We start from the raw sequence: 230686 nt of genomic DNA, 5'->3' as shown, positions 1-230686 counted from the left end.
ACATCACCACCATGCTCACCGCGTACGGGGTCAAACCGATGATGTTCAGGTTGCCCGCAGTGGCCACCACACCCTGGGCGGCGAACAGTTCGATACCGATGATCACCAGCGACAGCAGCATCGCCACGATCGAGCGATAGATGATGAGCAACATCACGATGATCACCACGATCGAGAGCAGCGCCATCACCGCCATACTCTTATGCCCGGCAACCGAAGTGTCGGTGACCAGGACGGTGTTGCCTGTCACGTAGGCCTTCACCCCTGGCGGGGCGGCAACCGAGTTGACGATGTCGCGCACCGCGGCCACCGACTCGTGACTCGGGGTGGTGCCCTGCGCACCGCTGAGGAAGATCTGAACATAGGCAGCTTTACCGTCCACACTCTGCGAACCCGCCGCGGTCAGCGGGTCACTCCAGTAATCCTGCACGTTCTGCACGTGCTGGTGATCGGCGTTGAGTTTCTTGACGATCTCGTTGTAATAGTCATGGGCGCTGGCCCCCAGCTTGTCCTGGCCTTCGAGCACGACCATCGCCGTCGAGTCGGAGTCGAATTGCTGAAACTTCTTGCCGATATTCAGCATCGACTGAAACGCCGCCGAACCCTTGGGGCTCAACGACACCGCATGCTGATCGGCGATCGTGTCCAGCGGCGGTGTTACGACAGCCAAGATGACCGCGAGGGCGATCCAAAACAGGATGACCGGAATGGCCAGCACTCGGATCAGGTGTGCGATAAGCGGGCGGTGCGGTGCTGAATGTGCTGTGCTCATACGGATTTCACCAAGCAGTAGATGAACGGTTTAACGGTGTCGGTGCTCGTCCGGTCGTCCCGTACGTCTCCGTCCACGGTGACACGACACTTGAGGTCGCTGACGTCACGATCACCCTGGGCCATGATGTTCGCCGACATCGACGGCAGCGTCGTGACGATGGTGAAAGACCATGGCAGGGGCGCATTCTCGATGAGATGCGGTTGCCCGTTCTCATCGAGATAGTTGACCGTCACCGTTCCCCCCGAACCGGTGACGTCGTAGGTGATGTGTTTCGGGTTGAAGTTGGCGGTGATCCCCGATTGCTCAGCGACGGCAGGCGTGTGGTGGCCCGAATCCCGGATCCGCACTATCGCGTAGGCGCCGATGGCAACAACCACCGTCAAAAGCAGCGGCACCCAGAACCGCTTCAGTACTGCGTACACCATGCACCTCTGCATTCGGGCCTTCACGACGACCGCGCACGCCGATGCACACGGGGCCGAACATTCGGTTATCATTCCCTAGACGGAACCGCAGTTCCGCCTAGGCACGGGCAGGACTCTACACCACCGTTTCGCCACCACGGAGTACGGCGGGAGACTTGTGTAACACAACTAACAATGACGGTAGTGATCGCGAATCTGCAGTGGCAGCGCGGAATTCGTGATCACGGCGGTGTCAACACCGCACTTTTGGCGGGCTGGTTGCAAGAAGAGAGCAGGTCAGAATGAATCTCGCCATCACCACCACCGGGTTGGTTGCGGCGGCACTTGTTGTCGGTACCGCGGGCACGGCCCCGGCGGCCGCGGACCCGTCGTTCGACCGGGATCCCGACACCAACTTCGCCCATCAGCTGCACACCGTGGGGATCTACGGGCAGAAGGACTACAACGCCTGGATCGGCAAGATCATGTGCAAGCGGATGTACAACAACGTCGACACCGATGCGGCGCAGACGGCGACGTTCGTACGGAATCAGCTGGACCGCGACAGCAGCACCGAGCAGGTGTGGCAGTTCGTGGGGCTGGCCGTCGACTACTACTGCCCCGAAAAACGCGGCGTCATCGACCACGCTGCCTAGGAGGGAAATCACCATGATGCGCACCAACTTTCGGAACGCCGCCCGGGTAGGCCTGGCCGCCGCCGCCTTGGCCGGCGCCTTCACCACAGGCATCGCCACCTCCGCAGTCTCTTCAGCAGATGCCACCGACGACTACCCCATCCCCAACCGCATCCTGCGCACCCCCTGCACCGCCGAACAGATCATGGCCGCCGCCCGCGACGTCGAACCCGTCTACTACGAGCGCTACATGATCGACTACAACAACAAACCCGCCGCCGACCAACAAGGCACCCAAGACCGCATCCACTGGTTCTTCTCCATGGACTACGCAGGACGGCGCCAATACTCCGAAGACACCGCCACCAACGCCTTCTACGAACAAATGTCCTGGCGCTGGCCCAACTGGGCAAAACTATTCTTCAACAACAAAGGCGTCGCCGCCCACACCACCGACATCTGCCAGAACTACCCGGCCAACGACATGTCCGTCTGGGACTGGCACTAACGCCTCAGCCGGCCAATCGCGGTTGGTCCAACGGCGATTCCGTCGAGCATTGTCGCGGCACATCGCCTCGAGGATCCCGAATTCGCCATCGTCCCAAACCTCAGGTATCCGGTACCAGGGGTATTGACTACCTGCGGGGGCGGACGTAGCTTCGAAGTCACCGACCGAAGGGTGCGCCACGATGACGGCTTCGCTGAAATCCCAGACCACACGTGCGGAATTCGCCGAGCGGCTGCTGAAGGGCTCGGTACGCAAGTCCTACGCCCCGATTGTCGATATCGACTGGGACGCCCCGCTGGAGGCGGACAAGTTCTTCTTGCCCCCCAAGGTGGTCTCGCTCTACGGCACCCCGTTGTGGGAGGCGATGAGCCGGGCCGAGCAGATCGAGCTGTCCCGTCAGGAGCTGGTGAACACGCTGTCCGCCGGCATCTGGTTCGAGAACATCCTGAATCAGTCGCTGCTGCGCAAGATGATGCATCAAGACCCGACCGCGGCCACCACGCACTATGAGCTGACCGAACTGGGCGACGAGACCCGGCACATGGTGATGTTCGGCAAGGCCATCGCGAAGGTCGGCGCGGACCCGATCCGGCCCCGGCTGTACCAGCGCGTCATCATCAACGGGCTGCCGTTCATCTTCCGCGGAGCGGTGCTGTGGGTGGCGGCCCTGATCGGCGAGGAGATCTTCGACTCGCTGCAACGGCAGATGATGGACGATCCCGAGCTGCAGCCAATGGTCCAGCGGCTGATGCGGATTCACGTCACCGAGGAGGCCCGCCACATCCAGTTCGCGCGCGACGGCCTGCGCAAGCGCACCCCGTCCATGTCGCACTGGAAGCGCTTCTGGATCGGCAATCTCAACGGCGCGGGCGGCCTGTTCTTCCGATTCCTGTTCACCAACAAGGTGCAGTACAGCCGGGTCGGCCTGGATGCGCGGGCGGCGCGCAGGATGGCTCGCGCGTCCGCGCACCGGCGCGAGGTGCAGATCGCCGGGTTCGCCCCATTGGCCGCATTCCTCGAGGAGGTCGGCCTGATGGGCCCGATCGCGAGGCGGGTCTGGCGGCGCACCGGGTTTCTGCCCGCGAAGGGTCCCGCCGCCGCGCAAGCCGAGGATGACGACTGCGGAACCTTCGTAGAGGACGTCTACGACGGACCCGCCACCGTGGACGGCCACGCGGTACGGGTGCGGCTCACGGGGCATCTCGATCCGATCGACGGTAAGTATCACTGGCAGGGCACCGTGTTCGACGCGCCGGCCGAGACCCCGCGCGGCGCGGTGCCGGTCGTCATCGACGGCAATACCGTGACGGGCCGGTGCACCGAACGCACCCAGCAGGGCGGTTATCAGATCGCCGGTGCGGGAGCTCCGCCGTTCCGCCTGGTGTAGCCGACTGTCAGCATCGCCATCGCGAACACCGCGCCGACACTGCCGGAGATCAACAGCGGCACAGTGCCGTCCTGCCCCCAGGCCAGCCCGGCCCATACGCCGGCGATCAGGATCGCGAACCCGCTCGCACCCTGGAAGACACCCTGCGCGCTGGCCTGAAGATCGGCGCCGACCAGGGTGGAGATCCACGCCTTGCCGACGCCATCGGTGCAGCCGGTGAACAGTCCGTACGCACCGATCAGCAGCCAGGCGGCCAGCGGATCGGTGGTCAGCCCCAGCCCGGTGTACCCGATGGCAAAGAACACCAGCCCGATACCGAACACCTGCACCCGGCCGATCCGGTCGGCCAGCAGCCCGGCCGGATAGCTGCTCAGCGCGTAGACCGCGTTGTAACCGACATAGGCCAGGATCACTTCGACGACCGAGAAGCCGATCTCGTTGAGCCGCAACAGCAGCAAGGCGTCGGGGAAATTGATGATTCCGAACGCAACGAGGATGCCCGTGGTGCGCCAGTACCGGCGCGGAAGGTCCTTGACGCGCGCGAAGAGCGGTGGCCGCGTCGTGGGTGCGGGACGTTTGCGTTCCTTGGACAGGAACACCAGCGCGACACTGAGCACGGCGGGTACGACGGCCACCCACAGCAGCGGTGCGATCTGATGGTCCAGCAGCTCGTAGCCGGCCAGCCCGATCAGCGGCCCGACGACCGCACCGAAGGTGTCCATGGCGCGATGAAAGCCGAACACCCGGCCGCGGTAGCCCTCGTCGATATCGGCGACCAGTAGGGCGTCACGCGGGGCGCCGCGCAAGCCCTTTCCCAGTCGGTCGACCACCCGACCTGCGAGAACTCCCTGCCAGGCGCCCGCGGCGGCGACGATCACCTTGCCGAGGGCAGCCATCCCGTACCCGGTCGCGATGAGCGGGCGTCGCGCGAACCGGTCGCCCAGCGGCCCCGAGGCGAGTTTGGTCAGCGACGCCGCCCCCTCGGCGGCACCTTCGATCGCGCCGACGACAGCGGGTGGGGCGCCCAGGACAGCAGTCAGGTAGATGGGCAACAGCGGGTAGAGCAGCTCGCTGGCGGTGTCCTGAAGGAACGACACCGCGGAGAGCACCCGGACATTGCGCGTCAGCCAGGTGCCCATCCGGACATCATCCTCCGACCCATTCCGGCACACAGAACTAGAACACGTTCTAGTATCGGTGTATGCGGTTCACCTATGCGGAAGCGATGACAGACCCGAGCTACTACATCCCGCTCGCCAAAGCGGCCGACGAAGCCGGCTACCACGCCATGACCATTCCCGACAGCATCGCGTACCCGGAGGTGTCGGACTCCAAATATCTGTACACCGCGGACGGCAACCGCGAATTCCTCGACGGCAAATCCTTCATCGAGTCCTTCTCGCTCATCGGCGCACTATCGGCCGTCACCACCAAGCTGCACTTCAACATCTTCGTGCTGAAGCTGCCCATCCGGCCGCCGGCACTGGTCGCCAAACAGGCCGGGTCGCTGGCCGCACTGTTCGGCAACCGGCTCGGCCTCGGCGTCGGCACCAGCCCGTGGCCCGAGGACTACGAGATCATGGGCGTGCCGTTCGCCCGGCGCGGCAAGCGGATCGACGAGTGCATCGACGTCATTCGCGGTCTCACCTCGGGCGACTACTTCGAGTATCACGGCGAGTTCTACGACATCCCCAGCATCAAGATGACACCCGCGCCGACCAAGCCGGTGCCCATCCTGGTCGGCGGGCACGCCGACGCCGCGCTCAAACGCGCCGCGCGCAATGACGGCTGGATGCATGGCGGCGGAGATCCCGACGAACTCGACCCGCTGCTGAAGAAGCTCCAGCAGTACCGCGAGACCGAGGAGCGGATCGGACTGGCCGACGAATTCCAGGTCCACGTCATCTCGATCGACGGGTTCTCGCTGGACGGGGTGAAACGCCTGGAGGACAAGGGGGTTACCGATGTGATCGTCGGCTTCCGGGTCCCCTACATCATGGGCGACGATACCGAGCCGCTGGACGCCAAGATCCGCAACCTCGAGTGGTTCGCCGAGAACGTCATCGCCAAGGCTACCTAGCCAGTAGCGCGTCGACGGCGCGGGCGCTGAGCACCTCGTCCAGCGCCATGACGGCACCGCCCACCGGCGCCGCCGCGCCGCCGTGCACCGAGGCCACCACCTCCAGCTCGCGAGTCGCCATCGCAGTCGCATTGCCGTACAACGCTTCTCGCAGCCCCGCGACGAAGATGTCATAGGCGCCGGCCATATCGCCGGTGATGACGAGCACCTTCGGGTTGAGCAGGTTCACCGCGGGCGAGATGCCCTCACCGACGTAGCGCCCGCTGTCGCGGATCATCCGGCGGGTCTCGGGGTCGCCACCGTTGGCCAACTCGACGACATCGCGCAGATGCCGCACGGCGTAGCCCTGCTGCTGCAATTCGTGCACGATCGCCCAGCCGCCGGCGACGGTCTCCAGGCATCCGGTGTCCCCGCACCGGCAAGCGCGACCCGCCGCGACGGCGATCTTGTTGTGGCCGAATTCGCCCGCGGCCCCGGAGACCCCCCGCTGCAGCGCACCACCGGCGATGATGCCCGCGCCCAGACCGGTCGAGGCCTTGAGCACCAACAGGTCGCTGTGCCCCTCGAGCTCTCCGCCGCGCTCGGCGAGTGCGATCGCGTTGGCGTCGTTGTCCAGGATCACCGGGACGTTGCCCAGTCGGATCACGTCGTCGAAATACGGGCGCAGCGCCACCCCGTCCCAGCCGCGCAGGATCGGCGAATCCCGGCTGCAACCCCGTTCTCGATCCACCGGACCGGGCAGGCTCAGTCCGATACCGAAAACCTCGACATCGGGGTACTCCTCGAGCAGAACATCGAGACGCTTGGCGACATCGGGCATCAGGTCGTCGGGCCCCAGGGCCACCTCTTGGTCGATATCCGACAGCCGCAGGACGGTGCCCGCCAGGTCGCAGACCGCCAGCCGGGTCCGGCTGATACCGACGGAGACCGACAGCACGACGCCCGCGTCGGCATTGAAGCTCACCGGGGTCGCCGGCCGCCCACCGGTCGAGGGCACCTGCTCACCTTCGAGTACCAGGCCGGCCGCCGCGAGGGCCGCGATGCGCGCTGCCACGGCGGTCCGGGACAGCCCCGTCGCGGCGGCGATGTCGGCGCGCGTGGTTTCCCCACGCTCCCTGATCAGGGTGAACACATCGCCGGCGGTGGACATGCCCCGATTGAACACCGAAAACGTAAGTTCCGCCACTTTTGCCCGATCTAGACAAAAGTCAAGTGGCTGGGAGGCGTAAGTGGTTCTAGGCTGATCAGGTGACTCCCACCCTCGCCCGGCCGCACCGGCCCCACTCCGTCGTCTCGCCCGACCCGACCGTGCGCTGGCTGGCGGTGTTCGCGCTGGCCCTGGGTGGTTTCGCGATCGGTACCACCGAGTTCGTGGCGATGGGGCTGCTGCCCGATATCGCCGCGAGCCTGCACATCTCCGAGCCGACCGCGGGACATGTCATCTCCGCCTACGCCCTCGGTGTGGTGATCGGCGCCCCGCTGATTGCGGCGCTGACGGCGCGGATGAACCGCAAGACCCTGGTGCTCGCCCTCATGGTGCTGTTCACGCTGGGCAATCTGGCCAGCGTGTTCGCCCCGACCTACGGCACCCTGATGGCCGCCCGGTTCGTCGCGGGTATCCCACACGGCGCCTTCTTCGGAATCGCCGCGTTGATCGCCGCGCACCTGATGGGCCCGCAGAACCGCGCGAAGGCCGTCGCACACGTGCTCACCGGTCTCACCGTGGCCACCGTCGTGGGCGTCCCGGCCGCGTCGGCACTGGGCCAGCATTTCGGCTGGCGCAGCGCCTTCGGCCTCGTGGTGGGCATCGGGCTGGTCACCCTGACCGCCATCTGGTTCTGGGTGCCGACCCTGCGCAGCATGCACATCACCAGTCCGCTCACCGAACTCGGTGCGCTGCGCCGGGTGCAGGTGTGGCTTGCCCTACTGGTCGGAATGGTCGGCTTCGGCGGCATGTTCGCCGTCTACACCTACGTGGCCACCACGATGACCGACGTCGCCGGCTTGCCGCGCGCCCTCATCCCGCTGGCGCTGATGGCCTTCGGCCTCGGCATGGTGATCGGCAATCTGGCCGGGGGCCGGATGGCCGACATCTCGGTGATCCGTGGGCTGTACCTGTCGATCAGCACGCTCGGTGTGGTGCTCGCCCTGTTCGTACTGGCCGCCCACAATCCGTGGACCGCGCTGCCGGGGCTGTTCCTCATCGGGGCCGCGGGAGCGGCCATCGGTCCGGCACTGCAGACCCGGCTGATGGACGTCGCGCACGATGCCCAGACGCTGGCCGCGGCGCTGAACCACTCCGCGCTGAACATCGCCAACGCCGCCGGAGCCTGGATCGGCGGGGTGGTGATCGCCGCAGGGTACGGCTACACCGCCCCGGCGGCGGCCGGTGCACTGCTGGCGGTGGCAGGTCTGGTGGTGCTGACGCTGTCGGTTCTGCTGCAGCGCCGCCGCTGACCCCCGGTCGCTTCCGCTCCTGCCCGCCGGATCACTCGTCGATGACGTGCACGGCGGCTTCTTCCGCGGAGGCCGCCCCGCCGTCGATGCCGACGTCGGTACCGATCAGATCCGATTCGTCATCCTCGCCGGAGCCCCCGTTGGGTGCGACCAGCCGGCCCGACCGGACACCGCCCACCTCGTCGTCTCCGGCCTGTTCGTCCGGGACGTAGGCCTCATCCAGTTGCATCGCCGGGTCCGGGACCTCCGCGGCCAGGAACTCGTCGAGTGTGTCGTGATCGCGCGGTTCCTGCCACTTCTCCGGCGGCGAGTAGCCCTCGTCCAGGAGATCGTTGACACCGCGGTCGAGCAGGGTGTCCTCCTGCGTCAGCTGATCGTCGTCGTCGACGCTGTACAGGCCTGCGGTCTCTTCGGGACTATCTGGACTACTCATGGACACCACGATGGCACTGACCGCGCCCGACTGCCACCCTTCACCCGCAGATCGGCGACAACCCGGAGAAGTGCACGGCGGGCAGGCCGTCGATGGTGACGAAATCGGTGCCGGGCGACCACTGGGCACCCGGGGTGATCCACGGCGGCACAGCCTGCGGATACGCGATCGTGAGATCGCTGAAGTACCGGACATCGGCCGGGCAGGCGGCGTCCTTGGCGGGCTGGGGATTCCAGGCGTGCACGACAACGGGGTTCACCAGTCGGGTGCCCTGCGCGCAATTGGGCTGGCACTCCACCGAACTGTCGGTGCCCGTCCCGCGAGCGCTGTCGGGACCCCACGTCGCCCACACCATGTCCTGCAGCACGCCAGTGCCGTCGCAGTTGTAGTCGAAGGTGGCAGGGCGCGTCAGCACGGTCTTGTCCGGGTCGTAGCACTTCCCGATCGCGAACACGGGGCTGCCGGCCTGCGGTTCGGCGGTGGCGAGCGCACTCGCCCCGAATACAGCCAGCGCGGCGGCGGGCATTGCCAGCAGGCGAATCACGTGCGGAGATTAGCAATCGGCCGGCGGGCCCGCGCGGTATCACCGGCCAGCGCGATGACCAGTTGTTCGACGACGTCGGGGTCGGTGAGCGTCTCGCCGTACAGCTCGCGCAGTTGCCCGAGGCGATAACGGACCGTCTGCGGGTGCACGAACAGCGCGGCGGCGACGTCGTCGCGGCGGCCCTGATGGAGCAACCACGCCCGCAAGGTTTCGACGAGTTTGTCCCGCACCGCAGGGCGTTGCGAGTCCAGCGGTGCGAGCACCGCAGCCCGCAGATCGGCGAGTGCATCCGGATCGGCCTGCAAGACCAGGACTTTGAGGTTCTTCTCGGTGTCGAACGGATCCGCGTCCTCAGCGCAGAGATCGACCGCGCGCAGTACGCGGGCCACGGATTGGGCCACCCGCGCCCACGGCCGGTCCGGCCCGATGACCACACCGGGGATGTCCAGCTGCCGTCGCAGCGCGGAGCCGTCGGTGCACAACAGCACCGTCACCGGCCGGGTGAGCGGGGGCAGCGCATCCTCGGGCACTTCCAGGCTGGCGGCGGCGAGCACACCGGCCACCCGGCGTTCCGACCCGCGCGGTACGGCGACGGCCGTCAAGGTGGCGGGCGCACGCCACTCGGCGCGTTCGGCGCAGGCCAGCAGATCTTCCAGGGGTGCGCCTCGGAGTAGTTGGCGGGCAAGGGTTTCCCGGTGGCGCTGCCTGGCCAGTCCGGACTTGGCGAGTTCGTGGGCGTGGCCGGCGACGCTGGCGGCCGAGAGGCGATCGATATACGCGAACACCTTCTCGGCGAACACCGCCAGCTGGTCCCCCGGTACCTCGTGTGCGACGGCGACGGCGCTCCATTCGCGCCACGCGGTCCGAGCTCCGCTACGGAACGCGGCGAGCAGCACATCGGTGGACCGGTTCTGGCGAGCTTCGCCCTGGCCCAGGGCGAAGGCACCGTCGAGCGCCGGCTGGATCGACGGCGAGGTGTCCGGGTCGTCTCCCTTGGACACCAGCTGCAAGAAGGCAGCCAGGGATTGCTGGACGGCGCGCTCGATGTTCTGCCCGGTCCGTCCGCTGAAGGCGTCGGCATAGCTCGGAACGTCGCTGACCACGGCGGCGACGGTCCGCTCCGCAACGACAGGCAGTACCGACCGCATGGCGGCCGACACCGCTTCAGGTAGCGGTGCCCACACCACCCGGTCATCCCTGCCCACACGCCTGCCATTCTATTTGTACTTTTCGAACAATATTGGTATTCAGTTTCACACAATTCTGTCGAGAACCTGCGCATTTTTACAACCATGATGAAGACATGACTTCAGCCATCGCCAAGGTCCGACGTGGACCACTGCGCGCTGTCGCCCACATGGTGACCACTCCCCTGGTGCCGCGGGACTTTCTCGACCTCGTCGACCCGCTCGGGAGTTCGCGTGACCTGCGCGGCCGCATCGACGCCGTCACCTCCGAGACCGACGACACGGTGACGGTGCACATCCGGGTGGGGCGCGGCTGGCGGGGACACCGCGCCGGCCAGTACGTCCGCCTCGGCGTCGATATCGACGGCGTCCGGCAGTGGCGTACCTATTCCCTGACCTCACCGGTCACCCAGACCCGCCGCCTTGCGATCACGGTCAAGGCGATCGACGGCGGGATCGTCTCGAATTACTTTGTTTCCCAGGCCGAGCGAGGCACCGTCGTGCATCTCGACCAGGCGACCGGTGACTTCACCCTGCCGCGCTCGCGCCCGGCCAAGACCCTGTTCGTCACCGCCGGCAGCGGCATCACCCCGGTGATGGGGATGCTGCGCAGCCATCTGGCCGACCTCTCCGACGTCGTCGTGGTGCACAGCGCCCGTACCCCCGAGGACGTGGTGTTCGGCGCCGAACTGCGCTGCCTCGCCCAATCCCGTGCCATCCGTCTCGTCGAGCACCACACCGGCACATCGGCACGCCTGACCGCAGCCGACCTCGGCGCCCTGGTGCCGGACTGGGCCGAACGGCAGACCTGGGCCTGCGGACCCGCAGGCCTGCTGGACGACCTCGAAGCGCACTGGGCACGCCATGACCTCGCCGATTCACTGCGCACCGAACGCTTCACGATGCCGTCCGTCGACGGCGGAGACGGCGGGCCGGTCAGCTTCACCAAGACCGGCATCACCACCGACACCGCCCCCGCGACAACGCTTTTGGCGGCCGGTGAGAACGCCGGAGTGCTCATGCCGTCGGGCTGCCGGATGGGTGTATGCTTCGGCTGCGTCCTGCCCCTGCGCAGCGGCGCGGTCCGTGACGTGCGCAACGGCGCCGTCACCATCGGCGCGCCGGATGCCGGCGTCCTGGTGCAGACCTGCGTCTCCACCGTCGCCGGCTCCTGCGAACTCGACATCTGACCACCCACATCAACGGGAAGACATCATGACCGCCATCCAGAACCAGCCCACCAGCCCGGTCGCCCACTTGAGCGCCGACGATATCGAGAACCTCGGCCGCGAATTGGATGCCATCCGCCAGAGCGTCCTGGACGCCCGCGGCGCGGACGACGCCCGCTACATCCGCACCGTCATCAAGACCCAACGCGGCCTGGAGGCGGGAAGCCGCGCGGTACTGCTCTTCTCGCTGTTCCCGCCCGCCTGGTGGCTCGGCACCGCCGGGTTGTCGGCCGCCAAGATCCTGGAGAACATGGAGATCGGGCACAACGTCATGCACGGTCAATGGGACTGGATGCGCGATCCCAAGATTCACTCGACCACCTGGGAGTGGGATCACGCCTCCACCGCCGAGCAGTGGAAGCACGCACACAACGAGGAACATCACACCTACACCAACGTGCTCGGCAAGGACGGCGACCTCGGGTACGGGATCATGCGGGTCGACGAAGAACAGCGCTGGAGCCCGTTCCACCTGGGCCAGCCGGTATGGAATGCGATCAACGCGTTGATCTTTCAGTACGGGATCGCCGCGTACGACCTGAAGCTCGGCAAGAACCTGAAGACCGCGGAACGCCGCAACAACCCCGATTTCCGGGCCCGGGTGAAGGCCACGCTGCGCAAGGTCGGCACGCAGGGGCTACGCGACTACGTCGTGCACCCGCTGCTGTCGGGGCCCAGTGCGGTCACCACGCTGACCGCCAACCTCACCGCCAATCTCGTGCGCAACGTATGGACGCACTCGGTCATCATGTGCGGCCATTTTCCCGAGGGCGTACAGACTTTCACCTACGACAGCATCGACGGCGAGACCCGTGGCCAGTGGTACCTGCGCCAGATGCTCGGCTCGGCGAACATCACCGGCAGCCGGCTCATGCACCTGATGAGCGGCAACCTGTCCTTCCAGATCGAGCATCACCTGTTCCCCGACCTGCCCAGCAACCGGTACGCCGAGGTCGCCCCGCAGGTGCGCGACATCTTCGAGCGCTACGGGCTGACCTACACCAGCGGCCCGTTGATCAAGCAGGTCGCCTCGGCCTGGGGCAAGGTCATTCGGCTCTCGCTGCCCAACGATCTGCTGGGTTCGCGCTCGTCCACGCCGCGGCAACCGGCGGCTGTGGCGGCCTGACGCACTGTCCACAGTTCACGTCGAAGGCACCCCGAACGCCAGCACCGCGGCGTCGTCTTGGACGCCGGTCCCCAGACTGTCGAGCAGTGCGCGGATCTCGCGCACGGCCTGCTGTGCGCTCGCCGGTGCCCACTCCTTCGCGCTCGCCAACAGGGCGCCGTCATCGTCGAAGCGCTTCCGACCGATCCCGGTCAGGGCCTCGGTGAGCCCGTCGGTGTAGAGCACCATCGTGTCGCCCGGGTTCAGGTGCAGGGTGTGCGCCACGAATCGCGGTTGTTCCACCATCCCAACCGCCTGACCCCCGAGGGTGTCGGCGTAGAAGGCGCTCCCGTCGGCGCCGAGCAGCAGCGGCGGCAGGTGGCCGCCGCTTGCCAATTCGATGTCGAACCCGTCTCCGGCTCTGACCATGTTGCCGTAGATCAGGGTGCTCAGCGTCCGCTTGGGCGCCAGGCCGAGGTGCTGGGCGAGAACGGAGTTCAGATTCCCGAGCACCGCCACCGGGTCCTCGTTCGAGACGGCCGCCGACCTCAGCACGTAGCGGGTCAACCCGGTGACCACCGCCGCGTCGACGCCCTTGCCGATGACATCGCCAAGAAAGAAGCCCCATGTCGCGCGGTTCACCGGGAACAGGTCGTAGAAGTCGCCGCCGATGTCATCGGTGGACGCGGCATAGTAGTAGTCGGCGGCGTCCAGTCCCGGTGGTGGTGACAGCACCGGCGGCAGCAGTGAGCGGCGCAGCGTCTCGGCGAACGCTCGGGCCCGCGCACTTTCGGCCTCGGCCCTGGTGCGTTCAGCCAGCAGTTCGCGCTCGTAGGCGCGACGGTCCGTGGCGTCGACGGCCGTGATGCGCAGCAGCTCGAAATTCCCCTCCGCATCCGTTTTCACATTGGCGGTCAAGAACATCGGCTGCCGTGTTCCGTCCACATCGACCATGTCGACCGTGACACCCTGCAGGTCGCCGGTCATCGCCAGCAGGGGCGCGAAGTGCGTCTCGTAGTGAATACGCCCACCGACGCTCAACAGGTCGGTGATCAGGGTGCCGCGCAGCGCGTCGTGCTCATAGCCCAGCCACGCCAGGACGGTGGCGTTCACGCGCAGGATTCGGCCGGCGCCGTCGGTGATGATGTGCCCGCACGGCGCGTGTTCCCAGAGATCGTCGACGTCGAGGGGGCTCACGGTGCGGTGGCGAACGTCGTGATCGCGGCGGCGGTGGCTTCGGGGTGGCTGACGTGGGGGCAGTGCCCGGTGGCGTCGAGGGTGACCAATCGGCTGCCCGCGATCTGGCTGTGCACGTAGGCGCCCACCCCGGTCGGCGCGATGGAGTCTTGCGCGCATTCGATGACCAGGGTGGGCACCGTGACGTGAGCCAGATCTGCGCGGTTGTCGGACAGGAAGGTGGTCCGGGCGAAGACGCGGGCGTGCGCCGGGTCGGTGCGGCAGAACGACGCTTCGAGTTCCTCGGCCAGTTCGGGACGCTCGGCGTTACCCATGATCTGTGGCGCCATCGCTGCCGACCAGCCCAGGTAGTTCAGTTCCATCGACTCCAGCAGCTCGTCGATATCGGCTCGGGAGAAGCCACCGCGGTAATCGTCGTCATCGAGGTACCTCGGCGACGGGGTCAGCATCACCAGCTTGGCGAACCGCGTGGGGTCGGCGATGGTGGCCAGGACGCCGATCATGGCCGACACCGAGTGCCCGACGAACACCACCTCGCGCAGGTCGAGGGCGCGCACGACCTCCACGGCATCCTCGGCATACCCGCTCAGCGAGGAGTACTTGGTCTCGTCCCACGCCGCCGGGTCCGATGCTCCGGAGCCGACGTGGTCGATCAACACGATCCGGAACGTGGACTGCAGTCGTTGCACAACAGAGCGCCACAGGTTCTGATCGCAACCGAAGCCGTGCGCCAGGAACAACACCGGCCCACGCTCGACACCGAGGACGGTGACGTTGTTGCGCGTGCGTACGTCCACCGGGTCAGTTTAGGAGGCCCGACATCGAAGTAGTCTCGCGTCCATGACCGTGACCGTCGACGAGCTTGAGGTCGCCGATCCGGCGGACGCCTGGACCCGGGCCGGGTTCGGTGTCGATCCCGACGGTGTGTGTCGCGTCGGCGGTGTCGGCATCCGTCTGGTCGGGCGGGACGGCGGTACCGGTATCCTCGGGTGGTCGTTGCACGGCGTGCGGGTCGACGGTGCACTCGACGGCATCCCGACGAAGATCTCCGACGTTGTGGCTGCGGCGCCGGGCACGCACGCCAACGGCGTCACCGCGATCGACCACATCGTGCTCCTGTCACCCGATCTGAATCGGACGGTCGCGGCGCTGGCCGCGGCCGGCGTACAGCCGCGCCGGGAACGCGACGGCGAACTCGGCGGCCGGGCGATCCGGCAGATCTTCTTCCGGTTCGCGGACGTGATCATCGAGCTGGTCGGTTCACCCGGGGTTGCCGGCGCGGGGCCGTCGTCGCTGTGGGGGATCACGTACACCGTCGCCGACATCGATACCAGCGCCGCGTTCTTCGCTGACTACTGCACGCCCGTGAAGGACGCGGTGCAGCCCGGGCGCCGCATCACGACACTCGATCACCGGGCCCTCGGAATGTCGGTCCGGACGGCCTTGATCTCGCCGCATATCCTCAGCGCATGACCGACCCTGTGATCATCCATACCGACGGCGGGTGTCGCCCCAACCCCGGCCCCGGCGGCTGGGGTGCGGTACTGCGCCACCGCGAGCACGTCCGGGAGATGTGCGGAGGCGAGCCCGGCGAGACGAGCAACAACCGGATGGAACTGACCGCGCCGATCATGGCGCTGGAGGCGCTCACCCGGCCCGTGCTGGTGCACCTTTACACCGACAGCACGTACGTACGCAACGGCATCACCAAGTGGGTGTTGGGCTGGGAACGCAACGGCTGGCTGACCGCCGCGAAGCAGCCGGTGAAGAACGTCGACCTGTGGCAACGCCTGCAGGCCGCGTGCTCTCGGCACGAGGTCGAGTGGTTCTGGGTGAAGGGCCACGCCGGTGTCGCCGACAACGAACTGGCCGACGTACTGGCCACCCGCGGGATGCAGGAGGCGATGGGCGTGGCCGGCTGAGTCGTCCCCCGGCTCGGGCCGCGGTCGACGCCACTGCCCGAGCCGATGGTCGCACGCTACTTCGAAGTACCCTGTGAGCCACCGTCGTTCGACTCGTGGGACGCCTTCGGGGTATCGGAACTCGACGCACTCTCCGGCTTCGTGGCGCCCGCCGTGGCCTTCTTCGGGATGGAGAACTTCAGGGTCGGCAGCTTGAACGTGGGAAGCTTGAGTGTCGGCTTCTTCCACGCGGGCTTCGCTGCCGCGACGGTGTCGGCCGTGTCTGCCTTCTTGGTATCGCCGGCGGCATCCGTCGACGCCCCTGCGGCACCGTCCGCGGTGGCAGCCGCCACCTTCTGCTTGGGCACCGTCTTCGGCGCCGTGTCCACCTTCGCCGTCGACAGCGTCACGGTCGGAGTCGAGTCGGCGATGGCCGTGCACGCCACGTCCTGGGTCTTGGCATCGGTCTTGGTCGTCACCGCCAGTGTCGGCGACGGGGTGAACAATGCCTTCTCCGCGGCGATGAATCCTTCGATGGCCGTCTTGATGGCGTTGAGGGCGAAGTTGATGGCCTGGGCCGGAGTGAATTTGCCCAGGACGAACGTGCCGTCCAGCGCGCTGGCCAAGGCACCTTGCACACCGGTGGCGATCGGAAACAGGAGTCCCTGGGTCAACAGGCTCGGCTGCTGAGCCAGCCGGTTATCCACGTGAAGGCCGGTGAGGACCTGCGTCACGCCCTTCACCAAAGTGTCCGCCGCGTAGGTCACGACGTAGAGCGGAACCGTCACCGCCGTCCCCAACGGGCCGGCCGGCTGGTAGTAGTACGGCGCGAAGAAGTCCACTCCGCTGGTCAGCTGCAACGGCAGCGATTTCACCTCGTGCACCGCCGGCGGTACCACGCGTTCCGCGGCGTGTTGCACCGGCGGTGCGCTCACCACCGCCGCGGTCGCTATGGCCATGGCACCGGTCAGCGCCAACATCGGCGTCACACGTTCACGGATATCGATCAGAGCGTCCACTATTCCCCCGTCGGTCGAATTCAACACTGCCAGCAACCATGCGTTTGCCGCCTGGTTAGCAGATCACGACCTCCAGCAAATTTCTGTGATTTTGCACAGCTGAACTAACTTCACAGCGGATTGGCAGGTTGTCCAGAATCTCCCGATGCCGCGGACACACGATCAGGTGAACCAGCGGCGGATCGCCGAGGCGAACTGCTCGGGAGCGTCGGAGGGAACGAAATGTCCGGCACCCTTGACCATCACGGTCTCGTGATCGGTGAAAGTCTGCTGCCACCGCCGCAGTTCCTTATCGCCGAAGGCGAAGTCGCCGTCACCCCAGACAATCAACGCCGGCAATGCCGCGATACCGGCCAACCCGGCCTCGATACTGGCGAGAAACGCCCGGCTGGAGGTGATCTCGCGAGGAAAGACCGCAGAAGCTTCCCGCCGCGAAGGGCTACCCAGCGCCTTCCTGTAGTGGTCCATCTGCGCGTCGGTGGGTGTGGTCAGCCGGTGTCCGATCGGGATCATCACGTTGACGAACAGGTTGAACTGGCGGATCAGCAGCCGCCCGATTGGGCTGCCCATCACGTGCGACATGACCTGTATGAGCGGGTCACTGACCGGCCATGCCCAGGTGTTGGTGAGCACCACTCGGTCGAAGGTTTCGGGCCGACGTAGCACCGCCGCAAGCCCGATCGGCCCGCCCCAGTCATGACCCACCAGGGTGACATTGCTCAACCCAAGCGTCTGCACGAATCCCTCGATGACCTCTGCGTGTTCGGTAGGCAAATACCGGTATCCGGGTGCCGCTACCGATAGCCCGAACCCGGGATAATCCACTGCAACGCAACGGAAGCCCACCCGCAGGGAATCGATCACCGCGCTGTAGTCGAATGACCAGGTGGGGTTGCCGTGCAGGAAAAGCAACGTGGGTCCCGAGCCTTCATCCACGTAGTGCACACGGTGCCCATCGATATCGATGAAGCGGCTCACGAACGGAAACAACTCCTCATCGACCCAGGTGGGTCGCCCTGTGATTGCCATAGACGGCTACACCATTCCGATCGTCAGCGCCATACCAAGAAACAACACGAGCTGATAGGCGCTGTTGACGACGGTCAACAGCGCAGGCTTCAGCTCAAATGCGTTGTGTTGCAGCAGTGTGGTGAACGAGAAGGTCAACCACGCCGCGAAACCGACAAGCAGGGCCAGCCACAATGAATCATTGCCGGCCGCTGTCGATGCGACCTCGATGCCGGCCGTCAGGCCCACTGCCGTCACGCCGTTCGCAGCCAGCAGCACGGCCATGTTCCTTCTGCTGGCTTTTTGCGAGTCCGCCGCGGCGACCCCCGTCAATCTCGACCACAGCGTCGTGAACACCTTGCCGTACCAGACACCCGCCACGCCCATTCCCACCCCGGCAGCGACGACGACGGCCAGCCAATTGAGCTCCATCGCACAACTCCATCTATCACGAAAGCCCGCCTAGTCTGACTGATATAATCAAGTGAACTTTAAAATAGCAAGTGGATGGTGATGAGTCGAGATTACGGTCAGTACTGCGGACTTGCCCGGGCCCTGGATGTGGTGGGCGACCGGTGGAACTTGTTGATCGTGCGTCAGCTCCTGGTAGGACCCGCGCGGTACGTCGAGCTCCGGCAAGGACTGTCGGGCATCGCAACGAACCTGCTGACAGACCGGCTTCGCGACCTCGAAGCCGCTGGTGTGATCGAGCGGCGACTGTCGGGCGACGCCAGCGCGATTGCCTACGCGCTCACCGAATGGGGCGCCCAATTGCGGGAGCCCATCAATGCGCTCGTCCGCTGGTCCACCCCGCTGATGATCCGCGGACCCGAGGGCGACGAATTCCGCCCCGAATGGCTGTTGGTCGTACTTCCCGCTCTGCTCCAGGGGCGTGTGCCGACCAGTCACTCAGTGCGCGTGGGGATTGCCGTCGACGGCGGAATGATCCAACTACACGCCACTGCCAATGGAGTCGAGGTGGCCAAACCTGACGGACGAGAGCTTGACGCCGTCCTCACCGCCGATGCCCATGTGGTTCTGGGACTTGCGGCGGGCGTGTTGACCCTCGATGACGTCGCTGCACTCGCACATATCGACGGTGACGAGTCCGCCATACGAGCTGTTCTCGAAGCCGCCCCGTCGAGAGGCCGATGACAAGATGTCGCCCCGCTCCGACTGGACCTTCACCCCCACAGCTGTTCAGACGGGCGCGGATTGTTCGGAGCCGAAGCAACCGCTACGTCCTGCACTCGTGGCAGACGGTCGCAGGTGGCACGGAACCGTGAGAAGCGAACGCTCACAAGGTATTTTTCACTACTCCCAGACCACCTCGGCAGGGGTCTTATCCGGCCGCAGCCCCCGCCAGCTGGGCTGACGCAATCGACCGTCCGATGTGCGTTCGCTATAGCGCACCTCACCCACCAGTTCCGGCCGAACGAACGTCACGCCACGCCCATCGAGTGTGGAAAGCTTTGCGTTGAAGGGTGATTCACGGGTTTCCAGCGGCTTCAGCGTCTCCCTCAGATCGCCGAGCATCTTGTCGGTGAAGCCGGTGCCGACCCGGCCGGCGAAGTGCAATCCGCCCCGGGCGGGGATGCCGACCAACAGTGCCCCGATGCCGCTGGTGCGCCCGCCCTCGCCCGCACGCCAACCGCCGATCACCACTTCCTGGGTGTTCCAGAACTTGTCCTTGATCCAGGCCGTGGACCGCCGGCCGGGCTGATAGGTCGAGTCCCATTTCTTGGCCACCACCCCTTCCAACCCGCGCCGGCGCGCCTCGTCCAGCGCACCGGTGCCCGGGAGCAGGTCGGGAACGATCAGCCCGCCGCCGGCGGCCAGCGTTTCCAACAACTTCCGCCGGTCCCGGTACGTGGCGCGCAGCAGCATCCGGCCGTCGAGTGCCAGCAGGTCGAATGCCCAGAACTCGACGTGGGTGTCGGGTCCGCGGTTCTGCATGGCCTGGAAGCTGGGCACCCCACCCTCAAGCGCGACGACCTCGCCATCGAGGGTCACGTGGTGGTCGGCCAGATCGGCGGCCACGGTCTGCAACTGCGGGAACTCGGCCGTGACATCGCGGCCGCTGCGCGAACGTAGTTGCGCTACACCGTGATCGGCGTCGACGAGCAATCGGTAGCCGTCCCACTTACCTTCGAACGCCCATAGCGACGGATCGAGTTCGGCGACGGAGCCGTGTGTGGTCAGCATCGGCGCGATCTCGCCGGGCTGGTCCTTCATGCGCTGCACGATCCAGTTCTTGCCCTCGGTCTGGATCAGCACGTAGCGGCCGGAGACCCGCGAGCCGTGCAGGTTGACGATCACCTCACCCTTCTTGCCGCTCGGGTCGCCGTCATCGCGGAACTTCTCGGTGTCATAGCGTCCGGAGTCCCAGATCCGGACCTCGCCGCCACCGTATTCACCCTTGGGAATCGAACCTTCGAAGGTGGCGTACTCCAGTGGGTGGTCCTCGGTGTGCACCGCGAGGTGGTTCACTGAGGACTCATCGGGCAGGTTCTTCGGCACCGCCCAGCTCACCAGTACGCCATCGCGTTCCAGCCGGAAGTCGTAGTGCAGGCGCCGGGCATGGTGCTCCTGGATGACGAACCGGTCGCCGGAGCCACCCAGGCGGCCTCCTGCGGTGGTCCCCACCACCGGCGGGGCGCTGGGCACCGGCTCTGGTGTCTTACCGGGATCACGCATGCTGCGGTATGTGGTGAGTTTGTCCGGCAGCACCACGGTGTCGTCGAGTCCGGCCAACAGGTCGCCGTCGCGGTCGAGGCGGGCCAGCACCTCGTCGAAACTCAACTGCCGCAACGCCGGATCGTCGAGCTCCGCCCAGGTCCGCGGCGCCGCGACGGTCGGGTGCTCGCGGCCACGCAGCGAGTACGGGGCCACCGTGGTCTTGGCGGCACTGTTCTGGCTCCAGTCCAGGAACACTTTCCCCGCGCGCAGGCTGCGGGTCATTGTGGCGGTCACCTGCTCTGGCATCGCCTGCTCCAGTTGCTGGGCCACCCGGCGCGCCAGGACCGACGCGCCGTGCGAGCTGACCGGTTCGGTCAACGGCACATACAGGTGCACACCCTTGCTTCCGCTGGTGACCGGGAATGTCGGCAACCCGATATCGGCCATCAGATCGCGCACCTCGCGGGCCACCGCGCACAACTGGCCCATCTGCACCCCGTCTCCGGGGTCGAGATCGAACACGATGCGGGTGGCCGGACCCACCGTCTGGCCGACGAACTTCCACTGCGGGACGTGTACCTCCAGCGCCGCCTGTTGGGCTATCCACGCCAGGCCTTCCCGGGTATCGATGATCGGGTACACGGTGGTCGCCGACTTGTGTGCGATGGCGCCGCGGTCCAGCCAGTCCGGCGCCGAAGAGGCCAGTTGCTTCTCGAAGAAGGACGCCTCGTCGACCCCGTTGGGCCACCGTTTCCGGGTCACCGGTCGGCGGGCGATATGCGGCACCATCGCGTCGGCGACGGCCAGGTAGTACTCGAAGACCTCGGCTTTGCTGGTGCCGGTCGCCGGATAGAGCACCTTGTCGGGGTTGGTCAGTTTGACGCGGCCGTAGCGCTCCACCCCATCAGGTTATTCCCGCATGCCTCCCGACAGCATCACTCGCTGTTACCTTGGGATGGTGAGGCGATTCTGCGTGGCGTGCCTGATGGTCGTGGCGGCGGTCGCCGGGGCCCCGGCCGCCGGCGCGGATCCGGCCGACCTGGTGCCGTACTGCTCGGGTGATCAGACGCCGATGGACAGCAATTGCCGGGTGGCGCCGTCGCAGGTCTTCACCCATGACCACTCCGGCGCGAATCCCGAGACACCGCTGGGTCTCACACCCGACGAAGTACCGGCGGTGTAGCCGATGCGGTCGATCTGGAAAGGTTCGGTCGCCTTCGGTCTGGTGAACGTCCCGGTGAAGGTGTACAGCGCCACCGAGGACCACGACATCAAGTTCCATCAGGTGCATGCGCAGGACAACGGGCGCATCCGCTACAAGCGCACCTGCGAGGTGTGCGGCGAGGTGGTCGAGTACCGGGATATCGCGCGCGCTTACGAATCCGACGACGGGCAGACGGTGGTGATCACCGACGAGGACATCGCCACCCTGCCGGAGGAACGCAGCCGGGAGATCGAGGTGGTCGAGTTCGTTCCCGCCGAGCAGCTGGACCCGCTGATGTACGACAAAAGCTACTACCTGGAACCCGATTCCAAATCGTCGAAATCCTATGTGCTGCTGGCACAGACGCTGGCATCGACCGACCGGGTCGCCATCGTCCACTTCGCACTGCGTAACAAGACGCGGCTGGCGGCGCTGCGGGTCAAGGATTTCAGCAAGCGGCAGGTCATGGTGGTGCACACCCTGCTGTGGCCCGACGAGATCCGCGACCCGGACTTTCCGGTGCTGGACAAGGAAGTCGAGATCAAACCCGCCGAACTGAAGATGGCCGGGCAGGTCGTGGAGTCGATGACCGACGATTTCCACCCCGAACAGTTCCACGACACCTATCAGAACGAGCTCCGCGAGCTGGTGACGGCCAAACTCGAGGGTGGCGAGGCCTTCACCACGGAGGAGCAGCCGGCCAACCTCGATGAGGCAGAGGATGTCTCGGACCTGCTGGCCAAACTCGAGGCCAGCGTGAAGGCCAGACAAGGTGATGGCGAGAAGCCGCCCGCGAAGAAGGCTGCCGCCAAGAAGGCCCCGGCCAAAAAAGCCCCGGCCAAGAAGGCCGCCGCCAAGAAGTAGCGGCGAGCATCCCGTTCCTCACCCCGGGACCGCCGGCTCGCGCCGGGGCCGGAACCTGCCCCGATGTGGCAGTCCCCGACAAATTAGAACGTGTTTCAGAAAGTGGTTCCGAAGCTTAGTCAGCCTTGCTACCGTGGCGCCGGAGAGAGAAACGAGGCAGGCATGATTCTGGACAGATTCCGGCTCGACGATCAGGTCGCAGTGGTCACCGGCGCGGGACGCGGACTGGGCGCTGCGATCGCGGTCGCCTTCGCGGAAGCCGGTGCGGACGTGCTGATCGCGTCGCGCACGCAGGCTCAGCTCGAGGAGGTCGCGGCGCAGATCGCCGCCACCGGCCGCAGGGCCCATATCGTCGTGGCCGACCTCGCTCACCCCGAGGCCACCGCCGCGCTCGCGGAACAGGCGGTCGGCGCGTTCGGGAAACTAGACATCGTCGTGAACAACGTCGGCGGCACCATGCCCGGCCCGCTGTTGAACACCTCCACCCAAGACCTCAAGGATGCGTTCACGTTCAACGTCGGGACCGCACACGCGCTCACCCAGGCGGCCGTGCCGCTCATGCTGGAGCACTCCGGCGGCGGGTCGATCATCAACATCACCTCGACGATGGGCCGGCTCGCCGGCCGCGCCTTCGTCGCCTACGGCACCGCCAAGGCCGCCCTTGCCCACTACACCAGGCTGGCCGCGCTCGACCTGTGCCCGCGGATCCGGGTCAACGCCATCGCACCGGGATCGATCCTCACCTCGGCGCTGGACATCGTGGCCTCGAACGAGGCGTTGCGCGATCCGATGGAGAAGGCCACCCCGATGCGCCGGCTCGGGGATCCCGTCGATATTGCCGCTGCGGCAGTCTATTTGGCATCGCCGGCCGGTTCCTACCTGACGGGCAAGACCCTCGAGGTCGACGGCGGCCTCACCTTCCCGAACCTCGACCTGCCCATCCCGGATCTCTGAGGAGCACGCAAGAATGGCCATCAAAGTCGCCGCGATCGGCACCGGAAACGTCGGCAGGCACGCCCTGAGCCAGCTCATCACCGACCCGGCCTACGAGCTCACCGGCGTGTGGGTGTCCTCGGCCGCCAAGGCCGGCCAGGACGCGGGAACGCTTGCCGGTCTTGATGTCACCACCGGCGTCATCGCCACCAACGACCTCGGCGACGTGCTGGCCACCGAACCCGAATGTGTCGTCTACACCGCGATGGCCGACAACCGGCTGCCCGAGGCCCTGGAGGACTACCGTCGGATCCTGGCCGCCGGCGTCAACGTGGTGGGCAGCGCGGCCGTGTTCCTGCAGTACCCGTGGCAGGTGTTGCCCGTCGAGCTGATCAGCCCCATCGAGGAGGCGGCACGGGCGGGATCTTCGTCCATCTTCATCAATGGGATCGACCCGGGATTCGCCAATGACCTTCTGCCCCTTGCTCTTGCCGGTACGTGTCAGAGCATCGAACAGATCCGGTGCATGGAGATCGTCGACTACGCCACCTACGACAGCCCCACGGTCATGTTCGACGTGATGGGATTCGGCAAGTCCCTCGACGAGCTGCCGATGCTGTTGCAGCCGGGGGTCCTGAGCCTGGCCTGGGGGTCGGTGGTGCGCCAGCTCGCCGCCGGCCTGGGCATCGAACTCGACGAGGTCACCGAGACCCACGTGCGGGTACCCGCGCCGGAGGATTTCGACATCGCCTCGGGGCACATCCCCAAGGGCAGCACAGCGGCCATGCGGTTCGAGGTACGCGGCATGGTCAAAGGTCATCCCGCCGTCGTCCTTGAACATGTCACCCGGCTGCGCGCCGATCTGTGCCCGGAATGGCCCCAGCCCGCACAGGAGGGTGGGTCCTACCGCGTCGAAGTGACCGGCGAGCCGTCTTACGCCCTCGATCTCTGCCTGAGCAGCCGCAAGGGCGACCACAACCACGCCGGACTGGTGGCCACGGCCGCCCGCGTCGTCAATGCCATTCCCGCTGTGGTGGCCGCGCCGGCGGGCATCGTCACCACGTTGGACCTGCCTCTCATCACGGGGAAAGGGCTGTACGCTGGCGCTTGACGCCGGAGTTCGATGAGAGGGGCCCGCGGATGCGGTCAATGTTCGTTCTGCCTTCACTCCTTGCTGCGGCCGCCGTGGTGCTCGCACCGGCCGCCGCAGCCGACCCGGACTCCACTTCCGATTCCAACCTGCCGTCGTGCACCAGCGTTGGCGGAAACGAAATGGGCGGCGCCGCAACCGAATGCGCCACGCCCGGCAACGTTCAGCTCAACGCCTCCCCACCGGAGCCCACCTACCCGTACCCCTGGGACGACGAGTTCTACGGACCCGCCCTGATCATCGGTGGCGACGGCGGAGGTGGCTACCACGGCGGCGGAGGCGGTCACCGCTAGGAGGCCACATGCGCATCGTCGTGATACCGGCCCTGCTCGCCGCCGCGATGCTCGGCGCGCCGGTGGCGGCAGTGCTTTCCGCGCCGCTCGCGGCGGCCGCACCCCAATGCGTGCACACCGGCCCGATGACGACGCAATGCGCATCGCCCGGGCACACCCAGATCGTCACGTCCCCTCCCGCCACCAACAACGGCCCGTTCTACGGTTGGCCCTACGGGGGCGGCGGGATCGTCATCGGCCTCGGCTGAGCCGACCCGACTGGTGGCGATCGCAAGGTTTCGGCTACCCTAACTTTTCTATTCGCAGCCCCGGATAGAAGAGAGGGTCAGTTGTTGCAGGACACGCAGGCACGGGTGCGGCCGGGCTGGTATCTGCTCGGACCCGCCTTCGTCGCCTCCATCGCCTACGTCGATCCCGGCAACGTCGCGGCCAATGTGAGTGCCGGAGCCCAGTTCGGTTACCTGCTGGTCTGGGTGATCCTGGTGGCCAACATCATGGCCGGGCTGGTGCAGTACCTGTCGGCCAAACTCGGGCTGGTCACCGGCCGCTCGCTGCCGGAAGCGATCGCCGACAACACCCGCACTCCCACCCGGATCGCCTTCTGGTTGCAGGCCGAGACGGTCGCGATGGCCACCGACCTGGCCGAGGTTGTCGGCGGCGCCATCGCCCTGCACCTGCTCTTCGACCTGCCCCTGCTGGTCGGTGGGATCATCACCGGCCTTGTCTCCATGCTGCTGCTCGCCGTGCAGAACCGCCGCGGACAACAGGTCTTCGAGCGGGTGATCACCGGACTGCTGCTGGTCATCGCCATCGGATTTCTCACCAGCCTGTTCGTCGAACCACCCGCACCCGCAGACGTCGCCTCGGGTCTGATTCCCCGGTTCGACGGCCCGGAGAGCGTGCTGCTGGCCGCCGCCATGCTGGGCGCCACCGTCATGCCGCACGCGGTGTACCTGCATTCCGGGCTGGCCCGCGACCGGCACGGCCAGCCGGACGCCGGCCCGGCCCGGCGGCGCCTGCTCCGCATCACCCGCGTCGACGTCGGCATCGCGATGCTGATCGCCGGCGCGGTGAACCTCGCCATGCTGCTCGTGGCGGCCACCAACCTGCAGGGCATGGCCAACACCGACTCGATCGAAGGCGCGCACGCCGCGGTGGCCGACACCCTGGGCCCAGTGGTGGCCTTGTTCTTCGCGATCGGGTTGCTGGCCTCGGGCCTGGCCTCGACCTCGGTCGGCGCCTACGCCGGCGCCATGATCATGTCGGGCCTGCTGCACCGCACCTACCCGCTGCTGTTGCGCCGGCTGGTGACGCTCATCCCGGCATTGGTCATCCTGGGTATCGGTGTCGACCCGAGTCGCGCCCTGGTGATCTCCCAGGTGGTGCTGTCGTTCGGGATCCCGTTCGCGCTCATCCCACTGGTCCGGCTGACCAGCAACCGCATCCTGATGGGCGCCGACGTGAACCACCGCATCACCACCGGACTGGGCTGGCTGGTGGCGGCCGTCATCACCGTGCTCAATATCGTGCTCATCTACCTGACTGTGCGAGGCTGAATGACGTTGTCGCACATCTATTTCGCGTACGGGTCCAACCTGTGCGTGGACCAGATGGCGCGACGCTGCCCCGATGCCACCGACCCCCGGCCCGCGACGCTGCCCGATCACGACTGGTTGATCAACGAACGGGGCGTGGCCACGATAGAACCGCTGGACGGCGCACTGGTGCACGGTGTGCTGTGGCGGGTCAGCCCCCGTGATCTGTCCACCCTGGACAGCGCCGAAGGAGTCCCGGTGCGGTACCGGCGCGACCGCCGGGTGGTGTTCACCGAGGACGGCCCGCGCGACGCCTGGGTCTACATCGACCCGCGCGTCGAGCCCGGACCGCCGCGGCCCGGCTACCTGGAACGGATCATCACCGGCGCCGTCCACCACGGGCTGCCACAGACGTGGATCGACTTCCTGCACCGATGGGACCCCGCCGGCTGGCCCCACCGTGACCGCGGCGCGCACGCGTCGGCGCCGCAATCACTCACCGCGCTCCTCGCCCACCCGGAGGTGTCCGAGGCGGTGACCCTGCGATCGCGGTTCGGCTTCCTGGCCATCCACGGCGGCGGGCTGGAGCGGATGACCGACGTCATCGCCGAACGCGCCGCCCACGCCAGCGGGGCGTCGTCCTATGTCGTGCGTCATCCCGCCGAATACCCGCACCACCTGGCCTCCGCCCGGTATCTGCCCGAGCAGTCCGAACACCTTGCGGCATTTCTCGACCACGTCGACATCGTGGTGTCCCTGCACGGCTACGGCCGCATCGGCCGGAGCAACCAACTGCTCGCCGGGGGCGGCAACCGGGCACTGGCCGCACACCTGGCCCGGCATCTGTCGATACCGGGCCACCACCTCGTGACCGATCTCGAGGCGATGCCTCGCGAACTGCGCGGTCTGCATCCGCAGAACCCGGTGAACCTCGCCCGGCAGGGCGGCACTCAACTCGAATTACCGCCGCGCGTGCGCGGACTCAGTCCGCGCAGCGGAATGGCGGGACCCGACGGACTCACCCCCGCCACCGCGGCCCTGGTCCGCGGACTGGTGGCGGCCGCTCGCTCCTGGCCCCCACGCACGTGCTGAGCCTCGCCGTTTCGCCGAGCTGTCCGGCTCGGCGCTTACGATCGCGGTATGCCATCTGACTTCCGGTTCGGCTTCAGCATGCGCGACGCCACCTCCGCAGGGTTCGTCCAGGACGAGGCTCGGCGCGCCGAGCAGCTCGGCTACGACATCCTGCTCGTTCCCGACCATCTGGGGATCGCCGCTCCGTTTCCCGCCCTGACCGCCGCGGCCACCACCACCGAGCGGCTGCACCTCGGGACGTTCGTACTCAATGCCTGTTTCTACAAGCCGGCCCTGCTGGCCCGCGATGTGCAGACCCTGCACGACATCTCCGGCGGCCGGTTCGAGGTCGGCCTGGGCGCGGGGTACGTCAAGGAGGAGTTCGACGCTGCCGAGCTGCCGTTCCCCAGCGCCGGGAAGCGCATCGACTACCTGGCACACGTCACCGCCTATCTGGCCGAGCACGTCCCGGACGCACCGATCGTGATCGCCGGCGGGGGTGACCGGCTGCTCACCGTGGCGGCCAGGTGGGCCACCACCATCGGTGTCACCGGCGATCTGGCCGATCGCGTCGCGTTCCTGCGCACCGTCGCCGGCGACCGTTTCGACGCGCTGGAACTCAACGTGGCCATCACCGCGGTGCCGACCGACGGGTCCGGGATTCCGGACCTCAAGATGACGCGCCGGTTCGCACCGGATGCGACCGACGAGGAACTGCTCGACAACCCGGGCGTGCTGTCCGGGACGCCCGCAGACCAGGCCGACAAGCTGCGCCGGCTGCGCGACGAGCACGGCGTCACCTACTTCGTGGTGCAGTCCGCGCATGCCGAGGCGTTCGGGAAGGTGATCGCCGAACTCAGGTAGGCATCACAGCCCGTCGGCAAGGTGGTAGTACACCGAATTCCACCGCAGTTCGCGCTGAAAGTCATGGGTGACGGTACCGGCGTCGATGGTCACGAGTTCGGTACCGGTGATCAACGCCAGGTCCCGAATCGCGGACACCGATACCGCCGTGGTGAGCACGGTGTGGTGCGGCCCGCCGGCCATCAGCCAGGTTTCGGTCGAGGTGGACCATGACGGCAGGGGTTCCCACACCGCACATGCGACCGGCAGCCGCGGCAGGGCGGCAGGAGGCTCGATGACCTGAACTTCGTTGGCCACCAACCGGAACCGTCCACCGACATCGCAGATGCCCAGCACCACGGCATCACCGGGCGCAGCGGTGAAACGCAGCCGGACCGGGTCCTCCCGGCCACCGATGCCGAGTGGATGCGCTTCCACGGACGGGGTCTGCGCGGCGATGCTGGGGCACACCTCGAGCATGTGGGCCCCGAGGATCGACTCCGCACCGGGGGTGAGGTCGTAGGTGTAGTCCTCCATGAACGACGTACCACCGGGCAGCCCGGTAGCCATGGTCTTGACGGCACGCACCATGGCGGCGGTCTTCCAGTCGCCCTCCGCGCCGAAGCCGTAGCCGTCGGCCATCAACCGTTGCACGGCGATGCCCGGCAGCTGGCGCAGGCCACCGAGGTCCTCGAAGTTGGTGGTGAACGCGCTGAATCCGCCCTCTTCGAGGAACTGCCGCAGACCGATCTCGATCCGTGCGGCCTCACGCAGGGTGTCGTGCCGCTCGTTGCCGGGTCGCAACTCCGTGGCGACGACGTATCGGTCCTGGTACTCCTGCACCAGCTTGTCGATATCGGTATCGGCGGCGCTGTTGACCGAGGCCACCAGATCGTTGACCGAGTACGAGTTCACCGAGATGCCGAACCGGGATTCGGCTTCCACCTTGTCACCTTCGGTCACCGCGACATCCCGCATGTTGTCGCCGAACCGGGCAAGCCGCAGGCCGCGCAGGTCCGCGGCGGCCAGCGCGGACCGCGCCCACGAACCGATCCGCGCGGTGGTATCGGGATTACCGACATGGCCGGCGATCGTCGTGCGCGGCACCGACAGCCGCGTCTGGATATAGCCGAACTCGCGATCCCCATGCGCCGCCTGGTTGAGGTTCATGAAGTCCATGTCGATGGTGTCCCAGGGGATCTCGACGCCGAACTGGGTGTGGAAGTGCAGCAGCGGCTGGCGCAGCGCGTTCAGCCCCCGGATCCACATCTTCGCCGGCGAGAAGGTGTGCATCCAGGCGATCACACCCACGCACTCATCGCTGGTACCCGCCTCGCTGAGCAACCGGTAGATGGAATCACCGGTGGTGACGACAGGCTTCCATACCACCGGGACCGGCAGGTCCGCGCTGGCGTCCAGCCGGTCGGCGATGATCCGTGATTGCTCGGCAACCTGGTCCAGGATCTCCTGACCGTACAGCGACTGGCTGCCGGTGACGAACCAGATCTCTTTTCTGGCAGGACTTTCCATGATCTTGGACATCAGCCCTCTTTCTGTCCGTAGACGTTCTGGTAGCGCTCGTAGAGCGCGGTGACATCGCCGGCCGCGAGTTGCGCGGGGCGGCCGAGCTGGCGACTGAGGTAGGCGGTGCGCGCGACGTCTTCGAGCATGACCGCGGCCTTGACGGCCGACCGGGCGTCCGGTCCGATGGTGAAGGGGCCGTGATTTGCCATCAGCACGGCCGCAGAACGGCTGCCGCGCAGCGTCTCCACGATCCCGCGCCCGATCGAGTCGTCGCCGATGGGAGCGAACGGGCCGACGGGTATCTCACCGCCGAACTCGTCGGCGATCATCGTCAGGATGCACGGGATGGGCTCCCCGACCGCCGCCCAGGCCGTGGCATAGGTCGAGTGGGTGTGCACCACGCCCCCGACCTCCGGCATATGACGGTAGACGTAGGCGTGCGCCGCGGTGTCCGAGGAGGGCGCGAGTTCCCCGTCGACCAGTTCACCGTGCAGGTCGCAGACCACCATCTGCTCTGGCGTCATCGAATCATAGGAGACACCGGACGGTTTGATGACCATGAGTTCCCGGCCGGGAACGCGGGCGGAGACGTTGCCCGCGGTCCAGATCACCAGCTGGTAGCGGGTCAGCTCGGCGTGCAGATCGCACACCTGTCGCCGAAGCTGGGTAATCACTTGGGACACTTCTGATGCCACGGTCACTGGGCAATCCTCGCCATATCGGGTTGGCCGGCCGCCGCGCGGATCGCCCGCAGCCTGCGCATCATCGGGTTTCCCCGACCGAACCAGTCGTGCAGGGCCACGTACTCGGCGTACAGGGCGTTGTAGCGTTCGACGTTCTCCGGGATCGGCAGGAACGCATTTCTGGTGCGCCCGCCCATCTGGGCCGACGCGGTGGGCACATCGGGGTAGATACCGGCCGCGGTTGCCGCATGGATGGCGGCACCGAGAGCGGGCCCTTGCGTCGAGGTCACACAGGACAGCGGTAATCCGGTGATATCGGCGTAGATCTGCATCAGCAGACGGTTTTTGATCAAACCGCCGGCGACCACGAGCTCCTCGACCGGGACTCCCGCGCGGTTGAAGGTCTCGACGATCATCCGGGTGCCGTATGCGGTCGCCTCCAGCAGCGCGCGGTACTGGTCGACACAGGTGGTGTCCAGGCTCTGCCCGACGATCACCCCCGACAGGTGGTGGTCGACCAGCACCGAGCGGTTACCGCTGTGCCAGTCCAAGGCGACCAGTCCGTGTTGACCGATCTCCTGCTGGGCGGCCAACTCCGACAGGTGTTCGTGTACCGATATACCGCGCTGCTGCGCTTCCCGCGTGTACTGCTCGGGCACACTGGATTTGGTGAACCAGGCAAAGATGTCGCCGACGCCGGATTGTCCCGCTTCGTAGCCCCAGAGCCCCATGGTGATGCCGCCGTCGACCACTCCACACATGCCCGGTACGTCGCGGACCTCACGGGCGTTCATCACGTGGCACGTGGAGGTGCCCATGATCGCGACCAGGCGACCCGGCTCGGCGGCATCGGCAGCGGCCACGGTGACATGGGCGTCGATATTGCCCACGGCCACCGGGATTCCGGCGGGCAGCCCGGTCCATGCCGAAGCCTGTGCGGTCAGGTGACCGGCCGAAGCACCGAGCGCGGCGATCGGTTGTTCGATCTTGTCGGCGACGAAATCGGCGAAGTCTGGATTGAGCGCGGCCAGGAAATCCCTGGACGGATAGGCGCCGTCCTGGCGGATCGCCTTGTAGCCTGCGGTGCTGACATTGCGCACATAGGTTCCGGTGAGCTGCCAGACGATCCAGTCGGCGCCCTCCACCCACCGGTCGATGGCGGCATAGACCTGCGGGTCCTCCTCCAGGATCTGCAGGCCCTTCGCGAATTCCCATTCGCTGGAGATGAATCCGCCGTAGCGCGGCAGCCATGTCTCTCCCCGCACGGCGGCCAGGGTATTGATGCGGTCGGCCTGCGGTTGCGCGGCGTGGTGACGCCACAGTTTCGCGTAAGCGTGTGGGCGGTCGGCGAATTCGGCGAGCTGACACAGCGGAGTGCCGTCGGCACGGGTGGGCACCATGGTGCAGGCGGTGAAATCGGTTCCCACCCCGATGACGTCGGCGGGGTCGATACCCGCTGCGGCGACCGCCTCCGGCACCGCAAACCGCAGCACGTCGACATAGTCCTCGGGTACCTGCAGTGCATAGTCCGGTGGGAGCCGGACGTCGGCAACGCCCGGCAGCGCCTCGGTGATCACACCGTGGCGGTACACGTGGTCGGCGAACGCCAGTTCCTGCCCGTCGGAGACGCGCACCACCAAGGCACGCCCGGACAACGTCCCGAAGTCGATACCGACGACATACCTACCCTTGGTCATCGAGCCACCCTCTCCGCCATGGTGCGGAAACGAACCATCGCGACCACCCCTACCACTCCTGTGCCCTGCATCACACTGCGAATGTTAACGTGAACATTCGCGATCGGTCAACGCACGATTTGTGTCGTCACCACACCCCACGCGCGCGGCCGTGCGTGCTGCTCATGCTGGCCGAGACCAGCGACTGGCACCCCTCGCGCCGGCACCGGACCGGGGTTGACCCGCCGCTAGGTGATCGTTAACATCCAAAATGTGATGCCGGCCACTTTCTCCCCTGCCGGCGATGCCGGCCATCGGCGCGCGGCCGAGCGGCAGATCCCGGGAACGAACAGGAGTCAGGTGTGAAGAGAACCTTTGCGGCCGTCATCGGCATCGCCGCCGTCACCGTCGCCGTGGCGGCCTGCGGGAGCGGGAAGGCACCCGAAGGCGGTAGCGGTGGTGCCGGCGGCGCGACCACGCTGGGCTTCGCCCAGGTCGGCGCCGAAAGCGGTTGGCGTACCGCCAACACCCAGTCCATCAAGACCGCCGCGCAAGCCGCCGGCATCGACCTGAAGTTCGCCGATGCCAATGGCGAACAGGAGAAGCAGATCTCGGCCATCCGCTCATTCATCCAGCAGGGCGTCGATGTCATCGCCTTCAGCCCGGTGGTTCGCACCGGTTGGGACGCAGTGCTTCTGGAGGCCAAGAACTCCAAGATTCCGGTGATTCTCACCGACCGGGCGATCGACACCCAGGAGAAGGACGTCTACAAGACGTTCATCGGCGCCGATTTCGTCGAGGAAGGCAAGCGGGCCGGCACGTGGGTGGCCGATCAGTACGCCGGTGCACCGGGGCAGGTCGACATCGTTCAGCTGGAGGGCACCACCGGCGCCGACCCGGCCATCGACCGCGACACCGGTTTCAAGCAAGGCATTTCGTCGAACCCGAACCTGCGGATCGTGGCCTCGCAAACCGGTGATTTCACCCGCTCCGGCGGCAAGCAGGTCATGGAAGCCCTGCTGAAATCGACCCCGAAGATCGATGTGGTGTTCGCGCAGAACGACGATATGGGCCTGGGCGCCATGGAGGCCATCGAGGCCGCGGGCAAGGTCCCCGGCAAGGACATCAAGATCGTCGCGGTCGACGCCACCCACGACGGGATGCAGGCGCTGGCCGACGGGAAGTTCAACTACATCGTCGAGTGCAACCCACTGCTCGGGCCGAAACTCATGGATCTGGTGAAGCAGGTGGCCGCGGGTGAGCAGGTGCCGACCCGGGTCGTCGTTCCCGACGAAGCCTTCGATCAGCAGCAGGCGATCAAAGCGCTGCCCGGACGTCAGTACTGAGCGGCGGGGATATGCCCTCGAAGGAGCCCGTACCCGTCGTCGAGATACGGGACGTCTGCGTCGAGTTCCCCGGAGTCAAAGCGCTTGATGCCGTGGACTTCCGGTTACTGCCCGGCGAGGTGCACGCCCTGATGGGTGAGAACGGCGCCGGAAAGTCCACCCTGATCAAGGCGTTGACCGGGGTGTATCCCGTCGACTCCGGGCAGATCATCGTAGACGGCACGCCACGGTCCTTCACGGGGCCGCGCCAATCCCAGGAAGCCGGGATCAGCACCGTCTACCAGGAGGTGAACCTGTGCCCGAACCTCTCGGTCGGCGAGAACATCCTGCTCGGCAGAGAACCGCGACGGTGGGGGCATATCGACTACCGCACCCTGCACCGCCGGGCCGGCGAACTCCTCGCCCAGCTCGAACTCGACATCGACTCCCGGTCACGGCTGGGCGCCCATCCCATCGCGGTGCAACAGTTGGTGGCGATCACGCGGGCCACCGCCATGCGGTCGGCGGTACTCATCCTCGACGAACCCACCTCCAGCCTGGACGCCGGTGAGGTCAGCGAACTGTTCGGAGTCATCCGCCGGCTGCGCGACACCGGGACGGCGATCCTGTTCGTCTCGCACTTCCTCGATCAGATCTATGCGATCTCCGACCGGATCACGGTGCTACGCAACGGAAAACTGGTCGGAGAGTACCTGACCGCCGATCTACCCCGAGTCGGCCTGGTCACCGCCATGCTGGGCCGCGCTGTCGACGCTCTCGACGAGGTCGCCGACACGACGGCGGCAATCGAGGTGACCGGCACGCCGGTGGTGTCACTCCAGGGTTTGGGCCGGGTGCCCGCGGTGGAACCGGTCACCCTCGATATCCGCCGCGGCGAGATCATCGGGCTGGCCGGGCTGCTGGGATCGGGCCGCACCGAACTGGCCCGGCTGATCTTCGGGGCCGACCGCGCCACCGCCGGTCAGCTGTGTGTCGACGGCAAACGGGTGATCATGCGGACGCCGCGCACCGCCATCGACCACCGGTTCGCGTTCACCTCCGAGAACCGCAAGGAAGACGGTGTTTTCGGGGAACTCACCGTTCGGGACAACCTGGTGCTCGCGCTGCAGGCCCGCCGCGGCTTCGCCCGGCCGTTGTCGGCGCGAGCCAAGGACGAACTGGTCGACAAGTACATGGAAGCCTTCGACATCCGGCCGCGCCGGCCCGATGCCCTGATGAAGAACCTGAGCGGCGGCAATCAGCAGAAGGTGCTGCTGGCCCGCTGGCTCATCACCGAACCGCAGCTGTTCATCCTCGACGAGCCCACCCGGGGTATCGACATCGGCGCGAAAACCCAGATCCAAAAACTTGTCACGGAGTTGGCCGCCGGCGGGATGGCCGTGCTGTTCATCTCCGCCGAGCTTGAGGAGGTGACCCGGGTGTCCCATCGCATCGCGGTGATGCGGGACCGTCGCAACGTCGCCCAGGTCGACACCGACCAACATCCCGACCTGCACGAACTGATCGCGGCGAGCCCGTCATGACCAGAAGGATCGCTGCACACCAATTATTCTGGCCCGCAATGGCGCTCATCGCGCTGCTCGCCGCGAACGCCGCGCTGTCCCCCGGCTTTCTCAGTGTGCGCGTCCAGAACGGGCACTTGTACGGCAGCCTCATCGACATCCTGCGCAACGGTGCACCGACACTCCTCGTGGCGCTGGGCATGACGCTGGTGATCGCCTCCCGCGGCATCGATCTGTCCGTCGGCGCAGTGGTGGCGATCGCCGGCGCCGTGGCGTGCGCACACATCGCCGGCTCACCACAGCCCGACAGCGTCGCCACAGTCCTGACGGCGATGGCCTTGGCCGTACTGGCGGCCGCCGTGCTGGGTCTGTGGAACGCCACCCTGGTGGCGGTGCTGGGTATCCAACCCATCATCGCCACGCTGGTCCTGATGACCGCGGGACGCGGTATCGCCCTGTTCGTCACCGAAGGCCAGATCGTCACCGTCACCAGCGCCCCGTTCAAGATGCTGGGGGCGGGCTACTTTCTGGGCCTGCCGGTCGCGATCCTGGTGAGTCTGTCGATATTCGTGCTGATCGGCCTGCTCACCCGCCGCACGGCGCTGGGCATGCTGCTGGAGGCCGTCGGGATCAATCCCGAGGCAGGCAGGCTGGCCGGGGTACGCAGCCGGACCATCGTTTTCGCGGTGTATCTGTTCTGCGCGCTGTGCGCCGGCATCGCCGGCCTGATGATCGCCTCGAACATCTCCGCCGCCGACGCCAACAACGCCGGGCTGTGGATCGAGATGGATGCCATCCTGGCGGTCGTGATCGGGGGCACCTCACTGCTCGGCGGCCGCTACAGTCTCACCGGGACCCTGCTGGGCGCGTTGATCATTCAGGCACTGACCACCACCGTCTACACGCTGGGTATCCGACCTGAGGTCACGCTGGTGTTCAAATCCGTTGTGGTGGTCGCGGTCTGTCTCATGCAGTCGGCGAAGTTCCGCGCGTCGTTCACCCGCGGCCGCCGACGTCCCACGTCTGGACCTCCCACCGCACCGACACGTGCCCCCCGGACCGAGCCGAAGGTGCCCGCATGACGACCACCCTCGCCTCACCCCGGATCCGTAAGCTCGCGACCGGAAAGTACACCGGACCGCTGGCCACTCTGGCACTGTTCGCCGTGATGTTCGGCGGTGTCCTCAATCGTTACGATTTCGCCAGCCCCACACAGGTTTTCCTCAACCTGTTCGTCGACAACTCCTATCTCATCGTGCTGGCCGTCGGGATGACCTTCGTGATCCTCACCGGCGGTATCGATCTGAGCGTCGGGTCGGTGGTCGCGCTGTCGACGGTCATCCTGGCCAAGACCCTGCAACAGGGCTGGCCCACCTCCGTCGCGATCATCACCGTCATGCTCGTCGGTCCCGCACTGGGACTGGTGATGGGCGTCATGATCGAACGCTTCGATGTCCAGCCGTTCGTCGCGACATTGGCCGGCATGTTCCTGGCACGCGGGATGTGTTACGTCGTGAGCGTCGATTCACTGCCCATCAAGGATCCGGCGGTGCGCACCCTGGGTCTGCACTACCTGTACCTCTACGACGACAAATTCATCCGTTGGCCGGTGGTCATCGCGCTCGTCGTGGTGGTGGTCGCGCTGTACGTCCTGCACCTGACCCGGTTCGGCAGAACGGTGTACGCGGTCGGCGGTAACCGGCAGTCGGCACAGCTGATGGGTTTGGACGCGGCGGCGACCCGGATATCGGTGTACGTCATCAGCGGATTCTGCGCATCGCTGGCGGGCGTCCTGCTGGCCGTGCAGAAGCTGTCGGGCTACAGCAACAACGGAATCGGGCTGGAGTTGGACGCCATCGCCGCGGCCGTGATCGGCGGTGTCATCCTGGCCGGGGGCGTGGGCTACGTCGCGGGCGCCCTGATCGGGGTGCTGGTGCTGGGCACCATCGAGACGTTCGTCACCGCGGCCAATCTCGATTCCTACTGGACCCGCATCATGACCGGCGCGCTGTTGCTGATATTTGTTCTGGTCCAGCGTGTCTTGGTGCGGCCGACGTCATGAGCCCCGGCAATAATAGGTCGATGAGCCGCAAGCCAGTCATGTCCGACGTTGCCCGGCTCGCCGGGGTGTCTCATCAGACGGTGTCGCGGGTGATCAACGGCTCCCCCAGTATCCGGCCCGCCACCCGCGAACGGGTGGAGCACGCCATCGCCCAACTCGGCTACCGCCCCAACAGCGTGGCCCGCGCGCTGGTCACGAGCAGGTCGGGCATCATCGGGATCATCGGCAGCAGCACCGCCCAGTACGGTCCGGCGAGCACCCAACGCTCGGTGGAGGAGTCGGCTCGGGAGGCGGGTTTCTTCTCCAGCTCGGTGACACTGGCGTCGTTGACACGACAGGAGATTCGCAGCGCGCTGGATCATCTGTCGCGGCTGGCGGTGGAAGCCATCGTGATGATCGTGGCACAGCAGGACGCCCTCAACGTGGTGAGCTCCGAGGATTTCGGGGTACCGGTGATCGTGGTGGAAGGTGATCTGTCCGGGTCCGGGTTGTCGGTCGGGGTCGATCAGATCGGCGCCGCCCGCACGGCCACGCAGCATCTGATCGACCTCGGCCACACCGAGATAGCCCATGTCAGCGGCCCCGATGGCTGGCCAGAGGCGACGGCGCGCACCAAGGGGTACCTCGACGCGATGCTCGCCGCGCGATTGGCGCCGCGCCCACAGTGGCGCGGTGACTGGAGCGCGGGGCGTGGGTACGAGCTCGGCAAGCAGATCGCGGCCGATCCCGATATCACCGGGATCTTCGTCGCCAACGACCACATGGCCATCGGGGTGCTGCACGCGCTGGCCGAGGCCGGCCGCCGGGTGCCCGACGAGGTCAGTGTGGTGGGTTTCGACGACATCCCCGAAGCGCCCTATCTCATCCCCGCGCTGACCACCATCCGCCAGGACTTCGCCGCGGTCGGCCATCGCGCCATTGCCCTGGTGAAAGCTCAACTGTCCGATACCGAATGCGAGACGGCGCTGCTGGGCGCGGATCTCGTGGTGCGGGACAGCACGGCGCCCCCGCCGAGGACGGCCTAGGTGCGTACCACCGAGGTCACCGCCCACGGCCTCGAATACGAGCTGTCGGACGGACGGGTGCGCGCCGTGCTCACCGGGGTGGGAGCGGCGATCAGGGAGCTGGCAGTGGACGGTGTCGATCTCACCCCGGGCTATCGGCCCGACGTGCTGCGGCCGTTCTACTCGGGCACGGTGTTGATGCCATGGCCGAATCGGGTACGCGACGGCCGCTGGACACACCGTGGCGTCACACAGTATCTCGATATCACCGAACCGCGGCGAGCCAACGCCCTGCACGGACTCCTGTGCTTCACCGAGTATCGGCTACTGGAGCACACAGATTCCTGTGCGGTCCTCGGGGCGCAGGTCTTTCCGCAACACGGGTACCCGTTTCAGCTGGACACCCGGGTCCGCTATGCCCTGGTCGACGACGGTCTGCACGTCACGCACACCGTCGCGAACACCGGACCGGAGACCGCACCCGTCGGCATCGGCACCCACCCGTTCCTGTGCATCGGCGATGTGCCCACGGCCGCACTGACATTGACCGTCGCCGCCGATGACCACATCGATGTGGACGACCGCCTCAATCCCGTCGGGGTCAGCCCGGTGCGCGGCGGTTACTGGGATCTGCGGGGCGGGCGTCTGGTGGCCGATCTCGACCTGGACGATGCCTGGACGGGTCTGCACATGAGCGACGGCGGTAGCACACACACCTTGAGCGCACCCGACGGTCGGACGGTATCCCTGTGGGCCGATGAGCAATTCGGCTATCTCCAGGTGTTCACCACCCGCCGCTACCCGGTCGGTGACGGATTCAGCACCGCGATCGCGGTGGAACCGATGACCGCCCCGGCCGACGCCCTCAACAGTGGGGCCGGCCTGCGGTGGCTTGAGCCCGGCCAGGACTGGTCGGCATCATGGTCGATCCGGTACCGCGGCGCCGCTCAGTAGACGCGGCGCGCCGCCCCGCTCGGGATACCGCACAGGAAATCCGGTTTCGGTAGCCGGTGGTCCTGGGCGGCCCGGCCGACGGCTTCGATGACGTCCCGCAATCGTTCGGTCCTGACCAACGCCAGCGCCGAACCGCCGAACCCGCCGCCGATCATCCGCGCACCCAGTGCGCCCCCCTCCAGGGCGGCGTCCACCGCGGTGTCCAGCTCCGGCGAACTGACCACCAGATCATCGCGCAGCGACGCGTGCGAGGCGCTCAGATGTGGTCCGATGGCCGCGATCTCCTCCGCACGCAGCAGATCGGCGACCGCGCTGACCCGGCGGATCTCGGTCAGGACATGCCGCAACGCGCGTCGCAGCGGCGGGTCGTCGGTTCCGGCGCAGTTCAACACCGCGTCGACATCGTCGGTGTGTAGCAGGGCCGAACGGCCGATGCGCGCGCACACCCGCTCCACCCGAGACCGCCGCAGCCCGTAGGATCCTTCGACCAGCCGGTGCGGTGCGTTGGTGTTGATCACCAGGAAGAGCACTCCCGCAGGCCGGCAGTCGAGTTTCAGGTGTTCCACACCAAAGGTGTTGCAGTCCAAGAGCATCACATGGCCGGCGCGGGCACGCAGCGCGGCGGACTGATCCATGCCACCGGTGGCGGCACCGACCACGACGTTCTCGGCGGTGATGCAATCGCGGGCCAGCGTGCGGCGCCCGGAATCGTCGGTCGCCGCGCCGAACAACTCGGCGATCGCCAGCGCGGTCGCCGATTCCAGTGCGGCCGAGCTTGACAGGCCGGCGCCCTGCGGCACCGACGAGTGCACGGCGATATCCAGACCCGGTATCCGGGCAATGGTGTCGTGATAGGTCATCGCCCACGGCACCCCGGCGACGTACCCGGCCCAGCCGTTCGGCCGGTGTGGCCCGATATCCGCACCGCCGCCCTCCCAGTGGTCCTGGTGACCGGTCGATGCCAGCCGGACCCGGTCCTCGTTGTGCACCCGGACCGCGACGGCGGTGGCGTAAGGCAGCGCGAAAGGCATGACCGATGCGCCGATGTAGTCGATATGCTCGCCGATCAGGTTGACCCGGCCCGGCGCCATCCACACCCCGTCCGGCGCCCCGCCGAAGCGCTCCCGAAACAGGTCGTCGGCCCGACCACAGAGTTCGTCGGGCGCAGCAGGAGCCACCAGATCAAGGTTGTTCATCGTCGGTGCCCTCATGCGATCTCCCGAAGCCGGTCGGCGATGTGTTCCGGAGTGGTGTCGTTGACCCACGCCCCCATCGCGGATTCCGAACCGGCCAGATACTTCATCCGGCCGGGCGCACGCATGAGGGAGAACAACTGAAGGTGCAGCCGTCCGTGGGCACGGTCGGGTCCGACCGGTGCCTGGTGCCATGCCGCGATGTACGGAGTCTGGTCCACCCCGTCGAAGAAGCGGTCGACCCTGCCTAGCAACTGCAGATATATCGTGGCCAACTCGTCCCGTTCGGCATCGGTCAGCGCGGGGAAATCCGGCACATCACGATGCGGCACAAGGTGGATCTCCAGCGGCCAGCGTGCGGCGGCGGGGACGAACGCGGTCCAGTGCTCGGCGGCCACAAGCAGCCGGCGTCCCGAATCGCGTTCGGCGCCAAGGATATCGTCGTACAGGTTGCGACCGGTGGTGGCGGCGTGGCAGCGGGCCTGCCGAACCATTGCCTTGGTCCGCTGCGGCAGGAACGGATAGGCGTAGATCTGGCCGTGCGGATGGGTGAGCGTCACCCCGATCTCGCGACCGCGATTCTCGAAGCAGAACACCTGTTGCACACCGGGTACCGTCGACAGTTCGGCGGTGCGATCCGCCCACGCCTCGACGACGGTGCGTGCCCGCCGATGCCCCAGGGTGGCGAAGCTGGCATCGGGATCGCTGGTGAAGCACACCACCTCGCAGCTGCCCGTACCCGGTACCTGCGGCCACAGCGGCTCACCGTCGACATGGGTGTCGGTCGCCGCGGCACGGGAGGACAATGCGGGGAAACGGTTTTCGAAGACGACGACGTCGTAGTCGGCGGCGGGTATCTCGGTGGCCGGCCGGCCCGGCCTGGTCGGTGCCAGTGGCGAATCGTCCGGGCCCGGCAGGAATGTCCGGTCCATCCGGTGCGCGGCGATGGTCACCCATTCGCCGGTGAGCACGTCGTAGCGCAGCTGCGATTCCGACACCGCGGGCTCCAGCGGCCTGGTGTCGGTGAGCCCTCCGGTCCGCCGCATCCGCCCTCCGCTGTCGAGTTCGTCGAAGTAGATGAGCCGGCGGCCGTCTGCCAGTGTGGTGACGGTCTTGCGGATGGTCGTGGGTGTGACGGTAGGCGGTGTGGGCACGGGTCAGCGACCGCCCCTGCGCTTGTTGTAGATATCGAAGCCGACGGCCGCCAGCAACACGAGACCTTTGATGACCTGTTGCACGTCGCTGCCGATGCCGACGATCGACATCCCGTTGTTCAGCACACCGAGCACCAGACCACCGATGATGGCGCCGAACACGGTGCCCACGCCTCCGCTGGACGATGCTCCGCCGATGAAGGCCGCGGCGATCGCCTCCAGCTCGAAGTTGATCCCGGCCTGCGGGGTGGCCGAATTCAGCCGCGCGGCGAACAGCAGCCCGGCGACCGCGGCCAGCATCCCCATGTTCACGAACACCAGCAGGGTGACCCGTTTGTTGCGGACACCGGACAGGCTGGCGGCCGCGGCGTTGCCGCCGACGGCATACACCTGGCGCCCGAACACGGTGTTACGCATCAGGAATGCGTAGACCAGGGTGAGTACGACCAGGATGATGCCGACGATCGGCACACCGCGGTAGCTGGCCAGCAAGAGGGTCACCGCACCCAGCGCCACCACGATCCCTGCGCACTTGGCGATGAACAGGGTTCGGCTGGAGACCTCCTGGCCATACTGCAGTTGTGCGCGTCTGCGCCGGATCTGCATGATCACGGTGGCGACCACGGCAATGCCGCCGAGGATCACCGTCGGCCAGTGGTAGAGCGCGGCATTGCCGAGTTCGGGCAGGAAGCCACTGCTGACCTGCTCCAGCCCGCGGGGCATCGGCGCGATCGATTGTCCTTCGAGCACGTACTGGGTGGCGCCGCGGAACACCAGCATGCCGCCGAGTGTCACGATGAACGACGGAATACCCACGTAGGCGATCCAGAAGCCCTGCCATGCGCCGATGAGCGCGCCCATCCCGATGCACAGCAGCACGGCCAGCAGCCACGGCATATCGTTGCGCACCATCAGGACGCCGGCCATCGCCCCGGTGAAGGCCGCCACCGAGCCCACCGACAGGTCGATGTGACCGTTGATGATCACGATGACCATCCCGATCGCCAGGACCAGGATGTAGCCGTTCTGCTGGATGATGTTGGTGACGTTGAGCGGTTTGAGGACGATACCGCCGGTCCACACCTGGAACAGCAGCAAGATCGCGATCAGCGCGACCACCATTCCGGACTGACGCACGTGCGACATCAGGAACCGCGTCACCGCGTTGCCGCCGCGTCCGGTCGGCGGCGTTCCGCCCTTGTTGATATCGGGCGCCGGCTGTTTCGCGGTGATGGTCACGCGGATCCTTTCATCATGTGGTGCATCAGGGTCTCTTGTGTCGCGTCGGCGCGCGGCACCTCTCCGGTCAACCGGCCCTGACTGAGGGTGTAGATGCGATCGCAAAGCCCGAGCAGCTCAGGCAGTTCGGAAGAGATGACGAGGACGGCCTTGCCACGGGCGGCGAGTTCGTTGATGAGGACATAGATCTCGTGCTTGGCGCCGACGTCGATACCGCGGGTCGGTTCGTCCAGGATCAGCACATCGGGGTCGGTGAACAGCCACTTGCTGAGCACCACCTTCTGCTGGTTGCCACCGGACAGTTTCCCGGTGGCGGTCTGCACCGACGCGGTCTTGATTCGCATCGAGGACCGGAACTGTTCCCCGATCCGGGTCTCCTCGTGATGGTCGATGACCGAGTGGTGGCTGACCTTGTCCAGGGAAGCCAGGCTGATACTGGTGGCGATGCTGTCCATCAGGTTGAGCCCCAGGCTCTTGCGATCCTCGGTGGCATAAGCGATTCCGTTGCCGATGGCGCGCGGCACCGTACTGGTGTCGATCTCGCGGCCGGCCTTGAACACCTTGCCGTTCTCGTAGCGCCCGTACGATCGCCCGAACACGCTCATCGCGAGCTCGGTACGGCCGGCGCCCATCAGCCCGGCGATCCCGACGATCTCCCCGGCGCGGACGTTCAGCGTGACATCGTCGACAACCTTGCGGTGTTGGTCGATGGGGTGCAGCACGGTCCAGTTGGCCACCGAGAACACCACATCGCCGATCTCGCAGCCCTGCCGGGACGGGAACCGGTCGGACAGATCACGGCCGACCATCGCCCGCACGATGGCGTCCTCGGTGAGGTTCTCGTCGACTGGCACGGTGTCAATGGTGCGACCATCCCGCAAGGTGGTGACGGTGTCGGCGACCTGCAGCACCTCATTGAGCTTGTGCGAGATGATGATCGAGGTGATGCCGTGCTCGCGCAGGCCGACGATCAGCTCGAGCAGGTGTCTGCTGTCCGAATCGTTGAGCGCCGCGGTCGGTTCGTCGAGGATGAGCAAGCGGACATCCTTGGACAGCGCCTTGGCGATCTCGACGAGTTGCTGTTTACCGACGCCGATATCGGAGACCCGGGTCTGCGGGCTTTCGCGCAGACCCACTCGATCCAGCAGCGCCTGCGCCTTCTGCAGCGTCCGGTCCCAGGAGATCACCCCGCGACGTGAGATCTCGTTGCCGAGGAACATGTTCTCGGCGATCGAGAGGTAGGGCACCAGGGCGAGCTCTTGGTGGATGATCGCGATACCGCACCGCTCGCTGGAACGGATATCCCGAAATGCGCACAGCTCCCCGCCGAATCGGATCTCCCCTTCGTAGCTGCCGTGCGGGTACACGCCGCTGAGGATCTTCATCAGGGTCGACTTGCCGGCCCCGTTCTCACCACAGATGGCGTGGATGGCACCGGTCTGCACCGTGAGGTCCACTCCGGACAGCGCTTTGACACCGGGAAACTCCTTGGTGATTCCCCGCATCTCCAATAGCGGTGTCGCGGTCACTTCACCTGGTCCGGCGTGTAGTAGCCCGAATCGATCAGGACCTTCTGGTAATTGGACTTGTCGACGCTCACCGGGTCCAGCAGATAGGACGGCACGACCTTGTCCCCGTTGTTGTAGGTCTTGGTGTCGTTGACCATCGGGGTACCACCGGTCAGCACGGCGTCGGACTCCTGGACTGCCGCCTTGGCGAGTTCGCGGGTGTCCTTGAAGACGGTCTGGGTCTGCTCACCGGAGACGATCGACTGCACCGAGGCGAGTTCGGCGTCTTGGCCGGTGACGATGGGCAGCGGTTTGGCCGCATTGCCGTAGCCGGCGCTCTTGAGCGCCGAGAGCACACCGCGGGAGATGCCGTCATACGGTGAGAGCACGGCGTCCAGGCGGGCCGTGGTGTAGGCCTGGCTGAGCAGGTTGTCGGTCCGGGACTGAGCCAGTCCGCCGTCCCAGCGCAGCGTAGCGACCTGGTCGAAGGTGGTCTGCCCGCTGCGCACCACCAGCTTCCCGCTGTCGATGTAGGGCTTAAGCACACTCATCGCACCGTCGTAGAAGAAGGTGGCGTTGTTGTCGTCGGGCGATCCGGCGAACAGTTCGATGTTGAACGGTCCGGCGCCACTGGCGAGTTTGAGCTTGTCGACGATGTAATTGGCCTGGAGCACTCCGACTTTGAAGTTGTCGAAGGTGGCGTAGTAGTTCACGTTCGGGGTGCCCTTGATCAACCGGTCGTAGCTGATGACCGGGATCTTGGCATCGGCGGCGCGCTGCAGCGTATTGGTCAGCGAGGATCCGTCGATCGGTGCGATCACCAGGAGCTGGACGCCCTTGGTGATCATGTTCTCGATCTGCGAGACCTGATTCTGCACGACATCATCGCCGTACTGCAGGTCGGTCTTGTATCCCAACGCCTGGAACTGGTCCACCATGTTCTGGCCGTCGCCGACCCATCGCTCCGAGGACTTGGTCGGCATCGCGATACCGATCGTGCCTTTCTCGGGGCTGCCACCCTTGGCGGCCTCGGTGGACCGGCCGCAGCCGACCAACACCACGGTGGCCATCACCAACAGGGCGACACACCATCTCAGCAACCGCATCTTTCCTCCTGCCGACACGCGGGCGGGGGTTCCGAGACCCAGCCATTCCCGCGTTCTCTCCAAATGTGAACGTTAACACTCCACGGAAAGTATGTGAGCCAGTTCACTCGATGTCAATGGGATGCTGCACTGCCGCACCAATTACCCAGGTGAGCCCGAATTTTTTGGGTCAAACCACCGGGGCAGCGACCCTACCGTTCGAACCACGATGTGATCATTAACATCACGACACATCTGGCGCCGCCACGCCCCCGGGCCTGGTCCGCAGGCGATATCCGCAATCCGCCGAGCAACGTCCCATCCACGCAGAGTCCGGGTCCGAATACCGGGTGTGACACACATACATCCAGGTGGTCGGTCCATCGCGGTGATCGGCAGCGGCGTGGCCGGACTCACCGCCGCCTACGTACTGTCCGACCGGGACAACGTCACACTGTTCGAGGCCGATGCCCGCTTCGGCGGGCACGCCCACACGCAGTACGTCGACGACGGTGTGGGCGGCACCGTCGCAGTCGACACCGCCTTCCTGGTGCACAACGACCGCACCTACCCGACGCTGTGCCGGCTGTTCGGCGAGCTCGGCATCGCGGTCCAGGACACCGATATGTCGATGTCAGTGCGCGATGACACCAGCGGGCTGGAGTACGCCGGGGCGCGCGGTCTCGGCGGACTGTTCCCGTCGTGGTCCAACCTGACCCGGCCGCCATACCTGCGGATGTTGACAGAAGTCAGGCGATTTCACCGATCGGCCACCGCGCTGCTGGACGCCGACGACACCGGCGAGACCGTCGGCGCATTCCTCGAGCGGCACCGCTTTTCCCGTTACTTCACCGAGCACTTCATGAAGCCACTCATTGCAGCGGTCTGGTCCTGCCCGCCAGGCGACGCACTGCGATACCCGGCCCGCTACCTGTTCGTCTTCCTGCAGCACCACGGCATGCTGTCGGTGTTCGGTTCCCCGGTGTGGCGGACCGTCACCGGCGGTTCGGCCACCTACGTCGAGGCGATCGTGGCGCGCATCTACGAGCCACTGACCAATGCGCCGATCGTGTCGGTGCTCCGCAGGGACGACGGGGTGCTCCTCACCGCGGCAGACGGTCCGGCCCGTCTGTTCGACGCCGTCGTCATCGCCACCCATCCCGACCAGGCCCTGCTGATGCTGGCCGCACCCACCGCCGCAGAGCGAGCCGTGCTGGGTGCCATCCCGTACAGCCTGAATCAGGCACAGCTGCACACCGATACGTCCATCCTGCCCAAGCACCCGCGGGCCCGCGCGTCCTGGAATTATCTGACCGGGCCGGACAACGACGCCGTCACGGTGACCTACGACATCACCCGGCTGATGCGCCTGGGCGGCGAAAAGCGCTACCTGGTCACCCTCGGCGGAAACGACCGTGTCGACCCATCTTGCGTGCTGGCCGAGATGATGTACAGCCATCCGGCCTACACCACGGAATCCGTTGCCGCCCAGTCCCTTCTACCGACCCTCGATGACGACCGCGTGGTGTTCGCCGGGGCCTACCACGGCTGGGGATTCCACGAGGACGGCGCAGCCGCAGGGCTACGGGCCGCGCAGCGACTCGGTGCCCGCTGGCCGACCGGAGCCACCGCGAAGGCACTCACATGCTGACACCCGCGCTGTACCGCACCAGGGTCACCCATGTGCGCCGGGCGCCCGTGCACCACTTCTTCGAACACCGCGGCTACAGCTGGTTCATCGATATCGATCAGCCGCCGCGGCTGCCGCGCTGGCTGGCGCCGTTCGCCCGGTTCGACGCGCGCGACCACCTGCAGGGCGGGCCGAAAGATTCACTGCGACAACGGGTCAATGCCTTTCTGGGTGAGCAGGGCATCGATCTGCAGGGCGGCACGATCACCGCGCTGTTACAGGCCAGGGTACTGGGCTATGTGTTCAATCCGCTGAGCCTGTTCTGGTGCCACGATCGGCACGGCACCCTGCGCTGCGTCATCGCCGAAGTGCACAACACCTACGGCGAGCGGCACGCCTACCTGTTGGATCCGGACACCTCGGAACCAATCGACAAGCAGATGTACGTATCCCCGTTCAACGGGATGGATGGCCACTACCGAGTGCGGGCGCCCATGCCGGGACCGCTACTGGACGTGGCGATCTCCTTGCACCGCGAGGGCCATCCGACATTCGTGGCCACCTTGCACGGCACGCGACGACGGGTGACCGTCGCCGAGGTGGTGCGTCTGCAGTTCGCCGCGCCGCTGGCACCGCTGGCCGGGGCGCTGGCCATCCGCATGCATGGCATCTACCTGTGGCTACGCCGCGTTCCGCTGACTCCCCGACCCCACCCCGTCACCCGCGAAGGAATACCCGCCCGTGAGCATTGATGTCGAAGGTTTCGAAGCCGACCACGCCGTTGATTCGGTTCGCTGGCCGGACGTGGCGTCCGTGCCGTCCGGTCCACTCAACACCGTCTCGGCGGCGATCGCGGACCGGCTGCTGCGACGAGCGGTCACCCGGCTACCGGTTCGGCTGGTCTACCCCGACGGTTCGGTGGTGGGCGCCGCTGATCCGACCCTGCCCACCATGGTGATTCGGCGGCCGGAGGCCCTGGCCCGCCGGATCGGCCGGTACGGATTGATCGGCTTCGGCGAAGCCTACATGGCCGGAGACTGGGATTCCGCTGACCTCGCAGGAGTGCTCACCGAGTTCGGCCGATCCCTGGCAGAGCTCATACCTCCTGCCCTGCAACGGTTTCGGCGGTTCGCGGTGGTTCGTGCGCCACGCTCGCAACGCAACCACCCCACCCAGGCGCGGGAGAACGTGTCCGCGCACTACGACCTGTCCAACGAACTGTTCGCCGAGTTCCTCGACGAGACGATGACCTACTCCAGCGCACTGTTCGATCACCTGCCGGCCACCTGGGCCGAACTGCCCGCCGCGCAACACAACAAGATCGACCGACTGCTCGACGCGTCGGGCGTCCACGTGGGCAGCGAGGTGCTCGAGATCGGTACCGGCTGGGGCGAGCTGTGCATCCGGGCCGCCCGCCGCGGCGCCTACGTCCGTTCGATCACGCTATCGGTAGAACAGCAGCGCCTCGCACAACAGCGGGTGGCTGCGGCGGGGTTCTCCGACCGGGTGAGTATCGAACTGCTGGACTACCGCTCGGTGCAGGGACAGTACGACGCGGTGGTCTCGGTGGAGATGATCGAAGCCGTCGGCTATCAGTTCTGGCCGACCTATTTCCAGACGCTGGAGCGGCTGGTGCGTCCGCACGGCCGCGTCACCATCCAGGCGATCACCATGCCGCATGACCGCATGCTGGCCAGCCGCGACACCTACACCTGGATCCAGAAATACATCTTCCCCGGCGGCCTGCTGCCCTCGGAGGACGCGATAGCCGATATCACCGCGCGACACACCCGGTTGCGGACCGTGGACGTGTCGTGGATGGGGTCGCACTACGCCGAGACGCTCCGGCTGTGGCGGGAACGGTTCCTGCACCACGGCGAGGCAGTGCACGCGTTGGGGTTCGACGAGGTGTTCGTGCGGATGTGGGAGCTGTACCTGGCGTACTCCGAGGCCGGCTTCCGCTCGGGCTACCTCGACGTGCTGCAGTGGACATTCGCACCCACATCCAGTTCGGGTTTGCGGCCGACATGACCACACAGGTCCTGCCGGCCGCTAGGCTACGGCTCGTGACCACCGACCTCGACGTCCTGTTGCGCCGGGTCGCGCACCGTGACGCCGAAGCCTTCGCCGAGTTCTACGACCACACCAGGTCCAGGGTGTATGGGCTGGTCACCAGGGTGCTGCGCGATCCCGGCTACAGCGAGGAAACCACCCAGGAGATCTACCTGCAGGTGTGGCACAACGCCGGGGGCTACGACCCGGCAGCGGGGTCACCGCTGGCCTGGCTGATGACGCTGGCGCACCGTCGCGCGGTCGACCGGGTGCGTTCCGAGCAGTCGGCGAGCCAGCGCGAGTCCCGCTATGGTGCGGCCAGCGTGGACACCCCCACCGACCACGTCGCGGATTCGGTGATCACCCTCGACGAGCATCGCCGCGTCGTCGAGTGCCTCGGTTCGTTGACCGATGTCCAGCGCGAGTGCATCGACCTGGCCTATTACGGTGGACTCACCTACCGGCAAGTCTCGGAACGTCTTTCGGCGAATCTCGCCACCGTCAAATCGCGCATGCGTGACGGCCTGCGCGCGCTGCGTAACTGTCTGGGTGCCGCATGACCGGGCCCGTCGAGCATGAGGTGATGACGCTGGCGACGCCGTACGCGTTGCACGCCGTCGATGACGGCGAAGTCGAACGGCATCTGGCCGACGCACCGCCCGCGGTCGCCCGGGATTTCACCGCTGAGGTCACCGCGGTGCGCGAGTCGATGGCGCGGGTTTCGGCCGCGACCGCACTGGAACCGCCGGCCTACCTGCGGGACCGGATCCTGGCCGCCGTCGAGTCATCAGGTCAGGTAGGTCAGGTACATCAACTTCGGCCCAACCGGTGGCGTACGGCCGTGCTGGCCGCGGCGGCGGCCGTCGTCGTGGCCGCCGCCGGTGTCGGGGTGGGGACCGTACTGCGGCCCACGACACCTGCACCGACTCCCTCGACCGCGCAGCAGGTGTTCGCCGCACCCGATGTGCGCACCGTGTCCGGCCCGATCCCCACCGGCGGTACCGCCACCGTGGTGTTCTCCCGGGAACGCAACGCCGGCGTGCTGGTCATGAACAACGTCGCCCCGCCGGCCACCGGCACGGTCTACCAGATGTGGCTGCTGCGCGATACCGGTCCGCAGTCGGCGGGCACCATGGATCAGGCAGCCGTGGCGCCGTCCACCACCGCCGTACTGCCCGATCTCGGGGATGCGACCGCCCTGGCGTTCACCGTGGAGCCGGGCAAGGGCTCGACCGCGCCGACCGCACCGATCTTCGCCGAGCTACCGCTGACGTAACAGCAGCGGGGGTGCTCGAGGGCACGATTCACCCGTAGCAGGGACCGCCGCCCGGTGGGGCGCATGAGGCGGGCCCCAGTTCCCGCCAGCTGAGGTCCGTCCAGGGCGCAGACAGCCATGTCTTGGTGGGTTCGAGGACGAATCGCATCGGGCCACGCTCGCAGTAGGTGCGGCCGTCCGGTGTTGCGGCACAGGTGGTGCCCTCGTGTGTGATCTTGCCGCGCGGATCGAGGACACGTTGCGCTTGTGTATCGGGGAACCGCACCGCCATCGACCAGTCGTAGTGGACCGCCCGATCACCGTCTATCCAACCGATGTGGTTGACGCCGGCCGGCGCCCCGGGAATGTCTCCCGCGCAGCCGAAGCTGCCCAAACCCCAGATACCGCAGTTCTGCCCGCCCGGAGCGTTGAACCACACGCCACCGGGCTGGGCGAAGCTGCTCGCATCGAGGTCGTCGTAGTAGCGGATATCCGGGAACGGGTCCGGCGCACCCGGCGCAGGCCCCGGATCCGCTCCCGCCGGTGCCGCGCTGACGATTGCCATGATCAGTGCGCCCATTGCCGGGATGACCCCACGTAGTCGGACCACTCGTTCACACCCTCACATAACCTCTTCTCGCCGCATCCGGAATGTCTCGCGAATGAGACGAATCATGTTTTCCCACTATGTAATTCGAGGTGTCGCGCCATAGCACGCGGCGTCACCGACGTCCAAGGTGTTCTGGCAGATGACCTTTCCTTGATAGAGGATGCGCACACTGACCCACCGGGTGGGAGCTGCACTGGGACGCCAGTCGGCCCGCACTTGACTCCCCATCGGAGGCGGGTCCAGCACCGAGCGTGCCGGCGCGTCAATCCGCCAGGGCAGCGTGGCACCTTCGACCGTCCGGCGTCCCGTCGCATCCTGGTACTCGACGTTCGCCTCGGCAACGGTGTCGGAGACGACCTCGTAGGTGACAACTTCGTCGGCGGCAGCCGACCCCGGATGAGTGAGAGCGGCGATGATCACCACCGCACAGGTCACCGCGCCGCAGGGTCGCCGCGTCGCGCGGCTCATGACGTCCCCACCAGCACCGCGACGACCAGGTGGTAACCCGAACCCGGCTCGTACTGGTGGCTGACACCGAAATCGGTGTAGGAGCAGTCCGGGATCACGTCACGCCCCTCCAGGAGCAGCACTTTGATCGCATCGGCCTCATCGTGCGCCGCGCCTTGAAGAGATATCGCCTTCCCGGTGTCGATGCCCAGGTCCTTGAGGATCGCGGTCGGATGCGGTCCGTCGGCCGGCACATTCTGGGCAGAGTGATCGAGATAGGTGAAGGTGGAACGGTTGACGATATCGGCCGCGTGCTCGACCGTCGGGTTGTGGTTCAGCGGCCCGCACGCTGCGCCGTCCCGCTCCGCCAGCACCGCCTGGACCAGTTCAGGGGCAGGGTCGGTCGCCGCACGGGCGGTAACCGGAGCTCCGACGACGAATGCCGAGAGCGCTGCCGCCATCACAGCAGACCACCGCATGGTCACCATCTCTGTCTCCTCATCGCGGCTCAGCTACACACATGTGAGCGGTGAATCTTGCTGCCCCAGAACTGCATCTGGTGGTACGACGGACCGGTGAACCACGTCGGCTGTCTGGCTTTGAGGCCGTTGTTCACATTCGACATCTGTTGCCACAGTCCGTAGAACGCATCGCCCTGGTAGAGCGGAAAGAACATGTCGGCCGAATGGTCGAAACTTCTGGTCAAAGCCTGTACCCGCGGGGTCAGGAAGTCCAAGGACTGGTCGAGATTCGCGGTCACTATATCCGTCTGCCGAGCGACCTCGACAGCGTTGAAATCACCGTTGTGACGGATCACGTTGTCGTTGAGCCCCTCGATCTGATGTTTGATGAGCTCGAACTGGGCGTCATACCACTGACACATCTCTCGCTCGGCGTCGATATCGGCCGCCGTGACGTACCGCCGGGTCTGGTCGAACGGGAACGGAAACTGCGGCTCCCAGGTGCTCGGAGACGGCGCGATGACCGGCAGCCGTTGCGGTTGGTCGTAGTGGGCCACCGGGTCGTAGTCGCTCACCGGATCCCCCTGCGCCACGCCGGCCGCGATCAGCGCAGCCGTGTATACGGCCAGTACGCTCGCCGCGACCGGAATCCGTTTCCATACAGGCGACTTCGCGGATCTACCGGACATGGGAGTCCTGACCTATTTCCCGAGGGCGGCATCGATACCACCGCCATCGGTGATCTGCCAATTGTTGTTGCTGTCGATCGTGATGCTGTAAGTGGCTGTGGACTGCAATCCGGTTGGGGCCTGCATGGTCTTGGTCAGCACACTGACGAAGGAGTCCACGGTGTAGATACCACCGACTTCGGAGCGCACCTTGGTGGCCAGCGGCTTGGCGGTCGACTTCCACTGCAGCGGAGCGAGCACCTGTTCCATCGAGTCGGCAGCCTTGGTGAGCTTGTCCTTGAGCTCAGGGGAGGTGCCGTTGACCAGCTTGACTTTCCATGCGTTGAAGTCCTGATAGTCCATGCCGGCGGCGTTCACCGCGTAGTCGGCGGCGACATTCTCGGCTTTGTCCCGGTTGCTCGACGCACGTGCCTGTGCATCGAGCGTTCCCTGCGCACCGATATACAGCCAACCCAGCGCACCGACCGCGGCAGCCAGTATCAGGATCGTCGCCGTTACGGCCACGGTGCGCAGCGACAGCGATACCTGCCGATCTACCGTGGCACGCTCCGCCGACTCAGCTGTCGCCTTCGACCGGCTGTCGACATTCACATCGTCATCGGAATCTGTTGCTGAGCTGTCTATTTCAGTGTCGAGCACGGACATGGAACTTCCTCCTTCAGATTTTCGGAACAAGACCTCGATCTAGGGATCGGGGATCGTGACATGAAGTGTGATCGCCCCCTCTTCCGGTATGCCCGACAACGCATTCGAGAGGATCTGGGCCGTGTCGAAATTCATGAGCGCCCCGCCGATACCCTGGAACTGCGGCAGCAGTGCATTGCCGATGACTTGGAGGTCGGGAGCCCTGTTGTCCAGAAAGCTCTGAACACGAGCCAAGAAGTCTTGGAAAAGGTTGATGTTGTTGGGATTGTTCCATGCAACGGTGTTCATCATGCCTTGAAAAATGTGCGACACCGGAGGTCCCGTGGCCCGTAGCGACGGGGCGGACTCGGCGAGTGTGGGACCGACCCAATCCGCGTTCTGCAGCAGGGTCTGAAAGTTGTCGAGTACTTGCTGTCCTTGCCCGTGCATGCCCGCCACCATGTTTCGGGTCAGCAAGCTGGCCCGGGACAGGTTCGGCAGCACTTTGCCCGGATCGGGCAGCCCCGCATCGGCCTCGTTGAGGATCCGTTTGAGCTGATCCGGATCCATCTGGTTGAGCACACGCACCACGCTGGTGGCCAACTGGGAGATCGACGGCGGCACCGTGATCGCGTCCGTCGCGATGTGCTGGCCGTCGGTCAGCACCGGTCCGGTGTCAGTGCGCGGCAAGAACCCGACATAAGCCTCTCCGAGCGCAGACAGGTTGTCCAACCGCACATCACTGTCAACGGGGATGCGCTGATCACCATCGACGTAGAAGTCGATGGTGACGGTGTCGACCGAGGACGATATGCCGGTGATCTTCCCCACGGTCGCACCCCGCAACAACACACTGGAGCCGACCACCAGGCCCTTCACCTCGGGGACCGCCATCGACAGATTGATTCGATTCTCGGGCGGCCCCAGCCATATGCCCAACGATCCGATATACGCCGAAGCTACCGCGATGATCACCGCGAACGCGCCGAACGACGCAATGTTCTTGACGGTTCTCATGGTGTCGCCCCCAGGATCCGAAGCACATCTTGGACATTGCCGATCATTTCCCGCCCATCCGGTCCGGTGATGGAGGTGATGTTGATCGCCGGGTTCTTGTCCACCGGGAAGAAGTCCTCGATGAACAGCTTGCGCCAGGCAGGTGCCTCACGTTCGAAGTCCCATTTGCTCTGCTGCACGGCGCCCACGGCCTTGCCCAGCGAATCCAGAAGTGGCACAAGCCAGAATCCACCGCTATAGATACTGCCGACAGAAGGAACGACGGTGTCGATATAACTTGCCGCGACCGTCGCCCGATCGAAACCGGTCATACCGGCCGGTGAAAACCAGTACTGGTAGGTGGGAAGTGCGCGGTGCATCACATCTACGGTGCCCGAAACCCCGTCCAGCCAGGTGTCTACGGTGTCGATATTGTTGGCCAGGTCCCTCAGATCCGTGGTGACACGACTGACCATGGCGCGCAGATCCTGCTGCTTGGCCGGTGTGACGTGGTTCAGACCGATGATGGTGTTCTGCGCCCGCTGGATTGCTCCGCTGCCCACGAAGTTCGCCAGATTGGCCAACGTGTCCTCAAGCTGCGGCGGTGATGTGCTCTGTGCCAGTGGAATTCGCCCCCCACTCGGCACAGCTCTCGCCGTGTCATCGGCTTCGGGCCGTTCGAGGGCTACGTAGGTGTCGCCGAGCACCGTCGACTGCTGCAGCGTGGCCCGGATGTTGGACGGCACCAGCACGCCCTCGTCGATCTGCGTCGCGACGTCGACGTGATCGCCCTTCAAGGCGACGTTCGTGACCACACCGACCGTGGTGCCGTCCTGCACCACTTTCGCCCTGTCCGGCAGATTCAGCACATTGGCGAATTCGATGACGACGTCGTAGCCGGCGCCGTGGGTACCACCCGGCTGCGGTAGTGCATCAACGGTTATCGAAGCACACGACGACAGCACCAAGGTGGTGGCGATACCGACGGTCGCCGCTGCCATCGCGCGGATCACTGATGACTCGCTTGGGCAAGTACGTACTGCAGCAACGCGACGTCGACTGCATACGGTTGTCCGTTGACGTCGGCGCAGCTACCCGGCATCGATGCGTTCATCAGGCCACACAACGCCAGTCCGTCATGAGTGGGAACCCGGAACAGCGGCGGGCGATAGGCGATGTTGAAAGTGCCGAATTGCTTGGCGTTGAAATGATTCGCTGCGGTGTTGATCCACCAGGGCACACCGTTGAACAGAGCCGCCAACTGGTTGGCGTGCGGCGCCACCTTACGCACGGCGTCACTCACCGTATCCAACGTGAGCTGAGTTTCGTCGCCCAATCTGGTCTGCAGCACGCCGACCATCTCGGTGAGCGGACCGAGCGTTCCGTATCCCTCTGGGCCGGCGATTCGCGCCGCCCCTTCGATGGCTGTCACCAGATCCGGCGTCGTGGCTGGCATATCCTGCAGGATCTCCTTCATCGGCCCCCTGATCTCCTTCAGCGCTGTGGTCAGTGACCCGACGTTCTGGATGATCGAGCCGATATTGCTGATCTCCTGATCGGGACTGTCCAGCAAGGCAGAGGAGACGGTGAGCAGTTGCCCGAACCCTGCTCCGTTGTCGTGTGCGAGCCGATCCAGCCCGCGTACGGTGTCGGCGACGTTGGTCGACCCGGCGGCATTGATCGCGTTGACGAATGTGTCCGCGGATCCGATCACCTCCGACAGCGATTTCGGGGACACCGAGCGATTTAGTGAGATGCAGTCCCCACGGCTCAGTTGCGCGCCGCCCGCATAGTTGCCCACCAGTTCCAGGGACCGGTCGGCAAGGATGGAGGGCGAGCGGATGATGGCTTTCACGTCGCCGGGCAACGTGCGTTGCTCGGTCATCGAGAAGTCGACCCGCACCTGCGTGGCGCCGGGGCTGATGGCGGTGACTTTTCCTATGGGATAACCCATCTGGGTGACCGGGTTACCCACGTACAACCCGATGGTGTCGGGCATGAATGCGCAATACCGGGACGATTCGTCCCGTGTTTCGGACGCACAGGACGAGCTGGCACACGCGACCGCCGCAGTCACCGCTGTCACCGCACCGACGCGGAGCACGCCACGCTTGAGGTTGGCGATCATCAGCAGGGACTCCCTGGCATCGGGATACACAGGTCGGTGGCCAAGAGTTCCGGGCGGGCGTTCTGGGCGTCCAGGACACGTTCGATCTTGTCGCGAACCCGACGCAATCTGGGCACGATCCTGCTGTTGTTGTCCACCCAGCGGCGTACCCGGTTCTGCCACTCGCGGACCTTCTGGATGAATTCCTCGCGGTGGTTCACCCAGAACTTCCCGAGCGGGACCAGGAACGCGTCGGACACCTCCCCCAGGCCCTTCAACGAACTGGCAAATCCCTTGCCGTACAGGACCAGTGTCTGCTCCAGGATTGACACCTTGGAGACGAGCTCTTTGAGCTTGTCACGGTAGTTGGCCAGCGACTCGATGTATTCATCGGAGAGATCCAGGATCTCGGACACCTGTCCTCGCTGTCGGTCGATGGTCTGGGTCAGCGCGTCGCCGGCGCTGATCACTGCGGTGAGGGTGTCGACGTTGGTTCCGTTGAGCCCGGCCTGGATCTCGTCGAGAGATTGGCGGATCGGCTTCGGATCGATGCGTTCAGTGATCTTCGTCGAGTCCGCCAACGTCTTCATCAGGTTGTACGGCATCGTGACCCTCTCCACCGGAATGGGATTGTCTCCCAGCGGCTTATCACCGAGAGACACCAGATTCACGTAGTAGCCACCAACGACGGTCAGCATCCGGACTTGAACCTGAGATTGGTCGCCGACGAACGCGTCCTTTTCCACGCTCGCGTGGATTCGGACACGATTCGGCTCGATCGCCATGTCCTCCACCTTGCCGACGGTGATGCCGGCGATGCGCACGCCGTCGCCGGGCCGTACGGAGGCGGCGTCATCGGTGTAGAAGACGACCGACCGCTGATTGGGTGGACTGACATACACCGCGCCCGCCGTCACCGCCAGGACAGCCACCAACACCAGTGAGGTCACGCCCCACAGCATCGGGTTACCGAGCCTCTTCATCGATTGCACAGGACCACCCGCTGACCGTTGAGCAACACATCCATCGACTGGGGCAGCTGCGCACGACCCTTCGAGCACGGTTGCGGTTGCCCGTCTTCTGCGGGTGGTTCGACGTTGTCCCAGATCACCGGCACCCGCTTGAACGCATCGCTGTAGTTGTCGAAGGCGGTGATCGCACGGTCGATTCCGTCGTCGATGTCGGCCCTACCCGGCGAGAATCCGGCGTTCTCCAGCAGACGCAACGCCGCAGAGGTGAAGCTGGGTCCGTACAACTCGGATTTGCGGAACTCGTCGAGCACCGAAAGTGCCGCATCCAGTGGGCGGTTCAGCCACTCCAGCACCTGCACCAGGTCTTTGGAGTGACCCCCGAGGCCATCGGCGATCGCGCTGAGATTGCTCATCAGCGTGGCAATCACGTGCTGGCGGTCGGCGACGAGCGCGGTCAGCTTGTGGATGCTGTCGAGCATGGGCCCCAGCCCGTCACCGTCGCCCTGCAGGAATGAGGCGGCGTTCGCGGTGAAGGTTTCCAGATCATCGGGACTCAATGTGGCCAGGACCGGTTGCAGCCCGTTGAACAACGTCGTGATGTCAAACGACGGCTGCGTCATACTCATCGGAATTCTGTGCACCGCATCCGCGGGGTTGGGCTGGTCCGCGGGATTCGACACATCGACATACCGAAGTCCGGTGAGCGCCTGATATTTGATGGCCAACCGGGTGGCCGGCACGACTGTGTAACGCTGGTCCAGATTGAGATCTACCTCGGCGACACTCTGGCCGTCCTTGCGCACCAACCGCAAGGCCGCAACCTTGCCGACCCTGACCCCTCGCACCCGGACGTCGGCATCGACGTGCAACCCGGACGCATCGCTGAATTCGGCAGTGTAGGAGCGCGTGGCACTTTCCACCGGCTGCCGCAGCACGTTGACGATCAGTACGAAGACGACCGCGGCCAGCGCACTCGCCACCAGGAATCGCCACAGCGCCGCCTTGGGCTTGATCACGGTCCCCCCAGAGCACTGACGGGAGCCTGCACACCCGGGATCTGATCCAGCACGATATGCACCTGCAAGGCGCGCTGTTCCGGCGAGCCCGCGTAGAGCTTTTCGAATCGGGTACGCAGCTCCACCAACGTGTCGTTGAGCCCCACCGGCGGGATCAGGCCCGGCACGGTATCGGTGAGGCTCTGGACCCCGTTGACCAAGGGAAGCAAGTCGGCGGGGTGTGACGCCAACAGCTTGCCCAACGCACCGAACAGTCCATTCGCGATGACATTCAACGTCGCCTTGGAACGGGTCTGCCAGTACTCCTCGGTCTGGGGCTGTCCGGGAACTGCGACCATGTCCTGTCCGGGGAGCGCGTCACGGCCGGACACATTGAAGGTGACAAACCCCGAGCCTTGGTTGAAGCCGTACCCGGCGGCAGTGGCCGCATCCACGAAGCCCGGGAACGCCACGCTGATCCCCGTGGCATTCCGGAGCAACTGTTCTGTGCTGACGGTTTGTACCTTGGTCACCGATTCGGCTGCGGTCACCATCGATTCGATCAGCGGGTTGAGCCCATCGGTGTAGCGGGTGGCCCGGTTCATGACGTCCACCAGTTGTGGGGTCACCACCCCGTCGGTGATTTCACCCATCCGCGACAGCAACGCCTGCAGGGTGAAGTTCCCGGTGGGGACCGTCGTGATCCGCGCGCCGTCATGCAGGCGCGTGCCGCCTTCCCCTGGCATCAGGTTGATTCCGGTGACGCCGAAGTAGTTGGCGGGACGGAAATCCACCTTCATCGCATCGGTGAGTTTCGCGGTCGGAGCGGACTCCAGGTCGGCGTTGAGCCGCACGGTGCCTTTGGGCAGACTCGACACCGATGTCACCTTCCCCACGGTGACGCCGTGCATGATCAGGGGAGACCCGGTGGCCACCCCTTGCCCGACATACGGGAGCTCCATCACCACCGACATGCGGTCGGACGCGCGACCTCTGAACGGGTTCGTCACCACGAGTACGCACACCAACGCGAAGCACGACAGCACCGCGCCACCGATGACGATCAGCCTGCGTCTCTCGGCATCCGCCGACATTCGAAACAACACCGCAGCTTCACCTAACCTTTGAACACGAACTCTGGGCGCAGACCCCACAGCATGATGGTGGTCGCGAGGTCGAGGACCATGATCGTGACCAGGCTTGCCCTGATCGCCCGACCGGAGGCCTCCCCTACCCCCACCGGACCACCCGAGGCGAAAAACCCGTAGTAGCAATGGATCAGGGTGACGGCAGTGCAGTACACGGTGGCCTTCAACAACGATGCAGCGATATCACCCGGGGTCAGGAACTCGACGAAGTAATGGTGATAGGTGCCGCCGGGCTGTCCGTAGAAGATCCGGATGACCACATCGCAGGTCACGAAACTCACGACAAGGGTCAACAGAAATCCCGGTATGACACAGATCAATCCACCGATCACCCGGGTCCCCACGACATACGGAATCGCCCGCAGCCCCATCGCCTCGGTGGCATCGATCTCCTCGGCGATGCGCATCGACCCGATCTCGGCCGTCATCCGGCATCCGGCCTGTGACGCGAATGCCACCCCAGCCACCAGCGGAGCCATCTCCCGGACGTTGCCCCAACCGCCGATCACCCCGGACAAAGCGCCCAGCCCGATCAGATTCAGTGTCGCAAAGGCCTCGATCGCCACGATCGCGCCCACGGTGACACCTAGAATCCCCAACACGCTGATGACGCCGCCGTCGACGATGATCGACCCTTTGCCCCAGGCCAGGTTGTTCATCACCTGCAATGTCTCGCGTCGGTACTTGCGCACCGTGATCGGCAGCAGCCAGACCGTCTGGGCGATGAACGTCGCCCACTGGCCCGCCATCCGTAACGGTTCCGCCAGATGGCGTGTGGGCAACCACCGGGTACTGAAGAGCCGCGATGGTGCCGATCGCCCGGCTTGGACCGAAACTGCCACTACGCCACCGCCATCGGGAAGAACATGGTTTGCAGCTGGGTGATCCCCAGGTTCACGCCGATGATCAGGATGACGTTGAGCACTACCGAGGCGTTCACGGCGTCGGCCACCCCACGTGGCCCGCCCTTGGCTTCCATTCCGCGCTGCGCAGAGATCACCGCCACGATCGCAGCGAAGAGGAAGCCCTTCGCCAAGGTGAACCACAGATCGACCATTTTCGCGAATGAACCGAAGGACAACCAGAAGCTGCCCGGTGTCACCCCGTTGACCGTCGTGGCGATCACGAATGCCGCACCGACGCCCATGGCAATCACGATCACCACGAGGATCGGGGTGATCAGCTGCAAGGCCAGGAACCGGGGCACCACCAGGCGGCGCACGGGATCAATACCCAAAGTGCGCAACGCATCCAATTCCTCGCGAATCGCCCGCGCCCCGAAATCCGACGCGATCGCGGCCGCCGCAGCACCCCCCATCAACAGTCCGGCGGTCACGGGCGCACCCTGACGCAGAACCGCCACGCCGGTGACGGCACCCACGAGCGAGTTCGCCCCCACCTCGTTGACAAGACCGGAGACCTGTACCGCGACCATGCCCCCGAACGGTATCGCCATCAAGATCGCCGGAAGTGCCGTGACCTTCAACAAGGACCACGCCTGAACGATCAACTCACCAAACGACAGTTTCAACGACAACGTGTCCGTCACCGCGTACCGCAATACCGATGCCGCGAGAATGACGCTGCGTCCCATCGTCGCAGCGCTACGCGCTGGAAGGGAGCCGACCTTCTTCGCGAGGGTGGTGGCGCCGGTCTTCGCCGACGGCAGGGTGCCGCCAAGACCACCGCGCGATTTCCCCCCGGCCGATTCCAACCCGAGGGCCGGCGTCGGGCGCGTCAGTGTCGCGACCGCCTTGCCGCCGAGCATCTCGTCGGGCGCCTGGATAGCCGGCGCCCCGAGATCATCTGCCTGGCGTTCGAACTCACTCATCGCACACCGTTCCCGGCATGGAACCCAGTCGCACCGCCAGGACGGCACTTATTTCGAATTTGAATTTTATTCGATGCCGACAGCGAAGTGTCACGGGCGCCGCACGGACCGACGCCCCGCCGCGTCGTCCCGGCCTCAATACCGCTCTTCGACATTGCTCTCCCCTCGATCGATCAGCACCGTCTCGCGTGGTGGCACCGCGACCACCGTCCCGTCGTTGCTGCTCCGGCCCAACCAGATTCGATACCTGGAACATTTGCTCGCCGAACCATTGGACTCGCCCATGCTATGACTCAGACCACACCCGGTCAACACAATGAGCAAATCTCTTCGGCAGTCTTACGGCCCTGATCTATCCGCTTCGGCCCGTCACCAGCGAGACCGACGGCCTCGCTGTCAGGACGTGCCAGACAGTCGGATCTGCTTCTTTCGAGCATGATTCATGACGCGATGATCTCCGTGAAACCACCGCCAGAAGCGCCCGCACGTCCACCCATTCGCAAGCCCGAGAAGTTCGGTGAACGTCGCGAGCAAATCACCGCAACTACCGCACGTTGCGCCGAAGCAGCACCGACCACCGCCAATCTCGGTCTCGACTTGACTCACGACTGCGCGGCTACCACTAGCCGGCACACTTCGGTCGTGTTGCGTCCTGCTATCTCGCTTGATCGCGCAGAACAGTTTGCGCGGCAAGCTTTCCGGGCAGTGCGCAGACCCCACCCACCGGGTGTGTCCCGGCACCGCTGAGGTAGAGACCCTTCACAGGAGTGCGGTAGGCACCAAACCCGGCGGCCGGCTTGAGCGGCCCGAACCGTGTGATGAGGGGGTCAACGTGATAGACGTTGCCGGCGGGGGCATTGAAGCGTTGCTCGATATCCGGCCCACCCAATACCGCGCGGTCGATCTCCAAAGACTCGAGGCCCTCGTAATACATTGCGCTATCGCGGAGTACGGAGTCGCCGATCTTGTCACGTACGTCTTCCCAAGGCTCGGTCGGTGTCACCGGGATGACACCCGACCAGAGCCACAGGTTACTGCGGCCCGGAGGTGCCTGCGTGGGATCCACAGCCGACGGAATGATCGCGCAACTGACCGGAACCGGGTCAGGCCATTCCCCTCGAACCAGGGCGTTCCACCCGGCGTCCTGTTCTTCGAGGGTATGCCACGCCACCAGATACTTGCGCAGGTCCAGCCCGTCGCCGCGCCACTTCTCGTGGCGTTGCATGGAGACCTCCCCGTTGATCGCGACATTGATCTTCAGTGAGGTTGCGTGCGTTTTGCGAATCGGGATATCCCTGGCGCGCGCCGAGAGTCTGTTGTCCAAGACGCCCTCTGGCAGAAGCTGGTTCAGTGTGATCACGGGATTGCACGTGGTGATCACCGCATTCCGCGCCTTCACCACCTGACCGCTTTCGAGCTGCACGCCGGCCACGCGGTCCGACTCCATCAACAGCTCGTGCACCCGGGTGTCGGTGTGCACCGTTCCCCCGTGTGCGAGCAGACAACGGTGCAACGCGGCCGGCAGGGCCCCGGTGCCCCCGACGGGCATGGCGTTGGCCACCTTCTGAACCACGCCGAGGTAGATCATCGCCCACGCGGTCATGTCCAATCGCATCTGAGAGAAGGCGGCCATCGCCGCCAACGCGCCCTTGGGCAGTTCGGACTCGAAGTTCTCTTCCAGGAATTCGGTGTGCGACGCGGTCGCAAGATGGCGCAGCGACCACAGCCGCTTGGGGTTTCGCGCCGCGCGCGCTGCCGCCTTCGCCATCTCTTTGTTCCAGGGCCGCAACGGATGCGACTTCATGTAGGCGACGACCAGATCCATCGCTGGATCGAGGGCGTTGGCCAGATCGAGCCATACCCGGGCGTCTCGCGGAGAGAACCGTCGCAACTCGTCGGCGGTGCGACTGGCGTCTTTCCAGATCGCCAGCGAACTCCCGTCCGGCGCCAGCTGCACATGCGCGGGATCGACCGAGATCTGTCTCAGCCCGTACTTGTGCAGTTCGAGTTCCTCAGCGACCCCGGACAGCTGGAAGATTCCGGTGAGTTGGATGGCCCCTTCGTTGAACAGGTGCCCGGGTGCACTCGGCAGCGTGGCGTTGGTCGACGTCATTCCACCGACGGTCGGTGACGCCTCGAGGACGGCGACAGAGTGGCCCGCCTTCGCCAGATAGCACGCGGCTGTCAGGCCGTTGTGCCCGGCACCGACGATCACGTAGTCCGCTTCGCGAGGCAAGGCCGGGGTGGACGTGGATTGTGGTTGCATATCGTGAATCACTCTTTCGGATTGGTATCGGAGAGCTCGCGTTCGCGGAGCAGGTCCGGCGACGTCGGCACCACTCAGCCCGGCATCATGAAGGTCGGAATGGAGATGATCGAATCGGCGTTGACCGACATCCAGCTCCACGGAATGAAGTAGCTCAAGGCTGCCCATGCCGCGCAGAACCCGACGACCGACAGCAGTTTGACCGGTGTCCGCAGTCGTGGTGACCAGCGATGAATTCCGCGATGCACCCAGGGCAACCCGTCTGGGCTGTCGTGAGCCGACATCCGCAGATAAGTGAAGCCTGCGGCGTAGGCGGCGACGAAGACGCTCTCATAGACGGGAAACTGATACTGCGTTCCGGCGAATACGGTAAGCGCCTCCCACGTGCGTGGAAAGGCATAGACCTGAGTCCGCACGAACAGCTGTTCAATCACGATATCCAGCAACAGGATCGCGACGAAGGCCACGCTGAACGAACGGATGTTGGCTATACCCGGGTAGCGCCGCCGCAGCGCAAGAATGATCTTGCACTCGATGGCTGCCAGCCCTATCCCCAAGTAGAGATACTGGGGCACGAACCACGCGAGTCCTTCCGCATAGCGGGTGGGTCCCTGATGGAGTGGGAAGAACGCCAGCCAGGAACCCAGGTTCAGCGCGTGCGCATTCCAGGCGAAGGTGTAGTGGAAGTAGTTGATCATCGGATCGATGCCGGCGGCGAGCAAGGAGCCGATGACGATCATGCCGTCCAGAGTTAATTGCCTTTGACGCCACAGCGGTCGGATGAGAAACGTCCAGATGGTCGCTGCCGCGATGACCAGACTCACCAGTTCGATGACGCGCAGCACCCACAGGGAGCTATCCGAGAAGGTGTCTGGGCCAAGGATCGGTGCCGGCGCGAACTGGTCGCCGGAGAGCATCCAACGCGTCCAGGCCTGCCCGACGAACAGGATCCAGAAGATGCCGAGCAGCGCCCACAACGAGACGCCTCCACCCAGTTCCCGGGTGTACGCCGAAGGGTTCTGCCCATTCCGTACTTGGGCGGTTTCGCCAAGCGTAAGTCCTCCCCCGACCGTCATCATCGGTTGCCCATGAACGTTGTGGTGAGTCCGGTCGGTGCGGGCAATTCGAGAAGCTGGGCCAGCAGTTGGCTGGCCGGGTTGCTCAGTGCCATCGGTGAATCCGCTGGAAGCAGCCCCATGCTGATCATCATGTGGGCGGCCCGGACCATGATGATCGACAATTTGGTCGCCGCCAACACTTCGTAGTAGCCGATATGAGACGGGGTGTGCCCGCTGACGGATTCATACAGCGCAAGTGTCTCTTCCCGGGTGGGAACACCGTCGGGCAGCGGAAGACCGATCCCTTCTGTGTGATGGCGCATCAGGAACAGCCACCACCCCAAATCGACCTCGCGCGGCGCCACGCTCACCATCTCCCAGTCCAGGACGGCTGCCACGGCGAGATCGTCACCGAAGATGATGTTCCCGACGCGGGCGTCTCCCCAATTGAGAACTTTCACCCCCTCGTCGGCAGGCGCATTCTCGGCCAGCCAGTCGAGTGCTCGCTCGATCGTGGGATTCGCCTCACCGTCGGCTGCCCAGGCGAAGGTGTCGCGCCACTGGGCGATCTGCGCGGCCACGGCACCCTGCTCACCGCTGTCGAGAAATCCCAGGCCAATACCCCGCCAATCGGTCGAGTGAATCCGGCTCATCACCTCGATACTGTTCTGCCACATCAGCCTTCGTTGCTCCGTGGGGAGATCGAGCACCCATCCGCCGGCGGTGAATGGCGGGTCGTCGGAGGGCACCCGGCCGTCGACACGAGCCATCACCAGAAATGGCGAACCGAAGACCGCTGGCGCGTCGTCGTAGGAGAAGATCTCGGGGACCGGAACGTCGGTGTGCTCACCGAGCGCCGCGAGGACCCGCGCTTCCTTGCTCAAGTCGTAGGACGGAAACACCCCGGGCCCCTCGGGCTGCACCCGGGCCACCATCCCTCGACTGTGCGATCGGTCCGCTTCCACCCATTCGGCGTTGAACAGAATTGTCTCGTTCGACATCCCAGCGGAAGCCGGGACAACCAAGTCGGTCACCCGCATGGACGTGGCTTCACGGACTTTCGACTCCATCCACTGCGCGATGCGCGCGGAGGCAGCCTCGGTGTCGATGGTGTTCTTCAGCGCCATTGCTTCAGCTCTCTCTCACTGTCAGACATGTCTTCACCCCTGCGGGTCAGATGCGCGGTCGGCCATCGCCCGCTGGTAGGTGTCGAACCAGATTTCTTGATAGGTGCAGTGGCTGACCCGGCCTTCGTCGTCTTCCCATCGGTAGACGCTGTCGCGGAACGAGGCATTGGGCCAGGAGGGAATCGATGCACTCGCGATCGCCTCGCCGCGGAAGCGGTAGACCTCGCCGCGGTCGTCGCGCGCCGTGATCTCCTGCCGGGTGGCCATGTGTAGGCGGGGGTGATACTCGAGAACGTCACGGTTCACCCACGTGATCGACCGCGTCTCGTCGTCGCGTTGCACCCACGCGAAATGGTGGGACGGGCGGTCGCCGACGTCGTAGAGCCCTGCCCATCGCGGATTGGTGTCGAGTGGCTCGAAACTGATCTGGTTGAAGATCAGGTCAGGTCCGAAGTACATAGGCGACCATCCGACCGGCGGGCTGGCGACGGCGCCACGCCGCTCCACTCGCACCTGACGCCACGACCGATCTCGGGGGGCGAAACAGTCGACGTCGTACGACTGACCGTCGAGGGTCAGGCTACCCTTCACGTGCATGAATTGTTCGCTGCCCCCTGGCTTTCGAGCCAGGTCGTGATGTTCTTCCTCGCCAGGCATGACGTGTCCACGCGCCAGTAATGGAGTGACCGCATCGGCGTTGAGGTCCATGCGGAGTCGTCCGTCCGGCGCGGCGTAGGCCAACCGAGCCGACACACCCGGCTCGACGAACTCGATGCGGAGTCCGTTGTCGGTCGTGATCGCATTGTTCTCGATACGTGGCCACGGCATGGTGATCTCGTAGTCGAGATAGGCCATGTCGGTGAACTCGACATTGTCGTTGCCCTGGAAGATACAGACCCCACCCTGGGACAGCGGGAACGCGGGTTGGTACCTGATGTAGACGAACCCGCCGATCGCCGCTTCGGGGATAGAGAATCCGAAGTAGTGCGTGTGGATGAGGTGCGGGTCCCATACATCCTGCAAGCCGGGCAACGGGATCAACAGATCCGTCTCTCCCGGGTGTACGTGGAGTTCCATGGACGCTGCGTTGGAGGTCACAGTATTTCCTAATCGTGATTCAGTTCACTGCCGACTCGGATCAACCTAACGGCAAATGAATGGGTTATCAAGTATGAATATTGATTCATGATGAAGAATCGGAACGTGGCACCGCAGGACAAACCGGCTACCCGCACGGAACGGCAACGGCAGCGCACCCGCCGCCAGCTCTTGGATGCCGGCCGCTCCCTTATCGCCGCCAAAGGCGTTGCCGGACTTCGCATCCAGGAGATCACCGAAACCGCCGACGTCGCACTGGGCTCGTTCTACAACTACTTCGAGTCCAAGGACGAGTTCTTGGAAGCGATCATGACCGAGAGCCTCACCGAACTGGCGGCCGCGACGGTCGCCACCGAGGACCTCATCTCCGATCCGGCAGATGTGGTAGCCCTTGCCAGTCTGCGAGTCGTCGGCGTGGCCTACACCGAACCGGAATTCGCCCGCTTGATCGCCAATATCGGCCATTCGGAGGCGCTGTTCGGCCGGGCGCTGCATCCCTACGCCCGGGAGGCCGTCGAGCGCGGCATCGACAGCGGCCGCTTCGTGGTGCCGAACATCGACGTCCTCCTGACCGCGGTGATCGGAGCGGCATTCGCGTTGATCCGCGAGATCCTGGACGGCCGCCACGGTCCACATGCAGAGCGCGCCTTCGCGCAATACATGCTGGCCGCACTCGGGCTCACACCGGACGAGGCCGCCACGGTGGTGGCCAAGGTCGCGGCTTCCGAACAAGCCTGAAGCGCAAGGCGTTCGGTCATCATCCAGGCCGCCAGGACATCCGCTCAACAAGCGGCAACCTCACACCGGAGCGGGAATCTTGCTGGAACCTTCGACACCGAAGATCGCCGCCTTGAGCACACCGATCTTCGATTTGATGAGCACCTCGTCATCGGGCCGGGAAACGACGAATGACAGCACCCACACGAACGTCAACGCGAGTCCGAGCGTGACCAGCCATGCGAGGTGGCTGACCAGCAACGGCGCGTCCAGATTGAGGGCGGTCCACACCGGCCATGCGGCGGCACCGTTACCAATACCGTCGGCCATCGGGATGAATGCAATGACCAAAGCCAGTCGCCATCCCGGCAGGTGCTCACGCAGGCGGTAGATCAATGCTCCCGCCGTCAATGGCATCAGCGGATTGACGCATACCCACCACAGCGGCAGGCCCCAGAAGTTCAGCGGCTGCGGCCCGTAGTACTCGTAGGCACCCATGAGCACGCCGGGACTCTCCAACCAGATGTTGATGAAGACGTCGATCAGATAGAGCTGGAACACCGCTTTGCGAGTCACCCCGGTACTGAAAATGCGGTAGGCGAGATACGCCAAGCCGCCGACGTACCAGATGTAGACGAAGTTGATGAACAGCGGGAAGTCGCGCCCCATCGACGAGAACGTCGTGAGGGACGCACCCTGTCGGATGTAGCAGAGACCCAAAGTGTCCACGATCGGCTCGAAGAGACAGGCAATACCACCGCCTATCAGGCAATACATCAGCAGCGGACCGCGACCGGTCACCAGGTGTTTGATCGCGAAGAACACCATCACCACCACCGGTATGCCGAGAAAGATCGTGAAGATGACCTCCGGCACGAACGGCATGGGTGTCGTGGGGTGCGCAGGAATTGCCGGGGCTGCCAGCAAAGTGACTTGTCCTGTCATGGCTCTCTTTCGCCGAGATCTTCGGTAAGCGTCAGTGATGCCGTCAGCGGTGACCCTTCATGTGTGTCGTGGACCACACGAATGACGACGTTCGGAGCCTAACCGGAATTGAATGGGTTTTCAACAGTGAAAGAACGATCATTTTTCTCAGGGTTTGCGTCGCGCGTCGATCCGGCCGAGAGCGCCTCGAATGGCAGAACGGCCCAAGGTCACCGCCGCGAACGGCGCACAATCGCCAGTACTAAGCCCGTACTAAGCCATGAAATACCCCGCACTACAACGCACTTCGCCCATCCGTCGATCGCAGCCGCGGTGTCGACCAGCGCCCACCGCGACAACCGACCTCCCCGGTCTCGACGGCAGCGTCCTACCTACCGTCACAGCCGGGCCGCCGCTGGCGTAGGACTGCCGGCCCGGCTTCGGTAAGCTTCGAGCGTCCCTGGCCCCCGTAGCTCAGGGGATAGAGCACGGCTCTCCTAAAGCCGGTGTCGCAGGTTCGAATCCTGCCGGGGGCACCAAAGTTGTTTCTTTCAAACCTGCGCCACGGTGCGCGGGTTTGTTTTGTTCCTGCCGTATGACGCTAGTCAGGCTCGGTGGCCTCGCCAGTTCCTCGCTGCCGCCGCTAGCAGCCACGTAGCGATGTTGAGCGGCATCAGCGACATCGCTGCTAAGGAGTGTGGCGAAGGGCTCAGCGAGCTCGACCCGAATTTCGTCGTCACGTGCATATATATGGGTGAAAAACGCCTGGTTAAGCGCGCGACGGGTCTGCGGCGCCGCTCGGGCATAGGTCTCTCCGCAGTTAACCGCGTAGTCGAGCGCAGCGTGCAAGCACCACTCAACCCTGTCGGACTCGATGATGGCAGAACTCAGGCTTGATTCAATCGAGGCCAGCTCCCGGCTGATGCGGGTTTGCTCAGTTTTGAGGAGGTCGAGAGGTACTGCGCCAGCGTAATGCGCTTGAAGGAGCTGGTTGCGTTCGTTGAGGAGGCGGTTCTTCTGTGCCAACAGGCGGTGGGTCTCCCTGTCTGCACTTCGGCGGAGCGACGACAGATCCTCCAGAAGCATGGCCTCGATGCGCTCTCTAAGCTTCGGGTCCAACTGCTGACCTTCGTAGTGTTCTTCGATCCGCTGCTCAACGACCGAGATCAACATGGCTCGCTGCGTGCAGTCAGTTGTCTTCTGGTGGCGCCCGAGACAGATGAAGTAGGGATATACCGTTCCCGAGCGGTTCTTGGACATCGTGACAATCAGCCGGCTGCCGCACTGTCCGCAGAAGACGCTCGATTTCAGATAATGCGGATGTTCACGCTGCTTCTCCCCCGTTGCGTGCGACGAGAGAACGTCCTGAACTTTTGTCCATGTCGCGTCGTCGATCAGTGGTTCATGGCGGCCCGCGTAACGCACACCGCGATAGGTCACTTCGCCCTTGTAGTACGGCGTCGTCAAGATCTTGTGCAGCGAGTTGAACTTGAGAGGCCGACCGGGTGATCGCGGCGTAGGACGGGTCGTGAGACCACGTCGCTCAAGCTCAGCCGCAAGTCGCTTGAGCGTCCACTCCCCGGTCGCATATGCGACGAAGGCCAACTTAATCAACGGAGCGCGCTCAGGGTCGACCGCGACTGTGCGGACTTCGCGGCCATCGTCTGTCGTGGCGCGCACATTGCGATAACCGAGCGGCGCCCGACCAGGCGTTCCACCAGTCTTCGCCTTCTGCTCCATCCCTTTGACTACTTCATGTGCCAAATTCTGGCTATAGAACTCGGCGATCGAACTCATGATGCCGTGCAGCAACATGCCGGAAGGAGTCTCGTCGATGTTCTCAGTCGCCGAAACGAGCTCAGCTCCAGCCTTTTTAATGACTACGTGGATCTGAGCATCGTCGAGTCGGTTCCGCGCCAAGCGGTCAACCTTGTGCACGATGACGTAGTCGACAGGGTTCGCCTGGATGTAGGCGAGCATTCGTTGCAGCTCGGGCCGCGAGTCGGCGAACTTGGCGGATTCGCCACGTTCGACGAACTCTTCAACGATGACTGCTCCCTTGGCTTCCGCCTTGCGGCGGTTCGCTTCGAGCTGCGCAGGAAGGGAATAGCCTTCCGGGTCGCCGTCGCGCTCGACCTGGTCCTTTGTAGAGACCCGTGCATACGAGACCGCGAGCTTGCGGCGTTCAGTCTCTGGGGCGATCATGCTGCTACTCCTTCTTCTTCAACCGCACCGGTGAGTTCGTCATCGGCATGGGGTTCAATTTCGTCGTCAGCGATGAATGGCAGCGGTGACGGGAGATGCCGTAAGTGGTGCTGGTGAGCGAGGCCGGTTTGGCGCAGTCGGTTCCCGATCGTGTACTCGCTGACCTGAAAGAATTCGGCGAGTTCGCCGGTGGTTTGGATGCCGTCCTCCCATGCCGACTTGAGGAATTTCCGCGGCACGAGAAGACATCCGGCGAAGTAGTCGGCAGCTTGTTCGGCTTGGGCTGCTGGATCGGATTGTCGGGTGCCGCGGTAGAGCTGTGTCTGCCGTCCATGGTCGACGATGTGCTTGAACTCATGCGCCAGGGTGAAGCGGTTGTGCGCTGGCGGTTCGGCGTGCGCGAGGTGGATGACCCAGACTTGTCGGTTGGCGTTCCAGAAGCTGGCGCCCCATACCAATCCGTTGGTGTATTCGAGGGAGACCTTTGGTAGGTCGCTGATGATTTCGGTTGGAACCGGGCCTGCGTCGAGGCGGTGGAAGTCCAGGAGCCAGTTGGCCTGGCGTTCGGCGATGCGCAGCGCCTCGGCGTAGGTGATACGGCTCTGTGGGCGGATGAGTGCGCGCAGGTTGCCGAGCACACTTGCTGATGGTTGTTGTCGCTGATGCACGGTAACTCCTCCTTCCACCGGGGCGGTTGTTTAGTGTTGTATCGGTTCGTTATTCGTCTTCGCCATCGACCGGTCCGTCGCTTTGATCGAAACTGATGCCGTGCCGGCGCGCGACGTCGTCGAAGTGGGCTTCGATTTCCTGCATCGCAGCGGGCGGCAGTTGTCGGTACTTGGTGCGGAGGTAGGGTCGAATGCTCGGCAGCGCCTTGGATGGCATCCAGCCCACGGTGGCGAACAGGTCGCTGGCGGGAATTCCGAGCACCTCACCAATGGCTTGTAAGCTCTCGGCTTTTGGACTGGCGATGAGGCCTTGCTCGATACGCCACACCGTGACGCCATTAACTCCGGCACGGCGGCCGACTTCGGCGACACTTAATCCAGACTCCGCGCGTTTCGATGCGAGGATATTGATGAGCTGCACTGTCTGTTCTGGCGTCATTATCGTTGTCTCCCTTGGTATTTCCATTGTACGACCGGACGTTGCATCTGTGCAATGATGGTTGACAATTTCACAACGCCAAAACCTTTGTTGCGCAAAGGAAGTCCTTTCCTTAGTGCTAGACATTGCCGTCGAACAACCAGACACCGCCATCTGGATTCGGGGCGACATAGAGTGCGCCTGAGTGCTCCATGTCGCGCGCCATCGCTGCGGCATCGATACGGAGGTAGCTTTGCAGTGACTGCAGGCGCGGGACTTCGGCGAGTTCGGCGGCAAGACCGAGGTCGTCAACGAGCTGGTCGGCGTATTCCTGGGTGGAGTCGTAATGGCCGAGGTAGCTATCGGTGAAATCATCGAAGCGCTCGGGTGCACTTTCGTGGGCCTCGGCCCAGGCGGCGAAGGCGTAGCCGTGCTCAGCAATCCCCTTCGCGATGCGGGAGACCAGCTCGATGCCGTCGTATTCGTGGATGCGGCAGGTGCCGAACTGTTCGTAGTCATGGATGGCGAATTCTTCGGCGCCTGGTTCTTTGGACCGCGCCAGCATGGCGGTGATGTCGGCGTGAATGTCGGCGGGGTCGCGGGCGGCGTCCATCCATTCGCCGTGCAGGTGTCCGTTGTTGTAGTCGGCCAGGCTGGCGACATAGATCGCTGGGCGGGGTCGCGGTGCGGTTTCGTGGGTCTGCGTCGGTTTGGGTTGTTCCGTGGGGTTTTCGGGTGGGGGTGGTGGGTGGTCATGCATGCTCACCTCCTTTCAAGGTTGTGGTTGGTGGGTGTTGGGACCGGGCGGGAGGCAGAGAGCGCTGGGCGCTCGATCTGCTCCCGCCCGGCTGGGCCGCTGGCCACTACTGGCTCAGCTGTCCGGGGTGGCATCACCTGCCTTTGTGGTGCGGCGGGCGGACCGGGCCGTGTCGCTACCGCCACCTGGGCCGGTGGCGAACAGGGTGGCGATGGCCTGCTGGCGGGCAGCGGCTTCGGCTTCGATGGCGGCGCGTGCCGCATCGGCCCGGCCTTTGAGTTCCGCGTCGCCCTTAGCCGCCTCGATGTGGGCGGTGATGGCGAGTTGGATCTCGTCGGTGATGGTGCCGTCACGCAGTTGAGCGATGAAGCTCAGCTGGGCGTGAACGTCCGGCTTGAGCCGGATGCCAAGGGTTTTGACCCCCTTGGTGGTTTCGTCCGGAATGGACATGGCGACCTCCTCGGTGCGCTGCGGCCGGCAAACACGGAGTGTGCTTACGGGTACGGCCGCATGACACCGACGAGGCGCTGCCGTCATGCGGCCGTCTCCTCACCGGATAGCGGGCGCGTGTTGCGTGCTTGGGTGATGCGCTGCTGGGCCATGGCGGCGAAGTCTGGGTTGAGTTCGATACCAAGCCAGTCCCGGTTGAGGTTCTCGGCGGCCACGGCGGTGGTGCCGCTACCGATGAATGGATCGAGCACCAGGCCTGGTTCGCTCGGTGCGCGGCAATCACAGGTCGGTGCCAGCGCAGCACGGGTAGCAATGCCGCCGAGACTGCGAATCAGGCGCCGGCGCCACGGCAGCCGGCAGCGGGTGCAGCGCGCTTCGGGACAGCCGGCCTGGATGGCTCGGGTCGCCAGCGCCAGCGGGAAGGTGGCGTGGTGTGCGCCGCGGAAGCTGCTCGTCGCGATGGTCCAAACGTCGCCGGGATTCTTGCCCAGCGGATGCCCCACCCTGCCGTTGCTTTTCAGGACGTCGAGCCCAGTCGCGGTGTCACTGTTGGGCCCGCGCCAGCCTTCTTTCGGACGGCGCACAGTGTAGGGACGGCCACCACGAGAACGATGCGGCACGCGGATGGCATCGAGGTCGAAGAAGTACCGCGGTTGGATCGCCAAGATGTATACGACTTCGTAGGTGCAGGCCAAGCGGTCGGTGACGCTGGTAGGCGTCGGATTAGGCTTGCTCCACAGGAGCTTTGATCGGACAATCCACCCTGCGGCTTGCAACCGCAGCGCCAGTCGCTCCGGTGCCAGCAGCAGGCTCTTGCGAGCCGCGCCCTGTGAGGGATGGGTGGCGTAGGTGTCGCCGAGGTTGAGCCACAGCGTGCCGGTCGGCACCAATGCCCGTCTGGCTTCTTCGAGGATGGTGGTGAGACGGTCGACCCACGCATCGACGTGATGTTCAAGGCCGATCTGCTCGTCGTGCTGGTAGTTGCGCAGCCGGAAGTATGGCGGGCTGGTCAGCACCATATCCACGGACTGATTCGGCAGACTGCTCAGCCGATCGAGTGCGTCACCGATAAGGATGTCGCCCCGCGGAACCGCGCTGTTGTTCTGCGCCACGGTCATTGCTGACCTCGGTGCTGCAATGCGCCGGCGAGTTGCTCTGGGGTGACGATACGAAACAGTTCGGCCAGTAGCGACCGGTCTGCGGCGATCGCCTGGCGCAGTGCGTCGCGGCGGCGCTCGGCCTTGACGGGGTCGGCATGGGTGATGCTCCAGACGACGAGCGGGAAGCTGCCCGTGGCGTCTTGCTCGACGCCCGAGCGACGATAACTTTCGTACTCGCGGCACTTCTTGAGCAGGGTCTGAATACCCTCGGTGCCGAGGTCGACTTCGACGAACCAGGCATGGACGAAGTCGCTGTCCGGTGAGACTGCGGTTTCGAGGTACAGGTCTGGCTTGAGAAGCAGGCGGGCTGCACCCAGGCCGGTGAACCGTCGCCATGACGCTGGCTCCAGTGCACACTCGGTGAGTGCAATCTGGCGGTGCCGATCGGCTGTCACCAGCGCCACGTGGGCATCGGCGATGGCCAGTCGGTGGCTGAGGAAGCGCGACGACGGTTCTCGGGAGCGGCGGCGGCCATCCCGGCCAGATCGACTGCGAAGCAGTTGGTCGCCCACTGAGTCGACGTAGTGGATCAGGCCGGCTGATCCCGCTTTCACGCCGCCGATGCGCCGTTGCAGTGTCCCGAGGAGCCGGTAGTGACGCAGCCGTGCCAAGGTGCGGCGTGCAATCCGCGGGCCGGATACCGGTGCGTGGGTGGCGAAGTGCAGCGCCTCGACGTGGCCGACGGTCAGGAACTGGTGCTCGGCGACCGACTGCAGTACGGCGATATCGCGTTCACTGAGCCAGCTGGCGAGCTCGTGAAGGTCGCGGGGTTTCACTCGCTGCTTGCGGCGTGGTGTCCGGGGTGTGGTGCCCGTATGGGCACCATCATTAAGCGACCCTAGGTCGTCATCCGCCGATGTGGGAGGCAGATTCGTATGCGACGTGATCGGGTGGCCGAGGTGGTGACCGGCAGGGTGGGCACCATTGATGTGGTGTTGGTCGTCGCTTCTCATGTCTGCCTCCGTCGTTGCCGCGGGGCGCCGATGTCTGCAATGTCGTTGCCCGAGCCAGTGCTGCTTTCCAGGAGCTCCGCGAAACCGGCTTCGATGTCGGCGCGCGGTTGGCCGTAGCGCTGCTCACTTGATCGGCGGATGTCGTCGGGGTCACTGGTCACCATGGGTGCTGGCCGGGTCGTGCCGGAGGCCCACGGCTGGACTGAGTTGTCCCGGATCAGGCTGGCGTAGATGTGATGGGCGGGCAGGCTACTGAAGTCCTCTGGGGTCAGCACCGATTGACCCGCGGCCATGTCCTTGGCATCCCCGGCCTGGAGCTGGAAGCAGATCCGCGAGCGCACATTGCTGCGAAACGCCTCGAGCATCGCGGCGGGCAATTGCTTCTCGTATTGATGACTGAGGTGAAACCCGGCACCGAGTGAACGCGATTGTGCAAGCGCATCGTTCAGGTCGACGGGGGTGGCCGTGTAGTCCTGGCACTCATCGATATACAGCATCGCCGGGTCGCGGGTGGCCTCCGGCGTCCCCGCTCGTTCGCGGACGGCTTGCCACAGGTCTGCCAGGACGACGGCCGCGAGAATTTGCGCACTTTCCGGTCCGATGACGCCCTTCTGGAGCGGGACCAGCAGTACCTTCTTCTCGCGCAGCACCTGGCGGATGTTGAACTTCGGATTGCGCTGCGCCAGAATCGATCGCAGCTGTTTGCTCAGCAGGGGGCGTAGTTTGTTGCTGAGTGGGGCGACTGTTGAGGAGACTGCGTCTGGTGAGAGGTTGTCGAACCATTGCCAGAAGGGGCCGGCGGCGAAGGGGTCGTCGCGGATGGCCTGCTGAGTCAGCGAGCGCCGGAACGTTGGATTGGTCAGCAGTAGCGGCAACATCACCAGCGAGGCGTCGTCGCGCCGAGCCAGAACTTCCAGGCAGTTTCTGAGTATGTCTGAGGAGCGTGGGCCGAGGCTGTCGCCGTAGAGAGCTTTGAAGGTGCCGAAGAGACTGTCGGCCACCACCTCCGGTGAGCGGCCGTCGCGGTGACGGCCGTCGAGCGGATTGATCCCCACAGGCGCGTCGGAGAGCGGGTCGAGCAGGACAACGTCGTCGCGACGACTGGCGGGGATGCGGGCCAGAACGTCGGTGACGAGATCCTTTGGCTCGATCACGACGACCGGGCGGCCAGCTTCGAGGTCCTGCACGATGAGGTTCAGCAGCACCGTCGACTTGCCCACCCCGTTGGGTCCGATGACCCAGGTGTGACGGAGGGCGTCGGTCACGTTATAGCCGATGGTGGAGGTGGTTCCGGGCGCGTTGGCGTCGGCGATGACTCGCTCACCCGTCTGCATGGCCGAGGTCGGTCGAACAGGGCGCGGGTGCTGTGGTGGCTGGCCAGGGAATGGTTCGTCGTGGTCGCTGATTGGCCAACCAGACAGGTGTGCAACTTCGGTGACGGTCAGCAGCTGGGACGGCGTGAATGCCGACCAGCTGGCGCGCGGATGGTTGAGCCGCTGCGGCTTTTCGGGTCGCAGTTTCAGATGGACGCCGGGTGCCTCGACGGTGCCGATCGCCGCCGCTAGGCCAAGCAGCAGTGTCCGTCGCCGGTCACCGGTAGCGGCGTGCACGCCAATGCGCACGGTGGCGGCGAAGCCGTGTTGGCCGAGCTTGCGGGTCAGGGCCTGGCGGGCGTCGGGCTGAGCTTCGGGCAGGACGCCGTGCAGCAATTTGGACAGCGTTGGTTGGTTGGCGCGTTTCGGTTCTGGTGGGCTGAGGCGCGGCGCACGGCGCGGTCCCAAGACAACTTGCAGGGTTAAGTGTTCCCCGCGCTGCACAGTGGTGAGAGCGTGCAGGATCGAGCGGCCCGAGGCAACCGGATCGGAGGGCTCCAACGGCCGAGCGGTCGTGGTGAGGCGCAGCCGGCGCGCCGTGCTGATGTCCTGGCGGTCGTCGGGGTCGGCACTAGTGACGATCGCACCGCGGATCAGTTGCTCAACGGCCCGACGGACGGCCTGAGCGTGGCGCAACTGGCTACCGATCCAGTACTCAACACCGGTGACGTCGGCACGGGCCTCCAGGATCAGTTGCTGCGCGTGCGTTTGGGCAGCCCAATGGCGTAGGACCCCGAATGCGGATACCTCGGTCAACGGATGCGGCCAGAACAACTGTTGCCAGAACAGCGAATCGGCAGATCGGGGGACATCGGGCTGCTCAATCATCCGTCGCCTCCTTCTCCATACCGGACTGGGTCGCGACGTCGGGAGTCTGCGCCACTGTGGTGTCACTTTCTGCGGCGGCCGCGGCCGCGAGTTCAGCTTCACGGAGCGCCATGGCGATGACTGCCCGGCTCAGCTTGCGCAGGTCCGGCGGATCACGCGGAACGCTGCGAACAATGATGCGGCGCTCGGCTTTTGGTTGGCCGCGTGTGCCGCGGCGGTGGTTGGTTCGTCCTGTTTTAGACATAGTTGTCCTCCTTTCGGAATGCGGCGGAAGTTGATGAATGACGATTCGTTGAATCAATGCAACGTCGTGCGACTTACTATGCGTTGCATCGATTCAACATTCAATAGCATTGGTGCATAACACAACACCGACCGGAACAGACTGTCTCGTAGTCGCATTGCTACGGTTTCACCAACGATCACGCCATGCGCGAAACACAACAACCGCGCCGATGAGCAGACCCGCGATGGCCAACACTCCGACGATGAGGATCAGCGTCGGCAAGATCGGCTTGATAAGCGCGACGGCGCAGTACAGCGCGATGACGCCGAGCAGGATGCCGAAACACCAGCCGATCATGCGGTCCATCCACTTGCCCGGTTCCTGGGTCACGATCCCTCCTGGCGTTTTAGTTCTGCCAACAATCCGTGATCGAATCCGGCTGCTACACAACCGGTGACGAAGCGGCGCTGGTCGAGGGGGAACCGCCTGGCGAACGCCTGCACGTACGCTTGACCGGTCAGGTCGGCGTGCAGCAGCCTCCAGACTTGGGAGCCGGGCCGGTGTCCGGCCTTCTCCAGTTCGCCTAAGTGCCACAGCGATAGTTCCAACTCATCCACCAAGTCGAAGGTCAACCCATGCCGGACGTGGCTGATGTCGTGCCAGAAACGCAGCGCGTAATTGACGTCGAGGTCGGCGTAGATCACAGTGTCGCTGTTCTCGATGGAGATGGGCAGTGGTGCACCGGTTGTGGCGCTGTGCTTGTACGCGGCCACGAGCGCCTCGTATGTCCTTGGCGCGTCCGGGGTCAGCTCGTAGTGGAAGCCGACCTCCTCGGCGGTGCGCGTGGCCATCTGCCTGATGAAGTCACTGAGCGTGGCGGCTGCCTTGGTGATCTCGTCGCTCAGGCAGCGAGCGGGTGTCATCTGTCGACAGTGGCACTGCCTGGTCGCGAGGCGGCTCATGATTGCCGCCCGCTCCATATCTCTATGGTGTTGATTGAACACTGGTCAAAGCTCCTATCTCGTTATGCTTTTGGGCGCAAAAGGTCAGGGCATCCACCGGCCTGGTCTTTGAGGTGGTGCCTGGGTGGCTGTGTCTGAGGTGAGTGATCCCGCCTTAGGTAGACGGCGGGATTGCGCGACGACTTAGCGAGCGACCACCCCCTGCCGGTGAGCGGTCAGCCCGTCGAAGATGGCCTGGGCCACCTCGCCGGGCTGGGACTCCGGCGTGATCTCCGAGATTGCCACCCGCTCGTCGTTCTCCAACTGGTCCGGCGTGAGACCGCCGAGTACGACGGCATGTACATGTCCGGGGAAGTTCGCCAGGCGCTCCAACACTCGGTCGGATTGGTGGTCGCACAGTTCGAAGTCGCTCAGCACCACGACGGCCGCGCGGTGGGGTGTCAGCTTGGCCAGGCGCTCCGCGATTGTCAGAGCCGGCAGGAGCGAACTGGAGGCGCCGGTGCGTTCGGCGATGACCATGCCGCGCTGCAGCCGCCGGATGCCACGCCCGTTTAAACGTTGTGGAAGCACCAGTCCCGGCGAAGGCTGGTCAAACGGCAGCAGCGCCACTTGTTCCCGCCCGCATCGGCAGGCCACCGCCACATGCCGGATCGTCAGCAGTGCTTCGTCGTGCCGCCGCGTAGTCGGGTCGTTGCCACCCGCGCCGCACACGCTGCCGGAGTTGTCGGTGAGGATGAAGGTCGTCGTCTCGCCGCCGCACGTACCAGGATCCCCGAGGATGATCTGGGACAGGTACTCGTCAATCTTGTCGCAAACAGCAGCGGCGGTGGACTCGTTGCGAAACCCACCGCCGCCCAGCAGGTCTTGACGCAGCAGCCCCTGCTCCAAGATGGCTGCCTGCTGCATGTTGTTGCCGGAATTGGTCATCGCCCAACCCCGTTTCGTCGCGGGCTCCGCGCCGTGACCTTGACTTCCTTGGCCATCTGGCCGTTCGACGGCAACTTCAGCGCCGCGCCGCTCGACACTGACAGGCCGTGGCCGACCACATCGGGATTCGCGACCAAGGCCCGCTGCTTGAGCGCCTCCACCCGCGAGCTGGCGGCCGTGCCACGCCTAGCATGCTCGGTCGTGATCGAGTCCGCTTCCTCGGTGCGACGCGCCTGCTCGCGGATGATCGCCGCCTCGGCCAGCTTTTGGTGTCGCTTGATGGCTAGCCGGTAGGCGCGCTCGGCATTCTCGATGACATCCGCCACCAGATCGGCGTAGTACCAGGCATTGACACAGCTGGCGGCCGCTATCGCGGCCGCCATCGTCCCGAACGTGATACCCGAGGCAACGCCCTCGACGCTCATCCGCAGGGTGCCCACGCCCAACGCGACGAGCACCATAATGATCGCCGCGATGGCGAACACGGCCGTGCTGGCGCCGCTACTCGCGCTGCCCAGGAACAGGTGTCGGTATGGCTCAAGCTCTTTGGGGAGGCCTTCGAGCTGGCGGTGGCGGTCGACGGCATCGTGTTGGTGCCGCACATGAGCGCCGACCAGACCAGCGGTGATCGTGGCAGTGCCCGCGGCAACGGCTTGGACGCAGGCCAGGACCGGCACCTCGCCGAGCGCTACTGCCGCAGTCGCCAGTCCAGCAACGTCGCCGACGAGCAACCCGCCCGTGCGCGCCATATACCAGATAGACGACGCGCTCTTACGGTGCGCGAAGCGGCTCAACATCGCCCGCGCCTGCTGGTATTCCGCGCAGGCGTTCTCGACCACCGCTATGTCGTTCGTGGCAATGGTGCGCGCGTGTTCGGCTCCGAACTCACGGCCCTTGGCCTCGACTGCAGAGCGGCGAGCGGCCTCCACGCCGGTGGCATGAAACAGATTGGTCTGCTCGTCGCGGCGGGCGTCGAAGTCCCGTTCCAGGTACGTCGGACCGAGATGCCCCGGACGTACCTGAGCCTTGGTCTGCAAGACGAGGTTTAGGCGAGGGCTGTCAGCCGGCATCTGCCCTCCGCTGACCTTTTTGATACGCGGGACCTGCACCGTCGTCATGCTCCTGCCGCGTCGATGACAACCACACACTGCGCGGCGTGGGTGCGCTTGCACACCGCGGTATGGAAGGTCCGTAACGCGGTGATGTATGAGGTCGGCAGGGGTGTGCGGTCTGCCTGACGCCCGATCCCGATCAGACGGACTTCTGCGCCTGAAAGGTCTGGCACGGTGAACGTTGCGGCCAGCGCCTCGGCCTGTTGGTCTGTGAGCGCCGGGTCGCCGAGATACTGCCCCGCAGTTTGGATGCCGTCGGTGAGGATGGTCTGCTCTAGCTGAAACCTGCCGGCTGCAGAAAGCTGCGATTCGTATTCGGCACCGAGCTCGTACTGGCCCACGATGTCGGTGTTGCCGTCAGTGAGCTGATTCGAAGCGTCAGGCAATGCCGTATTGATCTGTTCCATCACGGCGTCGACGGCATCAGGGGCCTTCCTCAGGCGCGCCGTCGCGGTTGCACCGTCCAGCTGCAGGTCACCGTCAAAGACGGTCACGCCGATCATTGAGCCCGAAAATAGCGTCACTCTCAAATGTCCGCTGCAGATAAATGTCCGCTCGGCAACCCGTCGGAGTACTTCCTGCTCGGCGGACTCGGTGATGGTGTCTCGCTGGCTCAGTGACCCATCTATTGCCGCGAAGGAGGCGACCCGCGTGCCGTTCGTTGGACACGAATTGGCGATATTCTCGGTGTGGGACATAGCGCGATCGGTACTTGTGCATGCAGTCATCGCTAGCATCGAGATGCCTGTGATCAAGAGAGCATCAGTTGCACGCTTGGTAGCCTTCATTGGGATGCTTCCATTCTTTGTTTGTTCGCGCATACGGGAAGTAGGTAGTGACGCGGTGGGCTGCCCACTCGTCATATTTGAGTTATTTATCTGTTTGACGCGTTTTCCACGCCATTGATGACCTGATGAAGTGCTCGAAGGAGATCCTGGATTTCGTCGATGTGCTCGTTTATGTCCTGGACGTCGGCGATGCTGATCGAATAGCCGCGAACCCACAGGCGGTAGGTGGCGCTGGAGAGGGCGGATTCTGCCCCGATCAGGCCGCGGATGATGGTGTCGCGCATCGAATGTGCCTCGCTTTCGTGTGCATGTAGTGGGGTGATGGGCTCCTTTGTAGTCGCCACACGGCGTCGCATCGACGCATCACGCGACATCACGTGACGTCACGTGACGTCACGTGACGGGATTACGTGACGCGTTTGCTGGCGGCCTCCCGAACATGGAAAAGCCCGGTCAGCGGATGTCGCTGACCGGGCAGGTTGGCCCAAATTTTGATTGGTTGTTGTGCTCTTGGTGCTAGCCGAAGTGCCGCGGCCGTCCTGCGACCGCGAGGTCCCAGGTTGTCCGACTTAGGGCAGGGTGTCGCCACGCCTTGTAGTCCAGGCGGGCCATCGGCATAGCTTCGCCGAAAATCTCGACCGGGGGCAGATTGGGCCACCGCTCTCGACGTTCCTTCTCAAGCTCTCCATCATTGTTCGCGAAGTACTCGTATTCTCGAACGGCCTGAGAAATACCCTCACCGCCCAGGCGAATGTCCCGGATGGCTTCATGGTCTCGGACTCGATCTGCCCACTCGACGACGAGGCAGATTACGAGCACCAGGTAGTTCTCATACGCTCCACATGCCTCAACCGCGTCTCCGAAAATCAACCAGGCTGCGATGGTGTCGAGAAAGCATGGGGCATCCTCAGGCAGCGTTCGCCCCTGGACAACGTGCCTGCGGACCCAGTCGAGGTAACTGCCCTGGCCGTTTTCGCGAGTGCTTTCAGTTCCATCGAGGATGAAGTTGACATATGCATGCATTGCCGGGTGCATACCCATCCCGATACTGACTTCGGGGCCATGCATGTTTTTACGCGCGGAATCGCCGTACTCTTTGTCGAAAAGGGCCATGGTTGGCCTCCTTATATAGGGGGCCAACCCTTGGGGCTACTATCGCACAAATGAAAACGATTGCCAATAAGGAATGGACGGGGGCCGCAATTGGCGGAAAACAAGGACGACGTTGTTGCCGCGATCATCGACCTGCTGACACCAGGTAGGACTGCGCAGCCAAACAACATACCGTTGCCGCCAGCGCTACCCCGGTGGGTTGAGAGTCGATGGCAGCTCGACGAGCGCCCGCAGGTGCACAATCTGGTTTGGGATCTGCTCGAATACGCTGTTCTCCCTGACGATCCCGTACAGAGCGCCGAACTTGACGCGGCGTGCTTTCTCCTCGCACTCGGCCCGAACCTACCCACGGAGCGGGATCATCCGGTTCCGGGTACCGAGGTCACTTTTGCGGAGGCATGCCGGCGCGCGGGAGTGGAACTGAAAGACGGTGCTAAGCCAAAGCACTCATCGGTTCGGCATCGACAAGCGATGGCCGCGGCGAGACTTCCGCAGTGGAAAGACGTCACCAATTGGGCGCGGTCTAAGGGCGGTGGGCCACCGGCAGTGGCCGAAGCTCTCTATCAGGAGCTCGACCGCTTACTTGGCGATGAACATCGCCGCGCGGAACTCGTTGGGTACTACGAGCGTCAGATGGGCAACACATGGACACCACCATCAGCTTTGGACGGACGGGCAGCCGACTCTCGCGAGCCCGCCCACACTGATGTCCTAACAGACCTCGTTGCCGTTACCGATGTCCGCGATCTGGTAGATCTGTTCGGTCACAATGGCTTTCTGACCGCAGCGGACATGAACCCATACGTCCTTCGTGCCACGGAATCAAAGTATGGTGACCGGCGTCATCACGGGATCGATGACCCGTACGTTGCACGGACTCGAAACAAATTTGATGAGACGCTTGCCAATGCACTTAAGACCCGTGGATTCACGCTGATCATTGGGCCGTCCAATGCTGGAAAGACACGATCAGCGTTCCATGGCGTCGCAAGTGCTCTTCCCGACAGTGGAATTGTCGTTCCGGTGCCGGGCCGATTATCAGAGCTGGCAGCCCATCCGCTAGTAAGGAACACGGATGCCCCGCTTGTGGTTTGGCTCGACGATCTTGATCGCTACTTGAGACCGACCGACCCGCTCACACCAAGCCTCCTCGACAAACTATTGTCACGGCCAGGCCGGACGAATGTGCTGGGGACCTTGCGCAGCGAGCAGCGAGCATTCCTACTCGGGGATCAGCTATCGGTTAAGGGTTTAAATCACATACGCGGAGCTGGCTTACCGCCGGGCTCGCTGGGCGCGGATGACAGGTCGAGCGGTGCGCCCTATTGGATTGAGGAATTTGCGTCAAACGGAGCGAAGTACTGCCGGCATGAACCCGCCGACGATGACATCCGACACATTAGGCAAGTGCTTCACAGCGCTTTCTGCATCGATCTCGACCACACCACGCAAGATCCGATCGAGCAACAGGCAGCAGCCGCCAACTATCCGCATGAGGAACTTGGTCAGTTCGGCCTTGGGGCACAACTAGGCTGTGGTCCTGATCTTTTGCGGTTCTACCGTGACGCAGAACATTGGGAACAGCCGCTGCTCCACGCAGTCCTCCGCGCAGCGATCGACTGGTCTCGCTGTGGTCGGCAGGACCCCATTCCCGAGAGTGCGCTCATTGAGGCCGCCGAGCACGAATTGCGGTTATTTCGCAGCGATGTTCATGCGACACGGGAACTGATGTTAAAGGCTGTCGGGCAGGCGCGAACGCCCCGACCTGGCGATGGCAAAGCAGCCACGCTGACATCGCACTTTCTAGCGGATGGCACCCGTGGGTACAAACCATATGATTATCTCGTCTCCGCCGACGACGAACAAAGTTGCCAACGTCCGATTGCTGACCGGCGCTGGGACGATGCCTTGTACTCCGCTGATGCGGCCGCAGCGTACGGCGTCATGCTCACCGCCTACCACCGCGGACAGGCGCGAACCGCTGTACGACTCGGGCGCCAGGCTGCCAAGCTGGGCAGCGCTGAAGCAGCATACCTCATGGGGTATCTGTACGAGACCGCGATCGAACCGCGCAACCCTGACGCCGCCCTCCGCTGGTACCGCAAAGGCGCCAATGCAGGATATCTCCCAGCTCAACTACGTACGGCATGGGCTCTCTCACAGGAAAACGACGCCACCCTGCTCGCGGACGCCCAACGTCTGTACGCGACGGCGTCTCGGAGCGGAGACCGATCAGCAAAGCACCATTATGCGAATTTTCTTTTGTCAAAGGTCAAACCACCACGGCGCGATGAAGCGATCGAACTGCTCGAAGATTGCGCCAATCAGAACGATCTATGGGCCATGAATCACCTCGGCAGCATTCTTGCAGACAGTGAGCCTCCCAATCTTGAGCAGGCCGTCCATTGGCTCACTAAGGCTGCGACTGAATGCGTGACGGAAGACAACATTGCAGTTGTAAATGCGTCTCGCATCAGGCTCGGTTATATCGCTGCCCATGCTATGGATCCTCCCCAAATCCAAGTCGCCCAGAAGTGGTTCAGAGCGGCCGATGCAGACGGCGACCCTGGCGGTTTAGTCGGCCTTGCGGACATCGCCGCGAACCACCGCAAGCGGCCTGATCTGAAAAAGGCAGATGAGTTATTTCGCGAGGCCGCCAACACTGGTGATGTGTATGCGATGTGTTCGTATGGAAGATTCCTTCTTGATAACTTTGGAGCCGCGACCAATGACGACGCGATTCATTGGCTTGAGAAGGCTAGCAAACACGGTGATCGCACCGCCAAATACTATCTTGGCTGTTTCTTTATCAAGCACGGAGAAGGTGAGCGTCTCGCCGACGGCGCCGCCTATCTGAGGGAAGCCGCTGAGGCGGGGTTGGTCGAAGCAATGTGTCATCTAGGCGACCTCTACCGCGAGGATGATCCAGCAGTTGCCACAGCTCCACTTCAGCAAAAGAAATCACGATGGCGCCAGATGCGTGAATGGTTCGCTTCGCTCGATAGCCACAAATCGTTGAAATCGGCCATATATTGGTATACGCAAGCAGCCGAGAATGGACATATCCACGCAATGGTGGCGTTAAGTGCTGTGTATTGGGCGGATTTCGATCCGCCAGCCCTGAAACCGGCACGTGAATGGTTGGAGCGGGCAGCACATGCAGGTGAGTCAGTCGCGATGAGGTCCCTCGGCGATCTGCTATCCGTTCTCTGGAGCCCACCGGATATTGATGCAGCAATATCATGGTACAAGGCTGCAGCCGACCAAGATGACGTCGACGCAATGCAACGATTGGGGGACCTTATGCAAGCTACTGCCCCGCAGGAAGCGTGCTATTGGTATGAGCGTGCGGCAGAACTTGGCGATTTAGAATCAATGATAGTTCTGGCAGACATGCTACTCGAAACCTTCAACGACCCGCAGGAAGCCCTAACATGGTATCGCAGAGCAGCGCGCAAAAATGACCCCCGGGCAATGCTCGGCGCTGCCGATGTACTGCGCAACCACCTTAACCCGCCTGAAACCCGAGAAGCCGATCGCTGGCGAAGAAGAGCCTCCGAACTGAGCCGGTAGACGGTAGTTGGCGAAGCTATGCGTTTGGAAATTTGGGAAACCGCGATCACCCGCCCGTGTTCGTCTGGAAGCCATTGCCGTCGAGAACACTGTCGGGGTCGTTGCTGACGCCCGTGGTCGCCGAGATGGTTCGTGGGTCGAAACTGGCAGCTGGCATGCACCCGTCCCCCGTGACGTAGCAGGCATCACTCGTAATGGTGTGGCCGTCCGTCGACTGTGTGGCCAGCCCGCGCTGGTCGCCGGTTACGGCCGGGACCATGGTGCCCTGGGTGCCATCGGCGTCGACCGTGCTGCCCGACTGCGCGTCGACGAGACCGGGTTGGGCGCCAGCCGTTGCCGCTCCGCCAAGCGCTACTGCTGCCCCGACGACTGCGACAAACGCCCCGTTTCTCATGGCGCGGAAGGCCCTGCGCGAAGCCATGCGGTTTGCGGAGTGCCCAGCTGTTGGACGGTCCGCGTCTGTGTTGGTGACGATTCCGGCCTGATTTGGGCATGCGTAAGTAGGCGTGGCCTGCACGGCCACCCTCCTCTCTGCCCCTGGTAGGGGCGGAAAACAACGGTTCTGGGACCCGTCCTGGTGGCCGGTCAGATCATCGTAAGGGTCAATAGGTCTGGGTGCAATAGATCGCGACTCGATAGATATGGGTATGATAGATACGCGAACTAACTGCTCTGGCCCGATGTGGCTGGGCAGTATGTGGTAGTCGTCATGCCTAACGAGCGCGCCAAGGAGGCGCAGAATGAAGCCACCCGCGCATTCGGTGAGCGCGTGCGAGAGCGGCGGCAGGAACTTGGCATCAGCCAGGAAACGGCGGCAGACCGCATGGCGATCCACTGGAGCCAGCTCGGCAAGATCGAGCGTGGTCAGCGGAGTCTGCGACTGGAGACAATCCTGAAGATCGCGGCGGGACTGGACATTGACGCCGGCAAGCTCGTCTCTGGCCTGCCCGTCCCGCTGGACACTCCTAACAGTTGAGGCCCCGGAGTCCGATCCCGAAGCCGACCGTCACGCCGCCGCCTTCAGCCGGCTACACGAAGCCCGAGGGCACCATGGTGTTCACGACGATTGTGTTGGTGTCCTGAAACGCCAACGCGCGAATACCGCAGGTAGTCAGCGTGTTCAGTCGCAGCGAGGCGCAGCTCAAGTTGCGCGAGCGCGGATGGCGTCGAGCATTCGCGCGCCGTCGGCGTCGGAATGAACCGCTTACAGGAGGTCGTGAGTCAGATCCTCGGGGTAGCAGCCGGAGGTGAGATGGGCCACGAAGTCCAGTGAGTACGGCGGCGTCTGCTCGATCGGCGGCAGCGAATCGTCTATCGACTATCGGAGTCGGTGGAGCGGTCATGAAACGCAATACCGATTCAGTTGGATCTCGCGATCGCTGCATCAACCCACCGCCGACCGTCGCTCCCCAAGAGGTGAGCTGCATAGCTGCAGGTCATCTGGTGCATGAGCTGAAGGCATCGCATCGCCCTGAAACTGCTGCGCAAGGTAGTCGTTCGCGCGCAGTATGCTGACGTCAGCGTTATTTGCTCGGAACTGAGGGGGTCCGATGTCGGGGTGGCTGCGGGTAGAGCCCGAAGATCTGCACCTGTCTGCGTCAACGGTGGATATGCACGCCGATGACATGCGGACTAAGCACGGCACCGCCGATGGCCGCGTTGAAGAATCCATGGCTGGATTGCCTGCTGGTGCGGCCGCCGCAATGAGCGCCAAGGTCACTGAATGGCAGGCCACCACCGGTGTTCTGTACGGCAACATGGCCGGCCACAGCGACGGCCTGCGCATGGGGGCGATGAGCTACTCGCAGAACGACGAGACTGGCGCCACCAACATCGCTAACGCCAGCGGTCAGATTCCCGATTCGGGTCTCTGACCTTCTGCCATCGCTGTGACGGTTTCGATTGCCGATATCGATCGGTGGGATGCGGGCGATGTCCGGGAGGTGTTTCACGCCACCCGGAGTCGGGCTGAGGCGGCGTTCGAGGCTGCCAATGGCATTGCCTCTTTGCCGGCGTTCGGGACGTGGGGCGGGACGGCGTCGGATGCCGCCAAGACCGCCATTGAAGCCACGCGCAAGGATCTTGACGCCCACGGCAACGAGGCACTGGCTGTTGCCCGGGCCGCGAGCAAGGCGGCCGAAGACATCGAGCAGGTGAAGAACGATCTCGCGGCGCTGCGCGCAGAAGCGGAAAGCCTCGGTATGGCTATCGATTCCGCGACCAGCACCGTTGTTGCGGGACCGGGCGCGGCTGGGGCGCCGCCGATGGAGATCGAGCTCAAGCGTGAGCAGCTGCAGCCCAAGCTCGATGCGATTCTGGCTGAAGCGGCCGCTGCGGATGCGGCACTTACGCAGGCGATCAGCATGGCTACCGGTGACACCCCGATCCCCGATTCGCCCCACGAGAACCGTCCGGAAATCCAGGATGCCCTCAACAAGCCTTTGCCCGAGGATCCCCAGCAGTTCCACGACCTGTGGGAGCAGTTGACACCGGAAGAAAAGGACTGGCTGTACAGCCAGGACCACAGCATCGGGAACCACCCGGGCATGCCATTCGCAGACAAGAATCAATACAATCAGCGTCATCTGGGGGAGCTGACCAACCAGGCCCAACGGTCGGTGGACGCCCTGCGGAATGAACATCCAGGTTGGGCGGCCGGCCAGGTGCCCAATCCCAAGGGCAATGCGGCGGTGTATCGGCAGTGGCAGGAATGGAAGAAACAGTGGGACAGCGCCACCCACTCGCTGGGTGAGTATCAGCAGGTACATAAGGCACTGGAATCCCCAGACGGTCTGCCCCGCTATCTCGGCGTCCTTGACGATCAAGGGCATGCCGCCGTATCAATCAACAATCCGGACACCGCGACGAGAAACGCCACGTTCGTGCCGGGTACGGGACAGGACCTCAGCAGGCTGGAGTTCAGCACGAGCAAGTCCGAGCAGATGCTGCAAGCAGCGCTACGGGCGGACCCGAGCCTGAAAGCCAGCGACGTCTCGGTCACCACGTGGATGGGGTATGACCGACCGATGAATGTGCTTACCGATGCTCCGTCGACCAGCTACGCCCACAACGGGGCCCAGGCCCTCGACAGCTTCCAGGCAGGCATGCGCGCGTCCCACGATGATGGCGCGGCGGCTGGTCCGTCGGTCAACACGGTCATTGGTCACAGCTACGGTTCAACCCTGGTGGGTGCGGCTGGCCTCGATGGTCATCACCTGGACGCCAACAATGTTGTGGCAGTGGGCAGTCCGGGCGTACTCGCCGCTCACGCCAGTGACTTGAGTTTGGCGGACGGGGCGCACGTCTTCGCGACAAGGGCTGAGAACGACGTCATCGGCATCGCGACGTACGCCACGCTGGGGCCCGATCCGATGAGCGCGGGGTTCGGCGGTATCCCATTCGAAGCAGCACCCGGCCCCGCCGGCCCCTTCGGCTCGCCTACCGTAGATGCCCACAGCAGTTACTGGAGCGCCGGGAACCCGGCGCTAGACAATCTAGGACGCATCATCGCAGGGCAAACTAACGTCACACCACCGAGGTTCACACCATGACACGTCAGAACCCGCGTCGAGTCCGCGTTGCCGCGGTAGTTGTGGCCGCCGTCCTTTCGACCGCGTGCTCGACCTCATCGCCGTCTACGTCCTCGCCGACCGGGGGATCGTCCGCGGCTACAGGGGCGACTGAGATACCAGGGGGGCCAATGGAATCCATACCAACTGCTTCGTCGCCGAAGATTCCAGCGAGTCAGCAGGAGGCTCAGGACGCGATCGTGCGCTACCTGCAAGCGACGATCGACGCCCTGCCCAAAGGGACTACGCTGGACGGGTCTCGGTACGTTGTCGGTGACGGCACCGCCTATTGCGAAGACAATCCGAGCGGCGACAACGCTCCTGTGCATGTTGAAGATTGGCGCGACATGTCGTTGCCGCCTGGGACAGATTTCAGCGCGATCATCAAAGAAACTGGCGACATCTGGAAGCAATGGGGATGGCAGGTCATTGAGCGTGATGGCTTCACAAAGCCCAATCGCTTCGGATACGCACCCGATGGGTACGTACTGCAGATCGAAGCGAGACAGGACCCGAAATATCCACCGTCGCTTGTTGGTTCGTCGCCGTGCTTCCCTGGAAATCTGAGAAGTGCGAACGTTACGAAGTCACCCCTGATCGCACAATCGCCATCAGGGGGATAGCTGCCGGGGGGCCTATGGGACCGGTTTGGTTGCGGCCCCAGCGGTGAGGCTTGATTTGATGGCGGCCCAGGCTGCGTCGGCGCCTTGCCAGAACAGGCGCCCGGCGAGGGACATATACAGGAAGTAGGTCAGGTAGACCGGGACGGTGCCCCACCGGTCGACCCAGCCGGTCAGGCTGGTGATGGCGGCGAAGCCGGCGACGAGCATGGCGAGGCCGGCCAGCAGCGCCGCGAGGTCTTTGAAGTGAAACTGAGTGCTGTCGCTTGATGAGTGCATGATTCCCCCGAATCAATAGTTCGGTGGCCGTTGATGCCTGGGTGTCGTGACAATTTGGCCACCGAGTGTTGGTGGTGTCGAAGCGTAGCCGTGATTGGCGCCGATGTTGCTGTGGGCTAGATCACCGTTCGCTGACGTTCGGTTTCGGCGTCCGTTCCCGACTACACCTTGCAGAGCCCGTCTCGTTGACGGACTCCGATTTGGATGTCGAGGGGAGATGTCATGGGGGGATTGTCGCGGTCTGACCTGCACTGTTTGGATGTGCGGGGACGGCGAGCTGGTCATATCGTCACTGCGCGGGAGACGCTGTGACGCGGCGTCGGAGTGCGGCATCAGATGCGGCCAGCGCTCAGGTGACAGTCGCGGACGATCGAACGGTTCTTTGCCCTGAAGCATCCATCGGCGAATGGTTGAGGCTGCTCGAAGCATCGCAAGACCAGGGAATACTGCTGCACGCCGATGCCGCTGCGGGGCCCGCATCAGGGCCAGCGGTCACTTCACCTTTGGTATCGCATGCTGGCCGCGCACACCGGGGACGGCACCGGGCAGTGTCGTCGCGATCGGTCGGTGATCGAGGCCGGTGGGTGCGCCTGGGTGTGGCGGCGGGCATGACCGCCTTTCTGGTGCCGATCGCGGGCCTGGTGGTGCCGCTGATCAGCAGCGATCCCACGGTCATCGCGCAGGCCTCGGCCACCCCCAAACCTGGTTCACCCGGCGGCAATCACTCCAAACCGGGGGACAACAAGAAAAAGAAGAAGAGCGATAACAAGAAGAAGTCGAACAACAGCAACCGCGAGGGATCCTCTGCCCGCGAATCGAGCAGCGATTCCGGCAACCAGCGGTCGGGGTCGAGTTTTTCTGAGCGGACCAACGCCAACAACCGTTGGAGTGCCGATGGCCCGAATCGCAGTGTGAACACGCGGGTTTCCAGCCAGGCGCAGCCACCGCAACCGCCGCAGACGCAGACCCAGGTGGTTCAAGCGCCCCCGAGCCAGGGCCAGCAGAACACCACTACGCCGACATCGCCGCCGCAGGCAACGCCTCCTGCGTCGCAGACACCCCCTGCTTCGCAGACCCCGCCTGTCCAGCAACAGGTTCCACCGGCACAGCAAGTCACACAAGCAGTCCAACAACCCCCGCGAGCCGTCGCCGCGACTCCTCCTACTGCGCCGAGTAATCCGAACAACCCGGCCACTGGATTGGTCATCGGACTCGGCGCAGCTGCCGGTGCCGGTCTCGCTTCACGCCGCAATAGTGCAAGCTCGCCGACCTCGGGAACGGGTACACGGGTCACCCCGCAGAGGCTGGCTGTGGCATTGACCAGTACACAGACACCCCTCCCACAATCCCCGCAGCCTGCTGCAGCGCCCGCGTTCACCCCGAGCCAACAGGATCTAGGGGTCCTGCGCCAGGTGATGGCCAACGACGGCATCCCAGCCTCACAGCTGGATCAGCAGGTCAACCAGGTTGTGGCCGGCGCCTCCCAACTCAACACCCAAATCGCCAACGGCACACTGCCCCAAGTGCCGCAGACACCAACGACGCCAGTACCGGAACAAGGCATCGGCGAACAACTCGGTGATGCTTTCAATCACTTCACAAATAGGGTCCAGGAAGGGTTCTACACCCGGGCTGATCAGACCGTGCAATCCGTGCAGAACCTCGCGCAAACCGCCGAGAACCTCACTGGACTCGGTGGTCCCGGCCATCCTGGTGTTGCCGAATCGTGGAGCCAACTCTCCCAGAGCCACGCCGATCGACTTCTGAACGATCCACTCAGTGCCCTCGCCGGGCCGACCCCGCTCGGTGGCGTCATCACGAGCGCCCGCGAACTACCCGAGGCCATCAACGACCCCGGACATTATCTCGGCGGAAAATTCTTCGACGGCACCCTCATGGCCGCCACAATGCCCCTCGGCGGTGAAGGCGCCTTAGGGCGTGCGCTACTGCCTGAGGTTCGCGCGGCCGAACGTGGCCTTCCCGAGGCGGAAGCCCTCACACAAGATGCAGCGTCTGGCATCCCCGACGAGTTGCGCCGCGTAGAAACTCAGTCTGGCGGCGTCGGCGCGTGGAACCGGGAACTAAACAATCCCGCACCTCTCACGCACTATGTCGTGGACGACAGGTTCAGCTACATGACGGATGCCGCGGGTCGCGTCAGCCACGCTGAGATGATCTACGACAGTAGTGTCGAGTCCGGCGTTCGTAACGGGTACCAACAGCGGGTTGCGGGTCGCCTTGATCGCCTGCCCGGAGATCAAGGCGGACACATCTTCGGGACGCAGTTCGGCGCCCCTGGTGAGGCGATCAACATCACCGCGATGCGCGATACGTTGAATAGTGTTGGGACGCGGGACTATTACAATTTGGAGATGCAATGGCGGGCGCTGGCCGAGCAGGGGCATCAGGTGCAGGTCAACGTGGATATCGGGTTCCCGGCCGGGTCTTTGCGTCCGGAGGTCTACACCGTCGAGACTCTTGTCGATGGCCTCTTGAACAGTACGCACCATTTTTTCAACTAAAGGGGATGAGATGACCGACGAATCGCCGTACCTCGTCCAATTGGGCGACGCGCAGACAGCTGTCATGCGTGCGTTGTTCGATTTTCTGCCGCGCGCGGGCTGGGACAGCTGTATCGTCCACTACCACATGGTCGGCTCAGTTGCCGAGTCACGGGTGGAACTGACAGGCAGCGACGGTGCCACCGAGGTGGTCAAGTCGCCAACGCCTATGGTCATTGCGCTCAAGCGTCTTCGCGAACTGATGGCAAGCCAGGGACGTGGCGCGTGGCTCTCGGCCGCTGTCACAGCGAGGGCAGACGGCAAGTGTGCCTTTGATTTCAACTACGATGTTCGGCCGAATTGGACAGTTCAGCCCACTGATGAGACGTACATCGAGGATTTGAGAAAGTATCCGCGACCGCCTGGTGCTGTGCCGGAGTGGTATCCGCGCAGCTCGTGAGGGCAAGTCGGCTCCGTATCCACCTTTTACGGGGTCGGAACGTACCTTGTCGAATCTTAGTGTTGGTCTAGCCGAGGTCTATTTGTCGTTCACGCGACAGCTATTGGAGCACAGTATTAAAAATGGCCCCGGGATCGCCGCCGCCCCAATTGAGATCCGCGAAAGAACAGTAGCGAAATATTGTCAGCTAAGCTACCGAGTGTCGAATTAAATGACGCTATAATAAACAGATTGAAGACTGTATACGATGGCGCAGGGCAGCTATTCTCTACACGCGGTGTCAAAATCGTTGATAGGGCGATCAGCAAGGGAACCATTCGTGGGCACATTGGCATGCAGTTGCTCTTTGAGCCAGCGATGTTGCTTAGCCTGACCGCTACACCTGCCACAGTTTGGGAGCTGGCAGATATAGCCAAAGACGTTCCGTTCGTCGGCAACTACACCGCGTGGAGCCCGGTTCAGTCAATGCTCGCGGCAGCGTATCGCGTGCACTCCCTGCGCGGGGACGTGCGTGCCGGCGACGTTGAACTGTGGCTGTCCCTGCCGGAAAATGGTGGTATCGCGGGTCCGCCCATCATCCACGAGGCCATGCAAAACCGCCTCCGCGGTGACCTGTTGGACCACTTCAACCAGGTCTCCTACCAGCCACCCTTGAAACTGCCGCAGTTCTCCTTCGTCATCGGCAAGCTCAGGGAGCTGGGCGTGATGTGGGCTTTTGGCGGCTCAGAGGTCTGGAATCGCTCCCGGATCGATCAGGAAATTGCAGGTGTACATCAGCAGTTAGCGGACTTTCTCGTCTAGTTTGTCGGGGCGTAGTCGGCACCCCGCAGCCAAGATTCGGCGGCCACGCGCGATCCTCTTCTCTTGACGCATCCTCAATGGGCAATATCAGTCTTATTGCGACATTCCGGTATCGCCTTCAGTTTGCTCGTTCTGAACGCTGGTACGGTGATGAGTCAGTAGTTGATAAGTGAAGGAGTCCCCCATAGCAGAGCGAGTTGTCCGCCAACTAATTGACGACCTCGATGGATCCGACATTCCGGACGGCGGGGGTGAACGCGTGGTGTTTTCCCTGCGTGGCACTGAGTACCAGATCGACCTGTCTAGTTCGAACATTGCGAAGCTGGAAAAGGCCCTGAAGCCCTACGTTGAGGCTGGTTCGAGGCTTCGCGGCCACGGTGTCCGTCGCGCCAAATCGGTTCGTACAACTGGCGCATCCGGCAGGGAGCAGCTCGCTGCGATCCGCGACTGGGCACGCAGCAACGGCTACGAAGTTTCTGACCGTGGGCGGATCAAAGCCGAGATTGTCGAGGCATTCGAGGCTGCTCACTAACGCCTCCCGCGAATCAAGGAGGAATAGTGAGCAGTATCGATGACTGATGGCCGCTTCTCCATGAGCACATTCATCGATGCACGATCCATGATCTGTGGTCCGCCGGTCTTAGAATTCTGCCTTTCTTAGATTTAGCGACTGGGTGGGTCATCGAAGTCGGGCGAGTATTGGAGACTCCGCGACGGCGAGGTACATCTGCCCGCCGAAGCTGTGAAGTGGATCGCTGCTTCGCTGGATTTCGACCACCTCAAACTCTCCGAAGGAACCAAACCCGCGCTCGACGTACATTCGGCGCGGGCTCTTCCGGTTGCCGTGATCAGCTGGCCTGTTCGGGCATTCAGATGTTGATGTGAGAGCGGGTTCGAGTGCGCCGACTACAGATCGAGTTCCGCCCATACGGCTGCGTGGTCTGAGCCTTCGTGAACCTTGGCGGTCAGGGTGTCGTAGACCGGCCACGGATCTTGCGTTCGCGGACCGCGGTACACCCCTTTGCGGAAGACGCCACCCTGTTTGACCCGGCCGAACAGTTCGGGCGACAGCAAGATGTAGTCGATCTTATCGGTTTTGGAGCTGCCATAGGTGCCGTGCCGGCCTTGCCAGTCGAAGTTGGCGTGCGCACTGACGTCGACGAGGTCAGTATCTTGGACGAGTGGCTTGAGCGCCTCGCTGTCCGGGGTGTCGTTCAGGTCGCCCAGGATCGCGACATACTCATGTTCGGCCACAACCGACCGGTAGATCTCGGCGACGCGCGTGGCCTGGCGGGAGCGCTTCTTCGCCCCTCCAGGGTCGCCGGGTGTGGAGTAGCCCTTGGACTTGAAGTGGTTCATCAGCACAACCACGACCGTTCCGTTTGCGGCCTTGAGGTAGTACTCGCAGCAATCGCGGGAGAAGATCTCGCCCTTGGCATCGGTATCGAAGATGTGTGTCCGAATGTCGATGAGTTCGAAGGCGTTGCGCCACAGCAGCCCGACATCGATGCCTCGCCCGTCGTTGCCCTCGATCAGCATGCAGCGCTCATAAGGCTTGCCGTCGGGGATGGCATCGAGCAGGCTCGCCGAGAACATCTGCAGCGTCGGGCGGCTCTCCGCTTCCACGACGCCGAGTATGTCCGCCTTGATATCTCGCATCACCATCGCGGTGTGCTTCATGGCCAGGTCATCGATGGCCTCGGTCCGCAGCTCCACGAAGCCCGTCCAGTCGGGCCGACCGTTGGCGACCACCTCGACGCTGCCGTCGTGGGAGCGCTTGAGGAGCTTGCCGCGGATGACACGAAGTAGCGTGAGATCTGCGGTGTCATCTGCCAAGAGGTCAAGTATTTTCAGCAGCTCGATGATTCTCGCCTTGGTAGGACCGTCATAGATCTGCTGATCGAACAGGGTGTTGATCTCCGCGTGAGCGGCGAGCGTTTTCTTGGTCCGGTCATCGCCCATGCCGGGCTTGAGTGCTTTCGCGCGGTCAAAAAGGTTCTCGACATTGTAGGTAGCGATGATCATGTCTGCCCCCTTCAGTGCTGTTCATCGCGGCGTGAACAGTCAAACACAGAGTGTTTGCCGGGCGGATCGGATTCACTCGAATAGCGCATGCCGATCGGGTAAACACAACGCAATGGGCGGGTCCCCCGAACGGCTGACATGCTCTGTATACATATGAATTACGTCGCGTCTGAGCTGGCGCATCCGCCGCTATCTGCGGACGTGGGGACGGCGCAATAGGGCTTTGCTCGGGGATGGCATCAACTGAGCTCAAACAGCCGAAAAGTGAGGATCGGCGGCGTACGCTCGCTCGCGTATCCGAGGGGCGGCGGGCGGCTTTCGCGGCGTGGCGTGGTCGGTGTTGTCTACAAAGGGGTTGGCTCATGGCATCAACAGATCTTCCATTCGCGCCGGTGCGAGGCCAGATGTACACATCTGGAGAACTCATGGCCGGGTTCGATCCCGATAATCCCGATAGCATCGCCGACACGTTGGACTTCAAGATCTACCGCTACTACATCACTGAGGGCGCCAACTTCCCGACCGACGCGGTGGCCGGCATGATGGAAGCGTTGGCGGACAACTCAATTGCGCAGGCGATGTTCAGCTATGTCGGCAAGGAGCTGAAGGTCGCAGCGATCATGGGCGGCCATGATCTGCTTCGCGACGACCCCGTCTACGAGGAAGTTGTGTCGATCGCGAAACGCCTCGCCGAGGCCGGTTTCATTGTGGCCACCGGTGGTGGCCCCGGCGCCATGGAAGCTGGCCATCTCGGGGCGATGTTCAGCGGCCGATCAGACGATGAGTTGGACAATGCGCTGAACAAGCTCAAGTTGGTCCCCAAGTTGCCGCAGACGTACGGCGTGGTTGACCCCAAGGGCAACGTCAATGAAGCCATGCTCAGAGAGATTCACGCGTGGGCGCTGCCCGCTTGGGAGATCCAGCGAGACATCACCAACCCGGGGCCGAGCCTGGCAGTACCGACCTGGTACTACGGCCATGAACCATTGACACCGCTGGCCACCCACGTCGCGAAGTTCTTCCAGAACAGCATCCGCGAAGACAGCCTGCTCATGCTTGCGGCACAGGGCATCATCTACACCAGTGGCCGCGCCGGAACGATCCAAGAAGTGTTTCAGGACGCGGCCCAGAACTACTACGCCGACAAGCCAAACAAAGTGTGTCCCATGGTGTTCTTCGCCAGCGACGACTTCTGGACTGACCAGATTCCTGTCGCGCAGGTTCTCAAGCCACTCTTCCAGTTCAGCAAATGGAGAGACCTCTACGACGACACCGTGACGTTCGTGCACACACCCGAGGAAGCAGCCGACTTCATCATCAAGAAGGCCGTCCCGGTAGCCAAGCGCGTCGAACGCGGGAAATCACTAGGCATGACTGCCATGATGCAGCGAGCCGTGTAGGCCAGAGGCGTACCCATCGTCATCCAAGCTGCCGAGTCTCTGTTGGGCACCAATGTCGTTGAGCGCGTGCACATGACGTTCTCTCGGACATCGTCAACTCGACATCGCACACTCGCGAGGCGTCGCCTTCGGATGCGGGATATCTCCGACCCGACCCGGCCCGGTTGCCGCGCACGCCGCTTTGGTAGATCAATCGAAGTTTGTCCGGCCCCAGTTGCTCAGGAAGGTGAGAAGGTTGCCACCGGCATCCACCGTGTAGTCCGATGTAGTGCCGCTTCTTACGCCGATGATCGTTGGTTCCGGAGGGCTGTAACTGAATTCAGGAAACAGGCGAACCGTGCTCAGCCAGCCCAACAGTGGTCCACCCGAGTCACCGTGAAAACTGTCGCCGTAGGAATACAGCTCCTCCGACTGAAAGTTCCCGACCTCATCGTCAACCACAGAGATCTCCCTCTGCACGTACGGGGCGTCGCCGCCCTTATCCTTCGGATAGCCAACATGCGTCCACCACGGTTGGTCTTCCCAGCTGTCGTCATATGCCCGCACTGGCAGGAATCCCAAGTGGTCCCCGAGCGGGGCATCGAGCTGCATCACCATCATGTCGCTGCTTGAGGTAACGTTTTTGGCCCCCCAGTAGCCGGCAGCTTGGGTGACGTGCGCGGTCGGAGCCACCGGAACGAAGTCAAAATTCGTCTTGCCCGCTTCAAACGTGGCCGACCAGGCGGGCGGTTGGGGTTGAAAAAGCCCGCGACCCGGCATGATGTGCTGGGCGGTGAGGATTGTGCGTCTTCCGACCAGTGCGGCAGTTCCCGAGTTGACCCAGCCATGGCCAGAGGAGTCGTTGTAGCTGATGCGTAGCTTTCCGATGCAGTGCCAGGGATATTGATAGGGGCCCAACACGTGTCGGTCATCGCGGCCCCAAATCTTGGCGTCTGGTTGCACAAGGGTGCCGTTGACTGTGCGCAGATACGGCGCCTCCCGCGGGGACATTGATCGCGGGTGATACACCAGGTCGACCCACGGCGGACGGTATCCGGGAAGGGCGTCGGTAGCGATCGGCTCACCGCTGGCACCGTCGGCGATATCGATGATGTTGGGTGCCGCTGCGAGTTTGGTGCTGAAGCCGTCGGGTAGCACGAGTTCGTCGGATCGTTGAAGTGCTGTACACAATTCCGCGGGAGTCGCTCGACGGTCCCCTATGAAGATGTCGAGCGGACGACGCGATAGTGCGTACTTAACACCGTCGGGAACGGGCTCCGCGGCCCGAAGATCCTCGAGTGGTAGTTCCGATGGGCGGAGCGGCTGAACGTACTCTTCCGGTGACGCAGTTGACATTTCTCCATCTCCCCTGGTCGTCCGACGCGACAGAACAACGTTATTGACGGATGCGTCGGCAGCGGTACGTAGTTGGGTACCTCAATTAGCCGGGCGGCTCGGTGGATCAGGAACCTCGCGCTTGGCTTCGGTGAGCAGATGGGTCTGCTGCACGATCAGGTGACAGTTGCGGTCACGCAGCCTGACTGGCCGGTGTGGTCATACTCGCTTCGTATTCGATCGGGGTCAAGCGCCCGAGGCCGGCCTGGCGTCGGCGTCGGTGGTAGGTCCGTTCGATCCAGGTGACGATGGCGATCCTCAACTCCTCGCGGGTGGCCCAGCGGCGGCGATCGAGCACGTTCTTCTGTAGGAGGCTGAAGAAGCTCTCCATGGCCGCATTGTCGCCGGCGGCACCGACGCGGCCCATCGAGCCGACCATGTCGTAACGACCCAAGGCGTGAACGAACTTTCGGCTTCGAAATTGACTGCCGCGGTCGCTGTGCAGAATGCAACCGGCCACTCCACCTCGTCGTGCAACCGCACTACTGAGCGCGGTCGTGGCCAACCGGGATTTCATCCGGGAGTCGATCGAGTATCCGACAATGCGGTTGGAGAACACGTCCTTGATTGCGCACAGGTAGAGCTTGCCTTCGCCGGTCCGGTGTTCGGTGATATCGCTGAGCCACAACTGATTTGGTGCATCTGCTGTGAAGTCGCGCTCGACGAGATCGTCGTGCACCGGCGGCCCGACTTTGCCGTTCTTGCCGCGCTTCTTGCCGAACACGCTCCACAACCGATTCTGCGAGCAGATGCGCCAAGCGGTCCGCTCGGCCATCGGCTCACCAGCATCGCGGGCCTCTTCGACCAGGTAGCGATACCCGAACTCCGGATCGTCGCGGTGGGCGTCGAACAGGGCGTTGGCGCGGTAGGCCTCGACGAGTTCGGCGTCAGTGATCGGCTGGTCCAGCCAGCGGTAATAGGGCTGGCGGGCGAGCTTAAGTACCCGGCACGTCACCGCGACGGGAATCCCGTCGGCGGCGAGCTCCTTCACGAGCGGGTAGACCCTTTTCCCGGCAGATTGGCCTGCGACAAATACGCGGTCGCCCGGCGCAGGACCTCGTTTTCCTGCTCCAACAACTTGATCCGCCGCCGCGCATCCCGCAGCTCCGCAGACTCGCCGGTGCTCTTCCCGGGCTTGGTGCCCTCATCGATATCGGCTTGGCGAATCCACTTGTGCAGCGTCATCGGGTGCACACCGAAATCAGTAGCGATCTGCTCGATCGTCACACCGTCATCGCGGTTACGAGCGACCCGCACAACATCGTCACGGAACTCTCGGGGGTAGGGCCTGGGCACAAGGACATCCTTCCAGCTCACCCGTCCCGGGCAAGCCAACTCAGATGTCACCTATTCGTGCAGCAGACCCGTTCCTGGTCCGGCGCATTGCTGTGGCCCGAACGTCATCTCGCTGCTTCGTAGGTTCAGCGTTCTGAAAGGTGGTGGCCTCGAACAGACCGTCATCGTCAGCGATCACTCGCTGATCATGCCGGCCGCTGTTGGAGTCGAAGTGTCCGGCTATTCGGCTATTCGTGCGGGAGCCGGAGGACTTCATCCACGAGTGCTGAGTAGGGGCGGATCCGGCCTTGAGCCACCATGCGTTCTAAGAGCAGCTTCGGTGGCCACTTCGTCTTGTTCTTTTTGACTGCAAGTACATTCGCGGCTTGCAAAAGCTCATCAAGTGCCAAGTGGTAGACACAATCGAGTGACCCGGAACCGTAGGCAAGTAGCTTCAGCATGGATGGTCGCGGTTCCATGGTAAGTACCGCGTAGTGGGGCATGTGTCCCCGACGAAGATTGACCAACTTCCCGCCTTGCGCAATGCAGTCTTGTGCTCGGTCGGTGCGAAGGGACCATTTCGAACTAACCCCAACGAGCAGACGTTGTGCAGTCGCCGGGGCTGTTATGGCGATATCAAGTTTCAGGAGCGCCTCTTCCGGCATCGTCCGGATCAAGCCCTGAACACGCTGGTCGTCATCCTGCGCAAGTTTGGCGGCACGCCGCAGCTTTTGGATGACTTGTCGTGACTCCGCGCTCTTTGGCAGCTCGCTAGCAACGTCAATAGCCTGCTGTAGTGCCGTGTGGTCGCCCTTGTACGTCGCAGAGAACTTCGTGGTGACGCCCAGATGCTGATACTGGTCGAAGCTCACGGCTGGCCGGTTACCTGCAATTATGAGGTCGGGGCGAACCTGCGCCAGGTGGCTGATGACGGCGGCCTCGACGGCGTTCCCGACACTCGCGCGCTCTAGCTGTCCAGGAGGTACTGCAAGTTCGTCAAACAAAGCGTGACCCCACTCGACGGACTCACGTTGAGAACCATCTGACGTCGACGGGTGGCCCGAGTTGGCACGGTATCCACAAAGGTCGGCAGCGAAGGGAGCAGTCATCGTGTCATTCGCCTAGTGCAGCGTTGCATGCTCCAAATCTAGGGCAAGCTATGGAATCCGCTTCCCCGCACGCGCTCGTTTACCTATCTGGAGGACCGTATGCCGCTTCAGGGAGGATCGAGCGGTTAGAGGTACGGCTCGACGTGGGTGGCAAGCGCCTTCGCAAGTCCGACCGGTACCGCATTTCCAATCTGCTTCGCGATCTGGATTTTTGTCCCGCACCAGAGATACTTCTCCGGGAAATCTTGAAGCAGTGCAGCTTCGTAATGCGTGATTGGTCGGTTGACTCGATGGAGCCCCTCCTCATCCCACTGCGGATGGAGGTAGGCACCCTTCTCTGGCTTGAAGAACTCAGTTCGGATTGTGTGGGACGGCATCGTCCAACGCATGCGGCCCATAACATCGGTCGTGCCCGTAGGCTTTTCCCGCCAGCAGCGGGGTAGCAGATGATCGGGAACATCGAAGCGCCCCCCGCCAGGAGGCACATGGTCATATCGCTGGCGTGATAGTGGAGTAGGCGTTCTGCCGAGGTGAATATCGAGGCCCTTGAATATGCCGGGAATCCGCTCGCCGAAGAATTCAACGATTGAGCTCGGAAGCTGCGTCGAGGTTGTTTCGTCGGGTACCTTGCCGATTCGGCGTTTGGTGGTTACCCAGGGCTTCGTCTTGCCGGGTACTGGCTGGCGCGCGTGCGTCGCTTCAGGGAGCTCGATAGGACCCACGCGTGAACCGATGACGATCGTGCGGATTCGTCGTTGGCCGACGCCGAAGTTGGCCGCGTTCAAGTGGCCGGCACGCAGCGTGTATCCCTTCAAACTGCCGTGATCAGCTTCCGCCAGCAAGAGTTCAAACTCAGCGCTCTTCATGAAGCGGTCGACGTTCTCGATGATGAACACCTTGGGGCTCGCCGTCTTGACGACGCGCAGATACTCGCGCCATAGCTGGTTGCGCGGGTCGTTGACGTCCTTCGAGCCCAGATTGGAGAAGCCTTGGCATGGCGGGCCGCCGATCACGACGTCGGCCTTCGGAATCTCGCGGGCTTTCACGGTGGCGATATCGCGCCACAAAGTGTGATCCTCGCCGAAGTTGGCGGCGTACGTTGCGGCGGCGTGGAGGTCCCACTCGACCGCCAGGGTCGGAGTGAACTTCTTTGCGACAAAACCGCTGGTCATCCCGCCGCAACCGGCGAAAAGGTCGATCATAGTGGGCACGTCCGAATCCTACGGGTGTTCACCGACAGGACGCGGCATCGGCGCGCGGATTCATAGCACATTCGTGCGAACGGCGGCCGTCGACGGCACGCCGTACCCTTTCGAGGGCGTCATCCACGGGCTCGTGCTCCCAGATTCGCACCACCAACCAGCCTGCGCCCACTAGCAGGCGGTTCTGTTTTGCGTCGCGTGCTGCGTTCCCTTCGAGTTTTGTCTTCCAGAACTCTGCATTGGTCGCCGGCATGGTGCTGTGGTCAGGGCACATGTGCCAGAAGCAGCCGTCAACGAACACCGCCACGCGGGTTCGTGTAAACACAATGTCTGGTCGTATGAGGGTGGTTGAAACTCTGACCGGGAAGTCCTTGCGAAAGCGAAGTCCTCCGAGGTGGAGCGCTGACCTAAGCGCCACTTCGGGCTTCGTGTTCACGCGTTTGACTGCCGCCATGTTGCGGGAGCGAGCGGCAGATGGTCGCGCAACGGAAGGCTTCGTCTCGCCCATTACCCAACTCTACGTAGGGGCACCGACGTCCCAAACATTGTCAGTTAGCCACGATAAGCGCAACGCACAGCACATCAAGGAGTTCACCAAACTGCGGGCAGTCCCTCTCCACGACAATGGGTGATAGACGGGCGAATCGCTAGCGACGCCTTGTCATCCGTTCGTTTGAAATTTCCGTCGCCTGCGGGATTCACGACCGCGGCGATTCGCCCCTCATTTAGATTCCCATGGACCACTACAGGCCAGTGGCGTCTGCCCCCGAGCACCGGACGGTGCGCAGCAATGCGCAATAGGGAGTGAATGCGGTTCGGCTATGACAACCAGCACAACTTCCGGAACCTCTCAGACTGTGCCTCGATGCGTCGGTCGCCCCCGGCATGCCCTCCGCCGATCGCAGGGGCTGTGCACACACATGTGTCGAGTCACGCCCAACCCACCGTCAGCCACACCAGTTGACGTGGGAGAAACCGCGCGGCTCGCACTCACCCAAGAAGCAGTCGACGCCCGGGCCGCATCCAAAGCCACCAGCGACAAGATCTTCCAACGAGCTGATGCAGCAGGCAAAGGTCTGATCTCACTCGCCACGCTCTTGGTTGGCTACGTCGGTGTCAGCCACGCGACCGACCTGTTTCCCATCCCATCGGGCTGGCTCTGGTTGGCAGTCGTTGCCGTGGCCCTACTGACGCTTATGTTCATATTGGCAATCTCAATGGGATGGCGCTTCTCACACGCTGTGGCTCCGGTGGTCATGGGCCTCGACCCTGACAAGAATCAGACCTTGTCCCACGCAGAGCGCGCAATCGTCAAAGAGGTGTACAGGCGGCACGTCGAGGACACTGACTTTCAGACGTTGACTGAGTACGACGCCCATCGACGAACGATTGCTAAGACCTACGAACGGTATCGACTGGGCGACCGCCAGCCGAACCTCCCGTTCAGCCGTTCTAGCCAGATCCTGGCAGAGGTGAAATGTGCTCAGCAGCGCGCCGTCGTTCATGTCCTACGTCTCCGCGTCGGCAGAGCCACTTCCGGAAAACTGACCATTGCCATCGTCGTTGCATTTGCGATCTGCGCCTTCGGCTTTGGGGTCGCGGCCAACAAACTCGCCAACGAGCGCACTAGCACCTCAAATCAATTCGCCATCATCAAGCAATGCGGCGAAGCTGCCGCAACGATCGAGGCTCACGCCGCGATCACCCTTGCATTGCCAAAGGAGTGCATGCCGTGAGGCTAGGTAGGTCCGGTCCGCCATCAGCACGATGCAATCCGGTCCATCAGTTGCAAGCCGCCATCATGACCCGTCACGTACCGCCGAGAAAGTCTCACTACTAAGACCATTCGGCTACACCACTAGCAGTCCAAACCTGCTGGTATTTCCCCTCTAGGAGGTCCGTAGCGCGTCGCACTGGCCTATCCCGAGGTCTACGACATGACGCGTTTCAAGAAGGGCAGAAAGGAATGTAACGTTCGTATTCACCTTCAATATTGCCAAAGATGCACCTGTGACCATTCTGCGACCTGATAGCCGTCAACGAAGAGTGGCAATACGGCGGTGAGTGGTTCCCTCTCTCCGACCTTCCTCCACTTAAGAAGGGGACTAGCGACCTGTCTCGGGCCGCTGGATTCCACAGGCATCGCACGATCCGTGATATTGCATGACGCAGGGGGCGCAGGCTTCCAGACGACGAATAGCCCAGCAACTGGGGGCCATGCTCTACATTGACCAGTACTGGATAGCGATCAGGGCCGACAGACCTTCAGCCAACCTAGCGGGTGCCAGCAGTGCTTCAATCCACGCATTACTAGTCCCCCTCCCACAGAGGAGCGTTCGCTCGAATGACGATCCCCATCCAGAGAATCGAACGGACGCTCAGGACTCGTTTCGACCGGCCGCCCCCTGGCATGAATCGCAAAGACATCCAGACAGCGGACCAGCATCACGGACTCGAACGCCGCGTCAAGCGTATCCAAGAAGCAGTTGCGATCGCCATGATCAGCGACCTTCCTCGCTGGAACCTTCGCCTCACCGAGACATTGACGCCTCACCAACGCCATCTTGCTCATCGCGTGAAACACGAGGTTCGTATCCCGAGCGCATTGGACCTTGCACACTCCGTCTTACCTGGACGCGACCTCCCTACGGCAGACCACAAATGTCGACTCTACGTGCCCATAGCGTTCCTACCGAAGGGAACCCTTCTTTCGGGGTTCACCATCAGTAGTTCCCATGAGCCTGTCAACATCTTGAACTTTACGGACGGCGACGCCTTCACGCGACGACTACTGGCTCGGCTTATTCCGGCCAACTTTGACGCTACGAAGCCATATTTCGCCGATGCCTCCGCGACACTTGCCCGCACTATCCAGACGCGGTATATCCAGTTCGCTGAGATCGAAGCGCGCCTCGGAGAAGTGGTCACGATTGAATACTCAAACACTTTTCCCCACCTTGAGGCATCTACCGACAAGGTCGCGACGTGGCGGCTTTCGATGGGTTGGCGACAAAATCGGTACACATTCGAGAGCGAATTGTTACATTTTGCAGCCAGCTATCATTTTCATTTCGAGGTGCCAGACGGCTTCATCCTGAAACGGATTTCAGTGAAGCCAAAGAATCATCGCGCCATCCCAAATTACACGTTCAGTGGCTCCGGAACCCCAGACGGGCACATATATGTACCGCTTGACCGAAGCCGTCCCCAGGCAAAGTCGTCCGAGAACTACTTCCTCTTTATTGACTGCTTCGAGTCTCCCCCAGGGAGCCAGGGCTACACCGCCATCATGGGACTCGTTATGGCCGGGATACTATACGTGCTGATGCTGGCGTTATCGCACGGCTGGTTTATTGACTCGTCAACGCAAAAAGTACAAGCTACCGGAGCAATCGCACTTATTGCCGGCGCACCCGCAGTTCTCGCATCACTCCTACCGTTGCGCAACGACCCGACTGCCGCAATCCGGCCACCACTGACCGCGCGAGTGGCGCTATGGGCAAGTTCTGCAATGTCTGCTTACGTAGCACTGCTGCTCGCCACGCAAGGCTTCGGTATCGACCTTGCGACCATGAAGAACACCGCCATCATTCGATGCTTCTTCGGCGGTCTGACGTGCATATTTTCAATCCTCGCCGGGCTACTTCTCTTACACGGCGTACGGCGAAAAAGACCTACCCTCAGCAATGAGGAGAAATTCTGGCGCTACTTCTTCGGAATAATTCCGATTCCCATCGTTGCGTATTTCGTCGTCACCCAACCTGGGCACGTCAGCTCCACCGACTACTTCTTCAGCGTTGTAATCCCCTTGTATCTCGTCATATTGATTCGATGCATAGTTGGATGGGTGAAATCAGTGCTTGTCGCATCGGGGATCCGCCGTAGTTTTGAACCGAAAAGCGTGGTATCATAGCACTGTCCGTGAATGAACGCATTTCAAGACAACCTGAACGGCGAAGAGTACAAATGTCGAACGCCATCTACAGCCTCTCACACCAGGTCTTGAAAACGCTGCTCGATAAGGTAGACAAGTTCACAGAAAGCCCGCCCCCGGACGAGCACGACATCCATATTTTCGTCCCAGGCGCCATGCCGTCGCTCGACGTCCCCATCCCTGACGACGTTGAGATACGCCGAGCGTTCTCCGAGAGACTCGGGCAACCCGTCAATGACGAGCTTGTCGACGCTTTCCTGGCGAAGGTGTGGAGCGCAGAGCCAGCTACCGAAGCGACCGACGTTCGCGCAACAGAAGGCGCTTCATCACCGTAAATCGGTGATGAAGTGTCACTCCGTAAAGGAAGCGTGACGTCCCACTTGGTCGCAAGGCCGTCTCGCGCTTGATACCACCGCACGCCCACTGTTGCCACAGCGCGTGATTTGCTCGCGCAGCTCCGTGGCGGCGTCGGCGTCCATCCCGCCGTAGGTGCGCCGCCAGCTGTACGGCGTCCCAGGCGAGACACCCAGTTCGGCGGCAATCTCCTCACCGCCCTCTGCCCTCGGCAGCCAGCGCGTCCGCACGGCGCGGCTTGCGCACGATGTCCTCCGCAGAACGCCGTTTGCGACCAGTGATGTGTTTCATCGTCCCTTCCGACCCGACCTCGGGCCACAGGACTCTAAAGCCGGCTGAACTCAATCACGGGGAACACGCCACAGGCAATCGGTAATTTTTGATTGGCCACATTACTAAGCCGTCACCATTAGGTCGACAAACATCGGAAATCGCTTCACGGACTGTCGCGATCAATTAATCTTCAACGTCCTTGATAGTCCGTGTCACGGAGTTCACCTGATCGTACATGTATGCCGGATATGACGTCTCGATCAGGAACCCACGCCACATGCCGTCAGCTGAGGGGAGGGGTCTAAGCCAAAACGAAGGCGATGTCCAAATGGCCGCTCCGTTGGCCTGAAGGAGGTCGAACGCCTTAATCAGCAATTGGTGATGCTGCTCACTGGCCCTGACATTGGCCGTAAATCGCATTACTCCATTATCGCGGAATAGGACCAGCGCGGCGTCACTCACCGTGACGTCTCCAACATGCACACCCGGAAAGATGAACGTCTTCGACACAACGATCCGTTCCGAAGGGGAGATATCCCCAAATAACTCATCGGGCAACTTCGTGTAATCAGATTTGTCCAATGGGGCCACACTTGTGATCAGCTCTGTCGGCTGTTCAACGAATTTAAGCACGACCTTATCCACAACAGTCATGGAAACTTCTTCAGTAGTCATGGGCATCCTCCGTAGAATTGGTGTCGGTTCCGAGATCACTCAGCACCACTGCATCACGGTTTCAGTCTTTGGACATGAGTAGAGGTCTACTCGAATGGTCCGGTTTCAACCAGCGGGTAGAGGTTCTCGTCGTTGCGGGCGGGCAAGGCCACCTCCGGCAAAGGCGCGAGCCCGGAGGATGGTCCAGGCGGTGGCGTCACCGCCTGGACTGCCGGCGTCACCGACCAAACTGGCGAGAAAGCTCCGGTCGGATACAGCCTCTCGCCAAGCGGGCACCGCATTACCGTGCGGGCGTTGGCGCGGCCGGAACCCGACGTTCGGATGCTGGCCAAGATCTTCTGGCAGATGGCAGTCGATGATATGAAGCGCGCGGACGAAGACGACCGAGCGGCCTAAGTCTTCATCCGCCGACCCTGCGGACGACGCTGCCCTCCCGCCGCCCTCACTGCCCTGTTGATCGTGGTGGCCCGGACGCCGAGCACGTCTGCGGACTTTCCTCAAGTGAGTTGCCTTGCTCGTACAGTGCCCGTGCACGGCGATTGAAGGCAGGCGTTCGGATCTTCTGTTCGCGCAAGACCACGCCTGCCGCTTTCAGCTGGCGGGCGACGGTTTGGCGATTGCATTCAAACTTTTTGCCGAGCTCAACCATCGATGTGCCGGCCCTGAAAGCGCTTCGCGAAGGAGCACCAAGATTCGAACACATGTTCGGACTAGTCATTACAGAGGTCGGCACAGCAATGTGCCGGCTTTTTGTATGTCATCGATACATGTCAGCGCTACGGGCTCAATAGCCCGAAAGCACCCTGACCTCTGTTGTAGCTGTTTGAATCTCATTAGGGTCGTTGCGTATCGGTACAACCTTTCGTAGCTTTCTACACAACAACCTGGCCCCTGTTGGTACGTACCGCTGGGTCGGTGCGCAACGCTAGGGGCGCGTGAACGTCACTTTTTCTTCTTTAGATTGAGCATGTATGTTCCACAGCCACATCTCAGCATCTCTTCCTCCGGGTAGCCCACTACATATATCCACCCGCCACAAGCCGTGTTCTCGCAAGTGAACAGGTCCAAGAACGACTGAACGCTCTGCAGCGTGGGTCGAAAGTCGGCCACCGAGACATTAGCCCAATCATTGTTGTGCACAACTGGATTGATCATCCAATTTTCCGCGGCTTGCTCAGGAATCGTAACCGCCCACCGCTCCTTTAGTTTCGCGACTTTCTCTCTAGCCGAATCATCATTCCAGGACTCCGCAGATTCTGAAGCTTTCTTGAGGAGCTTATTATATCGGCCCTTGACTGCACCAAGAAAGTCTGACAATGCATAGTTGTTATCGCCACGATAAGCCACTTGACCGCCGATCTGGCCAGCGATGTCAGCGCACGCTGCTTCAAGCCATCGTCGCAACTTATGGCCTGCACCCGGCACATCGTTGCGCTGAAGATCAGCCTCGATCTTCTCCCACACGTCGCCTTGGTCGATCAGTGGACCATCGTGGACGTTCCATCCATAGAATCGTGCTTGACCTTTTGAAGTGATGAGACCAGCGGTTTGCATCTGGCGCGCCCAGACTGGATCGTGGGTCGTTATGATGAATTGGACGTCGGGAAATTCTTCGCGAAGGAGTGCACAGAACTGCCGGCGGTGATTGACATCGACTGACATGACAACATCGTCCAATACAGCGAAGCTAAATTCGCCTCCAAGCAGGCGTTTCACAAGTGCGAGATAGAGGCACACCCCCATTCCGTCTTGATGGCCCTCGCTGTGGTATGCCGTCGGAGGGAACATTCCGATCCCGTAGAAGTCCACCGAAAGCTCGAGGCTCGCGGTTTGAGGTACTAACGCTGCTTTGAACCCTGACTCGTCATCAGCATTGATTTTTCGATAGTAGGTGCTGAAATCTGACTCAACTGCCTCGTAAAGTGCCGTTAGCGCACTGTCGGCGCGTTCGCAGAAGCCGTCGTAAATCTTCTTCCCGGCGATATGTGCCGCGTCCGCTTTGGTTTCGCTCGCGCGCGAAACTCGCACTCGTCCCCAACGGTCTTTTGCCACCGTGAGAAATGAGCGAGCAGCGTTTATCTCGGATAGATCCGGCTTGTTCGCCAATTTTTCAGCGAGATCTGTGATCGCATCACTCAAATTGTCAGGTGTGCCATATGGCCTGATCTCCAGCGCCTCCACGAGCGTGATGATGTCATCGAATTCTCTAAGTTGCCCAGTATGAGCACGCAGCTGCTGTAGCCATGAATCCAACCTGTGGTGGAGTTCATCACCACCTTCGACCTGTGCAACTGGAATCACGCGTTGCACGAGGTCTGCAAGCTCATTAAGGTCTGCACGGTAATCTTGTGCTGCCGAAGTGATTCGGCTCTTTACAACTTGCGCAGCCGTTGATTGTTCTAATTTGACCTCAAGGTGACCACGAAGTGCTTCGACACTTGGCCACTCCTTGTCGCATAGAGGGCATGCGTTCGTTCCGAGACTTTGCAGACCTTGCTGTACTAACGAACGATGACGGAGAGTGTCCAGCAGATTCGGGTTGGATTGTAGTTCCAGTAGCACGTCCCGAAGCGTAGTTCTTTTCGTGTCGAGGTTGACGAATCCGTTGATCACAGAACCGAGTTCATCTACTTCACGTTGCGCCGTCTTAAGATTGTAAGGCACCGATGCACTCTGATCACCCAAGCCATCTGCGAAATCGGTATCGATTGAGATGTCCGAAATCTCGGTCAGTCCAAGCTTTAACCGACGAGCGTTAGTCTCTCGCCCGATCTCGCTCACAAGTAGACTCGATATATCCAGATGACCCATGAAGGACTTCTCCGCCGTCTCGCGCTCCTCTTTGCGGGCTTTAAGGTCCGACGAGAGTTTGCCCTGCGTAGTCTTCAGGATCTTTCTGAATTCTCCAAGCCTATCGAGCTTCAGAAGTGACTGAACCTGCTGCGCACGCTCAGCAGGCTTGGCAACGATATACTTAATGATTTCGCGTCGCGATAGAGTCAGTTCGGGATGAAGCGCTGCTTGATTAATTGCTGCGCGCGTGGCTTCGGTGTCTGGGTTCAACACAAAAGAGTCGGGCTTATTGACGGATCGAGATACAGTCGCGACCTGACCAGAACTAGTATCCTTGAATTCGAGAGTTACTTTTGCTGACGCTGGATCGTCACGCCGATGAACGTGGGGGCCATGCTTAGCTACGGAAACACCTTTTGTACCCTCACCCGACAACCGTGCGATGCTCCCAGTCAGTACAAAATCAATGGCATCGACCACACCACTTTTCCCAGAGCCGTTTGGCCCGTGAATCACAAACGAATTTCCATTGAAGGGCAGTGTGATTTGACGGATACCACGGAACTCTTCGATCTGGATGCTTAAGATCTTTATCACGCTACAGAATCTCCGGTGTGGTCTTTGATTAGTGATGCAATGGAGTCAGCGGACGGCATCTTCTCCGCACCAAAACCATCGACCAGAGTCTCGACTATTTGTTCAGCGATGCCTTCGCCAATCAGTCCAGCTTTGTACTCTTCAATTATTTGTTCTTCAAGCGGCGTCATTGTTAACCCGTATCCTCCTGGTCTATTGAACGTCATTATGACAGGGTTGCGTTGCATTGAGAAGTTTTTTTCGTCCGGCATGATGAAGTCATGCCAAGACTCAATACATCCACCTACCTACACCACCATCACCAACTTAAAGAGCTGTGGCTCATCGAGCAGAACGCATTTTCGTACATGAGTCCCTCGGACCAACTGGCACTGCACAAGTACTTCCAGTTCGCGTCGGACAAGACCGAGGCCCAACTCGTCGAGCATCGACACAACGTCCATGCGCTCGACCCGGCACTCCCCCAGTGCGCCGGCCGGGCATACGCCAAACTCTTGCGCGATGAGCGGCGTCGGTCGTATACACCGAAGGGCGGATGCGTGTCAGTCCGAGCGATCACGCGTACGGAGCCGGATATCAAAATGCTCGCCAAGGTCTTCGTAGCGATGGCCTTGGATGAACTTCGGAACGCAGGGCATGATCGCGCTGCTTAGGTCAACCGCATAGGGTGTTGACCGCGCGAACTACTCAGTGCATATTTGGAGATGAATGAATAGCGAAGAAGCACAACATGATCAAGAACGCAGCTTCGCCGCGCAGGCGATCCAAGTTGCACGCCAATCACCAACGAGTGCGCGAGTCGGGGCAGTCATCGCACAGGGCGATCGTGTCCTGGCGACTGGCTACAAAGACGAGATCAAGGGCTTACACGCCGAGCAGGTCGCGCTTAGGAAAGCAGCTGATGATGGCTTGGACATCAGAGGTGCAACGATCTACGTGACGCTCGAACCGTGCGCGAATTCGAGGACTTCACGTGTACCTTGCGCGCAACTCATCTCGGAAGCAGGCCTCGCCGCGGTACACATCGGCCAGTACGATCCCAACCCGCAAGTGAACCGACTGGGCTGGAAGTACCTGCGCGACCACGTCATCGAGCTGAAGGACTTCCCTGCTGACCTTCGCGAAGAAGCACGCCAGGCAAATCAGGACTTCTCTCGCGTATTCACCGAAGGCACCGGCATGAGCGGGGGAGCCAAGTTCGACTTCACGACGAACGGTGGACGTTTCATCATCAGCGCAGACAACGACGACAGCTCTCCGTCATGGCAGACAAGGTGGTCCAACTGCGGCGCGTCCGCCATATACCTGAATGCTGGAGTCCCTGGCGTCGTCGCTCTCGCCCGATACGCCAATCAGTTCAATGAGATCGATGATCCTGGCGCCCTCGACTTCGGAAACACGTCAGCCAGAATCGAGATCGGGTCCATCGGAGTCATGCAGAATTCGGACGGCTACGTCCTCTGCAAAGTGAAGGCTATTGAGCCAACAGCCGACTACGGCGGCACCGGGAACGTGTCAGTGACGATCCAATGGGAAGTACGGCTCGCTTCGGCTCAGCCAGCCTGACTGCCACATTCAGCACCCATCTCGAAAGTGCCACCTATCCGCTACCGGCGGACGCAGCGTGACGCCGGATCGTTTCAGCGCCTTGCCGATCGTGCTGGCCTCGAGCCCGAACAGCTTTCCGACATCTTCGAGCGTGTAATCACTGGCGTATAGCAACGTCGCCTGAGCAACCAGGTCAGGCGTCATGCGCTTCTGCGGACGGATCTCGATACCCGCGTTTTTGAGCGCCCGCATGATGGTATGGCGATGGCATTCAAACTTTTGGGCCAGTTTTGCCATGCTTTCACCTGCCTCGTACAACGTCGCGAGCTCTTTCAAATCGTCGGCAGACAGCTGGCGGTATGGGCGCAGTTTTTCCCTGTTGAGCTGCGACAATCCGGGTTCCGTGGTCAGGCCAGGCTGGCCTTGGCGGACCAGTTTTGCGAACGCAGAATCGTTGCTTGAAAGAGATTCACGTAGGCGCACCAAGACTAGAACATATGTTCGAGCACAGCTCGATCGCCAGAGGTCAGCTGGCCTTTTGCGTGTCCTTCGGTACTTGTCGGGGGGCGGACCTACACTGCCGAAACATGCTCTGACCTCTGGGGAGGGGGTTTGAATCTCGTTAGGGTGGTTCGTCATCGGTACTCAAATACGTAGCTTTCAGCACAACAGGTTGACCCCTGTTTCGATGTACCGATAGTTGAGATTACGTATAATAGAAATATGATTACTGCAGGCGATAATCCGATAACAAAAGAAGAGCAGGACGTTTTAAATCGCCACCCTACTGCGGTCGCATTGGCCAGAGAAATTAAACGTGTAGACAGTTCTGAAGGCTATGTCTTTGGGATAGTTGGACCTTGGGGCTCGGGGAAAACGTCACTTCTCAATCTTATGAAGCTAGAGCTCGACAAGGACGCCGACTACACCGTCGTTAACTTCAACCCGTGGATGTTCACTGGCACAGAGCAACTCGTCAACGCGTTCTTCCATGAGTTGTCGTCGCAGCTTAACGAATCGAACTCCTCCAAATTTGGTGCAATCTCCACAACGGTAGACACCTATGCCAACCTTTTCAGCCCCATCACGCTTATACCGGGAGTTGGAGCATGGTACGAACGGCTCCTCAAGATCACAAAAGCTGCTCGCCAATACGCCGACAACAACCGGCCAAGCGTTGAGGCAAAGCGGCACGAGCTGCGGAAGCTCCTGTCCGAACTCGACACGCCGATCGTCGTAACGATCGACGATATCGATCGTCTAAGCAGCGACGAGATCAAGAGCCTCTTCAAACTTGTGAGACTTACCGGGAACTTCCCGAAGCTTGTATATGTGCTTGCATTCGACAGGTCGCGAGTTGAAAATGCACTCCAGGACGGCGGTGTCGACGGCCGGGCCTACCTCGAGAAAATAGTCCAACACGGCATCCGTGTCCCTGAGGTTCCAAAGATTGATCTCGTCAATGCATTAGGTGCCGCGCTGTCCGACAACACTAGCGAGATCGATTCTTTTACCCACTTTAATCAAGACTATTGGACAGATGTGCTAGCCGAAGTTGTAGCGCCACTTCTCCGAAACATGCGAGATGTCCGCCGATACGCGTCGGCGTTTGGAGCGACTGCCCGCGACCTCCACCACGACATTGAAGCGACAGATCTGCTAGCGCTAGAGGCTGTACGCGTATTTCTACCCGACAAGTTCGACTCGATTGCCAACGCACACGACGCACTCACCACCCTCGGCGACCGCCAACAAGATGAGCTGAAACAGAAGGTATTGCAGATCGTCGGCGATGACGAGCCAGACAGTGCAGTCCTCAAGTCGCTGATTGGTCGAGTATTCCCTGCCGCTGCCCGATATTGGGGTGGAACGTCCTACGATCGCAGCTGGGCTAGCCAGTGGCTTCGAGACCGACGGGTTGCACATCCCGACGTCCTTCAGCTGTACCTCGAGCGGGTGACGCCGGCTGACTTTGAAAACTTCATCGAAGCAGAGCAAGCCTACGCCTTACTCACCGATCAAGATGCGCTCGACAGATATCTTCGATCACTCGACCCTGGTAATCTCGATCGGGTCATTTCGGCGTTACTACACTTCGAAAACGACTTTGAGAAATCGGCTGTAGTTCCCAGCGTGACGGTTCTCTTGAACTTAATCGGAGACTTGCCGATTCGACCGCGGTCATCGTTTTTCGACCTCGATCCCGACACTCATGTCAGATCGACCGTGTTCCACCTACTAAAACTGCTCGATGAGCCGAGTGACGCCATGAGCGCCGTCAGCGAGATTCTCCCGAATCTCATATCTTTATCTTCCAAGTTCCTACTCATTAGTATGGTTGGCCATCGGGAGGGTACGGGACACGGACTTGTCAACGAGAACGATGCATCAACTCTTGAACAAGACATCACAGGGCAAATCGAGCAGGCAACACCCGAACGACTATCGACAGAGTGGGATCTTCTTCGATTACTGAGTACCCCAAGCTATTGGGGGGTACGCCAAGGTCCCGCAGTAACGGACTTTTCGTCATCGCCGCTGCACAGAGCAATCTTGCTCAAGAGCCGTTCTAACGTGCGTAGTCAAATGGTCGGCAATAGAGCCGTGCACATCACTCCGACTCTCTACTGGGACACTCTTGAGAGAATGGGTCTGCTGCACGATCAGGTGACAGTTGCGGTCACGCAGCCTGACTGGCCGGTGTGGTCATACTCGCTTCGTATTCGATCGGGGTCAAGCGCCCGAGGCCGGCCTGGCGTCGGCGTCGGTGGTAGGTCCGTTCGATCCAGGTGACGATGGCGATCCTCAACTCCTCGCGGGTGGCCCAGCGGCGGCGATCGAGCACGTTCTTCTGTAGGAGGCTGAAGAAGCTCTCCATGGCCGCATTGTCGCCGGCGGCACCGACGCGGCCCATCGAGCCGACCATGTCGTAACGACCCAAGGCGTGAACGAACTTTCGGCTTCGAAATTGACTGCCGCGGTCGCTGTGCAGAATGCAACCGGCCACTCCACCTCGTCGTGCAACCGCACTACTGAGCGCGGTCGTGGCCAACCGGGATTTCATCCGGGAGTCGATCGAGTATCCGACAATGCGGTTGGAGAACACGTCCTTGATTGCGCACAGGTAGAGCTTGCCTTCGCCGGTCCGGTGTTCGGTGATATCGCTGAGCCACAACTGATTTGGTGCATCTGCTGTGAAGTCGCGCTCGACGAGATCGTCGTGCACCGGCGGCCCGACTTTGCCGTTCTTGCCGCGCTTCTTGCCGAACACGCTCCACAACCGATTCTGCGAGCAGATGCGCCAAGCGGTCCGCTCGGCCATCGGCTCACCAGCATCGCGGGCCTCTTCGACCAGGTAGCGATACCCGAACTCCGGATCGTCGCGGTGGGCGTCGAACAGGGCGTTGGCGCGGTAGGCCTCGACGAGTTCGGCGTCAGTGATCGGCTGGTCCAGCCAGCGGTAATAGGGCTGGCGGGCGAGCTTAAGTACCCGGCACGTCACCGCGACGGGAATCCCGTCGGCGGCGAGCTCCTTCACGAGCGGGTAGACCCTTTTCCCGGCAGATTGGCCTGCGACAAATACGCGGTCGCCCGGCGCAGGACCTCGTTTTCCTGCTCCAACAACTTGATCCGCCGCCGCGCATCCCGCAGCTCCGCAGACTCGCCGGTGCTCTTCCCGGGCTTGGTGCCCTCATCGATATCGGCTTGGCGAATCCACTTGTGCAGCGTCATCGGGTGCACACCGAAATCAGTAGCGATCTGCTCGATCGTCACACCGTCATCGCGGTTACGAGCGACCCGCACAACATCGTCACGGAACTCTCGGGGGTAGGGCCTGGGCACAAGGACATCCTTCCAGCTCACCCGTCCCGGGCAAGCCAACTCAGATGTCACCTATTCGTGCAGCAGACCCAATCTATGGCAATGATGCTGCGATCAGGCGTGCTGTTGATGTCGCTGAGCAGTCCGTCAGTGGAGATGACGACGAGCTCGTTCCCGTGCTCACGTTGGCGAGAAAATACATTGACGGCTGGCGACCAGAAACCTTCAGATGAACGGATACTGCTCATGACTAGCAACCTCGACGCACTGAAGAAACGTGTCGAACGCCTGAGGGCGCTGCACCTGAAAGCCCTCGGCTCGTACCACGCGCTCGAAGAGATGCTCAAATTCACCGCGCCGAACGTGGTCGGCCAAGCCGAGGCGCATCTAAACGCTCAGGCAGCTGGACGGTACGCAGGCTTCTACAACACCGCCCTTCAGGCGCTGATCACCGAGTCCCACATCTCGCTGGCGAAGATCTTCGACGACCACAAAGACGCACTTCACATTACAAAACTGTTCAAGTACGCAGTCGGCAACAAGCGAGCCTTGATCGCCAAGCACGAAGCCAAGCTAGTGGATCCCGAAGCGGCGGAGGAACTGGGCGAAGTCTACGAGGGCCTGTCATCGAAGGATCAAAAGGAGATCGAAAGCGACCTCGAGCAGGCAAGCGACAAGATCAAGCGACTCAAGGCGGTTCGTGATCGCAAGGTCGCCCACGAAGACCTCCGGGGTTTAGACACCCTTGACAGCGTCAGCTTCGCGGACCTTAGCGATCTGATCGCACTCAGCGAAGAGATCCTCAACACAATCTCGCGAAAGTTTTACGGGAATGCTGCGATGTTTTCGCCTTATGGCGACCAGGTAGTGGAAGAAACTAAGGCCTTTCTGCAACTACTTCGTGATGACTACGACAGGTTCGTGTCGGATATCCCGCCCCTTCCGTGAGTCGTGCATCTGTCACGCTGGATTCATGCCAAGACTTAATACATCCACCTACCTACATCACCATCATCAACTTAAAGAGCAATGGCTCATCGACCAGAATGCGTTCTCGTACCTGAGCCCGACAGACCAACTGACCCTGCACAAGTACTTCCGGTTCGCATCGAGCAAGACCGAAGCCGAGTTGATCGAGCACCGACGCAGCGTGCATGCGCTTGATCCGTCGCTCCCCCAGCGCGCAGGTCGGGCATACGGCAAGTTGATGCGAGGCGAGCGAGCACCGGTCGAGTACAGCGTCATGCCGGACGGTCGTCGGATCTCGGTTCGAGTGGTCATGCGCCCCGAGCCAGATCTGCACGTTTTGGCCAGGGCCTTGATGGCCATGGCACTGCGCGAAGTAGACCATCGGCGACGGCGCGAGCAAGTGCTCAGTCGCGCGGCGATCCGTGCCACCTATCCGCGACGGGCGGACGCAGCGCGACGCTAGCTCGCTTCAGGGCCTTACCGATCGTGCTCGCCTCCAGCCCGAGGAGTTTTCCGATGTTCTCAAGCGTGTGATCGTTGGCATACAGTGAGGCCGCTTGAGCCAGGAGTTCGGGTGTCATCTTGCGCTGCGAACGGATCTCCACGCCTGCCTTGGCGAGCTGGCGAGCGACGGTATGGCGATGAGTTTCAAACTTTTTGGACAGGTCGAGCATCGATGCACCGGCCTCATAGAGCGCAACCATCTCGGCTTGTTGGGCTGGATTCAGCTTGCGATGCATGCGGTATGAATCGCGGTTTACCGTGTTGACCTGCGATAACTCTGGACGCTCGTCACTGTTTCTAGTATCATTAGCTAAGCGAAGTAACTTTGCGAACGGGGTGTTTTCACTTGAAAGCGCTTCGCGGAGGAGCACCAAGCTTCGAACATACGTTCGATGGCGAGATTATTTATAGAGGTCAGCGCAGCAATGTGCTGACTTTTTGTGTCCTATCGGTACATACCCTCGGACACAGTCGCTCGACCACTCAGGTCTCTGACCTCTATTGATGGGTTTGAATCTCGTTAGGGTCCTTGGGTATCGGTACTCAAATACGTAGCTTTCAGCACAACATGCTGACCCCAGTGTTGATGTACCGATGACCATTGCGCAATTCATATCGCTTATGCTTTTTTACGTTTCGTCAACTTTGTTGCTTTATGAGCAATCGTGTTAAAATTGATGTGGAGTAGGGTGTGGAAAGTCTTGGGGGGAATCGAAAGAAATTAACTAGTGCAAAAAAAGGGGGGTACATGAGTATTTCTATGAACAACAAACTTGGGGTAACGATCTTCACAGAGCTTCAGATATGAACTTCCACGGACTTTTCATCGGTATAGATCGCTACGCGGATACAAAGATCCAGTGGCTGAGCGGAGCAGTACGCGACGCCAAGGCGCTCCACGCCTTGTTCGCAGACACCATCAGCGATGAGTCACATGTTTTACTGACAGACAAACAAGCAACTGCTTCCGCCATCCGTAGTGCATTGCAAAAATTATCGAACGATGCGAAACCAGATGACGTTGTCGTTATCTATTACGCTGGCCACGGTTCTGACACTCACGAAATCATCTGCTACGACACTCTGCTCTCGGATATCAGTAGTACATCACTACCGTTGGAGGAGCTCGGAGAAGTTATATCGGGAATCAAAGGACGTACAGTTTTCTGCGCGCTGGATTGCTGCTTTTCAGGAGGGCTTGGTAGCCGTGTCCTCGCGACAGGCATCAAGGAGCGAGGCTTAGCTGCCACTCTCCCCTCAGCGATTCTCCAACGGTTCACTGGCAAGGGCCGCCTGGTCTTGACTGCATCAGCCGATGACGAACCGGCCCTGGAATCGTCCACTCACGGCCATGGACTGTTTACGTTTCGCCTGCTAGAGGCACTGCAGGGCGCCGAAGACGTAGCCGTGAACGATCAACTCGACCTCCAAAAACTGGTCCACTACGTCAGTCAGCGCGTCATTGCGGACGCTGCTCAAATGGGCAGACAACAAACACCAACGTTGCGTGGCCAGCTTGACGGAGTGCCGCTGTGGCCTCTGTTCAAACCTGGCAGTCGATACTCCGCTCTCTTTCCTGACCGAGTCCGACAGCCGGCCACCGCGGATCCATCAAGCTTGTCGGCGTATGGCATCTCGGACGAGGTTCTTCATGTTTGGGCGGCGAACATCAAGGAGCTCAATGAGCTTCAGCTTCGCGCCATCAACGAATTCGGGGTCCTCGACTACGAGAACGTTGTCGTCACAGCGCCGACCTCGTCGGGCAAGACGATGATTGGCGAGTTGGCGGCGGTCAAGGCAGCGACAACACGCGGTCGGACCGTCTTCCTGTTGCCGATGAAGGCGCTTGTCAACGACAAGTACGAACACTTTGTCAGCACCTACGCAGCCGCAGGGATCAAGACGATCCGAGCGACTGGCGACTACAGTGACCAAGTTTCAGAGCTCATGCGTGGACAGTTCGACTTCGCGATCCTGACCTATGAGAAGTTCACGGCTCTGGCGCTCGCCAACCCTCATATCCTGGCTCTGGTGTCGGTTGTAGTCGTCGATGAAGCGCAGACACTGACTGACAAGACAAGAGGTTCCAACCTCGAGTTCCTGCTGACGATGATCAACAATCGTCGTGGTCAAGACGGATCGCCTCAGTTGATCACTCTGTCCGCTGTCGTCGGCGACCTCGGAGGACTGGATCGTTGGATCAGTGGCAAGAACCTGCATACAGATCAGCGCCCAGTACCCCTTCGCGAAGGCGTCATGGATCGTTCCGGCACACTTCGCTACCTCGATGAATCCGGTAACGAGCAGTCTGAACCACGCTTCATCACGCCGCTGTTTCACGATGGCAGTCGCAGCGTCGTCATACCACTGGTTCAGCGCCTCATCCAGGAGCACAAGAAGGTCATCGTCTTCCGACAGTCGAAGAGTGAGGCGATCGCATGCGCGACGTATCTCTCAACCGCACTGAATTTGCCTGCGGTCAGCCAAGTACTGGAGAGCCTTGCGATTGGCGAGCCATCCGCGAGCTCTAATGCGCTGCAACGAACACTGTCGGCGGGAATCGCGTTCCATACAGCGGATCTGGATAGAACCGAGCGGCAAGTGCTCGAAGCAGCATTCCGTGACCCAGATTCAGGTCTCGACGTCATCGTTGCGACCCCCACCTTGGCCATGGGCGTCAACACACCTGCTTCTGCGGTCATCATCGTTGGTCTGACCCATCCGGGCGCTCCACCCACCCCCTACACAGTTGCCGAATACAAGAACATGGTCGGCCGAGCCGGTCGCCTCGGTTTCGCAGAAGCCGGTGAGTCATACCTCGTCCCCGAGGGAGCACTCGATCCCGGTCGGAGCTGGTCCCACTACGTCAACGGCGAACTGGAACCGCTGAAATCTCAGCTGGTGCCTGACGGAGATCCGCGGACACTCATGCTCCGCGTACTGGCCCAGTACCAGACCAATGCAACAGGGACGGTCAGCGAGCAAGACGTCATTGGATTCCTCGATTCCAGCCTCGCGGCCTTCCAAGCTAGGGAAGGCGGAAATGCCCAGTGGGACACTGACAGACTCCGGCGCAGCTTCGATCAACTCGTGCAAGCGCAACTGATTGAACGCACTACCGATGGTTATCAACTAACAACCCTTGGCAGGTTCGCGGGCCAATCTGGCGTTCACGTCGACTCGATCATCAAACTCGCGGAAATGATGCGTCACGTGGACACCTCCACGTTGAAAAGCACCGGCCTGATTGCCGCGACCCAAGTAACAAACGAGTTAGACGACTACTACATCGCAGCCAATCTGAAGGGTAAGAATACAGAACACGTTCGTTGGTGGAGCACACTGCAACAGCAAGATGTACCTGCTCCGATAACCCAAGGGATGCAACGAACTGCAGACCAAACCAGAGCGCTAAGACGTGCTAAGCGAGCAGCATCTACCATCATGTGGATAAATGGTGTCCAAATGGCTCAGTTAGAGGCGACGCTGAACCAACATATTTGGAATCGTCCTGAAATGGCGGGAGTTGTTCGATCGGTCGCAGATCGAACACGCGACCTACTGCCCGCGGTTGCCGCTGTTCTTTATGAACTGCACCCTGCATCAAGGGACCAAGTTGCAGTACTGATCGAGAGAACATCTCTTCGTCTTGAGTTCGGCGTTCCGCCTCAACTAATTGACCTCGCAGCGGCTGGAGGTGGTCTAACGAGGACGCAGCTGCTGGCACTGAATCAAGCCGGCATCTCCACCCCAGCACTTGTGATCGATGCTCCCGAGGACACGCTGACAAATGTGATTGGTTCCCGAGAAGATGCCGACTTGCTAGTGGAGGCTTGTCGAGAATTCGTCAATCAAGAAGCCGCGACTAATATCGATCTGCCCAAACCATTGGAATAGGTGTTTACCCCTCGCTTTTCGTACTTGACACTTATTCTTTGGTTAAATAGCACATCATGTCACGCTCGATGCATGCCAAGACTTACTACCCCCACCTATCTATTGCAACATCATCAACTCAAAGCCCTATGGGCAGAAGATCAACGCCGGTTTGTTTTTCTCACGTGGAACGATCAACTTGCTCTGCACACGTACTATCTGTTCACGCTGGATAGGACCGAGCCCGAGCTGATCGATCATCATCGCAATGTACGTGTCGGTGATCCGTCGCTCCCGCAGCGAGCAGGCCGGGCATACGCAAAGCTGCTGCGCGGCGAGAAGTCCAAGGTCGGCTACAGCGTGACCTCAACCGGTCGCCGAATCTCAGTCCGGCCACTCATGCGACCGGAACCAAATCTCCGCATGCTTGCCAAGACCTTCCTCAACATGGCACTTGATGACATGAAGCGCCAGGACGAGGAAGACCGAGCGGCCTAGGCTCATTCGTCACGTGACGCCCAGCGATCCGCGACCGGCGATCGCAGTTGCACACCTGCACGTTTCAGTGCCTTGCCGATCGTGCTCGCCTGCAGTTCAAGCAGCCGACCGACTTCTTCGAGTGAGTGACCAGTCTTATAGAGGACTGTCGCCTGGGCGAGCAGCTCTGGTGTCATCTTGCGCTGGGACCGGATCTCCACGCCAGCCTTGGCGAGTTGCCTCGCGACCGTATGGCGATGGGTTTCAAACTTTTTGGACAGGTCAAGCATGGAAGCGCCGGCTTCATACAGCGCAACCATCTCGGCCTGCTGGGCTGGATTTAGCTTGCGGTGCATGCGGTATTTATCGACGTTTACCGTGTTGACCTGCAATAACTCTGGACGCTCGCCATCAAATTTAGTATCCTTAGCTAGGCGAAGTAACTTCGCAAACGGTGTTTCTTGCCTTGAAAGCGCTTCGCGAAGGAGCACAGTGTGATGTCTCAAGACATCGGAGTGGCCGCGGACCTACTTTGGGTCCGCGGCTTTTCTGTTTGGGGCCTTTGGGGGCTCCGGTGGGTTGGTAGTACCTGGTGGGGTCGAGAGTCAGGTCCGCAGGACTTCTCCGGCCCCATGCACCCGATTGTGGCGTCAGTCAACCGAGAGCCGGGAGACCTGAGCGGCTTCGGTGAGCGCGGCGGCCACGGCAGCCCGGCGCATCTCGATGGCCTCGCCCAAGTTGCGCGCCAGCCGTGGATCGGCGCGCACCACGACATTCATCGCATCGCGGGGAACCTCGACGATGGTGGTATCGGTAGTCGCCACCACTCCGCTGACCACCCGTTGGCGGGTCAGCGCGGTCGTGCCGATGTAGTCACCGGGCTCCAGTTGTCCGAGGGTCAATTCCACGCCGTCGTCGGTGCAGACGACCATCGCCGCGGCGCCCTCGGTGATGAATCCGACGGCATCGGGCACTGTGTCCACCCGTTGGATGGTCTCCCCCTCGGCGTACACCAGCCGTCGGCCGGCCCCGATCATCGTCGTGATCGCGTCCTCCCCGAGGCCCAGTGACTGACCGACGGTCCGGAGCTTCTCGGCAACATAATCGGTGTGCGGCGTGCAGTCCGCACCGTCGAGATGCAGGTGCGCCCGTTGGGCGGCATACCACGCACGATGCAGCAGGAGGTTGCGCGCTGTTGACTCATCGGCGGGTGAGAAGACCGGAACCGACACCTTGTATTTGGCGTCGCCAAGTGTGGTCACCCGCGCGGCCATATGGGGCACCTTCGATGGCAGTGCCTCGGCGATCGCCAGCAGGTTTCGGGTGACGACGCCCGGCGGATCGTCGGGGCTGAAGCTCAATGTCACGGTGGCACAGAAGGCCGCCCCGGCAACCCTGCTGAGGTTGGTGAACGAGCCGGTGGCCAGCGTGGCATTCGGAATGATCTGGATGCCGTTGCCGGTATCGATATGAACCGAGCGCCAATTCACCTCCACCACACGACCTTTGGCATCATCGGTATCGAGCCAGTCACCGATACGGAAGGGCTGCTCGAAGAGCATCAGAAGGCCGGCGATGACGGGTCCGACGGCAGTCTGCACCGCCAGACCGATCACGATCGAGGTCACCCCGACCGCGGTGACCAATCCCCCGATGTCGGCACCCCACACCCAGGACAGCAGCACGCCGATGCCGACGATGATGAGAACCAAACGCCCCAGATCGATAAAAATGGTGGGCAGCCGTTCGCGCCAGCTCCCGGTGCGCGCTTGCCCGAACAGCACGGCGTTGGCGCCCGAGAGCAGGAACAACATGACCAAGAAGCCGAAGACCGTGGCCGCGATCCGCGACCAGGTGGCCTCGATGTCACTGCGCTCTACCTGGTCCACCAGAATGAACAATGCACACGCCGGCAGGACGTAGTTACGCAGCAGCAGAACAGGTCTCGCGTAACTGCTGTTGCGGCGGGTCAGGTAGTTGTACAACTCGGTCAGCACGAGAAGCATGATCGGCAGACCGATCACGATGGCCAGTGCCGGCCAGAACCACGACTGGCTGGTGACGCTGCTCATGACACCCGCCACGACGTCAGATCGAGCGACCAGATTGACTCACCACTTCGACCGCCCGGCACGGTACCGGCAGGAGTGAATGTGTAGATGCCTTTCAGCGCATCATGAACTCTGGCACTGACGAACACGCCCGGTTCACTGGTGGCCGCGTGCACGCGGTGGGCCAGGTCGACCGCTTCACCCCACAGGTCGTACACCTTCGCGCGTTGTCCGATCAGGCCACTGGAGACCGCGCCGCTGTCGACAGCGGCGCGGATCGACAGCGTGGCGTCGTGCGCCGCATTGGATCTTTCGATGATCTCCGTCAGCTCACTGGCGAAGGCCACTGTCCGGCTGGCGTGGTCGACTCTGGGTACCACCAATCCACAGGTGGCCAGAAAGCCGTTGTGCAGATGCCTGACTCGTTCGATACCGTGCCGTTCGGCGGCTTCGTCGATGCCCTCGATGATGGAGTTCAGTAATCCCACCGAGTTGTCCGACGTTGTCGAACGCGCGAATGCGTCGAACCCGACCAGCTCGGCGTAGATCACGGAAACATCCCGATAGTCGTTGCTGATGGTCTCCTCACCATCGCGGTACCGACGCGCCAGGGTTTCGGGCATCAGGCTCGACAGCAGCTCGTCGTATTCTCGGCGCTGCTGATCGATCAGTTCCTGTTTGACCTGGAGGGTATTGCTCATCTCATTGAAAGCCGCTCCCAGATCACCGATTTCATCCTTCGTGGTGACCGGCACCGCGACGTCTCGTTCACCTCCACTCACCCGCCGTACCGCGGCGGCGAGCCTGGTCAGCGGCCGGGTGAGGATCCTACTGAACACCAGGCCGATCAGGCACACCGCCAACACGATCGCCGCAATGGACAGCGCGATGTTGCGAGCGAACTGGTTGACCGGTGCCAGTGCCTCGGAGACGTCGACCTTCGCGACCAACACCCAGTCCAGGCCTCGAATCTCCAATGGCATGTAGGCGACCAAAGCCTCCGGACCGACATAGTCCGCCGCGGTGGTCACACCGGATTCACCTGCAAGGGCTCGGTTGACGGCCAGGGTGTCCACCCGCTGCAACAGCACACTGTCCTTGACCTCGACCTCCCTCGCCGCAATGTCCTCGGGAGTGCCGCTGGCGACAACTTCCTTGACGTAGTCGCCTGGATTGGTCAGCAATTCCCTCGACACCGATCGCATGAGCCTGTCGGACCCCGCCAGATAGGTCTCCCCCGATTCGCCGAGTCCGTCTGTCTCCCAGCCTTTGTCGCCGGTCATCACATCGTTGATCCGGTCGACCGACAACTGCAGGGCAAGCACCCCGGTGATCGCGCTGCCGGTACCGATGGGGGTCAGAACCCAGGGAGTGGGTTTGCCGTATGCCGGGGCGTAGCGCTCGAAATCGGAGACGAACGTCTCGTCCACCGAGGACGCCTGCACGGTCTGGCGATACGCATCGGCGACCTTGGTGGTCTTGTAGGGCCCGGTGAGCAGGTTCGTCCCCAGGTCTACGCCCTTGTATGCGCTGTAGACGACGTCTCCCGAGGTGTTGAGGATCAATGCGTCCTCGAAACCGAACCGCGTGGTGAGGTCGGCGAAAAACGGCTGATACCGGGCATTTGCCGCCGACCATGCGCTGGCGTCACCGGCCGTGTTGACCTTGAGCGCGGCATCGAAATCACCGCGAGCCGGCACCGTGTAGGCGTTCTGCAGATAGATCGCTGCATTCGAAGTCGGCTCGAAGAGCGTTCCGTCCACGGCCTTGCCGGTCGACTTGGCCAACTCCGGGCTGAACACCGATGCGTAGTAGTTCGCAACCGCCGCGGAGGCTCCCGCGGGCGGAGGTGTGGCTTGAAGTTCCGCGAACGCCGCATTGAAATCCCGTGACGCACCCACTGCGGTCGCGCCGTGCGTGACAATCGACGCGCCATCGGTGACGGACCGGTAGTAGGCGCTGATTTCGCGCGCCCGCGACTCACGCAATTGGGTCAACCGCTGAAATTCAGTGGCCCGAAGAGAATTGGTTCCCGAGATATACCCGATGGCGCCGGCGATCAGCACTGAGATCACGCTCACCGCGAGCAACATCACCAGTAGTTTGGACTGGAACCCCAGGGCTCTCCCGCGCGAAACTCGGCCCACGATCGACATTCGCGACAAAGCGGTCCACCCATCGACGCACTACCGGACTAGCAATTTCTCGAATGCTAACGGACCGAGGTCGACTTATTCTCGATATACGAAAGGGACATGGTGCGGGTGCCAGAGCGCGTCGGGCCTATCCACTCGAAGTGCACGTCGAAAACCGGAGATATCGGCGCCGCCCAGTGGACGCGTCGCGGCTCACTGCGCGCGCGACCGCAGCGTCAGATAGGCCTCCCGGCCACGGCTGAACATGACGCTGTCCCCGCCACTGTCGGGGTGGTGCGTGGCGGCGTAGAGTCGCCAGGCGCGACGCAGCTGTGCGATCGAGAATGGTTCCTGCGCACCGAGAATGACCAGAGGATCGGTGGGTGCCGCGGGCAGCGCACGCCTGCGCGCCGACGTGCCGGACTGTCCCGAGGCGGCGGCCTTCTTCGCCGCCTTTTTACCGGGAACCTTCTTCGCGGGCGCGGCCTTCTTCGCCGCTTTCTTGCCCGGCACCTTCTTCGCGGGTGCTGCCTTCTTGGCTACCTTCTTCGCGGCCGCTTTTTTCGCCGGAGCTTCTTTCGCGGCCTTTTTCGGTGCGGCCTTCTTGGGTGCGGCTTTCTTCACCGGCCGGTGGTGGGCATCCCCGCCACCAGTTAGCTCCTTCACAGTCGATGTCCTCTCGCCGTAGTGATCAGGTCCCCGAGTTGCGGACTCATGCCATAACCTGTTCGTCGAGCGGATCCCCGGGCGGATCCAGACTGCGTCCCGGTGGCCGGTCGGCTCGATGCGCGGTCTCCGGCACCCCGATCACGAGCAATACCAGTGCAAGAACCGCGATCCCCGTCAGTACGCCCATGGCAGTGGCGTAGCCGCCGAGAACGATGATCGCGCCGGCAAGCGTCGTGGACAGTGCGGCACCAATTCCCTGAACCATGGTCGCCGCTCCCAACGCGACGTTGAAGCGTCCGCTCCCGCGGGTCAGATCAGCCACCATGACCGGGAACAAGGCGCCCTGCAGACCCGCCCCCACCCCGTCGAGGGCCTGGATGGCGATGATGGACGTCGTGTCACCGGCCAGGACGAACAACAGTCCCCGCAGCGGCAACACCACGAATGCCGCGACGAACAACGGCTTGCGGCCCCAGCGATCTGCGTTGCGGCCCACCAGAATCGCCATCGGGATCATCACCAGCTGCGCGACGACGATCAACGCCGCCTGAAAAAGCGCCCCTTCATGGGCATTGGCCAGCGCGAGCTTCTGCCCGGTGATCGGCAGCATCGCGCCGTTGGCAAGCTGCCACAACATCGTCACCAACGCCAACATCAGCAGGGGCCGATTCCGCAACAGCACCGCCAAGCCTGACGGTTGATCGTCACCACGCAGTTCCGGGGTCAGCCCGCGCGCAAGTTTGTCGTCGATCAGCGTGGCCTTGATCATGAGCGTGGCGATGACCACGAAGATCCCGCACATGCTGGCGATCCAGAATCCGGCACGCAAGCTGATCAAATAGCCGGCCAAGCCGTAGACCGTGGACCCGACGACGTTTCCGGCGTGGTTGAACGCCTGCATCCGTCCGGTGCGACTCGCAAAAGCCCGCGGACCGACCAGGCCGAGTGCGATCGCCCCGATCACCGGGGCGAGCACCACAGCCGCGATTCCGGTCATCAACTGCGCGGCGGTCACCACGGCGAGACTCGGGGTCAACGTGACCACGAAGGTACCCAGAGCAGTCAACGCGGCCGCCCCCATCAGAAGACCGCGTTTGTGGGTGGTCCTGTCGATCAGGGCTCCGGCCGGCGCGTTCAACAACAACCCCACCGCACCGCCCAGCGTCAGGACCAGCCCGATACTCGCCGGGTTCCACCCCTCCTTGTTGATCAGATAGATCCCCAGAAACGGTCCCAGTCCCGCCTGGACATCGGCGAGGAAGAAGTTCACCCAATCCAGCGCGCGCAAAGACCGCCTCAACTCGCCGGACGACGCCGCGGGCACACTGGCTGAACTCACCGCACCTTTGTCCCCAGAAAAGCGCCATCACAAACAGCTCACCCGGAAATGCAGGAAGCCGACAGGTGACGCACAGACTGCACCGGGACCCGCTCCGGCCCGGGCTTCAGCAGTGCAGGTCCGCCGGTGGTTGTGTGAGATCGACGAAGAAGGCCTCCAGCGGCTTGTCGATGCAGCGGTTTCCGCTGAATGCGACGGTGTGCTGATCACCGTTGAAGGTGATCAGCGGGGCATCGAGTTGCGCGGCCACGTCGACGCCGACCTGGTACGGCGTCGCGGCATCGCCGGTGGTGGACACGACGACGACCTTGCCAGCCCCGGGGCTGGTCACCGCGTGCGGCACCGTGGTCGGCTGCACCGGCCAGAACACGCACAGGGGGCGGGGAGCGAAGCCGGTGAACTCGCCATAGCTCTTGTAGGGCGCGGCGCGGCGGACGTCGCGATCGTTCTCCGCCCAGACAGCTGGATCGTTCGGATAAAGGTCGTCGGCGCAGTGCACCGCATCGAACGCGTCCTCCAGGTTGGCGTAATGGCCCTCCTCGTCCCGTTCGGAGTACTCGTCGGCGAGCTCGAGGAGATCGTCGGCATCGTGGCCACGTGCCAGGGCGGTAAGCCCATCGGTGAGCCGCGGCCAGTCCTCGGAGTCGTAGAGCGCCGCGTCGACACCGGTCATGGCGTCTTGATAGCTCAGCCCACGCGGGTCGGCGGTACGGGCAGGCTCGTCGGCCAGTGGGTCGACGAGTTCCCGGAAGCGGACGACGGACTGTGTCGGATCAACGCCGAGAGGACAGTCCGGTTGGGAGGCGCAGTCGCTGGCGTAGGCGTCGAAGGCCTGCTGAAATCCCGCCGCAGACACGATCTCTTCGGCCAACGGATCAGTGAACTGATCCACCACACCGTCGAGCATCATGGCCCGCACCCGATCCGGGAACTGTTCGGCGTAGGCGGTTCCCAAGCGAGTGCCGTAGGAGTAGCCGAAGAAGTTTGAGCTTCTCCTCCCCCAATGCTGCCCGCACAGCGTCCATATCGCGTGCGGTGTTCTCGGTGCTCATGCCCGCCAAAAACGGCGCACCCACCCGGTCCAGACATTTCTGCGCGCGTTGACGCTCGGCTCCGCTGCCGCTCAAAGATTGCCAAGTCACGCTGACCCAGAGCACGACGCACCTTGAGTGAGGAAATCGTCACATGCGACTATCACGTCAGTCAATGAGCTCAGGCGCCTAGGGCGGCCAGGCCACCGGTCACCTGGCCACTTCCCGAGCAACCGCACGATGGCTTGACTGACTATTGACTCGCATGTGACGATTTCGTCATTCATATCGAAGGAGCAAGCGCGATCACGGCGCACGCGGGTGCCCACGGTGACATACACCCCGCTCCGAGACGGCAACGCATGGAGGTCAGAGACGCGTGAACCAAACGCATACCGAGGACGTGTTGTGGCCGCGCTACGCCGAGCCCGCCGATATCGCCGACATCGAGGCGGTTCCGCTTGCTGAACGCGGACTACCAGTCTCCACCTATGCCCTGCTGCGCCGGGCCGCAACCTTCTGGCCGGACCGGACCGCTCTACGGGTACTTCCCGACGGCGACCGCTGGCAAGAGCCGACGTCCATCAGCTTCGGACAGCTTCTGACCGACGTGCACCGGACGGCAAACCTGCTACACCACTTGGGAGTTGATCGTCACGGCACGGTCGCTCTGATCGCTCCCAACTGCGCGGAACTGGTCACTGCCACTCTGGCTGCCCAGCTCGCCGGCGTCGCGGCGCCCATCAACGCCGCCCTGTCGTTCGATCACATCACCGAACTCCTACGCCGCTCCGGCGCACGCGTCCTCATCACGGCCGGCCCCGAACTCGACCCCGCGACCTGGGCCACCGCTCGACAACTGGCCACCGCGCGGGTCGTGGACACCGTGCTCCTGCTGGCGCCGACCGGGGAAACGGTGAGCAGCCCGGAGCCCCTCGGGGTGGACGGGCTCACCATCGGACCGCTGCACGCGCTCGCCATGGACTTCGACGGCACCGAGTTCACCGGAATCCCGCCCTCCGGCACCGACCTGGCCGCGGTCTTTCACACCGGTGGCACCACCGGTGCACCGAAACTGGCCGCGCACACCCACACCAATGAGGTCGCCGACGCCTGGATGATCGCCGCCAACACCGCGCTCGACGAGGATTCGGTGGTCTTCGCCGCGCTGCCTCTTTTTCACGTCAACGCGCTCGTGGTCACCCTGCTGGCACCGTTGTTTCGCGGCCAGTCCGCGGTGTGGGCCGGCCCACTGGGCTACCGCGATCCGATGCTCTATGGCAACTTCTGGAAAATCGTTGAGCGATACCAGATCAGCGCGATGAGTGCGGTGCCCACGGTCTACGCGGTGCTATCGCAATGCCCCGTCGATGCGGACATCTCAAGCTTGCAGTACCCGTTGGTGGGTGCCTCGGCGCTGCCCCCGTCGGTGCGCACCAACTTCGCTGAGCACACCGGACTGCAGCTGCTCGAAGGGTACGGACTGACCGAGGCCACCTGCGCCAGCGTCCGCAGTTTCACCGAACTGCCCCGTGACGGCGCCGTCGGCCAGCGACTTCCCTACCAACACCTCAAAGCCGTCGACATCGACGACGACGGCACCCGACACGACCTGCCCGCAGGCCAGGTCGGACACCTCGTCATCTCCGGGCCCTGCGTGTTCCCCGGCTATGTGGTGGGACGCGATGGCGACGAATTCCGGCTCGACGGCCTCGGCGCCCTCGTCGACGGCTGGCTGGACACCGGCGACCTGGCGATGGTCGACGCGGAGGGCTTCGTCCATCTCCGCGGCCGCGCAAAGGATCTCATCATCCGCGGCGGCCACAATATCGACCCGATCACGATCGAAGACGCTTTGTTGACCCATCCCGACGTCACCGGAGCCGCCGCCGTGGGACGTCCCGACATCCACGCCGGCGAAGTGCCCGTCGCATACGTCACGCTGACGTCTCCGGATGCGGTATCCGCCGAGGACCTGTGCAGCTGGGCCACGGCCAGGGTGCCCGAGCGCGCCGCCGCACCCAAACTCGTGACCGTCGTTCCGGACCTGCCGCTCACCGCGATCGGCAAACCGTACAAACTTCCGCTGCGCGCCGATGCCGCCCGCAGAGCCGCGCTCGATGCCCTGGCCGAACTACCCGGCATCGCCGACGTTGCCGTCGCGATGGATGGCAGCGCCCCGGTAGTGACCGTCATCGTCGACTCGTCGGCGGACCGCGACGCTGTCGCCACGGTTCTCGACCAGTTCACGACGGCGTGGCTGATTGAAGCACGTCGTGGATGACACGGCCGCACCTGCCGCTCCGCCATGCACCCGGTACTGATCCACCCCGTCACCAGCACCGCGCCAAGGAGTGCCAGCCAATGCCCAAGCCGCGCAACGTTCCCACCTATCGCCACGATATCTATTCGACGGCGGCCATCGTGGACCCCTATCCGCATTACGCGCGCCTGCGGGACCTCGGCCCCGTCGTCTGGCTGTCCAAACAACGGGTGTACGCGCTGCCTCGCTACGCCGAGTGCAAGGCAGCGCTGCGTGACGACAAGACGTTCGTTTCCGGTCGCGGAGTGGCCCTCAACGCTTTCACCAACCGGATGTCCCGCGGCACCACGCTCAACAGTGACGGTGACGACCACGACAGACGACGCAAGCTCGTCGCCCACCGGCTGACCCCCAAGGCACTGCGAACTATGTCCGACGCGGTCACCGACCGGGCCGAGCAGGTGGTGGACGCCGCCGTCACCAGGCGCACTGTCGACGGAGTCCGTGATCTGGCGAGCGCCCTACCTCTGTCGATCGTGCCAGACTTCGTCGGATGGCCCCGCGACGGTCGCGACCAGCTCATCGACTGGGCGGGAGCGACATTCGACTTCCTGGGCCCGCTCAACAAGCGCAGCATCGCCGCCCTGCCCGCCAGTTTCAGGATGCTCCGGTTCACCCGACAGGTAGTGCGAGAGCGCTCAGTCCTCGAGGGGAGCATGGGCCACGACGTCATGACCGCGGTAGACGCAGGAACCCTCGACACGTCCGACGTCCCCCCTCTGATGATCGACTATCTGGCTCCCTCGCTGGACACCACCATCAGCGCCATCGCCAGCGCGCTGTACCTGTTCGCCACTCACCCCGATCAGTGGAAGGCCATCCGTGCCGATCCCACCCTGATCCCGAACGCCGTGAACGAAGTGGTGCGCATCGAATCCCCGCTACGCGCCTTCTCCCGCAGCGTCGCCCGCGACGTCGACATCGCCGGCACAGTCATTCCCGAGGGGGCCCGCGTATTGATCATCTACGCCTCGGCCAACCGCGATGCCCGCCAATGGGATGACCCGGACACTTTCGACGTCCACCGCGATGCCACCGCCCAGATCGGCTTCGGTCACGGAACGCATGGTTGTGCCGGCCAAGGACTGGCCCGGATGGAAACACAGGCGATCCTCACCGCCCTGGCTGACCGGGTGGAGACAATTCGCTGCGCGGGCAAACCAAAATGGGCTCTCAACAACATCATTCACCGCTTCGAACGTCTCCCGATCGAACTGATTCCCGCTGGAGAGGAATGATCATGAAGGTCAACATCGAGTACGCGCGCTGCGAGGGCCACGGCCTGTGCACTTTGCAGGCTCCCGATGCCTTTCACCTCGACGACGACGGCGAGCTGAAGTACCAGTTCCAGGGACAGGACATCCCCACCGATATGGAAGGCGACGTTCGCTCGGCCATCGACGCGTGCCCGGTGGCCGCGCTGAGCGAAGGAGCCTGATGCCTCAGACAGTGCGCGGTGTGATTTCCCGGGTCCAGGAAGCAGCCCGGCGAAGTGTCGGTCCGGTACTGCGACACCTCCTCGTCTGACGAAAGTGTCATGACTGACTGTCATCGCATAGACTTGCCGCGACGTGGAGGTGGGAGTAGTGAGCGACGGGCAGATCCCGGTACCGAATCGGCTGGAGCGACAAAAGCAGCGCACCCGGGCAGCCCTGCTTCGAGCGGCGCAGGAGTTCATCGCCGCGGGCAAGCTCAATGCCCCGATCTTGGAGATCACCCAGGCCGCCGATATCGGAATGGGGTCGTTCTACAACCACTTCGGGTCCAAGGAGGAGCTGTTCGCGGCCGCGGTCGCCGATGTGCTCGACGCTCAAGGCGAGCTGTTGGATCGACTCACCGAGTCGTTGAGCGATCCGGCGGAGCGATTTGCCTGTCGATATCGCCTGTGCGGACGACTCTTCCGGCTCCAGCCACAAGAGAGTCGCATCATGCTGTCCATCGGAGTCTCCCTCCTGTCTTCGGACCGTGGGCTGGCACCCCGCGCCAAACGCGATATCGTCGCCGCGTCCGAGGCGGGCCGCTTCCAGGTGAATGATCCCGACATCGCCCTCGCGATTGCCGGCGGCGCGCTGTTGGGACTTGGACAACTCCTCCTCGATCAACCCGACCGCGACGACGCCCAAACCGCCGATGACGTCACGCGTGACGTCCTGCGCATGTTCGGTGTCACCGCCAAGCGTGCCGAACGCCTCACGACACAGGCACTTCCCGACCTCACACCCGGCAACGACGCGGGGTCGGCCGCGTAGCGTCTGGCTCGGCTTCAATATCCCGACAGAGTGCCCACTTCGTCGAGTACATCCACCGGCGTGATGACGGGCGCCGCGCTGAAGAGTTCACCGTGCGCTTCGATCGCCTTGCGGACCTGGCAGTGCAGCTGCACCTGCCGGGTGGAGTTGGGGATCACAAGCATCCAAGATGCGCACTCAACGTGAACTGAGAGCCTCGATGGCGGCATCGATAACTCAAGCCGGCATCCAGCGCGTGCGCACCCCTGAGCGCAGAGATGACGATCGTCACGAAGCACTCGACCATGACGTCCACGTCGAACCGATCCTCGTTGTCCAGCCAATACACGCTGGCCTCGTCGATGGCCGCGACCACGGCACGTCCCATCATCGTCCAAGCCGGATTGTCCGGGTCGATGCCCAGGACGCCGGCGGCAGCGCCGAGAGCCCTCGACCGGGCAGACTGAAACACCTCCCACGCCTCGGGATCCGCACCCCCACTTCTGAGTACGCAACGCAACGCCAGACCGCGGTGACCCGCCAGGTAATGCAGATGCGCCGCGAATGCCTGTCGCAACAACTCTGCCGGAGCGAGCGTGGGGTCGATGACAAATGCCGCATCCATTTGCGCGGCAACCTCACGCATCGCTGCGAGATAGATTCCTCGCTTGTTTCCGAAGTGGTGAAACAGCAGCCCGTGTGCGACTCCGGCACCCTTGGCGATATCGGTCACCGCCACGTCGTCATAGTGACGGTCGGAGAACAGCTCGATGGCGGTGTGAATGAGCCGCTGTCGCGTCTCGGCGGCTTGCGCGGCACGCGTCGTGGTGCCAGTTCGCTGGGTCGGCATCGCGCCCTTCCGGGAAGATCTCGCAGCAGTCTGTCCGCGGGGACTTCAGTGCCCCATCCTATCCGGTCTGCAGTCGATGATCGGAAGTCAACAACCCGCGGCGCCCTCGTATTCTCGGCCGCGTCCGCTGCCTGCCCCGTCCCTCCGGGCAGGTCTGTGAGATTTCACCGGTCGGCGCCGGACTCACTCGTGTCGTGCACCGGCTTCTCGGCCGTCCCGGTCTTGTCGGCGGCGGCGATGTGTGAACCACCGCGCTGGTGGTCCTGGGCTGCGGCCGAAGTCGTCGACGCCGATCGCGACGACGCCGCGGTAGGTGTGCTGTCGGTTCCCGCCACGCCACGGGCAGCGCCCGATCGGCCCCGACCGGTGACGCTGGGCATGCGCCAGTTGGTGATCTGACCGAAAGCCTTCGTCCACAGGCGTTTCGGCGATCGGCGCGCGCTGCCGCCACTTTCTTCGGCCACCGCGGCGGATCCGTGGACGCCCGCCCGTGCAGCGACGTCGATGGCACCGGTCCCGCGGTCGGAATCCACGCCGGCCGGTGAAATCCGTTGGGGAACGGATACTGCGGGTGTCGGGGCTGTCGTGTCGGCGGCCGACACCGCAGCGCTTGCCACCTGTTGCGACGGTGCAGATGCGGGGGCAGGTTCCTCGGCGGTACTGGTGTCTGCAAGCACGTGGGGACGACGGATATAGGCGCTGTCGATGTACGGGCGTAGCCACTTGTCGGCGGCGGTGGTGTCGATGCCGGCGATGCGCAACGGCGCGGTGATCGGCAAGTCTGCAGTGGGGACGACGTAGTGCGTGGTGGTGCCACCGGCCGCGTTGACGGTCACGGTCTTCAGCGTGCCCGGTGTGCTCGGGTCGGCGGCGGCACCGTAGTCCGGGTGCACGAATGCCACACCCATCACCGCATTCGTGACCGCCAACGGATTGAACCTGTCCGGCCAGTCGGCAATACCGTCATACTCGCGGACGATTTCCGTGGTGTCGTACGGTGTGGGCAGTAGTCCCGGCGGCACCGACAGCCACAGCAGCGGATTCTTGGCCACGATGCCGCCGGTGGTGTTCATCGGATCACCGAACGTCACGAAGGTCAGTTCCGTCGGGGGCCGCTCCGCGGCGACCCGCAGGGCAAATGACTGCTTGACGTAGTCCAGCACGATTGCGCCCTGACTGACACCGGCAAGAGTGATCTTGGTGCCGGCGGGGACTGCATCCAGGTGTGCGTTCACGCCGGTGGCACCGATCGCCGAGTCGAGCGCGAACAATAGGCCTGCGGGATAACCGATTCCGGTGATGGGGCCGGCTTCGGCGAGGTATCCGTCCGCAAGTCCCAACGCCTGTTGGGCAACGGGGACGGTATTACACAGGCAGGTGCCCTGGAGATAGAACGCGGCGATGTCGGGACTGCCGGCGACCGCGGCTCGGGCCACCGGCGCGGCACCCTGAGCGAAAGAGAGCATGGCAGCGAAACCCGCAGCGAGGATGCGCGACTTGGAGTCCACGAGGAAGCCTTCCGTTGTCACAGTGGCGGTAAGCGTCCGCTCCGGTGGTCCCCACCGGTACCACGGCAGGATTCGCACACTCACGAAACCCAGAGGTCGCGGGCGGAAGGCGGATCAGTCGCGCTGTCAACACAAGGCCGCACCGGCGCACAGAAGCATCGACATGCGACCCATCCTTTTTGGCACGCCAGTACCTATATTGACGCAGCAAAAATAACATGGTGTGCATACCCACGCTTGCCGAAAACTTCTGCAGCAGATCGGCTTCGACGAGATCTCCGTCACTTTCCTCGCCTTCCCAGATTGCCGGCGCGGGAGGCCCCCAGGTCGCCGCACGCACCGTCACCGTCAGTCCCGATGTCAGTTACTCGACCAGCCTCGCCGGTCTGATCAGCGAACTCGGTGCCACGGGGAGCCGTTGGGGTCAGCCCCCTCGGCCATCGGCCTCGAGCAACCCGGCTGCATCGGCTTTGAACCCGCCTTCGCCATCGAAGTCGAATGGACACTGATGGATTGCCTGTCACGGCTGGGGCATCCCGACGGGGCCTCGACCTATCTGCGGTGTCGACCCGACCAGTGCAGCCGGAACTCGCTGACATCCCCGAAGAAGCCGCTGCACGCGACCGCTGACCGGGCCGCACTGGACCTGACGAACTGAGAGGGCAACGACCGCTACCGTCAGGATCGCCCGGCCGCGGCGGCCCGGTAATGTTCGCGGATCTGCTTGGCCGGCACCTTGCGATCGAGGGCAAGTGCATAGGTCACGACAAAATTCTCGTCGAGACCCGCCTCGATCAGATCGCGCAGATGCCGCTGCGGGCGCTCCCGATCACTGCCGCGGACCGCGCTTCCGGCGAGTTCGAAGTCATAGGACAACAGTCGCACGAATTGGCGACGCAGCGGGTCACACAACGGCGGCATCGTCCGTCCGGTGGACGGGTTGTACGCCCTCGCCGCGGTCGCCCACCCTCGAAAATCGACGCAGCCGGCTCTCTCGAGCACGATCAGGGTCTGGTGAACGGCCATCGGAACAGCGCGTTCGAGCCAGCGGTCATCAGGCCACACCAGAACTACCGGGCCACTACCCCACTCCCAATCCGTGAGCCGGCGCACCCTGCGACGCGCAGTCCCTTGCGAGAGCGCACGAAGCAGCGGCATATCGTCGAGGGACTCTCGACGCTGAGGCGTGACGAGCACGCGCCTATTCATATTCGCCACACTATGGCGAAGCCACTCTGCCATCCGCATGATCGATTCGGGGTCGTGCAATGCGTGGGCAGGCATCCACACGCCCCGGTGGCGGACGTCAGTGATCACACAATGAAGGGTGTCATGTCGACATGTCTGAAATAGCCCGATATTCAGAACCAGAGCGTGAACAGAATTTACACAATTCCCCTGGTACCGGGATTACCGCGAAATACCCGACTTATCGATATCAAGTCGGCGACAAGCACGCTCAGATATCCGCCATCAAATACAGGGCCTGAAGAATGCGAACTTGACCGGTAGACAGTTCTGAAACAGTTTCGGTACGCCGATCTTCGGCAGTCCCACCTTCACGAGCTTCGGGGATGACACCGCCTGCGCGGCGTCGGCAACCGTCGACAGTGCGCTCACACTTGACTTGGCGGAGCTGGTTCCGCTGCTCCCGCCCACCGAACCCAAGGCCTTGCTCACGTAGTACACAGCGTCGGCGGCGTCACTGATCCCGCCGACGATGCTGGTCGGGATATCGATGGCCGAGTTGACGACACTGAACACGTCCTTGGTGGCTCCGATCCCGGACGGTATCCGGCCACTCTGCTGCGCTACCTGCGCGGCATCACTCCATTGCTGCGTGGTCACGCTCGCAACGGCCGGAGCCTGCGCCTTACCGAGCGCCGCGGACAGCGCGCTACGGCACTCGCCGGTACCCGCGTCGCGCACCTCGCTCCTTTTACACGTCGACGAAACACAGTTGCCGTTGAATTCCGACTGCCCGGTCACACAATCCGCCGAACTGGGAGCAGCGGTGATCACCCCGACTGCCGTCAACGGTGTAAAGGCGGCCAGCGCAGCCGCCACATAGCGGCCCGACGAGTTGGCCATGGTTCACTCCTAACCCAACGAATTCGGCGAACGAATATCCGAGAAGCTGTGCGCGAATCGCCAGTCCGCGCAGCGGACTGGCGACGAAGTGACCGCGCTCAGCGCGGCGGCGGCGGGCACGGATTGACCGGCGATCCGCACGGCGGAGGGGGTGGCGGAGCTGCGTTCGAGACTCCCGCTCCGATACCCAGTGCCGCCGTGCTCAACCCCGCGATCAGCACGGCAGAACCAAAGACGTGACGTACATTGCGCTTTACAGTCAAGATCTCACCCTTTCGTCAAATCATCTGGACGACAACCAAACTAGCGACACGAGTTTGGCGCATGCCATGGTGCGCTGTGATTTCCATGTGTGTTCAGCGCTCGCTCGACCTGCCCTCCCCGGCAGATCGACAGCCGAACGGTGTGGTGTACGCGCAGAAATCGGCGTACACCACACCAGCCGAACTAGCGCCAGCCGGGGCCGCCAGGTCCCGGCGGCGGCGGGTTGGGAGCCGGCGGACAGGGCAGCAGAGGCACGCAGCGCACGGGCGCGGGCGGGCCACCTGGTCCCGGCGGAGGCGGCGGAGCGGCACTGGCCACTCCAGTCCCGAACCCCAGTCCGGCCAGCACCAGGCCGCCACAGACTGCTACGGCACCGCGCAGACGACTTCTTCGATCGCGCATTGCATTTCCTTTCAGGTAGTTGTGCAAAACTCGACACCATCTGCACAGCAGCGACTTTCGTATCATTTCGTCACATCAGCACCACGACAGCATCACGAAATGCGCACTATGCCTTGCCTGTGTGCGAGCTGGCCGCGGGTTCGGAAGTAGCTAGCACACAGCATGTTTCGGGACACATCAGATTCTTAGCCCGGGGCGGGCGGCCACCCACACTGACCCCATAGCGTTTCCCACGTCCACACCAAATCGACAACAAGGAGCACTCCATGAGCAGCGCAAAGACACGTGCTCGGCGGATTGCCGCCACCGCAGGGATATTCGGGGTTGTGACGATGGGCGCGGTCGGCTTCGGATCCGCCACCGCCTCGGCGTTCCCCGGACCGCCCGGGCCACCCGGACCGGGACCCGGCCCCGGGCTGTGCATCCCGCTACTGCCGTGCGCTGGTCCACCGCCGCCTCCGATGCTGGGCGGACCTGGTCCCGCGCCGGGGCTGTTCGGTTTACCCATTCCCTTCCTGTGACCGAGTGAGGCGGGTTTGGTGCCATCCGGGCTGCACCAAACCCGCCTTCGGGAGACCCTCAGCTGGAAGCGGATTCCGCCTTCTGCTGCTGCGGTGACAGGTCATTGCGGAGCGGCAGGGTGACGGTGAACGTCGTGGCGGACGGAACGCTGTCGACGGCTATCGATCCGCCGTGAGCAGACACGACCGCCGAGACGATGGCCAGCCCCAAACCCGTGCTGCCGCCGCGCCGTGAACGCGAGCTGTCGCCTCGAACGAATCGGCCGAAGATCTCTGACTGCTGTTCTGCCGGAATCCCCGGTCCGTCGTCGATGACCTTGATGGTCACGGCATCGGATCCCTGGGCCAGCACGGTGGTGATCGTCGTGCCAGCGGGGGTGTGCACGCGGGCGTTGGACAGGAGGTTGGCGAGCACTTGATGCAACCGGCCTACATCGCCCGTCACGACGACCGGTTCTTCCGGCAGTTCCAGATCCCACTGGTGGCCCGGTCCCGCGGCGTGGGCATCACTGACCGCATCGATGGCCAGGGCGGAGAGGTCGACAGGTTCATGCTCGAGCGGCCGGCCGGCATCCAGCCGGGCCAGTAGCAGCAGATCCTCCACCAGCCTCGACATTCGCTTGGCTTCCGAGTCGATTCGGCTCATCGCGTGCGCCAATCGATCCGGTGACGGATCATGCTGACGTTGAACAAGTTCGGTGTAGCCCCGAATTGCCGCCAAGGGCGTGCGTAGCTCGTGGCTGGCGTCCGCGACGAACTGCCGCACCCGGGTCTCACTGGCATGCCGGGCGGTCATCGCCTCACCGATCCGGTGCAGCATTCGATCGAAGGCTGCGCTCAGCCTGCCGACCTCGGTATATCGCGAGCCTGCCGTGCCCGCGTTCGGCGCCTTCGGCAGTGTCACCTCGCCACGATCCAGTTCGGAGTCCGCGATCCGCTGCGCCGTCGTCGCCACCGCCGACAGTGGTGCCAGCTGACGTCGCAAGATCAGCACCCCGGCAGCAATCGCGGCCGTCAGCGTGACCACACCGATCACGGTCAGCATGCCGACCACCGCGAAGAGCGTGTCGTCCACCGGCCGTGTCGGCAGCCCGGTCATGATCGCCTCACCGCCGAGGCCTGGAGTGGTGATGAGGCGATATCGACCCAATCCGTCGATGACCTGCGACTCGGGGCCTGCTGTGATCATCCCGGCGAGTTCTTCGCGCGCGGTCGGAGTCACCTCTCGCAGGCTCCCGCGGTCGGTGATCACCGCAGCATCGAGCAACCGTCCGTTGTGGTAGACGGCGCCCAGCGTGCCGCTGGCCTGTCCCGGAGCATTGAGGAAGAACGGGCCGGGCCCCGATGGCCGATGTTCGTCCGGCATCATCGGTGGTGGCCCCAGGGAATACAACATCGAGGATCGCCAGCCCGCTTCGACCACCTGATCGTCCAGCTGGTCCATCAGGAAGCGGTCCAGTGCCAGCAGCACGCCGGCGCCGATCGCCGAGCAGGCCAATGCCAGCACCACTGTTTGTGCCGCCAGCAAACGTACTCGGAGTGACCAGCTGCTCGGGTGCGCCACGCGCCAGAACAGGCCATGGTCGAGGTCGGCCATTTTTGTGTGAGACGCGGAACTCATGACTTTCTCACCCGCAGATCGTCACTCGCCCAGCTAGCACAAAACTGTGCCGGACTTAGGTCTCAGCATTGAATTCTCTGTCGGACGTCAATTCCTAACTTCCTCATAGGTTTCCAAAGGCGTTCGCAGATTTGCGCGCCCGACACTCACGCCATGATGCCACGCCTTTTCGACAGCACTCCGACCTCGTTCGGGCCGCAGGCGCGGGAACGTCCGTTGGGCGTCGGCAGGTCTCCGATGACCGTGCTCGTCGTCGACGATGACCGCGTGGCCGCGGAGATCGTGTCGATCATGCTGAGTTGGGAGGGTGCCGACGTCATCACCGCGCACGACGCGGCCGAAGCACTGTCCCTGGCACGCAGGCACCGCTTCGACGTGGCGATTCTGGACCCGCGCCTGCCCGATACCGATGCGTTGTCACTGCTGCGCACGCTGCGTCACGACCAACCGGCGCTGCTGGTACTGATGTTGCTGCCGGCGGGATCGACCAATGAGCGCCTCGCCCGGTTCGCCGCCGGATACGAGTACCTGGCCAAACCGTTCTCGGTGGAGGAGCTTTCGCTGAGGTTGCGGATCTTGTTGTCGCGCGCGGCTTCAGGAGTGAACGGCGGCCTGCCGGACATCGTCGTCGGCGACCTCGTGCTCAACGAGGAAGGTCGCGAGGTGACGCGTGCCGGGCGTGCTCTCGCTCTGACGTACACCGAGTTCGAGCTGTTGCGCTACTTCATGCGCAATCCGCACCGCCTGCTGACCAAGCAGCAGATACTGGCCAGGGTGTGGCCGTACGGATACTCGGGCCGCCCCAACATCGTCGAACTCTATGTATCCAGTCTGCGTAAGAAGATTAATCAGGATGCGGCACCGATGATCCATACGCTGCGGCTCAGCGGTTACATCCTCAAACCCGCCCTCGGCGAGGCCACATGACGAACTTCGTCCGACAAGCAGATCGAGACCGGGAACGCCCGAGGTACTGCTACCGAGTCGCCGGTTTGAGGATGTATCCGACGCCGCGCAGCGTGTGGATCATCGGCGGGTGGCCGGAATCGATCTTCTTCCGCAGATAGGAGATGTACAACTCCACCACGCCCACGCGCCCACCGAAGTCGTGATCCCAGACCCGGTCGAGAATCTCGCTCTTGCTGACGACCCGGCGGGCGTTGTGCATGAGGATACGGAGTACCTCGAACTCCCTTGACGTCAAGCTTATCGGTTGCCCAGCACGGGTGACCTCGAAACTGTCCTCGTCGAGAATCAGGTCTCCCACGACGATTCTTGCGCTGCCCTCGACGACCGCCGCACCAACGCGCCGGACCAGAGACCGGAGGCGAAGAATCAGCTCTTCCAGACTGAACGGCTTCGTGACGTAGTCATCACTTCCCGCGCTCAAACCGGCCAGTCGTTCCTCGACGGAATCGCGTGCCGTGAGCAGGAGCACGGGCAGAGCCGGTTGCTGGCCGCGAAGATGCCGCAGGACGTCCAAACCGTCCATATCGGGCAGCATCCCGTCCAGAACCACGACATCGGGCGGATTCCGGCGTGCCTCGACGAGAGCTGAAGTCCCGTCGGCCGCCGTCGACACCTGCCAACCCTCATAGCGCAGCGCCATGGCGATCACCTCCGTCAGCGCCAGCTCGTCGTCGACCACCAGCGCCCGCAGAGGTGATCCGTCGGGGCTGCACATGGCCACCTGTTTGCCCCCGGTCACCCACCCCGACAACGTGTTCCCGCCTTCTGGTGCACTCACCGGGCCATTGTCGTCGATCGAGATGAGCGCCACCTGTGCTTGACATAGCGCGCGGCTAGGAATGACACCGGGACCCAGATCACTTTTCTGACAGAGCAATTCGTTGGGCCGAGCACGCCGGAGCGGATTCGGGCACGCACCCCACACGACTGCGGCGCACGGATCATTCGATCCGTGCGCCGCAGTCGGTCGACGTCAGTGCGCGGGTGCCGACAGGTCGTACAGCGTGATGCCGTCCACCGTCTTCGCGGTGTAGTGCTGTTTGACCCAATCCGAGATCTTGTCGGACTCCGACTTCGATCCGGATCCACCACCGAAGGACGGCATTCCCGGCCGTTCCGACAAGTAGTAGTAATGCACGAGCCCATCGCGGACGTAACCCTGGAACTGCTCCAAGGTCGGCGCCGGATCCCCGCCACCGAATCCGCCGATCGGCATCACCGGATGGCCGGTGGCCAGTTGGTAATCCGAGGCGTCCAAAGACCCGGTGGTCGCGGCGACCCATCTGTAATCGCCGGCATTGGCCATCAACAGCCACGACACGTCTGCGGAGACCTTGCCCCCGCCAGGGCCCCACGAAGGAGAACCCGACTTGTCACCGGGAGCACCGGGACCGCCCCCTGGGAAGCCTGGCATCCCACCGTTCTTCGACGACGGACCCGCGGTGATCACGGGACCGCTGTGCGCGGTGGTCAGGGTCTGGATGCTGTACGCCACCGGTCCGGCCATGGCAGCGACCACGGCCAGCCCGGCCGCCCACACCTTGAGGTCACGGGCGGCGACGGTCAGGCCGGGCCGGATCAGCGAAACGACCAGCATGATGACCGCCACTGCGCCGGCGGCCACGACGACCCACCGCAACCACGGCAGGAAATCGGAGGCTCTGCCCAGCAGCACCCAGGCCCATGCCGCAGTCAGCGCGACCGACAACGCCAAAACTGCGGTCACCCAACGCTTCTCGCGGTTACGCCACAGGTGCGTCACGCCGATGCCCACCAACGCGGCCACGGCCGGCGACAGGGCGACGGTGTAGTAGTCGTGAAAGATCCCCGACATGAAGCTGAACGTCAGGGCCGTGACGACCAGCCATCCGCCCCAGGCGAGGTAGGAGGCGCGCCTCGGATCGGTCCTGGCCGCTCGCCCACACAACACGAGACCCGCGACCAGCAGTATCAAGGCCGCCGGCAGCAGCCAGGAGATCTGGGTGCCGGATTCCGTGGTGAACAACCGCGTGATGCCGGCCTGCCCGAACATCGGGCCACCGGCACCGCTGGGACCGCCGTGGCCCATACCCGGGGGCATCCCGCCGCCACCACCGGCACCGCCGCCCAGGATCCGACCGAGTCCGTTGTAGCCGAGCGTGAGCTGCAGGAAGCTGTTGTTCGATGATCCGCCGATGTAGGGGCGATCGGACTTCGGCCAGAATTCGACGAGCGCGACCCCCCACCCGGCGGCCGCGATGACGGCCGCCAGCCCGGCGAACAGTTGGACGATTCGCGTCCGCAAGCGGGGCGGAGCGGCGACCAGATAGGCAATCGCCAGGCCCGGCAGGATCAACATGACCTGCAGTTGCTTGGTCAGGAATCCGAAGCCGATCAGTACACCGCACAACACGACCCATCGGGTGCGCCCACTGTCGACGCCGCGCAGCAGCGCCCAGGTGGCAGCCACCATCAGGAATACCAACAGGGCATCCGGATTGTCGTAGCGGAACATCAGCGTGGCCACAGGTGTCAACGCGAGTACCGCGGCGGAGATCAGTCCCGCACCTGGACCGAAAGTCCTTCGCACCGTGGCGTATAGCAATGCCACCGACGCCACACCCAGCAGCACCTGCGGTATCTGAAGGGCCCAGGAGTTCATGCCGAACAGTCGGGTGCTGATCTCCATGACCCATAACGACGCGGGTGGTTTGTCGACCGTGATCGAGTTGCCCGCGTCCGAGGAACCGAACAGGAATGCCTTCCAGCTCTCGGTGCCTGCCTGCACGGCGGCAGCGTAGAAAGAGTTGCCCCAGCCGTTGCGGCTGAGCCCGATGGTCCAGCACACGGCGGTGGCCAGGAGCAGCGCGATGAGGCCGGGCCGGGCCCAACGCGGGTCCGCCGTGTCACCGAGTCGTGCAGCGTCGCCGGTGCAATCGGTCGTGTCTGCTGCAGCAGTCATAGTTTCTCTCCGGTCGCGTAGGGGCTGGAATCAGCGGTTCGGGTGAAAGACCCACGAGCGCAGCACGATGAAGCGCAGCACGGTGGCGACCAGGTTGGCCGTGACGAGCACGCCCAACTCGAGCCAGTGCGGGGTGGGGTGGACCAGCGCATGAACACTGGCCAGCGATCCGCCGGTGATCAGCAGCGCCATCCCGAAGACCAGCAGGCCCTCACCGTGATGACGGGCGCGGCCCTGCTGCCCGCGGATACCGAAGGTGAACCGACGGTTGGCTGCGGTGTTGGCGATCGCCGTCACCAGCAGCGCCACGAAGTTGGCCGTTTGCGATCCCACCGCGGTGTGCAGCCCGCTGAAGATGAGCAGATACGCCAGGGTGCTGATGACGCCGATCGCTCCGAAGGCTGCCAGTTGATAGATCGTTCCACGTGCCGGGGCGACGTGCTCCCGGCCGACGCGCAGGTCCGCAGCCACCTCGTCGACCGGGATGCGACCCAGGGCGAAGCCCTTGCGCATCCGGGCAATCCCCTTGAGGTCGGCGGTGGCGGTGGCGACGATGTCGACCCGGCTGTCGGGGTCGTCCACCCAGTCCACCGGCACCTCGTGGATGCGCAGGCCGGCCCGCTCGGCCAGCACCAGCAATTCGGTGTCGAAGAACCATCCCGTGTCCGCCACCAGGGGCAGCAGCCGGTGCGCCACGTCGGCACGGATCGCCTTGAAGCCGCACTGGGCGTCGGAGAACTTCGCCGACATCGTCGTCTTGAGGATCATGTTGTAGCAGCGCGAGATCACCTCGCGCTTGGGGCCGCGCACCACCCGTGACGTGCGGGCCAGCCTGGTACCGATCGCCAGGTCGGAATGACCGGAGATCAGCGGAGCCACCAGGGGGCCCAGGGCAGCGAGGTCGGTGGACAGGTCGACATCCATGTACGCCAGCACGGGGGCATCCGAATTCGACCAGACCGCGTTCAGCGCACGGCCGCGCCCCTTCTGCTCCAACCGGACCACCCGGACCCCATCGAGTTCCTCGGCGAGCTCAGCGGCGATGCGAGGGGTGTCGTCGATGCTGGCGTTGTCGGCGATGGTGATGCGCACCGGGTAGGGCAGCGTCTCGGCCAGGTAGCGGTGCAGCCGATGCACCGAGCCCGCCAGGGCCGCCTGCTCGTTGTAGACGGGCACCACGACGTCGAGAACCGGGACGCCGCGGCGGGCGGCATCGGCCAGCGCGCTCGACCGCGAAGGCGTGGACACGCCACTTTCGAGGGCCGCGGAATCAATCAGCATCTTGGTCATGACCATGATCATCGGGCCCGGGCATGAGCGGGATATGGGACAACCATGTGCGAAAGCTATGCGATGGTGACGGTGCCCGCCGAGGCCACCGCGACCTCCGCATCAGGCCACTACGCGCCTTCGGTGCGGAGCTGGTGCGCCCCCGGCGTGGGCTGGTACGTGGTCGCATCGGTACGGAACTCGGCGCCGCTGTAGCGCTCGAGCAAGCTGGACACCTTCCGGGTGAGGCGGCGGTCGGCAAGGTCACTGAGATAGGGCACGCGCTCGGCGATCGCATACGGCAGCATCCGCGCCACGACATACAGGAGCGCGGCGGTTGCACGGACACGATCCGCGCGGGTGACGATCACGCCCATCTTGGCAGCCCTGGCGGTGTCGCCGCTGATGTAGGTGCGGATGAAGAACAGCTTGCTGAGGCTGCGCTCGAACGGTTCCCGGATACGGGTGCTCAGCGAGTCCTCCGGCTCGAATCGGGCACCCATGGTGCCGGCCACCAGACGGCCGCAGGTGTCGTCGTCCCACCCGGCCCGCAGCGTCGCGTGGCGGGTCGCCATCACATCCACGATTTCCTGTGGCGTGGTGGGCAACAACTCCTCGGGCAGACCCAGCAGGAAGCATCGGTACCGATAGAACTCCACGCGGGCCCGTTCGTCCGCGGTGAATTCGCGGCGACCCTTACCCACGATCTTCAACGCCAATGCGAACATCGCCGCGTTACCCGCCGGCATCTGATCGGCCTGCGGGATCGGCACACCGTATTCGGCACTGTCCCAACGGCCCTTACGCATGACATTGATCCGGACCATCGAATGCATCAACCGCACCATCGCCGCACTCTTGAAGCTGTACCCGTCGCGCGCGAGAGCGCCGGGCAGAACCGACGAGACGAAGAACGCCGCCGTCTCCTTGACCCGCTTGCCCGACGTTCGTTCACTGAACGCACCCGTCACGGCCATCGGCAGCGCCGCGTACTTGTTGACGAACGTTCCGAGCAGACCGCCGCGGATGACGTAGGGCAACACGTGGGCGGTGGCATTGCGTTCCAGACGCGCACCGCGCTCCACCAGATCCAGGTCGATCCACTCCGGGACACTTTCCATGTCCTCGATGAAATCGACCAATTCCTTTGGGGCACCGTCGACTTGATCTATACCCTTGTCGCAGGCCTCGACCAGCATGTCGACCAGACGCTTGAATCCGTACTCGAACATCAGCCCGGCATATGCATCGCCGACGCGATCCCCGAGCAGCGTGTAGTCCGCGACCACCGATACCAACTCGGCGTTGGCGAGTAGCCGTGGACGCTGATCGGCCAGTTCGTCTCGCATCTGAGCCGGAACGTCCGGATCGGTGGTGAAGCGCAGCGGCATCGTGTCGAAGTCGATCGAACCGTAGATCTCGGGCTGCGCCTCGCGTTGGCCTCGAATCCGAACTGCCCGCTCCTGTGCGGTGAGCATTCCCCGTGGTCCTCTTTCTCGTCGCCGGCAACCGCGCGCCTCCTGATGCCAAGTTGGCACCGAGTGCCAGATTAGCCCGTGGCGGCAGCGAATGCCAGCGTGAGTCGTCACGACCGCATCGCCGGGCCGGTGTCAGCGACCCCGATCTGGGTATGGCGCAGGTGCGAGGGCCGCGAACGCTTCATCGAACAACGCCGAAATCGAATCGCCTCCGCCAGACTGCGCCCAGATCTTTCCGGCAGCCCGATACGCACCAGTGGCCGCGGCGACGATCACCGGCAGATACAGGTCGTTTCCGGAATGGGCGAGTCTGGTGCGAGCCGCGGCGACGAGGCCGGCCTGCCATCGATCGACGCGATCAAGGTAGCGAAAACGCAGAGTCGGCGACTTCTCGATCAGCGCCAGAAACGCCAACGCGCGCGCATGATCTTCGTCGACCCACTCCACGAACGGGGTCAGGCTGTGCCGAAGTGCGGTCCAGACATCCTCGTCGGGCGGCCGGGACAGAAAAACCTCACAGCCGATATCGGACAACACCGGCAGCTGCGAGATCACGATGTCTTCCTTGGTCTTGAAATAGCGAAAGAAGCTGCGCCGGGACAAGCCCGCCGCCGCGCATATCTCGTCGACCGTCGTCTCATCGAAACCCTTGGCGAGGAACAACTGCGTTGCCATCTCGGCGACCTCAGACAGCATCCGGTCCTTCATCCGGCGCTGAAGGGATTCTCCGGCACCGCCTGGGGTGATCATGTTCGCAGTGTAGTGAGCGCGGTACCTGCCGAGACCTCCCGCGATCGATCGGTCAGCGGGTGAGATCCGGGCGGTCGAGAATGAGATCGGCTGCGCGCAGGGCGATCATCATGGTGGGCGCGTTGGTGTTGCCAGAGGTGATGGCCGGGATCACCGACGCATCCGCGACGCGCAGCCCGTCGACTCCGCGCACACGCAGATCGGGACCGACGACCGCGCCGTCGTCAGTTCCCATCCGACACGTGCCGACCGCGTGGTAGATGCTGCTCTCGGCGGTGGCGAGCCAACGCCGCGCGTCGCCGCCGAACGGGTTGAGCGGGGCGCCGGTGATCCCGCGCATGGCTGACTGAGACTCGACGAGGTCACGGGTGAGTTCTGCACCCTCCAACAGCTTTCGCACATCTTCGGCCCGGCCCAACCGGTCGAACTCGATATGGGGTTTGCCGCCCCGGACGCGCACCCTCCCCCGGCCCTCGGGATGCATCACCACCGTGTAGGCCGTGAACGCATCGGAACGCTTCAACTTGGCCCGGCCGCTCACCGGATTGAGCTCATAGCTGGCCGGAGTCACCGCAATCTGGAAATCCTCGGTGAAGAGCTGGGCCTCAAAGGGTGTGGTCGTCAACGGACCCTCACCGCGAGCGCGGAAAGTGCGAACCGCCTTGGCAAGACGCACCGGGCCCATGGTGTTGATCGTCGGCACCTTCGAGGCCCAGCGTTGCGTGACGACGAGATGGTCGTGGAAGTTCTCCCCCACCCCCGGCAGGTCGGCCACGCTGCCGCCCGCGGCGATGCCGGAATTCATCAGAAGCGCGGCAGAGCCGATCGCGCCGGCGCACACCACGACCTCTTGGCGCGCCCGAATGACACGATCGCCGACCTGCACCCCGACCGCGCGCCCGTTCTCGACGATCACCCGTGTCACCGTGGTGCGCGTCAGGACACGTGGGCGCTGTTCACGGGGCAGGCCGCGCAGGAATTCCCGACCCGACGAGCTGCGGTAGCCACGCCGTTGGTTGACCTGACTGCGCGCCACCCCGACCTGGTCCGCGCCGTTCGGATCCGGGTTACGCCGATGACCGGCATCCACCGCTGCCTGAATGAACGCGTCATCGATCTCGTGGTGATGGCCGCACCACGAGACCGCGATGGGACCGCAACCGCCGCGATAGTCGTCGGGACCCTCGACCCAGTTCTCCAGCGCCTTGAAGTATGGGAGCACCTCAGGGTAGGACCAGCCGGTCGCGCCCGCTTGCGCCCAGCTGTCGTAGTCGGCTCGCCGTCCCCGGGCGTAGACCATGGCATTGATGGATCCACTGCCCCCGACGATTCGCCCGCTGGCGAAGGCGCCCGTCTTCCCGTCCCTGCTCGGTTCGGGTGCGGTGGGGTATTTCCAGTTGGCCGTCGCGTAGAGCGTGACAATCCCCAGGGGCAGGGCCACGTCCGGACGTCGATCGGTGCCGCCCGCCTCAAGGAGAATCACACTGGCTCCGGCCGCGCAGAGCCGACTTGCGAGGATGGATCCGGCGGACCCCGCCCCGACCACGACGTAGTCCGCTAGATCGTGCTCGCTCATGCCGAGCTCCCCTCAACGCGTGAATGCCGGGTCAACCCGCTATCCGACCAACAGCGCAATTTAACACATATTCGAAACCTGCCGATCGGTGATCGGCGACTGCGCACACCACCACCGGCACCCCAGACCGAAGTCGCTATTGTCAACGTGCTCCCCACGCGTTGAAGGACAAGCACATTGACCAACGACATCGACTCCATCGTCGCATCCCGCCGGGCCGAGCGGTTACCAGCCGATGCGGCGACCACACTCACCCACCTGTTGGCCGTCCGCGTGAGTTGTCGTGCGTTTCGCCCGGAACCCGTTGCCGAACAGACGATCCGCGAGATTCTGTCCACTGCACAGTTGACGGCATCCTGGTGCAACAGCCAATCCTGGCAGGTGGCGGTCGCCAGCGGCGCAGGAACCGATCGCCTCCGCGCTGCGCTGTACACCGCAGCGTCGAGCGGTCACACCGCAACGCCCGACATCGCGTTTCCTCGCGAGTACCGCGGCGTCCATCGCGACCGCCGGCGTGAGAGTGGGCACCAGCTGTACAACGCCCTGGGTATCGAACGCGGCGATCACCAGCGTCAGACGGAGCAAACGCTGCAGAACTTCACCTTCTTCGGTGCACCGCACGTGGCGATCATCCACACCGATGAAGCACTGGGGCCTTATGGTGCGGTCGACTGCGGCGGCTACGTCAACAACTTCCTGCTGGCTGCGGCCGCACGCGGAGTCGGCAGCATCGCCCAAGCCGCCCTGGCGATGTACCCCGACGCGCTCCGCAAGGAACTCGGCCTCACGCCGGACCGTACCGTCGTCTGTGGCATTTCCTTCGGCTACCCCGACCTCGACCACCCGTCCGACAGCTACCGCACCACGCGCGCCCCGCTCGACGAGGTCGTCGAGTGGGTCAATTCCTGACCGTGACCGCACGGTCGGCAGCGGGTGGCGTTCCGACCACCCGCGGACGTTCCCTCCCGCACAGCGAGTTCGTTGCGCTCTAAACTCGGGAACGTGCACATCCGAGGTGGCCCGCAGGTCGCGGCAGGTCGACGCTCGAAGCGCCAGGGGCATAATGCCGGCGCAGCTTCACAGGTGGCGCGGTGAGTACGCCCTCGCGGCGGTCGCAGCGCGAACGCGTCGAGGAGTCCTCGCGGCGGTTGGCAGAAGCCGCCATCGAGCTGATCGCGGAGAAGGGCTACAGCAATACCACCGCCCAGGAGATCGGGATCCGGGCCGGGTACAGCCGTGCGATGGTGCGGGAGCGGTTCGGGTCGAAAGAGGCGCTGCTCGAAGTGATCCTGCGCGACTACGAGGGCCGCATCGATGTGCCGCGCGAGCCCGACACCTCAGGTCTACAACGCGCGCTGGCCCCGATCCTGGCCTTGCGCGATTTCGCGGCCGAGGATCCGCGTCTGCTGCGCGCGGTGTTGAGTCTGAATTTCGAAGCGCTGCATGACCACGACGTCCTTCGCAGCCGGATTCGGGCCTGGCTCGTACAGCTGGCAGATGGTATCCGCAAGGCGGTCGTCGAGGGTCAGGCCGATGGCTCCATCTCCGATCATCGTGATGCCGACGAGGTCGGTTCAGAGCTGATGGCCACCGGTATCGGCTACGCCTACGCGTGGATTCTGGACTCGCGCACCGTCGACTTCGAAGCGGTGTTGACACGCTGGCACGACCGGGTCGCCGCAAGGTTGTCCGGATCGGCGTGAGGGCAGCCTGCCCCGCCACTCAGGTGGTGGTCGACAATGCTCGCACGGCCTGCACCGCGTCGGTGTCGGCGATGACCGCAAAGCTGCGTTCCATCAGAACCTGAAGCAGCTCTTGGCCTCTGGGATTGAGCGTCTCCCAGGAGATCATGGCGAGCAGCGGCAGAGCGATCTGCGCCACGACGGCGATCTGGAACTGTTGCCACGCCCGGTCGAACGGGTAGTCGACGCCCAACCCGGCGAGAGTATCGACGTATCGGGCGACCAGCTCCCGCTCCCGCCCGTCCCGCTCCTCGGGGGTGAGCCCCTGGCCGACGAGATAGGCCACGTCCCACATTCCGCAGCCGCGGCCGGCGAACTGATAGTCGACGGTGACGTGCGGGCCCGAGTCACTGAAGAAGAGGTTGTCGGCCCGCAGATCGCCGTTGATCAGCGTGGCCGGCTCAGTGAGCGCGCCGAGCAGATCGGGTGCCAGGGTGGAGTACTGCTGAATCAGCTCGGCCAATCCCACTGGGGCACCGGCCCGTCCATGCTCGACGTAGATCGGCCAGCCGGCGGCGGCGCCCACGCCGAACAGGCCCGCCATGCGCGCGTCGTCGATCGGCAGGAAGGCTGGATTCTTGGTGGCTGCGGGTTTCATACGCCAGCCCCAGGCGTGGAAATACGCGAGCTCGTCCAGTACCGCCTGGGCGCGGTCGATGCTCAACCCCGCGAGGTGGTCGGCATTCTCCAGCCCCGCAAGGTCTTCCATGACGATGACGAAGTCGGTGCTGTCGTTCTCGATTGCGGCGAAGTAGTTACGCGGCGCGCTGATCGGGGCCACGGGTGCCACCTCGCTGTAGAAGGCGACCTCACGGTCGTAGAGGTGAATCGACTTGGCCAGTTCGAGATAGGCGGGGTAGTCGGTCGGCCATTTGATGATGACCGTGGCCGGGCCGGCACCGTCGACGTCCAGATGGGCTCGGTACAGGAAGGATGCGAAGCCGACTCCTTCGGCGATTCGCTCCACGCGAAGGCCTCTGATGCGTGATCCCGGCGCGATGGCCTGTGCCGAGGCAAGGACGTCGGTCAGCCAATCGGCGGTCAGCTCATCGGCCGAGCGAGGGAAACGCGAGATTATTGAAGTCATGTTAGAAAAGTAGTTGTTAACTTGCGCACAAGCAAGTAAGAATGTGGTCATGGTTACACATCGATTGAAGATCGCGGGCAGCCGCGCGCTCGTCACCGGCGCCAGCAGAGGAATCGGTGCCGACCTGGCCCGCGGACTGCGACGAGCCGGTGCGACGCTGGCCTTGGTCGCCCGCCCGTCCGACGAGTTGTTCGCGTTGACCGAGGAGCTCGGCGCCAAGGCATACCCCACCGATCTCACCGATCACGAGGCCGTTCGGGGCCTGCTCGATCGCGTCGAGGCCGACGGTCCCATCGACATCCTGGTCAACAACGCCGGCGACGAGAAAATCGGACGCTTCGACGAGATGACCGCCGAAACGTTGGATTTCATTCTGGATCTGAACGTCCGGGCAGTGGTCGAACTACAGCGCCAGGCTGTCCCGCGCATGGTCGCCCGGGGGCGCGGCCACGTGGTCAACGTGTCGTCCATCGGCGGCCTGATCTGCCCGCCCAATCTGGCCGTCTACGCGGCCACCAAGGCGTTCATCACCCATCTCACGGCCAATCTGGCCGCCGAGTTCCATAACAGCCCGGTCGGTTTCACCAAGGTGGAGATCGGTGAGGTGGCCGACACCGGTCTGATGGAGAAGGGGCGCACCGACGCGGTCTTCACCGCGTTGGTGCAGCGGATGTACCGGCTGCACCTGAGCAGATTGATCACGCCGGCAGAGATCACCGGTGCCACGCTGGCTGCCATCGAGAACGGGCGGCTGTCCGTACGACTGCCCCGGCGCATCGGTCTCAGCTCGTACCTCGTCGACGGCCCGCGCGCACTGACCAGTCTGCTGGCGCGCGATCTTCGTCGTAAACAGCCGTCGATGGCCGGGCGGTGAGCGACCGGGCGGCGAGTCCGCGGACGGTCGTCGAACGCTACAACTACGAGCTCTGGAACGACCAGAACTACGCGGTGGCCGACCAGATCATCGGTGCGGAGATCATCCGGAACACGCCGGGCGGTCGGACCGTACTGACGCACGAGCAGGCGGTGACACGCGTCCGGGATTTGTGGGCCACGGTGCAGAACGTGCACTTCACGCTCGTGCAGATCGTCGCCGAGGGCGACCTCTGCTCGATCGTGTACCAGGCGGACATCGTCAACCACGACGACACCCCCGACTTCATCGCCGCGATCGAGGTGTTCCGGGTCTTCGAGGGTCGAATCGTCGAAGTGTGGAACCCCTGCACGTATGACCACGATCGGTGGCCTGAACTCGCCACGGAGAGGAACGCATGAGCACGACCATCAGACCGGAACTGGGCTTCTACACCCTTGGCGGACAACCCGAATCGCCGCGGGTGCTGATCGACGAGGTTCGGCAGGCCGAAGCCATGGGCCTTGGGCACGTGTTCATCTCCGAACGTTTCAACACCAAGGAAGCGTGCACACTGTCCGGCGCGGCCGCCGCGGCCTCTGAGCACATCGGCATCGCCACCGGCGCGACCAACCACAACACCCGCCACCCCATGGTCACCGCGGCATACGCGCTCACGATGCACGGGATGAGCAACGGCCGCTTCACCTTGGGTATCGGACGCGGAGTACCACCGCTTCAGGATGCCTTCGGCATGCCCCGCATCACGACCGCGCAGATGGAGGACTTCGTCGGCGTCATGCGCAGGCTCTTCCGCGGGGAAACCGTCGTCGGCCACGACGGCCCGATGGGGCACTACCCCCTCCTGCGACTGGGCCAGGACTACGACGTCGACATCCCGATGGGCATGGTGGCCTTCGCGCCGAACTCACTGGAGTTGGCCGGCCGGGTGATGGACCAGGTCATCCTGCACACCTTCTTCACCGACGAGACCCTGGCTCGATGCGTCCAGACGGTGAAGTCCAGCGCCGAACGCGCCGGCCGCAATCCGGATGACGTCAAGGTGTGGTCCTGCCTGGCCACCATCGGTGACCACATCCCCGAGGAGATGCGGCTGCGAAAGCTCGTCGGGCGGCTGGCCACCTATCTGCAGGGCTACGGCGACCTGATGGTCCGCACGAACCGCTGGGATCCCGCAGTCCTGCAACGCTTCCGCGACGACGCGGTGGTCAAGAGCTTCTACGAGGGTGGGCTACAGGCGATCGACAGTCCGACCACGCCCATCGACAAACTCGAACACATCGCGACCCTTCTCCCCCCGGACTGGACGGCACCGGCAGCCACGGGTAGTGCGCCAGCCTGTGTCGCCACCATCCGGGAACAACTGGCCCTGGGCGCCGATGGCGTGATACTTCACGGCGCCACCCCTGCCGAGTTGGAGCCGATCCTGGCGGCCTACTAGGTAGCCACCCGTCGGCGCCGGGGACTCAAGGCTGTTGTCCGTAGACGTGCTGATATCGGTCGAAGAGCCGGTCGATGGCAGTGTCGGGAAGGGGATCGGGTTCACCGAACTGACGCGCGATATGCACGGTCCTGGCCACATCTTCGAGCATCACCGCGGCTTTGACGGCGTCCTGCGCGTTGGTCCCGACGGTGAACGGTCCGTGGTTGCGCATCAACACCGCCCGGCTGCGGTGTCCGGTGAGCGTCTCGACGATGCCGCGTCCGATGGAATCGTCGCCGATCACCGCGAACGGGCCGACCGGGATCGGACCACCGAACTCGTCGGCCATCGCGGTGATGACGCACGGGATGGGCTCGCCACGTGCGGCCCAGGCGACGGCATAGGTCGAATGGGTATGCACGATCCCGCCCACCTCGGGCATATGCCGGTAGACATAGGCGTGTGCCGCGGTATCGCTCGACGGGGAGCGGTGCGATCCCACCGAACCGGGAACGACCCGGCCATCCAGCGTGCACACGACCATATCCTCGGGACCGAGGTGGTCATAGGACACGCCGCTCGGCTTGATGACCATCAGGTCAGCGCCCGGTACTCGGCTCGACACATTGCCTGCGGTCCACACCACCAGACCGTTGCGCACCAAATCCTGGTGCAGGAGCGCCAATTCATCGCGAGCCTCGGCGATGGCCGCTTCGGTGCTCATGCCGGCACCCCTGCCGCGGCGGCCCCCACGGTGCCGAACCGGTACTCGGTCTGGCTGCGGTACACCTCACCCGGGTGCAGTTCGACCGACGGGAACTCCGGGCGATTGGGCGAATCGGCGAAGTGCTCCGGTTCCAGCGCAATGGCATCGCCCTGACGGTAGATACGACCGCCGGCTCCGACGACGCTGGCATCCAGGAAGTTGCCGGTGTAGACGTCGAGTCCGGGTTCGGTGGTCCACACCTCGAGCGCCCGCCCCGACTCGGGCTCGACGAGGTGCGCCGCCCTGGCGAATCGGCTGCCGTCCAACGGTTTACGGAGGACGAAGTTGTGGTCGTAGCCACGTCCCAGGCGCAACTGCTCATGCCCGGTCCGGATCCGTTCGGAGATCCGTCGGGGTGCGCGAAAGTCGAAGGGGGTACCGTCGACCTGCTCGAACTGCCCGGTCGGAACCAACTCGGCCGTGACGGGCAGGTAGGCGTCGGCATCCACCGTCAACAGGTGCTCCCCCGCGCTTCCCGAACCCTCACCGGCGAGGTTGAAGTAACTGTGCCCGGTCATGTTCATGATGGTGGGCGCATCGGTGGTCGCTTCGAACCCGAGCCGCAGGACGTTGGCGTCACGCAGCAATTCGTAGCGCGCCGTGATCGTGACGTTGCCGGGGAAGCCGTTGTCGCCGTCGCAGCTGGTGATGGTCAATTCGAGGCCGCACGCGTGCGGGCTGTCCACGGCTTCCATCGTCCACACACGCTTGTCCAGACTGGCGCTGCCGCCGTGCATGGTGCCGAAGGGATCGTTGCGGTCCAGCTGGTAGGTCACCCCGCCCAGGGTGAAGCTGCCATCGAGAATCCGGTTGGCGCAACGCCCTACGATGGCGCCCAGATAGTACTCATCGGCTTCGTAGGAGCTCAGTTCGTCGTAGCCCAGGACGACATTCGCCGTGTCCCCGTCATTGCCCGGAACTTCGAGGCGCTGGATGATCCCCCCGAAGGACAGGATCGCGACCCGCATCCCGGTCTGGTTCTCGAGGATTCCCCGATGGACCTGGGTGCCGTCCGCGGTGACCCCGAACTCCTGTATCGCGCTGCTGGACATCATGTGGCTGTCACCTGGTCGGTGCCGGCCGGCGCCGACTGTTCGAAGATCACGCAGTTCTGCCTGTCGATATCGGTGTTGATGGTGTCCGGACTCGTCACACTCAGCGCCGACAACGCCGTCGCCCGCGCGTTGGCGGGGACCAGGCTCAGCCCAGCCACCGTGCCGAGGATCAATCCCGCGAGATGCGCGTCACCGGCCCCGGCGGTGTTCTTCGCCGCGACGGTGCGAGGCGCCTGGTGGTGTAGCACCGCACCGTCCCATACCCAGCTGCCCGACCGGCCCGCCGTGATGCAGAAGCTCAACCCCGGATACCTGCCGACCAGAAGACCGACCGCCTGGTCCACCACCGCGCTCGTATTCTCTTTCAGTACAGCGAATTTCACCCCGACGAGGACGGCCGCTTCATCGATGTTGATGGAGAGCACATCCACCAAGCCCAGCACGCCGTCGGTGTACGCCTGGCGGATCTCACCGGACAGGAACGATGCGAAGCGCCCGAAGCCGTGTCGGGTCGCCAACTCCAGCAACGCGATGCGCGCAGCCATGGGTACCTCGGGTGCGGCAAGCACGATCCCGTGGTCGGCATACTGAGCGAACAACGAGGAGGTGGCGTCGATGTCCGCCGGCCCGACGACCGAACTGGCGGTATCGGTGAGGGTCAGGTTGCCGCCATCGCCGTTGGGATAGCTGAAGCAGACGGAGCTCAGTGTCGGTCGCGTGTGATCCGTGGCGACGTACGAGACGTCCATCCCCTCGGCGGCAAGTTCGGCCAACACGGTCTTGCCGGCGGCATCATCGCCCACGCTGCCCACCGGAACGACCCGCAGTCGTCGGTCCGCCAGCCGGGCGACGTAATGCAGGATGATGTGCAGCTTGCAGCGGTCCTGTGTGTCGACCAACCGGGCAGCCCTGCTCTCTTCGCGTCCGAGAGTGTGGTCGCCCTCCAGCACCAAGGCCGTGCCGACTCCCAGCCCGCCGGTGCCGATCACGATGTCGCATCGGCGTCGGTGGATACCGGTCACAGCGCGGTCACCCAGCCTGGGTTCAGCGAGATCGGGTGCTGTGCAGTCTCTTTGGTTGCCGTGAGCATCGCATCGGGGTGGCCCTGCAGCAGGGTGACGGGATACTCCGCGGTGGGGTCGCCGAACAGCGCCACCCGCAGCGCGGTCTGCTTCCACGCACCGGTATCGCTGAACAGACGCACCCGGCGGGCCGCCAGAATCTCGCGCATGCCGAGTGTCACCGACATCGGCGGGACGAATTGGTAAGCGCCGCCCAGGGTTCGCTGCGAGAGCGCGATGATCGTGTCGACATTGTTGTCCTGGATTCGCGCTGTCGAATTCCGCAGGTCGTCCACCGAGATCTCACTGAACGGGTTGCGCCGCGCCTGGTTGTAGGCCACGTGACCGTCCTGTCCCCAACCGCCGTAGGCGAGGTCGGCGGGATTCTCGATCAGTTCGGCCGACATGGCGGCACAGGTGTCCGGTGTCAGCCAGTGACGCTGCTCCACTGCCGGCAGCAGGGCAGCGTCGATCGCACCGTAGAACTCGCGCTCCATGGTTCCACGGAAGCTGTACGGATGATCGCGCGAGATCTCCAGACCTTGCCAATCCAGACATTCGTCCATGTGGAACACCTCGAGATTGCGCAGACTCACCTTGTCGGCGTTGACGATTCGGGCAAACGGCTCCATCCACGCCATCGGTCCGCACGGCAGGATCATCCGAAAACTGCGTCCTTCGTGCTGAGCCTGCACGACCGCGTCGACGAACTCCTGGGCCATGACGCGGCCCATCTCGGTCCTGTCCTCGACCATCCGGAACGGGATCCGGCGGGCGGGATGGGTCGTCAGCTCGTCCGCGGGAATCGCGCACCATTCCAGCAGCGCGCGCTTGGACAGAGTTTGCATGAAAGTACTCCTTTGTCATGAGGGACGGTCGTCGGGTCGAGACCGTCAGGGCATGGGATTGAGTGCATCGAAGGCGCGTTCGGTCGCCTTGTAGAGCGCGCCGGTGACGCCGCCATCGCCGCCGAACGCGGCCAGCCGCACGTCGGGCATGATCGGCACGAGTTGATCGAGTTCGTCGCGCAGTGCGTCCAAGAGCATCTCGCCACCCTTGGACAGACCACCGGCGATCAGCACGCATTCGGGGTTGATGACGCACACCGCGGCTGCGATGCCCGCCGCGATTCGATGAGTCATGCAGCGGAACACCGCAAGTGAGGCCTGGTCGCCTTCGCGGATGCCCCGGAACACGACCTCGGCGTCGACCTCATCCGGGTTACCACCCGCGAGCTCCCGCAGTCGAGAACCGCCTGGCTCGGTGGCAGCGGCCCGCCCATGTCGGGCCCAGGCCCGTCCGCCGGCTGCCCACTCCCATGCGCCGATTCCGCTTCCGGCGGGCGGGTCATCACCGAAGCTCAGCGGTAGGTAGCCGAGTTCTCCGGCGGCGCCGACGGCCCCCGTGACCGGGCTGCCATTGGCGATGATGCCACCGCCGATGCCGATGCCGAGCTGCACGTAGAGGACCGTTCCGATACCCTCCGCCGCCCCGGCCACGGCCTCGGCGAGCACCGACAGGTCGGTTTGGCGTTCGACGAACACCCGCTCCGGTTCGACGTCGAGGCACTCGGCAAAGGCAGCACGCAAATCCGTGCCGTCCCAGTCGAGTATCTGTGGGGCGAGGCTGACCACGTGTGTGCGAGGGTCGACGACCCCAGGGGTGCTGACCACGATGGTGTGGAACTCCGAACTGTCCTCAGGGCCACTCTGGCGAACCGACGTCACCGCCTCCCCGACCAGACCGAGAAGGTAGTCCTTGTCGGGCTTCTCCCGGCGAGTACGAACCTCCTTGGCGGCCAGAACGTCGCCGTCCAGGGTGGCGGTTCGGGCACTGACCTTGTCGGCGCCCACGTCGATTCCGAGTACGCATCCGTGTGTGGTCGATATTCTCAGACTCAGTGCGGGACGGCCTTGTTGGCGCTTGGACGGCTCCGACTGATACTCCTCGAGCAGGCCTTCAGCGATGAGGTCGTCACAGATTTCCTTGATGGAGGTCTTCGACAGCTTGATGATGGCACCGAGCTGTGCTCGGGTGACACCTCGCCGGCTGTGCACCACGTCCAGGACCAGCCGGCGATTACGCGCCCGGGCCCGTTGCGGACTGTCGAAGACCACCATGGAAGTCAGCCTTTCTCGTCGGTGATGTCAATGGGTGAGAGATCCGGGGCGGCGAGCACCGACGCCGGCTCGCCGCGGAAGTTCGCCAGGAGCGCGGCGGCGGCCGCACATCCGATGACGACGATCGCGGCGATGTTACCGAGGTTGCCCGGATATTCCGGCCACGGGATGAACTGGAAGTACAGCGGCGCCAACAGAATTGCGACTGCCAGCCCGGGGAACACCACATGGAGCACGATATTCGTCCCGCGTTCGGTGCGGTCGGTGAGGTGGTATTTGATGCAGGCGAGGCAGGTCATGATGTAGATGATGATGGCGAACACGGTGATGAGCGCTCCGAGCACCGAGAACGTGGTGACCGGCCCCAGGATGAGTCCCAGGCCGAGAGCGACGATGATCGACACTCCCGTCTGGAAGTAGATGGCGAAGGTCGGAGTCGCGTGGGTGGGATGGGTGCTGCCGAAGCGGGCCGGTAGCCGACCCATCCGGCCGAAGGCGAAGACGATTCGGGACGCGGCGATCGTGCCGGCGTTGATGTTTCCGAGGAAGCTGTTGAACAGGGCGAGCAGGACGAGCACCCAGGCGGGGCCCCAGAACTTGTGTGCCAGATCGATCCACGGACTGTCCGCGGTCGCGAAGTTGGCCATATCGTCGAAGCCCCATCCGATCACCGACGCATAGGAACACAGCACGTAGAAGGCGCCGCATGCCACTGCCGAGTACATGATGGTCCGCGGGATCGTGCGGCGCGGATCCTTGACCTCTTCGGCCAGGGGCGCGGCGGTTTCGAAGCCCTGAAACGCGAGGATCGAGAAGACGACGGCCTTGAAGATGCCCGTCCACCCCGGCTCGAGCGCGTTCGCGGGATTGAAGACGGCCAGGGTGTTGTGGTGGCCGCCGGCGACGATCATCCACACCGCCAGGACGAGGAAGGTGCCGATCTCCGCCGCGCCCATCACCACACCGGTGGCCGTGGACTGCTGGACGCCGCGAATGTTGAGCAGACAGACCAATAGAGCCGCGGGTATCACGAACACCCACCAGGGGATGTCGACTCCGGCCGCCGCGTTGATGGTGCCGGAGAGGAACTGGCCGAAGAACACGAGAACGATTGGCGCGATGAGCAATTCGAGCGGCGCGTACAGCCATCCGACGAAGGCTCCCGCCCTCTTGCCGAGGCATTGTTCGACGTAGTCGGCGAGGCCGCCGGCCGAGCTGAACACGCGGGCCAATGACCCGATTGCCACGCCCACCAGGAGAATGACGATCAGTGCGAGAAGAACCGCCAGCGGCGTCGCGGGGCCGGCGAACGCCACTGCCACCAAGAGCGAGGACGCGACCCCGGCGGCAGGCCCCATATGCGTCAGAGCCTGGAAGACTCCCGGCACCAAACCGATCGAGTTGCTGTTCAGAGATTGCGCCGGAGGCGCCGGTTGTGCCATTCATGTCTCCCTAATTAGATCGGACAGTGTCCGTATTAATGGAAGAAAGCTAACGCCTACCGCCCGACCTGGCAAGACCTGGGAGTTAAGAACGTGTTACCGCGCCATCGAGGGCGCGCCGCGCAGGGCATCGCATCGAGAAGCCCCACCGAATACGGCGACGCCGCTCCGCCGGACCTGCCTCCGGCCGCGATCCGTCAGGGGCGCGTTTGCCGCCTCTTACCCGAGTACATCCGCTCGTCTGCGGTCTTGAGCAGGTGGCTCAGCACCTCTTCCGATTCACCGGTCGGCGTCGGGCCTTCAGCTCGGGCGCTACCGATGCTGACGCTGATGCCCTCGCGCGACAGGAGCTGCCGCAGGGCGTCGGCCACTTGTTCCTTGGTGCGATCCGGCCGAACCGCCACGGCGATCCCGAACTCGTCACCGCCCAACCTGGCCGACACCGCCAACATTCCCACCGTGCTGATGATGCCGGCAGCCACCCTCCGCAGCACCTGGTCACCGTGGTCATGCCCATGGCTGTCATTGATCATCTTGAGGTGATCGACATCGACAAGTAGCACATCGACGCCGTGCGGCGAGGTTTCGATCAGCCGTCGCGCACGCAGATCAAAAGCACGCCGATTCGCCAGCAGCGTCAACGGATCCGTGGTGGCAACCATGTGACTACGAGCGATCGCCCGACGGATCTCACTGGTGTACTGACCGTGCAGGAGCACCGTGCCGTTGACGGCAACCAGCAGGACCACCGTCTGCCCGATGCCTCCGAGCGGGTCGGTATCTCCGGCGGCGACCGTCCGGACGCCGAACGCGACGATGACGATGCTGGACACCGCGATATGGAGCAGCCGGGGTACCGCGGTGAGAAAGTGCGCGGCGTACGCGCCCACCACCGCGAACAATGCGGTGCCGAGCAAAGCGGCGGCGGCGTTCTGGAACGCCAGGATCACCGTCAGACCGGTGTCGGCATAGGCGACGAACAACGTCGGAGCAGGTTGCCAACGCGCGCGCTGCGACCACCACACAGAACCGAGGTGCAGTCGGGTGGTGGCGATGGCGACCGGGAGTGTGGTGAGGGAGACCACCAGCACGACGCCCCTGGCCACGGGCGTCTGCGGCCCATCAGTGGAGGCCAGCGAGAGCACGCCGACGACACCGAACACCAGCACGAACGCCGCTATCGCGTACCTGAAGACTGGCTCGCGCAACACCAGGCCGTCAAGAATCTCGCGTTGCTGCAGCCGTGACCGCAACGCCATCATGATCCCCCGATACACCCGTCCCTGGGTCGATAGTAGCCATGCACGGTAGCCTGGGCGTTTCCGCACAGGCATCGCCCGGCCATGCCGTCGCGGAGATCGGGGGTCAGCCGAGGCCGGTCAGCGTTGCCCGGGCCACCTCATCGATGACGTCGGAGACTTCGCCGCGACGCCGCCACGCCGCCAGCTGCCGGCCGGCCCCGTTGCCCTCGGCGAGCACGCGCTGTAATTCCGCAGTCACGGTGTCATAGTCCCCAACGGTCTGCAGCGCCCCTGTCACCCGAGCCAGCAGCGCTTCCAGCATGCGCGGCGCGGGCACCAATGCGTGACTGTCGATCAAGTCAACGGCGAAGCCGCCCAAGCCATCTCGTGACGCACGCCAGTACGCCGCGGCCAACGCGTGCCCTGCGACGGGCTCCTGTGACCGGCCGTGCTCGATATCGTCGAGGGCGGTCATCACCAACGCGCGGACCAGCGCGGCCAGCAGCACGGTGTCACCGACCGTCGCGGGCACATCCGCGACGCGCACCTCGACGGTCGGAAACTTCGCCGACGGACGCACGTCCCAATAGACCATGCCGTCATCCAGCGCAGCGCCGGAGGTGAGCATGATGTCGACCAGTGCGTCGTACTCCGCGGCCGAGGCGAAATGCGGTGGCGGGCCCGCACTGGGCCAGCGCGCCCACAGCACGCTGCGCCAGCTGGCATACCCGGTGTCGGCACTGCGATATACCGCCGAGTTCGCGGACAATGCCAGCAGAGTCGGCAGCCACGGCCGGAGCCGATTGCTCACCTCGATACCGGTGTCCCGATCCGGGACGGCGACGTGCACATGGCATCCGCAGATGCCCTGCTCGTGCGCGATCATCCCGAACCGCTCGGCGATCTCTCGGTACCGCGGGGTGTCGGTGATCGGAAAGCGCTGCGACACGGTCGGCGGCAGGCCTACCGCCAGCAGTCGGGTGCCGGCATCTGCGGCGGCCTGGGCCGCGCCCGCGCGCAGTGTCGACAGTGCATCGCGGAGCTCTCGAGCACCGTGGACCACCGGCGAGGTCGTCTCCACTTGGCAGCTGGTCAGCTCCAACTGCAGATCGAGGCCGCGCTGTTCGGCGTATTTCGCCACGTCACGATTGCGGGGCACGGGTTCTCCGGTGCGGGGATCGACGAGGAGAAATTCCTCTTCCACCCCGACCGTCGGATGCTCAACCATGTCCGGGGATTCCCCCAGGGGGCATGTCCGCAAACCAGCGCCGGTGGAGGACACGTGCTCTCGCACCCCTTTCCCGACGCGGAGCCGGCGAATTCCCGCCGATTACTCTGTTAGTTGCAGTAACGTCGCGGTCATGGCGTGGATCCTCGGTGGCTATCAGAGCGATTTCGCCCGCAACCTGCACCGCGAGGGTGCCGATTTCGCGGCACTGACCGCCGAGGTGGTCCGTGAGACGTTGACCGCCGCGAAGACACGGCCGGCCGATATCGGCGTGGTGCACGTCGGCAATGCGTTCGGCGAGATGTTCGCGGCTCAGGGCCACCTGGGTGCCATGCCCGCAACCGTCGAGGACGCGCTGTGGGATGTCCCCGCGTCCCGGCACGAGGCGGCGTGCGCGTCGGGCGGGGTGGCGGTCTTGGCCGCGCTGGCCGACCTGCGGGCCGGCAACTACGACAGCGCCCTGGTGGTCGGCATCGAATTGGAGAAGACGGTGCCCGGCGACCTCGCCGCGCAGCATCTCGGCGCGGCCGCGTGGACCGGGCACGAGGGTGCGGACGCGAAATTCATGTGGCCCCACATGTTCTCCCGGATCGCCGACGAATACGACCGACGTTACGGCCTCGCCGACGTTCACCTCGACGCCCTTTCCGCACTGAATCACGCCAACGCCAAGGCCAACCCGAACGCACAGACCCGGGAGTGGGCGGCAACCACCGACAACCCGGTCGTGGAGGGCCGGATCCGGCGACTGGATTGCAGCCAGATGACCGACGGCGGCGCCGGCATCGTGCTGGTCTCCGACGGCTATCTGCGCGACCATCCCGAGGCGCGACCGATCGCCCGTATCGCCGGTTGGGGACACCGCACCGTCGGCCTGGGACTGCAGCAAAAACTGGACCGCGCCGAGGCGGATCCGTATGTGCTGCCTCATGTCCGGCGCGCCGTCGTCGACGCCTTCACCCGCGCCCAGGTGACCCTGGAGGATCTGGACGGTTTCGAAGTACACGACTGCTTCACCCCGAGTGAGTACCTGTCGATCGACCATATCGGTCTCACCGGGCCCGGCGAGTCGTGGAAGGCCATCGAGAACGGCGAGATCGAGATCGGCGGCAGGCTGCCGATGAACCCCAGCGGCGGCTTGATCGGCGGTGGTCATCCGGTCGGCGCCACCGGGGTCAGGATGTTGCTCGACGCGGCCAAGCAGGTCGCCGGAACCGCCGGGGACTACCAGGTCGACGGCGCGAAAACGTTCGGCACCTTGAACTTCGGTGGCAGCACCGCCACCACCGTCAGTTTCGTCGTCTCCCAGGGGTTCTGATGAATGTAGAAGTGGTCGCCAAGTATCTGTCCACCCTCCCCGAGGAGGACCACCACCCGTACCGCACCGGCCCGTGGCGCCCACAGACCACCGAATGGGATGCCGTGGACCTGCGCGTCGTCGAGGGCGAGATCCCCGGCGATCTGGACGGGGTGTACCTGCGCAACACCGAGAATCCGCTGCATCCCGCGTTCAAGACCTATCACCCTTTCGACGGCGACGGCATGTTGCACATGGTCGGATTCCGGGACGGAAAAGCCTTCTACCGCAACCGCTTCATCCCGACCGACGGCTTCCTCGCCGAGCAGGAAGCGGGCGGTCCGCTGTGGCCGGGAATCGCCGAGCCGGTCGAGCTGGCCCAGCGCGATCACGGCTGGGGTGCACGGACCTTGATGAAGGACGCGTCATCGACCGATGTGACCGTGCACCGCGGGGTCGCACTCACCAGCTTCTACCAGTGCGGAGACCTGTACCGGATCGACCCGTACACCGGGGACGCGCTGGGCAAGGCGGACTTCTCCGGCGGCTTTCCCGCCGACCTGGGTGTCTCGGCGCACCCCAAGGTCGACGGCACCACCGGCGAACTGCTGTTCTTCAACTACGGCAAGCAGGCCCCGTACATGCACTACGGCGTGGTCGACGAGCGCGATGCCCTGGTGCACTACGTCGACGTCGAACTCCCCGGCCCGCGACTGCCGCACGATATGGCGTTCACCGAGAACTATGTGATCCTCAACGATTTCCCGCTGTTCTGGGATGCCGAGATGCTCACACACAACGCGCACATTCCCCGGTTGCACCGGGATCTGCCGTCCCGGTTCGGGATCTTGCCGCGGCGCGGCGGGTCCGGCGAGATTCGCTGGTTCGAGGCCGCGACGACGTATGTCCTGCACTTCACCAACGCCTTCGAGGACGGCGACGAGATCGTGCTCGACGGGTTCTTCCAGGGCACCCCCGAACCGACCGATGCCGGAACCGCCGACGGGATGGATCCGCGGTGGCAGCGGTTCTTCCGGTATCTGTCCCTGGACGGGATGCAAACCCGGCTGCACCGCTGGCGGTTCAACCTGCACACCGGACAGACGCGCGAGGAGCAATTGTCCGACAGCTTGACCGAGTTCGGCATGATCAACCCCTCCTATGCGGCCAAGGACTACCGCTACACCTATGCCGCGACGGGTAAGCCGGGCTGGTTCCTGTTCGACGGACTGGTGCGCCACGATCTGCACACCGGTTCCGAGCAGCGCTACGCGTTCGCCGACGGGGTGTACGGCAGTGAGACCGCCATGGCGCCCCGGGTTGGGAGCAGCGCCGAAGACGACGGCTACCTCGTCACCATCACGACCGATATGACCGCCGATGCGTCGTACTGTCTGGTGTTCGACGCTGCCGGCCTCGCCGACGGACCGGTGTGCAAACTTCAACTGCCAGAACGGGTCTCCAGCGGAACCCACTCGACCTGGGCGCCCGGTTCGGAGCTGCGGCGCTGGCGGGAGTGAGGGAGCCCGGCCCCACCGTGAATGCCGTCGGCAGGATGCTCGGTGTGCTCGGTGATGAGTGGACGCTGCTGATCGCCCAGCAGGCGCTGTTGGGTGCCACCCGGTACGGGGAATTCGCCGCGCGGCTGCCGATCTCGAATGCGGCGCTGACGTCGCGGCTGGCGAGCATGACGTCCGAAGGGCTGCTGGACCGGGCCGGCCGAGACTATCGGCTGACCAGCAGCGGCCGGTCACTGTGGCCGATGCTGGTGTCCATCTGGGAATGGGAGCGCCGCTGGGTGCCCGAGCATGCGCTGCCTGCGATGTGGCACTCCGGCTGCGATGCGGAGTGTGCGCCGTCGCTGACATGTGGCGACTGCGGCGCGGCCACGACCGAGAAAACCCTGGATGCGCGGTGGGGTCCGAGCGGATCCTGGGCGCGGTCCATGCCCACCGTCGCCACCAGGCGGCGATCCCAGGGTGACCGAGCGGGCCTGTTCCCGCAGACCATGACCATCCTGGGCAATCGGTGGTCCTTCGCCGTCATGGTCGCCGCCTTTGTCGGCACCAGCCGATTCACCGATTTCGCCGCCCAACTGGGCGCCCCGCCGGGCTCCTTGTCCGACCGACTGCAGATCATGGTGGCCAACGACGTCCTGACCACCACCGACGGCCGCTACCGATTGACCGAGAAGGGCCGCGCGGTGCTACCCATCCTGGTGACCGCGCTGGACTGGGCACAGCGCTGGCTCGCCACACCCGAGGGCCCGGCCGTCGAGCTCACCCACACCACCTGTGGCGCCGCCTTCCATGCCGTGCTGGCCTGCGATCGATGCGGGGAGATCTTGCACGGACGGTCGGTCGGCGTCGTCCCCACCGCGTAGCCGACCCACCACACATGCTGCGCCACAGCGGGTATCGATGGTCACGTGGTGAAAAAATTCTCGACCCCAGGACTGGCACTCTCGCATCGAGAGTGCTAAAAATGGAACTGCACAGTGATTTGGCTGCCCGCCAGGGTGGTGGGCTCTTGAGCGAATGAGGAGGTGGATTACTGTGCTCCGTTTCGATCCGTTCAGTGACCTTGACGCCCTGACCCGCGGGCTGCTCACCAGCCAATCCGGATCATCGCGCACCCCGAGGTTCATGCCCATGGACCTGTGCAAGATCGATGACCATTACGTTCTGACCGCAGATCTTCCCGGCGTCGATCCCGGCTCGGTGGACGTCGACGTGGACAACGGCACGCTGACCATCTCGGCTCACCGCACGGCCCGCACCGACGACTCGGTCCAATGGTTCGCCAACGAGCGGTTCTTCGGCAGTTACCGCCGGCAACTCTCACTCGGCGAAGGCATTGACACCTCAGCCATTTCAGCGACGTACGAGAACGGTGTCCTCACCGTCACGATCCCGCTGGCCGAACGGGCCAAGCCGCGCAAGATCGATATCGCGCACGGCGGCGGCCAGCGATCCATCGAACCGAATACCGTCGACTCACAGTGAGTCGCCACCGCCGGGGGTGGCGTCACAGCCCACCCCCGGCGGCTTCACTCGCGCTGTAGCCGGAACCGCAGGTTGTTGCGCACCGCCGGCCACTCGATATCCAGAATCGAGTAGACGACGGTGTCCCGGCGCGACCCGTCGGGCAGCAGCTGGTGGCTGCGCAGCACCCCGTCCAGTTTGGCCCCCAGCCGCTCGATTGCCGCGCGGCTGGTGGTGTTGAAGAAGTGGGTGCGGAATTCGACTGCCACACAGTTCAACTCGTCGAAGGCATGGCCGAGCAACAGAAGTTTGGCCTCGGTGTTCACCCCGGTGCGGCGCACCGAGGCGCGGTACCAGGTGGCCCCGATCTCCAGTCGCCGGTTCGGCCCGTCGATGTTGAGGTAGCTCGACGACCCGACCAGAGTTCCGTCCAGGGCCCGCACCACGAACGAGAACGCGGCCGGGTTGCCCAGCCAGGTCTGCACCCAACGGCCCGCGGTATCCGGCGACGGGGCACCGGTGAACCACAGCCGCCCGAGGTCGCCATCGGCGGCGGCTTCGGCGATCTCGTCGGTGTGATCGGTGCTCAGCGGTTCCAGCGTCACCCAGTGTTGCCCCGTCAGCGTCACGGGTTCGACGAAGCTAGTCACCCCAGGCCACCACCATGGTCAGCACCGACAGCACGATCCCGACGGCCACCGCACCCGCGCCGACGAACAGCCCGTAACCCGCGGCGATGGGCGCATGCACGTACAGCCGGAAGTACCAGCCGATCAGCGCGGCGATGATCATCGAAAGTGACAGGGCGGCAGCAGAAGCCAGCCTGGGAGACAAGCGTTGCGCGGCCATCGCGGCCGCCACGATCAACGTCGAGGCCAGCAGCACGATCAACTGCCCGACACCGAAACCGGGCGGTGGCACCTCGATGGCGCCCGTCCTCGCCCCGATGGCATTGGCCCGGCCGCCGTGGGTGGTGAGCCAGGGCAGCCATGCGCTCACGATCAGCACGAGCGCACACAGTGCCACCAGCCAGCCGGGACGCAGACGTGCCATACGGCTCAGGTTATCCGGTTGGCCACCGTAGTCTGGGTTGCCATGACGGATCTCCCCGATTGGGCGCGGGAACTGGACTTGTCCCCGCATCCGGAGGGCGGCTGGTACGCGGAGACCTGGCGCAGCGCGCTGACCACTCCGCAGTCGGCGCTGCCCCCGGAGTACACCGGTCCGCGCAGCGCGGGCACCGCGATCCTGTTCTTGTTGATGCCCGGTCAACAGTCGGCCTGGCATACCGTCCGCAGTGCCGAGTTGTGGCTCTATCACCGCGGCAGCCCGCTGGTGCTGGAAGTCGGGCCGCGCCAAGCGGAGGCCTCCGAGCTGCTGTTGGGCGCCGATATCGCCGCCGGCGAGCAGCCGCAGGTGGTGGTGCCGCCCGGCTACTGGCAGCGGGCCCGGCATCTGGGGCGAGCGCAGCGACGGGGAGAAGCACCGGACGACGAACCCACACTGGTCAGCTGTGTGGTCGTGCCCGGTTTCGACTTCGCAGACTTCGCGCTGGGGGCGCCGAGCCCTTAGCCTTTCCTGGGGCGAGCGAAGCGACAGGAAAGGTGGCGCCCTATGCAGGGGCACATCATCGTGTGCGGCACCGACGCGCTGGCCGAGCGCATTGCCGACGAACTGCGCGGCGCCGGCGCGACGGTGGTCCCGCTACAGGATCCGCGGGCCCTGTCCACCGCCGATGTCCCGTCGGCCACCGCGGTGGTCTGCGTCGGCGACGATGACGCCGTCAACCTCGAAATCGCTTTGCTGGCACGCCAACTGAGCCCGCAGGTGCGGGTCGTGGCCCGACTGGCCAATGGTGTGCTCCGCGAGGCGGTCGCGTTCGGCAACGGGCCCGGCGCCATCCTCGACGTCGCCGACCTGGCCGCCCCCTCGGTGGTCGAGGCCTGCCTGGATCGCACCACCCACACCATCGCGGTGGCAGGTATCGACTTCGTCGTGTCCGGTGCCGACGTGCCGCGCGACGCCACCCTGCGCGAGATCTACGGCGACCTGGCCCCGGTCGCGGTGATCCACGGCGACGCTTCGGTGACCGCCTGTCCGGGTCGTGACATCACCGTCCACGAGGGCGACCGGACCGCCATCATCGGTACCGCCGCCGAACTGGCCGGACACGGTATCGAGGTGTCGAAACCTTTGAGCCACAACCGGGTCCGGCGGCCACCGCTGCGCCGGTTCTTCGATGCCGTCCGGGTACTGCGCGATGACATCAACCCGATGTTCTACCGGGCGCTGGCGGCCTCGATGACCCTGCTGATCGGGTCGACCGTGCTGTTGCGCTTCACCTATCAACGGCCGCCCGGGATGAGCTGGATCGACGCCCTGTACTTCAGCACCGAAACCATCGCCACCGTCGGCTATGGCGACTTCAGCTTCATCGAGCAGCCGTCCTGGCTGCGCCTCTGGGGTATCGGGCTGATGTTCGCCGGTGTCACCACCACCGCGATCCTGGTGGCCTTCGTCGCCGACGTGCTGCTGTCGCGGCGACTGGCCCAGTCCGCGGGCCTGCGGCGGGCCCAGCATCTGCACGACCACATCGTCGTGGTGGGCCTGGGCTCGTTCGGGATCCGGGTGGTCAGCGACCTGGTGCACGCCGGATACGACGTCGCCGTCATCGACAGCGATGAGGACAACCGATTCCTGCCCACCGCACGCCGCCTGGACGTCCCGGTGATCTTCGGCGACGCGACACTGCGCGAGACCCTCGAATCGGCCCGAGTGGCGCACTGCCGGGCGATCGCCGTCCTGACGCCCAACGATGTGGTCAACATCGAGACCGGCATCGTGCTGCGCGAGCTCACCGCCGACCAACCCGTCGTGATGCGGGTGTACGACCGGGTGCTCGGCGCGGCCGTCGCGCAGCGGTTCGGTTTCGAGAACGTGCGCTCGACGGTGGAGCTGGCCGCGCCGTGGTTCATCGGCGCCGCACTCGGTCTGCAGGTGTTCGGTACCTTCTCCGTCGGCCAGCATTCGTTCATGGTGGGCGGGGTGCGCGTGGAACCGGGCAGCGAACTGGACGGGGTGCGAATGGCGGATATGTCCACGCAGACCCGGGTCATCGCGATCACCCGGCCGGGAGCGGCGACGCGGCTGCATCCACGTCGCGACACCCAACTCACCGCAGGTGACACCGCCTATCTGGTGGGGCCGTACCGCGAACTGCTGGCCACCTTGCGAAAAGGACAAGCCGTCACGTCAGCGACGACAGGTTGAATCCCGCGCCGGTGGGGTCGGTGACCGACGCCAGCCGGCCGTACGGGGTGTCCTCCGCGGCGCGGACGACGGCACCGCCGTTGTCGACGATCAGCTGCTGGGTCTTGTCCACGTCGTCGGCACCGAGGAAGAAGAACCAGTTCGACGGTTCACCCGCGCTCATGAACGCGGTGCCGTCCATCACGCCGATCAGCGGTTCGCCATCGAATACCGCGGTGCTGTAGCGGAATTCGTCGGTATCCCCGGCCACCTCGGTCTGCCAGCCGAAGACGTGCACGTAGAAGTCGAGCACCTTGGCGAAGTCGAGGGTGGTCAGCTGGTGCCACACCGGGGTGCCGGCCACGCCGGTGATCTCCGTACCGGGGTGACCGGTGGGCTGCCACAGCCCGACCACACCCCCGCTGGGATCGGAGACCATGGCCATCCGGCCCTGGGCGGGGATGTCCATGGCGCCGCCGCAGCAGGCCCCGCCCGCCGCGGTCACCCGGGCGAGGGTGGCATCCACATCCGCGGTGTGCAGGTAGGTGTTCCACCGGTCGATGGGATGGGTCATCAGGCCGGCCACCGGCTTTCCGTCGACGTGGGCGGTCACGTAGCCGCCGTATTCGGGGCCGGCATCTTCGAAGGTCCAGCCGAAGACGGTGCCGTAGAAGCGTCGGGCCACCTCGAGATCAGAGGTGGCCAGGTCGATCCAACAGGGTGCGCCGAGTGGTGTGGTCATGCCGGTACCGACCCGCGCCGGCCACGAAACTCATCGCGGTTGTGCGGTTTCATCGGCAACGCGCCGGATGTGCCCACGGAATCGGCACAAATGCGTCGCGGCAGCCGCGCGCACGCAATGCAGACGCCACGCGCCCCAGGAATCGCCGATCACGCAGCAGTCCTGCACTCATCCGGATGACGGTCCACCCCAACTCGTCGAGCAGCGCCGCCCGGTCGATGTCCCAGCTACGCTGCTTGGCATCCGTCCAGTGCTGGGCGCCGTCGTATTCGACCGCAACATGGAATTCGGGCCACCCCATGTCGAGGCGCGCAAACGCGTGTCCGTATTCGTCGAACACCTCGATCTGGGTGTGCGGGATCGGAAACCCTGCCGATATCAGAGCAAGCCGGGTCAACGACTCGTACGGTGACTCCGCTCCCCCGTCGACCAGTGGCAAGACCTTGCGCAACTGCTTCAACCCGCGCGCTCTCGCATGCCGCTGCGCCACCTCTTCGATCTCGATGGTCTTGACGTTCGTGGCGGCAATCAACGCGTCGATCCGCTGCACCGCTTCCGCGACGGGCAACCACCTACCAAGGTCGAAAGCGGTCCGGGTAGGCGTCGTCGTCGGTATCGGCGTGCCTGTCACCTCATCGGGGTGCAGGCGCTCCGTGTGCACCGTCAGCAACGCGGGCGGACGCCGGTTGCCATGTAACAACTGCGCGGGCTCGCCAGGTTCAATCCACTTGGCGCCCAGCATCGCCGACGCCGACAACCCGGCCACCACGCCCTCGCGGCCGGACCACAGCCAGGCAGCGCGCGCACGCAGTTGGGGTGTCAGCTCGGCACCGCGTGGAATCCAGACCCCGGGGTAGACGGCTTGGTAGAACCGCCGAAGCTCCCACGATGTCAGCGCGCCGGCGTCGAGCATCTCGCCCGCTCGAAACGGCCAGTCGATGTCTTGCATCCGCCGACCATCGCAGTCGCACCCGACGATTCAGGGCCCATCTCAGCCGGTTATCCACAGGCCGGCCGTCGCGCTTGTGCGGTTTCAGCGGGCCGCCTCGGCGCGTCGCCCACGAAACCGCACAAACGCGTCAGGAGAAGACGGTCCTGAACTTGTACAGCGACTGCTGGATATCGGTGCGCAACGCGGCGGCCACCACCATGCCGATCGGCCCGAACAGCGCCGGACCACCCAGGTGGATGTCCAGCTGCACCGCCGATCCCTCGTCCACAGACTTCACCTTGGCGATCAGCTTGACCTTCACGCCACCCTTGCCGTCCCCGTTGAGGGTCATCGACTCCGGCGGCTTGTAGTTCACGATGGTCCAGTTGACCCGGTTGGCCATGCCCTTGACCTCGACGATGGAGTCGATCTTGGTGCCCTTGTCCAGCGTCTCCGGCAGCGTCGAGCGCCACACCCGGTGGATGCTGAGCCACTCCGAGAACCGGGACAGATCCGACGCGGCTTCCCAGGCCTTCTCCGGCGACAACGGCACGTCGACGGAGACCGATAGCTTGGCCATCTACGCCGGGTGGGTCGGGTCGATGTTGCGGGCCGCGTTCTTGGCCGCGTCCTGCGCCTTGTCGACGATGCCCTGGTATTTGTCCCCGGTCTTCTCGTCCACGATGTCGCCGACCTTGTCGATCGCGGCTTCCACCTTGTCGGTGTTCTCGGCGATCAGGTTCTTCGCCTTATCCAGAAAACTCATGGGGCCTACCTTATCGCCACAGTTTGCGGGGTTCGCCAGACGCTCGGCCCTCGATCCACCACAACACCTCGATGACCGCGGCGGCCACCAACCCGATGCCCAGCGCCAACGATGTCTGCGCGACATTGCTGGGATCGAGCATGAACTTCTCCTGGGCCAGCGGGATCGAGAAGATCACCACGTAGGCCAGCGCGGACACCGCCACGAGTGCCACCCGCCACCACTGGTAGGGCCGGGCCACCACGGCCAGCACCCAGACCGCACCCACCAGCAAGGTGATCAGCGCCGCCGTGGACGCCTGGGTCTGTTCGACCTTGGTCGCATGCGAGCCCTGGTAGGCGAGCAGATAGGAGATCAGCGTGGCCAGGCCCACCACCACACCGTTGGGCACCGCCGAGGTCATCACCCGGCGCACGAAGCCCGGGTGGGCTCGCTCGTTGTTGGGCGCCAGCGACAGGATGAACGCCGGGATGCCGATGGTGAACCAGGCGGCGATGGTGACGTGGATCGGCTGGAACGGGTACAGCAGGGCGTCGGATCCGAACAGTTTCGACGCCAGACCTCCGAGACCTACCAGCGCGGCCAGCAGCACCGAGTAGACGGTCTTGGTGAGGAACAGGTTGGAGACCCGTTCGATGTTGCCGATCACCCGGCGGCCTTCGCCGACGACATACGGCAGGGTGGCGAACTTGTTGTCCAGCAGCACGATCTGGGCCACGGCACGGGACGCCGAGCTGCCCGATCCCATGGCGACACCGATATCGGCGTCCTTGAGCGCCAGGACGTCGTTGACGCCGTCGCCGGTCATCGCCACGGTGTGCCCGCGGGACTGCAGCGCGTGCACCATGGCCCGCTTCTGGTCGGGACGAACCCGGCCGAAGGTGGTGTACTCATCCAGCGTGGACGCCAGTTCTTCAGGGTCATCCGGTAGCCGACGCGCATCGAGGGTTTCGCCGTGCAGGCCCAACGTGCCGGCCACCGCACCGACGGAGACGGCGTTGTCACCGGAGATGACCTTCACCGCCACCTTCTGCGAGGCAAAGTAATCCAGGGTGTCGCGAGCATCCGGGCGCACCCGCTGCTCCAGCACCACCAACGCGGCGGGGGTGACGGTGCCGGGGGCGTCCGCGGCATCGACGGCGGTGTCGGACGATCCGAGCAGCAACACCCGCAGCCCGTGCGCCCCGATCTGCTCGGCATCTTCGGCCTCCGGGGAGGCTGGGTCCAGCAGCACATCGGGCGCGCCGATCACCCAGTTGCCGTGTTCGCCGTAGGAGGCGCCGCTCCACTTGGTGGCCGATTTGAACGGTGCCGAGGCGGTCTGGGTCCAGCCGGGCGGCATCTTGTAGGCCTCGGCGATGGCGGCGATGCTGGCGTTGGGGCGAGCGTCGTCGGCGGCCAGTTGGGCCAGCACGTCGGTCACATCGGATGTCGACAAGGTCTTCAGGTCGCTGACCCGCATCCCGTTTTCGGTCAGCGTGCCGGTCTTGTCCGCGCACACCACGTCGACCCGGGCCAGGCCCTCGATGGCGGGCAGCTCCTGCACCAGGCACTGCCGCCGGCCCAACCGGACCACGCCGACGGCGAAGGCGATCGAGGTCATCAGCACCAGACCTTCGGGCACCATCGGCACTAATGCCCCGACCATCCGCAGCACCGACTCGCGCCAGCCGACGTCAGTGGTGAACAGCTGGGTGTAGATGATCAGCGCGCCGGCAGGCCACAGCAGGTAGGTGATGAACTGCAGGATCTTGTTGATCCCGCTGCGCAGTTCGGATTTCACCAGGGTGAACTTGCTGGCCTCCTCGGCCAGCTTGGCGGCGTACGCCTCGCGGCCCACCTTGGTGGCGCGGTAGGCACCGCTGCCCGACACCACGAAACTGCCCGACATCACCGGATCGCCGGCGTCTTTCTGGATCGGGTCGGCCTCACCGGTCAGCAGCGATTCGTCGACCTCGAGGTTGGCGCCCTCCAGTACCTCGCCGTCGACGATGATCTGGTCACCGGGCCCGAGTTCGATGATGTCATCGAGCACCACCTCGTTGGGTGACAACGCCACGGTCCCGGACTGCCTGCGCACCAACGGTTTCGCCTGCCCGACGATGGCCAGCCGGTCCAGGGTCTGTTTGGCCCGCAACTCCTGGATGATGCCGATCGCGGAGTTCGCGACGATCAGCAGGCCGAACAGGCCGTTGATCACCGACCCGGTGGCCAGCACGATCGCGAACAGCACGCCGAGAATCGCGTTGACGCGGGTGAACACATTGGCCCGCACGATCTCGGACACGCTGCGTGCGGCCCTGGTCGGGACGTCATTGGTCTGCCCGTCGGCAACCCGCTGGGCGACCTCGGTATCGCTGAGTCCCGAAATGATCGTCGTCACTTGGTGAATACCGCCTCGTCGTAGTACTCCAGGGTGAGCTTGCCTCCGTCGAAGGTGGCCTTGGAAATGCTTCCGGGTGGGGAGTTCTCGCTGATGAACGAAAACGTGAAGATATTGCCGTCCCAATGGGTGAGCTCGACGGTGTCCCCGCCTGGACCGAGAGTGAGGGCCAGTTTGCCGTTCTTCTCCGCGATGACGGCCGGCCCCCAGTAGTCATTGCGGTAGGTGCCGACATAGCTCGACAATGGTTGCGCCGGTGTGGGATTGGCTGGCCGTTGCGCGCCGACCAGCGAGCCGACCGGATCACTCATCGGGAGCATCGCCCCGGTGTACAGCTTGCACCAGTCCTCCCGCACCGAACCGAATTGAACAAGGTCGGCGAATTCGGCCGTCAGCGCCTCGGGCACACCGGACGGCGTGGCGTTGGTCAGCGCGACGATCGCCACGTCGGCCGACGGCAGGAACAGGACATTGGTGCCGGCGCCGAGCTCGAACGCGCCGGAGTGACTCAGCTGGGTGCGGGCCGCCGAGGTGGTGCCCACGTTGAACCCGAAACCGTAGGAGCCCGTACGCATCGCAGGTTCCGACGGCGGGCTGGACACCACCTGGGGAGTGAGCGCGGGCAGCAGGGCCTTCGGGTCGATGAGCTGGCGGCCCTGGTAGCTGCCGTTGGCCAGCACCATTTCCAGCCAGTGCGTCATATCGTTGACCGACGAACTGACCCCACCGGCCGGAGCCTGCTGGTCGGCGTCGCGGACGAACTTGGGCTGGTATCCCCCGTCGATGCGGACATGGCCGACCGCGCGGTCTTTGCGGCCTTCGTAGTCGGCGAAACGGTAACTGGTGGAAGACATTCCAAGCGGGCCGAACAGCACGTCGCGGCCCAGCTGGTCCCACGACTTACCCGCTGCCGCGGCGACTGCCTCGGCACCGGCCGTCAATCCGTAGTTGGTGTAGGCGTAAGAGATCCGGAACGGGTCCAGCGGGAGTTGGCGCAGCCGTTCCAGCACCTGCCGGCGGTCGTAGCCGATATCCTCCAGCAGATCGCCGGCGTGGTCGGGCAGGCCGGAGCGATGGGAGAACAGGTCACCGATGGTGACCATCCGGGTGACGGCGGGATCTGACAGCGCGAACCACGGCAGCTTGCTGGTGACCGGGGTGTCCCAGCCGATCGCCTTTTCACCGACCTGGTGTGCGACCACGGTGGCACTCAGCGGTTTGGACACCGAGGCCAGCTGGAAGACGGTGTCCGGGCCGACCCTGTTGGTATCACCGGCCCCGGCCCGGTTGTCCTTGACACCGAACCCTTTGGCATAAACCGTTTTTCCACCGTGCACCACCGCGACCGCCAGACCGGGGATCCCCGATTTGCGCATGAGTTCGTCGGCGATTCCGTCGAGTTTGCCGACCGCGTTCTCGACCGCGTTGTCCGGCAACGGCATTGCCGGGACGAGCGGGGGCGGTTGATCGGACAGGATCCTCGCCGGGCCGGTTGCCGGCGTCGTGCAGCCGGCCAGCAGCGCGACAGCCGCGATGCACAATATCCGTCTCACAGGGAAGAACGCTAGCCGCTCAGAGCCGCCACCATGCGTCTATCGGCCGTGCCGTGGCTGCGCCGTCGACCCGCTGCCCGGGTTTGGGCGTCGCCACGGTCACCCCTTCCGCCGAGGCGGCGGTCAGCAGTCGCTCGACGGGTTCGGACCACGGGTGCGGCGCCAGCCGGAAGGTGGCCCAGTGGATCGGTACCAGCAGACCGGCGTCGGTGACATCGCGGTGGGCCCGGACGGCGTCCTCGGGGTTCATATGGATGTCGGGCCAGCCCGGGTGGTAGGCGCCGATCGGCATCAAGGTCAGGTCGAACGGGCCGTACTCGGACCCGATCCGGCCGAAGCCGTTGGTGTACCCGGTGTCGCCGCCGAAGAACGCGCGGTGCCGGGGACCGATCACCGTCCACGACGACCACAGGGTGGTGTTCCGGGTGAGGAACCGGCCGGAGAAGTGCCGCGCCGGTGTGCACACCAGCCTGAGGTCGCCCAGTGTGGCGCTCTCGTCCCAGTCGAGCTCGACGATCCGGTCCGGCGGGACACCCCAGATACGCAGGTGGGACCCGATGCCCAGCGGAACGTAGAACTTGGCCCGCTGTGACCTGGCCAGCCCTTTGATGGTGTCGATATCGAGGTGGTCGTAGTGGTCGTGGCTGATGATCACCGCGTCGATCGCGGGCAACGCGTCGAGTTCGACCGGCACGGGATGCAGCCGCTGGGGCCCCACGGCACGCGACGGGGAGCAGCGCTCACTCCACACCGGATCGGCCAGCACGCGATAGCCGTCGACCTCGATGACCGCCGACGAGTGGCCGAACCAGGTGACCGCCAGGTCGGCGGCCGGGGCGGTCGCCGTCGGGCGTACCAGCGGAATCTCACCACCCGGCCGCTGCTGGTCGCCGGTGAACAACTCGCGGATCAGCGACCACTGCTGCTGCCTGGTCAGCTGCACCTCGGAGGCGGGCTCGCGGTTGACGAACACCCCGTCGCGGTAGTTCTGGGAGGCCTTCGCCGCGGCGCCGATATCGGCGGCGCCCAGCGACTGGGGGGCGCCGCGCAGGGCACGCAACGCCCAGCCGCCGGCCACCAGTGCTGCGGTGCCACCGACCACTCGGGCCGCTTCCGCGATCATCGCTGCTCAGGCCCCCGTGAAGTTCGGCGGCCGCTTCTCGATGCGCGCCACCTGCGCCTCGATGACATCCGGGCTGGCCCACGCCTTGTTGAACATCCGGGTGTGGTCGCCGCGGACGGTGTCATAGGCACCGTCGTCGTTGAGCACCCGCTTGGAATGCGCGACCGACAGGGGCGCGTAACCGGCGATCTCGGCGGCCCAGGTCTGTGCGTCGGCCAGCGTGCCGGTGCGGTTGACCATCCCGGTCAGCAGCGCGGTGTCCAGGTCGAGGCGTTCGGCGGCGATCAGCATGCCCCGGGCGCGGCCATGGCCGACCAGCGACGTCAGCCGGCGGATGCTCCAGTTATCCAGGGCCAAACCGTATTTGGCGATGGGGAACTGGAAGTAGGTGCTGGGGGCGGCCACCCGCAGATCGCAGATCATCGCCAAGATGACACCGGCGCCGATCGCCGGGCCGTTGAGTGCGGCGATGATCGGCACCGGGCTGGCGTCGATCGCCAGGTTCAGGGCCAACGCCTTGTCCGGGAGTTCCTTGGCCACGCCCTCGGCGTCGGACAGGTCGGCACCGGCGCTGAACACCGTGCCCTGGCCCGTCAGCACGATGGCCCGCACGTCAGATCCCGACGCCTTCTCGATCTCTTCACGCAATCCATCGACAAGTGCGCCGTTGAGCGCATTGCGCCGCTCGGCCCGCTGCATTTCCAGAGTCAGGACATTCCCGTCCCGGGTCACTCCAATCATGCTCGCCAGCCTATAGAGGTTCCTCGGGCGCGCACCGTCCGGCGTAGCTGCGGTGCAGTTGCTGCCGGGATACTCCCAGCCGCCTGCCGATCTCTCCCCAGGACATCCCTGCCTGTCGGGCCTTGAATACGGTGGCGTCGTAGTCGGCGAGGATTCGCTCCCTCTCGTCGCGCACCATCGCGAGCTTTCGCGCGATGGTCCCGCTGCAGAACTCCTGGAAGACGGGGTCGTGATCGAGCAGCGGGGGTCCTTGGCCGGCCCGTTCGAGGGCTTCCAACGCCTGCCGAGCCGTGTCGGTCAGGGTCGGATCGTCGCGCCAGTCGGCGTGGTCGTCCTCATCGTCGCCCCACTCGTCGTCCATGGCTTGAGGGTGCCGGCGCACACCGACAACATCGCCGTTCTCAGGTGGTTCTCTTCTGAACTGTGTCAACAATCGCTGACACAGTTGGGAAGAGAACCACTTGAGAGCCCGTCGCATAACCTCATCCCGTGAGCCGGACCCCAGCCCTCGCCGTCCGAGATGCCGTCCTCGACCCGGGATCGTTCCTCAGCTGGGACAGTCCGCCGGTGCAGGTGCCCACCTCGGAGGCTTACCGCAGAGAACTCGACGCGGCGCAAGCCAAGTCCGGGCTGGACGAGTCGGTGATCACCGGCGAGGGCACCGTGTTCGGCCGCCGGGTGGCCGTGCTGGCCTGCGAGTTCGACTTTCTGGCCGGATCCATCGGGGTGGCCGCTGCGGAACGCATCACCGAAGCGATCCAGCGCGCCACCGCCGAACGGCTGCCGTTGCTGGCCTCCCCCAGCTCGGGGGGCACCCGGATGCAGGAGGGCACGGTCGCCTTCCTGCAGATGGTGAAGATCGCCGCCGCAGTCGAACTGCACAAACGGGCGCATCTGCCCTACATCGTCTATCTGCGGCACCCCACCACCGGCGGCGTCTTCGCGTCGTGGGGCTCACTCGGGCATGTCACGGCCGCCGAACCGGGCGCGCTGATCGGTTTCCTCGGCCCCCGGGTCTACGAACACCTCTACGGCGAGCAGTTCCCGGAAGGCGTCCAGACCGCGGAGAACCTGTTCCGGCACGGCGTCATCGACGGCGTGGTCCCGGTCGAGGCGCTGCGGTCCGTCCTGGACCGCACGCTGGCGGTGCTGGTCGACCCGCCCGGGACCCCACCACCGGCGCCACCGGCCCAGCCGATCCCCGACATCCCCGCCTGGGATTCGGTGACGGCGTCCCGTCGCGCCGAACGCCCGGGTGCGGAGTACGTGCTGGCGCACGGGACCACGAAACCGGTGCCGCTGTCGGGAACCGGTGGGGACACCAGCCAGATGCTGCTGGCGCTGGCCCGCTTCGGCGACCAGCCGGCCGTCGTCCTGGGGCAGCAGCGCATCGGCACGCTGGGCCCGGCCGCGCTGCGTGAAGCCCGCCGCGGCATGGCGCTGGCGGTGAGCCTGCGGCTACCGCTCGTCTCCATCATCGACACCCGCGGCCCGGCACTCTCGGTGGAGGCCGAACAGGGTGGGCTGGCCGGCGAGATCGCCCGCTGCCTGGCCGAATTGGTGACCCTGGACACCCCGACGGTGTCGGTGCTGCTAGGTCAGGGCAGTGGCGGCCCGGCGTTGGCGATGGTGCCCGCCGACCGCGTACTGGCCGCCCAGCACGGCTGGCTGGCCCCGCTCCCCCCGGAGGGTGCCAGCGCCATCGTCTTCCGCGACACCGATCACGCGCCGGAACTATCTGCCGCCCAAGGCATCCGGTCGGCCGACCTGCTGCGCAACGGGATCGTGGACACCATCGTCGACGAGCGTCCCGACGCCGCCGACGAGCCGCTGGAGTTCACCACGCGACTGTCGATGACCATTGCCGCCGCGCTATACGAGCTACGCACCATGCCCGACACCGAACGACTCGGCCTGCGGCTGCACCGCTATCGCCGGATCGGGCTCACACCTCGATAGGCGGTTTGAGCCGTTCCATCGTGTACTGCCTGTCCCGCCGGGCCGCGAACGAACTGGCGGCCAATGACACCAGCAGCACCCCCGTCAGGACGGCGATCGCGATCCACAACCGCGAATCGATTCCGCCGGCGATCAACTGACGCAAGCCGTTGACCGCATAAGTCATCGGGTCCACCGGGTGCAGGATCTGGAACGGTTTGGCCGTGGTCTCCACCGGATAGATACCGCCGGCCGAAACCAATTGCAGCATCAGGAAAGCCAGCGTCACTACCCGCCCGACCGACACCCCGAACAGGGCGTTGAACGCCTGGATCAGGGCCAGGAAGGTCGCCACGATCAGCAGCAGGAAACCTACCGTCGCGATCGGATGACGGGCCTGCAACCCGACGCCGAAGTGCACCACCAGATACATCACCCCGACCTGGCAGACCGTGATGAGCAGCGCGGGCCAGTACGACGCCAGCACCACCCGCAGCGCGCCGAGCCCGTTGATGATCGGCCGGGACTGCACCGGTTTGAGCAGCATCCAGATGATCAGCGCACCGATGAAGAGCGCCAGCGGCAGGAAGAACGGTGCGAACCCCGTGCCGAAGGTGGCGGCGGCGTTGTCGGTCTGGATGTCCAGGGTCACCGGCGCGGCCAGGGTCTTGGCGACCGCAGTGCGCTGCTCCGGTGTCCAGGACGGGACTCGGGTGGAACCTTCCTTGAGCTTGGCGGCCAGCTCCTGGCTACCCGCGCGCAGCTTGCTGGTGCCGGCCGCGAGTTGTGTTGCTCCCGAGGAGAGTTGGCCTCCCCCGGCGGCCAGCTGCATCAGTCCGCTGTTGAGCTTGCGCGCACCGCTGTCGAGTTGGTGCACACCATCGCGCAGCTTCACCACATCGGCGCGCAGCCCGCCGTTGAGTGCGCGGGTGAGAAACACCCGCAGCTTGCTGTTGGGGTCGCCGAGTTCGTTCTCCAGCTGTGTTGCGCTGTCGCGCAATCTGTTCAGTCCGTCGTCGGTGGTGGGATCGATTCCCTTGGCTCGCAGCAGTCGCTGCGCGCCGGACAGCACGTCACCGGCATCGCGGACTGCCGGATCGGGGTTGGCCTGCAACATGCCCACGGCCTGATCCACCAGCGTCGCCGCCTGGGCCTGGTCGATGTTGAGCGCGGCGATCCGATCGGTGGTCGAGCGCACCGCCCCGGACAACCGGGATGCGACGAATCCGACCTCGTCGGGATCCAGCCCCAGATCACCGACTCGGTCCAGCATGGTAACCAACGGACCCGTCGCGGTGTCCACGGACGCGGACAGCTGACGTGTCCCAGCGGCCAGCTGCGCCGAGCCGTCGCGTGCGGTCACCAATCCGGCCGTCAAGGCACCGGCACCGTCGGCGAGTTTGTGCGCGCCGTCGTCGGCGGCCGCGGTGCCCGTGGCCAACTGGCCCGCCCCGTCGGCGGCCTGGACCAATCCGGCACCGGCGTCGGTCAATCCGGTCAGCACGGTGCCCAAGGTGCGCTGCCCGATGCTCGCGTTGACCTGGTTGATGACTTCCCGGGCGGCGTTCTGCCCGATGATCGAACCCAGATAGTTGTTGGCGTCGTTGAATTTGAACTGGATCTGCGCTTGCTCGGGCGAGCCGCCCGACGGGGAGGCGACGTCGGCACTGAAGTTTTCGGGCAGCGTCACCGAGAAGTAGTACTTGCCGCTGGACACCCCCGCCGCGGCCTCGGTCGACGACACCCGGTGCAATTGCAGCTGGCCCGAATCGACCAGTGCGTCAGCCACTTCCGCCCCGGCGCGGACCTGCTGACCGTCCACGACGGTGCCGGTGTCCTCGTTGACCAGTGCCACCGGGATCTTGTTCACCTCGGCGAACGGATTCCAGAACGCCCACAGATACATGGCGCCGTACAGCAGCGGCATCAGGATGACGGTCACCAGCGCAATGCGGGGGAGCGCGCCCCGGGAGAAGCGCTTCAGATCGGTACCCAGAGACATTCCGGCAAGCATGGCTACTCACTCCCCACGTTCAGCTGGGCGCGCACACCCGGGTCGGTGACACCGTTCACGGTCGCGGTGATGACGGTCTGCTGCTCGCCGAGCGCGATGAGCCGCTTCAGCACGATGTCGCGGTTACGGTCGTCGGTGAGGTGATCGAGGTTCGCGACCACCAGCAGGGGTGGCGTCGCGGTATTGGCCAGCGCGATACGCAACAGCGTCTGCTCGAGTTCGGACAGTTCGTCGAAGTACGCGGTGAGCGACGGCAGCGCCACCTCACCGAACACGGGTGCACACACCTTGGTCAGGTCGTCCTGGTCGGCCGCGCCGATGAAGCGGTACCAGGCTGCATCCCAGCGCTTCTGCTCGGTGATCAGATCGCGGACCGTCACCGATTCGGCGATCCTGTCCAGTTCGTCGATGCAGGCCAGCGCGGAGTGGGCGAAGATATCGCGGGCCCGGCTGTGACCGAACACCGTGATCTGTCCTTCGACGGGTTTCATCCGGCCAGCCAGTGTCATCAGCAGGGCGGTGCGGCCGGTACCGGTCGGATAGACCAGCACGCTGACCCCGCCGGCCTCCACGTCCAGATCGATGGGGCCGTACACCGGGCCCCAGGGCCCGGTCATTCTGATGCCGCGGGCCGTGATTGCCGGTTCTGGTTCTGCCACTGAGTCATCTCAACACATCGGGCTGCCCCGGCGAGCGCTAGTCGAGGTGCAGATAACCACCGAACATGCTGAGCAGCTGCACACTGCGCCACCAGATCAACGCCAGGAACAACACCAGCAGCCCCACCACCAACGAGGCCTGGATCAGGTTACGTTGCGCGCGTGGCGGATACACCAGGCCGGCGGCCACCACGCATCCGGTCACCAGCCCGCCCACATGGCCCTGCCAGCTGATGGCGCCCGACCCGAACAACGGGCCGATGAAGGTGAACGCGAGGTTCAGCACGATGAGCCCGACGACCCATTTGACATCGAGGCGCAGCTTCCGCGCCACCACGAACGTGGCGCCGAACAACCCGAACACTGCGCCGGAGGCACCGGCGGTCGCGGTGTTCAGCGGGGCGACCAGGAACACCAGCACCGACCCACCGAGCGCGGACAACCCGTAGAGCGCCCCGAACCGGACTCGGCCCAGCAGCCGCTCCAGCGGTGGGCCGATGACGTACAGCGCCCACATGTTGAACAGGATGTGCGCGATGCCGTAGTGCAGGAACGCCGAGGTGACCAGGCGGTAGTACTGGCCGTCGGCGACGGCGGGCGGCCACAGAGTCAGGTGGCTCTCCAGTTCGCGCGAGGTCATCTGCAGCACGAACATCAGGACGTTGATCGCGATCAGCGTGTAGGTGACATACGGGGTCTCGCCCGCGGGCGCGCCCCCGAAGTGGCCTTCGACCCGGCGCACGGTGGCCGCGCCCGCCGTCACGCAATCCGGGCATTGGTGCCCCACGGCGGCGTCGCGCATGCAGTCGCCGCAGATGAAGCGCTGGCAGCGGGTGCACTGTACGAACGCCGGCCGGCCGGGATGCCGGTAGCAGGTGGTGGCCTGCGGTGGCGGTGGCATCTGCGACGGTGGGTAGGTCATGCCCTACATGATGGCCGATGGCGCGCGCCGCCTCGTCAGGACATAGAGCACCGCGGTGGCGACACCGGCCTCGATCAGCGACACCGTGGTCGCGACCGTCATCAGTCCATTCACCTGCTCGGGCGCCACGGCACCGTGGTGATGGGTGGGCATCGACCAGTGCACGGCGATCATCGCGAGGTTCATCACCGCGACCACACACCAGGTCCGCACGCCGCAGCCACGCCACAGTTCGTAGGCGCACATCAGGCAGGCTGCGGCCATGGCCACGATGAGCACCGCGACCACCGGGGTGCGGGCATGGCCGATCATCGTGGCGTGCAGCGCGGCCGACCCGGCCGCCACCACAGCACACGTCCGCCGTCCGAGAACGGCGGACGTGCTGCTGACGGTGGACATGTACTAACTCTCGCAGCAGTGCGACTTCGGCGCAGCGGGAACGTTCAACGCGGGGTTGCGGTCGAAGAACGACACCGGCTTGAGTTTGAAACCCGCGTAGTCCACCGGCATGACCGGCCAATCCTCCGGGCGCGGGAAGTGCGTCAGCCCGAAGGTGTGCCACACCACGATGTCCTGGCCGTCGATGTCGCGGTCCTGGGCCACGTAGGCCGGCAGCCCGGCATTGCCCGGGTTCTGGTTGACGAACCGGCCGGCCGGATACCGTTCGGCGGGGTCGTATTTCGTCACCCACAGGTGCTTGGTGGCGAACGCCGCGCGCTGGGCGATCGAGCTGGCCGGGTGGGCCAGCAGCGCCGGCTGACCTTCGGGATGCAGCGCGTAGCCGACGTTCTGCCCCAGCCGGTTGGTCTTCTCCGGGTTGGTGATGTGCCATACCCGCGCCTTGAGGTTGTCGGCGGTGCGCATGGCCTCCGACTCCCGGGTCAGCCGGGTGCGTTGCGGCCGGAAGGCGTTACCCCACGGGTTCTCCGGGCCCATCGGGACGGCCACGGCGTCGACCTCTTCGACGACGTTCGACTGGCCGTCCACCTCCATGTCCAGCCGTGCCGAGAACAGGTGCTGGTGGAAGGGTGCGCCCAGCCCGGGCGCCATCTCGGTGGAGAACCCGTCGGGCCCGCGGTAGGCCGAGGCGAACACGATGCCGGTGGCCTTGGCCTCCAGCTGGATGGTGCCGTCCAGGTACAGGTACCAGTAGAACCCGTAGTCGTAGTTGCCGATGGTCAGGAAGAACGAGATGACGAGTCGCCGCGACCGCCGCACCTCGGCCATCCCGTTGAACATGTCGGTGTGCTTCCACAGCACGCCGTAGTCCTCCTCGTGCAGGCAGATCGCGTTCTTCATCACCTTCGGGTTACCGTCCTCGTCGGCGATGGTGACGTCGAAGTACTTGATCTCACCCAGGCAATCGCAGCCCAGCTCAAGGGAATTCGTGTATCGGCCGAACAGGTACTCACCCTGGTCGAAGTAGTTCTGCCAGTACCGTACCGGCGACGGGTCGGCGTAGGGCACCACCATCTCGGCGATCGACGCGCGATACACCACAGGCCGGCCCGCGATGGACAGCTGGTGCAGGGTCAGGCCCTCGCGGACGTCGAACCCGAACCGGAACTTCCAGTCCGCCCAGCTGATCTGGTTGCCGTCGACGGTGAAGCTGGCCCCCTCGGGCTGGGTGATCTCGATGGGTTTGAGGTCGGTGCGCGGCGGCGCCGCGTGCGGTTCGGCGTCCCACTGGCCACGCTCGGCGGGTAGCGGCAGTTCGATCTCGTCGATCACCTTGGTGACCCGGCGCTCGGTAAGGTCCACATAGGCCACCACCCCGTCGATGGGATGGGCCCACGGAAGGTCGGCGGCGTCGTACTGATAGAAGGCCAGCACCCGGACGATGCGCTTGCCCACCTCGTCCTCGTGTCCGAAGACGCCCGCCGACAACGGCACCGCGCGCACATCGGCGTGGGTGAGCCCGCGCTTGTCCATCGCGGCCAGCCATTCCGGGCAGTCCAGCAGGAAGGCCTCGATGTCCTCGAATTCCTGGTCCAGGATCGGCACGTGGCCGTCGACGCCGGCGTCGACGTGCTCCAGCGACACCACCTTCTGCTGGGTCACGGAGACGACGAGGTCACTACCCTGGCCGGTGGCGCGGTCGAGCAACAGCACCCGGGCCTGCCGGTCGATCGGGTCACCGGGAGCGTAGGCCTGCACGACCGACTTGTGCGGCTCCTCCAGCGCGACGAAGACGAAGCGCACGGAGGCCGACAGCAGGCCGTTCTCGTCGACGATGCGCCGGGCCGCACGGATCTCCTCCGCGCTCAGCGGGTTCAGCGGGTGCTCGGAACTGTCGGTGGTGGTGGGGGTTTCGAGGAACGCGGTGCTCATCGTGCAATCTCCTTAACGGTTTCGATCTCTTGGTGGCCGGCGTGCGGCCGCAGCACTGCGACCGCGGCGCCGCCGAGGAAGGCTCCGGCGAGCAGCACCCCGATGACGCCGGCCAGGGTGGCGGACCCACCGACGAGCAACGGCAGGTTGACGGCGGTCATCACCGAGAGCACGGCCAGGCCGATGAAGCCCAGCCCGGGCGCGATCACGGTGTGCCACAACCGGGTGTCGAATCGGGTGCGGCGGAAGTAGACGACGACCGCCGCCGAGGTGAGGGTCATCAACACGGCGATACCGACCGAGGCGGCGCCGACGAACCAGGTGAACACCTGGGTGACCGGGTCGAGGTTGGCCAACACCGCCACCACGATCAACACCAGCGCCGAGACGGTCTGGACCACCGAGGCGATATGTGGGGAATCGTGGCGGAGGTGTGAGCGGCCGCAGCGTTCTGGCAGTGCGCGGGTGTTGCCGAGCGAGAAGATGTAGCGGGCCAGCACGTTGTGGAAGGACAGCAGTGCCGCGAAAAGGCTTGTGATGAGGAAGATCTGGACCAGGTCACCGGCCACCGAACCGAGGTAGCGGTTGGCGGTGTCGGTGAGCATGGTGGCCGGTGCGTCGGTGGCCGCGGCCAACGCGCCGGAGTCGCCCCAGGCGCTGACCATGACCCAGCTCGACAGCGCGTAGAAGCCGCCGATGAGCAGCAACGCCACGTAGGTGGCCCGCGGGATGGTGCGGGCCGGGTCGCGGGCTTCGTCGCGGAAGACGGCGGTCGCCTCGAAGCCGATGTAACCGGCCAGGGCGAAGATCAGCGCGATACCCGGTGCGCCGCTGAAAAAATTGCCCGGATGCAGGACGGCGGTCGACAGGCCTTCGGCGCCGCCCTTGGTGATCACCGCGGCGTTGATGACCAGGACGATCCCGACTTCGCAGATCAACAGGACCCCAAGTACCTTGCCGGACAGTTCGATGTGCCGATACCCGAGGGTGCCGACGACGGCGAGCATCGCCAGCGCGTACAGGTACCACGGCACCGCCGGGCCGCCGTGGCTGGTGACCAGTTCGTTCAGCGCCGCCCCGACGTAGCCGTACACGCCGCCCTGCACCGCCGTGTAGGACAGCAGCGCCAGGAACGCCGCACCCAATCCGATGTGACGCCCGAAGCCGTGGGCGATGTAGGTGTAGAAAGCCCCGGCGCCGCGGATGTGGCGGGTCATCGCGGTGAAGCCGACGGCGAACAACAGCAGCACCGCGGTGCAGACACCGTAGGAGGCCGGGAAGGCCGCGCCGTTGCCCGCGGCGATGCCGATCGGGAAGGTGCCCGCCACGACGGTCAGGGGTGCGGCCGCGGCGACGACCATGAAGACGATGGCGGTGGGGCCGAGTTTGCCGGCCAATCGGTGAGCCTGGCCACCGGCCGCGCGGCCGGCATCCAGGACTGCGTCAGTTGTCATGGGTCTACCTTCGATGGAATTGAATGTGAATTGGTTGCCGTGCGGTAAGGCTTCGGTGAGTTCAAATGAGAATGGCCATATGTGGCAATTCCCATTTGACGGATGAAATTCAGAGAGCGATATTGACGGCCTTCGTCTGGGTGTATTCGGCGAGGGCGCCCTCGCCCAGTTCGCGGCCCCAGCCGGATTGTTTGTAGCCACCGAACGGCAGCGCGCTGTCGAACGCGTTATGGCAGTTGACCCAGACCGTGCCGGCCTTGATCTGGGCGGCCACCTCGTGAGCGGTGGACACATCGCGGGTCCACACACTGGCCGCCAGCCCGTACGGGGTGTCATTCGCTGCGGCTCGCACCCCACGTTCCCGGTTGAACGGCACCGCGACCGCCACCGGCCCGAAGATCTCCTCGCGGTAGACGCTGAAGTCGTCGCGCACGTCGACCAGCAGCGTCGGCTGCACGTAGAAACCGGTGTCGCCGTGCCGGCCGCCGCCGGCCAGCGCGCGGGCGCCCTGCTCGATGCCGGCGTCGAGGTATCCGGTCACCTTGGTGAGCTGTTCCCGAGACACCAGCGGGCCGATGTCATTGGTGGGATCCAGACCGGGGCCGATGCGCAGGCCCGCCGCATGCTCGGCGACACCGGCGGTGAACTCGTCGAAGATGGTGTCCTCGACCAGCAGGCGGGTGCCCGCGGTGCAGGTCTGGCCGTGGTTGAACAGGAATCCGCCGGCCACGCCCGGGATGGCGGCGGCCAGGTCGGCGTCGGCGAACACCACCTGCGGGCTCTTGCCCCCGAGCTCCAGGGAGACCTTCTTGAGGTTGCCCGAGGCGGCGTTGACGATCTTCTTCCCGACCTCGGTGGAGCCGGTGAAGGCGACCTTGTCGACGTCGGGATGCGCGGACAGCGCGGCGCCGATATCGCCGAAGCCGGTGAGCAGGTTGAACACGCCGTCGGGCACGCCGGCCTCGGCGATCACCTCGGCCAGCAGCACCGCGGTCAGCGGGGTCTGCTCGGCCGGCTTGAGGATGACGGTGTTACCACAGGCCAGCGCGGGCGCGACCTTGAACGCCGCCATCACCAGCGGGAAGTTCCAGGGGATGATCTGGGCGCAGACCCCGATCGGTTCGCGCAGCGTGAAGGCGTGGAAGCGGCTGCCGGGCGCCCACGGCACCGACACCGGGACGGTGCGGCCCTCGATCTTGGTGGCCCAGCCGGCGTAGTAGTAGAAGATCTCCGCGGCCCAGGTGACGTCGACGGCCTTGGCGACGGCCACCGACTTGCCGTTGTCGATGCTCTCCAGCTCGGCGAACTGGTCGGCGCGGGCGGTGATGCCCTCGGCGATCCGCCAGATCATCCGCTGTCGCTGCGCCGGGGTCATCGCCGGCCATGGGCCGTCCTCGAAGGCGCGCCGGGCGGCGGCGACCGCGCGTTCGACGTCCTCGACGCCGCTGTGCGGGACGGTGGTGATCACCTGCTCGGTGGCCGGGTCGACGGTGTCGAACCGCCGCCCCGAGAGCGCGTCGGCCCATTGGCCGTCGATGTACATCTGCCGGGGCGCCGACACGAAGGCGGCGGTCCGCGGGTCCAGATCCGGGCTGAGCATGGTTGTCATGTAGGTCATGATTACGCCCCGATGTGGTCTGCGTCACCACTAATTCCTAATGGGTTTTTCGCACTTTTGCATTCTCATTTGGAACGTCGTTGCCATTCTCATTCGGACGGCGGGAATTCGCAGCTTACGGATGCAGCGGTGGACAAGTGACGCACGGGGCCGGTTCGATTCTCATTTGAAGTTTTCGAAGATTTACCTGACAACGCTGTGCCGGGGTGGGTGATCGGCTACGTTGCCGAAGTGAGTGGCAGACGGGCGATGCGGAGCAGCTCACCGGTGTCCGGGTTGCGACGGGCACAGCTGTCGTTCGCCCAGGTGCTGGGGCAGTCTGTGTCGGCGGTGGCGCCCTCGGCGGTGATGGTGACCTTGCCCGCCCTGGTCATTCCCGCGGCCGGGCGCGCGACGCTGCCGGTGTTCGTGGCCACCGCGCTCTTGATGGCCGCCGTGGGTTACTGCGTCGCCCAGTTCTCCACCCGGATGGTCGCGGTCAGCGGGCTGTACAGCTACACGGTCAAAGGACTGGGGCCGGTGCCCGGTATCGCGGCCGGCTGGTCGGTGGTCGTCGGTTACGCGGCGGCAGCGATGGCCAGCACCCTGGGCGCGGCAAGCTATCTCACCGCACTATTGGGCCGCCTGGGGGTGCCCGACGGTCGGCCGGTGATCGCGGTGCTGGCGGTGCTCGTCGGCGTCGTCGCGTGGGCGTTGATGGTCCGCGGTATCCGGTTGTCGGCCCGCATCTCCCTGACGGTGGAGGTGTTCGCCATCGCGGTGGCCGCCGCGGTGTTGGTGATCGCCTTCACCCGATCGGTCTCCGGCGGCCACGACCCACCCAAAGTGGATGTTCCCGACAGTCATTCGGCGTTGGGTTTTGCTGTGCTGCTGGCCATCACGTCGTACGTGGGATTCGAGAGCGCGGGCACCGTGGCCCGTGAGGCGCAGCGTCCGTTCGTCACGGTGACCCGGGCGATCCGGTGGTCACCGCTGGCGCTCGGCGTGTTGTACACCTTCGCCGCGGCAATGCAAACCACCGGAACCATCAGGGCCGGAATCGGTTCCGTGCCCATCGTGCTCTCGTTGCCCGACAACGCGGCGCTGTCGGTCGTGATGGAACTGGGTATCACCGCGTCGTGGTTCGCCTGTGTCATCGGATCCACCACCGCGCTGTCCCGCACGCTGTTCGCGATGGGCCGCGAGGGCGTGCTCCCGGCACGGGTCGGCCGGGCACATCCGGTGTACCGCACCCCGCATGTGGCGCTGAGCGCGGTGATGCCGGTCATCGTGGCCGTTCCGGTCGGCTATCTGTTCCTCGCCGGATCCAGTCGCGAGGTGCTGGTCGGACTGCTCGCAGTGTCCGCGCACGGCTATATCGGGGCGTATCTGCTGGTGTGCCTGGCCGCCCCGGCGTTCCTGCGTCGGATCGGCGAACTGACCCGCGGCCCGTTGGTGATCGGGATCGCCGCGGCCGCGGCGATGATCGCCATCATCTGTTGGGCCGCGCTGACGGTCGCCTCCCCGGTCTGGATCGCCACCGCGGTCTACGCCACCCTGCTGGCCGCGGGTTTCGCCGCGTTCGGGTTGCGCCGCCGCAGTATGCCCGACCTGGCCGACCGGGTCGGGGTGTTCGACGAGACGGTGGCCGGTGACGTGTTCGCCGACTACAACCCATGGGAGGTGCGCCGGTGAGCCCCGGCGGGCTGGAGCGAAGCGACCGGGGAATCGGGCGCGGTGACGGCGCCCTGTCGGGTCGCCAACCCAAGGCGGTACAGAGTGCGTTGCAGGTGCTCGAAGCGGTTGCGCTGGCGGGTGCGGGAGTCACCGCCAAAGAGATCGCGGATCGTCTCGGCATGCCGTCGGCCACCACCTATCGGCTGTTGAATCTGCTTGTCGCCGACGCCTATATCGTGCGACTGCCGGATCTGTCCGGATTCTCGCTGGGTCCGCGGATGGGCGTGCTGATCGACGCGGCGGTGTCACCGACGGTGTGCACCGCGGCCCGGGAGGTGTTGGCCGAACTGCGGCTGTCGGTGCGTTTCGGCGTGCATCTGTTCTATTTCACCAATACCTCGGTGCGGTTGGCCGACTCCGATGACGAATACCCGCCACCGGCCGACGAATCGGTGCTCAATCACCACCTGCACGCCTGCGCCGTCGGCAAGCTGCTGCTGGCCGAGAAGCGCGATATCGACACCCTGCTCACGTTCCCGCTGCACAGCCTGACCGGCCGCACCATCACCTCCAGATCGGTTCTGGTCCAACAGCTCCACGAGATCCGCGACCAGGAGATGGCCACCCAGGTGGGCGAAGTCACCGAGGACTCCGCCTGCGTCGCGGTGCCGGTGCGGTCGGCCACCGGGGCCTTGGTGGCCGCCGTGGCGATGTCGGCGCGCGCCGACCAGGAGCAGCTGTTGATCCGGCAGGTCCCCGTCTTGCGGGAGTGCGCGGCCCGGCTGAGCCCCCTCCTGGCCTGACTGGTTTCGCCCAGTTGATCAAACGGGCGCGAAAGTGCGAGTAGCCCGCGCCATTTCGTCGAACTCGGCGCTCACAGTCCGAGGATCTGCACGCTCTCCTCGCGCATCTGCACCTTGCGGATCTTCCCGGTGACGGTCATCGGGAACTCCTCGACCAGGTGCACGTAGCGCGGAATCTTGTAGTGCGCCAACCTGCCTTCGGCGAAGGCACGGATCGCCTGGGCGTCCAAGGGGTCCGCGCCCGGCTTCATCTTGATCCAGACGCAGATCTCCTCGCCGTACTTGGCGTCGGGGACGCCGATCACCTGGGCATCCTCGATGCCGGGGTGGGTGTAGAGGAATTCCTCGACCTCGCGCGGGTGCACGTTCTCCCCGCCGCGGATCACCATGTCCTTGATCCGGCCGACGACGGTGCAGTAGCCGTCCTCGCGCATGACCGCGAGGTCCCCGGTGTGCATCCAACCGTCCTCGTCGATCGCCTCGGTGTTGTATTTGCGACCTCCGGTCGCGGGCGGATTCCCCGAATCATCCCAGTACCCGAGCATCACCGAATAACCCCTGGTGCAGAACTCCCCGGGTTGCCCGCGCTCGACGATGTCCCCGGTCTCCGGGTCGACGATCTTGACTTCGACATGTGGATGCGCGCGGCCGATGGTCGCGGTACGGCGGTCGAGGTCGTCGTCGTGCAGCGTCTGACACGACACCGGGGAGGTTTCGGTCATGCCGTAGGCGATGGCCACCTCGGCCATGTTCATCTCGTTGATGCAGCGCTTCATCACCTCGATCGGGCAGACCGCGCCGGCCATGACGCCGGTCCGCAGGCTCGACAGATCGGCCTCCGGGAACGACGGATGGTTCTGCATGGCGATGAACATCGTCGGCACCCCGTACACCCCGGTGCAGCGTTCCTGCTCAATGACTTTCAAGGTCAGGCCAGGATCGAACCCGGGCGCCGGGATCACCATCGTCACGCCGTGGGTGGTACAGCCCAGGTTGCCCATCACCATGCCGAAGCAGTGATAGAACGGCACCGGGATGCACAGCCGGTCCCCCGGCCGCAGATTGATTCCCTCGGTGACGAAGAACCCGTTGTTCAGGATGTTGCGGTGCGACAGGGTCGCCCCTTTCGGGAAACCCGTGGTGCCCGAGGTGTACTGGATGTTGATCGGGTCGGTGTTGTCCAGCGTCTCCTGCCTCGCCGCCAGCTCCTCGGGCGCCACCGCACCGGCACGCAAGGCGTCCCAGTCAGCCGTGCCCAGGAAGATCACCTCGGTCAGCGTGGGCGCTTCCGGGCGCACGGCGTCGACCATCGCGACGTAGTCCGAGCTCTTGAACTCGGTGGCCGAGATGAGCATCCGCACACCCGACTGGTTGAGCACATACCCGAGTTCGTGGGTGCGGTAGGCCGGGTTGATGTTGACCAGGATCGCGCCGATCTTGGCGGTCGCGTACTGCACGATGGTCCACTCGGACCGATTCGGCGACCACATGCCCACCCGGTCGCCCTTGGCGATCCCGCGGCCCAGGAGTCCCCTTGCCACCAGATCGATTTCGTCGTTGAGTTCGCGGTAGGTCCACCGGGTTCCCTGCGCGGCGTCGACCAACGCCTCGATATCGGGATGGGCTGCCGCGGTGCGCTCGAAGTTCGCACCGATGGTCTCCTCGAGAATCGGGAGGGTGGTCGGCCCGGCGTCGTAACTCTGCATCATTGCACCAGATCTTCGTACCGATGTTCGGTCGGAATCGGCGACCCCGACTCGTGCGCTTCGTCTTCGCGCCGCCGCAGTTCGACGCGCCGGATCTTGCCGGAAATGGTCTTGGGCAGTTCGAAGAACTCGACCCGGCGCACCTTCAGATACGGCGCCAGATGGTCGCGGGCGTACTCCATGATGGCGCGTGCGGTGTCGGCATCAGCCGACCACCCTTCGGCCAGTGCCACATAGGCTTTCGGGATGGCCAGCCGGGTGTCATGCGGTTGCGGGACGACCGCGGCTTCCACGACGGCGGGGTGCTCGATGAGCACGCTCTCCAACTCGAACGGCGAGACCTTGTAATCGCTGGACTTGAACACGTCATCGGTACGCCCGATATAGGTGATGTATCCGTCCGTGTCGCGGGCCGCGACATCGCCGGTGTGGTAGTAGCCGCCGTGCATCACCGCCGCATTGCGTTGTGCATCATCGAGATAGCCCGTCATCAGGTTCAGCGGCGCCTTCGACAGGTCCAGGCAGATCTCGCCTTCGTCGGCCAACTCGCCGGTGAGTGGGTCGATGAGTACCACCGGCACACCGGGCATCGGCCTCCCCATCGAGCCGGCCTTGACCGGTTGCCCCGGGGTGTTGCCGACCTGCAGGGTGGTCTCGGTCTGCCCGAACCCGTCCCGGATGGTCAAACCCCACGCGCGCTGCACGGTTTCGATCACTTCGGGGTTCAGCGGCTCCCCCGCACCCAGGATCTCGCGCAGCCCTTCGGGTTTGGACCCGAGCTCGGCCTGGATCAGCATCCGCCACACCGTGGGCGGTGCGCAGAACGTGCTGACACCGGCCCGGTGGAGCTGCGCCAGGAGGTCGGCCGCGTCGAACCGGCTGTAGTTGTAGACGAAGATCGTCGCTTCGGCGATCCACGGCGCGAAGAAGCAGCTCCAGGCGTGCTTGGCCCAGCCCGGCGAGCTGATGGCCAGGTGCACATCCCCGGGGCGCACCCCGATCCAGGCCATCGTCGACATGTGCCCGACCGGGTAGGAGATCTGGGAGTGCTCGACGAGCTTCGGCTTGCTGGTGGTGCCGGAGGTGAAGTAGACGAGCAGCGGGTCCTCGACGGTCGTGACGGTCTCGTGCGCGTCGGGCGCGACGTCGTACGCGTCGGCGTAGCGGTGCCAACCCGCCACGTCGCCGACCGCGATCCGCACGTAGTCCCCCGGCACCTGCTCGAACTTGGGTGCGTCGACGGCGTTGGCGATGACGAACCGGGCGCCGCCACGGGTGATCCGGTCGGCCAGATCCTCCGGTCCGAGCGCACCGGTGGTCGGCATGATGACGGCTCCGAGCTTGGCGACGGCGAGCATCGCCTCCCACAGTTCGACTTGGTTGCCGAGCATCAAGATGACCCGGTCGCCCTTGCTCACCCCCAGCCCGCGCAGCCACGTCGCCACCCGGTCAGAGGCCTGCGCCATCTCGGCGAAGGTGACCTTGCGCTCGCTGCCGTCCTGCTCGACGATCCACAGAGCGGTGCGCTGGTTGTTGTGCGCGATGACGTCGAACCAGTCGGTCGCCCAGTTGAACGAACCGGTGATCTCCGGCCACCGGAACGTCTCGACGGCTTTCTCGTAGTCGCCGATTACGTCGACCAAATGGTCGCGGGCATCGCGGTAGAGGTCGGTGTTGGTCGCCATACAGATAGGATCTACGTCACACTCGCCTGTCCGCTACCCCCGAAAGAGGGGAATTCTGTGCAATCGCTGTTAAGGCCCCGCGATACCGATGCGGTGCGCGCTGAGCTGCGGCGGGTGGCCGCCGAGGCCGGGGTGCCGGTGCTGTTCGGCGGCGAGGTGCACGAGGACGCGCTGCTGCTCACCGAGTTCGTCGGCACCCGCACCGGCGGGCTGCGGGGGCTGGTGGTGCGGTCGCGGTCCGGGCTGGGCGGGGCCAGCATGGTGGCCGGCCGGCCGATGGCGGTGGCCGACTACCGCAACGACGTCAACATCACCCACGACTACGACGCACCGGTGTCCGGCGAAGGTATCCGCTCGGTGCTGGCGGTGCCCGTGCTGGTGGACGGACAGGCCCGGGCGATGCTGTACGGCGCGTACCGCTCCGCCGCCCCGATCGGTGGCCGGGCGATGGACCTGATGGTGGGGTCGGCCCGCCGGTTGTCGCATGAGCTGCGGGTGCGCGACGAGGTGGACCGGCGGATGCGGTTGCGCGAGGCGCACCTGTCCGGTTTTACCGATCGGGTGGCCGACCCGGAGAAGATCCGGGAGGTCCATGCCGACCTGCGCCGGTTGGCGGCTTCCGCGCCGGCCGAGATGCAGGGCCAGCTACGGGTGCTGGCCGATCAGCTTGGGGCAGCGTTGTCGGGCGGTGCTCCTGTTGCGGCACCGCTGACTCAGCGCGAAATTGATGTGCTGGCCCAGGTCGCCCTCGGATGCACCAATGCAGAAGCCGCTCAGCGGCTTTCGTTGAAACCGGAGACGGTGAAGAGTTATTTGCGCAGTGCCGCAGCGAAACTCGGGACGAAGACGCGGCATGAGGCGGTGTCGCGGGCCCGGCGGGGGCGGTTGATTCCGTGAGCGCAGCAAGTGGTTGCACTGCAGTAGTTCAGGAGATGGGCATCGAAGCGGCCAGCAACTCCCCTTGGCTTTCAATGTAGGTGAGCGACTGATCGATAATCTCGCCGTTGATCGCACTGACCACGATCATGTGCGGAGAATGGTAACTCAGCAAACGTTCATCGCCGACTTGCGCGGCCCCGCCGAGGTGTGACAGACACTCAGGGGTGATGAAGTAGCACCATCGTCGCTGGCCGTCGGAAAATTCAAGGACAACGTCTACGGTGTTGCAACCGTCCTCAACTGGACCGTCAATGGTCATGTGCACGAGCTTTACGACGCGCTGGCCGCTCAAGTCGAAACAGTGATCCGGATACCACCGCGCCTTCGCGTTGTCGCCGCGTACCTTCACTTGGCGCTTGTCGACGTCATGGGCCAGGATCGGATACGCGCTGCCGTAGGTGAGAGCGTGGGCGTAGACACCGACGCAGGCACACGTGGCAACGTTCCGCGAGTCAGCACCCATAGGGTTTGTGTCCCCCACAGACGGATTCTAGCTCCGAGGGCGTCGGTCGGCTGCCCATATCCTGAACGAGCTTTACTGGCCGACAAGTGTCGAAGTGCGTTCCTCGACAACGCAAACTCGGCACGAAGGCGGCCGACGTTCAGTTCGCCCGCTGCCCGGGTTGCAGGTAGTGCTTAAGCCACACAGTCCGTCATTTCATGTACGCCACCGCCGTCCCCCAATCGAGGGAATACGGATTCCCCTGTCGTGCAAGCCGACCAGCGGACAGACCCAGGCTTTCGGCTGCGGGAAGTTGTTCTCACCAAGCTTTCACCCCGCCTCATCCCCAAGAGAACAACCATGACGAACACCTCTCGCACCCGCCTCACCCGCCGCATCGCCGCCGTCGCCACACTGGCCGCCGTCCCGGCAATGGCCCTCGGTCTGGCCCCGACCTCCAATGCCGACGCCACGGCCACCATCTTCGGACCCTGCTCCACCATCAAGCAGACGGAGAGCGTTCCGTGGAAGGGTGTCGACCCGGCCAAGTACACCCCGAAGAGCAAGGGCACCAACTTCGACATCCAGTGGCCGAACAACGACGCGGCCCACGGGTGGGCGGTGCACTCCGGCAACTCCAGCCAGAAGAAGGTGCACACCGATCTGCTGGTCATTCCCACCATGCCCGAGTCGGGTATCGAATGCTCCAACCTGCTGTCCGCAGACGCACCCCACTACTTCAAGCACGCCGCCGACGAGGCTCATCTCTTGAACGGGGTCGGCGACTGGGCACTGGCCATCAACTCCGCTGACAGCCGAGGCCAAGAACAGATGCACATCCACCTGACCGAGCTGTACCGCCCGGCGCGCCACGACATCGACGCTGCAGCCAAGGCCGGCAAGATCACCGACAACGAGAGCAACTGGGTGAACGCGGGCACAACGACATCGCCCAGCCCAAGGGCACCGACATGTCCCACGTGATGGTCCTGGTCGCCAAGGATCCGCGCGGCGGCTTCGATGTGCTCGAAAGCGACCGGCAGAGCGGCCTGCCCGCAGGCATTAACAACGTCGAGTCCCTGCTGTACAAGATCGGCGGCAAGTAGTTAGGCCGGCATCGCCGACTGTGGGCCTTGTGTACGCGATACATCGACCTGGCGTACACAGGGCCCACAGTCGGCGTACGTCGTCACGCCAGCGAGTCCTCCCACGCCCGATACAACCCCGCGAAATGCCCACCCGCATCGATCAATTCACTGGGCGGGCCGTCCTCGACGATCCGCCCGTGCTCCAGCACCAGCACCCGGTCCGAGCTCAGCACGGTGGACAGCCGGTGCGCGATCACCACGGCGGTGCGGTCGGCCAACACCGTCACCAGAGCCCGTTGCACCAGGCGCTCGCTCGGGATGTCCAACGAGGACGTCGCCTCATCCAGGATCAGCACCGCCGGATCGGCCAGGAACGCCCGCGCGAAGGCGATGAGCTGACGCTGCCCCGCCGAGAGCCGGCCACCGCGTTTGGCGACGTCGGTGGCGTACCCGTCGGGCAGCGCGTCGATGAACCGGTCCGCACCGACGGCCTCCGCGGCGGCGCGCACTTCATCGTCCGTCGCAGAGGGCCTGCCGAAGCGGATGTTGTCGGCGACGGTGCCCTCGAACATGAAGTTCTCCTGGGTCACCATCACCACGTGGCGGCGCAGTTCGGCCTGCTCGATGTCGCGCAGGTCGACCCCATCCAGGCTGACCACACCCGAGACCGGGTCATAGAACCGCGCAATGAGTTTGGCGATGGTGGTCTTACCCGCACCCGTGGTCCCCACCAGCGCCACCGTCTGCCCGGCAGGCAGGTGCAGGGTCAGATCCGGCAGGACCGGACGGCCCGGCACATAATCGAAGCGCACATCGCGGAAGTCGACCTCCCCGCGCACCGCCGTCAACCGCACCGGATCCGACGGATCGCGGATCCCAGGCTCGGTGGCCATCACCCCGGAGATCTTCTCCAGCGCGGCCGACGCCGACTGGAAGGTGTTGAAGAACTGCGAGATCTCCTGCATCGGTTCGAAGAAGATGCGCAGGTACAGCAGGAACGCGGTGAGCGTGCCGAGCGTCATCCGGCCTTCGAGCACCAGGTAGCCACCGTAGAGCAGCACCATCCCGGTGGCGATGTTGCCGACCAGTCGCACGCTGGGCATGAAGATCGCCATCAGTTTGAAGGCGCGCTCGTTGATCGACTTGTACTGGTCGGCAACGTCTTCGAAGATCTCCTGGTTGCGCGGCTCGCGGCGATACGCCTGCACGGCCTTGATGCCGGTCATGGTCTCGACGAACTGCACGATGACCAGTGCCGCGGCCTCGCGCACCTTGAGGTAGGTCTTCGACGATTCGGCACGGAACCACCACACCAACCCGACCAGGATGGGGAAGGCGCACAAGCACATCAGGCCCAGCCGCCAGTCCAGCACCAACAGGAGCACTGCGGTGCCACACATCGTGAGCACGGCGGTGATCAGCCCGTCGAACCCCGTCGACAGCATCTCCTGGATGGCCTCGATGTCATTGGTGGAGCGGGCCACCACCCGGCCCGACGTATAGCGGTCGTGGAAGGCCACATCGAGACGCTGGAAATGACGAAACAGCCTGCGCCGCAATTCCAGCAGCACCTGCTGGCCGATCCGTCCGGACCGGCGCAGGAACACCATGCGGCTGCCGGCCTGCAGGATGACCACACCGCACAGCACCGCCAGGATGACCACCAGTTCACGCGCCGAACCGCCGGCCAGGATCGGCGGGATGCCGTGGTCGATCCCACGCTGCACCAGGATGGGCACCGACAGCCGGGCGGCGTTCTCGACCACCACGATGATCGCCAGCACCGCAATCACCGCGCGGTAGGGCTGCAGTAGCGAGTACAGCAGCGCGCGCGCTTCACCGCGCCGCGACACGGTTTCGTCGATCGCCGAATCGTCGGCGGACTCGACCGCCTGACCGCGCCAGTCGGTGGTACTCATCGCTGACGCTCCCAGCTGGACAGCGCTTCATCCTCCAGGTGCAGATGCTCCAGCTGAGAACGGCATTCGTCGTTCTCCCAGTCGCAGGAGCGCTCGGCACCATCGTCGAGCTCGTCGTCGGCGGCCAGCAGATAGCGGTATTCGGGCACACCGGCCAGCAGCTCGCCGTGAGTGCCGATATGCGTGATGGTGCCGCTCTCCAGCAGCGCGACCCGGTCGGCGAGCAACACCGTCGAGGCGCGGTGTGCCACCACGATGCCGGTGACCTCGCGCAGCACCCGGCCCAGCGCCTCGGTGACGACGGCCTCGGTGTGAACATCGAGCGCAGACAGGGTGTCGTCGAGCACCAGCACCGACGGGTGGGCCAGAATGGCGCGCGCCAGCGAAAGCCGTTGCCGCTGGCCACCGGACAGGCTCATACCCTGTTCCCCGATGCGGGTGTCCAGACCGAACGGGAGATCGTAGACGAACTCGGCTGCCGCCACCCGGACCGCTTCGGCGAGCTGCTCGTCACTCGCGACGGGGTTACCGAGCTGCAGGTTCTCCCGCACGGACATGGAGAACAGCGTCGGATCCTCGAATGCGGTGGCTACCGCGTGACGCAGCGCCGGCAGTGACAGGTCGCGGATATCTTTGCCGTCCAACATGATCCGGCCCTCGGTGACGTCGTAGAGCCGGGACAACAGGGCGGCGAGCACCGTTTTGCCCGATCCGGTGGAACCCACCAGGGCGATGGTCTCCCCCGGCTCGACGGCCAGGTTCACGTGCCGCAAGGCCCAGTCAGAGCTGTCTGCAAACCGGAAGCCGACGTCGACGAGTTCCAGCCGACCGCCGCGCGGGGTGGCGCCGTCCGGCCCGTCGGTGATCTCGCGTGGCGCGTCGAAGATCTCGGTGACCCGGTTGGCCGCCGTCATCGCCTCCTGCGTCATCGACAGCAGGAAGCCCAGCGAGGCGATGGGCCACACCAGCGACAGCATCATGGTGATGAACGCGACCAGGGTGCCCATGGTGACCAGCCCGTGGCCCGCCGCATAGGCGCCCACCCCAAGGACGACGATCAGCGTGACCGTCGGGATGACCTCCAGCAGCGTCCAGAATTTCGCCGACACCGCGACCTTGCGGACCTCGGTGTCGAACAGGTCGGAGGCCCGCTCGTCGAACCGCTCGTAGGCGTACTCCTCCCGGCCGAACGCCTTGACCACCCGCATCCCGAGGGCCTGCTCCTCGACGTGGGTGGCGACGTTGCCGGACTGGTCCTGCGCCTGCCGGGACAGCTGGGTGAACTGCCGCTGGAAGTGCAGCACCGTCGCGGTGATCGGCGCGATGGACAGCACCACGACGACCCCGAGCGGCCAGTACATGGCCAGCAGGATCGACGTCACGACGACGATCTGGACGAAGTTGAGCATCAGGAACAGCAGACCGAAGGACAGGAACTGCCGGATGGTGCCCAAGTCGTTCATCACCCGCGACAGCAGCTGCCCGGACTGCCACCGGCCGTGGAAGTTCATCGGCAGGATCTGCAGCCGCGCGTAGAGGTCTTTGCGGATATCGGCTTCCACGCCCATGGTGGCGCGCGCCACCAGCCAGCGGCGGATGAACCACAGCACGGCCTCGGACACGCCGACGGCGGTGGCGGCCGAGCCCAGGATCCACAGCCCGCGCTCGTCCTGGTGGCGGATCGGGCCGTCGATCACCGCCTTGGTGATCAGCGGGATGGACACCGTGGCGCCCAGGCTGACGAACGCGGCCAGCACCATGACGGCCCAGCGCACTCGGTAGGGCTTCAGGTACGGCAGCAGGCGCAGGATGTCCGAGGACGCGCGGATACGGCGTGGCGGCGGCGCAATGGCCGGCGCCCCGCGCAGCGCACTTCCGTCCGTATCCATGACCCCACCCACTGAGACTGTCTAACTCACGTCACCGACATCTACGTCGTGACGCGGCTGTCTGTTCCGACTCCCCCGGTTCCGATGTTCCCACGCCCGGCAACCGAATAACCGTTCGCCACTCGACGCTAAAACCTCAACAAATATTGAGGTCAATGGCATTCCCCTGTGGGCCGTCAGATGAAGCCGAGGTACCCGATCACGCCGGCGCCGGCCACGATGAACAGCGGATTGATCTTGCTGACCAGGAAGATCCCGGTGCACACGGCGGTGACGGTGTAGGCCCGCCAGTCGTGGTCGGCGGCCCGGCTCATCACCAGCGAGGTGGCCAGGATGAGCCCGACGGTCAGCGGCGCGAAACCCTTCTCCACGGCGATACGAAGTTTCGACTTCTCGGCGCGCTGCCAGAACAGCGTCACCACGTAGACGAACGACGCCGCGGGCAGCACCATCGCCACCATCGCGATCACCCCACCCAGGATCGCCCCGGGCACACCCCCGACGTGCAGACCCGCGCCATAGCCCACCATCGACACGATCAGGATGCTGGGCCCCGGCGCGGTCTGCGAGATGGAGAACAGGTCGGCGAACTGGTTGTTGGTCAGCCAGTGCCGGTGGTTGACCGCCTGCATGTGCATCTCCGGCAGCACCACGTTGCCGCCGCCGATGGACAGCAGCGAGAGCATCCCGAACAGGCCGGCGATCTGCAGGTAGGTGCTCACGACTTGACCTGCTCACGCCCCCGTGGCCAGGCCCAGATCAGGCTCAGCGGCGCCAGGATCGCCAAGGTCCCCAGCAGCGGCCAGCGCAGCACCCCGTTGAGCAGGAATGCCCCGCCGAACAGCAGCACCGGCACCACCCCGGTGAGGCATTTCTGGCCCGTCTTGATCACCATCGTCAGCGTCAGCGCCACCGCCGCGGCCGACGCGCCGTGCAGCACCCCTTTGACGGCGGGCACTTCCTTGAAGCGGAAGTAGACGAACGACAGCACCAGGATGATCACCAGCGGCATGAGGCACAGGCCGACGACGGCCGCGACCGCCCCGGCCAGGCCGCGCATCTTGGTGCCGGCGAAGACGGCCATGTTGACCTGATTGGCGCCGGGCAGGATCCGGCACATCGTCATCGCCGACAGGAACTCCGCCTCGCCCAGCCACTCCTTCTCGACCACCAGCACTTCCCGCGACCAGGCCGAGAGCCCACCGCCGAACGATGCGAGGGCGATGTGGTTGAACGTGAGCGCCAGTTCCACCAAGGACACCGGCGCTCCGTCAATCCCCGGGTCGCTGGGCTCCTGCCCGCCGAGCTCACTCATGCATCAAGTCCGGATCGTGCGGGAAATCGTCCTCGCCATGCTCCCCGGGCCGCAGTGGATCCGGCGGCTCGTACTGATGCGAGGACTCCCAGTCGAAGGCGAAGATCGCGCCCAGCCGGGCGACGGCCTCGGAATCCTCGACGATGACGCCGAGCTCGCGGCGCAGGTCGAAGGCACTGCGGTCGATGTTCATCGAGCCCACCAGCGCGTGCGCGTCATCGGCGATGAGCAGCTTCGCGTGCACCCGCAGGTTCTTCTGCTTGTGCACCTTCACGCCGAACCGGCGCAGGGTGCGCAGCGAGGCGAAGGTGTCCAGGATGTCCCACTCGCTGATGCCGTGCTTCCCACCGCACAGCACGCGCACCTTCACGCCGCGCCCGGCCGCGGCAGCAATGTGGTCCAGAATCACCGCGTCCACGTATTTCGGATGCTGAATATCGAGCCGGTGCTGGGCGGCGTCGATGAATTGCGCCATGTGATAACGCGAATTCGAATTGCTCCACAACAGCCCCTCGAACACCGCGGGATGCCAATCGTCGTGGTGCTCCCAGTCCGCGTCGAACGCGTCGACGATCTGCGCCACGTGCTGCGGCACAGTGGTGACGACCCCGTAGTCGCGGGTGAGGGTGAAGTACTTCTCGCAGAGGTTGAACGTGGCCACCAGTGCGGCCTGCCCGTCGACGACGATCGACTTCTCATGCGTGACATAGAACTTCGGATTGGTCCACGCCACGTTCACGCCGGCGGCCTGCAGCCGCGTGAACGAATCGTCGTTGGCACGGTCCCCGCCGGAGCGAGCCGGGTTCAGCATCACCCGCACGTCGACGCCCGCGTTGTGCCGCTCGATCACCGTTTCCAGCAACGATTCCTCGGTGAAGGTGAATTGTTTGAGGAGTAACGATTTCTCGGCCGACGCGACGAATTGCCGTACAGGTTCGACGCCGTCATCGGGCTGCACGATTACCCGCGGCGTAAATGCCTGCATAAATGCCGGATGCTAGCACCCAATGGTGTCCGGGACGTGCCTGCCGCAATAGCGGTGATTCATCGGGCAAGATGGGCCTTATGGACAGTGGAGCAGCGTCACCCCGGGTTCTCGTCGTCGACGACGATCCCGACGTCCTCGCGTCCCTGGAACGAGGCCTCCGGCTGTCCGGATTCGAGGTCGCCACGGCAGTCGACGGAGCCGAAGCCCTGCGCAGCGCCACCGAGACCCGGCCGGACGCGATCGTGCTCGATATCAACATGCCCGTGCTCGACGGCGTCAGCGTCGTCACCGCGCTGCGCGCCATGGACAACGACGTACCGGTCTGCGTGCTGTCGGCCCGCAGCTCGGTGGACGACCGGGTGGCCGGGCTGGAAGCCGGCGCCGACGACTACCTGGTGAAGCCGTTCGTGCTCCAGGAGTTGGTGGCCCGGGTCAAGGCGTTGTTGCGCCGGCGCGGCTCGACCGCGACCTTCTCCTCGGAGACCATCTCGGTCGGCCCGCTCGAAGTCGACATCCCTGGTCGCCGGGCCCGCGTCAACGGCACCGACGTCGACCTGACCAAGCGCGAATTCGACCTGCTCGCCGTGCTCGCCGAGCACAAGACCGCGGTGCTCTCCCGCGCCCAGCTGCTGGAGCTGGTGTGGGGCTACGACTTCGCCGCCGACACCAACGTGGTGGACGTGTTCATCGGCTACCTGCGCCGCAAGCTGGAGGCCGGTGGTGCGCCCCGGCTGCTGCACACGGTTCGCGGCGTGGGATTCGTGCTGCGGCAGCAGTGATGAGCGCTCGCGCGAAGAACAGACAGCAGTAGGCCCGCATGGATCTCAACGACCGCCTCTACCGGCTTCTCGGACTACCCAAGCGGGCGCTGTCGCTGCGCTCGATCGTGCTGGTGGCGTCGTTCTCGGTGATCGCCACCGTCATCACCATCGGCACCTGGGTGTGGATCGGCATCACCAACGAGCAGTACAGCCAGCTGGATCGCCGGCTTGACTCGATCAGCAGCCTCGGCGATGTCACCACCCTGCTCAGCAGCGCCCTCAACGATCACACCGATCAACTGGCGGCCAATGGCGGGTTGGTGCGCACCGCCCGCATCGCCGGGTCCACCGTGTCGGCGCCCGATGACATCGTCCTGCCCGAATTCCCGGACGGTTTCGCGACCACCACGATCAACGGCGTCAAATATCGGGTGCGCACGTTCAGCGCCGGCCAGGCCTCGGTCGCCCTGGGCGCGCCGACCGCCGAGACCGAGCATCAGATCGACGCCCAGCACCGCCGGGTGTTGCTGATCTGCGGCGGTGTCATCGGCGGTACCGCCATCGTCGGCTGGATCATCTCGGCCATCATGATCACCCCGTTTCGGCGGCTGGCCCAGCAGGCCCGGGCCATCAACTCGCAGTCCAAGCCCGAAGAGGTTCAGGTGCGCGGAGTCTGGGAGGCCACCGAGATCGGCGAGGCGGTCGAGGGCATGCTGGCCCGCATCGGCGACGAGCAGCAGCGGACAAAGGCGGCCCTGGAGTCGGCGCGCGATTTCGCCGCCGTCGCCTCGCATGAGCTGCGCACCCCGCTGACCGCGATGCGCACCAATCTTGAGGTGCTCGACACCCTGGAGATGCCCGACGAGCAGCGCAAGGAAGTGCTCGGCGACGTGATCCGCACCCAGACCCGGATCGAGGCGACCTTGACCGCGCTCGAGCGTCTGGCGCAGGGCGAGCTGACCACCTCCGACGACCATGTGCCGGTGGACATCACCGAACTGCTCGACCGCGCCGCGCATGACGCCATGCGCGTGTACCCCGACCTGGATGTGTCCCTGGTGCCCGCGCCGACAGTGCTGATCCTCGGGCTGCCCGCCGGGTTGCGGTTGGCGGTGGACAACGCGATCGCCAACGCGGTCAAGCACGGGAACGCGACCCGGGTGCAGCTGTCCGCGGTGGCCTCACGGGCCGGGGTGGAGATCGCCGTCGACGATGACGGCGTCGGGCTGCCCGAAGAGGAGCGCACCCGGGTGTTCGAGCGGTTCTCCCGCGGGTCGACGGCATCGCATTCCGGGTCGGGCCTGGGCTTGGCACTGGTGGCCCAGCAGGCCGAATTGCACGGCGGCACAGCCTCATTGGAAGCTAGCCCGCTCGGCGGCGTGCGGTTGCTGCTGCGGTTGCCCGGGCCGGCCTAATCCGAGCCGGCGGTCGGCGCCAAGCAGTAGGCCCGCACCGGGGCGGGATAGCTGTAGGTGGTGGTGTCGGCCGGGCACTGGGCGGCTGCGGAGTCGAATCGCTGCACCACCTTGTAGGCCTTGTCATCACTGACGGCGCAGTCGGTTTGTTCGAGGTTCTTGCCGCCGTCGGTCGGGTGATAGCAGTGCCCGGCGGTGAGGTTCTCGACGAGGCAGAGCCGGCCGACTGCGTGGTGGTCGAGAGTCCAGTCATAGCTGACGTAGTTGGCGTTGGCGCACGACCGGTCGCTGTCGAGCACCGCGCCTACCGTGAAGCTGGGGTCGGTGCCGCAGTCGGTGCGGTGCACGTCTTTTCCGTCGGCCCCGAGTGCAACACAGTCGCCGACAAGGTAACTCGTGATCTCCTGCTTCGCAGCGGTGGTCGCTTGCTGCACCTCGCGCTTCTCGGCCAAGCTGAATTTGGCGAGCAGAATCAGTGAGACGCCGATGATGGTGAGGGCCAACCGGACCTTCTTGGTGCGCCACCACCGTGTCTTGGCCGGAGCGGGCTGGGCGGTGGTTTGCGGGTTGGTCATATCTGTCGATCCTTTTTTCACGTGGACACCGAAAGCCCGCGTGCCGGGGCCTCTTGCAAGGTGTAGTCGCGAAACATTCGTCGATCCGAACGCCGCCCGAGGGTGATCTGCCCCACGGTCGGGACCCGCACAAGACAACGAACCGCCGTCGCTGCGGCCCACATTGGACCGGAACGACGGCGGTTCTGTTGGTGCTAGCTAGCGGGTGGCCAGCAGGTCGATGACGAAGATGAGCGTCTTGCCGGACAGCCGATGGCCGCCACCGGCCGGACCGTAGGCCTGCTCCGGCGGGATGGTCAGCTTGCGCCGACCGCCCACGCGCATCCCGGGGATACCGTCCTGCCAGCCCTGGATGAGGCCGCGCAGCGGGAAGGTGATCGACTCGCCGCGGTTCCACGAGCTGTCGAACTCTTCGCCGGTGTCGTACTCCACGCCGAGGTAGTGCACCTCCACGGAGCCGCCGGGTACCGCTTCCTCACCGTCGCCGACGATGACGTCTTCGATGACCAGCTCGGTGGGTGCCGGGCCGTCCGGAAATTCGATTTCAGGTTTTGTTGCCACGATTGTCCACCGTAGTCGGGCACACTGGCTTCATGGCCACTGATGCGGACATCCTCGCCGAAGTCAACAAGCTCGTCGCAGAGGAGCAGGAGCTGCGCACTGCACTGCAGCACCGCGAGATCGACGAATCGACCGAACACCAGCGCCTGCGCTCCATCGAGGTGCAGCTCGACCAGTGCTGGGACCTTCTGCGGCAGCGGCGGGCGCTGCGGGAGTCCGGCGGCGATCCCGACGACGCCGCGGCCCGCCCCGCCGAAGAGGTCGAGGGCTATCTGGGCTGACACCGGGTGGCACACGCGCAGTACGACGTCGTCATCGTCGGGGGCGGACACAACGGTCTGGTCGCCGCCGCGTATCTGGCACGTGCTGGGCGCCGGGTCCGGCTGTTGGAGCGGCTCGATCATGTGGGTGGCGCGGCCGTATCCGCACACGCCTTCGACGGTGTCGACGCCCGGCTGTCGCGGTACTCCTACCTGGTGAGCCTGCTGCCACGGCGCATCGTCGACGAGCTGGGCGCGCGAATCCGGCTGGCCCGACGGCGGCATTCCTCGTACACGCCCGACCCGGCCACCGGTGGGACCACCGGACTGCTGCTCGGAGCGCACGACACCTTCGACGTCATCGGCGCCCGGGCCGACGCAACCGGTTTCGCCGACTTCTACCGGCGCACCGGGCTGCTCACCAAGGCGCTCTGGCCGACGCTGCTGCAACCGCTGGAGACCCGGTCCGCGGCGCGGCGCCGGGTACTGGCCGGCGGGGACGATGCGGCCACCGCGTGGCGCGAGATCGTCGAAGAACCGATCGGGCACGCGATCACCGCGGCGGTGCACCACGACCTGGTGCGCGGGGTCATCGCCACCGACGCCCTGATCGGCACCTTCACCTCCGTCGAGGATCCCGCTCTGCTCCAGAACGTCTGCTTCCTGTACCACCTGATCGGCGGCGGTACCGGTGACTGGGATGTGCCGATCGGCGGGATGGGCGCGGTCACCGGCGCCCTGAGCGCGGCGGCCAGCGGCTTCGGCACTGAAATCACCACCGGTGCAGAGGTTTTCGCGATAAGTCCAGAGGGCGAGGTGCGCTACCGGGCCGGCGGCCAGGACCACACGGTGTCCGGCACGCACGTGCTGGCCGGTGTGACGCCCACGGTGCTGGCCGGGTTGCTGGACGAGCCCGCACCCGTGTCCGCGCCGGGAGCCCAGATCAAGGTCAACCTGATGCTGCGCCGCCTGCCGCGGCTGCGCGACACCTCGGTGACCCCCGAGCAGGCGTTCGGGGGCACCTTCCATATCAACGAGACACTGACCCAACTGGAGGGCGCTTACACCGCAGCGTCCCGCGGCCAAGTGCCCGAACCTCTCCCGTGTGAGATCTACTGCCATTCGCTGACCGACCCCAGCATCCTGTCCGCGAGCCTGCGCGCGGCCGGGGCGCAGACCCTGACGGTGTTCGGGCTGCACACCCCGCACAGCCTGTCCGCCGGCACCGACCCGGACCGAGCCAGGACCCGGTTGACCTCCGCGGCCCTGGACTCGTTGAACTCCGTTCTGGCCGAACCGATTCAGGACGTCATTGCCGAAGACGCCGCCGGCCGGCTGTGCATCGAGGCCAAGACCACCGTCGATCTGGACAATATCCTGGGCATGACCGCGGGCAATATCTTCCACGGGGCCTTGGGCTGGCCGTTCGCCGAGGACGACGAGCCGCTGGACACCCCGGCACGACGCTGGGGCGTGGCGACGGCACATCCACGAATCCTGTTGTGCGGATCAGGCTCCAGGCGCGGCGGTGCGGTGTCGGGGATCGGCGGGCACAACGCTGCGATGGCCGTGCTAGAGAGTTAGCTTCCGCAGAATCGTCTGCAGCGCAAGCAGATCAGCGTCGCCCAGGGCGGCCAGTGCGGCCGGTGCCGGGTCCTGCACCGCCTCGACGGCGGCGGCCACGGCCTGCCCCTCCTCGGTGAGCGACACTACCTTGCAGCGCCGGTTCGCCGGATTCGTCTGGCGCAACACCAGGCCGCGCTCCTCCAGATCATTGACGGCCACCGTCGCCGCGGGCGCGTCCATGGTGGCCGCCTCGGCCAGCTCTTTGACCGTCATCGGGGTGCGGGCCAGCCTGCGCAACACCCGAATCCGGCTGAACGGTAGACCGGACCGGTCGATCACCGCGCGCTTCCAGTCACCGCGGTTCTCATGCACGAGTGCGGACATCCGTTGCCACACCTCGTCGGCAATCAGGTCATCCGACATGGACCGCCGCCTTCCCTTCGATCAGCGGGACCAGCCGTTGCGCCGAGGCCAGGGCACGCGGCGCGGTGGACACGAAGCCCAACACGATGATCACGACTCCGAGCGCGACACAGACGAACCAGAGCGGACGGGCGGCGGCGATGAAGTCGACCCCCGAGGCCAGCAGTGTCGTGCCCGTCACCGAACCACACAGCGCCACACCGATACTCACTCCGATTTGACGGCTGGTGCTGGTCACCGCCGAAGCCGCCCCGGCCCGATCCAGCGGCATCCCGCTGACCGCCGCGTTGGTGATGGGGGCGTTGACCATCGAGAAGCCCATACCGAACACCGTGAACACCACCAGCAGCGCCCACACCGGCGTCGTCGCCGTCAGGAACGTCAACAAATACGCGGCCGTGGTGATGAGCACACCGGCAGCCAGCAGTGACGGCCGCGCACCGTAGCGACCGACCAGCCGGCCCGACAACGGTGAGAACACCAGCGCGCCGACGGCGATCGGCAGGTAGATCAAACCGGTGTGCATGGCCGAGAACCCGCGCTCGGCCTGCAGATACAGCGACATCATGAACAGGAACGCACCCCAGGTGGCGAATGCGCTGATGGCGATCACGGTCGCCGAGGCGAACGGGACGCTGCGGAAGAAGCGCAGGTCGATGAACGGGTCGTGGCGGCGCGACTCGAAACGCAGGAACGCGGCGAACGCGACCGCGGCCAGCACCGCCACCGCGATGACCCGCGGGTTGGTCCAGCCCATCCCGGGCCCCTCGATCAGCGCGAACACGACACCGAACAGGAACACCACGGCCAGGCCCTGCCCGATCGGGTCGACATTGCGCATGGTCGCCGATTTCGTCTCGGGCACGAAGATCGCGGTGAGGAGGACCGCAGCCGCACAGATCGGCAGGTTGATCCAGAACACCGCGCGCCAGCCCACGTACTCGATCAACAGACCACCCACCGTCGGCCCCAGCGCCATCGAGATTCCGACCACCGCGCCCCAGAAGCCGAGTGCGCGGGCGCGTTCCACCTTCCCGGTGAAGACCTGCGAAATGATGGACAGCGCAACGGGGTTGAGCATCGAACCACCGATACCCTGCAGCAACCGGGCGGCGATCAAGGTGTCGACACCCGGAGCCAGGCTGCACAGCAGTGAGCCGACGGCGAACACCGTGAGCCCGATCTGGAAGATCCGCCGGCGGCCGAACCGGTCACCCATCGCGCCGGAGAGCATCAGCAGCGAGGCGAGCACCAGGGTGTAGACGTCGACCACCCACTGCAGCTGCGCTGGGCTGGCCCCGAGGTCGGTGCGGATGGACGGGATGGCGACGTTGACGATGGTGGCGTCCATCGACACGATCAGCAGGCTGAGGCAACACGACACCAGGACGACGGCTTTACGCCGCGGGGTCAGGTTGCTGATGGAGTCGGGCCGCCGACGACCATCCTGCACAGTTTCATTCATACAACCATTGTGAAACTACAATCATTACCTTTGCAAACGCTGTCAGTGCACGAACAGGAATGCCCCCGACAGCCGGAGCTCTCGGGGGCATTCCTGCGCGGTCTCAGCTGCGGGTGTCGATCCCCGCATAATCGCGCTCGGTGTAGCCGGTGTAGATCTGCCGCGGCCGGCCGATCTTGCCAGGCTCGGAATGCATCTCGCGCCAGTGCGCGATCCAACCCGGCAACCGGCCCAAGGCGAACAGCACGGTGAACATCCGGGTCGGGAAGCCCATGGCCCGGTAGATCACGCCGGTGTAGTAGTCGACGTTCGGGTAGAGCTTGCGCTCGATGAAGAAGTCGTCGGTGAGCGCGATCTCTTCGAGCTGCTTGGCGATGTCCAGCAACTCGTCCTCGACACCGAGCTTGCCCAGGATCTTGTCGGCCTGCTCCTTGACGATGCGCGCCCGCGGGTCGTAGTTCTTGTAGACCCGGTGCCCGAAGCCCATGAGCTTGACACCCTCTTCGCGGTTCTTGACCTTCTTGACGAAGGTCTGCACATCGTCGCCGCCGGACCGGATCTTCTCCAGCATCTCCAGCACCGCCTGGTTGGCGCCGCCGTGCAGCGGGCCCCACAGCGCGTTGATGCCGCCGGAAATCGAGGTGAACAGGTTGGCCTGCGACGACCCGACGAGGCGCACCGTCGAGGTCGAGCAGTTCTGCTCATGGTCGGCGTGCAGGATGAACAGCATGTCCAGCGCACGGACGATCTCGGGATCGACCTCGTAGGGCTCGGCCGGGAAGCCGAACGTCATCCGCAGGAAGTTCTCGACCAGGGTCAGCGAGTTGTCCGGGTACAGGAACGGCTGGCCGACCGACTTCTTGTAGGCGTAGGCCGCGATGGTCGGCAGCTTGGCCAGCAGCCGGATGGTGGACAGCTCCACTTGCTCCTTGTCCAGCGGATCCAGCGAATCCTGGTAGTAAGCGCTCAACGCGTTGGCCGCCGACGACAGCACCGGCATCGGGTGCGCGTTGCGCGGGAAACCGTCGAAGAACCGCTTCAGATCCTCGTGCAGCATGGTGTGCCGCTGGATCTGGGTGGTGAACTTCTCCAGCTGCTCGGTGGTGGGGAGCTCACCGTAAATGAGCAGGTAGCTGACCTCGATGAAGGTGGACTTCTCGGCCAGCTGCTCGATCGGGTACCCGCGGTACCGCAAGATGCCGGCGTCACCGTCGATATAGGTGATCGCGGATTTGGTGGACGAGGTGTTGACGAACCCGCCGTCGAAAGTCGTGTAGCCCGTCTTGGCGAGCAACGAACCCAGCGCGATGCCGTCGGAACCCTCGGTGGCGCGCACGATGTCCAGGTCCAACGAGCCACCCGGATACGACAGGGTCGCTACTTGGTCAGGGCTGGAGTTTTCGGCCACGGGAACCCCTTCTGTGGTCGTGAGCTAAGCGTCACTACTGGACGGTAGTCGCTAACGTTGCGGCCCGCTTGCGTGGGGTGCCACGTCACGCGCCGGAAGCTGCGTTGCTTGCGGTGTCGGCGCCCACGATCGGCGGAACCTCTCGAAGGTCGCCGACAGGCGTTCGCACAGGATCCCCGAGTTGATCGGCGGATGCCCGGGCAATCCGAGCTCGGCGAATGACGAGGAGAACAGCAAGGTCCAGATATCGGCGACGAGTCCCACCGCGGGGTCGGACACCCGGACACCCAGCCGTTCGGCCAGGACCTCCACCGACGCGCCGGCGTGCCGCTGTTTGAACGCGAACGGCGAGGTGGACATCGAGGTGGCACCGTTCACGATGGAGATCAGCACCGCCATCCGGGTGAAGGCCGGCGACTCGTGACCCTGGCGCGGAGCGAAGATCTCCAGGTGCGCCCGCAGCAGGGCCTCATGCGTGGTGATCCCCCCGGGCTGGCGGCGCAGCGCCTCGGCGACGTAGCCGTCCATGTCCTCGGCCAGCGCGACGACGACATCGGCCTTGGTCGGGAAGTACCGGCTGAAGGTGCGCGGGGACACATCGGCGGCGATCGCGATCTGCTCGACCGTGGTGTTGTCGAATCCCTGCCGCTGACACAACTCGGCCGCGACGGCCACCAGCGTTGCGCGGGTCTTGAGCTTCTTTCGTTCCCGCAGTCCCGCCCCGACCTGATCAGACATTCGCCGCCACATCGAGGTCCGCGACGAACTCCCCCGTCTGCACACACGCCTGGTTCAGCCGCTCGACCATGAGCAACGGCCCGAGCGGGCCACCCTCGGTGTCTCCGACGAGATCCCCACACGCCGCGACGATGATCGACGAGAACACCGTCACCCCCAGCAGCAGTCGGCGGTCATCGGTCGGCACGCCCATCCGATCGGCAAGCACCGCAAGCACTCTCGGGTGTCTGAACTCGAAGGCGGCCTGACGCAACACGTCCGAGCCGTTGATGATGCGCAACATCAGCACGATGCGGCCTTTGGTGAGCCGGCCGACGGTTTGCCCGTCGACGCGAGTCAGCACCTCCACGTGCGCGGCGCGCAGCGCTTCCAGTGGTCCCAGGTGCCGCGGCAGACGGGTGATCTCCGCGGCGATCTCCTCCGCGAGATCCTCGATGAGCGTGAGGAACACGGCCTCTTTGGTCGCGAAGTAGCGACTGAAAGTGCGCGCCGAGACATCCGCCTGCGCGGCGATCTGATCGACCGTGGTGCGCTCGTAACCCTGGCGCAAACACAAGTCCAGCGCGGCGTCGATCAGTGTCGTGCGGGTTCGCTGCTTCTTGCGTTCACGCAAGCCGAGATCGGTCCCCACCCCGGCATCAGCCATTGGTGGATGGTAACTCCCACTCACGCATCGTCCCGGCTATATGCGTGCACTCGGTAACGCGCGAACGCCGGACCGGCCAGGGCAGCCACCGTCACACCGATCACCACCAACAGCCCACCGCCGGCGGCAGCCGCCGTCGTTCCCACCACCGCGGCCGTGGCACCGTGGGCCACATCGGCGATCCGCGGGCCGCCCGCCACCACCACGGTGAACACCCCCTGTAAACGACCACGCAGATCGTCGGATGCCGCCTCCTGCAGGATGGTCGACCGGAAAGCCGCCGACACCATATCCGCGGCGCCACCCAAGGCCAGGAACGCCAGCGCCACCCACAACATCAGGCCCGCCGTGCCGTGCGCGGCTCCGGCCGCCACGCCGAACCCGAACATCGCCAGCCCCCACACCACGATGGAGACCAGCACCGTCAAGCCCTGTCTTCGGACCCTGGGCAACCAACCGGAGAACACGCCGCCGGCGACCGCCCCCACCGACATGGCCGCGGCCAGCAGCGCCATCGTGGTGCCACCCTCCACCGGTCCGCCGAAGCTCTCGTGGGCCATCTGCGGGAACAGCGCCCGGGGCATCCCGAAGATCATCGCGATCAGGTCGACGACGAAGGACATCAGCACCACCTGGTTGCCGGCCAGGTAGCGGAAGCCCTCCAGCACCGCGCGGAAACCGAACTTGCCCTGACGGGGCGAGCGAAGCGACGGGGAAAGATCCGCGTCACCGGTTCGGATGGGCGGCATCTTCGCCAGCCGGACCGTCGCCCAGATGGGGGTGATGCACGTGACGGCGTCGATCAGATACAGCGTGGACAGATCGACGAAATGCAGCAGCATCCCGGCCAGCAGCGGGCCAACGATGGCACCGAACTGCATCACCGTCATGTTCAGCGAGTTGGCCGCGGGCAGCTGCTCGGGCGGCAGCATGCGCGGAATCGCCGCCGCCCGGGTGGGCGAGTTGACGGCGTAGAAGACCTGCTGCAGCGACAGCAGACACAGCACCACCCAGACGTTGTTCAGCGCGAGCGCGGCCTGCAGCCACAGCAGCACCGACGAGCCCGCGAGCCCGACGGCGGTGATGATCAGCAGCAGCCGGCGATCCATGGCGTCGGCCCAGGCCCCGCCCCACAGACCGAACACGATCAGCGGGACCAGCGCGAACAGACCGGACAACCCGACGTAGGCCGAGCTCTGGGTGAGTGCGTAGAGCTGGACGGGGACCGCGAAGATGGTCAGGTTGCCGCCGATGACAGTGACGATGCCGGCCAGCCACAACCGCCGAAAGTCCGGGGTTCTCAGCGGTGTGGTGTCGGCGAACAGCCGTTTCACCGTGGGGCGAGCGAAGCGACGGGGAATGTCGTCCAGGCGAGCGAAGCGACGGGGAATGTCACGGCTGCAGCCGCTCGATGGTGATTGTCGCCGCCGGAGCGGCTCCGGCGCGACCCTGCGTCACGCGAATCCTGTTGTGTACCCGGTTCTCCCGGCCCTGCCAGAACTCGACGACCTCAGGGGCGATCAGATACCCACCCCAGTGCGGTGGCACCGGGACGGTCTCCTGGTCGGCGAACCGGGCCGTCACCTCGTCCAGCTGATCCAGCAGCGCGCGACGCGAGGCGATCGGCTGCGACTGGTGCGAGGCCCACGCACCGAGCTGCGAGCCACGCGGACGCTTGCTCCAGTAGTCGGCCGTGGCCTCCGCGGACACCTTGGTCACCGGACCGCGCAGATGCACCTGACGCCCCAGCCCGTACCACGGGAAGGTCGCCGACGCGTACGCGGTCGCGGCGAGCTGCTCGCCCTTCGCGGAGTCGTAATTCGTGTAGAAGCTGATCCCGGATTCGTCCACGCTCTTGCACAACACCGTCCGCGTCACGGGCCTTCCCCGCTGGTCGACGGTGGCCACCACCATGGCGTTGGCCTCGGGCAATCCGGCCGCCCCGGCCTCGGAGATCCATGCGCGCAACAGCGTCAGCCAGCCGGTCGCGGGGTCCGGACCGAGCCAGTCGGCATCGAGGTCGACGCTGCCGTCCTTCTCGACCGATCCGTACTCGACCCGCATCGCGGCCAGGTCCTGATTGTCGGCGCTGGTGCTCACGCGCCAACGCTACGCCAGCCGATGGCCACCGCACACGGCCGTCGCCGACGCGGGTGCGACAATTCCGCACATGACTGTTCCGGAAAACTTCGTTGCCGGGCTGGAAGGCGTCGTGGCCTTCACCACCGAGATCGCCGAACCGGACAAAGACGGCGGCGCACTGCGCTACCGCGGCGTCGACATCGAGGATCTGGTGACCAAGCACGTCACCTTCGGCGACGTGTGGGGCCTGCTGGTCGACGGAGAGTTCGGGCGGGGCCTGGCCCCGGCCGAGCCGTTCCCGCTGCCCATCCACTCCGGTGACGTCCGGGTCGACGTGCAGGCGGGGCTGGCCATGCTGGCGCCCATCTGGGGCTATGCGCCGCTGCTGGACATCGACGACCAGACCGCCCGCGACCAGCTGGCCCGCGCCTCGGTGATGGCGTTGTCCTATGTCGCGCAGTCCGCACGCGGTATCGGCCGGCCGGCGGTGCCACAGCGCACCATCGACGAATGCGACACCGTCACAGCACGTTTCATGACCCGCTGGCAGGGCGATCCGGATCCCCGTCATATCGAGGCCATCGACGCGTACTGGGTGAGCGCCGCCGAGCACGGCATGAACGCGTCGACTTTCACTGCCAGGGTGATCGCCTCCACGGGCGCCGATGCGGCGGCGGCGCTCTCGGGTGCGGTGGGCGCGATGAGCGGGCCGTTGCACGGCGGAGCCCCGGCACGGGTGCTGCCGATGATCGAGGAAGCCGAACGGACCGGTGATGCGCGCGCGGTGGTGCGCGGCGTCCTGGATCGCAAGGACAAGCTGATGGGCTTCGGGCACCGCGTCTACCGCGCCGAAGACCCCCGCGCCAGGGTGCTGCGGGCGACGGCACAGCGGCTGAACGCCCCGCGGTTCGAAGCAGCGGCGGCGCTGGAACAGGCTGCGCTGGCCGAGCTGCGGGAGCGCCGACCCGACCGCGCCATCGAGACCAACGTGGAGTTCTGGGCCGCGGTCATCCTGGATTTCGCGCAGGTACCGGCCCGGATGATGCCCGCCATGTTCACCTGTGGACGGACCGCCGGCTGGTGCGCACATATCCTCGAGCAGAAGCGCCTGGGCAAGCTGGTGCGCCCGGCGGCCATCTACGTCGGGCCCGAACCACGGTCACCGGAAGCCGTGCCAGGCTGGGAGCACGTCCGCACGTCGTGAGTGTCTTCGACACGGCGGCAACGACTTCGGCCTCGCCACGTCAGCGACTGGGTTCCCGCTCGCAGGTGCCGACCCGTCCCCCTGCGCCGCCCTCGTAGGCGAAGCTGCGCCGCCAGGCCACCCTGGCCCAGATGGGCGCCCCGGCGACCATGGTGAACGGCGTCGCCAACGGGAAATCGTCGTCACTGGACCGGATCTCGGTGCCGCGCACGATGGTCGCCAGCGCCAGAGTGGCTTCCAGCATGGCGAAGTGTTCGCCGATACATGACCTCGCACCCGCCCCGAACGGCAGGTACTGCCACCGGTCCATGGTCTTGACCGCCTCCGGCCGGAACCGCTGGGGATCGAAGAGCTGCGGCCACTCCCACAATGTCGGATCACGTTGCACGGCGTACGTGCCGAACACCAGCAGCGTCCCGGCCCGCACGCGGTAGCCGTCCACCTCGATATCGCGCACCGCCGTGCGGGCCGCCCCGGGTGCGGGCGGGCACAAGCGCAGCGCTTCCCGCAGCACCTGCACGGTGTAACCCAGGTGATCGATGTCCTCGGGTCCCAGTGCGCGGTCACCCAGTTCGGCAGCCTCCGCGCGGACGTTCTCCTGCATCTCCGGATAACGGCCGAGCTGCCACAACGCGTAGGTCAACGCGGTCGCGGTGGTGTCATGGCCGGCGGCGATGAACACGATGAGCTCATCGCGGATCTCGGCGTCGGTCAATCCCTGACCGGTCTCCGGATCAACGGCCGCCATCAGTGCGCGGACCAGGGGTGCATCGAGATCGGGATCGTCGCGGCAGGCCTGCAGCACGTCCTCGGCAAGCCTGCGCAACGTCGCGGCCGCGGCCCGGGCCCGGTTGCGCCCCGGGGTGGGCACCCACCTGGGCAGCCGCAGCGGGGACACCGCGCGGTCGGCGATATAGGCCAGAACCGTGCGCAGCGGTTCGTCGATCTCGTCCGCACGCTGGTCCAGGTCCAGCCCCAGCACCGCCCGGCCCAGCGCACGCATGGTCAGCCGGCGGCACTCCTGGTCCAGGTCGATGCGGGAGCCTTCCGACCAGCCGTCGACCACCGACTGCGCGGCCTGCGCCATATCCCCGGCGAAGGTCTGCACCTGCTTCTTGGTGAACACCGGCTGCACCGCGCGCCGGCGGGGCAACCACTCATCGTGCATCAGGTCGAACAGGTTCTCACCCAGCACATGCTGCATCTCGCGATGCGTGGTCGCCTTCTCGACGTACTCGCTGCTGCGGCCGAGAATGTCGCGCCCGCCGCGGGGCGAGGTGACCAACACCACCTCGGGCATCAACCACCGGGGGGCCAGCTTCAATCGGGTCACCGGGCCGCCGGAGTCGCGCAGCACCTCGAACCCCGTGTGGAAGCTGCGCAATGCGCGCAGCTTCTCCCGGTACGGCAACGGATTGAGCGGTGGCTGCGGCAGGCCCTCGACCGGGAAGTTGCTCATACGTTCAGCCTGGTAGCGGTGGCGCGGGTGCCCTAGCGTAGTTGACTACTCGTCTTTGCCTACTCGACGCATTGCTGTCACCCGCCCCATCCGCGATGAGATCCGCAGACCCGGCCGGTCTGTACCGTCGTCCACCCATCCCGCTTGCAGGAGAGACCATGGCCATCGAGATCATTCCCGCCGTCAGCCCGCACCTCGTCGTCGACGACGCGGCCGCCGCCATCGATTTCTACGTCAAGGCGTTCGGCGCCACCGAACTGGGCCGGGTGCCGGGCCCGGACGGTCGGCTGGTGCACGCCGCCCTCACCATCAACGGTGCCACCGTGATGCTCAACGATGACTTCCCCGAGTACAACGACGGCAAGTCGCAGACACCGAAGGCCCTCGGCGGATCGCCGGTCACCATCCATCTGACCGTGACCGATGTCGAGGCCAAGTTCGCCCGGGCCGTCGAGGCCGGCGCCGAGGTGGTGATGCCGCTGGAGGACCAATTCTGGGGTGACCGGTACGGGCTGGTGCGGGATCCGTTCGGCCACCAGTGGTCACTGGGGCAGCCGGTGCGCGAAGTCAGCCCGGAGGAGATCGCCGAGGCGATGCAGGCGCAGTAGCGGGGCCCGCGCCGCGCCGGAAACGCCCGGTTTTCGACCGGGTCAATTCGGCACTGTCCCTGTGGGATTCGTCAGCCCCGCGACGGCCCGTCCGCGGCGGTATCGTCTGACCGAATATGTCCATTCGCCAACGGTCCGCGGGCACGGTCGAGTACTCCCTGTCAGGGGCGGTCGCGGCGCGTGTCGATGGCGCGACGGTGCCGTTGGGCGGACCGAAGCAGCGCTGCGTGCTCGCGGTGCTGCTGGCCCACCACGGCACCGTCGTCAGCATCGATCGCCTCATCGATGCGATCTGGGCCGACGAGGCTCCCGCGAAGGCGCTCGCGTCGCTGCGGTCCTATGTCGCCAACCTGCGCAAGGTGCTCACGCCGGCGACCGATGACGGAACGGCCCGGCTGGCGTCGCGCCCCAACGGTTACCAGCTGAACCTGCTGCCCGGCGATTCGGTGGACCTGCACGAGTTCGAGGCGCTGGTCCTCAAGGGCCGGGCGCAGCTGGTCGGCGCGGATGCCGAGGGTGCATTCGCCTCGCTGAGCCAGGCACTGCAGCGCTGGCGCGGCGACCCGTTCGGCGAGTTCCTCTACCGCGACTTCGCGATACCAGAAGCGCGGCGCTACAGCGCATTACAGACCACCGCGATCGAGGCCCGCTTCGACGCCGCCGTGCAGTACGGCCGGGGCGCTCAGATCATCCCGGAGATCGAGGCGGCGGTGGCGCATGATCCGCTGCAGGAACGATTGTGGGGACATCTGATGCTGGCCCTGACGCAGGCCGGCCGGCCGGCGGACGCGGTGCGGGCGTTCGACCGCGTCGGCGCGGTCCTCAAACGGGAACTGGGTGTCCGCCCCGGCGAAGGCCTGCAGACGCTGTTCGAGAAGATCAGCGACGGATCCGCCGACCCGCTGGGCACCACCTCCCGGACAGCGCCCGAGCTGCCGCTCTACGTGGGCCGGGACCCGACCACCGAATCGGTCACGGCATCGGTGAACCGGATCCGGTTCGGCACCGGCGGCCTGACGCTGGTGACCGGCGAGAGCGGTATCGGCAAGACCTCCCTGGCGCAGGCGGTCGCGGAGCGGACCGGCATCGGCGAGATCCAAGTGGTCTGGGCCGGTCACCCCACCGGGATCAGGCTGCCGCTGATGTGGACGTGGATTCAGGTGCTGCGCCAGCTGGGCACCGATCTGGGCTCCGCGGGACGCCACGTCGTGCACCGGGCGGCGCCCGGTGTCGTCGACGCACTGGTCCCGGAATGGGGCGACGACGATGCTGGTGCGGCTCCGGCGGATCTCCCGCAGCGAACCGCGGTGGCGGCGACCGGCTTCGCCCTGGCCGAGGGGATCGCCGGCGCCCTGCGCGAGGTGTCGGCACTGCGCCCGTTGCTGTTGATCCTCGACGACCTGCACCACGCCGACACCGCCTCACTGCAGGCGCTCACCCTGCTGACCACGCAGCTGGCCAGGGTGCCCATTCATGTCATCGGCACTTGGACCTACTTCGGCGCCGACCGCCCGGTCAACCGGAAAGCCCTGACCCGGCTGCTGCATTCCAGTAGTATGGCCACGGTCCCACTCGGCGGTATCGACCGGACCGCCGCACACCAGCTGATCCACACGGTCTCCGGGGCGCCGGCGCGCAGCGAGGTCACCGAGTCGGTCTGGCGCCAGTCGGGCGGAAATCCGTTCTATATCAAGGAGATCGCTCGCGGCCTCGGTGCCGACGAGCCGACCGACGGGGTGCCCGATGCCGTTCTCGGGGTGGTCGGTCGGCGCCTCGGCACACTCGACCGGCCCACCCGGCGCACGCTCGGGGCCGCCGCGGTGATCGGTCCGGTCTTCGATGTCGCCGCCCTGGCCGACGTCGTCGACCTGTCGGTGTCGGCCGTGCAGGCCCGGTTGCGCCCCGCGTATGAAACCGGACTGCTCGACGAGGTTCCCGGCCAGCCTGGCGCCTACCGGTTCAGCCACGGATTGGTGCGCGACGCCGTGCTGGCCCACCTGTCCACCACCGAACGCACAGCCGCACACGCCTCGATCGCCACCACGCGCGCCGCCGCCATCGCCAGCGACGCCTACGAGGACGCGATCGCCGGCGCCGACCACGCCTGGCAGGCCGGCGCCGCACTCAACCCGGACACCGCACTGGAGATCAGCGAGACCGTGATCGAAAGGGCATTGAGCCGCTCGGCCTACGACGACATCGCCGTGCTGGCCGAGCATGCGCTCCAGATCGCCACCCGGCTGCCGGCCAAACCCGAGTACCTGGCCCGGCAGGCCACTCTCTGGATGCACCTGGCCGGTGCCAAAGGAATTCTCGAAGGCCAGACCAGCAGCGCCGTCACGCATGCCATCTCCCGGGCCTTCGAGATCGGCGAACAGGTACGCGGCCGCAGCTTCTACGGTGCCGTCGCGTTGCAGTGCTTCGCCCGGATCGGCATGGGCCACACCGAGGAAGCGGCGGTCCTCGCCCATGGCCTGCGCGAGCAGTATCTGCGTTCCGGTGACCCCGACGCCGGGCTCGCCAACGACTTCACCCAAGTGATGGTCCATTTCATCCGCGGCGATACCGAGGCCGCGATCGCCACCGGCCAGCACATGATGGAGAACTTCCCGCCGCCGGAGACCGTCACCGATCCCCTGCACTTCGTCCACCCGCGGGTGTACTGCTGGATGGCGATCGCCGAAGCACAGCGCGGCAACACCGTGGCGATGGACGACTATCGGCGCCTGGCAAGGGAACTCGCGCAGAGCCGGGGTGACACGTTCAACATCCTGGCCTCCGAACTGACCCAGGTGGAATGCGCGGCCATCCTCGGTATCACCGCGGGCACCGCCGCGGCGGCCGCGGAAGTCGACCGCAAGCTGTGCGCCGCGGGTGGACACCAATGGGCAGCGTGCGCCCGGATCATCAGCATCTGGGCCGAGGTGATGGAGACCGGCGTCGACCACGCCCCCGCCGCGTTCGAGGCATTCGACGAATTCGCCGGCGACGGCTCAGTGGCGATGCATGCGTTGTTCCTGGCATTGCTGGCCGATATCGAACAACGGGTGGGTCGCCCCGGTTCTGCGCGCGAGATCCTGACGCGCGCCCGCACGCTGACCGAAACGACCGGCGAGCATTCCTGGGACGACTTCATCGACCGGCGGGTGCAGGCGCTGCAGAGCTAGAACGGCCGCGCAAACGTATCCAGGCGTTCCTGTTTGGTGCGCTGCAGGTGTGCCGCGACCGCGGCGCTGGCGGCCTCCGCATCGCGGGCCCTGATCGCCTCCAGGATGGCTTCGTGTTCCACGACGACGTCGGCGAGATCGTCGCGGTGGACCGCCTCTTGGTCGTACACCCGCAGCCTGGCCACCAGATTGGCCAGCGTCTCGTGCAGCGTCGAATTGTGCGATGCCGCCCACAACACTTCGTGCCACTGGGAATTGAACTGGCGGGCCACCTCGGGTTCTTCGGCCTCCGCGGCGTGTTGGTGCAATTGGGTCAGCTGTGCCAACTGCAACTCGGTGCGCCGGGCCGAGGCCGCCTCCGCCGCGGCCTTTTCCAGCGCGATCCGCACGTCGTAGATCTCGATGACATCGTCGGGAGTGCCCGACCGGATGCGATAGCCGCGCGCCGATCGGATGATCAACCCCTCTTGTTCCAGCCGGCTCAGCGCCTCGCGTACCGGCGTCCGGGAGACTCCGTATGCCGTGGTGAGGGTGCTCTCGCTCAGCGGTTCGGCCGCCGAGAAGCGACCGGCGAGCAGGTCAGCGCGCAGAACGCTGTGAAAGGGGGTTCGCTGCACCGACCGAGCATACGTTTCGTGCCGTTATGTATACAGAAAATACTCATGGTGATGCCAAGTCATACGAAGTGCACCTCGCCCGTCCATACTGAGGCCTTCGCGTTCGGCCCTAAGGAGACCCATGAGCACCCAGTCCACCGACACGACGCCGGCCGCCACCGGCCGCGCCCTGCGCTGGCGCGTCGTCGATATCGTCGTCGCCAGCGTGCTCGCGACGGCCGCCGGCCTGGTCTTCGTGCTGTGGAACATCGCGTCGAACCCGATCAGCACACCGTTGAGCGCGGCCCTACCCGGCCTGCAGGCGCTGCTGGGTGGCGGCTGGCTGTTCGCCGGTGTGCTCACTGCTCTGGTGATCCGCAAGCCCGGCGCTGCCCTGTACGGCGAACTCGTTGCTGCCACGGTGTCGGCCCTGGTCGGCAACCAATGGGGTGTCCTCACCCTGGAATCCGGCTTGGTCCAAGGCCTCGGCGCGGAACTCGTGTTCGCCGTATTCCTCTACCGCCGTTGGGGACTGCCGACCGCCGTGCTCGCGGGCGCGGTGGCGGGGCTGGCCCTCGCCATCAATGACCTGATCCTCTGGTACCCGGGTTCGGCGAGCACGTTCATCACCATCTACACCGTGTCGGCGATCGTATCGGGAGCGCTGATCGCCGGACTGTTGTCCTGGTTCGTGGTGCGCGGCCTTGCCAAGACCGGAGCCTTGAGCCGCTTCGCGTCCGGCCGGGCGGAGCCCGATCCGCGCACCCGATGAGCCGATCTGCAGGAACCGGTGCCGCCGTCACGGCACAGGGTTGGGGCTGGCGGCATGCAACACGCACGCAGTGGGCGGTACGCGATCTCGATCTCACGATCGAACCCGGGCAGCGGGTGTTGCTCCTTGGGCCGTCAGGAGCCGGCAAATCGACTGTGCTACAAGGTATCGCGGGACTGCTCGGCGGAGCAGAAGAAGGGCAGCAGGCCGGCCGTCTCCTCGTCGACGGCGCCGCGCCGACCGCCCAGCGGGCCAGGATCGGCATGGTGCTCCAAGATCCCGACGCACAGGTGATCTTGTCCAGGGTCGGCGACGACGTGGCGTTCGGGATGGAGAACTTCGGCGTCGCGCGCGAGCAGATATGGCCCCGGGTGCGCGAGTCGCTCGACGCGGTGGGGCTGAACCTGCCTCTGGCGCACAACACTTCGGAGCTGTCCGGCGGCCAGAAACAGCGGCTCGCGCTGGCCGGTGTGATCGCGATGAACCCCGGCCTGATCCTGCTCGACGAACCGACCGCGAACCTGGACCCCGAGGGGGTGGTCGAGGTCCGTGACGCGATCGCCGAATCTGCACAGCGCACCGGCGCCACGTTGATCGTCATCGAGCACCGCACCGAAGTGTGGCTGCCGGTCATCGACCGGGTGATCGTGCTGGGCGCCGACGGCGCCGTGATCGCCGACGGCACACCGCAACAGACGATCCGGCGCGAACACGCCTATCTGATGTCCGCGGGCGTGTGGGTGCCCGGCACGCCACCGCCTGCGCTCACCCGGCACCGGCACACCGATACCCGCACACTGCTGTCAGCAGTGGACCTGTCGCTGGGCCATCGTGGTGGTGCGCAGCTGCACACCGGAGTGAACTTCTCGATCGATCGGGGACAGATCTCCGTGATCACCGGCCCCAACGGGGCGGGCAAATCCACGCTGGCACTGACCCTCGGCGGTCTACTCCCCCCGGCCGCGGGACGCGTCGAGGCCGACACCGCCTTCGCGCCCGCGCCCGCGCGGCGCCAACCCATCAAGTGGAAATCCCGGGAACTGATCACCCGGATCGGCAGCGTCTTCCAGGACCCCGAGCACCAATTCCTGACCGGCACGGTCCGCGGCGAACTGGCCCTCGGCCCCAAGGCCCTCAACCGGAATGCCGTCGAATCCACCGTCGACGCACTGCTGGAGCGCCTGCACCTGACCCGTCTCGCCGACGCGAATCCCTACACCCTTTCCGGCGGTGAGAAGCGTCGGCTGTCGGTGGCCACCGTGCTCGCCACCGGTCCGCAGGTGATCGTCCTGGACGAACCCACCTTCGGCCAGGACCGCCGCACGTGGGAGGAGCTCATCCTGCTGCTCGCCGAGATCGCCGACGAGGGCACCGCCGTCGTCGCGGTTACGCATGATCTGGATTTCACGGCGCTGCTCGCCGACGCCCGCATCGAGCTGCCCGCCTGGGAGACGGTGTCATGACGGAGGCACTCGCGGCACGGACGGTCAACCCCGTCGCCCGGCTCCTCGCGGCCGCGATCATCGCGGCCGGGCTGGTGCTGTCCCTGGACTGGGTGTCCGCCCTGACCGCGCTGATCCTGGAGATCGGCCTGTTCTTCGCGATCGGCGCCCGACCGCGACCGGTGCTCATTCGCAGTGCGCTGCTCGTGGTGGCGGCGGCGGTGACCGCGGTGACGATCCTGTTGTACGGCCAGTCCAGCGGTTCGGTGCATTGGCATTTCCTGCTGATCACCGTGAGCGACGGTTCGATCGCGCTCGCGCTGGCCACCTTTCTGCGGGTGCTCGCGATCGCACTGCCGTCGGTGATCCTGTTCGCCGATGTCGAACCCACCGAGCTGGCCGACGGCCTCGGTCAGGTGCTGCGCCTGCCGGCCCGGTTCGTGCTCGGTGCACTGGCCGGGCTGCGGCTGGTCAACCTGCTCGCCGAGGACTGGCGTTACCTGGGCTACGCCCGCCGGGCCCGCGGGGTCGCCGACCACGCGCCGCTGCGCCGGGTTGCCGGTCAGGCGTTCGCGCTGCTTGTCTTCGCCGTGCGGCGCGGCTCAAAACTGGCCACCGCCATGGAGGCCCGTGGCTTCGGCGCCCACCGTACGAGGACATGGGCCCGTCCGTCACCCTTCAGCGGACGCGAATTCGCACTCATCGCAGCAGGATTCGCCATCGCCGCCACCGCCACCACCGTCGCGGTGACCAGCGGAAACTGGAACTTCATTGGCCATCGATGACATCGCGGCCCGGCTGGCGACGGACCGGGCGACGACGGTCCTGATCGACGGCCGTTCGGGTTCCGGGAAGTCGACGCTGGCGAATCAGCTGCACACCGCGTGGCCGGACAGCCTGGTGGTCCGTCTCGATGACATCTACCCAGGGTGGGACGGGTTACTCTGGGCCGCCGAGCATCTGCAGCGCGCACTTCTGGCGCCCCGCGCGCAGGGGCGGCCCGGACGTTGGCGCGGCTGGGACTGGACCCGTGACGCGCCGGCCGGCTGGCATACCGTCGGGCCGCAGCAGCGGCTCGTCGTCGAGGGGATCGGCGCCCTGACTCCAGCCTCGCGGGCCCTGGCCGACCTGGGCATCTGGGTGCATGCCGAGGACGACGACCGCAAACGCAGAGCACTGAGCCGCGACGGCGACCTGTATCGGCCGCACTGGAACCGTTGGGCCGCACAGGAAGTGGCGTTCATCGAACGTCATCGACCACAAGCGTGCGCCGACCTCATCGCGGTACCGACCGGCCTCGGATTCGGCTTCACCACACCGGAAGGGCTGCCATGACCACCCCACTTTCCCTGGCCCTGGAGTACTTCCATCCGTGGCCGAACTCCGCCGGGTTCTATATCGCGCGAGACCGCGGTTGGTACGCCGAGGCCGGCATCGATCTGCAGATCCGCACGGTGGATCCGGGTATCGGGGACAGCCTCGAGCACATCCGGCGCGAGCTGGTCGATCTGGCGGTATTCCCCACCAACCGGCTGTTGGTGCGCGCCGAGCGCGGCGAGCCACTGCAGGTGATCGCCGCGGTCAACCAGCGCGGCCTGGAGACCATCCGCACGCTCGCCGACAACGGGATCGAGACCCTGGCGGACCTGACCGGCAGGCGGTTGGCCCTGAATCCGACACCGCGCGGTGTGGCGCTGGTACGCGATCTGGTGCGCGATGCCGGCGGCGACCCGGACGCCGTGACCCTGGTGGATGTCGGGGTACGGGAGTTGACCAGTGCGGAACTGGCCGCCGGGGTAGCCGACGCCACCTTCGGGTCCTACTGGGCGTGGGACATCCTGCTCACCGAGCATCCGGATCGTCCGGAGCGGGTCTGGCGGGTCGATGATCACCTGCCGTTCGGCTACCACAGCTATCTGCTCGGTGCGCACAGCCGCGTGGCAGAGCAGAACCCCGTGCTGCTGAGGGATTTCCGCGATGTCACCGATCGCGGATTCCGGTATGCCGCCCGACACCCCGACGAGGCGGTGGCACTGCTCGGGGGCATCACCCCGTACTTCCCGGACCGCGTCATCGCCCGTTCACTGGAAGCCATTGCCCCGACCTGGTTTCATGAAGGTAGTTGGGGCACAGTGCGCCCCGAACTTGTCGAACCGTATGCACACTGGCTGGCCGGACATGGAATACTCAGCGCGCCCGATCGCTGGGAGTCAGCCTTCGCCAACTCGTCCTTCGCCAAGACGGCCCAGTCGCTATGAGTGAAAACCCGGTCGTCGGTGCTCGGCAACTGGCCGCCGAGCTGGCCGGTCCACGGGCGCCGGTGCTCCTCGACGCCAGCCTGATCCTGCACCGGCCCGAGTTCGACGGCGACTACCGGACCGACAGCGGGCGTCACCGCTGGCAGTCGGGCCACCTGCCCGGCGCCATCCACGTCGAGGTCGACGCAGATTTCGCCGTGCCCGCCCAGACCCACAACCAGCACCCGCCGGCGCAGGTATTGGCTGAGCGTGCAGCCAGATTCGGCATTGGCCCCGACACCGCGACGGTCGTCTACGACAGCACCGGTGGTTTCTGGGCGGCCAGGGTCTGGTACCTGCTGCGCTGGATCGGTGTGCCGGTCCGTGTGCTCGACGGTGGCCTGGCCGCCTGGAAGGCGGCCGGACTGCCGACCGACGCCAGCCCCACGCAGCCCGTGCCGGTGCCGCCATGGCGCGTGCACGCCATCCGCGATGCCTGGATCGAGCTCGACGAGCTTCGTGAAATCGTCAGCAGCACAGCTAATCTGGTCTGCGCCCTGTCGCCCGCAGCATTCACCGGCGCCGAACCGACGCGTTACCACCGGCGCGGACACATCCCGGGCAGCCGCAACGTCGCGGCCCGTTCCCTGCTCGACGAGCGGGGCCTGCTGCTGCCGCCCACCGAGATCACCGCGTTGTACCGGGACGCCGGCGTCGACCTGGACCGGGAGGTGCTGCTGTACTGCGGGGGCGGCATCTCCGCGACGGTGAACGCACTCGCGTTGGTCGCGGCCGGCATCGAGCGGCTACGCGTCTACGACGGATCACTGGAGGAGTGGAGCGCCGACCCGTCGCTCCCGCTGACCGTCGGTTGAGCCCGAAGTCAGCGCCCCAGCGCGGACAGCAGTCGTTGTCCGACAGTCGGTTTGGGTGCCATCGCGGCGGCCGCCAACATATCGTCGACTCGGGTGAACTTGTCCCGCGGACGATCCTCGCCACCGCGCGCGATCTCCGCGGCGTCGATGGCACGCCAGCCCGCGGCGTCAACGACCGCGGGCCGGCGGCCTCGGACCAGCTTGTCCAGCGCCCCAGGCTTGTGCACCCGGTCGCCGAGCTGTCCTCGGTTGTAGTCCTCCACCAGATTGTGCACCGTCTCGGCGGCACACGACTTGTTGGTGCCGATGAAACCGGTGGGACCACGCTTGATCCAGCCGGCCACGTAGGCGCCGGGCACCGGCACACCGTTGTCGAGCACGCGGCCACCTGCGTTCGGCACCACGGCGGCGTCCTCGTCGAACGGCAGCGCGGGAATCGCCTTGCCGCGGTAGCCGATCGAGGTCAGCACCATCCCGGCCTCCACCGCGCGGTGCGCATCGGTACCGGTGACGCCGAACTCGATGCCGGCGACGCGGTCCTGCCCCACGATCCGCCGCGGGGTGAGTTGGTAGGCCAACCGGATCCGCGGGCGGGTATGAGGCGCGCTCGTCGCGGACACGGTAGGGAGTTTGGACAGGATCTCCAGCTTGTTGCGGGTCAGCGGGTCCGATTCGTGGGCCAGGTCGCGGATCACCAGGTCGTGGTCGGCCGCGTCGAGCACCACATCGCAGACCGAGGTCAGCCCGATCAACTCGGGCAGGGTGAAGGCCGACTGCGCGGGCCCGCGCCGGGCCGCGATCACGACTTCCTGCACCTTCGAGCGCCGCAGTGCGGCGAGGGCATGGTCGGCGATATCGGTGCGCGCCAACGTATCCGGGTCGGTGGTCAGGATGCGGGCCACGTCGAGC

General features: G+C 64.7%; 219 protein-coding genes, 1 tRNA gene and 3 pseudogenes (2 of these 223 cut by a window edge). 89 read left to right on the top strand and 134 right to left on the bottom strand.

Annotated features, from left to right (window positions below; all coding sequences use genetic code 11):
* Both QN239_RS07620 and QN239_RS07615 read right to left on the bottom strand, forming a co-directional pair.
* Positions 1-772, bottom strand: a pseudogene (locus QN239_RS07620) (MMPL/RND family transporter) (it extends 2113 nt beyond the left edge of the window).
* Positions 769-1200 (bottom strand): MmpS family transport accessory protein, encoded by a 432-nt coding sequence (locus QN239_RS07615; protein WP_499009202.1) that lies wholly within the window; start codon positions 1198-1200, stop codon positions 769-771. The pseudogene QN239_RS07620 and the gene QN239_RS07615 overlap by 4 nt, the downstream one beginning before the upstream one ends.
* Positions 1201-1481: 281 nt before the next feature.
* Here QN239_RS07615 and QN239_RS07610 point away from each other — a divergent pair, with 281 nt between their 5' ends.
* From QN239_RS07610 to QN239_RS07600, 3 genes are all read left to right on the top strand, one after another.
* Entirely contained in the window at positions 1482-1835 is a 354-nt protein-coding gene (locus tag QN239_RS07610) for a DUF732 domain-containing protein (protein WP_499009199.1), read from the top strand.
* A gap of 16 nt (positions 1836-1851) precedes the next feature.
* Positions 1852-2322 carry a DUF5078 domain-containing protein gene (locus tag QN239_RS07605; RefSeq protein ID WP_499016650.1) on the top strand — a complete coding sequence of 157 codons (471 nt, stop codon included), beginning with the start codon at positions 1852-1854 and terminating at the stop codon, positions 2320-2322.
* A gap of 181 nt (positions 2323-2503) precedes the next feature.
* Positions 2504-3709, top strand: a complete 1206-nt coding sequence (locus tag QN239_RS07600; protein WP_499009195.1) for a diiron oxygenase — start codon at positions 2504-2506, stop codon at positions 3707-3709.
* Here the strand turns inward: QN239_RS07600 and QN239_RS07595 are convergent.
* Positions 3667-4848: an MFS transporter gene (locus QN239_RS07595; RefSeq protein ID WP_499009192.1), complete on the bottom strand. Its 1182-nt coding sequence runs from the start codon at positions 4846-4848 to the stop codon at positions 3667-3669. The genes QN239_RS07600 and QN239_RS07595 overlap by 43 nt on opposite strands.
* A 62-nt stretch (positions 4849-4910) precedes the next feature.
* On the opposite strand from QN239_RS07595, the gene QN239_RS07590 reads away from it, so the two are divergent.
* Positions 4911-5789 carry an LLM class flavin-dependent oxidoreductase gene (locus QN239_RS07590; RefSeq protein ID WP_267292798.1) on the top strand — a complete coding sequence of 293 codons (879 nt, stop codon included), beginning with the start codon at positions 4911-4913 and terminating at the stop codon, positions 5787-5789.
* Here QN239_RS07590 and QN239_RS07585 read toward each other — a convergent pair.
* Entirely contained in the window at positions 5782-6939 is a 1158-nt protein-coding gene (locus QN239_RS07585) for an ROK family protein (RefSeq protein WP_499009190.1), read from the bottom strand. The two genes, QN239_RS07590 and QN239_RS07585, sit on opposite strands and share 8 nt — an antisense overlap.
* 98 nt (positions 6940-7037) lie before the next feature.
* On the opposite strand from QN239_RS07585, the gene QN239_RS07580 reads away from it, so the two are divergent.
* On the top strand, positions 7038-8246 hold the full coding sequence (locus QN239_RS07580; protein WP_499009187.1) for an MFS transporter: 1209 nt from the start codon (positions 7038-7040) through the stop codon (positions 8244-8246).
* Positions 8247-8277: 31 nt separating this feature from the next.
* Here QN239_RS07580 and QN239_RS07575 read toward each other — a convergent pair whose 3' ends face one another.
* The 3 genes from QN239_RS07575 to QN239_RS07565 are packed head-to-tail and all read right to left on the bottom strand — an operon-like array spanning position 8278 to position 10428.
* Positions 8278-8679, bottom strand: a complete 402-nt coding sequence (locus QN239_RS07575) for a DUF5709 domain-containing protein (RefSeq protein WP_090355090.1) — start codon at positions 8677-8679, stop codon at positions 8278-8280.
* A gap of 40 nt (positions 8680-8719) precedes the next feature.
* Positions 8720-9223 carry a hypothetical protein gene (locus tag QN239_RS07570; protein WP_499009184.1) on the bottom strand — a complete coding sequence of 168 codons (504 nt, stop codon included), beginning with the start codon at positions 9221-9223 and terminating at the stop codon, positions 8720-8722.
* A complete protein-coding gene (locus QN239_RS07565) occupies positions 9220-10428 on the bottom strand; it encodes a PucR family transcriptional regulator (protein WP_499009182.1) in 1209 nt (402 codons plus the stop codon). Before QN239_RS07565 ends, QN239_RS07570 begins: the two co-directional genes overlap by 4 nt.
* 98 nt (positions 10429-10526) lie before the next feature.
* On the opposite strand from QN239_RS07565, the gene QN239_RS07560 reads away from it, so the two are divergent.
* Positions 10527-11600 carry a ferredoxin reductase gene (locus QN239_RS07560; protein WP_499009179.1) on the top strand — a complete coding sequence of 358 codons (1074 nt, stop codon included), beginning with the start codon at positions 10527-10529 and terminating at the stop codon, positions 11598-11600.
* A gap of 25 nt (positions 11601-11625) precedes the next feature.
* Positions 11626-12765, top strand: a complete 1140-nt coding sequence (locus QN239_RS07555; protein WP_499009177.1) for a fatty acid desaturase family protein — start codon at positions 11626-11628, stop codon at positions 12763-12765.
* A 15-nt stretch (positions 12766-12780) separates the two neighbouring features.
* Here QN239_RS07555 and QN239_RS07550 read toward each other — a convergent pair whose 3' ends face one another.
* Together QN239_RS07550 and QN239_RS07545 are read right to left on the bottom strand one after the other, a co-directional pair.
* Positions 12781-13941 carry a SpoIIE family protein phosphatase gene (locus QN239_RS07550; protein ID WP_499009175.1) on the bottom strand — a complete coding sequence of 387 codons (1161 nt, stop codon included), beginning with the start codon at positions 13939-13941 and terminating at the stop codon, positions 12781-12783.
* Positions 13938-14738 (bottom strand): alpha/beta fold hydrolase, encoded by an 801-nt coding sequence (locus QN239_RS07545; RefSeq protein ID WP_499009173.1) that lies wholly within the window; start codon positions 14736-14738, stop codon positions 13938-13940. The genes QN239_RS07550 and QN239_RS07545 overlap by 4 nt, the downstream gene beginning before the upstream one ends.
* Before the next feature lie 43 nt (positions 14739-14781).
* On the opposite strand from QN239_RS07545, the gene QN239_RS07540 reads away from it, so the two are divergent.
* Together QN239_RS07540 and rnhA are read left to right on the top strand one after the other, a co-directional pair.
* Positions 14782-15414, top strand: coding sequence for a VOC family protein (locus tag QN239_RS07540; protein ID WP_499009171.1), 633 nt, complete (start codon positions 14782-14784; stop codon positions 15412-15414).
* Positions 15411-15863 (top strand): ribonuclease HI, encoded by a 453-nt coding sequence (rnhA, locus tag QN239_RS07535; protein WP_167164812.1) that lies wholly within the window; start codon positions 15411-15413, stop codon positions 15861-15863. The genes QN239_RS07540 and rnhA overlap by 4 nt, the downstream gene beginning before the upstream one ends.
* A gap of 56 nt (positions 15864-15919) precedes the next feature.
* Here the strand turns inward: rnhA and QN239_RS07530 are convergent, their stop codons facing one another.
* The 3 genes from QN239_RS07530 to QN239_RS07520 form a co-directional block, all read right to left on the bottom strand.
* Positions 15920-16861 carry a hypothetical protein gene (locus QN239_RS07530; protein WP_499009168.1) on the bottom strand — a complete coding sequence of 314 codons (942 nt, stop codon included), beginning with the start codon at positions 16859-16861 and terminating at the stop codon, positions 15920-15922.
* Positions 16862-17023: 162 nt separating this feature from the next.
* On the bottom strand, positions 17024-17890 hold the full coding sequence (locus QN239_RS07525) for an alpha/beta fold hydrolase (protein ID WP_499009166.1): 867 nt from the start codon (positions 17888-17890) through the stop codon (positions 17024-17026).
* A 6-nt stretch (positions 17891-17896) separates the two neighbouring features.
* Positions 17897-18301 (bottom strand): DUF1761 domain-containing protein, encoded by a 405-nt coding sequence (locus tag QN239_RS07520; RefSeq protein ID WP_499009164.1) that lies wholly within the window; start codon positions 18299-18301, stop codon positions 17897-17899.
* 81 nt (positions 18302-18382) lie between these two features.
* Here QN239_RS07520 and QN239_RS07515 point away from each other — a divergent pair, with 81 nt between their 5' ends.
* The gene (locus QN239_RS07515; protein ID WP_499009162.1) at positions 18383-19024 is read left to right on the top strand and encodes a winged helix-turn-helix transcriptional regulator; all 642 of its coding nucleotides are present in this window, start codon (positions 18383-18385) and stop codon (positions 19022-19024) included.
* Between the two features lie 159 nt (positions 19025-19183).
* On the opposite strand, the gene QN239_RS07510 is transcribed toward QN239_RS07515, so the two are convergent.
* A complete protein-coding gene (locus tag QN239_RS07510) occupies positions 19184-21448 on the bottom strand; it encodes an ATP-dependent DNA ligase (protein ID WP_499009160.1) in 2265 nt (754 codons plus the stop codon).
* A gap of 55 nt (positions 21449-21503) precedes the next feature.
* On the opposite strand from QN239_RS07510, the gene QN239_RS07505 reads away from it, so the two are divergent.
* From QN239_RS07505 to QN239_RS07465, 9 genes are all read left to right on the top strand, one after another.
* A complete protein-coding gene (locus QN239_RS07505) occupies positions 21504-21731 on the top strand; it encodes a hypothetical protein (RefSeq protein ID WP_170847130.1) in 228 nt (75 codons plus the stop codon).
* A 3-nt stretch (positions 21732-21734) separates the two neighbouring features.
* On the top strand, positions 21735-22616 hold the full coding sequence (ku, locus tag QN239_RS07500; protein WP_499009158.1) for a non-homologous end joining protein Ku: 882 nt from the start codon (positions 21735-21737) through the stop codon (positions 22614-22616).
* A gap of 162 nt (positions 22617-22778) precedes the next feature.
* A complete protein-coding gene (locus tag QN239_RS07495) occupies positions 22779-23570 on the top strand; it encodes an SDR family oxidoreductase (protein WP_090354846.1) in 792 nt (263 codons plus the stop codon).
* Positions 23571-23583: 13 nt separating this feature from the next.
* Positions 23584-24660 carry an NAD(P)H-dependent amine dehydrogenase family protein gene (locus QN239_RS07490; protein ID WP_499009156.1) on the top strand — a complete coding sequence of 359 codons (1077 nt, stop codon included), beginning with the start codon at positions 23584-23586 and terminating at the stop codon, positions 24658-24660.
* 38 nt (positions 24661-24698) lie between these two features.
* On the top strand, positions 24699-24992 hold the full coding sequence (locus QN239_RS07485; protein ID WP_234901744.1) for a hypothetical protein: 294 nt from the start codon (positions 24699-24701) through the stop codon (positions 24990-24992).
* Positions 24993-25000: 8 nt separating this feature from the next.
* Positions 25001-25240, top strand: coding sequence for a hypothetical protein (locus tag QN239_RS07480; protein ID WP_090354840.1), 240 nt, complete (start codon positions 25001-25003; stop codon positions 25238-25240).
* An 81-nt stretch (positions 25241-25321) separates the two neighbouring features.
* Entirely contained in the window at positions 25322-26548 is a 1227-nt protein-coding gene (locus QN239_RS07475; protein ID WP_499009154.1) for an Nramp family divalent metal transporter, read from the top strand.
* Positions 26549-27619: a poly-gamma-glutamate hydrolase family protein gene (locus tag QN239_RS07470; RefSeq protein ID WP_499009152.1), complete on the top strand. Its 1071-nt coding sequence runs from the start codon at positions 26549-26551 to the stop codon at positions 27617-27619. It begins immediately after the preceding gene.
* A gap of 48 nt (positions 27620-27667) precedes the next feature.
* Complete coding sequence (locus tag QN239_RS07465; RefSeq protein ID WP_499009150.1) at positions 27668-28462, top strand: TIGR03621 family F420-dependent LLM class oxidoreductase; 795 nt, start codon at positions 27668-27670, stop codon at positions 28460-28462.
* Positions 28463-28465: 3 nt separating this feature from the next.
* Here QN239_RS07465 and araA read toward each other — a convergent pair whose 3' ends face one another.
* The 3 genes from araA to araB are packed head-to-tail and all read right to left on the bottom strand — an operon-like array spanning position 28466 to position 32345.
* Positions 28466-29983, bottom strand: coding sequence for an L-arabinose isomerase (gene araA / locus QN239_RS07460; RefSeq protein WP_499009149.1), 1518 nt, complete (start codon positions 29981-29983; stop codon positions 28466-28468).
* The gene (locus QN239_RS07455; RefSeq protein ID WP_499009147.1) at positions 29983-30648 is read right to left on the bottom strand and encodes an L-ribulose-5-phosphate 4-epimerase; all 666 of its coding nucleotides are present in this window, start codon (positions 30646-30648) and stop codon (positions 29983-29985) included. Before QN239_RS07455 ends, araA begins: the two co-directional genes overlap by 1 nt.
* Positions 30649-30662: 14 nt before the next feature.
* Positions 30663-32345 carry a ribulokinase gene (gene araB, locus QN239_RS07450; RefSeq protein WP_499009145.1) on the bottom strand — a complete coding sequence of 561 codons (1683 nt, stop codon included), beginning with the start codon at positions 32343-32345 and terminating at the stop codon, positions 30663-30665.
* A 341-nt stretch (positions 32346-32686) separates the two neighbouring features.
* On the opposite strand from araB, the gene QN239_RS07445 reads away from it, so the two are divergent.
* The 6 genes from QN239_RS07445 to QN239_RS07420 are packed head-to-tail and all read left to right on the top strand — an operon-like array spanning position 32687 to position 39192.
* Complete coding sequence (locus QN239_RS07445) at positions 32687-33670, top strand: ABC transporter substrate-binding protein (protein ID WP_499009143.1); 984 nt, start codon at positions 32687-32689, stop codon at positions 33668-33670.
* A gap of 11 nt (positions 33671-33681) precedes the next feature.
* Positions 33682-35193, top strand: coding sequence for a sugar ABC transporter ATP-binding protein (locus QN239_RS07440; RefSeq protein WP_499009141.1), 1512 nt, complete (start codon positions 33682-33684; stop codon positions 35191-35193).
* A gap of 38 nt (positions 35194-35231) precedes the next feature.
* Positions 35232-36254 (top strand): ABC transporter permease, encoded by a 1023-nt coding sequence (locus QN239_RS07435; protein WP_499009139.1) that lies wholly within the window; start codon positions 35232-35234, stop codon positions 36252-36254.
* Positions 36251-37234 carry an ABC transporter permease subunit gene (locus QN239_RS07430; RefSeq protein ID WP_499009137.1) on the top strand — a complete coding sequence of 328 codons (984 nt, stop codon included), beginning with the start codon at positions 36251-36253 and terminating at the stop codon, positions 37232-37234. The genes QN239_RS07435 and QN239_RS07430 overlap by 4 nt, the downstream gene beginning before the upstream one ends.
* A 20-nt stretch (positions 37235-37254) precedes the next feature.
* Complete coding sequence (locus tag QN239_RS07425; protein WP_167164840.1) at positions 37255-38259, top strand: LacI family DNA-binding transcriptional regulator; 1005 nt, start codon at positions 37255-37257, stop codon at positions 38257-38259.
* Positions 38260-39192, top strand: coding sequence for an aldose 1-epimerase family protein (locus QN239_RS07420; protein ID WP_499009136.1), 933 nt, complete (start codon positions 38260-38262; stop codon positions 39190-39192).
* Here QN239_RS07420 and QN239_RS07415 read toward each other — a convergent pair.
* Genes QN239_RS07415 through chvE form a run of 5 tightly spaced genes read right to left on the bottom strand, consistent with a single transcriptional unit; the run spans position 39186 to position 45392 of the window.
* Positions 39186-40403 carry a galactokinase gene (locus tag QN239_RS07415; protein ID WP_499009134.1) on the bottom strand — a complete coding sequence of 406 codons (1218 nt, stop codon included), beginning with the start codon at positions 40401-40403 and terminating at the stop codon, positions 39186-39188. The two genes, QN239_RS07420 and QN239_RS07415, sit on opposite strands and share 7 nt — an antisense overlap.
* Positions 40400-41506: a galactose-1-phosphate uridylyltransferase gene (gene galT, locus QN239_RS07410; RefSeq protein ID WP_499016648.1), complete on the bottom strand. Its 1107-nt coding sequence runs from the start codon at positions 41504-41506 to the stop codon at positions 40400-40402. Before galT ends, QN239_RS07415 begins: the two co-directional genes overlap by 4 nt.
* A gap of 36 nt (positions 41507-41542) precedes the next feature.
* Positions 41543-42778, bottom strand: a complete 1236-nt coding sequence (gene mmsB / locus QN239_RS07405) for a multiple monosaccharide ABC transporter permease (protein WP_499009132.1) — start codon at positions 42776-42778, stop codon at positions 41543-41545.
* Positions 42775-44283, bottom strand: a complete 1509-nt coding sequence (gene mmsA / locus QN239_RS07400; protein ID WP_499016645.1) for a multiple monosaccharide ABC transporter ATP-binding protein — start codon at positions 44281-44283, stop codon at positions 42775-42777. Before mmsA ends, mmsB begins: the two co-directional genes overlap by 4 nt.
* Before the next feature lie 20 nt (positions 44284-44303).
* A complete protein-coding gene (gene chvE / locus QN239_RS07395) occupies positions 44304-45392 on the bottom strand; it encodes a multiple monosaccharide ABC transporter substrate-binding protein (RefSeq protein ID WP_499009131.1) in 1089 nt (362 codons plus the stop codon).
* Positions 45393-45723: 331 nt separating this feature from the next.
* Here chvE and QN239_RS07390 point away from each other — a divergent pair, with 331 nt between their 5' ends.
* The 5 genes from QN239_RS07390 to QN239_RS07370 are packed head-to-tail and all read left to right on the top strand — an operon-like array spanning position 45724 to position 50329.
* Positions 45724-47022, top strand: a complete 1299-nt coding sequence (locus tag QN239_RS07390; protein ID WP_499009128.1) for an NAD(P)/FAD-dependent oxidoreductase — start codon at positions 45724-45726, stop codon at positions 47020-47022.
* On the top strand, positions 47016-47753 hold the full coding sequence (locus QN239_RS07385) for a DUF1365 domain-containing protein (RefSeq protein WP_499009126.1): 738 nt from the start codon (positions 47016-47018) through the stop codon (positions 47751-47753). The genes QN239_RS07390 and QN239_RS07385 overlap by 7 nt, the downstream gene beginning before the upstream one ends.
* The gene (locus tag QN239_RS07380) at positions 47749-49032 is read left to right on the top strand and encodes a class I SAM-dependent methyltransferase (RefSeq protein WP_499016642.1); all 1284 of its coding nucleotides are present in this window, start codon (positions 47749-47751) and stop codon (positions 49030-49032) included. Before QN239_RS07385 ends, QN239_RS07380 begins: the two co-directional genes overlap by 5 nt.
* A complete protein-coding gene (locus QN239_RS07375) occupies positions 49029-49613 on the top strand; it encodes a sigma-70 family RNA polymerase sigma factor (RefSeq protein ID WP_499009124.1) in 585 nt (194 codons plus the stop codon). Before QN239_RS07380 ends, QN239_RS07375 begins: the two co-directional genes overlap by 4 nt.
* Positions 49610-50329, top strand: a complete 720-nt coding sequence (locus QN239_RS07370) for an anti-sigma factor (RefSeq protein WP_499009121.1) — start codon at positions 49610-49612, stop codon at positions 50327-50329. The genes QN239_RS07375 and QN239_RS07370 overlap by 4 nt, the downstream gene beginning before the upstream one ends.
* 28 nt (positions 50330-50357) lie before the next feature.
* On the opposite strand, the gene QN239_RS07365 is transcribed toward QN239_RS07370, so the two are convergent.
* The 17 genes from QN239_RS07365 to QN239_RS07285 all read right to left on the bottom strand — a co-directional run bounded on the left by QN239_RS07365 (position 50358) and on the right by QN239_RS07285 (position 66715).
* The gene (locus QN239_RS07365; protein ID WP_499016640.1) at positions 50358-50873 is read right to left on the bottom strand and encodes a hypothetical protein; all 516 of its coding nucleotides are present in this window, start codon (positions 50871-50873) and stop codon (positions 50358-50360) included.
* Between the two features lie 120 nt (positions 50874-50993).
* Positions 50994-51386, bottom strand: coding sequence for a hypothetical protein (locus QN239_RS07360; protein ID WP_499009120.1), 393 nt, complete (start codon positions 51384-51386; stop codon positions 50994-50996).
* Positions 51383-51853: a spore germination YkwD domain-containing protein gene (locus QN239_RS07355; RefSeq protein WP_499009118.1), complete on the bottom strand. Its 471-nt coding sequence runs from the start codon at positions 51851-51853 to the stop codon at positions 51383-51385. Before QN239_RS07355 ends, QN239_RS07360 begins: the two co-directional genes overlap by 4 nt.
* A 20-nt stretch (positions 51854-51873) precedes the next feature.
* Entirely contained in the window at positions 51874-52515 is a 642-nt protein-coding gene (locus QN239_RS07350) for a hypothetical protein (protein ID WP_499009115.1), read from the bottom strand.
* A 12-nt stretch (positions 52516-52527) separates the two neighbouring features.
* Complete coding sequence (locus QN239_RS07345; protein ID WP_499009113.1) at positions 52528-53160, bottom strand: hypothetical protein; 633 nt, start codon at positions 53158-53160, stop codon at positions 52528-52530.
* A 39-nt stretch (positions 53161-53199) separates the two neighbouring features.
* Positions 53200-54156 (bottom strand): MlaD family protein, encoded by a 957-nt coding sequence (locus QN239_RS07340; protein ID WP_499009111.1) that lies wholly within the window; start codon positions 54154-54156, stop codon positions 53200-53202.
* A complete protein-coding gene (locus tag QN239_RS07335; protein ID WP_499009108.1) occupies positions 54153-55136 on the bottom strand; it encodes an MlaD family protein in 984 nt (327 codons plus the stop codon). The genes QN239_RS07340 and QN239_RS07335 overlap by 4 nt, the downstream gene beginning before the upstream one ends.
* 8 nt (positions 55137-55144) lie before the next feature.
* Positions 55145-56263: an MlaD family protein gene (locus QN239_RS07330; RefSeq protein ID WP_499009105.1), complete on the bottom strand. Its 1119-nt coding sequence runs from the start codon at positions 56261-56263 to the stop codon at positions 55145-55147.
* Positions 56263-57225: an MlaD family protein gene (locus QN239_RS07325; protein WP_499009102.1), complete on the bottom strand. Its 963-nt coding sequence runs from the start codon at positions 57223-57225 to the stop codon at positions 56263-56265. Before QN239_RS07325 ends, QN239_RS07330 begins: the two co-directional genes overlap by 1 nt.
* A complete protein-coding gene (locus QN239_RS07320) occupies positions 57222-58229 on the bottom strand; it encodes an MlaD family protein (protein WP_499009100.1) in 1008 nt (335 codons plus the stop codon). The genes QN239_RS07325 and QN239_RS07320 overlap by 4 nt, the downstream gene beginning before the upstream one ends.
* A complete protein-coding gene (locus tag QN239_RS07315) occupies positions 58226-59302 on the bottom strand; it encodes an MlaD family protein (RefSeq protein WP_499016638.1) in 1077 nt (358 codons plus the stop codon). The genes QN239_RS07320 and QN239_RS07315 overlap by 4 nt, the downstream gene beginning before the upstream one ends.
* Before the next feature lie 23 nt (positions 59303-59325).
* A complete protein-coding gene (locus tag QN239_RS07310) occupies positions 59326-60105 on the bottom strand; it encodes an ABC transporter permease (RefSeq protein ID WP_499016636.1) in 780 nt (259 codons plus the stop codon).
* 92 nt (positions 60106-60197) lie between these two features.
* Positions 60198-61124 carry an MlaE family ABC transporter permease gene (locus tag QN239_RS07305; RefSeq protein WP_499016635.1) on the bottom strand — a complete coding sequence of 309 codons (927 nt, stop codon included), beginning with the start codon at positions 61122-61124 and terminating at the stop codon, positions 60198-60200.
* A gap of 718 nt (positions 61125-61842) precedes the next feature.
* A complete protein-coding gene (locus QN239_RS07300; RefSeq protein ID WP_499009097.1) occupies positions 61843-63453 on the bottom strand; it encodes a phytoene desaturase family protein in 1611 nt (536 codons plus the stop codon).
* 74 nt (positions 63454-63527) lie between these two features.
* A complete protein-coding gene (locus QN239_RS07295; protein WP_499009094.1) occupies positions 63528-64532 on the bottom strand; it encodes a spirocyclase AveC family protein in 1005 nt (334 codons plus the stop codon).
* Complete coding sequence (locus QN239_RS07290; protein WP_499009091.1) at positions 64529-65638, bottom strand: phosphotransferase family protein; 1110 nt, start codon at positions 65636-65638, stop codon at positions 64529-64531. The genes QN239_RS07295 and QN239_RS07290 overlap by 4 nt, the downstream gene beginning before the upstream one ends.
* 33 nt (positions 65639-65671) lie before the next feature.
* The gene (locus QN239_RS07285) at positions 65672-66715 is read right to left on the bottom strand and encodes a DUF7064 domain-containing protein (RefSeq protein ID WP_499016633.1); all 1044 of its coding nucleotides are present in this window, start codon (positions 66713-66715) and stop codon (positions 65672-65674) included.
* A gap of 108 nt (positions 66716-66823) precedes the next feature.
* On the opposite strand from QN239_RS07285, the gene QN239_RS07280 reads away from it, so the two are divergent.
* Positions 66824-67474 (top strand): TetR/AcrR family transcriptional regulator, encoded by a 651-nt coding sequence (locus QN239_RS07280; protein ID WP_499009088.1) that lies wholly within the window; start codon positions 66824-66826, stop codon positions 67472-67474.
* A gap of 60 nt (positions 67475-67534) precedes the next feature.
* Here the strand turns inward: QN239_RS07280 and QN239_RS07275 are convergent, their stop codons facing one another.
* Positions 67535-68398 carry a hypothetical protein gene (locus QN239_RS07275; protein ID WP_499009085.1) on the bottom strand — a complete coding sequence of 288 codons (864 nt, stop codon included), beginning with the start codon at positions 68396-68398 and terminating at the stop codon, positions 67535-67537.
* A 442-nt stretch (positions 68399-68840) separates the two neighbouring features.
* Between QN239_RS07275 and QN239_RS07270 the strand changes: the two genes are divergently transcribed.
* Positions 68841-68916, top strand: a tRNA-Arg gene (locus QN239_RS07270).
* Positions 68917-69568: 652 nt separating this feature from the next.
* On the opposite strand, the pseudogene QN239_RS07265 reads toward QN239_RS07270, so the two are convergent.
* From QN239_RS07265 to QN239_RS07190, 16 genes and pseudogenes are all read right to left on the bottom strand, one after another.
* Positions 69569-70582 (bottom strand): annotated as a pseudogene (locus QN239_RS07265) (recombinase family protein); the annotation flags it as partial.
* On the bottom strand, positions 70579-71250 hold the full coding sequence (locus tag QN239_RS07260) for an ImmA/IrrE family metallo-endopeptidase (RefSeq protein ID WP_499009082.1): 672 nt from the start codon (positions 71248-71250) through the stop codon (positions 70579-70581). The pseudogene QN239_RS07265 and the gene QN239_RS07260, both read right to left, overlap by 4 nt.
* A 49-nt stretch (positions 71251-71299) precedes the next feature.
* Positions 71300-71689 (bottom strand): helix-turn-helix domain-containing protein, encoded by a 390-nt coding sequence (locus QN239_RS07255; RefSeq protein ID WP_499009079.1) that lies wholly within the window; start codon positions 71687-71689, stop codon positions 71300-71302.
* A 118-nt stretch (positions 71690-71807) separates the two neighbouring features.
* The gene (locus QN239_RS07250; protein ID WP_499009076.1) at positions 71808-72428 is read right to left on the bottom strand and encodes an antirestriction protein ArdA; all 621 of its coding nucleotides are present in this window, start codon (positions 72426-72428) and stop codon (positions 71808-71810) included.
* Positions 72429-72539: 111 nt separating this feature from the next.
* On the bottom strand, positions 72540-72875 hold the full coding sequence (locus QN239_RS07245; protein ID WP_499009073.1) for a hypothetical protein: 336 nt from the start codon (positions 72873-72875) through the stop codon (positions 72540-72542).
* A gap of 83 nt (positions 72876-72958) precedes the next feature.
* Entirely contained in the window at positions 72959-73993 is a 1035-nt protein-coding gene (locus QN239_RS07240; RefSeq protein ID WP_499009071.1) for a DNA-methyltransferase, read from the bottom strand.
* A complete protein-coding gene (locus tag QN239_RS07235) occupies positions 73990-74811 on the bottom strand; it encodes a replication-relaxation family protein (RefSeq protein ID WP_499009068.1) in 822 nt (273 codons plus the stop codon). Before QN239_RS07235 ends, QN239_RS07240 begins: the two co-directional genes overlap by 4 nt.
* A gap of 173 nt (positions 74812-74984) precedes the next feature.
* Positions 74985-77189, bottom strand: coding sequence for a type IV secretory system conjugative DNA transfer family protein (locus tag QN239_RS07230; RefSeq protein ID WP_499009065.1), 2205 nt, complete (start codon positions 77187-77189; stop codon positions 74985-74987).
* Entirely contained in the window at positions 77182-77433 is a 252-nt protein-coding gene (locus QN239_RS07225; protein ID WP_499009062.1) for a hypothetical protein, read from the bottom strand. Before QN239_RS07225 ends, QN239_RS07230 begins: the two co-directional genes overlap by 8 nt.
* A gap of 168 nt (positions 77434-77601) precedes the next feature.
* Complete coding sequence (locus QN239_RS07220; RefSeq protein ID WP_499009059.1) at positions 77602-77805, bottom strand: hypothetical protein; 204 nt, start codon at positions 77803-77805, stop codon at positions 77602-77604.
* Positions 77802-78395 (bottom strand): hypothetical protein, encoded by a 594-nt coding sequence (locus tag QN239_RS07215; RefSeq protein ID WP_499009056.1) that lies wholly within the window; start codon positions 78393-78395, stop codon positions 77802-77804. Before QN239_RS07215 ends, QN239_RS07220 begins: the two co-directional genes overlap by 4 nt.
* A 165-nt stretch (positions 78396-78560) precedes the next feature.
* Positions 78561-79304, bottom strand: a complete 744-nt coding sequence (locus QN239_RS07210; protein ID WP_499009053.1) for a hypothetical protein — start codon at positions 79302-79304, stop codon at positions 78561-78563.
* Positions 79301-80422, bottom strand: coding sequence for a hypothetical protein (locus QN239_RS07205; RefSeq protein WP_499009050.1), 1122 nt, complete (start codon positions 80420-80422; stop codon positions 79301-79303). Before QN239_RS07205 ends, QN239_RS07210 begins: the two co-directional genes overlap by 4 nt.
* Entirely contained in the window at positions 80419-81114 is a 696-nt protein-coding gene (locus tag QN239_RS07200) for a hypothetical protein (protein WP_499009047.1), read from the bottom strand. Before QN239_RS07200 ends, QN239_RS07205 begins: the two co-directional genes overlap by 4 nt.
* 176 nt (positions 81115-81290) lie before the next feature.
* Positions 81291-81488, bottom strand: a complete 198-nt coding sequence (locus tag QN239_RS07195; protein ID WP_499009044.1) for a hypothetical protein — start codon at positions 81486-81488, stop codon at positions 81291-81293.
* A 232-nt stretch (positions 81489-81720) separates the two neighbouring features.
* Positions 81721-82317, bottom strand: a complete 597-nt coding sequence (locus tag QN239_RS07190; protein ID WP_499009042.1) for a hypothetical protein — start codon at positions 82315-82317, stop codon at positions 81721-81723.
* Between the two features lie 546 nt (positions 82318-82863).
* Here QN239_RS07190 and QN239_RS07185 point away from each other — a divergent pair.
* Complete coding sequence (locus QN239_RS07185; RefSeq protein ID WP_499009039.1) at positions 82864-85890, top strand: tetratricopeptide repeat protein; 3027 nt, start codon at positions 82864-82866, stop codon at positions 85888-85890.
* 46 nt (positions 85891-85936) lie between these two features.
* On the opposite strand, the gene QN239_RS07180 is transcribed toward QN239_RS07185, so the two are convergent.
* A complete protein-coding gene (locus QN239_RS07180; protein ID WP_499009036.1) occupies positions 85937-86311 on the bottom strand; it encodes a hypothetical protein in 375 nt (124 codons plus the stop codon).
* Positions 86312-86599: 288 nt separating this feature from the next.
* Between QN239_RS07180 and QN239_RS07175 the strand changes: the two genes are divergently transcribed.
* From QN239_RS07175 to QN239_RS07160, 4 genes are all read left to right on the top strand, one after another.
* Positions 86600-86866, top strand: coding sequence for a helix-turn-helix domain-containing protein (locus tag QN239_RS07175; RefSeq protein WP_499009033.1), 267 nt, complete (start codon positions 86600-86602; stop codon positions 86864-86866).
* Positions 86867-87440: 574 nt separating this feature from the next.
* The gene (locus tag QN239_RS07170; RefSeq protein ID WP_499009031.1) at positions 87441-87764 is read left to right on the top strand and encodes a WXG100 family type VII secretion target; all 324 of its coding nucleotides are present in this window, start codon (positions 87441-87443) and stop codon (positions 87762-87764) included.
* 15 nt (positions 87765-87779) lie between these two features.
* Positions 87780-89441, top strand: coding sequence for an Rv0964c family protein (locus tag QN239_RS07165; RefSeq protein WP_499009028.1), 1662 nt, complete (start codon positions 87780-87782; stop codon positions 89439-89441).
* Positions 89442-89590: 149 nt separating this feature from the next.
* On the top strand, positions 89591-90082 hold the full coding sequence (locus tag QN239_RS07160) for a hypothetical protein (RefSeq protein ID WP_499009026.1): 492 nt from the start codon (positions 89591-89593) through the stop codon (positions 90080-90082).
* Between the two features lie 12 nt (positions 90083-90094).
* Here the strand turns inward: QN239_RS07160 and QN239_RS07155 are convergent, their stop codons facing one another.
* The gene (locus tag QN239_RS07155; RefSeq protein WP_499009023.1) at positions 90095-90358 is read right to left on the bottom strand and encodes a hypothetical protein; all 264 of its coding nucleotides are present in this window, start codon (positions 90356-90358) and stop codon (positions 90095-90097) included.
* A 608-nt stretch (positions 90359-90966) separates the two neighbouring features.
* Here QN239_RS07155 and QN239_RS07150 point away from each other — a divergent pair.
* From QN239_RS07150 to QN239_RS07135, 4 genes are all read left to right on the top strand, one after another.
* A complete protein-coding gene (locus QN239_RS07150; RefSeq protein WP_499009020.1) occupies positions 90967-92880 on the top strand; it encodes a DNA/RNA non-specific endonuclease in 1914 nt (637 codons plus the stop codon).
* A 10-nt stretch (positions 92881-92890) separates the two neighbouring features.
* Positions 92891-93319 (top strand): immunity protein YezG family protein, encoded by a 429-nt coding sequence (locus QN239_RS07145; RefSeq protein ID WP_499009017.1) that lies wholly within the window; start codon positions 92891-92893, stop codon positions 93317-93319.
* Between the two features lie 231 nt (positions 93320-93550).
* A complete protein-coding gene (locus QN239_RS07140; protein ID WP_499009016.1) occupies positions 93551-94120 on the top strand; it encodes a hypothetical protein in 570 nt (189 codons plus the stop codon).
* A 169-nt stretch (positions 94121-94289) separates the two neighbouring features.
* The gene (locus tag QN239_RS07135) at positions 94290-94652 is read left to right on the top strand and encodes a histone-like nucleoid-structuring protein Lsr2 (protein ID WP_499009014.1); all 363 of its coding nucleotides are present in this window, start codon (positions 94290-94292) and stop codon (positions 94650-94652) included.
* Positions 94653-95026: 374 nt separating this feature from the next.
* Here QN239_RS07135 and QN239_RS07130 read toward each other — a convergent pair whose 3' ends face one another.
* The gene (locus QN239_RS07130; protein ID WP_499009013.1) at positions 95027-96145 is read right to left on the bottom strand and encodes an endonuclease/exonuclease/phosphatase family protein; all 1119 of its coding nucleotides are present in this window, start codon (positions 96143-96145) and stop codon (positions 95027-95029) included.
* Positions 96146-96570: 425 nt separating this feature from the next.
* On the opposite strand from QN239_RS07130, the gene QN239_RS07125 reads away from it, so the two are divergent.
* Positions 96571-97545: an LOG family protein gene (locus tag QN239_RS07125; protein WP_499009011.1), complete on the top strand. Its 975-nt coding sequence runs from the start codon at positions 96571-96573 to the stop codon at positions 97543-97545.
* 189 nt (positions 97546-97734) lie between these two features.
* On the opposite strand, the gene QN239_RS07120 is transcribed toward QN239_RS07125, so the two are convergent.
* From QN239_RS07120 to QN239_RS07100, 5 genes are all read right to left on the bottom strand, one after another.
* On the bottom strand, positions 97735-98880 hold the full coding sequence (locus tag QN239_RS07120; protein ID WP_499009008.1) for a trypsin-like serine peptidase: 1146 nt from the start codon (positions 98878-98880) through the stop codon (positions 97735-97737).
* Between the two features lie 172 nt (positions 98881-99052).
* Positions 99053-100215, bottom strand: a protein-coding gene (locus QN239_RS07115; protein WP_499008985.1) for an IS3 family transposase whose coding sequence is annotated in 2 segments (ribosomal slippage) — positions 99053-99928 and positions 99931-100215 — 1161 coding nt in all. Because the reading frame shifts where the segments join, the coding sequence is not laid out codon by codon here.
* 227 nt (positions 100216-100442) lie between these two features.
* Positions 100443-101066, bottom strand: a complete 624-nt coding sequence (locus tag QN239_RS07110) for an NgoMIV family type II restriction endonuclease (RefSeq protein ID WP_499009006.1) — start codon at positions 101064-101066, stop codon at positions 100443-100445.
* A 362-nt stretch (positions 101067-101428) separates the two neighbouring features.
* Entirely contained in the window at positions 101429-102505 is a 1077-nt protein-coding gene (locus tag QN239_RS07105) for a DNA cytosine methyltransferase (protein WP_499016631.1), read from the bottom strand.
* A gap of 28 nt (positions 102506-102533) precedes the next feature.
* Complete coding sequence (locus QN239_RS07100; protein WP_499009004.1) at positions 102534-103013, bottom strand: very short patch repair endonuclease; 480 nt, start codon at positions 103011-103013, stop codon at positions 102534-102536.
* Between the two features lie 457 nt (positions 103014-103470).
* On the opposite strand from QN239_RS07100, the gene QN239_RS07095 reads away from it, so the two are divergent.
* The 3 genes from QN239_RS07095 to QN239_RS07085 all read left to right on the top strand — a co-directional run bounded on the left by QN239_RS07095 (position 103471) and on the right by QN239_RS07085 (position 106774).
* Positions 103471-104241 (top strand): hypothetical protein, encoded by a 771-nt coding sequence (locus QN239_RS07095; protein WP_499009002.1) that lies wholly within the window; start codon positions 103471-103473, stop codon positions 104239-104241.
* Positions 104242-104849: 608 nt separating this feature from the next.
* Entirely contained in the window at positions 104850-106418 is a 1569-nt protein-coding gene (locus tag QN239_RS07090) for a hypothetical protein (protein ID WP_499009000.1), read from the top strand.
* Between the two features lie 53 nt (positions 106419-106471).
* Complete coding sequence (locus QN239_RS07085; protein WP_499008999.1) at positions 106472-106774, top strand: hypothetical protein; 303 nt, start codon at positions 106472-106474, stop codon at positions 106772-106774.
* Between the two features lie 475 nt (positions 106775-107249).
* Here the strand turns inward: QN239_RS07085 and QN239_RS07080 are convergent, their stop codons facing one another.
* Positions 107250-107741, bottom strand: a complete 492-nt coding sequence (locus QN239_RS07080) for a hypothetical protein (RefSeq protein ID WP_499008996.1) — start codon at positions 107739-107741, stop codon at positions 107250-107252.
* A gap of 132 nt (positions 107742-107873) precedes the next feature.
* Between QN239_RS07080 and QN239_RS07075 the strand changes: the two genes are divergently transcribed.
* On the top strand, positions 107874-108137 hold the full coding sequence (locus tag QN239_RS07075; protein ID WP_499008994.1) for a hypothetical protein: 264 nt from the start codon (positions 107874-107876) through the stop codon (positions 108135-108137).
* A 546-nt stretch (positions 108138-108683) separates the two neighbouring features.
* Here the strand turns inward: QN239_RS07075 and QN239_RS07070 are convergent.
* Positions 108684-111131 carry an AAA family ATPase gene (locus tag QN239_RS07070; RefSeq protein ID WP_499008992.1) on the bottom strand — a complete coding sequence of 816 codons (2448 nt, stop codon included), beginning with the start codon at positions 111129-111131 and terminating at the stop codon, positions 108684-108686.
* Positions 111128-111382, bottom strand: coding sequence for a hypothetical protein (locus QN239_RS07065; RefSeq protein ID WP_499008991.1), 255 nt, complete (start codon positions 111380-111382; stop codon positions 111128-111130). Before QN239_RS07065 ends, QN239_RS07070 begins: the two co-directional genes overlap by 4 nt.
* Before the next feature lie 9 nt (positions 111383-111391).
* On the opposite strand from QN239_RS07065, the gene QN239_RS07060 reads away from it, so the two are divergent.
* Both QN239_RS07060 and QN239_RS07055 read left to right on the top strand, forming a co-directional pair.
* On the top strand, positions 111392-111784 hold the full coding sequence (locus tag QN239_RS07060; RefSeq protein WP_499008989.1) for a hypothetical protein: 393 nt from the start codon (positions 111392-111394) through the stop codon (positions 111782-111784).
* A 55-nt stretch (positions 111785-111839) separates the two neighbouring features.
* Positions 111840-112697 (top strand): deaminase, encoded by an 858-nt coding sequence (locus QN239_RS07055; RefSeq protein ID WP_499008987.1) that lies wholly within the window; start codon positions 111840-111842, stop codon positions 112695-112697.
* 9 nt (positions 112698-112706) lie between these two features.
* Here QN239_RS07055 and QN239_RS07050 read toward each other — a convergent pair whose 3' ends face one another.
* A complete protein-coding gene (locus QN239_RS07050) occupies positions 112707-113162 on the bottom strand; it encodes a helix-turn-helix domain-containing protein (protein WP_499016629.1) in 456 nt (151 codons plus the stop codon).
* 240 nt (positions 113163-113402) lie between these two features.
* Between QN239_RS07050 and QN239_RS07045 the strand changes: the two genes are divergently transcribed.
* Positions 113403-115472 (top strand): KAP family P-loop NTPase fold protein, encoded by a 2070-nt coding sequence (locus tag QN239_RS07045; RefSeq protein WP_499008986.1) that lies wholly within the window; start codon positions 113403-113405, stop codon positions 115470-115472.
* Here the strand turns inward: QN239_RS07045 and QN239_RS07040 are convergent.
* A protein-coding gene (locus QN239_RS07040) for an IS3 family transposase (protein ID WP_499008985.1) occupies positions 115360-116522 on the bottom strand; the annotation gives its coding sequence in 2 pieces (ribosomal slippage) (positions 115360-116235 and positions 116238-116522; 1161 coding nt in all). The two genes, QN239_RS07045 and QN239_RS07040, sit on opposite strands and share 113 nt — an antisense overlap.
* Before the next feature lie 75 nt (positions 116523-116597).
* Between QN239_RS07040 and QN239_RS07035 the strand changes: the two genes are divergently transcribed.
* Complete coding sequence (locus tag QN239_RS07035; RefSeq protein WP_499008983.1) at positions 116598-117449, top strand: AbiU2 domain-containing protein; 852 nt, start codon at positions 116598-116600, stop codon at positions 117447-117449.
* 425 nt (positions 117450-117874) lie between these two features.
* Here the strand turns inward: QN239_RS07035 and QN239_RS07030 are convergent, their stop codons facing one another.
* Positions 117875-118210 (bottom strand): hypothetical protein, encoded by a 336-nt coding sequence (locus QN239_RS07030; RefSeq protein ID WP_499008981.1) that lies wholly within the window; start codon positions 118208-118210, stop codon positions 117875-117877.
* A gap of 568 nt (positions 118211-118778) precedes the next feature.
* Here QN239_RS07030 and QN239_RS07025 point away from each other — a divergent pair.
* Both QN239_RS07025 and QN239_RS07020 read left to right on the top strand, forming a co-directional pair.
* Positions 118779-121871, top strand: a complete 3093-nt coding sequence (locus tag QN239_RS07025) for a DEAD/DEAH box helicase (RefSeq protein WP_499008979.1) — start codon at positions 118779-118781, stop codon at positions 121869-121871.
* Positions 121872-121943: 72 nt separating this feature from the next.
* The gene (locus QN239_RS07020) at positions 121944-122348 is read left to right on the top strand and encodes a hypothetical protein (protein WP_499008978.1); all 405 of its coding nucleotides are present in this window, start codon (positions 121944-121946) and stop codon (positions 122346-122348) included.
* A 2-nt stretch (positions 122349-122350) separates the two neighbouring features.
* Here QN239_RS07020 and QN239_RS07015 read toward each other — a convergent pair whose 3' ends face one another.
* The 6 genes from QN239_RS07015 to QN239_RS06990 form a co-directional block, all read right to left on the bottom strand.
* Positions 122351-122818, bottom strand: a complete 468-nt coding sequence (locus QN239_RS07015; RefSeq protein ID WP_499008976.1) for a hypothetical protein — start codon at positions 122816-122818, stop codon at positions 122351-122353.
* Between the two features lie 159 nt (positions 122819-122977).
* Positions 122978-124399, bottom strand: a complete 1422-nt coding sequence (locus QN239_RS07010; RefSeq protein ID WP_499008974.1) for a mechanosensitive ion channel domain-containing protein — start codon at positions 124397-124399, stop codon at positions 122978-122980.
* A complete protein-coding gene (locus QN239_RS07005; protein WP_499008973.1) occupies positions 124396-126471 on the bottom strand; it encodes an adenylate/guanylate cyclase domain-containing protein in 2076 nt (691 codons plus the stop codon). Before QN239_RS07005 ends, QN239_RS07010 begins: the two co-directional genes overlap by 4 nt.
* Before the next feature lie 255 nt (positions 126472-126726).
* Positions 126727-127137 (bottom strand): hypothetical protein, encoded by a 411-nt coding sequence (locus QN239_RS07000; RefSeq protein ID WP_499008971.1) that lies wholly within the window; start codon positions 127135-127137, stop codon positions 126727-126729.
* An 88-nt stretch (positions 127138-127225) separates the two neighbouring features.
* Positions 127226-128521, bottom strand: a complete 1296-nt coding sequence (locus QN239_RS06995) for an MFS transporter (protein ID WP_499008970.1) — start codon at positions 128519-128521, stop codon at positions 127226-127228.
* Positions 128522-128627: 106 nt separating this feature from the next.
* Positions 128628-129476 carry an alpha/beta hydrolase gene (locus QN239_RS06990; protein ID WP_499008968.1) on the bottom strand — a complete coding sequence of 283 codons (849 nt, stop codon included), beginning with the start codon at positions 129474-129476 and terminating at the stop codon, positions 128628-128630.
* A 455-nt stretch (positions 129477-129931) separates the two neighbouring features.
* On the opposite strand from QN239_RS06990, the gene QN239_RS06985 reads away from it, so the two are divergent.
* From QN239_RS06985 to QN239_RS06970, 4 genes are all read left to right on the top strand, one after another.
* The gene (locus QN239_RS06985) at positions 129932-131836 is read left to right on the top strand and encodes an acyl-CoA synthetase (RefSeq protein ID WP_499008966.1); all 1905 of its coding nucleotides are present in this window, start codon (positions 129932-129934) and stop codon (positions 131834-131836) included.
* A gap of 80 nt (positions 131837-131916) precedes the next feature.
* Entirely contained in the window at positions 131917-133113 is a 1197-nt protein-coding gene (locus QN239_RS06980; protein ID WP_499008964.1) for a cytochrome P450, read from the top strand.
* A gap of 2 nt (positions 133114-133115) precedes the next feature.
* A complete protein-coding gene (locus QN239_RS06975; protein ID WP_499008963.1) occupies positions 133116-133313 on the top strand; it encodes a ferredoxin in 198 nt (65 codons plus the stop codon).
* A gap of 148 nt (positions 133314-133461) precedes the next feature.
* Positions 133462-134124 carry a TetR/AcrR family transcriptional regulator gene (locus QN239_RS06970; RefSeq protein ID WP_499008961.1) on the top strand — a complete coding sequence of 221 codons (663 nt, stop codon included), beginning with the start codon at positions 133462-133464 and terminating at the stop codon, positions 134122-134124.
* Between the two features lie 14 nt (positions 134125-134138).
* On the opposite strand, the gene QN239_RS06965 is transcribed toward QN239_RS06970, so the two are convergent.
* The 3 genes from QN239_RS06965 to QN239_RS06955 form a co-directional block, all read right to left on the bottom strand.
* Complete coding sequence (locus QN239_RS06965; protein WP_499008959.1) at positions 134139-134288, bottom strand: hypothetical protein; 150 nt, start codon at positions 134286-134288, stop codon at positions 134139-134141.
* Positions 134279-134953: a TetR/AcrR family transcriptional regulator gene (locus tag QN239_RS06960; RefSeq protein ID WP_499008956.1), complete on the bottom strand. Its 675-nt coding sequence runs from the start codon at positions 134951-134953 to the stop codon at positions 134279-134281. The genes QN239_RS06965 and QN239_RS06960 overlap by 10 nt, the downstream gene beginning before the upstream one ends.
* Positions 134954-135117: 164 nt before the next feature.
* Positions 135118-136461: a PE-PPE domain-containing protein gene (locus QN239_RS06955; protein ID WP_499008955.1), complete on the bottom strand. Its 1344-nt coding sequence runs from the start codon at positions 136459-136461 to the stop codon at positions 135118-135120.
* Between the two features lie 371 nt (positions 136462-136832).
* On the opposite strand from QN239_RS06955, the pseudogene QN239_RS06950 reads away from it, so the two are divergent.
* Positions 136833-137088, top strand: a pseudogene (locus QN239_RS06950) (pyruvate dehydrogenase); the annotation flags it as partial.
* Positions 137089-137139: 51 nt separating this feature from the next.
* Here QN239_RS06950 and QN239_RS06945 read toward each other — a convergent pair.
* On the bottom strand, positions 137140-137670 hold the full coding sequence (locus QN239_RS06945) for a hypothetical protein (RefSeq protein ID WP_499008953.1): 531 nt from the start codon (positions 137668-137670) through the stop codon (positions 137140-137142).
* 264 nt (positions 137671-137934) lie between these two features.
* Complete coding sequence (locus QN239_RS06940) at positions 137935-138552, bottom strand: hypothetical protein (protein WP_499008951.1); 618 nt, start codon at positions 138550-138552, stop codon at positions 137935-137937.
* A gap of 932 nt (positions 138553-139484) precedes the next feature.
* On the opposite strand from QN239_RS06940, the gene QN239_RS06935 reads away from it, so the two are divergent.
* Positions 139485-139739: a hypothetical protein gene (locus QN239_RS06935; protein ID WP_499008949.1), complete on the top strand. Its 255-nt coding sequence runs from the start codon at positions 139485-139487 to the stop codon at positions 139737-139739.
* A gap of 58 nt (positions 139740-139797) precedes the next feature.
* Here QN239_RS06935 and QN239_RS06930 read toward each other — a convergent pair whose 3' ends face one another.
* Positions 139798-141360 (bottom strand): sensor histidine kinase, encoded by a 1563-nt coding sequence (locus tag QN239_RS06930; protein ID WP_499008948.1) that lies wholly within the window; start codon positions 141358-141360, stop codon positions 139798-139800.
* 237 nt (positions 141361-141597) lie between these two features.
* Between QN239_RS06930 and QN239_RS06925 the strand changes: the two genes are divergently transcribed.
* Positions 141598-142287, top strand: a complete 690-nt coding sequence (locus tag QN239_RS06925; protein WP_499016626.1) for a response regulator transcription factor — start codon at positions 141598-141600, stop codon at positions 142285-142287.
* A gap of 49 nt (positions 142288-142336) precedes the next feature.
* On the opposite strand, the gene QN239_RS06920 is transcribed toward QN239_RS06925, so the two are convergent.
* The 6 genes from QN239_RS06920 to QN239_RS06895 form a co-directional block, all read right to left on the bottom strand.
* The gene (locus QN239_RS06920; protein ID WP_090355069.1) at positions 142337-143044 is read right to left on the bottom strand and encodes a response regulator transcription factor; all 708 of its coding nucleotides are present in this window, start codon (positions 143042-143044) and stop codon (positions 142337-142339) included.
* Between the two features lie 258 nt (positions 143045-143302).
* Complete coding sequence (locus QN239_RS06915; RefSeq protein WP_499008946.1) at positions 143303-145270, bottom strand: glycosyltransferase family 39 protein; 1968 nt, start codon at positions 145268-145270, stop codon at positions 143303-143305.
* Between the two features lie 30 nt (positions 145271-145300).
* A complete protein-coding gene (locus tag QN239_RS06910; protein ID WP_499008943.1) occupies positions 145301-146560 on the bottom strand; it encodes a bifunctional glycosyltransferase family 2/GtrA family protein in 1260 nt (419 codons plus the stop codon).
* A 110-nt stretch (positions 146561-146670) separates the two neighbouring features.
* Positions 146671-148017: an oxygenase MpaB family protein gene (locus QN239_RS06905; RefSeq protein WP_499008941.1), complete on the bottom strand. Its 1347-nt coding sequence runs from the start codon at positions 148015-148017 to the stop codon at positions 146671-146673.
* A 132-nt stretch (positions 148018-148149) separates the two neighbouring features.
* On the bottom strand, positions 148150-148767 hold the full coding sequence (locus tag QN239_RS06900) for a TetR family transcriptional regulator (protein WP_499008939.1): 618 nt from the start codon (positions 148765-148767) through the stop codon (positions 148150-148152).
* 52 nt (positions 148768-148819) lie between these two features.
* Entirely contained in the window at positions 148820-150343 is a 1524-nt protein-coding gene (locus QN239_RS06895; RefSeq protein ID WP_499008937.1) for a GMC family oxidoreductase, read from the bottom strand.
* Positions 150344-150520: 177 nt separating this feature from the next.
* Between QN239_RS06895 and QN239_RS06890 the strand changes: the two genes are divergently transcribed.
* Both QN239_RS06890 and QN239_RS06885 read left to right on the top strand, forming a co-directional pair.
* The gene (locus QN239_RS06890) at positions 150521-151252 is read left to right on the top strand and encodes a nitroreductase (protein ID WP_499008936.1); all 732 of its coding nucleotides are present in this window, start codon (positions 150521-150523) and stop codon (positions 151250-151252) included.
* Between the two features lie 182 nt (positions 151253-151434).
* On the top strand, positions 151435-152046 hold the full coding sequence (locus QN239_RS06885) for a TetR/AcrR family transcriptional regulator (RefSeq protein WP_499008934.1): 612 nt from the start codon (positions 151435-151437) through the stop codon (positions 152044-152046).
* Positions 152047-152065: 19 nt separating this feature from the next.
* Here QN239_RS06885 and QN239_RS06880 read toward each other — a convergent pair whose 3' ends face one another.
* Positions 152066-153172 (bottom strand): phosphotransferase, encoded by a 1107-nt coding sequence (locus QN239_RS06880; protein WP_499008932.1) that lies wholly within the window; start codon positions 153170-153172, stop codon positions 152066-152068.
* Positions 153173-153221: 49 nt separating this feature from the next.
* Between QN239_RS06880 and QN239_RS06875 the strand changes: the two genes are divergently transcribed.
* The 3 genes from QN239_RS06875 to QN239_RS06865 are packed head-to-tail and all read left to right on the top strand — an operon-like array spanning position 153222 to position 155487.
* Positions 153222-154046 (top strand): SDR family NAD(P)-dependent oxidoreductase, encoded by an 825-nt coding sequence (locus QN239_RS06875; RefSeq protein ID WP_499008930.1) that lies wholly within the window; start codon positions 153222-153224, stop codon positions 154044-154046.
* Entirely contained in the window at positions 154043-154447 is a 405-nt protein-coding gene (locus QN239_RS06870; RefSeq protein ID WP_499008928.1) for a nuclear transport factor 2 family protein, read from the top strand. Before QN239_RS06875 ends, QN239_RS06870 begins: the two co-directional genes overlap by 4 nt.
* Positions 154444-155487, top strand: coding sequence for a TIGR03857 family LLM class F420-dependent oxidoreductase (locus QN239_RS06865; RefSeq protein ID WP_499008926.1), 1044 nt, complete (start codon positions 154444-154446; stop codon positions 155485-155487). The genes QN239_RS06870 and QN239_RS06865 overlap by 4 nt, the downstream gene beginning before the upstream one ends.
* A gap of 25 nt (positions 155488-155512) precedes the next feature.
* Here the strand turns inward: QN239_RS06865 and QN239_RS06860 are convergent, their stop codons facing one another.
* The 8 genes from QN239_RS06860 to QN239_RS06825 all read right to left on the bottom strand — a co-directional run bounded on the left by QN239_RS06860 (position 155513) and on the right by QN239_RS06825 (position 164382).
* On the bottom strand, positions 155513-156193 hold the full coding sequence (locus QN239_RS06860) for an L-ribulose-5-phosphate 4-epimerase (protein ID WP_499008924.1): 681 nt from the start codon (positions 156191-156193) through the stop codon (positions 155513-155515).
* The gene (locus tag QN239_RS06855) at positions 156190-157290 is read right to left on the bottom strand and encodes an aldose epimerase family protein (protein ID WP_499008922.1); all 1101 of its coding nucleotides are present in this window, start codon (positions 157288-157290) and stop codon (positions 156190-156192) included. The genes QN239_RS06860 and QN239_RS06855 overlap by 4 nt, the downstream gene beginning before the upstream one ends.
* On the bottom strand, positions 157287-158312 hold the full coding sequence (locus QN239_RS06850; protein ID WP_499008920.1) for a carbohydrate kinase family protein: 1026 nt from the start codon (positions 158310-158312) through the stop codon (positions 157287-157289). Before QN239_RS06850 ends, QN239_RS06855 begins: the two co-directional genes overlap by 4 nt.
* On the bottom strand, positions 158309-159199 hold the full coding sequence (locus tag QN239_RS06845) for a 6-phosphogluconolactonase (RefSeq protein ID WP_499008918.1): 891 nt from the start codon (positions 159197-159199) through the stop codon (positions 158309-158311). The genes QN239_RS06850 and QN239_RS06845 overlap by 4 nt, the downstream gene beginning before the upstream one ends.
* 45 nt (positions 159200-159244) lie before the next feature.
* Positions 159245-160471, bottom strand: coding sequence for an ROK family transcriptional regulator (locus tag QN239_RS06840; protein ID WP_267292684.1), 1227 nt, complete (start codon positions 160469-160471; stop codon positions 159245-159247).
* A gap of 5 nt (positions 160472-160476) precedes the next feature.
* Entirely contained in the window at positions 160477-161913 is a 1437-nt protein-coding gene (locus QN239_RS06835; RefSeq protein WP_499008916.1) for an APC family permease, read from the bottom strand.
* 197 nt (positions 161914-162110) lie between these two features.
* The gene (locus QN239_RS06830; RefSeq protein ID WP_499008914.1) at positions 162111-163175 is read right to left on the bottom strand and encodes a GGDEF domain-containing protein; all 1065 of its coding nucleotides are present in this window, start codon (positions 163173-163175) and stop codon (positions 162111-162113) included.
* 103 nt (positions 163176-163278) lie between these two features.
* A complete protein-coding gene (locus QN239_RS06825; RefSeq protein ID WP_499008913.1) occupies positions 163279-164382 on the bottom strand; it encodes a glutamate--cysteine ligase 2 in 1104 nt (367 codons plus the stop codon).
* A gap of 133 nt (positions 164383-164515) precedes the next feature.
* Here QN239_RS06825 and QN239_RS06820 point away from each other — a divergent pair, with 133 nt between their 5' ends.
* The 4 genes from QN239_RS06820 (at position 164516) to QN239_RS06805 (ending at position 168684) form a co-directional block, all read left to right on the top strand.
* A complete protein-coding gene (locus QN239_RS06820) occupies positions 164516-165700 on the top strand; it encodes an acetyl-CoA acetyltransferase (RefSeq protein WP_499008911.1) in 1185 nt (394 codons plus the stop codon).
* Positions 165700-167199, top strand: coding sequence for a carotenoid oxygenase family protein (locus QN239_RS06815; protein WP_499008909.1), 1500 nt, complete (start codon positions 165700-165702; stop codon positions 167197-167199). The genes QN239_RS06820 and QN239_RS06815 overlap by 1 nt, the downstream gene beginning before the upstream one ends.
* A gap of 35 nt (positions 167200-167234) precedes the next feature.
* A complete protein-coding gene (locus QN239_RS06810; protein WP_499016620.1) occupies positions 167235-168062 on the top strand; it encodes a winged helix-turn-helix transcriptional regulator in 828 nt (275 codons plus the stop codon).
* A gap of 172 nt (positions 168063-168234) precedes the next feature.
* Positions 168235-168684: an Hsp20/alpha crystallin family protein gene (locus QN239_RS06805; RefSeq protein WP_090354710.1), complete on the top strand. Its 450-nt coding sequence runs from the start codon at positions 168235-168237 to the stop codon at positions 168682-168684.
* 44 nt (positions 168685-168728) lie between these two features.
* On the opposite strand, the gene QN239_RS06800 is transcribed toward QN239_RS06805, so the two are convergent.
* Positions 168729-169313: a GNAT family N-acetyltransferase gene (locus QN239_RS06800; RefSeq protein ID WP_499008907.1), complete on the bottom strand. Its 585-nt coding sequence runs from the start codon at positions 169311-169313 to the stop codon at positions 168729-168731.
* A complete protein-coding gene (locus QN239_RS06795) occupies positions 169306-169716 on the bottom strand; it encodes a hypothetical protein (RefSeq protein ID WP_090354706.1) in 411 nt (136 codons plus the stop codon). The genes QN239_RS06800 and QN239_RS06795 overlap by 8 nt, the downstream gene beginning before the upstream one ends.
* A 42-nt stretch (positions 169717-169758) precedes the next feature.
* Between QN239_RS06795 and QN239_RS06790 the strand changes: the two genes are divergently transcribed.
* Both QN239_RS06790 and QN239_RS06785 read left to right on the top strand, forming a co-directional pair.
* A complete protein-coding gene (locus QN239_RS06790; RefSeq protein WP_499008905.1) occupies positions 169759-170235 on the top strand; it encodes a cupin domain-containing protein in 477 nt (158 codons plus the stop codon).
* A gap of 42 nt (positions 170236-170277) precedes the next feature.
* Positions 170278-171933, top strand: coding sequence for an NAD-binding protein (locus tag QN239_RS06785; protein WP_499008903.1), 1656 nt, complete (start codon positions 170278-170280; stop codon positions 171931-171933).
* Here QN239_RS06785 and QN239_RS06780 read toward each other — a convergent pair.
* The 9 genes from QN239_RS06780 to QN239_RS06740 all read right to left on the bottom strand — a co-directional run bounded on the left by QN239_RS06780 (position 171911) and on the right by QN239_RS06740 (position 180512).
* Positions 171911-172654: a VOC family protein gene (locus QN239_RS06780; protein WP_499008901.1), complete on the bottom strand. Its 744-nt coding sequence runs from the start codon at positions 172652-172654 to the stop codon at positions 171911-171913. The genes QN239_RS06785 and QN239_RS06780 overlap by 23 nt on opposite strands.
* Positions 172655-172703: 49 nt before the next feature.
* Entirely contained in the window at positions 172704-173603 is a 900-nt protein-coding gene (locus QN239_RS06775; protein WP_499008898.1) for a DUF559 domain-containing protein, read from the bottom strand.
* 130 nt (positions 173604-173733) lie between these two features.
* The gene (locus tag QN239_RS06770; RefSeq protein WP_187096933.1) at positions 173734-174165 is read right to left on the bottom strand and encodes a type II toxin-antitoxin system Rv0910 family toxin; all 432 of its coding nucleotides are present in this window, start codon (positions 174163-174165) and stop codon (positions 173734-173736) included.
* Complete coding sequence (locus QN239_RS06765; RefSeq protein WP_090354693.1) at positions 174166-174351, bottom strand: antitoxin; 186 nt, start codon at positions 174349-174351, stop codon at positions 174166-174168.
* A 10-nt stretch (positions 174352-174361) separates the two neighbouring features.
* Positions 174362-176734 (bottom strand): cation-translocating P-type ATPase, encoded by a 2373-nt coding sequence (locus QN239_RS06760; RefSeq protein ID WP_499008895.1) that lies wholly within the window; start codon positions 176732-176734, stop codon positions 174362-174364.
* Positions 176731-178287, bottom strand: coding sequence for a serine hydrolase (locus QN239_RS06755; protein ID WP_499008893.1), 1557 nt, complete (start codon positions 178285-178287; stop codon positions 176731-176733). The genes QN239_RS06760 and QN239_RS06755 overlap by 4 nt, the downstream gene beginning before the upstream one ends.
* A gap of 19 nt (positions 178288-178306) precedes the next feature.
* Entirely contained in the window at positions 178307-179410 is a 1104-nt protein-coding gene (locus QN239_RS06750; RefSeq protein WP_499008891.1) for an MBL fold metallo-hydrolase, read from the bottom strand.
* A gap of 6 nt (positions 179411-179416) precedes the next feature.
* Positions 179417-180151 (bottom strand): enoyl-CoA hydratase, encoded by a 735-nt coding sequence (locus QN239_RS06745; RefSeq protein ID WP_090354685.1) that lies wholly within the window; start codon positions 180149-180151, stop codon positions 179417-179419.
* A gap of 10 nt (positions 180152-180161) precedes the next feature.
* Positions 180162-180512, bottom strand: a complete 351-nt coding sequence (locus QN239_RS06740; protein ID WP_499008889.1) for a hypothetical protein — start codon at positions 180510-180512, stop codon at positions 180162-180164.
* A gap of 128 nt (positions 180513-180640) precedes the next feature.
* On the opposite strand from QN239_RS06740, the gene QN239_RS06735 reads away from it, so the two are divergent.
* Positions 180641-182110, top strand: a complete 1470-nt coding sequence (locus QN239_RS06735; RefSeq protein ID WP_499008887.1) for a carboxyl transferase domain-containing protein — start codon at positions 180641-180643, stop codon at positions 182108-182110.
* On the opposite strand, the gene QN239_RS06730 is transcribed toward QN239_RS06735, so the two are convergent.
* The 7 genes from QN239_RS06730 to QN239_RS06700 form a co-directional block, all read right to left on the bottom strand.
* On the bottom strand, positions 182097-184103 hold the full coding sequence (locus QN239_RS06730; protein WP_267292666.1) for a YhgE/Pip domain-containing protein: 2007 nt from the start codon (positions 184101-184103) through the stop codon (positions 182097-182099). The two genes, QN239_RS06735 and QN239_RS06730, sit on opposite strands and share 14 nt — an antisense overlap.
* A 2-nt stretch (positions 184104-184105) precedes the next feature.
* Entirely contained in the window at positions 184106-184720 is a 615-nt protein-coding gene (locus QN239_RS06725) for an ATP-binding cassette domain-containing protein (protein ID WP_499016619.1), read from the bottom strand.
* Positions 184721-184799: 79 nt separating this feature from the next.
* Positions 184800-185684, bottom strand: coding sequence for a rhomboid family intramembrane serine protease (locus QN239_RS06720; protein WP_499008885.1), 885 nt, complete (start codon positions 185682-185684; stop codon positions 184800-184802).
* 3 nt (positions 185685-185687) lie between these two features.
* Positions 185688-186083: a hypothetical protein gene (locus tag QN239_RS06715; protein ID WP_499008883.1), complete on the bottom strand. Its 396-nt coding sequence runs from the start codon at positions 186081-186083 to the stop codon at positions 185688-185690.
* A gap of 3 nt (positions 186084-186086) precedes the next feature.
* Complete coding sequence (locus QN239_RS06710) at positions 186087-188015, bottom strand: primary-amine oxidase (protein WP_499008881.1); 1929 nt, start codon at positions 188013-188015, stop codon at positions 186087-186089.
* Positions 188012-189469: an APC family permease gene (locus QN239_RS06705; RefSeq protein WP_499008879.1), complete on the bottom strand. Its 1458-nt coding sequence runs from the start codon at positions 189467-189469 to the stop codon at positions 188012-188014. Before QN239_RS06705 ends, QN239_RS06710 begins: the two co-directional genes overlap by 4 nt.
* 109 nt (positions 189470-189578) lie before the next feature.
* Positions 189579-191078 carry an aldehyde dehydrogenase family protein gene (locus QN239_RS06700; RefSeq protein ID WP_499016615.1) on the bottom strand — a complete coding sequence of 500 codons (1500 nt, stop codon included), beginning with the start codon at positions 191076-191078 and terminating at the stop codon, positions 189579-189581.
* A gap of 240 nt (positions 191079-191318) precedes the next feature.
* Here QN239_RS06700 and QN239_RS06695 point away from each other — a divergent pair, with 240 nt between their 5' ends.
* Positions 191319-192761, top strand: coding sequence for an APC family permease (locus QN239_RS06695; RefSeq protein WP_499008877.1), 1443 nt, complete (start codon positions 191319-191321; stop codon positions 192759-192761).
* 32 nt (positions 192762-192793) lie between these two features.
* Complete coding sequence (locus QN239_RS06690) at positions 192794-193546, top strand: IclR family transcriptional regulator (protein WP_499016614.1); 753 nt, start codon at positions 192794-192796, stop codon at positions 193544-193546.
* 71 nt (positions 193547-193617) lie between these two features.
* Here QN239_RS06690 and QN239_RS06685 read toward each other — a convergent pair whose 3' ends face one another.
* The gene (locus tag QN239_RS06685) at positions 193618-195252 is read right to left on the bottom strand and encodes an AMP-binding protein (RefSeq protein WP_499008874.1); all 1635 of its coding nucleotides are present in this window, start codon (positions 195250-195252) and stop codon (positions 193618-193620) included.
* Complete coding sequence (locus QN239_RS06680; protein ID WP_499008872.1) at positions 195252-196937, bottom strand: AMP-binding protein; 1686 nt, start codon at positions 196935-196937, stop codon at positions 195252-195254. Before QN239_RS06680 ends, QN239_RS06685 begins: the two co-directional genes overlap by 1 nt.
* 57 nt (positions 196938-196994) lie before the next feature.
* Between QN239_RS06680 and QN239_RS06675 the strand changes: the two genes are divergently transcribed.
* Entirely contained in the window at positions 196995-197834 is an 840-nt protein-coding gene (locus QN239_RS06675) for a helix-turn-helix transcriptional regulator (protein WP_499008870.1), read from the top strand.
* Between the two features lie 28 nt (positions 197835-197862).
* Here QN239_RS06675 and QN239_RS06670 read toward each other — a convergent pair whose 3' ends face one another.
* The gene (locus tag QN239_RS06670; RefSeq protein WP_499008867.1) at positions 197863-198339 is read right to left on the bottom strand and encodes a hypothetical protein; all 477 of its coding nucleotides are present in this window, start codon (positions 198337-198339) and stop codon (positions 197863-197865) included.
* A 339-nt stretch (positions 198340-198678) separates the two neighbouring features.
* On the opposite strand from QN239_RS06670, the gene QN239_RS06665 reads away from it, so the two are divergent.
* Together QN239_RS06665 and QN239_RS06660 are read left to right on the top strand one after the other, a co-directional pair.
* Positions 198679-199302 carry a CDP-diacylglycerol diphosphatase gene (locus QN239_RS06665; protein WP_499008865.1) on the top strand — a complete coding sequence of 208 codons (624 nt, stop codon included), beginning with the start codon at positions 198679-198681 and terminating at the stop codon, positions 199300-199302.
* Positions 199290-199424, top strand: a complete 135-nt coding sequence (locus QN239_RS06660) for a hypothetical protein (protein ID WP_499008862.1) — start codon at positions 199290-199292, stop codon at positions 199422-199424. Before QN239_RS06665 ends, QN239_RS06660 begins: the two co-directional genes overlap by 13 nt.
* Before the next feature lie 83 nt (positions 199425-199507).
* Here the strand turns inward: QN239_RS06660 and QN239_RS06655 are convergent, their stop codons facing one another.
* From QN239_RS06655 to QN239_RS06635, 5 genes are all read right to left on the bottom strand, one after another.
* Positions 199508-201325 carry an ABC transporter ATP-binding protein gene (locus QN239_RS06655; RefSeq protein ID WP_499008860.1) on the bottom strand — a complete coding sequence of 606 codons (1818 nt, stop codon included), beginning with the start codon at positions 201323-201325 and terminating at the stop codon, positions 199508-199510.
* The gene (locus QN239_RS06650) at positions 201322-203214 is read right to left on the bottom strand and encodes an ABC transporter ATP-binding protein (RefSeq protein WP_499008858.1); all 1893 of its coding nucleotides are present in this window, start codon (positions 203212-203214) and stop codon (positions 201322-201324) included. Before QN239_RS06650 ends, QN239_RS06655 begins: the two co-directional genes overlap by 4 nt.
* Before the next feature lie 176 nt (positions 203215-203390).
* Positions 203391-203936, bottom strand: a complete 546-nt coding sequence (locus QN239_RS06645; RefSeq protein WP_499008857.1) for a chromate transporter — start codon at positions 203934-203936, stop codon at positions 203391-203393.
* A complete protein-coding gene (locus QN239_RS06640; RefSeq protein ID WP_499008856.1) occupies positions 203933-204529 on the bottom strand; it encodes a chromate transporter in 597 nt (198 codons plus the stop codon). Before QN239_RS06640 ends, QN239_RS06645 begins: the two co-directional genes overlap by 4 nt.
* Positions 204522-205514, bottom strand: coding sequence for a phospholipase D-like domain-containing protein (locus QN239_RS06635; protein ID WP_499008854.1), 993 nt, complete (start codon positions 205512-205514; stop codon positions 204522-204524). Before QN239_RS06635 ends, QN239_RS06640 begins: the two co-directional genes overlap by 8 nt.
* A 71-nt stretch (positions 205515-205585) precedes the next feature.
* On the opposite strand from QN239_RS06635, the gene prrA reads away from it, so the two are divergent.
* Both prrA and QN239_RS06625 read left to right on the top strand, forming a co-directional pair.
* On the top strand, positions 205586-206296 hold the full coding sequence (gene prrA, locus QN239_RS06630; protein WP_090354654.1) for a two-component system response regulator PrrA: 711 nt from the start codon (positions 205586-205588) through the stop codon (positions 206294-206296).
* A gap of 38 nt (positions 206297-206334) precedes the next feature.
* Positions 206335-207693, top strand: a complete 1359-nt coding sequence (locus tag QN239_RS06625; protein WP_499008853.1) for a sensor histidine kinase — start codon at positions 206335-206337, stop codon at positions 207691-207693.
* Here QN239_RS06625 and QN239_RS06620 read toward each other — a convergent pair.
* Positions 207690-208268, bottom strand: a complete 579-nt coding sequence (locus tag QN239_RS06620; protein ID WP_499008850.1) for an LppU/SCO3897 family protein — start codon at positions 208266-208268, stop codon at positions 207690-207692. The two genes, QN239_RS06625 and QN239_RS06620, sit on opposite strands and share 4 nt — an antisense overlap.
* A 198-nt stretch (positions 208269-208466) precedes the next feature.
* Positions 208467-208829 carry an FKBP-type peptidyl-prolyl cis-trans isomerase gene (locus QN239_RS06615; protein WP_090354651.1) on the bottom strand — a complete coding sequence of 121 codons (363 nt, stop codon included), beginning with the start codon at positions 208827-208829 and terminating at the stop codon, positions 208467-208469.
* Between the two features lie 32 nt (positions 208830-208861).
* Here QN239_RS06615 and QN239_RS06610 point away from each other — a divergent pair, with 32 nt between their 5' ends.
* Both QN239_RS06610 and QN239_RS06605 read left to right on the top strand, forming a co-directional pair.
* Positions 208862-209110, top strand: coding sequence for a DUF2630 family protein (locus tag QN239_RS06610; protein WP_090354650.1), 249 nt, complete (start codon positions 208862-208864; stop codon positions 209108-209110).
* Between the two features lie 6 nt (positions 209111-209116).
* Complete coding sequence (locus tag QN239_RS06605; protein ID WP_499008846.1) at positions 209117-210673, top strand: phytoene desaturase family protein; 1557 nt, start codon at positions 209117-209119, stop codon at positions 210671-210673.
* On the opposite strand, the gene QN239_RS06600 is transcribed toward QN239_RS06605, so the two are convergent.
* The 7 genes from QN239_RS06600 to pdxH all read right to left on the bottom strand — a co-directional run bounded on the left by QN239_RS06600 (position 210662) and on the right by pdxH (position 217435).
* Positions 210662-211078, bottom strand: a complete 417-nt coding sequence (locus QN239_RS06600; protein WP_499008845.1) for a MarR family winged helix-turn-helix transcriptional regulator — start codon at positions 211076-211078, stop codon at positions 210662-210664. The genes QN239_RS06605 and QN239_RS06600 overlap by 12 nt on opposite strands.
* Positions 211068-212543 carry an MFS transporter gene (locus QN239_RS06595; RefSeq protein ID WP_499008842.1) on the bottom strand — a complete coding sequence of 492 codons (1476 nt, stop codon included), beginning with the start codon at positions 212541-212543 and terminating at the stop codon, positions 211068-211070. Before QN239_RS06595 ends, QN239_RS06600 begins: the two co-directional genes overlap by 11 nt.
* Before the next feature lie 103 nt (positions 212544-212646).
* The gene (locus QN239_RS06590; RefSeq protein WP_090354646.1) at positions 212647-213951 is read right to left on the bottom strand and encodes a citrate synthase; all 1305 of its coding nucleotides are present in this window, start codon (positions 213949-213951) and stop codon (positions 212647-212649) included.
* A 51-nt stretch (positions 213952-214002) separates the two neighbouring features.
* Positions 214003-214689, bottom strand: coding sequence for a TetR family transcriptional regulator (locus tag QN239_RS06585; RefSeq protein ID WP_499008840.1), 687 nt, complete (start codon positions 214687-214689; stop codon positions 214003-214005).
* The gene (locus QN239_RS06580; protein ID WP_090354644.1) at positions 214682-215335 is read right to left on the bottom strand and encodes a TetR/AcrR family transcriptional regulator; all 654 of its coding nucleotides are present in this window, start codon (positions 215333-215335) and stop codon (positions 214682-214684) included. Before QN239_RS06580 ends, QN239_RS06585 begins: the two co-directional genes overlap by 8 nt.
* Before the next feature lie 20 nt (positions 215336-215355).
* On the bottom strand, positions 215356-216669 hold the full coding sequence (locus QN239_RS06575; protein ID WP_499008838.1) for an MFS transporter: 1314 nt from the start codon (positions 216667-216669) through the stop codon (positions 215356-215358).
* A gap of 58 nt (positions 216670-216727) precedes the next feature.
* A complete protein-coding gene (pdxH, locus tag QN239_RS06570) occupies positions 216728-217435 on the bottom strand; it encodes a pyridoxamine 5'-phosphate oxidase (protein ID WP_499008836.1) in 708 nt (235 codons plus the stop codon).
* A gap of 70 nt (positions 217436-217505) precedes the next feature.
* Here pdxH and QN239_RS06565 point away from each other — a divergent pair, with 70 nt between their 5' ends.
* Positions 217506-218621: a citrate synthase 2 gene (locus tag QN239_RS06565; RefSeq protein ID WP_090355053.1), complete on the top strand. Its 1116-nt coding sequence runs from the start codon at positions 217506-217508 to the stop codon at positions 218619-218621.
* 40 nt (positions 218622-218661) lie between these two features.
* Here QN239_RS06565 and QN239_RS06560 read toward each other — a convergent pair whose 3' ends face one another.
* Positions 218662-220080, bottom strand: a complete 1419-nt coding sequence (locus QN239_RS06560) for a cytochrome P450 (protein ID WP_499008835.1) — start codon at positions 220078-220080, stop codon at positions 218662-218664.
* Positions 220081-220238: 158 nt separating this feature from the next.
* Between QN239_RS06560 and QN239_RS06555 the strand changes: the two genes are divergently transcribed.
* Complete coding sequence (locus tag QN239_RS06555; RefSeq protein WP_090354641.1) at positions 220239-220688, top strand: VOC family protein; 450 nt, start codon at positions 220239-220241, stop codon at positions 220686-220688.
* Between the two features lie 116 nt (positions 220689-220804).
* The gene (locus QN239_RS06550; RefSeq protein ID WP_499008833.1) at positions 220805-223855 is read left to right on the top strand and encodes an ATP-binding protein; all 3051 of its coding nucleotides are present in this window, start codon (positions 220805-220807) and stop codon (positions 223853-223855) included.
* On the opposite strand, the gene QN239_RS06545 is transcribed toward QN239_RS06550, so the two are convergent.
* A complete protein-coding gene (locus tag QN239_RS06545) occupies positions 223852-224472 on the bottom strand; it encodes a GntR family transcriptional regulator (protein ID WP_499008832.1) in 621 nt (206 codons plus the stop codon). The genes QN239_RS06550 and QN239_RS06545 overlap by 4 nt on opposite strands.
* Positions 224473-224593: 121 nt before the next feature.
* Here QN239_RS06545 and QN239_RS06540 point away from each other — a divergent pair, with 121 nt between their 5' ends.
* The 6 genes from QN239_RS06540 to QN239_RS06515 are packed head-to-tail and all read left to right on the top strand — an operon-like array spanning position 224594 to position 229777.
* A complete protein-coding gene (locus QN239_RS06540; RefSeq protein ID WP_499008830.1) occupies positions 224594-225223 on the top strand; it encodes an ECF transporter S component in 630 nt (209 codons plus the stop codon).
* Positions 225220-226686 (top strand): ABC transporter ATP-binding protein, encoded by a 1467-nt coding sequence (locus tag QN239_RS06535; RefSeq protein ID WP_499008829.1) that lies wholly within the window; start codon positions 225220-225222, stop codon positions 226684-226686. The genes QN239_RS06540 and QN239_RS06535 overlap by 4 nt, the downstream gene beginning before the upstream one ends.
* Positions 226683-227450: an energy-coupling factor transporter transmembrane component T family protein gene (locus tag QN239_RS06530; RefSeq protein ID WP_499008828.1), complete on the top strand. Its 768-nt coding sequence runs from the start codon at positions 226683-226685 to the stop codon at positions 227448-227450. The genes QN239_RS06535 and QN239_RS06530 overlap by 4 nt, the downstream gene beginning before the upstream one ends.
* Positions 227437-228000 (top strand): nucleoside/nucleotide kinase family protein, encoded by a 564-nt coding sequence (locus tag QN239_RS06525; RefSeq protein ID WP_499008827.1) that lies wholly within the window; start codon positions 227437-227439, stop codon positions 227998-228000. Before QN239_RS06530 ends, QN239_RS06525 begins: the two co-directional genes overlap by 14 nt.
* Positions 227997-228923: an ABC transporter substrate-binding protein gene (locus QN239_RS06520; RefSeq protein WP_499008825.1), complete on the top strand. Its 927-nt coding sequence runs from the start codon at positions 227997-227999 to the stop codon at positions 228921-228923. The genes QN239_RS06525 and QN239_RS06520 overlap by 4 nt, the downstream gene beginning before the upstream one ends.
* Positions 228920-229777: a sulfurtransferase gene (locus tag QN239_RS06515; RefSeq protein ID WP_499008824.1), complete on the top strand. Its 858-nt coding sequence runs from the start codon at positions 228920-228922 to the stop codon at positions 229775-229777. Before QN239_RS06520 ends, QN239_RS06515 begins: the two co-directional genes overlap by 4 nt.
* Positions 229778-229785: 8 nt before the next feature.
* Here QN239_RS06515 and QN239_RS06510 read toward each other — a convergent pair whose 3' ends face one another.
* A protein-coding gene (locus QN239_RS06510; RefSeq protein ID WP_499008822.1) for an FAD-dependent oxidoreductase crosses the window boundary here: on the bottom strand, positions 229786-230686 show its 3' portion. It continues 782 nt past the right edge of the window; only the last 901 of its 1683 coding nucleotides appear in the window; its start codon lies beyond the right edge, outside the window; it ends in the stop codon at positions 229786-229788.

It is taken from the genome of Mycolicibacterium sp. Y3, assembly GCF_051188035.1.
Taxonomy (GTDB): domain Bacteria; phylum Actinomycetota; class Actinomycetes; order Mycobacteriales; family Mycobacteriaceae; genus Mycobacterium; species Mycobacterium fluoranthenivorans.
The sequence above is the reverse complement of the archived record's forward strand: the minus strand, read 5'-3'. Positions and strand labels throughout refer to the sequence as shown.

Bases quoted from the DNA above. Each gene is read 5' to 3' on its own strand.
- QN239_RS07350 (WP_499009115.1), bottom strand. From the start codon at position 52,515: ATGTCCGGTAGATCCGCGAAGTCGCCTGTATGGAAACGGATTCCGGTC.
- QN239_RS07255 (WP_499009079.1), bottom strand. From the start codon at position 71,689: ATGACGCCAGAACAGACAGTGCAGCTCATCAATATCCTCGCATCGAAA.
- QN239_RS07490 (WP_499009156.1), top strand. From the start codon at position 23,584: ATGGCCATCAAAGTCGCCGCGATCGGCACCGGAAACGTCGGCAGGCAC.
- QN239_RS06580 (WP_090354644.1), bottom strand. From the start codon at position 215,335: ATGGCTGATGCCGGGGTGGGGACCGATCTCGGCTTGCGTGAACGCAAG.
- QN239_RS06845 (WP_499008918.1), bottom strand. From the start codon at position 159,199: ATGCAAACTCTGTCCAAGCGCGCGCTGCTGGAATGGTGCGCGATTCCC.
- QN239_RS07230 (WP_499009065.1), bottom strand. From the start codon at position 77,189: ATGATTGAGCAGCCCGATGTCCCCCGATCTGCCGATTCGCTGTTCTGG.
- QN239_RS06790 (WP_499008905.1), top strand. From the start codon at position 169,759: ATGACGGATCTCCCCGATTGGGCGCGGGAACTGGACTTGTCCCCGCAT.
- QN239_RS06855 (WP_499008922.1), bottom strand. From the start codon at position 157,290: ATGATGTCCAGCAGCGCGATACAGGAGTTCGGGGTCACCGCGGACGGC.
- QN239_RS07180 (WP_499009036.1), bottom strand. From the start codon at position 86,311: ATGGCTTCGCGCAGGGCCTTCCGCGCCATGAGAAACGGGGCGTTTGTC.
- QN239_RS06620 (WP_499008850.1), bottom strand. From the start codon at position 208,268: ATGACCAACCCGCAAACCACCGCCCAGCCCGCTCCGGCCAAGACACGG.
- QN239_RS07020 (WP_499008978.1), top strand. From the start codon at position 121,944: ATGCCAAGACTTACTACCCCCACCTATCTATTGCAACATCATCAACTC.
- QN239_RS06715 (WP_499008883.1), bottom strand. From the start codon at position 186,083: ATGTCCACCGTCAGCAGCACGTCCGCCGTTCTCGGACGGCGGACGTGT.
- QN239_RS06700 (WP_499016615.1), bottom strand. From the start codon at position 191,078: ATGACAACCATGCTCAGCCCGGATCTGGACCCGCGGACCGCCGCCTTC.
- QN239_RS07295 (WP_499009094.1), bottom strand. From the start codon at position 64,532: ATGATGACGGTCGGGGGAGGACTTACGCTTGGCGAAACCGCCCAAGTA.
- QN239_RS06710 (WP_499008881.1), bottom strand. From the start codon at position 188,015: ATGAGCACCGCGTTCCTCGAAACCCCCACCACCACCGACAGTTCCGAG.
- mmsA (WP_499016645.1), bottom strand. From the start codon at position 44,283: ATGCGGGGAATCACCAAGGAGTTTCCCGGTGTCAAAGCGCTGTCCGGA.
- araB (WP_499009145.1), bottom strand. From the start codon at position 32,345: ATGACCAAGGGTAGGTATGTCGTCGGTATCGACTTCGGGACGTTGTCC.
- QN239_RS06785 (WP_499008903.1), top strand. From the start codon at position 170,278: ATGCAGGGGCACATCATCGTGTGCGGCACCGACGCGCTGGCCGAGCGC.
- QN239_RS06910 (WP_499008943.1), bottom strand. From the start codon at position 146,560: ATGACCAAGATGCTGATTGATTCCGCGGCCCTCGAAAGTGGCGTGTCC.
- QN239_RS07505 (WP_170847130.1), top strand. From the start codon at position 21,504: ATGGTGAGGCGATTCTGCGTGGCGTGCCTGATGGTCGTGGCGGCGGTC.
- QN239_RS06585 (WP_499008840.1), bottom strand. From the start codon at position 214,689: ATGTCTGATCAGGTCGGGGCGGGACTGCGGGAACGAAAGAAGCTCAAG.
- QN239_RS07595 (WP_499009192.1), bottom strand. From the start codon at position 4,848: ATGGGCACCTGGCTGACGCGCAATGTCCGGGTGCTCTCCGCGGTGTCG.
- QN239_RS07440 (WP_499009141.1), top strand. From the start codon at position 33,682: ATGCCCTCGAAGGAGCCCGTACCCGTCGTCGAGATACGGGACGTCTGC.
- QN239_RS07435 (WP_499009139.1), top strand. From the start codon at position 35,232: ATGGCGCTCATCGCGCTGCTCGCCGCGAACGCCGCGCTGTCCCCCGGC.
- QN239_RS07195 (WP_499009044.1), bottom strand. From the start codon at position 81,488: ATGCGCGACACCATCATCCGCGGCCTGATCGGGGCAGAATCCGCCCTC.
- QN239_RS07100 (WP_499009004.1), bottom strand. From the start codon at position 103,013: ATGGGCGAGACGAAGCCTTCCGTTGCGCGACCATCTGCCGCTCGCTCC.
- QN239_RS06860 (WP_499008924.1), bottom strand. From the start codon at position 156,193: ATGAGCACCGAAGCGGCCATCGCCGAGGCTCGCGATGAATTGGCGCTC.
- QN239_RS06930 (WP_499008948.1), bottom strand. From the start codon at position 141,360: ATGAGTTCCGCGTCTCACACAAAAATGGCCGACCTCGACCATGGCCTG.
- QN239_RS07520 (WP_499009164.1), bottom strand. From the start codon at position 18,301: ATGGAGCTCAATTGGCTGGCCGTCGTCGTCGCTGCCGGGGTGGGAATG.
- QN239_RS06635 (WP_499008854.1), bottom strand. From the start codon at position 205,514: ATGCAGGCATTTACGCCGCGGGTAATCGTGCAGCCCGATGACGGCGTC.
- QN239_RS07340 (WP_499009111.1), bottom strand. From the start codon at position 54,156: ATGAGAACCGTCAAGAACATTGCGTCGTTCGGCGCGTTCGCGGTGATC.
- QN239_RS06875 (WP_499008930.1), top strand. From the start codon at position 153,222: ATGGTTACACATCGATTGAAGATCGCGGGCAGCCGCGCGCTCGTCACC.
- QN239_RS07590 (WP_267292798.1), top strand. From the start codon at position 4,911: ATGCGGTTCACCTATGCGGAAGCGATGACAGACCCGAGCTACTACATC.
- QN239_RS06725 (WP_499016619.1), bottom strand. From the start codon at position 184,720: ATGACCGGGCCCTGGGGCCCGGTGTACGGCCCCATCGATCTGGACGTG.
- QN239_RS06840 (WP_267292684.1), bottom strand. From the start codon at position 160,471: ATGGTGGTCTTCGACAGTCCGCAACGGGCCCGGGCGCGTAATCGCCGG.
- QN239_RS07125 (WP_499009011.1), top strand. From the start codon at position 96,571: ATGGCCGGGTTCGATCCCGATAATCCCGATAGCATCGCCGACACGTTG.
- QN239_RS06795 (WP_090354706.1), bottom strand. From the start codon at position 169,716: ATGGCACGTCTGCGTCCCGGCTGGCTGGTGGCACTGTGTGCGCTCGTG.
- QN239_RS07205 (WP_499009050.1), bottom strand. From the start codon at position 80,422: ATGACGACGGTGCAGGTCCCGCGTATCAAAAAGGTCAGCGGAGGGCAG.
- QN239_RS06975 (WP_499008963.1), top strand. From the start codon at position 133,116: ATGAAGGTCAACATCGAGTACGCGCGCTGCGAGGGCCACGGCCTGTGC.
- rnhA (WP_167164812.1), top strand. From the start codon at position 15,411: ATGACCGACCCTGTGATCATCCATACCGACGGCGGGTGTCGCCCCAAC.
- QN239_RS06775 (WP_499008898.1), bottom strand. From the start codon at position 173,603: ATGCAAGACATCGACTGGCCGTTTCGAGCGGGCGAGATGCTCGACGCC.
- QN239_RS07375 (WP_499009124.1), top strand. From the start codon at position 49,029: ATGACCACACAGGTCCTGCCGGCCGCTAGGCTACGGCTCGTGACCACC.
- QN239_RS06730 (WP_267292666.1), bottom strand. From the start codon at position 184,103: ATGCTTGCCGGAATGTCTCTGGGTACCGATCTGAAGCGCTTCTCCCGG.
- QN239_RS07190 (WP_499009042.1), bottom strand. From the start codon at position 82,317: ATGGCCCTTTTCGACAAAGAGTACGGCGATTCCGCGCGTAAAAACATG.
- QN239_RS07525 (WP_499009166.1), bottom strand. From the start codon at position 17,890: ATGGCAATCACAGGGCGACCCACCTGGGTCGATGAGGAGTTGTTTCCG.
- QN239_RS06555 (WP_090354641.1), top strand. From the start codon at position 220,239: ATGGCCATCGAGATCATTCCCGCCGTCAGCCCGCACCTCGTCGTCGAC.
- QN239_RS07065 (WP_499008991.1), bottom strand. From the start codon at position 111,382: ATGCCGGACGAAAAAAACTTCTCAATGCAACGCAACCCTGTCATAATG.
- QN239_RS07370 (WP_499009121.1), top strand. From the start codon at position 49,610: ATGACCGGGCCCGTCGAGCATGAGGTGATGACGCTGGCGACGCCGTAC.
- QN239_RS06600 (WP_499008845.1), bottom strand. From the start codon at position 211,078: ATGTCGGATGACCTGATTGCCGACGAGGTGTGGCAACGGATGTCCGCA.
- QN239_RS07280 (WP_499009088.1), top strand. From the start codon at position 66,824: ATGATGAAGAATCGGAACGTGGCACCGCAGGACAAACCGGCTACCCGC.
- QN239_RS06680 (WP_499008872.1), bottom strand. From the start codon at position 196,937: ATGGCGACCAACACCGACCTCTACCGCGATGCCCGCGACCATTTGGTC.
- QN239_RS07585 (WP_499009190.1), bottom strand. From the start codon at position 6,939: ATGTCCACCGCCGGCGATGTGTTCACCCTGATCAGGGAGCGTGGGGAA.
- QN239_RS07200 (WP_499009047.1), bottom strand. From the start codon at position 81,114: ATGTCCCACACCGAGAATATCGCCAATTCGTGTCCAACGAACGGCACG.
- QN239_RS06835 (WP_499008916.1), bottom strand. From the start codon at position 161,913: ATGGCACAACCGGCGCCTCCGGCGCAATCTCTGAACAGCAACTCGATC.
- QN239_RS06865 (WP_499008926.1), top strand. From the start codon at position 154,444: ATGAGCACGACCATCAGACCGGAACTGGGCTTCTACACCCTTGGCGGA.
- QN239_RS07060 (WP_499008989.1), top strand. From the start codon at position 111,392: ATGCCAAGACTCAATACATCCACCTACCTACACCACCATCACCAACTT.
- QN239_RS06650 (WP_499008858.1), bottom strand. From the start codon at position 203,214: ATGGATACGGACGGAAGTGCGCTGCGCGGGGCGCCGGCCATTGCGCCG.
- QN239_RS07430 (WP_499009137.1), top strand. From the start codon at position 36,251: ATGACGACCACCCTCGCCTCACCCCGGATCCGTAAGCTCGCGACCGGA.
- QN239_RS06520 (WP_499008825.1), top strand. From the start codon at position 227,997: ATGACCACCCCACTTTCCCTGGCCCTGGAGTACTTCCATCCGTGGCCG.
- QN239_RS06665 (WP_499008865.1), top strand. From the start codon at position 198,679: ATGACGAACACCTCTCGCACCCGCCTCACCCGCCGCATCGCCGCCGTC.
- QN239_RS07290 (WP_499009091.1), bottom strand. From the start codon at position 65,638: ATGGCGCTGAAGAACACCATCGACACCGAGGCTGCCTCCGCGCGCATC.
- QN239_RS06895 (WP_499008937.1), bottom strand. From the start codon at position 150,343: ATGAGCGAGCACGATCTAGCGGACTACGTCGTGGTCGGGGCGGGGTCC.
- QN239_RS06820 (WP_499008911.1), top strand. From the start codon at position 164,516: ATGGCGTGGATCCTCGGTGGCTATCAGAGCGATTTCGCCCGCAACCTG.
- QN239_RS07035 (WP_499008983.1), top strand. From the start codon at position 116,598: ATGGCAATGATGCTGCGATCAGGCGTGCTGTTGATGTCGCTGAGCAGT.
- QN239_RS07150 (WP_499009020.1), top strand. From the start codon at position 90,967: ATGACCGCCTTTCTGGTGCCGATCGCGGGCCTGGTGGTGCCGCTGATC.
- QN239_RS07025 (WP_499008979.1), top strand. From the start codon at position 118,779: ATGAACTTCCACGGACTTTTCATCGGTATAGATCGCTACGCGGATACA.
- QN239_RS07385 (WP_499009126.1), top strand. From the start codon at position 47,016: ATGCTGACACCCGCGCTGTACCGCACCAGGGTCACCCATGTGCGCCGG.
- QN239_RS06530 (WP_499008828.1), top strand. From the start codon at position 226,683: ATGACGGAGGCACTCGCGGCACGGACGGTCAACCCCGTCGCCCGGCTC.
- QN239_RS07285 (WP_499016633.1), bottom strand. From the start codon at position 66,715: ATGGAACTCCACGTACACCCGGGAGAGACGGATCTGTTGATCCCGTTG.
- QN239_RS07605 (WP_499016650.1), top strand. From the start codon at position 1,852: ATGCGCACCAACTTTCGGAACGCCGCCCGGGTAGGCCTGGCCGCCGCC.
- QN239_RS06640 (WP_499008856.1), bottom strand. From the start codon at position 204,529: ATGAGTGAGCTCGGCGGGCAGGAGCCCAGCGACCCGGGGATTGACGGA.
- QN239_RS06565 (WP_090355053.1), top strand. From the start codon at position 217,506: ATGACTGTTCCGGAAAACTTCGTTGCCGGGCTGGAAGGCGTCGTGGCC.
- QN239_RS07250 (WP_499009076.1), bottom strand. From the start codon at position 72,428: ATGCATGACCACCCACCACCCCCACCCGAAAACCCCACGGAACAACCC.
- QN239_RS06940 (WP_499008951.1), bottom strand. From the start codon at position 138,552: ATGGCCAACTCGTCGGGCCGCTATGTGGCGGCTGCGCTGGCCGCCTTT.
- QN239_RS07105 (WP_499016631.1), bottom strand. From the start codon at position 102,505: ATGATCGACCTTTTCGCCGGTTGCGGCGGGATGACCAGCGGTTTTGTC.
- QN239_RS07215 (WP_499009056.1), bottom strand. From the start codon at position 78,395: ATGGAGCGGGCGGCAATCATGAGCCGCCTCGCGACCAGGCAGTGCCAC.
- ku (WP_499009158.1), top strand. From the start codon at position 21,735: ATGCGGTCGATCTGGAAAGGTTCGGTCGCCTTCGGTCTGGTGAACGTC.
- QN239_RS06750 (WP_499008891.1), bottom strand. From the start codon at position 179,410: ATGATCGCGGAAGCGGCCCGAGTGGTCGGTGGCACCGCAGCACTGGTG.
- QN239_RS06660 (WP_499008862.1), top strand. From the start codon at position 199,290: ATGTCCCACGTGATGGTCCTGGTCGCCAAGGATCCGCGCGGCGGCTTC.
- QN239_RS07240 (WP_499009071.1), bottom strand. From the start codon at position 73,993: ATGACCGTGGCGCAGAACAACAGCGCGGTTCCGCGGGGCGACATCCTT.
- QN239_RS07425 (WP_167164840.1), top strand. From the start codon at position 37,255: ATGAGCCGCAAGCCAGTCATGTCCGACGTTGCCCGGCTCGCCGGGGTG.
- chvE (WP_499009131.1), bottom strand. From the start codon at position 45,392: ATGCGGTTGCTGAGATGGTGTGTCGCCCTGTTGGTGATGGCCACCGTG.
- QN239_RS06685 (WP_499008874.1), bottom strand. From the start codon at position 195,252: ATGCAGAGTTACGACGCCGGGCCGACCACCCTCCCGATTCTCGAGGAG.
- QN239_RS06980 (WP_499008964.1), top strand. From the start codon at position 131,917: ATGCCCAAGCCGCGCAACGTTCCCACCTATCGCCACGATATCTATTCG.
- QN239_RS06810 (WP_499016620.1), top strand. From the start codon at position 167,235: ATGCTCGGTGTGCTCGGTGATGAGTGGACGCTGCTGATCGCCCAGCAG.
- QN239_RS07275 (WP_499009085.1), bottom strand. From the start codon at position 68,398: ATGACAGGACAAGTCACTTTGCTGGCAGCCCCGGCAATTCCTGCGCAC.
- QN239_RS07495 (WP_090354846.1), top strand. From the start codon at position 22,779: ATGATTCTGGACAGATTCCGGCTCGACGATCAGGTCGCAGTGGTCACC.
- QN239_RS07615 (WP_499009202.1), bottom strand. From the start codon at position 1,200: ATGGTGTACGCAGTACTGAAGCGGTTCTGGGTGCCGCTGCTTTTGACG.
- QN239_RS07485 (WP_234901744.1), top strand. From the start codon at position 24,699: ATGTTCGTTCTGCCTTCACTCCTTGCTGCGGCCGCCGTGGTGCTCGCA.
- QN239_RS07245 (WP_499009073.1), bottom strand. From the start codon at position 72,875: ATGTCCATTCCGGACGAAACCACCAAGGGGGTCAAAACCCTTGGCATC.
- QN239_RS07080 (WP_499008996.1), bottom strand. From the start codon at position 107,741: ATGACTACTGAAGAAGTTTCCATGACTGTTGTGGATAAGGTCGTGCTT.
- QN239_RS06905 (WP_499008941.1), bottom strand. From the start codon at position 148,017: ATGCTCACCGCACAGGAGCGGGCAGTTCGGATTCGAGGCCAACGCGAG.
- QN239_RS07315 (WP_499016638.1), bottom strand. From the start codon at position 59,302: ATGTCGGCGGATGCCGAGAGACGCAGGCTGATCGTCATCGGTGGCGCG.
- QN239_RS07480 (WP_090354840.1), top strand. From the start codon at position 25,001: ATGCGCATCGTCGTGATACCGGCCCTGCTCGCCGCCGCGATGCTCGGC.
- QN239_RS06830 (WP_499008914.1), bottom strand. From the start codon at position 163,175: ATGATGGCGTTGCGGTCACGGCTGCAGCAACGCGAGATTCTTGACGGC.
- QN239_RS07345 (WP_499009113.1), bottom strand. From the start codon at position 53,160: ATGTCCGTGCTCGACACTGAAATAGACAGCTCAGCAACAGATTCCGAT.
- QN239_RS06540 (WP_499008830.1), top strand. From the start codon at position 224,594: ATGAGCACCCAGTCCACCGACACGACGCCGGCCGCCACCGGCCGCGCC.
- QN239_RS07085 (WP_499008999.1), top strand. From the start codon at position 106,472: ATGTCGAACGCCATCTACAGCCTCTCACACCAGGTCTTGAAAACGCTG.
- QN239_RS06900 (WP_499008939.1), bottom strand. From the start codon at position 148,767: ATGATCACCCCAGGCGGTGCCGGAGAATCCCTTCAGCGCCGGATGAAG.
- QN239_RS06535 (WP_499008829.1), top strand. From the start codon at position 225,220: ATGAGCCGATCTGCAGGAACCGGTGCCGCCGTCACGGCACAGGGTTGG.
- QN239_RS07145 (WP_499009017.1), top strand. From the start codon at position 92,891: ATGACCGACGAATCGCCGTACCTCGTCCAATTGGGCGACGCGCAGACA.
- QN239_RS07055 (WP_499008987.1), top strand. From the start codon at position 111,840: ATGAATAGCGAAGAAGCACAACATGATCAAGAACGCAGCTTCGCCGCG.
- QN239_RS06765 (WP_090354693.1), bottom strand. From the start codon at position 174,351: ATGAGTTTTCTGGATAAGGCGAAGAACCTGATCGCCGAGAACACCGAC.
- QN239_RS06920 (WP_090355069.1), bottom strand. From the start codon at position 143,044: ATGTGCAGCCCCGACGGATCACCTCTGCGGGCGCTGGTGGTCGACGAC.
- QN239_RS06770 (WP_187096933.1), bottom strand. From the start codon at position 174,165: ATGGCCAAGCTATCGGTCTCCGTCGACGTGCCGTTGTCGCCGGAGAAG.
- QN239_RS06880 (WP_499008932.1), bottom strand. From the start codon at position 153,172: ATGACTTCAATAATCTCGCGTTTCCCTCGCTCGGCCGATGAGCTGACC.
- prrA (WP_090354654.1), top strand. From the start codon at position 205,586: ATGGGCCTTATGGACAGTGGAGCAGCGTCACCCCGGGTTCTCGTCGTC.
- QN239_RS07575 (WP_090355090.1), bottom strand. From the start codon at position 8,679: ATGAGTAGTCCAGATAGTCCCGAAGAGACCGCAGGCCTGTACAGCGTC.
- QN239_RS07365 (WP_499016640.1), bottom strand. From the start codon at position 50,873: ATGGCAATCGTCAGCGCGGCACCGGCGGGAGCGGATCCGGGGCCTGCG.
- QN239_RS06655 (WP_499008860.1), bottom strand. From the start codon at position 201,325: ATGAGTACCACCGACTGGCGCGGTCAGGCGGTCGAGTCCGCCGACGAT.
- QN239_RS07090 (WP_499009000.1), top strand. From the start codon at position 104,850: ATGACGATCCCCATCCAGAGAATCGAACGGACGCTCAGGACTCGTTTC.
- QN239_RS07300 (WP_499009097.1), bottom strand. From the start codon at position 63,453: ATGCAACCACAATCCACGTCCACCCCGGCCTTGCCTCGCGAAGCGGAC.
- QN239_RS07120 (WP_499009008.1), bottom strand. From the start codon at position 98,880: ATGTCAACTGCGTCACCGGAAGAGTACGTTCAGCCGCTCCGCCCATCG.
- QN239_RS07360 (WP_499009120.1), bottom strand. From the start codon at position 51,386: ATGAGCCGCGCGACGCGGCGACCCTGCGGCGCGGTGACCTGTGCGGTG.
- QN239_RS07355 (WP_499009118.1), bottom strand. From the start codon at position 51,853: ATGGTGACCATGCGGTGGTCTGCTGTGATGGCGGCAGCGCTCTCGGCA.
- QN239_RS06825 (WP_499008913.1), bottom strand. From the start codon at position 164,382: ATGGTTGAGCATCCGACGGTCGGGGTGGAAGAGGAATTTCTCCTCGTC.
- QN239_RS07555 (WP_499009177.1), top strand. From the start codon at position 11,626: ATGACCGCCATCCAGAACCAGCCCACCAGCCCGGTCGCCCACTTGAGC.
- QN239_RS06915 (WP_499008946.1), bottom strand. From the start codon at position 145,270: ATGACTGCTGCAGCAGACACGACCGATTGCACCGGCGACGCTGCACGA.
- QN239_RS07225 (WP_499009062.1), bottom strand. From the start codon at position 77,433: ATGTCTAAAACAGGACGAACCAACCACCGCCGCGGCACACGCGGCCAA.
- QN239_RS07005 (WP_499008973.1), bottom strand. From the start codon at position 126,471: ATGTTGCTCGCGGTGAGCGTGATCTCAGTGCTGATCGCCGGCGCCATC.
- QN239_RS07030 (WP_499008981.1), bottom strand. From the start codon at position 118,210: ATGCATCGCAAGCTGAATCCAGCCCAACAAGCCGAGATGGTTGCGCTC.
- QN239_RS07155 (WP_499009023.1), bottom strand. From the start codon at position 90,358: ATGCACTCATCAAGCGACAGCACTCAGTTTCACTTCAAAGACCTCGCG.
- QN239_RS07305 (WP_499016635.1), bottom strand. From the start codon at position 61,124: ATGCTCGGCGGCAAGGCGGTCGCGACACTGACGCGCCCGACGCCGGCC.
- QN239_RS06515 (WP_499008824.1), top strand. From the start codon at position 228,920: ATGAGTGAAAACCCGGTCGTCGGTGCTCGGCAACTGGCCGCCGAGCTG.
- QN239_RS07130 (WP_499009013.1), bottom strand. From the start codon at position 96,145: ATGATCATCGCTACCTACAATGTCGAGAACCTTTTTGACCGCGCGAAA.
- QN239_RS06705 (WP_499008879.1), bottom strand. From the start codon at position 189,469: ATGACAACTGACGCAGTCCTGGATGCCGGCCGCGCGGCCGGTGGCCAG.
- QN239_RS07160 (WP_499009026.1), top strand. From the start codon at position 89,591: ATGGAATCCATACCAACTGCTTCGTCGCCGAAGATTCCAGCGAGTCAG.
- QN239_RS06745 (WP_090354685.1), bottom strand. From the start codon at position 180,151: ATGATTGGAGTGACCCGGGACGGGAATGTCCTGACTCTGGAAATGCAG.
- QN239_RS06720 (WP_499008885.1), bottom strand. From the start codon at position 185,684: ATGACCTACCCACCGTCGCAGATGCCACCGCCACCGCAGGCCACCACC.
- QN239_RS07170 (WP_499009031.1), top strand. From the start codon at position 87,441: ATGTCGGGGTGGCTGCGGGTAGAGCCCGAAGATCTGCACCTGTCTGCG.
- QN239_RS06740 (WP_499008889.1), bottom strand. From the start codon at position 180,512: ATGGACGACGAGTGGGGCGACGATGAGGACGACCACGCCGACTGGCGC.
- QN239_RS07600 (WP_499009195.1), top strand. From the start codon at position 2,504: ATGACGGCTTCGCTGAAATCCCAGACCACACGTGCGGAATTCGCCGAG.
- QN239_RS07325 (WP_499009102.1), bottom strand. From the start codon at position 57,225: ATGAAGAGGCTCGGTAACCCGATGCTGTGGGGCGTGACCTCACTGGTG.
- araA (WP_499009149.1), bottom strand. From the start codon at position 29,983: ATGTCCAAGATCATGGAAAGTCCTGCCAGAAAAGAGATCTGGTTCGTC.
- QN239_RS07515 (WP_499009162.1), top strand. From the start codon at position 18,383: ATGAGTCGAGATTACGGTCAGTACTGCGGACTTGCCCGGGCCCTGGAT.
- QN239_RS07465 (WP_499009150.1), top strand. From the start codon at position 27,668: ATGCCATCTGACTTCCGGTTCGGCTTCAGCATGCGCGACGCCACCTCC.
- QN239_RS06670 (WP_499008867.1), bottom strand. From the start codon at position 198,339: ATGGGTGCTGACTCGCGGAACGTTGCCACGTGTGCCTGCGTCGGTGTC.
- QN239_RS07610 (WP_499009199.1), top strand. From the start codon at position 1,482: ATGAATCTCGCCATCACCACCACCGGGTTGGTTGCGGCGGCACTTGTT.
- QN239_RS06560 (WP_499008835.1), bottom strand. From the start codon at position 220,080: ATGAGCAACTTCCCGGTCGAGGGCCTGCCGCAGCCACCGCTCAATCCG.
- QN239_RS06595 (WP_499008842.1), bottom strand. From the start codon at position 212,543: ATGAATGAAACTGTGCAGGATGGTCGTCGGCGGCCCGACTCCATCAGC.
- QN239_RS06960 (WP_499008956.1), bottom strand. From the start codon at position 134,953: ATGCCGACCCAGCGAACTGGCACCACGACGCGTGCCGCGCAAGCCGCC.
- QN239_RS07330 (WP_499009105.1), bottom strand. From the start codon at position 56,263: ATGATCGCCAACCTCAAGCGTGGCGTGCTCCGCGTCGGTGCGGTGACA.
- QN239_RS07335 (WP_499009108.1), bottom strand. From the start codon at position 55,136: ATGGCAGCGGCGACCGTCGGTATCGCCACCACCTTGGTGCTGTCGTCG.
- QN239_RS07045 (WP_499008986.1), top strand. From the start codon at position 113,403: ATGATTACTGCAGGCGATAATCCGATAACAAAAGAAGAGCAGGACGTT.
- QN239_RS07560 (WP_499009179.1), top strand. From the start codon at position 10,527: ATGACTTCAGCCATCGCCAAGGTCCGACGTGGACCACTGCGCGCTGTC.
- QN239_RS07210 (WP_499009053.1), bottom strand. From the start codon at position 79,304: ATGACCAATTCCGGCAACAACATGCAGCAGGCAGCCATCTTGGAGCAG.
- QN239_RS06925 (WP_499016626.1), top strand. From the start codon at position 141,598: ATGACCGTGCTCGTCGTCGACGATGACCGCGTGGCCGCGGAGATCGTG.
- QN239_RS06550 (WP_499008833.1), top strand. From the start codon at position 220,805: ATGTCCATTCGCCAACGGTCCGCGGGCACGGTCGAGTACTCCCTGTCA.
- QN239_RS06780 (WP_499008901.1), bottom strand. From the start codon at position 172,654: ATGACCACACCACTCGGCGCACCCTGTTGGATCGACCTGGCCACCTCT.
- QN239_RS07415 (WP_499009134.1), bottom strand. From the start codon at position 40,403: ATGAGGGCACCGACGATGAACAACCTTGATCTGGTGGCTCCTGCTGCG.
- QN239_RS06965 (WP_499008959.1), bottom strand. From the start codon at position 134,288: ATGCTTGTGATCCCCAACTCCACCCGGCAGGTGCAGCTGCACTGCCAG.
- QN239_RS07470 (WP_499009152.1), top strand. From the start codon at position 26,549: ATGACGTTGTCGCACATCTATTTCGCGTACGGGTCCAACCTGTGCGTG.
- QN239_RS06935 (WP_499008949.1), top strand. From the start codon at position 139,485: ATGAGCAGCGCAAAGACACGTGCTCGGCGGATTGCCGCCACCGCAGGG.
- QN239_RS06625 (WP_499008853.1), top strand. From the start codon at position 206,335: ATGGATCTCAACGACCGCCTCTACCGGCTTCTCGGACTACCCAAGCGG.
- QN239_RS07175 (WP_499009033.1), top strand. From the start codon at position 86,600: ATGCCTAACGAGCGCGCCAAGGAGGCGCAGAATGAAGCCACCCGCGCA.
- QN239_RS06815 (WP_499008909.1), top strand. From the start codon at position 165,700: ATGAATGTAGAAGTGGTCGCCAAGTATCTGTCCACCCTCCCCGAGGAG.
- QN239_RS06610 (WP_090354650.1), top strand. From the start codon at position 208,862: ATGGCCACTGATGCGGACATCCTCGCCGAAGTCAACAAGCTCGTCGCA.
- QN239_RS07310 (WP_499016636.1), bottom strand. From the start codon at position 60,105: ATGGCGGGCCAGTGGGCGACGTTCATCGCCCAGACGGTCTGGCTGCTG.
- QN239_RS07540 (WP_499009171.1), top strand. From the start codon at position 14,782: ATGACCGTGACCGTCGACGAGCTTGAGGTCGCCGATCCGGCGGACGCC.
- QN239_RS06945 (WP_499008953.1), bottom strand. From the start codon at position 137,670: ATGAATAGGCGCGTGCTCGTCACGCCTCAGCGTCGAGAGTCCCTCGAC.
- QN239_RS07010 (WP_499008974.1), bottom strand. From the start codon at position 124,399: ATGAGCAGCGTCACCAGCCAGTCGTGGTTCTGGCCGGCACTGGCCATC.